We start from the raw sequence: 230686 nt of genomic DNA on the forward strand, positions 1-230686 counted from the left end.
ATGTTCGCGGGCCCCTTCATGAACCTCATCCTCGCGGTGGCGCTCTTCCTCACCGTCCTGATGGGCTTCGGCATCTCGCAGCAGACCAACACGGTCAGCTCGGTCTCCGAGTGCGTCATCGCGCAGAGCCAGAACCGCGACACCTGCAAGTCGAGCGACCCCGCCTCCCCGGCCGCCGCAGCGGGCCTCAAGGCCGGGGACAAGATCGTCAGCTTCAACGGCGTGAAGACGACGGACTGGAACAAGCTCTCCGACCTGATCCGCGCCACCCCCGGCAAGACGGTCCCGATCGTCGTGGAGCGCAAGGGCCAGCCCCTCACCCTCCACGCGAAGATCGCGTCGAACCAGGTCGCCAAGAAGGACTCCAGCGGCCAGATCGTCCAGGGCCAGTACGTCACCGCCGGCTTCCTCGGCTTCAGCGCGGCCACCGGCATCGTCCGCCAGGACTTCGGCGACTCGGTCACCTGGATGGGAGACCGCATGGGCGAGGCCGTCGACTCCATCGCGGCCCTCCCCGGCAAGATCCCGGCCCTGTGGAACGCGGCCTTCGACGGCGCCCCCCGCCAGGCCGACTCCCCGATGGGCGTGGTCGGCGCGGCCCGCGTGGGCGGCGAGATCTTCACGCTCGACATCCCGCCCACCCAGCAGTTGGCCATGGCCCTGATGCTGGTGGCCGGCTTCAACCTCTCCCTGTTCCTCTTCAACATGCTCCCGCTGCTCCCGCTCGACGGCGGGCATGTCGCGGGCGCGCTGTGGGAGGCGCTGCGGCGGAACCTGGCGAAGGTGCTCAAGCGCCCGGACCCGGGCCCGTTCGACGTGGCGAAGCTGATGCCGGTCGCGTATGTGGTGGCGGGGATCTTCGTCTGCTTCACGTTGCTGGTTCTGGTGGCGGACGTGGTTAACCCAGTCAAAATCTCCTAGCCATTCGTAGTTTGTGGCGGCCCGGCATCTCTTGTGCCGGGCCGCTCTCCATTGAGTGGGTTTACGGCCGGGATGTGCTCGGGCCCGCACGGTTGACGTAATCTCGAAGCCTGGAGCCCGCTGTTCCGGGACCGGGGCCTTGATCCACGACTTGGGGTTGCACAGCAGATGACTGCGATTTCTCTCGGCATTCCGTCCGTACCGACCCGGCTCGCCGAGCGCCGCAAGAGCCGGCAGATCCAGGTCGGCACCGTGGCGGTCGGCGGCGACGCGCCGGTGTCGGTGCAGTCCATGACGACGACCCGTACGTCGGACATCGGCGCCACGCTCCAGCAGATCGCCGAGCTGACCGCGTCCGGCTGTCAGATCGTCCGCGTCGCCTGCCCCACGCAGGACGACGCCGACGCCCTCGCGACGATCGCCCGCAAGTCGCAGATCCCGGTGATCGCGGACATCCACTTCCAGCCGAAGTACGTCTTCGCGGCGATCGAGGCCGGTTGCGCGGCGGTCCGTGTGAACCCCGGCAACATCAAGCAGTTCGACGACAAGGTCAAGGAGATCGCGCGGGCCGCGAAGGACCACGGCACGCCGATCCGCATCGGCGTGAACGCGGGCTCGCTGGACGCTCGATTGCTGAAGAAGTACGGCAAGGCCACCCCGGAGGCGTTGGCCGAGTCGGCCCTCTGGGAGGCGTCCCTCTTCGAGGAGCACGGCTTCCAGGACATCAAGATCTCGGTCAAGCACAACGACCCGGTCGTGATGGTCGAGGCGTACCGCCAGCTCGCGGCCCAGTGCGACTACCCGCTCCACCTCGGCGTCACCGAGGCGGGCCCGGCCTTCCAGGGCACGATCAAGTCGGCGGTGGCTTTCGGCGCGCTGCTCTCGCAGGGCATCGGCGACACCATCCGCGTCTCGCTCTCCGCCCCGCCGGTGGAGGAGGTCAAGGTCGGCAACCAGATCCTGGAGTCCCTGAACCTCAAGCCCCGCCGCCTGGAGATCGTCTCCTGCCCGTCCTGCGGTCGCGCGCAGGTCGACGTGTACAAGCTGGCCGAGGAGGTCACGGCGGGCCTTGAGGGCATGGAGGTCCCGCTGCGGGTCGCGGTCATGGGCTGTGTCGTCAACGGTCCCGGCGAGGCCCGCGAGGCCGACCTCGGCGTCGCCTCCGGCAACGGCAAGGGGCAGATCTTCGTCAAGGGCGAGGTCATCAAGACGGTGCCCGAGTCGAAGATCGTGGAGACGCTGATCGAGGAGGCGATGAAGATCGCCGAGCAGATGGAGGCGGATGGTGTCGCCTCCGGCGAACCCACGGTGGCCGTCGCCGGCTGAGGGACGAGGGTAGTTGGGAAAGTGTGACACTTTCGGTGAAAGTGTCACACTTTTTTATGTGGCTACGTCGGCCCAGACGGATTTGCCGGGAGCGCGCGCCACGACACCCCAGCGGGACGAGAGCGCCTCGACCAGCAGCAGCCCCCGCCCGGACTCACAGTCCCCCTCGCCCTGCCCCATCGGCTCGGGCAGCCGCTCCCCTCGCGTGTCACTGACCAACAGACGCAGGGTGTACACGTTCCGGGCGCCCCCGCCTCGACAAGACTCAGGTGAAATTCCCGCCCAGGCACATGCCCGTGCCGCACGGCGTTGGCGACCAACTCGGCCGCGATCAGCGTGACCGTCTCGTTGACGGCGTCGCCGTACGGGTAACCCCAGTCGTGCAACCGATGCGAGACCAGCCGTCTGGCCAGCCGCGCCCCGCGTGGGGTGGACGTGAACCGCATGGTGAACTCGTGCAGGGGAACCGGGAGTTGTGGCATATGCCGGTCCAGGGGAGTCGGTGACTTCATGCCACCACGGTCCCGTGGCGTGCGTAGCGTTGAACAGCGGCGACGCGGTGACCGTCACGCGCTGTACGCGTACGGCAGCCAGTTGTACGCGTTTGCGCCGTGACCGGTGGTGGGTCGAGGGCAATGAGGTGTGCATGAGCGAAGAAGCAGCGGAAGCTGAAGCGGATGTGCCGGAGGCGGGGTCGGGGGTACTGCACGTCTTCGGGCGGCAGTTGAAGCGGTTCCGGGTACGGGCGGGGATGGAGCGGGCGCAACTCGGGGCGCGCACCGGGTATTCGGCGTCGACCATCGCTTCGTACGAGCAGGGGAGGCGGATTCCGTCCGGGAGGTTCATCGCGAAGGCTGATGAAGTGCTGGGTGCGGAGGGGGTGTTGGCCGAGTTCATCGAGGAGATGGAGAGGGCTCAGTATCCGGCGTTCTTCCAGGACGCGGCGGCGCTGGAGAAGAAGGCGGTCGCTTTGCACGTGTTCGCCACGAAGGCAATCCCGGGCCTCCTTCAGACAGAGGACTACGCACTCGCGGTGCTCAGGATGTGGCGTCCCCTCCTGGACGACGACACTGTTCAGAAGCGTGTCGCGGGCCGTCTGGCCCGGCAGGACGTATTTGCCAAGCGCGTGTTCCCGACCATCAGTTTCGTGATCGAGGAGCACCTTCTGCACCGCCCACTGGGCGGACAGGCAGTTATGCGTGGTCAGTTGGAGCAGATCCTGCTGCACGGGCAACGCCGTAACGTCGAGATCCAGGTGATGCCGACGGCTCGCGAGGCGCACGCTGGACTTGAAAGCCCGTTCACCTTGATCGAAACGAACGAAGGGCGCAGGATCGCCTATGTCGAGGCATACAAGAGCAGCCGCCTCTACACGGACCGTCAGACGGTCAGGGAGTTGGAGGAGCAGTACAGCATCCTGCGCGCCCAAGCCCTGACACCGAGCGAATCACTGGCCCTCGTAGAGAACTTGCTGGGAGAGACATGAACGTCGAAGAGTCGTCCGAGCTGACGTGGTTCAAGAGCAGCTACAGCACAGGCTCCGGCGGCGAATGCGTGGAGGTCGCTCTCGCCTGGCACAAGTCCAGCTACAGCCAGGGCGATGGCGGGCAGTGCGTAGAGATCGCCGCCTGCCCCACCACGATCCACGTACGGGATTCCAAGCACCTTCCCGAGCACGGCGGAGCCACCCTCACCCTGGCCCCCGCCAGCTGGGATGCCTTCCTCGGGTTCGCCGCCCGGGGGTGACGCGAGTCGTTGGCCCTCGTAGAGAAACTGCTGGGAGAGACATGAACGTCGATGTAGCGTCTGAGCTGGTGTGGTTCAAGAGCACCTACAGCGACGGCGAGGGCGGCCAGTGCCTCGAAGTCGCCCTCACCTGGCACAAGTCCAGCTACAGCCAGGGCGATGGCGGGCAGCGCGTAGAGATCGCCACCTGCCCCACCACCATCCACGTACGGGATTCCAAGCACCTCCCCGAGCACGGCGGAGCCACCCTCACCCTGGCCCCCGCCAGCTGGGACGCGTTCGTCGGGTTCGCTGCCCGGGGGTGACGCGGGGGCGCTGCCTGCCTCTGCCGGGTAAGGTGCAGAGATCCGCAGAACCCAGGGTGAGGCTCCTGACCGTGTTGACGCAGACCACCTCTCGGGTGCTCGAACCGAGCGACCTGGACGCCGCGCTCGCCGTGCTCGACCGCGAGCCGGTCACGAACGCCTTCGTGACCTCGCGGGTGCAGGTCGCGGGCCTCGACCCCTGGCGGCTCGGCGGCGAGATGTGGGGCTGGTACGAGGACGGCATGCTGACGTCCCTCTGCTACGCGGGCGCCAACCTCGTCCCGATCTGCGCCACCCCGAGAGCCGTCCGCGCCTTCGCCGACCGCGCCCGCAGGGCCGGCCGCCGCTGCTCCTCGATCGTCGGCCCGGCCGAGGCGACGGCCCAGCTCTGGCGCCTCCTCGAACCGAGCTGGGGCCCGGCCCGCGACGTCCGCGCCCGCCAGCCCCTCATGGTCGCCGACCGCATGCCCACCGACATCGCCCCCGACCCGTACGTCCGCCGTATCCGCAAGGACGAGATCGACACGATCATGCCGGCGTGCGTGGCGATGTTCACCGAGGAGGTCGGGGTCTCCCCGCTGGCCGGCGACGGCGGCCTCCTCTACCAGGCCCGAGTCGCCGAACTCGTAGGCGCAGGGCGCTCGTTCGCCCGCCTCGACGAGTACGGCAAGGTCGTCTTCAAGGCGGAGATCGGCGCCGCGACACCCAAGGCCTGCCAGATCCAGGGCGTGTGGGTGGCCCCCGAGTACCGGGGGAGGGGCGTGGCGGCCCCCGCGATGGCATCGGTACTGCGCTACGCGCTCGCGGACGTCTCCCCGATGGTCAGCCTCTACGTGAACGACTTCAACACCCCGGCGCGACGGGCGTACCTGAGGGTCGGCTTCCAAGAGGTCGGCGCCTTCATGAGCATCCTGTTCTGAAACGCGCCAAGGGCGAACCCCCAAGGGGCCCGGGCTGTGACATGTGCGGCTCCGCCGCGTGGGCGCGCTCAGCCACATACAACCCGCACTCGAACGACAACCGTCACCCCCCTGTACTCTCCCCACATGCGATTTCCCGGTCACGGTCACCGCCACCCCGAAGACGTCGTGATCGGCCCCCTGGACCTCTCGGCCCACGTTGACGAAGCCCTCGCCGTACAGGCCCTCGCATTCGGCCTGGGCCAGGACGAGGTAGCGGTACGACGCCAGATCGTCCTGCGTCACATGACCTACCCCGGCGCCCGCGCCCTCGGCGCCACCACCGAGGGCCGACTGGTCGGTTTCGTCTACGGCATGCCCAACAACCGCACCCACTGGTGGTCCACAGTCGTGGAGCCGTACCTCCGAGCCCAGGACCACGACGACTGGCTCGACCACTCCTTCGTGATCACCGAGCTGCACGTCCACCCGCACTACCAGAACCGAGGCGCCGGCCGTTCCCTGATCACCACCATCACGGACGCCGCCACCGAACCCCGCTCGATCCTCTCCGCGATCGACACCGACAGCCCGGCCCGCGGCCTGTACCGCTCCCTCGGCTACGAGGACCTCGCCCGCCAGGTCCTGTTCCCGAGTGCCCCCAAGCCGTACGCGGTCATGGGCGCCCCCTTGCCACTCCGCCGCCGCTAACCGATTTCCACCGGCACAGCACGCACGGCTAACCTCCTAGCCATCACCCTTTCCCGGCAGGAGTACAGGAACCATGGCGAACGCACCGGTCCAGCGCATGTCCCAGTTGATGGCGAAGACGCTGCGCGACGACCCGGCGGACGCCGAGGTCCTCAGTCACAAGCTGCTCGTGCGGGCCGGCTACGTCCGCCGTACCGCGGCCGGCATCTGGTCCTGGCTGCCCCTCGGCAAGAAGGTCCTCTCCAACGTCGAGCGGATCGTGCGTGAGGAGATGGACGCGATCGGCGCCCAGGAGGTGCTGCTCCCCGCGATCCTGCCCCGCGAGCCGTACGAGGCGACCGGCCGCTGGGACGAGTACGGCCCCGAGCTGTTCCGCCTCAAGGACCGCAAGGGCGGCGACTACCTCCTCGGCCCCACCCACGAGGAGATCTTCACGCTGATCGTGAAGGACCAGGCGTCCTCCTACAAGGACCTGCCGGTCATCCTCTACCAGATCCAGAACAAGTACCGCGACGAGGCCCGCCCGCGGGCCGGCGTGCTCCGCGGCCGTGAGTTCCTGATGAAGGACTCGTACTCCTTCGACACCGAGGACGAGGGTCTCGCCCACTCCTACGCCCTGCACCGCGAGGCCTACCAGAAGGTGTTCGCGCGCCTGGGCCTCGACTACCGCATCTGCGCCGCGACCGCGGGCGCGATGGGCGGCTCCAAGTCGGAGGAGTTCCTCGCCCCGGCCGAGGCCGGCGAGGACACCTTCGCGGACTGCCCGAACTGCGACTTCGCCGCCAACACCGAAGCGATCACCTACGAGTTGAAGCCCGTGGACGCCACCGGCGTACCCGCGCTCGAAGAGATCCCGACCCCCGACACCCCGACCATCGAGACCCTCGCCGCCCACCTCGGCGTAGAGGCCTCCGCCACGCTGAAGAACCTCCTCGTGAAGGTCGACGGCGAGATCGTGGCCGTAGGAGTCCCCGGCGACCGCGAGGTCGACCTCGGCAAGGTCGAGGCCCATTTCGCCCCCGCGGCGGTCGAGTTGGTGACGGCGGAGGACTTCACCGGCCGTCCCGACCTGGTGCGTGGCTACGTCGGTCCGCAGGGCCTCGGCGAGAAGGTCACGTACATCGCCGACCCGCGCGTGGCCCCCGGCACTTCGTGGATCACGGGCGCCAACAAGGCGGGCACGCACGCCAAGAACGTCGTCGCGGGCCGTGACTTCGAGGTCGGCGAGTACGTCGACGTCGTGGTCGTGCAGGAGGGCGACCCCTGCCCCAAGTGCGGCACCGGCCTCAAGCTGGACCGCGCGATCGAGATCGGCCACATCTTCCAGCTCGGCCGCAAGTACGCCGACGCGCTCAAGCTCGACGTCCTCGGCCAGCACGGCAAGCCCGTCCGCGTGACCATGGGCTCCTACGGCATCGGCGTCTCCCGCGCCGTCGCCGCCCTCGCCGAGCAGACCGCCGACGACAAGGGCCTGTGCTGGCCCGCCGAGGTCGCCCCGGCCGACGTGCACGTCGTAGCCGCGGGCAAGGCCCTCCAGATCGAACTCGCCCTGGACGTTTCGGAGAAGCTGCGCGCGGCCGGTCTGCGCGTCCTGGTCGACGACCGCGCCGGGGTCTCCCCGGGCGTGAAGTTCACCGACTCGGAGCTGATCGGCGTACCGAAGATCCTGGTCGCGGGCCGCCGCTCCGCCGAGGGTGTCCTGGAACTGAAGGACCGCAGGACCGGCGAGCGCGAGGAACTGACGGTCGACGAGGCGATCGCCCGCCTCACCGCGTAAGCGGCGATCAACAAAGAAGGGGCTTGTTGAAGCCTCAAGCAATTTAAGACTCCTCTCAGGGAGTTCTGGTGAGGCGTATGGGCGCCTCACAGATTTCTCTCAGGCTGGTCCCCGACCGTAGGACGTGACAGAGCGTCACTGCGGAGGGGAACGGTCATGACAGTCAAGGAGCGTGGGGCCGCTACGGCGGTCCGCAGAGGAAAGCGGCGCATCGCGGCCGCCACGGCGGCGATCACGCTGGCCGCGGCGGCCGGGGTGTTCGCCCTGGTCGGCACGATGCAGTCGGACGCGGAGGCGGACACGGCGGCGGGCAGTACCGGCACGAACAGTTCGTCGTCGTCCTCGACACCTTCGCCGTCCGCCTCCTCCAACACCTCGTCCACATCGGACAGTTCGACCTCGTCGTCGTCTTCATCCTCCTCATCTTCATCCTCCTCACCTTCGTCTTCGTCTTCGTCGTCGGACCTCCAGTCGTCCTCGTCCGGCGTGACGTCGTCCTCCGGCAGCTCCACCGACTCCACGTCGGGAGCGTCGTGATGAGCACACGTACGAGTGCCGCGCCTCTGCGCACGACCGCCGCCGCCGACTGGCGTGCCCTCGGGACCGGCGTCCGGCTGGTCGTCACCGACCCGGCCCTGCTGGACTCCTGCAACCTGCTCCTCGCCCGGTACCTCGCCGAGGTCGACGCGGCCTGCAGCAGGTTCCGTACCGACTCCGAACTGGCCGCGCTGGACGCCGCGTCGGGCCGCCCGGTCACCGTCAGCCCGCTGCTCGCGGAGGCGTTGGCGGTCGCGCTGCGCGCCGCCGAGGCGACGGACGGCGCGGTCGACCCGACGGTCGGCTCGGCCATGAACGCCATCGGCTACGACCGCGACTTCACCCTCGTCCAGGAGGACGACCGCCCGATCCGGCTCACCGTGAAGCGCGCCCCCGGCTGGCGCACGATCGGCCTGGACCGTACGACGGGCACGGTCACCGTCCCGGCCGGCGTCCGCCTGGACCTCGGCGCCACGGCGAAGGCCTGGGCCGCCGACAAGGCCGCCGCGATGCTCGCCCAAGTGGCGGGCTGCGGAGTCCTGGTGAGCCTCGGCGGCGACACGGCCGTGGCGGGGGAGCCCCCGGCCGGCGGCTGGAACATCCGCGTCCAGGACGTCACCGGTTCCGTCGACGAGACGCCCGCGCACGGTACGTACGCCACGATCGGCCTGCGCTCCGGCGGCCTCGCCACCTCGGGCACGGCGGCCCGCCGCTGGCGCCGGGGCGGCTACGAGCTGCACCACATCGTCGACCCGCGCACCGGCCTCCCGGTCCGCAGCCCCTGGCGCACGGTCTCGGTCGCCGCCGCGACGAGCGCCGACGCCAACGCGGCGAGCACGGCGTGCCTGGTCAAGGGGGCAGGCGCGGAACGCTGGTTGACGCGCCTGGGCCTCCCCGCACGCCTGGTGGCACAGGACGGCACGGTCGTCACGACCCCGGGCTGGCCCACTTCTCCGGCGGTCGCCGCATGAGCTCCGAGATCCTCTGGTACGCCAACCGTGCCACCGGCGCCGTCTGCCTGGTCCTGTTCACCGTGGTCGTCCTGCTCGGCATCGCGGTCCGCCTGCGCACCCGGCTCCCCGGCCTGCCCCGCTTCGGCACGGTGAACCTGCACCGCACCCTCTCCCTCTCCGCGACCGCCTTCCTGGCCCTGCACATAGCGATGGCGGTGATCGACGGATACGTGAACATCACCGTCGTGGACGCGGTCGTCCCTTTCGTCTCCGCCTACGAACCCTTCTGGCTCGGCCTCGGCACGGTCGCCTTCGACCTGATGCTCGCGGTCCTGGTCACCAGCCTCCTCAGGGAACGCATCGGCCACCGCACCTGGCGGGCGCTCCACTGGCTCGCGTACGCCTCCTGGCCGGTCGCCCTGATCCACGGCATCGGCATCGGCACGGACACCGGTACCGACTGGATGACCTGGCTGACCGTGTCCTGCGTGGCCGTCGTGGTAGCCGCCTTCGGCATCCGCCTGGCCCACTCCGCCCGCGAGTCCCGCCGCACCCCCGCAGCCCTGCTCCGCACAACCGAAGGAGCCCGCTCATGACCACCACGACGTTCACCGACATCTACATGTCCCCCCGCCTCCTCGCCCCCGGCGGCACCGCGGCCGACCTCTCCACCCACGAACTCCGCTACGGCCCGCTGGCGTACGGAGATCCCGACACCCTCCTGAGAACGGTCGCCGAATCCGGCCTCACCGGCCGCGGAGGCGCCGCGTTCCCGACGTACCGCAAACTCGTCGCGGTGGCCGACGCGGGCCGCCGCACGGGCCGGGCCCCCGTGGTCGTGGCGAACGGCGCGGAGGGCGAACCGGCCAGCCGAAAAGACAAGACGCTCCTGCGCCTCTCTCCCCATCTGGTCCTGGACGGGCTGCAGTTGGCGGCGCGGGCGGTGGGCGCGGGGGAGGTCCACCTGGCGGTGGAGGACGGCGCGTCGTACCTGGAATCGGCCCTGGCCCAACGCAAGGACCCGCTCCCCGTACAGGTCGTCCGCCTGCCCAAACGCTTCCTGTCCGGCCAGGCGTCGGCGCTGGCGCAATACGTCTCCGGCAATGCCCCGTTGCCCCGCCACCAACGCCCCCCGGTCCGCGAACGAGGGGTGCGCAAGGCCCCCACCCTCATCCAGAACGTGGAAACCCTGGCCCACCTGGCCCTGGTCGCCCGCTACGGCGCCGACTGGTTCCGCAGCGCCGGGACGCCCGCCCAGCCGGGCAGCACCCTGTGCACCCTGCACGTGCCGGGCCGCGAAGTCCGGGTGGTGGAAGCCCCGTTCGGCCTCCCCCTGAACCGACTCCTGCCCCTGGGCGGAATGTCCGCGGTACTGGTGGGCGGCTACCACGGCACCTGGATCCGGGCGACCGAAGCAGCCCAACGCACCCTGCACGCAGGCGACTTGGGAGCCGGCGTCCTAGCCGCACTCCCCGCGGACCGCTGCGGCGTAACCGAAACCGCCCGTGTTCTCCGCTACTTGGCCCTGCAGTCGGCCGGCCAGTGCGGCCCCTGCCTCAACGGCCTCCCACGCATCGCCTCCGCCTTCCAGACCCTGGCCACCCCCGGCCCCCAGGCCAACACCCGCCAGGACGTGTCCCGTTGGTCCGGCCTGGTAGAGGGGCGGGGTGCCTGCCACCACCCCGACGGCACGGTCCGCCTGGTCCGCAGCGCGCTGACGACATTCGCCCCTGAACTGGACGCCCACGCAAGGGGTTTGTGCACGGCAACCGACCCCACCCCCTTGCTCCCGATCCCGAACGAGGCCCACTGACCATGGACCAGAAGACGCACCAGAAGATCGACATCGACTGGACGGCGTGCCAGGGACATGGCCTGTGCGCGGAACTCCTCCCGGACCACATCACCCTGGACGAGTGGGGCTACCCCTTGGTGGATGGAGCCCCAATCCCGCCCCGCGCGACAAAGAGGGCTCGCCGAGCGGCCTCCGACTGCCCCGTCCTGGCGCTGAAACTCACGACCAGGGCAACTCCTTGAGGGGCGCGGGGCTGTATCGATTTGCGGCTCCGCCGCGTGGGCGCGCCCAGCCCCCACGCACCCGCAGAGAACACACGACCTATAGCCACCCAGCAAATTCCAGCAACAACTCAGCATCCCGGGGCCGCCCCACCCGAAGCGCCCGCACTCCAGACTCAACCGCCCGAAACAACGTCCACCCCCGCAACCGCTCCTGATCCACATCCAACGACTCGGCAAGTCGCTTAATCCGCCGCCGAGTTGTGGACGCCCCCGAGGGCGTGGCGATCAGATCCTCCACCCGATCGCGAACCAACCGAGCCAGATCGAACGCACACTCACCCACGACCGGATCCGGCCCCACGGCAAGCCACGGCACCCGCTCAGCCGCAAGCACCTTGCTCTGCCGAAACGTCCCGTGCAGCAACCGAACCTCAGGCGGCGCAGCCAACAAGGCCTCCCGGGCCTCCAACGCCGCCGAGACCAACGAGGCAACCTCCGCCCCACCGCTGCTGCCGCCGCCGCTGTCCCGCATGACCCGAGCCTGCCGCCCCGTCCGCTCGGCCACCGTCTCAAACGCATGATCACCGGGCGGCTCCACCCACAACCGCCGCAACGTCCCCGCCGCTTCCAGCAGGGCCTTCGCCTCCGGCAACGACCGCACCGACACATCAGGATGCAACCGCTCCAGCACCAGCACACCCTCGGCGGCGAACGGCTCGACCAGCTGCACGGCACCCAGTCCGCCCCACCTGGCAAGCGCGGCCCGCTCGCTCTCCGGGCGGGCCCGACGCGGGGCCAGCTTCAGCACGGCCGGGGTCCCGTCAGCCCGCCGTACCAGCACAACCAGACTGCTGCGCCCGCCGGGAACCTGCACCCGCTCCACAGTCAACTCGCGTAGATCAACGGCCTGTTGAGCCACCTCGGGCAGCTTCTCCAACCAGTCGTCACCGCTCGGTGCCGTCTCCCCGAGCGCCCTCACCAGACGCCGCGGCGGTTCGAAAGCCATGCGCGAGTTGTTCCCTTCCTACGGTCCTGCGGTCTTGCGTCCCGGTGCGGATCACGCCGTGGGTGTCGCCGAGGCCGTAGGGGTCGCGGCCCGCTCGGCGAGACCAGGGAAGGGTACGCTCCCGCCGCGCCAGCGCACCGCGCGGACCGCCGCTTCCCGCAGCGCCTCCGTGGCCGTACCGCGTACCCCGTCCGTCGAGGCCCGCACGAGGTCGGAGTAGACCCCGGCCACGCGGTCCTCCAGCTCCGCGGCGAGCTGGACGGCCGCCGCCGAGTCCGGTACCGGGAACGGCAGCGCGTACGCGGCGGACGCGGCCACGGGCTTGCCGCCCAGGTCCCGCACCTCGCGCACCAGCGCGTCACGCCGGGCGCGGTGCGCGTCGTAGGCCGTCTTGGCCTCCTGGCGCCGGCCCTCGCGGATACGGCCGCCGACGACGCCGTAGCCGTACACCGCAGCGTGCTCGGCGGCCAACGCGGCCTGCAGCGCGGTCAGTTCCGCGGCCTTCTCCTCGCTGTTCACTTGGCACCCTCCGTCAGCAGATACGCGTGCGCGGCCCCCGCGGCGGCCACCGAGGCCAGCAGCCGGGCCAGTTCGCCGGGAAGATCGAGCAGCGCCCTGGCCCGCCGGTCGGCGAGGGCCCGCTCGGCGGTGGCCAGATCGGCCAGGGCGTCGCCAGGGGTCGCCGCGACGGGGGCGGACGACGCGGACGCCGATGCCGACGGCGACGGCGAGGAAGAGGCCGTAGAGCCACCGCGGCTGCTTCCGGCTCCGAAGGCCGCCGCGTGGCGTACGACCTCCGCGCGCAGCGGGTCCAGGCGGTCCGCCAGCGTCGGGTGCGCGGCGAGTACCGCGTCGTAGCGCTGGAGGAGGGTCTCGCTGTCGGTGGCCGCACGCGCGCGTGCGTGTTCGGCGGCGGACTCGCTGCCGCCCGTGGTCCCGGAGCCGTCCCCGTCGGTGGAGCAGCCCACCAGGAGGGCGGCTCCGGCGGCCGAGGCGAGCAGGCTCCTTCTACGCGGTCCCGGAAGGGTGCGCGGAGGTGGGGGGAACGGCACGGCAGATCGTCCTCGGGGGCTCGTACGAACGAAAAGGCGGGCGAAAAGACGGGAAGGGCGGCACGCCCGTGATCACGGTACCCGCGCGTATGCCTGACGGCAGTCACCGGCACCGGTCCATCCGCAGGTGGACGGCAACACACCCTGGGACCGGATACCCTTTGACCAGACACGCGCCCTACCCACAACAGCACACGCGGCCGAGGAGTCACCCGGATGAGCACGACCCAGAGCGAGAGGCTGCGAGAACTGCTGGAACCGCTCGTCGGCTCCCAGGGACTCGATCTCGAAGAGGTCGCGGTGGACTCAGTGGGCCGCAAGCGGGTGCTGCGCGTGGTCGTCGATTCGGACACCGGTGCCGATCTGGACCAGATCGCCGATGTGAGCCGCGCGCTCTCGGCGAAGCTCGACGAGACCGACGCGATGGGCGCGGGCGAGTACACCCTGGAAGTCGGGACGCCCGGTGCCGAGCGCGAACTCACCGAACACCGTCACTACGTACGCGCCACCGACCGGCTGGTGAAGTTCCAGCTGGCCGAGAGCGGTGAGCTGGTCGCCCGGATCATCACCGTGGACGACGACGGCATCGACGTGGAAGTGCCCGGTGTGAAGGGGCGCAAGCCCACCGCCAGGCGGCTCGCCTTCGCGGACGTCGTCAAGGCCCGCGTCCAGGTCGAGTTCAACCGCAAGAGCAAGAACGACGACGTCGAAGACGTCACGGACACCACAGACAACGAAGAGAACGCAGAGGAGGCGTAGCCGTGGACATCGACATGAGTGCCCTGCGGGGCTTGGTGCGGGAGAAGGAGATCTCCTTCGACCTGCTGGTCGAGGCGATCGAGTCGGCGCTCCTCATCGCCTACCACCGCACCGAGGGAAGCCGCCGCCACGCGCGCGTGAAGCTCGACCGGGAGACCGGTCATGTGACCGTGTGGGCGAAGGAGGACCCCGAGGACCTGGAGGAGGGGCAGGAGGCGCGCGAGTTCGACGACACCCCGTCCGACTTCGGCCGGATCGCCGCCACCACCGCCAAGCAGGTCATCCTGCAGCGCCTGCGGGACGCGCAGGACGACGCGACGCTCGGCGAGTACGCGGGCCGCGAGGGCGACATCGTCACCGGAGTCGTCCAGCAGGGCCGCGACCCGAAGAACGTGCTCGTCGACATCGGCAAGCTGGAGGCCATCCTGCCGGTGCAGGAGCAGGTCCCCGGCGAGACGTACCCGCACGGCATGCGCCTTCGGTCGTACGTCGTCCGGGTGGCGAAGGGCGTGCGCGGTCCGTCCGTGACGCTGTCCCGCACGCATCCCAATCTGGTGAAGAAACTGTTCGCCATGGAGGTGCCGGAGATCGCCGACGGGTCGGTGGAGATCGCCGCCATCGCGCGCGAGGCCGGCCACCGTACGAAGATCGCCGTCCGCTCCACCCGCAGCGGCCTGAACGCCAAGGGCGCCTGCATCGGCCCCATGGGCGGCCGGGTGCGCGCGGTGATGGGCGAGCTGAGCGGCGAGAAGATCGACATCGTCGACTGGTCGGACGACCCGGCCGAGATGGTCGCCAACGCGCTCTCCCCGGCGCGGGTCTCCAAGGTCGAGGTGGTGGACCTCGCGGCCCGCTCCGCGCGCGTGACGGTGCCGGACTACCAGCTGTCCCTGGCGATCGGCAAGGAAGGGCAGAATGCCCGGCTCGCGGCCCGGCTGACCGGGTGGCGCATCGACATCCGTCCGGACACCGAACAGCCGTCCGACCAGGCAGGGGAATAGATCTCGGCCGCGAGTGGCTTAGATCACGACAACAACCGTTCGATTCTTCCCCCGAAGGGGTGAGGTCGGTGCGGGGAGGTAGACTTAGCGGTGTCTGGCCGGACGCGAGCCCGCGCATGCCCTGAACGCACCTGTGTGGGGTGCCGGGAGCGAGCGGCCAAGAAGGAACTGCTGCGCATCGTGGCGGTCGAGGGCGAATGCGCTCCCGATCATCGCGGTACGCTGCCCGGCCGGGGCGCGTATCTGCACCCCGCCCTGGTCTGTCTCGACCTGGCGGTACGCCGCCGGGCGTTCCCACGGGCGCTGCGTGCCCAGGGAACGCTCGACACAAAGGCGTTGCGTCTCTACGTCGAGCAGGCGACACAGTAAGAGCGAGTCGTACGGAACCTCCGTGCGGCCCGGTATTCCGCGAGTTGGAAGTAGGTCGAGATTGCGATGAGCACTCGATGAGCACGCGATGAGTACGCCCATGAAGTAGCGACGGTCCGGACGCACCCGGACCTAAAAGGAGCGAAGTGGCTAAGGTCCGGGTATACGAACTCGCCAAGGAGTTCGGGGTGGAGAGCAAGGTCGTCATGGCCAAGCTCCAAGAACTCGGTGAATTCGTCCGTTCGGCGTCCTCGACGATCGAGGCGCCCGTTGTACGCAAGCTGACAGACGCCCTTCAGCAGGGCAGCGGAGGCGGCAAGCCCGCCCCCGCACGTAATGCTGCCCCGGCTCGTCCGGGTGCCCCCTCTCCGGCGCAGGGTGCCCGTCCGGGTCCTGCCGCCCCGCGTCCGCCGGCCCCGAAGCCGGCCGTCGCCGAGAGCGCCCCCGCGGCTCCCGCAGCCCCGGCCGCGCCCGCCACACCGGTCTCCGCCGGTGGTCCCCGTCCGGGTCCGCGGCCCGCGCCGCGTCCGGCTCCGGCCTCGCCGGCGCCGACCACGCCCGAGTTCACCGCCCCTCCGGCGGCTCCGGCGGCACCCGCCGCCCCTGCCTCCAACGGCGGTTCCAGTTCTGCCCCGCGTCCGGGCGCCCCGCGTCCGGCCAGCCAGGCTCCCCGTCCGGGCGGTGCCCGTCCGGCCGGTCCCGGCCAGGGTGGTCAGGGTCGTGGCGACCGTCCCGAGCGCAGTGACCGTGGCGACCGTCCCGGCGCACCGCGTCCGGCCGGTCAGGGCGCGCGTCCCGGTGCTCGTCCGGCCGGTCCCCGTCCGGGCAACAACCCGTTCACCTCCGGTGGTTCCACCGGCATGGCGCGTCCCGGGGCCCCTCGTCCCGGCGGTGCTCCGCGTCCCGGCGGTTCGGACCGTCCCGGTGCTCCCGGTGGCGCTCCGCGTCCGCAGGGTGCCGGTCAGGGCGGTCCCCGTCCCCAGGGCGCTTCGGGCGGTGCCCGTCCGGGTGCTCCCGGCGGCGCTCGTCCGAGCCCGGGCGGCATGCCCCGCCCGCAGGGCGGCGCTCCGCGTCCCGGCGGTGGCCCCGGTGGCAACCGTCCGAACCCCGGCATGATGCCGCAGCGTCCCGCTGCGGGTAGCCCCCGTCCCGGTGGCGGCCCCGGTGGCCGTGGTCCCGGTGCCGGTGGCGGTCGTCCCGGTGGTCCCGGTGGCGGTGGCGGCGGTCGTCCCGGTGGCGGCGGCGGCTTCGCCGGTCGTCCGGGTGGCGGCGGTGGCGGTTTCGCCGGTCGTCCCGCGGGTCCCGGTGGCGGTGGCGGCGGTTTCGCCGGCCGTCCGGGTGCTCCCGCCGGTGGCGGCGGTGGCCGTCCCGGCTTCGGTGGCCGTCCCGGTGGTCCGGGTGGCCGCGGTGGCACACAGGGTGCCTTCGGTCGTCCCGGTGGTCCCGCGCGTCGCGGTCGCAAGTCGAAGCGGCAGAGGCGCCAGGAGTACGAGGCCATGCAGGCCCCGTCGGTCGGCGGTGTGATGCTGCCTCGTGGCAACGGACAGTCCGTCCGTCTGTCGCGCGGTGCGTCCCTCACCGACTTCGCCGAGAAGATCAACGCCAACCCGGCGTCGCTCGTCGGCGTGATGATGAACCTCGGCGAGATGGTCACTGCCACGCAGTCCGTCTCCGACGAGACGCTGAAGCTCCTCGCGGACGAGATGAACTTCGTCCTGGAGATCGTCAGCCCGGAGGAGGAGGACCGCGAGCTCCTGGAGTCCTTCGACATCGAGTTCGGCGAGGACGAGGGCGACGAGGAGGACCTGGTGGTCCGCCCGCCGGTCGTGACCGTCATGGGTCACGTCGACCACGGTAAGACCCGCCTCCTCGACACCATCCGCAAGACGAACGTCGTCGCGGGCGAGGCCGGTGGCATCACCCAGCACATCGGTGCCTACCAGGTCGCGACCGTCGTCAACGAAGAAGAGCGTCGCATCACCTTCATCGACACCCCGGGCCACGAGGCGTTCACCGCCATGCGTGCCCGTGGTGCCAAGTCGACCGACATCGCGATCCTCGTGGTGGCGGCCAACGACGGTGTGATGCCCCAGACGATCGAGGCGTTGAACCACGCCAAGGCGGCCGGTGTGCCGATCGTGGTCGCGGTCAACAAGATCGACGTCGAGGGCGCCGACCCGACCAAGGTGCGCGGTCAGCTCACCGAGTTCGGTCTGGTGGCCGAGGAGTACGGCGGCGACACGATGTTCGTCGACATCTCCGCCAAGCAGGGCCTCAACATCGAGAGCCTGCTGGAGGCCGTGATCCTGACCGCGGACGCCTCGCTCGACCTGCGGGCCAACCCGGAGCAGGACGCGCAGGGCATCGCGATCGAGTCCCACCTGGACAAGGGCCGCGGCGCCGTCGCGACCGTCCTGGTCCAGCGCGGCACCCTGCGGGTCGGCGACACCATGGTGGTCGGCGACGCGTACGGCCGTGTCCGCGCGATGCTCGACGACAAGGGCGACAACGTGGAAGAGGCGGGTCCCTCGACCCCGGTCCTCGTCCTCGGACTCACCAACGTCCCGGGCGCCGGCGACAACTTCCTCGTCGTCGACGAGGACCGCACGGCACGTCAGATCGCCGAGAAGCGGGCGGCGCGCGAGCGCAACGCCAACTTCGCCCGGCGTGGTGTCCGGTTCTCCCTGGAGAACCTGGACGAGGCCCTCAAGGCCGGTCTGGTGCAGGAACTCAACCTCATCATCAAGGGCGACGCGTCCGGTTCGGTGGAGGCTCTCGAGTCCTCGCTGCTCCAGCTCGACGTCGGCGAAGAGGTCGACATCCGCGTCCTGCACCGCGGCGTGGGTGCGGTCACCGAGTCGGACATCGACCTGGCGACCGGCTCCGACGCGATCGTCATCGGCTTCAACGTCCGCGCTGCGGGCCGCGCGGCGCAGATGGCGGAGCGCGAGGGCGTCGACGTCCGGTACTACTCGGTGATCTACCAGGCCATCGAGGAGATCGAGGCGGCCCTGAAGGGCATGCTCAAGCCGGAGTACGAGGAGGTCGAGCTCGGCACGGCGGAGATCCGCGAGGTCTTCAAGTCGTCCAAGCTGGGCAACATCGCCGGTGTCCTGGTCCGCTCCGGAGAGGTCAAGCGCAACACCAAGGCGCGCCTCGTCCGCGACGGCAAGGTCATCGCGGAGAGCCTCAACATCTCCGGTCTGCGTCGCTTCAAGGACGACGTCACCGAGATCCGCGAAGGGTTCGAGGGCGGTATCAACCTCGGCAACTTCAACGACATCAAGGTCGACGACGTCATCGCGACGTACGAGATGCGCGAGAAGCCTCGCGGCTGATCGACACAGCACGCGATCGGGGCCGGTCGGCGGAGAGAATTTCCGTCGATCGGCCCCGGCCGTTGCGTGTACGGTTCCTGTATCGGCGTCCGAGACCGGCGCCCATACCCCGAACCGGCGGGACATCCGGACACACATGTATGTGGGGACTCTGTCCTTCGACCTGCTCCTCGGCGACGTCCACTCGCTGAAGGAGAAACGCTCTCTCGTCCGTCCGATCGTGGCCGAACTCCAGCGCAAGTACGCGGTGAGTGCGGCCGAGACGGGCAGTCAGGACCTCCATCGCAGGGCCGAGATCGGGCTCGCGGTGGTCTCCGGGGACACGGGACACCTCACCGACGTACTGGACCGCTGCGAGCGACTCGTCGCCGCGCGGCCCGAGGTGGAACTGCTCTCCGTTCGACGCAGACTCCACAGCGACGAAGACTGAAGCCGGACGAAGACCGAAGCCGGACGAAGACCGAAGCAAGCGGCAAGACGTAGTTGCAGCAAGACGTAGTTACTAAGGAGACGGACCAGTGGCCGACAACGCGCGTGCCAAGAGGCTGGCGGACCTCATCCGAGAGGTGGTGGCCAAGAAGCTGCAGCGCGGGATCAAGGATCCGCGGCTCGGCACGCACGTCACCATCACGGACACCCGGGTGACGGGTGACCTGCGGGAGGCGACCGTCTTCTACACGGTGTACGGGGACGACGAGGCGCGGGCCGAGGCGGCTGCCGGACTGGAGAGCGCCAAGGGCGTGCTCCGTTCCGCGGTGGGCGCCGCGGCGGGCGTGAAGTTCACGCCGACCCTCACCTTCGTCGCGGACGCCCTCCCGGACACCGCCAAGACCATCGAGGACCTCCTCGACAAGGCACGGCAGTCCGACGAGAAGGTACGCGAGGTCTCGGCGGGCGCCGCGTACGCCGGTGACGCGGACCCGTACAAGAAGCCGGACGACGAGGACGACGACGAGGACGACACCGCCGAATGACCGAGAAAACCCCGACGCCCGACGGCCTTGTCATCGTGGACAAGCCGTCGGGCTTCACCTCGCACGACGTGGTCGCCAAGATGCGCGGCATCGCCCGCACCCGCCGCGTCGGGCACGCAGGCACCCTCGACCCCATGGCAACGGGCGTACTCGTCCTGGGAGTCGAGAAGGCGACCAAGCTCCTGGGACATCTCGCCCTCACGGAGAAGGAGTACCTGGGCACGATCCGCCTGGGCCAGAGCACCCTGACCGACGACGCGGAGGGCGAGATCACGGGGTCGACAGACGCCTCGAAGGTCACCCGGGACGCCGTCGACGCCGGGATCGCCAAGCTCAGCGGCCAGATCATGCAGGTCCCGTCCAAGGTCAGCGCCATCAAGATCAAGGGCGTCCGCTCGTACAAACGGGCCCGCGACGGCGAGGACTTCGAGATCCCCGCCCGCCCCGTCACCATCTCCTCCTTCGCGGTCTACGACGTCCGGGACGCCGTCGCCGAGGACGGCACCCCCGTCCTGGACCTGGTGGTCTCGGTGGTCTGCTCGTCCGGCACGTACATCAGGGCCCTGGCCCGCGACCTGGGCGAGGACCTCGGCGTGGGCGGTCACCTGACCGCTCTCCGCCGCACCCGCGTCGGCCCGTACAAGCTGGACACGGCGAGGACCCTGGACCAGCTCCAGGAGGAGCTGACCGTGATGCCGATCGCCGAGGCGGCCGAGGCCGCGTTCCCGCGCTGGTCCGTGGACAGCAGGCGGGCGAAGCTGCTGCTCAACGGCGTCCGCCTGGACATCCCCGAGGAGTACACGGGCGTCGGCGCGGTCGGTGTCTTCGACCCCGAGGGCCGTTTCCTGGCGCTGGTGGAAGAACAGAAGGGCAAGGCGAAGAGCCTCGCGGTCTTCGCCTGAGAGTCCCTCCGGGGGTAGGGCCCAAGACAAGAGCAGGGCGGGGGCGGGGTCTCAAGTCCCGCCCGTGGAGCGGCGGTCACGGGGTCCACGTTCCCGCCGCTCCACGGTCCCCCCTCGGTTCCCCCACCCCTAGGGTGTATCCAACCCTCCGCTTCTATTCACCCGTCCGGGCAGGCGCTCGGAGTGAACCGAGGGAGCGGAAGGGGGCGCGTTCACCACGCGATCTGTCCCGCTGATCACGCCACGCCTACCGTCGAACACAGGGCATGGGTACGGCGGGGAGGTTCGACCATGGCGGGACGTGGCCCGCGGACGGGCGGCGGCCGTCGGACGCGGGGAGACGCACGGGCGGAGCGGTCAACGCGGGGCGCCGCGTCCGCTGTTGGCGATGTGATCGATGCGGCGCCCCCTGCTGCTGACGGGGCCGGTGCCGCCTTCGCTGTCGGTGACGAGTCCTTGGTGCGCATCCGTGACCTCGCCGGGCGCCCGCGCGGCACCGGCTTCGTCGCCGACCACCACGGCACGGTGATCACCAGCCACGAAGCGGTCGACGGACTGCCCCGCCTCGTCCTGCACGCCGCCGGCGACCGCACCTGCCTCGTGACCGCCGACGCGGTGACCCCCCTGCCCGCCCTTGACCTCGCCCTCGTCCGCACCGAGGGCCTCGGCGTCGACCCGCTCCCCGTCACGGTCCGGGACCGCGTCGAGACCGGCACCTACGTCCGCGTGGCCGCCGACCGCTGGCGCGAGGCCCGCCTCCTGGGCGCGACCTCCGTGACGTATACGGCCACCGACCGCTTCCATCTCCTCGACGACGCCCTGGAGTTGGCGATCGGCACGGCGGGGCGGGACGCGCTGCGGCTGGGCGGGGGAGCGGCCGGGGGCCCGGTCCTCGACGCGGTGACCGGCGCGGTGATCGGTGTCCTCGGCACCGCGTTGCAGTCCGGCCAACGGGACACGGGGTTCGCGGTGCCACTACGCCAAGTAGGCGGTACGGAGGGCCCGTTGGGCGACCTCCTCGCACGGAATTCGGCGACGGTGCCCGCGTACGGCGCCGACCTCAATCTGGCGGGAGTCCTGGAACTCACGGCCACGTCGGTGGGCTCGGACGGGCCACCGGGGGCGCTCGCGGGGTTCGTCGGTCCCGGCCGTGACGGCGACGGTTCGTGTGTGGTGGAGCCCGTTGAACGCCCGTCGCTGGTACGGGAGTTCACCGCGTTCGTCGAGAGTCCGGCCGCCGTGCTGGGCCTCGTCGGAGCGCCGGGCAGCGGCCGTACGACGGAACTCGCGGCGCTCGCCGCGCGGCGCAACGGGGGTGCGGAACCGGCTCCCACGCTGTGGCTGCGCGGCGCCGATCTGCGGGACGGGGATGCGTCGGTGGCGGATGCGGTACGTAGGACGGTGGAGCGGGCGGCACGGATCGTCGCCGCGTCGGTCGCCCTGTCCGGGAACTCCGGTGACCTCGACAACCTCGGCGATGTCGGCCCCGAGCGGCTGGCACGGGTTGCCCGTGACGCCGGGCGGCCCTTGCTGCTGCTGCTCGACGGGCCTGAGGAGATGCCGCCTGTGCTCGCGCATCGGCTGGGCGGGTGGACCCGGGGGACGGGGGAGTGGTTGCGGGAGAGCGGGGCGCGGTTGGTGGTGGGGTGTCGGGCGGAGTACTGGGAAGGGGCGGGGTTTTCGGGGGAGTTGCTGTACGGGGGGTTTGATTCCGGAGCACCCGAGCCCATGGACGCGGGCCCGCACAACTCAGCCCGTCCGGCGTTTGAGGACGAGGCCGTTCAGGCCGATGGGGGGTCTGGGGGCGCAGCCCCCAGGGGCGTTCCGCCGGCGTGCGTTCACCTTGGAGACCTCGGCCCGCACGAAGCCCGCCGAGCCCGCGCGGCGTACGGCGTTCCGGAAGGTGTCCTCGCCGAAGCCGATGCCCGGCATCCCCTCGCCCTGCGGCTCCTCTCCGAGGTGCTTGCCGCGCTGCCCGCCGCACCCGGCGCCCCGCTCGACCGGGACGACGTGTTCGCCGCCTACCTCGACCTCATGTGCCTGCGGATCGCGGTCCGGCTCGCCGCCGAGAACGGGCTGCGCGGCACCGCCGTACGACGGCTCGCCGCCAAGGTGTCCGGGCAGGTGCACGAGGCGGCGCGGCGGAGTCTCGGCCCGGGGCAGGGGGAGTTGGACCGGGAGTCGTTCGAGGCGGTGTTCCCGTGGGGTCCCGCACCGGCGCGGCTCGGCGGTGGCAGCGGGTGGGCGTCCGCCGTCCTCACCGAGGGGCTGCTCGTGCCGGCCGGGACCGGATACCGGTTCGCCCACGAGGAGTTGGCCGACTGGATCCAGGGCACGCACCTCGACCTCGACGAGGCCCTGCGGGCGCTGGTCCACCGGTCCAGGACCCCGCAAACCGGGCATCCACTCCCCGTACCGCACCACCGCATCGGCCCCGTCGTACAGGCCCTGCTGCTCCTCGCCCGGCAACACGGCACCCACCAACTGGCCCCGCGGCTGGAGGAGTTGGCGGATGCCCTGAACGCCGACCCGGACTCCTGGTGGGCCGCACACCTGCTCGCCGAGGTGCTGCGAAGGGTGCCCGATGCCACGCCGTACGGCAACGCATTGCGGCTGCTGGCCGACCAGTTGGTGGCGCGGAGGCAGCAACAGGCGGCCCTACCAAAGGAGTTCGCGCCGGAGTTCTGGACCGCGCTGCGCCTGCCGCAAGCCGAACGGTTCGAGTTGCTGCGGAGGCTCGTGCTTACCGACGGACCCCCGCAGGGCGCCGCTCCGCCCCGATTCCTGGACACCGCCGCCGAGTTGCTCGCCGCCGACCCCGCCGTCGTACAGCCGCTGCTGGCCCGGTGGTTCGACGACGAGCGGTCGTTGCCCGCGACGCCGGAGGCGACCGTGGCGACGGCCGCGCAGGCTCTGCTGCACACGCATCGGCGGCGGGCGCTGGACGATCTGACGGAGGTGCTCGTCGGCTGTGCGCACGGGCGGGCCGACGAACTCCTCGCCGTACTGGCCGAGGAGGAGCCGTCGGCCGTGTGCCGGGCGGTGGACCGGTGGGCGCACGACGAGCGGCCGGCGCGCAGGGTGGCGGCGGTGGCGTACGGACTGCGGGCGGCTCCGCACGTACGGACCGAGGCGGACCGTGAACTCCTGCGCTACGCGGCCGAGTTCCTCCTGGCCCGCCCCGCCGACTCCACCCTGCACGGCGGCGCGCTCGCCCTCCTCGTCCGCGATCCGCGCACCCGCACCCGCCATCTCCCGCAGGCGCTACGGCACTTCGCGTCCGGCGACCCCCAATTCCCGCCGAGCGCCCTGGCCGCCGCCCTGACCACGCACCCCGAACCAGTCCTCGAAGCCTTCCGCGCCCGCCTGCACGGACCGCACGCGACCGAGGCCGTCCGTACGCTCGCCGACGTCACGACCCCGGCCCTCGCCCGCCGGGCCGCCGCCCTGGTGCGCGAGACCGCCGTACGGTGGCCGGAGACGGCCGCGTACCTCGGCGTCTACGTCGACCGCTGCCTCGACCACGGCCCCACCGCCGGCGTCCTCCTGTTCCCCCTGGTCACCGGCCTCCTGAGCGGTGGCCCGGCGTCGGTGCGGATCGCCCTCGCGCCCGTGCTCGCCGCCCCCGGCACCCCGATCTCCCGCCCCCTGCGCCGCGAGCTCCTGGAGTTCCTGCTCACGCACGAGCACGACCCCGCCGTGCTGGACGCACTCCTGCACACGGCAGGCCGCCGTGACGACGACGAGATCCGCGACCTCGTCCACCGCACCGGCCGGCTGCTCGTCCGGACCCCCGCGGGCGCGACCCGTTTCGACCGCGGACTCGTCGACCTGGGCCGCCACGTGCCCGGCTTCGCCGCCCTGATGGCCCGCTGGCTGGCCGACACCCCGGAGGACTGGGCGGCGGTGGTCGGACCCGGCACGCGGCGCATGATCGAGAACCTGGCCGGAGTGGGGGTTCCCGCATAGCGGCCTCGGCACGTGCGCCCGGTCACAGCCTCCAGGCCGATGCCGGACGGAGGTGCCTGGCATGGCACCCTTAGACCTGCGCATGAGGTCTTTGACTTTCTCGGACTTTCTTCGACTGTCAAAGACAATCAGGTCTACATACGGACACGGGTTCGATGAGGAGCGGTCACAGTGCAGCGCTGGCGTGGCTTGGAGGACATCCCTGAGGACTGGGGGCGCAGTGTCGTCACCATCGGTTCTTATGACGGGGTCCACCGCGGGCACCAGCTGATCATCCGGCATGCCGTGGAGCACGCCCGTGAGCTGGGCGTTCCCTCGGTCGTCGTCACCTTCGACCCGCACCCCAGCGAGGTCGTGCGCCCCGGCAGCCACCCCCCGCTGCTCGCCCCGCACCACCGCCGGGCCGAACTGATGGCCGAGCTGGGGGTGGACGCGGTGCTGATCCTGCCGTTCACCAAAGAGTTCTCGAAACTGTCCCCGGCCGACTTCGTGGTCAAGGTCCTGGTGGACAAACTGCATGCGAAGGCGGTCGTCGAGGGTCCCAACTTCCGCTTCGGCCACAAGGCCGCGGGCAATGTGGCCTTCCTGATCGAGCAGGGCAAGACATACGACTTCGAGGTAGAGGTGGTGGATCTTTACGTGAGCGGTGCGGCGGGCGGTGGTGAGCCCTTCTCCTCCACACTGACCAGGCGGCTGGTCGCCGAGGGCGACGTCGAGGGCGCCCGCGAGATTCTCGGCCGCCCGCACCGGGTGGAGGGCGTCGTCGTGCGCGGCGCCCAGCGCGGTCGCGAGATGGGCTTCCCGACGGCCAACGTCGAGACCCTGCCCCATACGGCGATCCCGGCGGACGGCGTCTACGCCGGTTACCTCCACGTCCAGGGCGAGGCCATGCCGGCCGCGATCTCGGTCGGCACGAACCCGCAGTTCGACGGCACCGAGCGCACGGTGGAGGCGTACGCGATCGACCGCGTCGGCCTCGACCTGTACGGCCTGCATGTCGCCGTCGACTTCCTCGCCTTCGTGCGCGGCCAGGCGAAGTTCGACTCGCTGGAGGGCCTGCTGGAGCAGATCGCGCAGGACGTGAAGCGATGCCGGGAGCTGATCTCGGCGGACACGGCGGACGCCGGGTAGCTGTTCTCGTCTCTACGACGCCGAAGGGCGGCCGGTACCCCCACGGGTACCGGCCGCCCTTCGTGTGCGCCTACTGCTGCGGGGGTGCGGGCGGAGGCGGCGGGGGCGGAGTCCGGTCGCCGTCCTGCTGAGGAGCCTGCGGGGGTTGGCCGTAGCCCGGGTGCTGCGGGTACGGCGGCGGGGGCTGCTGACCCGGGTGCTGGGGATACGGCGGGGCCGGCTGCTGCGCCGGGGGCTGACCCTGCTGGGGGTAGGGCTGCTGGCCGTACAACTGCTGGCCGGGGTGCGGCGGTTGGGGCTGCGGTTGGTGCTGTTGCTGTTGTTGCTGCTGGGGGTAGGGACCGGGCTGGCCGGGAGCGTGCTGGCCCGGGTACGGCTGCTGGCCCGGATAACCCGGTTGTCCCTGCTGCCCTTGCTGTCCGGGCTGTCCCTGCGGTCCCGGGTAGCCCGGGTATCCCTGCTGGCCCGGCATCGGCGGGGCCAGTACGGGCGGGGGATTGCCGTCGTTCGTCCACAGGCCGTGCATCTGCTGGTGGCGGACGAAGTCCTCGGCGACCAGGGCAGCGAGGTTGAAGTACGACTCCCGGACCTTCGGCCGCATCATGTCGAGGTCGACCTCCGCACCGGCGGCGAGATGCTCGTCGAACGGCACGACCACGACACCCCGGCAGCGCGTCTCGAAGTGGCTGACGATGTCCTCCACCTTGATCGTCTTGCCGGTCTCGCGGACACCGGAGATGACGGTGAGCGAGCGTGAGACGAGGTCGGCGTACCCGTGCGCCGACAGCCAGTCCAGCGTCGTACTCGCACTGCTCGCACCGTCCACGGACGGCGTCGAGATGATGATGAGCTGGTCGGCGAGGTCCAGCACACCGCGCATCGCGCTGTAGAGCAGACCGGTACCGGAGTCGGTGAGGATGATCGGGTACTGCTTGCCCAGGACGTCGAGCGCGCGCCGGTAGTCCTCGTCGTTGAAGGTGGTGGAGACGGCCGGGTCGACGTCGTTGGCGATGATCTCCAGACCGGAGGCCGCCTGGGAGGTGAACCGGCGGATGTCCATGTACGAGTTGAGGTACGGGATCGCCTGGACCAGGTCGCGGATGGTCGCGCCGGTCTCGCGGCGCACGCGGCGGCCGAGGGTGCCGGCGTCCGGGTTGGCGTCGATCGCGAGGATCTTGTCCTGGCGCTCGGTGGCGAGCGTGGAGCCGAGCGCGGTGGTCGTCGTGGTCTTGCCGACACCGCCCTTGAGGCTGATCACCGCGATCCGGTAGCACGACAGCACCGGCGTACGGATCAGCTCCAACTTCCGCTGCCGCTCGGCCTCTTCCTTCTTCCCGCCGAGCTTGAACCGCGAGGGCGCGGCACCGGGCCGACCACTCTTCGCCTTCTGCTTCTTGTTGCTGAGCAGCCGGTCCGACGACAACTCCACGGCAGCGGTGTAACCGAGCGGCGCGGCACCGGGGTTGGTCGGCTGCCGCTGGTCGTGCTGGATGGGCTGCGGCCAGGCGGTGCCGGTGCGGGGGTCCACCGGGGGTTGAGCCTGGGGGTGGGGCTGCGCCTGGAGGTGGGGCTGCGGCTGGGGTGTGTGCGGGGGTTGCGGTCCGTCGGGCTGGGCCTGCTGCTGCGCGGGAGCCGGGGGCGCAGGGGGGAAGCCGTAGCCGCTCTGGGGGTTGGGCGGGGCCTGCTGGGCGGGTGCCGGGGGGAAGCCGTAACTGGCTTGCTGGTCTGGGGTGTTGGGGTTGGGCGGGCCCGGTTGCGCGGGTACCGGGGGGAAGCCGTAACTGCCCTGCTGGTCCGGCGCGTTGGGGGTGGGCGGGGCCTGCTGTGCCGGTCCCTGTGGGAAGCCGTAGCTGCCCTGTTGGTTCGGGGGTGCCGGGGTAGCCGGGGTCTGCTGCGCGGGCGGGAGCGGGAAGCCGTAGCCGCCGTTTTGGTGGTTCGGTACGGCGGGGTTGGGCGGGCTCTGCTGGGCGGGTGCAGGGGGGAAGCCGTAACTGCCTTGCTGGTCCGGGGTGTTGGGGGTGGGCTGAGTCGGCGGTGCCGGTGGGGGCGGGAAGCCGTAGCCGCTTTGCTGGTTCGGCGCCGGGGCCGGGGGTGTGGTGGGCGGGAAGCCGTAACCGGTGGGGCCGACCACGGGCGTGGGTGCCGGGCCCTGCGGGGTCGGTGCCGGCGGTGCGTCCCAGGCCGCCGGTGCCGGTTGCGGTGGGTGCGGCTGGAACGGGGGCTGCTGCTGAGGCGGCAACGGCGGCTGGGCCGGGGCGGCGACGGGCTGCTGCGGCACGGGCGGTTGGGGCGCGGCGGGGTCCACCGGCGGCTGCTGAGCCTGGGGGTGCGGCTGCGCGGGCCACTGGTCGGCCGGGGCCGGGGCGGCGGGCTGGTAGGACGGCGGCAGCGGCGGGATTCCGCTCTGCGGGGCCGGCGGGGGAGCCCAGGCGGGAGGGGCTTCCTGTACGTCGGCCTGTACGTCACCGGTGGCACCCGTTGCACCCGTTGCACCCGTGGCCGGGTCGGTGGGCTGGGGGGAGTCGGCCTCGGGTGTGGGCGTGGATGGCGTTGCCGGTGTGGCGTCGGTGTTGCTCGGCTCGTGCTCCGGGGCGTCGGCCACGTCGCCGGTCGCGTCATCCGCCGGGGCGTCGGCCGGGTCGATGGCGGGGGCCGTGTCGGGGGCTGCCGTGGGCGCGGAGGTGTCTTCGGTGCGCTGGCCTTCGGCGGAGTTCGCGGATTCCGTGGAGTCCCCGGCATCCGTCTCGGCGACCGTGCCGTCCTCGTCCTGCGTGCTCAACTCGGCGGCGTCGGTGCCCTCGGCGTCACCGTTCTCCGGGACCTCGCCTTCGAACTCCGGCTCCCCGAAGCCCGATTCGGAGTCACCGGCACCGGTACCCGAACCTTCGGCACCTTCCGTACCTTCGACGGAACCCTCGGCCGGATCCGGAGCCACCGGGGTCTCCGCGTCGGCCTGCTCAGGGGCTGCCTGCGCCGGAGCGGCATCCGCCTCCGCACCACCCCGCTCCACGACCTCCCGCTTCAACGCGGCGGACGAGATCCGCATCGTCGCCCCGCTCGCGATGTCGCCGCTCTCGGGGTCCTCCTCGGCGGGGACCGCAGGCGGCTGCGGCGCAGCCGGTTGAACCGCAGCCGGCTGACCCACGGGCGGCGGGACCGCGGCCGCGGGCGCCCACCCGGACTGGAAGCCGGAGTTGTCCGGTGGCACGGGCACCGGGAACGTGGGGCCGACCGGAGGCGCCGGAGGCGGGGGCGGCATCGCCATACCGCTCGCCGGGGTCGGCGGCGGTGAGGCCTGCGCGGACGCGCCCGACGCGCCGGACGAGTTCTGCGTGTACCAGGCCGGCGGCGCGTAGTCGATCGTGAACTCGCCCGTCATCTCGATGGCGGACTCGTCGTCGGGCTGGTCATCGCCGGGCGTGGCCCAGCCCCCGCGGATCCCGTCCCGATCGCTGCTCACAATTCCTCCTGGTGTGGTCGAGCACCCTCGTGTCGTGCCGGGGCGACGGTTCGCACCGTCCGATGCGCCGGGTTGTCCCCCTGGGGCCCCTGGGCCACGCACCACCCGCTCGCGGATACTCGTGACGTGCCCCGTCCCAGCCTAATCACCAAAGCCGTGGACTCGGCAGGCCCGCCCACCCCTTCGTGAATGCCCGCACGACCGAGACCGGCGATAGCGGATCAAATCACCCTGGAAATCGACCAAATGGGACAGGTGGGGTATGTCATTCTGCGCGGTCGGTCCTCCGGTCGGTCCTCCGGTCGGTGCTCCGGTCGGTCCGTCCGTCAGTCCATACGGCGGGCCACGCCCAGCAGGCCGACCTCCGCGTCCGTCGGCTGGGTCATCACGTACTGCCGATCCCGCTCCGTGCACCACAGCGTGACGCCGTCGGGCAGCGTGGGCAGTGCGTCGAGGTCGAGCCGCGGCAGGCCGATCACGCGCCCGATCTCCGCCGCCTCGTCCGGCGACACCCGCTGCACACCCACCAGGCGTGCCTGCCGCATCAACCGCGGTGCGACCGGGCTGAGATACGGCAGCAGCGTGAGCACGGACTGCCAGGGCGCCGATGTCACCCGCCCGCGCGGCGGCCGCATCCCGCAGTCCCGCACCACCAGCACGGGCGTACCGGCGGAGGCGCCCTGCGGGGGGACCCGGCCGACGTCGTACACCGCGAGGCCGTTCTGGCCGCCGCCCATCGCGTGCACCATCTGCATCCAGGCCTGCGGCCGGCCCGTCTCCACGGCGACGCGCGCACCCGTGGCCGCCGCGCGCAGCGCCAGTACCTGGGCCGTCCAGAGGCCGCTGATGAGCAGGATGTCGTACGGCGTGGGGCGGTTGACCCCGAGCACGGCCGGCCGGCCCTCGGGGTCCATGCCGACCACGACGCCGTCGTCCCCGATGGGCAGCGACAGCGCCTCCACCTGGTCGACGGGCAGTGTGTGGCGCGGATGGCGGGGGCCGAGCAGGCCGAAACCGGCGCGCAGCCGGGAGGCGAGGCCGGTGGCCCGGGGCTCGGTGGGTGTCATGGTCATCAGCGGGCACCTCCGAGGGGCAACGTGGCGAGAACACCGGGGAGTTGTTCACGGTCCAGGCGGGCGATTCCGGTACGTGCCTGACGGGCGGCCTGCTCCAACTCGCGCCGTGCGTCGGTCAGTTCCTGGTTGCTGCGGCCGGTGATCCGCAGGTGCCCGGTGAGTGCCACGTCCTGCTGCTCGCCCCGGGCCAGCGTCAGGCTGAACGTCGTCGCCAGCGCGGGGACCGCGGTCAGTTGGGCCACCAGCTGTGCCAACGAGGTGCCGGAATCGCCCAGTTGGGGCCAGCGGCGCACCCAGTAGGTGGTGTGCCGGCGGTTGTCGCAGCGCCAACTGCGGCTGGACTCCTCGGTCCGCCGCTGCGGCGCCTCGCTCCGCCCGGCCTGCGCGGTCACCATCGGGTTGGCGCACGCGGAGGTGGCGATCGCGGCCGTCAGCTCCTCCTCCGAGAGCACGGTGGCCCGCAGCCCGGCACCGGACAGCCGGCTCGACAGATGCTCCGCCGACCGCGCCAGACACTTCTGCGCGCCGACCAGCCCGCCGCCGCGCGCGGCCACGGCCTCGGGGCACAGTTCGGGGTCGAGCTTCAGCGCGATCCAGGTGATGCGGACCGCCGGGGAGCCCGTCTGGGCCTGCAGTGGCGCGTAGTTGCTCACCACGACCGACTGCTGGGGCAGATGCAGCGCGGGCGCGGGCTGCGTGTGCACCACGATCTGCGCCGATTCGAGGCGGATGCCGTCGACTTCGAGGGTGTCCCGGACGAGACCCACGGGCAGCGGTCTGCGCCCGCGCTCGGCCCGCAGCGCGCCCGCGTCCGACTCCACCTGGAGGACCGCGGTGAGGAAGTCGCCGTCGCCGATCATCCCGACCGGCCGCCGGTCGCGGTCGTCACCGCGGTGGTAGCTGTACGTGCGCAGGTTCGGGTCGCACTCCACGGCGGGCGCGAGACCGGCGTCGATCCCCGGCGGCACCGGCGTGCCCGCGGCCCGCCGGGTCCGGGCGCGCAGCGCGAGCAGCGTGCCGAGCCACTCCGGCAGGGAGCGCCCCCGGCGTCGTACGACAGCGAGGACCACGAGAAGAACGGCGAGCGCGATCGCCGGCACGAGCGCCATCGGGCCGACGAGCCAGCCGGACACCACGAGCGCGGCGGCGATCTCCAGCAGCACCAGCCGCTGGGTCGTGAACGAACCTCCGCGCCCCGAGCGGGACTTCAGACGCGGCGTGAAGGAACCGTGGAAGGAACCGCGGTGCGCACCCGTGCCGCTCACGTGATCCGACCCGGACTCGGACCCGGCTCCGGATCCTGATTGCGATCGCGACCGGTTCCGCGTTGCGGAAGCCATCACTCCAAACCCCCCGAACTATCCCGAAATTCCCTGCGCCGTTCTCCGCGCCCGGGTCCCCTCAAGGCCCGAGCACCCTACCCGTGACGCAAGCACACCCACGCAACAGGCATAGTAGGGGGCGGGTCTGACACCAGAGGTATCAGAGGCAATCGGGGGCAGGGGACGTATCTCCACAGGTCCTCCACGGCTCCGCACGGGGAGAGAGCGGACACAGATGGCATCACGGCGTGACGAACTCAACGCCTACACCTTCGCGAAGCGCCGTACGCTCGCGTCCTTCCTGCAGCCGTCGCCGTCGGGCTCGGACGAAGGTGCCCCGAAACCGCTGAGCGCGGTGGTGCCCGGCCTCGTCATCGGCGTGGTGATCCTCGCGGTGTTCGGCGGTATCGGCATGTTCAAGCCGACGGCCCCGCCGGGCTGGTCCAAGCCCAACGAGCACGTCATCGTGGCGAGCAAGTCGACGACGCGGTATGTGGTGTTGAAGACGGGCAAGCAGGCCCAGCTCCACCCGGTCCTCAACATGGCCTCCGCCAAACTCCTCCTGGACCCGAGCAACGACTCCGTCATCACGGTCGACGAGAAGGTCCTCGACAGCGGCAAGCCCCCGCACGGCGCGACCATCGGCATCCCGTACGCCCCCGACCGCCTGCCCTCCTCCGGCGAGGCCGAGGCGGCGAAACGCTGGGCGGTCTGCGAGAGCCCCTCCGCCGGTGGCCGGTCCATCCAGAAGGCGGCGTTCGTCCTCGCCGAGAAGGACTGGTCCACGACCGAGGGAAGCGACAAGCTCGGCGGCGGCGACCTCATGTACGTCGTCGGCCCGGACGGCAAGAAGCAGTACGTCGTCGACGCCAAGGGCACCGCCTACCCGCTCGCCAACCCCTCCGACAAGGAACTCCTGAAGGCCCTCGACACCCAGCGCCGAGCCCCGCAACGCGTCTCCCAGGAGTGGCTCGACACCCTCCACAAGGGCGACCCGATCGAGATCCCGAAGATCACCGACGGCACCCCGGGCACGAAGGCGAACGCGCTCACCGGTCCGGCGGTGCGGGAGTACGACAAGGTCGGCGAGGTCCTCAAGGCCAACGAGGGCCAGTCACTGACCTACTACGTGGTGCTGCCCGGCAAGGTCGCCCGCATCACGGAGTTCGTCGCCACGCTGCTGCTCAACAGCAGTGCCCTTCTCCCGACCGAGCAGACGGGCGAGGCACAGCCGGTCAGCCCGGGCGCGATCACCGACAGCACGACCTTCGAGGCCGACAAGACCTGGCCGACGTACATGCCGAAGACGGTCAACGACGGCACCAGCGCCACCAGCGGCCGCAACACGGTCTGCAATGTGCTGCGTTCGGTCGGCAGCGGCAACAGGACGACACTCTCCACCTGGGTGGGCACCGACTTCCCGGCGGCCCTCCCCACCGGCTCCTCCAGCGCGTACGTCACCGCCGGCTCGGGCCAGCTCTACCGCCAGGTCATGGGCACCGAGGCCGACGCGGGCCCGGTCTTCCTGGTCACCGACACGGGCCTGCGCTACGCCCTGCAGTCCAACAGCGACAGCGCCACCGACGACAGCGGCATCGGTACGACGGCCAAGCAGCGCAAGGACGAACTCAGCGAGGCCAAGATCGCCCAGACCCGCCTCGGCTACGAGAAGGTCACCCCGGCACCCGTCCCCGCGGAGTGGTCGACGTTCCTGCCGACGGGCCCGCGCCTGTCGGAGGCGGCGGCCCGTCAGCCGCAGGGTTCGTAGGCGCGACGGGGGCATGAACTCATGCTGATTTCAGGGATGTCGAGGACGCGCGGGCTGGTCCGTACGGCGGCGGGGTCGGCGGCGGTCGCGCTCACGGTGACGACGTCGATGCTGGCCGTACCCCTGTCGCTGGCGACCGCCGCCCACGCGGACGACGGCCAGTGCACGTTCCCGTCGAAGCCGTACGCGGGCCGCCCCTGGGCGCTGCAACGCGTCAACCTGGACGAGCTGTGGGCCCAGTCCACCGGCAAGCACGTCAAGGTGGCCGTCATCGACACCGGAGTCGACGTCAAGAACCCGCAGTTGAAGAAGGCGGTCGACGCGTCGGCGGGGGAGAACCTCCTGCCCACCAAGAACACCAAGGGCGAGAAGATCGACCGCGGCAACAACCAGGGCACCACCGACACGGTCGGCCACGGCACGCGCGTGGCGGGCATCATCGCGGCCCGCCCCGCCAAGGGCACGGGTTTCGTGGGCCTGGCCCCCGACGCGACGATCATCCCGATCAAGCAGAACGACGCGGAGGGCGACGGCACGGCAGCGACCCTGACGACGGCGATCGACGACGCCGTCAGGAAGGGCGCCGGCGTCATCAACATCTCCCAGGACACGGCGAACGCCGTAGCCCCCGACGACAAGCTCGAAGCGGCCGTGGACCGCGCTCTGGAACGCGGTGTCGTGGTCGTCGCCTCGGCCGGCAACGACGGCCTCGGCGGCAACGTCCAGATCACCTACCCGGCGTCGTACAAGGGCGTCCTCGCCGTAGCGGCCTCCGACCGCAACAACGAACGCGCCTCCTTCTCCCAGTCCGGCGAGTTCGTCGGCGTGGCCGCCCCCGGCGTCGACATGATCTCCACGGTCCCGGGCAACGGCCACTGCTCCGACAACGGTACGAGCTTCTCGGCGCCCTATGTCGCGGGCGTGGCGGCCCTGTTGAAGTCCAAGTACCCCGACTGGACGGCCCAGCAGATCATCGCCCAGATCGAACAGACCGCGGAGCGCTCCATCTCCGGCCACGACCGCCTGGTCGGCTGGGGCGTCGTGGACCCGGTCAAGGCCCTCACGGACGTGGACCCCGAACACCCCGTCGAGACCCCCGAGCCCGAGGGCGGCGTGGCGAAGGGCGAGGCACCGTCGGTCACTCCCGTCCACTTCGGCGAAACGGCGGACGAGCGGAACACACGGCTGGGCACGTACGTGGTCGTCGGCGGACTGGTCGCGGTGGCGGGGCTGGGCGGCACGGCAGTGGCGATACGGGATGCCCGGCGGCGGCGTCGGGTTGGGGGTGGGGCGGGTGGGTGACGGGGGTGAACGCCAACCTCAACGACCTTTTGGTGGGCGGCAGTTGGACGCGCTGACCGAGCTGAACATCATCGGCGTCGCCGACGACATGGAGTGGAGCGACGGGAGCTGACGAGCGCGGTGCGGGGAGCCACGGACGACCTGGACGGCTGCACGTACCAGACCGATCAGTCCGGCAACCCTCTTCACTTCGACGACTACGAGACCCTGATCAAGGACAAGGTGACCGGGAACGGCGCCGGCGACGCCCCGGGAACGGGCGCGAACAAGCGCGACTACACACCGCCCGGCATCACCGGCGGGCAAGGGACGTTGACGTTTCCGGGGTATCGGCTGTGGTGAGCGTCGAGACCCCGGTCAGGAGTTCTGCTTGCAGGGTTCCTGTTTCTTGATCGCTGCCGTGTAGCCGGAGATCAGGCTCTTCATGGCCGACTCGTCCGGGCGTGCCGGCTTCAAGACGCTGACGAGGGTGCTGATGTCTTCCTCCACCACGCCGGTACCACGGCACTTGAGCAGTGACACGGCAGCCTTGTCGGCGTACGCGATGGTGTCGCCCTCCGCGAGTTTCGGCCGTGCGATGGAGAGTTGGGTGAACAAGATGTGCCGAGCCGAGTCGCCGGTGTCGATTCGCTCCCGGCTCAACGTCAACACCCTGACATCGTCGGCGCTGACCGTGCACAGAAGCACGTCGTCGGTCGAACCCTTCGCCACAGTGGTGAGGTGCTTGCCGGAGGCGGGCAGGAGCTGAGAGAGCGCGTCGGTCGGAACGCTCACCCCGCACAGGGACTTGGGAACCGTGAACTCCCGACCCGGCTTCTCCGCCGAACAGCCGACCGCGGCGGTGGCGGTGGCGGCGACGAGGACGGAGACACCGCGCAGGATGTAGGGCTTGTGCCTCACTTCGCGTCACTCTCCGAGTTCCACTGGGCGCCGGCTGAGTGGCTGACACCCGCGGCCGTGCGAGCGGCGCGCCGCAGATCGTCGGCGGTGTCGTAGTTGATGTCCTGATTGTTCACCAGCGCGTGATTGACCGCGGCCTGGGCCGAGTCGATGGCTGCGTCGCGACCGAGAGCGTATTGGTTACCGGCTTCTTGTTCCGCTTCGGTCGTCGTGTCTTGCTCGATGCTCTTCATGATGGATTCCTGGATGTCCTCGGAGGCCCATGCGAGAGGAGCGCCGGCAATGGGAACGCGTTCGCCGACCTTTTCGAGGCCCATCCCCAGGATGCGATCCACCCATTTCTGTTTGTCGGCTGCCGCATCGTTGAATTCCGTGTCCGATGCCGCGTGATACTCGTAGATCGCGTTGGCTCTGGCGTCGCTCATGATGCCGGCGATCGTCGCACCCGGCGCGACGACGTCACCCACACGTCCGTCCAGCGAGGCCGTCGATTCACTGCCACCGTTGATGACGTGGTCCACGACCTCGGTGGTGTAGGTCTGCTGCGCACTCGTGATCGCCGAATAGGCATCGGGATCCTGTCCCACCGCGCCCAGGAATCGAGCGGCGTGACCGGAGTCCAGGCCGGCTGCCGTACCGAACGTCGGGAACAGATCGCTGTTCGGGTCTTCCTTGTACATGGCCCGCTGGAAATCGCCCATGTACTCGGCGGTGATGTCTCCGAGGCTGCCGCGCAATCCGTACAGAGGCCCCGACTCCTCGTCTTCCAGATCACCGTTCTCGTTGTGTCGAATGAGTTCCGGATTCTGACCGAACTTGTTGACGATGTCATTGACCAACTGTGCTTGAGGACCGGAGTGCTTGATGGCGTCACCGGTGTCGTCGTCGTAGGATCGCCCGGTCGTCGCCGACTCCAGCGCGTGCCCGAGTGCTTCGGGGCCGAAGTTGAGTGCGTTCTTCGTTTTGTCCTCGTCGGCGAGGATATTCGCGTCGTTGGTGTCGACCGTCCAGGTGAAGTCTTTGTCCGTGAACAGATCGAGATACGAGTTGAACCCTGGGCTGCCGCCGACCTTCTCCGTGCCGTCCTCGTTGTACACGGTCGGTGGCTGCGTGAAGAACTTCTCCGAGGCCTCCGGGCTGTGACCGAGTGCCTCCAGCACGCTGTTGAGCGGGTCGTTGCCGGAGCCCAGTTGGCCCGACGGATTGAAGCCGTAGGCATCCTCTTGGCCCGTGGGCTTGTTGTTGAGGAAGAAGTACGGGTCCTTCTTGTGCAGTTGGGTGACGTGTTCGGCGATCGGATCGAGGAACCGGGGGTCGTAGTTGCCGTAGCGCAGTAGTCCGCCGAGGATCTGGTAGCCGTACGGTTTGTTCCACTGTCCCTGCTCCCAGCCGATCTGCTGGGTGCCCAGGCGACGAAAATCGGATCCCCAAGTCGCGGGCAGATGATGCTTCGTGTCCGGGTCCGTGGCGTTGGCCAGCGCGAACCCCATGTTCTGCTGAAGGTCCTTCATGGCGTTCAGCCGGACCTTGCTCGCGTCGGGGTCCGTCCCGTCGATCGACATCGCGGCATAGAACTCAAGCGTCTTCTCCGGCCCGCCGAGCCCTTGGTAGAACTCGGTCGCGAACTCGCCGTCCTTCTCCCGGCCGTTGAAGCGCATCAGCCGGTTGAACTCCTGCAGTTCCGCGTCGCTCATCTTGTCGCCCTTGCGGGCGAGTTCCAGCGCGCGTTCGGCCTGGGCGTCGTTCAAGGACTCGTATGTGCTGTGGCCGGCGTTGTGGGCATCGTCGCCGTGGGTCTTGCGAAGCGCGCGGGCGACCGAGGCGTCGACCTCCGCGGCATGGGCGAGGATCCCGTTGATCCGGTTCTCCAACTCCCGCTTGGCGTCGAGCTGTTCCTGTGTGCGCTCGTCGGTATCGCCACGGACGTGGGGGAAGATGCAGACGACCTTTCCGTCCCCGATGTCGTTCACGCGTACGCCAAGAGCGCTCGCGTCCTTCCCCGCGGCGTCCTTGACCTGCTTCTGGAGCGCGACGAGCTCCGGATGCCCGTCGGCGAGCACCTGATAGATGCTGTTGGCCTCGGCGTGAAGGTCCGAGACCTCCTTCGCGGTCTTCGCGATGAAACCGCGGGTCACCGTCGCGTTGACGCCGGCCCACTGTGCGGAGTCCGACTTCGCCTGCATTCCGCTGCGAGCGTTCTCCGCCGCTGTCTTGAGGCTGTCGACGGTCTTCTTCCAGTCCGATACGGCGGTACCGAGCTTGTCGAGATCGACCTCGACGAGGTCCGTGAAGGTGAGAGCCACAGCCGGTTCCCCTACTTGAAGTACTCGTTGAGTTTCGACACCGATACGGCCGAGCCGTCACTGGCGCGAAGGACTGTCCCGATCTCCGCGTCGTCCTCGGAGTGACGCTTCTCGCTGTAATCCAGGTGGTCGGAGATGTGTGCACAGGCCTGCAGCACGGACTTGACCTGGGACGTCCACACCTCGACGGTCTTCTCCAGGGCGCCGCCCGTCTCGAAGCCATGCGACTTCAGCGCGCCGGCGGCCTGGGTGGTCGAGCCTGCGCCGTCCTTGCCGGCCCCTGCGGCGGCGATGTCCGCCCCGGCGTGGATGTCGTCGTAAAGGACGCGTGCCTCGTGCCCTACGGCACCGAGGTCGTCCTGGTGCACGACGAGGTCCCCGGAGCCCCCGCCTCCGCCGTCCGGTGCCAACTGATTGAGACGCATGTGGGTCGGCTGTCGCTCAGCCGCCTGGGACTTGAGCTGCTCCCACTCCTCCCACGCCATGCGTGGACCCCTTCCCCGTGTGCTCTACCGCAGGTGCTTCCGCTCGGCGAACGCGGCCGCCTCTGTCCTGTCGCGCGGTCAAGTTAGCAACCCGACCCGGGCAAAGTCCGGGTCATGTCTGCATTGTCCTGATTGTTCTCGCGTGAAGCTTCGGAGGAGATGGCCAGGTCGGCCCCGGCCGGATCTGGCGTCAAGCGGGCGACCGGCGTTGCTCCTGTCGCGTGTTGATCGCGTGTGGAAATTTAATGAAGGTCGCGAGGAGTGACACTTTCGCGGCGGTCTACCGCGGTCACGATTGACTGACCGGCGGCTTGGGTAACGGATCTGCGGCCATGCAGTCGACGGGCGCAAACCGGCAAACCGGGCAAAGTGTGGCGCCCGCGCAAGTGTCGTAACTGAGTTAACACACAGGCTGGTTGGCCCCGATGTGCAGGTTGACTACAGTGGTAAAGGCGTTGTCAGACGCGGCTCACTTTGCGATCGTACGGTGAGCGATTGATCGTCCCCGGTCGGGCCGCGGCCGGTGGACGTACGGGGAAACGGGGAGGGGCGTCGTGCTTCCGGCGGACATGGTGGGGGGCGTGTCGGCTACCAGGGCGGCGAACCTGGAGGCCAGCGGGGAGGCTCTGGGTCTCTTCGTGAAGCGGGTCGATGCGGTTCTCCGTGATCTTGAGGGGTCTGCGGGCAACCCGACACGGGTGGGCGCCCAGACGATCAGCCGGGGTTCGCTCCACAGCGGGGGACATGGCGATTTCTCCGAGGCGGATGACCTTTATCGCCAGTACAACACCGTCCACGAGAAGCTGACGTCTCTCTCGAAGATCTTGCATCTGCAGATCGAGGCGATCGGTATCGCGGTGCAGGGTGCGGCTCACGGCTTCGACAACCTCGAAGAGGAACAGCGGCAGCGGTTCTGGGAGATCCAGTCGGAGATCAAGAGCGGCCAGCATTCCGCAGGTGTCAAGCGCGGCAGTGATGGCAACTCCGGCATGGGCGGGTGACGATGACTGACAAGCAGCACAAGGCGGACCTGGACCGGGTCTCCGACCAGAACAACTTCACGGACTTCGCTCGGAGGGTGGAGGAGAGGCCGCGAGGAGGCGGGCTCCTCGAAAATCTTGTGTTCGACCCTCTGCGCTCGGTGGTGGACAGCACCACCTATGGGCAGGCCATGCATGGTCGTACGAGCTTCGAGCACTACAACCTCAACCGGATGGTCGACCTGGTCGAGCAGACGAACCCGGAGGATCTGGAATCGTCCGGCAAGGCTCTATGGGACGCGCGTGACGCCATCAAGGCGGCAGCCGAGGAGCTCGGCGGTCACATCGACACCGTCCACTGGGTCGGGGACTCGGGCGATGCCTTCCGCAAATGGGGCAGTGAACTCGTCACCAAAACACACCTGTTGAGTGATTTCGCCGGCGGCGCGGGCGATCAGATCACCGCCGCTGCTGTTGGCCTCGCCTCCGTACGCAGCGCTATGCCGGCTCGTGATACACAAACTGCCCGGAAGCGGCCCGAGAAATTCACGGATGCCGAGAAGACCGCAGACAAACATGCGTACACGACTGCCGTACGTGTGGAGAAGGATCGCCAGGAGGCGATCAACCAGATGAACCGGCTGTCGTCGTACTACTCGGTGTCCAAGGATGAGCTGGTGGCCTTGAACGAAAAGGCTCCCGAGTTCAAGACCATGCCTAGCGTGGGGGTACCACGGCCCAAACGCTCAGTGGTATCCAACCCTGAACGCACTGCCTCAAGTGGTAGTGAGAAGCCGACTGTCGTGGACCACCACAGCACGGTCAAGCCGGCGACCGACATTCGCGTGCACGACACAAACGATGTGCCTACGCCTCCGAAGCACATCGCCGAGCACGTCACTCGTCCCGACACTCCTGTTGGTACGAACATCGACAGCGTCAGCACGCTGCCGCCATCCACGACTGTGCCTACGACAAACCACACCCAGCCGGTCATGGGGACTCCAGGGACTGGTGGCCCGACCGGGACGTTCGAGAGTGGCTACGGGCTGCCAGCTCCCAGCAGCTTCTCGGGCAGAGGCTCGGGCGGATCAGGTGGCTATCGAAGCCCCGCATCAGGACAGGGCAATTCGAGCACTGGTCGGTCCTCCGGCCGCGGGCCCATGAGCCAGATGGGCCGCAGCACGGAGACCGGTCGGTCGCTTGCCAAGGGCGGCCCGACCCCCGGAGCGAAGCCGTCCCCAGTGGGTCGCGGTGTCACCGGTGGTACTCCGCGGACGGGCGGCACTTCGACACCACGAGCCAATGGTGGGCCGAGTACGGGTGCAGGCCGTACGAATGGTGTGGTGGGCGGACGGCCGACGGCGGCTGGCGGGAATCCGACGAAGGGCGGATCGCGAATTCCCCGCGGCACAGTCATCGGGGCTGAAGAGACCGCCAACAATGGGCCTGCGGCAGGTCGGCCAGGGCAACGTGGCGTCTTCGGAGCTCCTGATGCCGAGCCACGGGCCGGTTCGAACAAGCCGACTTCCTCGCGTGGAGGCACCGGAACGTCCGAGGCTGTCACGGGCAGGCCGGCCGAACGTAACTCCGTCACCCGCGCAGAGCGCAACGGCATGACGCGCGGAGGTGCCGGCCTTGTACGCGGGCCTGGCAATCAAGGCAAGCCCGGCGGCGAACGCAAGTCTCGGGAAGCGTCGTGCCACGACCACTTGGCCGAAGACGAAGAGATGGATCCGCACACCAAGCCGCGGCGCGACGTGCCGCCGGCTGCCAACTGAGCGCGAGCGAGGACAGACAACGCCATGAAGTCAGGGTCCAGCCGACGAGCCGAGCGGGCTGCGCTCCTCAGGACACGCTGTGGAAGACGACTGCGTGCCGTGGGGGCAGTTGTCGGCGTCCTGGCCGTTGTGAGTATCGGGTTCGCCCCGGGCGCCACAGCGTACGACGCTCAGTCGAAGCAGTGGTACTTGAAGCCGATGCAGGCCGAGCAGATGTGGAAGATCAGTACGGGTAAGGGCGTCAAGGTCGCTGTCATCGATACCGGGGTGAACGCGAACACACCCTCCTTGAAGGGCCAAGTCCTGGCCGATGACGTTCCTAAGACGGTTGCCTACCACGCGACCGACGACTACGACGGCCACGGAACGTCCATGGCGGAGTTGATCGCGGGTACGGGATCGGGCGGTGGCCTGAAGGGATTGGCGCCGGGAGCGAAGATTGTTCCTTATCGCGTACAGCTGGAGGGCCTCAAGAGCGGGGCAGAGAAGGACAAGACGCCCCAGCCTGCGGAAGCACTCAGGGCGGCTGCCGACACCGACGCGAAGATCATCAGCATGTCGTTCGGTGGAATGACCACCGAGGAGGACGAGGCGGCAGTCAACTACGCCGCTTCCAAGGGTAAGTTGCTGATCGCCGCTGTCGGCAACAACGCTGGTGCCGGGAAGAGCGGGTTCATCGACTACCCGGCCGGCTATCCCTACGTGCTTGGCATTGCGGCGGTCGATTCGTCGTTCACAGTGTCGAAGATTTCCTCGTATGGAGACTATGTCGACCTCGCGGGGCCGGGTGAAGCGATCCCGGGCTGGTGCGATGCCACCTTCCGCTCGTACTGCGACACCGAGGGGACGAGCCCGGCAACAGCACTTGTTTCAGCGGCCGCCGCCCTGATCTGGTCCGCTCACCCCGACTGGACGGTGAACCAAGTCACCCGTTCCCTGATCGACACGGCCAGTCGCTCCTGGGCGAAGAACAACCCGAGCAAGTACGCCGGTTACGGGTTCATTCGGCCACGCATGGTCCTTAAAGACCCCAACTACAACGCCGGACCCGCACACGTCGACCCACTGGCGAAGGACAACGGCGGGGACTTGTTGGCGAAGTCCTCATCTTCGTCCGTCACCTCGTCTTCCCCGTCCGCGTCAGCCTCATCCCAAGCCCAGGGGAAGGGCTCAACCGGCGGCACCTCAGCAGCAGGATCAAGCGCGGCCGAGTCGTCCGACAACAGCAACACACTCTGGATCACCATCGGCGCCGCAGCCGCACTGATCCTCATCGCCGGCGCAGGCGTAGCCGTGATGCGCGCGCGACGGGCCGGATAGCCGGGATTTCCGGCCAGACCACGAATCAGTCAACACCGCGAATCCGTCAATACGGGGCAGTCAACAGAAGAAGGGTGAGCTGACCATGTCCAACAAGCAGAAGCTCGAAGATGCCGCAGTAGTCGATATTCAGAAGCAGATGCTCGACAAGTACGACGGCATCGCCAAGCGCGTGCACGGGCTTCAGGGTGTGATCGACGGGCTTGAGGGCCAGTGGCACGGGATCGGTCGTGCCGCGTTCGACAAGAAGCAGTACGAGATCAACGAGTCGCTGCGGAAGATCGGCACGATTCTCGGTGACGTCATCGAGGCGATGACCGCGACGCGCAACATCAAGGACAGCAAGGAAGACGAGGTCCGTGCGGCGGTCAACAAGATCGACCTCCAGGACGGCGCGCCGACCGTGCAACCGTCCTCGCTGAACTCCTACTGAGCCACACGTCATCACGTACGACCACGCCCACCAGCCCCATACGAACGAGACGAGGTAAACACGCATGAGCCGTAACTCCGACGGCCTTTCCGTCACTTATGACGGGCTGGACTTCGCGGCCACCAAGATCGGCAACGAGGCGAAGCAGCTGGAGCAGGACCTCCAGGAGCTCCGCGCGCTGGTCGTGAAGAGCCAGCAGTACTGGGAGGGTGACGCGCAGGGCACCTTCAACGAGAAGCTGCACAAGTGGGACAAGGAAGCCAACGACATCCACACGGCGCTGACCGGCATCGGCCACGTCGTGCACACGTCGGGCGGTACCTACATGGAAGGCGACAAGAAGGCCGCCAGCTACTTCCAGTAGGACCGAGGACCGCTGCGGAAACCATCGCCGCAGAAACCGGGGTGGGCGCGCGCGGGAGGCGCCCACCCCGTCGGCGTATCAAGCTCCGCCGCACCGAGCGATGGACGAGACGGTGAGCGCGTGACCGGTCACCCGACTCTCCACCGCGAGTGCGGTGGTCGCCGCCGGGGGCTAGCACCACGGCCTGATCGCTCGGCTCGGACGACGACGTGACCGGCCGCCTGACGAGCAGTCCCTTCGCCGTCCCACGGCGGCAGTGCGCATCCCCACGCAGAACCTGGTGAGCGCCACCGGCACCGGCCGGCCGCCCACCCTCTGCGAAGTGGAGAACGTGGCCGACGTCTACTCGCCGCTCGCCGCGCCTCCCGCCGGTGCGCGACGTCCTCGTGTCAGGCACCGCGAGTGGTGGCCTACGGCGTGAAGGACTGCTGTCTGTCGCTCTCGGACCCGCTGATCGACAGTGGCACCGCAGACACCACCTCGATGAACTCGACGCCCCGCAGGCGCCCGACGGGAGCCGGACATGGCGGTACGCATTCCCCGCCACCGAATCCCGCCTGCCGACCACCAACGGAAACCGCATCTTCCTGCTGCACGACAGCAAGGCCATCGCCTTCAACGCGTTCTGAACTCGCCTGTCCGGGCTCGGCAGTTGCAGGCCCGCGCACCCCCATGTCCGTCTCGCGCCGCCGCCGACCGTTCGGCGAACGTGGAGTACGGCGGCGAGAACGCGTACGGGGCGAGGACGTGTACGGCGGCGGCACAGGAAGCCCCGTCTCCGCACCGCCCCCGTCCTCACTCCACCGTGTCCGGGACCTGCCCGATCTGGACCAGCGGCTTGCCGCGCTTTCGGGAGACGAACACGCCCCGACCGGCAGGCATCGGGCGTGGCCGTACGCCGCCCAGGAGGTCGCCCTCGGCCGGGTCGCCCGCCAACACCACGCCCTGGGCGCCGAGTTCCTTCATGCGCTGCATGAACGACTCGTAACCGGCGCGCCCCGCACCCGCGGTGGAGCGGGCGATGACGAAGCGCACGCCCACGTCCCGGGCGAACGGCAGGAGTTCGGTCAGGCCCGCCAGCGGGTTGCCGCTCGACGTGGACACCAGGTCGTAGTCGTCGATGATCACGAACACCTGCGGGCCCCGCCACCAACTCCGGTCACGGAGCTGCTGCGGCGTGACGTCCGACGTCGGTGTCCGGCGCTGCATCAGGTCGACCAGCGCGTCCATGTGGTGCTGCATCTGGTTCGACATGGGGATGTACTCGGCCAGGTGCGAGGTCGGGGTCACGCCCAGCAGGGAACGCCGGTTGTCGACCACGAAGAGCTTGCACGCGCTGCCGTCGTAGCGCTCGGTGAGGCGCTTGATGATGAGCTTCAGCAGGTTCGACTTGCCGGACTCGCTCTCGCCGAAGACGAGGAAGAACGGGTCCTGGTCGAAGTCGACGAACACCGGTTCCAGGTTGTCCTCGTCGAGCGCGAAGGAGACGCCCCGGTTGGGGAAGCGGTCGCCCGACGGAAGCTGGGCGGCGGCGAACTCCCGGGGGAGCAGGCGGACTTCGGGGGCTCCCGGCTCCTGCCAGTGGCGGGCGACCTCCGCCGCGAGCGCCGTCGTAGCCTCCGCGAGGTCCGTGTCCGAGGACAGGCCGTCGATGCGTGGGACCGCCGCCATGAAGTGCTGCTTCTGCGGGGTCTGGCCCCGACCGGGCACGCCCGTGGGCACGTTGGCGGCGACCTTGCGGTCGAACTCCGAGTCCATCGGGTCACCGAGCCGCAGCTCCAGGCGGTTCATCAGGTGGTCCTTCATGTTCGCGCGGACCTCCATGGAGCGCGACGCCGTGAGGATCACATGGATGCCGTAACCGAGGCCGCGTGCCGCGATGTCCAGCACCAGCGGCTCCAACGCCTCATAGTCCGTACGGAAGTTGCCCCAGCCGTCGATGACGAGGAAGACGTCGCCCCAGGGCTGGTCCGTGACGGAGATGTCGCCCCGCGCGCGGCGGGTGCGGAACTCCGCGATCGAGGAGATGCCCGCCGTACGGAAGTACTCCTCGCGACGGGTCATCACGCCGTAGACCTCGGCCGCCGTACGCCGGACCTTCTCCGGGTCGAGGCGGGAGGCGACCCCGCCCACGTGCGGCAGGGCGGCCACGGCGGACAGGCCGCCACCGCCGAAGTCCAGCGCGTAGAACTGCACTTCGTGCGGGGTGTGGGTGAGCGCGAACGACGCGATGAGGGAGCGCAGAAGCGTCGACTTGCCGGACTGCGGGCCGCCGAGGATCTGCATATGGCCGGCCGCGCCACCGAAGTCGGTCCACAGCGGATCGCGCCGCTGCTCGTACGGCTTGTCGACCAGGCCGACCGGGACGACGAGCCGGCCCGCGCCCTCGTACCCCGGCTGCGTCATGCCACGCCCCGGTACCGCGGCGAGGCCGGGCAGCAGGGAGTCGAGCGACGGCGGGCTGTCCAGCGGGGGCAGCCACACCTGGTGGGCGGCCGGACCCTGTGCCTCAAGCCGGCGCACGATCACGTCGAGCACGGTGTCGGCGAGCGCGTCGTCCTTCTCCTCGGCCGCCTCCTCCTCGCGCTGACGCGGCACAGGCGGCGCGTACTGCACCGGTACCTGCGCCGCCGTGAACAGCACGGGCCTGCGGTCGACCGGGAGCGGCCCGCCGAGCGCGGCGGACTGCTGCGAACTCGTGCGGTACACCCCGGAGACGTACGCCGCCTTGAAGCGCACCATCTCGTCGGTGCCGTACTTCAGGAAGCCGGAACCCGGCACGTTCGGCAGCTCGTACGCGTCCGGCACCCCGAGCGCGGCCCGCGACTCGGCCGCCGAGAACGTGCGCAGGCCGATCCGGTACGACAGGTAGGTCTCCAGGCCGCGCAGCCGGCCCTCCTCCAGGCGCTGCGAGGCCAGCAGCAGATGCACGCCCAGGGACCGGCCGATGCGGCCGATCTGCACGAACATCTCGATGAAGTCCGGCTTGGCGGTGAGGAGTTCGCTGAACTCGTCGATCACCAGGACGAGGGACGGGACGGGCTGCAAGGGGGCACCCGCCGCGCGCGCCTTCTCGTAGTCGTGGATGTTCGCGTAGTTGCCCGCGTCGCGGAGCATCTCCTGGCGGCGGTTCAACTCGCCGCGGATCGAGTCACCCATACGGTCGACGAGGGTCAGGTCGTCGGCCAGGTTGGTGATCACGGCCGCCACGTGCGGCATCTGCGCCATACCGGCGAAGGTCGCACCGCCCTTGAAGTCCGCGAGGACGAAGTTCAGCGTCTCCGAGGAGTGCGTCACGGCGAGGCCGAGGACCAGCGTGCGCAGCAGCTCCGACTTGCCGGAACCGGTCGCGCCCACGCACAGGCCGTGCGGGCCCATGCCCTCCTGGGCCGCCTCCTTGAGGTCGAGCATCACGGGCCGGCCGTCCTCGCCGAGTCCGATCGGCACCCGCAGCCGCTCGGCCGTCGAGCGCGGCCGCCAGGTCCGCTTCGGGTCGACGGAGGCCGCGTCGCCCAGGTTCAGCAGATCGGTGAACTCCAGGTTGGCGAGCAGCGGTTCGTCGTCGTCCCCGCCCGACACCATGCGCAGCGGCGCCAGTTGGCGGGCGAGCGCCTCGGCGGCCTCGTACGACAGCACGTCGGGCGTGCCTTCGTAGACCATGCCGTGGCCCGACTCCAGGCGGAGTTCCTTCGGGTGGACGACGATCGAGAGGTCGCCGCGGCCGCTGCTGAGGTCGCCGGGTACGACCTCGACGATCGTCACACCCTGGAGGCCCTCGGGGCTGGCCAGGAAGGACGTGGGCGGCAGGGAGACGCCGTCCAACACGACCACCAGGTGCGGCTGTTCGGGCACCGGCGCTCCGGCGGGGTGGAAACGCGGGCGGCCCTGGAGGCGGTCGGCCAGCATCTCCTCCAGCTCCATCGGGTCGGTCGTGATCAGCCGCATGCTGCCCGCGCCGTCCGCGAGGCCCTGCGCCTGTGCGTGCGGCAGCCACTTGGCCCACTCCCACTCGGGCACCGACTGGCGCCCGGTGGCGACGGCGATGACCAGGTCCTCGGGGGAGTGCAGCGAGGCGAGGGAGGCGGCGACCGCGCGGGCGGTGCCGCGCACGGTGACCGGCTCGCCGCTGATCGTCACGTGGTAGAAGGCGCGCAGCGAGACCGCCATCGGCAGGTCGTCCAGGGTGCCGTGCGTGGCCAGGAAGCGCTGCATGGCGCCCGCGGTCAGCGGCTCCAACTGGTCGACCGGCGCGGTCTCCGGCGGGATCAGGGGAGTGGCGAGCCCCTGCGTGCCCAGACCGACCCGCACCTGTCCGAAGTCCTCGTCATTGGTGCGGCGTTCCCACACCCGGCTGCCCTCGGCGACCAACGCCCACAGTTGCTCCGGCGAAGGGTGCAGGTAGTACTGGGCGTCGCGCTGGGAGCGCGCGGTATCCAGAGCCGTACGCCGGGTCTGCGACAGATAGCGCAGATAGTCGCGGCGCATGTCGGCCATCTGCCCCTGGTTGCCCCGGCGGTAGCGCACCAGCATCGAGACGCCCATCGCGACCGTCGACGCGATCATCACCATGCCCATGATCTTCATGAAGGGCTGGGCGCTGGGGTTGAAGAAGAACACCACCGATCCGCCCATGCCGAGCATGGGCAGGAGCTGCATCATGGCGCCCTCCTGCTGGCCGCGCGGAAGCTCCGGCGGGGCCTGCAGCATCACCTCGTCCGTGGGCACTTCCTTCGGCAGCGACCTCGGCGGGCGCTTGACGACGATCTGGCTCACTACGCACCAATTCCCTTGCCGGACCCAGTTGTTTCGTCCGCCGCCCCGTGTCGGGCGGACGCCGATCCGCACTGCGCGATCCTACTGACAACCACTGACAACGGTGGGCGGTAGGGTTCCCGTGAGACGTGTGAGCAGTTGCGAATCGTTCCGGGAAAACCGGGCAAAACCGCAGCGTTCGAAGCAGGCGAATCCCGTTGAGTCCCGGGCGCGACGGCGCCCCCGGCCGGTGTGACGGGTGGCACGGCACGACCTACACAGGATCTTTACGGCGGATGCGCGCGGCAGCTTCGCGAACCGTCCGTCACTGACGAGGGGGAACAGCAGGTGAGCATCACGGCCTCCGCGCCGGCCGGCGCGACCGGCGGAACGGGCACCGGAGCCCCTTCCGCAGCGGGCATGGGGTTCGGCTTCTGCCGCGTCACCATCGTGGCGCCCGACAGCCGGATCGACGTGGCCCTGCCCGACGACGTACCGGTCGCCGACCTGTACCCCGAGATCCTGCGGCTCTCTCAGCAGAGCCTCGCCGAGGGCGCCCCGGTCGGCTACCACCTCGTCCGCCGCGACGGCACCGTCCTCGACGGCGCCCGCTCCTTCGCCGCGCAGCGCATCCTCGACGGCGAACTGCTCACCCTGCGCCCCTTCGCCGACTCCCTGCCGCCGGCCGTCTACGACGACGTCTCCGAGGCGGTCGCCTCCGCCGTCACCCGTGACCGTGCCCTGTGGAACGGCGAGTTGACGCGCGCCGCCGGTCTCGTCGCGGGCGGCATCCTGCCCACGCTGCTCGCCTTCGTGGCCTGGAGCTCCGAGATCCACCACGACATGAACAGCCTCCAGGGCATCGTCGCGGCCCTCGCCGGCACCCTCCTCGTCACGATCGCCTGCGTACGCGCGCGCGTGTACGACGACCGGGGCTCGGCGGTCGCCCTGGGCCTGGGCGCGCTCCCGAACATCGCCGTGGCCGGCTCCGGACTCCTCCCCTTCTCCGAAGGAGAAGGCATTGGACGGCTCCAGTTCCTGCTCGCCTGCGCCGCCGTCCTCGTCGCCACCGTGATCCTCACCCTGGTCTCGCCCGGCGGCGACGGCCCCTTCGTGGCCTTCGTCTTCGCCTCCGCCATCGGCCTGTTGACGACGTTCGTCGCGATGCTCGCCCACCTGAAGCCCACCGAGACGGCCGCGATCTGCGCCCCGCTCTCCGTGTGCGCGCTCGCCTTCCTGCCGGGCCTGTCCATGCGCTTCGCCCGCCTCCCCATCGGCTTCGAACCGCCCAGCCCCAACCGCGGCGGCTACGGCGACGGCGAACCCGTGGCCCAGGAGCCCGTCGACGCCGAGCGCATCGCGGCCCGCGCCCGGCGCGGCCATGAACTCCTCGTCGGTCTGGTCGGCGGCTGCGCCCTCGTCTCCGTCGGCGCCTCGATCGTTCTCGGTTTCTCCAGCGACATCTGGGCCCAGCTCCTCGCCCTCGCCACCGGCGTCGCGATGCTGATGCGCGCCCACCTGTTCCGCTACACCGCCCAGGTCGGCGCCACCCTCGCCGCGGGCCTGGCCGCCCTCGTGTTCCTGGGCCTCGGCCTCGCCCTGAACCCGCCGCACGCGTACATGCAGGACGCGGGCATGGGCGACCCGAACTCCCTCGACATCCGCAGCGTCTGGCTCGCGGCGGCGGTCGCCGCCGCCACCGCCCTGGTCACGGCGATCGGACTCATCACCCCGCGTCGCGGAATCACCCCCTTCTGGGGCCGCTTCCTGGAGATCGCCGAGAGCTTCGTCCTGCTCACCCTGATCCCGCTGTCCCTGGCCGTCTTCGACGTGTACGCGCAGGCACGGGCCATGACCAGCAAATAAGGAGTCGTACGCGTGCGGTCGTACGCATGAAGGAGGGGCGGCACACACGCGTGCCGCCCCTCCTTCATGCGTACGAGAACTACTACTACTGCTGCTCCTCCGGAGCCGGCTCCAGATCGAACTCCCCGTCCCGCGCCCCCAGCACAAAGGCCGTCCACTCCGCCTCCGTGTACCGCAGCACGGTGTCCGGGTCGAGCGACGAGCGCATGGCCACCGCGCCGTCGGGCAGGTCGGCGATCTCGACGCGCTCCTCGTGGTCCTCCGTGCCCGGCGCGCTGCGCCACTCGACACCCGAGATGTCGAGGGCGTACAGCTCGTCCCGCTCCCGCTCCTTGCGTGCCTTGATCTCCTGCTCCGTCTCCGCCATGGCGAAGCGACCCCTTCCCGACGAACCGACGTGTTCCACGCTTCCATCCACGGAAGGTTCGTTCCATCCATGGACGGAGATCACCCTAGTGGCCGTATCCGCCCCGGTCAGGGCCCTTCACAGAGCTGGACCGAGGTGTCCCCCCAGGCTGGTACGCTGTGTAGCGGCCGTTTGTGTACGCACCCCCGGAGCTCACCGCTCAGGAGGCAGCGCCCAGCGGATACCCGCCTCCCGAGTTATGGAAGCTCCCCTGAGAAGTGGACCAGGGGCACTCGGTGGCACATCTCAGACTACGAGGAGTACGCGTGTCGCTCGACGCCGCTACGAAGAAGCAGCTCATCAGTGAGTTCGGTCAGAAGGAGGGCGACACCGGCTCCCCCGAGGTCCAGGTCGCCATGCTCTCGCGCCGTATCTCGGACCTGACCGAGCACCTCAAGACCCACAAGCACGACCACCACTCCCGTCGTGGTCTGCTGATCCTGGTCGGTCAGCGCCGCCGGCTGCTCCAGTACCTGGCCAAGAAGGACATCCAGCGCTTCCGTGCGCTGGTGGACCGCCTGGGCATCCGCCGCGGTGCGGCGGGCGCCAAGTAAGACGCCGTGAAGGGAGCGGTTCCCGAAACGATCGGGAGCCGCTCCCTTTGCCGTATGTGCGGATTGCCCGTACGTGCGGAAACGTGCGGAGTGTCACTGACGCTTTGTAGTGTGGTAGCACAACGCACGATGTGAGACGCACGATGTGAGACGCAGGACGTACGACCCAGCACGACCACGTGCGACAGAGCACGACCACGAAGAGGAGAAGCGCGCCTCGCAGCCGCCGGTCCTCGGTAGTGGCCCCCGGGCAGGAAACCCCGGGTGCTTCGATCGAAGACCGGCCCGCACCAGACAGCGCTTCTCCGCCACCGTCCCCCCGCCACACGGGCGGGGAGGGACGAAAGACGACAAGTAACGGAGAAAACGCTAGTGGAGAACGAGACCCACTACGCCGAGGCCGTCATTGACAACGGTACTTTCGGCACCCGCACCATCCGCTTCGAGACGGGCAGGCTGGCCAGGCAGGCCGCCGGTTCCGCCGTGGCGTACCTGGACGACGACACCATGGTGCTGTCGGCCACCACCGCCTCCAAGAAGCCCAAGGAAAATCTCGACTTCTTCCCCCTCACGGTGGACGTCGAGGAGCGGATGTACGCCGCCGGCAAGATCCCCGGCAGCTTCTTCCGCCGTGAGGGCCGTCCCTCCGAGGACGCGATCCTCACCTGCCGGCTGATCGACCGCCCGCTGCGCCCGTCCTTCAAGAAGGGCCTGCGCAACGAGATCCAGGTCGTCGCCACGATCATGGCCCTCAACCCCGACCACCTGTACGACGTCGTGGCGATCAACGCCGCCTCCGCGTCCACGCAGCTGGCCGGTCTGCCCTTCTCCGGCCCGATCGGCGGCGTCCGCGTCGCGCTGATCAACGGCCAGTGGGTCGCGTTCCCGACGCACACCGAGCTTGAGGACGCCGTCTTCGACATGGTCGTCGCCGGTCGTGTCCTGGAGGACGGTGACGTCGCGATCATGATGGTCGAGGCCGAGGCCACCGAGAAGACCATCCAGCTGGTCGCGGGCGGCGCCGAGGCGCCCACCGAGGAGGTCGTCGCCTCCGGTCTGGACGCCGCGAAGCCCTTCATCAAGGTGCTCTGCAAGGCCCAGGCCGACCTCGCCGCGAAGGCCGCCAAGCCGACCGGCGAGTTCCCGGTCTTCCTCGACTACCAGGACGATGTCCTGGAGGCCCTGACCGCCGCGGTCAAGAGCGAGCTCTCCCAGGCGCTCACCATCGCCGGCAAGCAGGAGCGCGAGGCCGAGCTGGACCGCATCAAGGAGATCGCCGCCGAGAAGCTGCTCCCGCAGTTCGAGGGCCGCGAGAAGGAGATCTCCGCCGCGTACCGCTCGCTGACCAAGTCCCTGGTGCGCGAGCGTGTCATCAAGGACAAGATCCGCATCGACGGCCGTGGCGTGACGGACATCCGTACGCTCGCCGCCGAGGTCGAGGCCATCCCGCGTGTGCACGGTTCCGCGCTGTTCGAGCGTGGCGAGACCCAGATCCTGGGCGTCACCACCCTCAACATGCTCCGCATGGAGCAGCAGCTGGACACCCTCTCCCCGGTGACCCGCAAGCGCTACATGCACAACTACAACTTCCCGCCGTACTCGGTGGGCGAGACCGGCCGCGTCGGCTCCCCGAAGCGCCGCGAGATCGGCCACGGAGCGCTCGCCGAGCGCGCCCTGGTGCCGGTACTCCCGACGCGCGAGGAGTTCCCCTACGCGATCCGTCAGGTGTCCGAGGCCCTCGGCTCGAACGGCTCGACGTCCATGGGCTCGGTCTGCGCCTCCACCATGTCGCTGCTGAACGCCGGTGTGCCGCTGAAGGCCCCCGTCGCCGGTATCGCCATGGGCCTGATCTCCCAGGAGATCAACGGCGAGACGCACTACGTCGCCCTCACCGACATCCTCGGTGCGGAGGACGCCTTCGGCGACATGGACTTCAAGGTCGCCGGCACCAAGGAGTTCGTCACCGCCCTCCAGCTCGACACCAAGCTGGACGGCATCCCCGCCTCCGTCCTGGCCGCCGCTCTCAAGCAGGCCCGTGACGCCCGCCTCCACATCCTCGACGTGATGATGGAAGCGATCGACACGCCGGACGAGATGTCCCCGAACGCCCCGCGGATCATCACCGTCAAGATCCCCGTGGACAAGATCGGCGAGGTCATCGGCCCGAAGGGCAAGATGATCAACCAGATCCAGGAGGACACCGGCGCCGACATCACGATCGAGGACGACGGCACCATCTACATCGGTGCCGCGCAGGGCTCGCAGGCCGAGGCCGCTCGCGCAGTGATCAACGGCATCGCCAACCCGACCATGCCGGAGGTCGGCGAGCGCTACCTGGGTACGGTCGTCAAGACCACCACCTTCGGCGCGTTCGTGTCGCTGCTCCCGGGCAAGGACGGTCTGCTGCACATCTCGCAGATCCGTAAGCTCGCCGGCGGCAAGCGCGTGGAGAACGTCGAGGACGTCGTCGGCGTGGGCCAGAAGGTCCAGGTCGAGATCGCCGAGATCGACTCCCGCGGCAAGCTCTCCCTCATCCCCGTCATCGAGGGTGAAGAGAACGCCGAGGACGACAAGAAGGACGACGACGACAAGTGACGTCGACCAGCACCACGACGACGGCCCGCACCTCTTCGGAGGCGCGGGCCGTCGCCCGTACCCAAACCCTCATCCAGGGCACCAACGGCATCGGCACGGTCCGCAAGACCACCCTCCCGGGCGGCCTGCGCATCGTCACCGAGACGCTGCCCTCGGTCCGCTCCGCGACCTTCGGCATCTGGGCACACGTGGGCTCCCGCGATGAGACACCGTCCCTGAACGGCGCCACGCACTACTTGGAGCACCTCCTCTTCAAGGGCACGCACAAGCGCAGCGCGCTGGACATCTCCTCCGCGATCGACGCGGTCGGCGGCGAGATGAACGCGTTCACGGCGAAGGAGTACACGTGCTACTACGCGCGCGTGCTCGACACCGACCTGCCGCTCGCGATCGACGTGGTCTGCGACATGCTGACCGGCTCCCTCATCCGTGAGGACGACGTCAACGTCGAACGGGGCGCCATCCTCGAAGAGATCGCCATGACGGAGGACGACCCGGGCGACTGCGTGCACGACCTGTTCGCGCGCACGATGTTCGGCGACAATCCCCTCGGCCGCCCCGTCCTCGGCACGGTCGACACCGTCAACGCCCTCACCGCGGACCGCATCCGCCGCTTCTACAAGAAGCACTACGACCCGACCCACCTCGTGGTCGCGGCGGCCGGCAACGTCGACCACGACAAGGTCGTACGACAGGTCCGCGCGGCCTTCGACAAGGCGGGCGCCTTCCGCACCCCAGAGGCCGCGCCCATCGCCCCGCGCGAGGGCCGCCGTGTCCTGCGCTCCACCGGCAAGGTCGAGCTGATCGGCCGCAAGACCGAGCAGGCGCACGTCGTCCTCGGCATGCCGGGCCTGGCCCGCACCGACGAGCGCCGCTGGGCGCTGGGTGTCCTCAACACGGCCCTCGGCGGCGGCATGTCCTCCCGCCTCTTCCAGGAGGTCCGGGAGAAGCGCGGCCTGGCCTACAGCGTGTACTCGTACACGTCCGGCTTCGCCGACTGCGGACTCTTCGGCGTCTACGCCGGCTGCCGGCCCTCGCAGGTCCACGACGTGCTGAAGATCTGCCGCGACGAACTCGACCAGGTCGCCGAACACGGCCTGTCCGACGACGAGATCGGCCGCGCCGTCGGCCAGCTCCAGGGCTCCACCGTCCTGGGCCTCGAAGACACGGGCGCGCTGATGAACCGCATCGGCAAGAGCGAGCTGTGCTGGGGCGAGCAGATGTCCGTCGACGACCTGCTGGCCCGGATCGCGTCGGTCACCCCGGACGAGGTCCGCGAGGTCGCCCGCGAGATCCTGGGACAGCGGCCCTCGCTGTCGGTCATCGGCCCGCTCAAGGACAAGCAGGCGGCCCGACTGCACGACGCCGTCGCCTGACACCCGCCTTCGGAACCCGTATCCGGTAAGGAAGCAAGAACGATGAGCAAGCTGCGCGTGGCGGTCCTCGGTGCCAAGGGCCGGATCGGCGCCGAGGCGGTACGAGCCGTCGAGGCCGCCGAGGACATGGAACTGGTGGCCGCCCTGGGCCGCGGCGACACCCTGGAGGCGCTCACGGCTTCGGGCGCCCAGGTCGCGGTCGAACTGACCACGCCCGCCTCGGTGATGGACAACCTCGACTTCTGCGTACGGCACGGCATCCACGCCGTCGTCGGTACGACGGGCTGGACCGACGAGCGCCTCGCGCAGCTGAACGGCTGGCTGGCCGAGTCGCCGGAGACGGGCGTCCTCATCGCGCCCAACTTCTCCATCGGCGCCGTACTCACCATGAAGTTCGCGCAGATCGCCGCGCCCTACTTCGAGTCGGTCGAGGTCATCGAACTGCACCACCCGAACAAGGTGGACGCCCCCAGCGGCACCGCCACCCGCACCGCCCAGCTCATCGCGGAGGCCCGGGCCAAGGCGGGCTCGGCCCCCGCGCCGGACGCCACGACCACGGCCCTGGACGGCGCGCGCGGCGCGAACGTCGACGGCATCCCGGTGCACGCCGTCAGGCTGCGCGGCCTGCTGGCCCACCAGGAGGTCCTGCTGGGCGGCGAGGGCGAGACGCTGACCGTCCGCCACGATTCGCTCCACCACAGCAGCTTCATGCCGGGCATCCTGCTCGGCGCCCGCCGCGTGGTGACGACCCCGGGCCTCACCTTCGGCCTGGAACACTTCCTGGACCTGGGCTGAGGCTCACGACATGCGCGCCAAAATCACCTACGCCGTCACGGCCGCCGTCCTGGTCTTCTACTTCGTCCTGGTCGGCAGCCGCGGCGTCATGCTCATACAGTCCGGCACGCTCATCACGGTCACCTTCGGGATCGCGGTCCTGATCCTGCCGGTGATCGGCATCTGGTTCCTCTGGAAGAACACCCAGTTCGTCCGCAACGCCAACAAGCTCGCCGCCGAACTCGACGCCGAAGGCGGCCTGCCCGTCGACGAGTTGAGGCGCACCGCGGGCGGTCGCATCGACCGCGACTCCGCCGACGAGGTCTTCGCCAAGCGCAAGGCCGAGACGGAGGACGCCCCCGACGACTGGCGCAGCTGGTTCCGCCTCGCGGTCGCCTACCACGACGCCCGCGACACCCCGCGCGCCCGCAAGGCGATGCAACGCGCGATCGCCCTGCACGACGGCCGCCCCGTCGAGGCATGAGCGGCTGAAACGCCCGTACGCCGAAGGGGCCGCCCCGCACTCACTGCGGACCGGCCCCTTCGGCATACGACTGCTCGACTTACGGCCGCTGTCGGGCGGTCAGCTCCGCCGGTACTCGTCGGACCACACCTCGACCGAGTCCGCGGCCCGGTCGAAGGAGGAGGCACGTGCCACGAAGTCGATGTCGTGCGTGGTCAGCAGCGCGGTCACGTCCTCCGGAGCACGGTCCTTGCGTACGAGGAGCAGCGCCTGCCCCTGCACCGTGCGCGGCAGTCCTAGCCAGCGCACCGGCTGCTGCACCGTGCGCACGGCGACGACCCGGTCCCACCGCACCGTCAGGGTGAAGAGGAACCGCACCCGGCGCAGCCCGCGCGCGCTCACCCACACGCCCATGCGCAGCAGCCGCAGGGCGCAGAGGATGACGGCCACCGCGATACCGAGGATCAGTGCGGCCTCGGACCGCGAGCCGGTCAACGCGATGATGACCGCGGCGAACAGCACGTACGACGCGAGCAGCAGCACGAGCGCCGCTGCCGCCACCCGCCACGGGCCGGGCCGGTAGGGGCGCCGCCAGCGGTCGCGGTCGTCGAACGGCAGCGCGAGCTCGTCCGCGGCCTCGAATGCGCGGTCGGCCGTAAGGAAGGGCAGGGGCACGGCTGGTGTCCTCACTGAATCCATGCGTGGGCTGTGCCCGGTGAGGCTATCCGGCCGTGTTCCCACTCACCACCGTTGGGGGCCCGGATGAGTCATGGTCAGCTGTACGGCCGCGTGCCGGGTCAGCGATTGTCGGCGGCCTGGGACTGCTGGTCCTGGGTCGAGAGGTTGTTCTGGGACAGCGCCGGCATCCCGAGGACCAGGGAGCCCACGATTCCGGCGACGATGGTGAGGCCCAGGAGCCAACGCCCGGCTATCTGACCGGCGGACGCACGCTCACGCGGCGGCGGTGCGACATTGCTGCGGAAGCGGTCGGTCTCGGCGATGAAGGCGAACGGAACGGGTTCGCGCCGACGGAACATCGGTGGTGCTTCTCCCCTCTGGGGTCGAATCGGGATCGAACGGGTGGCTCTCACCAAGACAGACGAGCGAACGCCCCAATTGGTGCCCTGTTTCACCGAATTCGCAGAAGTTCGCCAATGAATGTCGTGGCCCGGTACCGAACGCCCCGATGTCAGTGCCGGGCCGTAGAGTGGGCGCCGCCCGAGAGACGTGATGGAAGGACCCTCCGAGCCGTGACCGACACTCCCGCCGACGACCTCAAGCCCAGCTTCCGCAGTGACGTGACCGTCGAGCTGGTCAAGCACACCGCGTCCGACGCGGACGTGCTCTTCGCCGCCCGCGTCTCGACGATCGGCGAGCAGTCCCTGGACGAGATGGGCAAGGACCCCGAGCGCTCCAAGGGTCTGATCAACTACCTGATGCGGGACCGGCACGGCAGCCCCTTCGAGCACAACTCGATGACGTTCTTCATCAGCGCCCCGATCTTCGTCTTCCGCGAGTTCATGCGGCATCGGGTGGGCTGGTGCGTCTCCGGTGACACCGAGATCACGCTCGAAAGCGAGGCGGGGAACCTCAGGCGCCGCTCGATCGAGGACCTGTACAAGCTGTGGCACCTGGGCGCGGAGGACCGTCTGCCGCATTCGGCGGGCGGTGTGACCTGGCACGCCCGTGCACAGAAGTGGATGGCGCAGGTCCGGCGCGGGGAGACCGACCATTACCTGGGGCTCTACGACAACCGCGAGGCGGCCGACTCGGCCGTCGCGGAATTCCGGGAGCAGCACCCGTCCACCCGACTGCGCAAACTCGAATCGGTCCGGCGCAACCACGTCCGTTGCTACGACGAGGAGACCCTGACGGCCCAGCGGGCCCAGATCCTCGACGTCATCCAGTCGGGCGTCAAGCCGCTGATCAAGATCACCACAGCGGGTGGCAGGGTTCTGCGCTCCACAGTCGATCATGCGGTGCTCACCCCGGACGGCTGGCGGAAGGCCGGTGAACTCGCGGTGGGAGATGCCGTGATGACCGCCGGGACGGAACCGCGCCCCTCGGAGAGGCTGGTTCCGCCGAGCCTCGGGCGTGGTGTGGGTGTCTGGACGTCGATGCAGCGCGACCGCCTCATCGGTGAGACCGACACCTGCTATGTCTGCGGCGAGGTCTTCGCGCGCGAAGACCTCGCGCTCGCTCACGTCGTTCCCGTGGCCGAGGACCTGACCCGAGCACTCGACGAGCGGAACCTGGCGCCTGCCTGTGAGCCCTGCCACGCGGCCAAGAGTGCGGAGGAACAGAAGCTCGCAGGTCGCGGCGGGGAGATCGCGGTAGCCGTGCCTGATCCGGTGATCTCCATCGAGGACGACGGCGAGGAGATGACGTACGACCTGTCGGTGGAAGGTCCCTGGCACAACTTCCTGGCCAACGGTGTCGTCGTACACAATTCGTACAACGAGGAATCCGGCCGCTACAGGGAACTTCAGCCGGTCTTCTACGTCCCCGGAGAGGACCGCAAGCTGGTCCAGCAGGGACGCCCGGGCAAGTACGTGTTCGTATCGGGTACCGAGGCGCAGCAGGCTGTCGTCGAACGCTCGATGCAGGAGTCCTACGTCCAGGCGTACGAGCGCTACCAGGAGATGCTCGCCGCCGGCGTCGCCCGCGAGGTCGCCCGCGCGGTGCTCCCCGTAGGCCTCTTCTCCTCGATGTACGCCACGTGCAACGCGCGCTCGCTGATGCACTTCCTCGGACTGCGCACACAGCACGAGTTGGCGAAGGTCCCGTCCTTCCCGCAGCGGGAGATCGAGATGGTCGGCGAGAAGATGGAGGAGCAGTGGGCCAAGCTCATGCCGCTCACCTACGCCGCCTTCAATGCCAACGGCCGTGTCGCCCCGTAGCGCACCTCTGTTTGCCGGTCGGGCACACATGTACGGATGGGCCGCGCGAAGTGTCCGTATTGCGGCATTTAGAGAAGTTCATCTAGCCTGATCAAACGGACCCGGCACTGCTTGAACCCCCGAGCAGGCAGTGCCGGGCTCCACATTTGTCACGACTTGTCGCCTGCCCCTAAGGCAGACCCCGCATTGAGCAGCGAGTAGCGTGTTACCCATGGCTCCGACCTCCACTCCGCAGACCCCCTTCGGGCGGGTCCTCACCGCCATGGTCACGCCCTTCACGGCGGACGGCGCACTCGACCTCGACGGCGCTCAGCGGCTCGCGACCCACCTGGTGGACGCAGGCAACGACGGCCTGATCATCAACGGCACCACCGGTGAGTCCCCGACCACCAGCGACGCGGAGAAAGCGGATCTCGTACGAGCCGTACTGGAAGCGGTCGGAGACCGCGCCCACGTCATCGCCGGCGTCGGCACCAATGACACCCACCACAGCGTCGAACTCGCCCGCACGGCCGAACACACCGGCGCGCACGGCCTGCTCGTCGTCACGCCGTACTACAACAAGCCCCCGCAGGAGGGCCTCTACCGGCACTTCACGGCCGTCGCCGACGCCGCCGAACTACCGGTCATGCTCTACGACATCCCCGGCCGCAGCGGCGTCCCGATCGGCACCGAGACACTGGTCCGACTCGCCGAGCACCCGCGGATCGTCGCGAACAAGGACGCCAAGGGCGACCTGGGCCGCGCCAGCTGGGCCATCGCCCGGACCGGCCTGGCCTGGTACTCCGGCGACGACATGCTGAACCTGCCGCTGCTCTCCGTGGGCGCGGTCGGTTTCGTCTCGGTCGTCGGCCATGTGGTCACACCCGAGCTGCGCACACTGGTGGAGGCGTACGTCTCCGGTGACGTCCAGAAGGCCACCGAGATCCACCAGAAACTGCTCCCCGTCTACACCGGCATGTTCCGCACCCAGGGCGTCATGACCACCAAGGCCGCGCTCACCCTCCAGGGACTGCCCGCCGGACCGCTGCGCTCACCGATGGTCGAGTGCTCGCCCGAGGAGATCGCCCAGCTCAAGATCGATCTTGCCGCCGGCGGGGTACAGCTCTGACAACGGACTTCACAACTGAATACGCGGGGCCTCGGCGCCCGCACCCCACATCCGATAACTGCATTTGCACGAACGTCATGCGCGCCACGTGCCCACAGGTACGTGGCGCGCATGGGTAGGAGAGTCTTTTGAGTCATCCGCATCCTGAACTCGCCCCGCCGCCCAAGCTCCCCGAAGGCGGCCTGAGGGTCACCCCGCTCGGTGGCCTCGGGGAAATCGGCCGAAACATGACGGTCTTCGAATACGGCGGCCGTCTGCTCATCGTCGACTGCGGCGTGCTCTTCCCCGAGGAGGAGCAGCCCGGAATCGACCTGATCCTGCCGGACTTCACGTCCATCAGGGACCGTCTCGACGACATCGACGGCATCGTCCTCACACATGGCCACGAGGACCACATCGGCGCGGTCCCGTACCTCCTTCGTGAGAAGGCGGACATTCCGCTGATCGGCTCCAAGCTGACCCTCGCCCTCATCGAGGCGAAGCTCCAGGAGCACCGCATCCGGCCGTACACGCTGGAGGTCGCCGAGGGGCACCGCGAGCGCATCGGCCCCTTCGACTGCGAGTTCGTCGCGGTCAACCACTCGATCCCGGACGCGCTCGCGGTCGCCATCCGCACGCCCGCGGGCATGGTCGTCCACACCGGCGACTTCAAGATGGACCAGCTCCCGCTGGACGGCCGTCTCACGGATCTACACGCGTTCGCCCGGCTCAGCGAGGAGGGCATCGACCTGCTCCTCGCCGACTCGACGAACGCCGAGGTCCCGGGCTTCGTCCCGCCCGAGCGCGACATCTCGAACGTCCTGCGACAGGTCTTCGGCAACGCCCGCAAGCGGATCATCGTGGCGAGCTTCGCCAGCCACGTCCACCGCATCCAGCAGGTCTTGGACACGGCACACGAGCACGGCCGCAGGGTCGCCTTCGTTGGCCGCTCGATGGTCCGGAACATGGGCATCGCCCGTGACCTCGGCTATCTCAAGGTCCCGCCGGGCCTGGTGGTGGACGTCAAGACGCTCGACGACCTCCCGGACAGCCAGGTCGTCCTGGTCTGCACGGGCTCGCAGGGCGAACCGATGGCCGCCCTGTCCCGCATGGCCAACCGCGACCACCAGATCCGCATCGTCGCGGGCGACACGGTGATCCTGGCCTCGTCGCTCATCCCGGGCAACGAGAACGCGGTCTACCGCGTCATCAACGGCCTCACCCGCTGGGGCGCCAACGTTGTCCACAAGGGCAACGCCAAGGTCCACGTCTCCGGACACGCCTCGGCCGGCGAGCTGCTGTACTTCTACAACATCTGCCGGCCGAAGAACCTGATGCCGGTCCACGGCGAATGGCGCCACCTACGGGCCAACGCCGAGCTGGGCGCCATGACCGGCGTCCCGCACGACCGCATCGTCATCGCCGAGGACGGCGTGGTCGTCGACCTCATCGAGGGCAAGGCCAAGATCTCGGGCAAGGTCCAGGCGGGTTATGTCTACGTCGACGGCCTCTCGGTCGGCGATGTCGGCGAGCCGGCGCTGAAGGACCGCAGGATCCTGGGCGACGAGGGCATCATCTCGGTCTTCCTCGTCGTGGATTCGTCCACCGGCAAGATCACAGGCGGCCCGCACATCCAGGCCCGCGGCTCAGGCATCGAGGACTCCGCCTTCGTGGACGTGGTCCCGAGGATCACTGAGGTCCTGGAGCGCTCTGCCCAGGACGGCGTCGTGGAACCCCACCAGCTGCAGCAACTGATCCGCCGCACGCTGGGCAAGTGGGTCTCCGACAACTATCGGCGCAGGCCGATGATCCTCCCGGTCGTCGTGGAGGTCTGACCGTCGTACGACCCCCTCGTACGCGTGAACCTGGAGCGGGCCGCCTCGATTTGCATCGAGGCGGCCCGCTCCAGTACATTTACGGCTCCGCCTGAGGGGGAACCCGGACACTTCGCGTGTACGGGAGCCACTCCCGAAGGGCCGGAAAATCCGACTCAGAACTTCTGATAAAGTCGGAACCGCCGGAAAGGGAAACGCGGAAGCGGAAACCTGGAAAGCACCGAGGAAATCGGAACTGGAAACGGTCTGATAGAGTCGGAAACGCAAGACCGAAGGGAAAAGCCCGGAGGAAAGCCCGAGAGGGTGAGTACAAAGGAAGCGTCCGTTCCTTGAGAACTCAACAGCGTGCCAAAAATCAACGCCAGATATGTTGATACCCCGTCTCCAGTCATCATCTGATGTCTGGGGCGAGGTTCCTTTGAAGAAAACATACAGCGAGGACGCTGTGAACGGTCGGGCTTATTCCGCCTGACTGTTCCGCTCTCGTGTATGCGATCCCGATTACGGGAAAACATTCACGGAGAGTTTGATCCTGGCTCAGGACGAACGCTGGCGGCGTGCTTAACACATGCAAGTCGAACGATGAACCACTTCGGTGGGGATTAGTGGCGAACGGGTGAGTAACACGTGGGCAATCTGCCCTGCACTCTGGGACAAGCCCTGGAAACGGGGTCTAATACCGGATAATACTCCCGCACTCATGTGTGGGGGTTAAAAGCTCCGGCGGTGCAGGATGAGCCCGCGGCCTATCAGCTTGTTGGTGAGGTAATGGCTCACCAAGGCGACGACGGGTAGCCGGCCTGAGAGGGCGACCGGCCACACTGGGACTGAGACACGGCCCAGACTCCTACGGGAGGCAGCAGTGGGGAATATTGCACAATGGGCGAAAGCCTGATGCAGCGACGCCGCGTGAGGGATGACGGCCTTCGGGTTGTAAACCTCTTTCAGCAGGGAAGAAGCGAAAGTGACGGTACCTGCAGAAGAAGCGCCGGCTAACTACGTGCCAGCAGCCGCGGTAATACGTAGGGCGCAAGCGTTGTCCGGAATTATTGGGCGTAAAGAGCTCGTAGGCGGCTTGTCACGTCGGGTGTGAAAGCCCGGGGCTTAACCCCGGGTCTGCATTCGATACGGGCTAGCTAGAGTGTGGTAGGGGAGATCGGAATTCCTGGTGTAGCGGTGAAATGCGCAGATATCAGGAGGAACACCGGTGGCGAAGGCGGATCTCTGGGCCATTACTGACGCTGAGGAGCGAAAGCGTGGGGAGCGAACAGGATTAGATACCCTGGTAGTCCACGCCGTAAACGGTGGGAACTAGGTGTTGGCGACATTCCACGTCGTCGGTGCCGCAGCTAACGCATTAAGTTCCCCGCCTGGGGAGTACGGCCGCAAGGCTAAAACTCAAAGGAATTGACGGGGGCCCGCACAAGCAGCGGAGCATGTGGCTTAATTCGACGCAACGCGAAGAACCTTACCAAGGCTTGACATACACCGGAAAGCATTAGAGATAGTGCCCCCCTTGTGGTCGGTGTACAGGTGGTGCATGGCTGTCGTCAGCTCGTGTCGTGAGATGTTGGGTTAAGTCCCGCAACGAGCGCAACCCTTGTCCTGTGTTGCCAGCGTGCCCTTCGGGGTGACGGGGACTCACAGGAGACCGCCGGGGTCAACTCGGAGGAAGGTGGGGACGACGTCAAGTCATCATGCCCCTTATGTCTTGGGCTGCACACGTGCTACAATGGCCGGTACAATGAGCTGCGATACCGTGAGGTGGAGCGAATCTCAAAAAGCCGGTCTCAGTTCGGATTGGGGTCTGCAACTCGACCCCATGAAGTCGGAGTTGCTAGTAATCGCAGATCAGCATTGCTGCGGTGAATACGTTCCCGGGCCTTGTACACACCGCCCGTCACGTCACGAAAGTCGGTAACACCCGAAGCCGGTGGCCCAACCCCCTTGTGGGGAGGGAGCTGTCGAAGGTGGGACTGGCGATTGGGACGAAGTCGTAACAAGGTAGCCGTACCGGAAGGTGCGGCTGGATCACCTCCTTTCTAAGGAGCATCTAGGCCGCCAAGCTTGCTTGGTGGTCCAGGGCCATTACGTCGGCACACGTTCGACGGTGGTTGCTCAAGGGTGGAACGTTGATTATTCGGCACTGTCGGTCATCTCATGGCTGCGAGTACTGCTCTTCGGGGCGTGGAAAGCTGATCATGGGTGGCGACAGGGCCGGGCACGCTGTTGGGTGTCTGAGGGCACGGCTGTAACAAGCTGCCTTCAGTGCCGACCCCAGTGAACTTGCCGTAAGAGGCAGGGTGATGGGTGGTTGGTCGTTGTTTGAGAACTGCACAGTGGACGCGAGCATCTGTGGCCAAGTTTTTAAGGGCGCACGGTGGATGCCTTGGCACCAGGAACCGATGAAGGACGTGGGAGGCCACGATAGTCCCCGGGGAGTCGTCAACCAGGCTTTGATCCGGGGGTTTCCGAATGGGGAAACCCGGCAGTCGTCATGGGCTGTCACCCTTGCCTGAACACATAGGGCAAGTGGAGGGAACGCGGGGAAGTGAAACATCTCAGTACCCGCAGGAAGAGAAAACAACCGTGATTCCGGGAGTAGTGGCGAGCGAAACCGGATGAGGCCAAACCGTATACGTGTGAGACCCGGCAGGGGTTGCGTATGCGGGGTTGTGGGATCTCTCTTTCACAGTCTGCCGGCTGTGAGGCGAGTCAGAAACCGTTGATGTAGGCGAAGGACATGCGAAAGGTCCGGCGTAGAGGGTAAGACCCCCGTAGTCGAAACATCAACGGCTCGTTTGAGAGACACCCAAGTAGCACGGGGCCCGAGAAATCCCGTGTGAATCTGGCGGGACCACCCGCTAAGCCTAAATATTCCCTGGTGACCGATAGCGGATAGTACCGTGAGGGAATGGTGAAAAGTACCGCGGGAGCGGAGTGAAATAGTACCTGAAACCGTGTGCCTACAAGCCGTGGGAGCGTCGGAGTGCATGCTCGCATGCACTCTCGTGACTGCGTGCCTTTTGAAGAATGAGCCTGCGAGTTTGCGGTGTGTTGCGAGGTTAACCCGTGTGGGGAAGCCGTAGCGAAAGCGAGTCCGAATAGGGCGATTTAGTAGCGCGCTCAAGACCCGAAGCGGAGTGATCTAGCCATGGGCAGGTTGAAGCGGAGGTAAGACTTCGTGGAGGACCGAACCCACCAGGGTTGAAAACCTGGGGGATGACCTGTGGTTAGGGGTGAAAGGCCAATCAAACTCCGTGATAGCTGGTTCTCCCCGAAATGCATTTAGGTGCAGCGTCGTGTGTTTCTTGCCGGAGGTAGAGCACTGGATAGGCGATGGGCCCTACCGGGTTACTGACCTTAGCCAAACTCCGAATGCCGGTAAGTGAGAGCACGGCAGTGAGACTGTGGGGGATAAGCTCCATGGTCGAGAGGGAAACAGCCCAGAGCATCGACTAAGGCCCCTAAGCGTACGCTAAGTGGGAAAGGATGTGGAGTCGCAGAGACAACCAGGAGGTTGGCTTAGAAGCAGCCACCCTTGAAAGAGTGCGTAATAGCTCACTGGTCTAGTGATTCCGCGCCGACAATGTAGCGGGGCTCAAGCGTACCGCCGAAGTCGTGTCATTCATACAATAGGGCCAACGCCTGTATGGATGGGTAGGGGAGCGTCGTGTGCCGGGTGAAGCCGCAGCGGAAGCTAGTGGTGGACGGTTCACGAGTGAGAATGCAGGCATGAGTAGCGATACACACGTGAGAAACGTGTGCGCCGATTGACTAAGGGTTCCTGGGTCAAGCTGATCTGCCCAGGGTAAGTCGGGACCTAAGGCGAGGCCGACAGGCGTAGTCGATGGATAACCGGTTGATATTCCGGTACCCGCTGTGAAGCGTCAAACATCGAGCCCATTAATGCTAAGGCCGTGAAGCCGTTCCGGACCCTTCGGGGAATGGAAAGTGGTGGAGCCGCCGGCCCAAGATGGTAGTAGGTGAGTGATGGGGTGACGCAGGAAGGTAGTCCATCCCGGGCGGTGGTTGTCCCGGGGTAAGGGTGTAGCCCGTCATCTAGGCAAATCCGGATGACACAAGGGTGAGACCTGATGCCGAGCCGATTGTGGTGAAGTGGATGATCCTATGCTGTCGAGAAAAGCCTCTAGCGAGTTTCATGGCGGCCCGTACCCTAAACCGACTCAGGTGGTCAGGTAGAGAATACCGAGGCGTTCGGGTGAACTATGGTTAAGGAACTCGGCAAAATGCCCCCGTAACTTCGGGAGAAGGGGGCCATCACCGGTGAAAGGATTTACTCCTTGAGCTGGGGGTGGCCGCAGAGACCAGCGAGAAGCGACTGTTTACTAAAAACACAGGTCCGTGCGAAGCCGTAAGGCGATGTATACGGACTGACGCCTGCCCGGTGCTGGAACGTTAAGGGGACCGGTTAGTCACTCTTCGGGGTGGCGAAGCTGAGAACTTAAGCGCCAGTAAACGGCGGTGGTAACTATAACCATCCTAAGGTAGCGAAATTCCTTGTCGGGTAAGTTCCGACCTGCACGAATGGCGTAACGACTTCTCGACTGTCTCAACCATAGGCCCGGTGAAATTGCACTACGAGTAAAGATGCTCGTTTCGCGCAGCAGGACGGAAAGACCCCGGGACCTTTACTACAGTTTGATATTGGTGTTCGGTTCGGCTTGTGTAGGATAGCTGGGAGACTGTGAACTCTGGACGCCAGTTCAGGGGGAGTCGTCGTTGAAATACCAGTCTGGTCGTGCTGGATGTCTAACCTGGGTCCGTGATCCGGATCAGGGACAGTGTCTGATGGGTAGTTTAACTGGGGCGGTTGCCTCCTAAAGAGTAACGGAGGCGCCCAAAGGTTCCCTCAGCCTGGTTGGCAATCAGGTGTTGAGTGTAAGTGCACAAGGGAGCTTGACTGTGAGACCGACGGGTCGAGCAGGGACGAAAGTCGGGACTAGTGATCCGGCGGTGGCTTGTGGAAGCGCCGTCGCTCAACGGATAAAAGGTACCCCGGGGATAACAGGCTGATCTTCCCCAAGAGTCCATATCGACGGGATGGTTTGGCACCTCGATGTCGGCTCGTCGCATCCTGGGGCTGGAGTCGGTCCCAAGGGTTGGGCTGTTCGCCCATTAAAGCGGTACGCGAGCTGGGTTTAGAACGTCGTGAGACAGTTCGGTCCCTATCCGCTGCGCGCGCAGGAACATTGAGAAGGGCTGTCCCTAGTACGAGAGGACCGGGACGGACGAACCTCTGGTGTGCCAGTTGTTCTGCCAAGGGCATGGCTGGTTGGCTACGTTCGGGAGGGATAACCGCTGAAAGCATCTAAGCGGGAAGCCTGCTTCGAGATGAGTGTTCCCACCCCCTTGAGGGGTTAAGGCTCCCAGTAGACGACTGGGTTGATAGGCCGGATCTGGAAGCCCAGTAATGGGTGGAGGTGACCGGTACTAATAGGCCGAGGGCTTGTCCTCAGTTGCTCGCGTCCACTGTGTTGGTTCTGAAACCACGAACAACCCCATGCCCGGGGCCACTGGGTGTGGTGCGGTTGTCTGTTTCATAGTGTTTCGGTGGTCATAGCGTGAGGGAAACGCCCGGTTACATTCCGAACCCGGAAGCTAAGCCTCACAGCGCCGATGGTACTGCAGGGGGGACCCTGTGGGAGAGTAGGACGCCGCCGAACAAATATTGAAAGGGTTGGATCCTGAACTTCGGTTCGGGGTCCAACCCTTTTTTGTTTGCCGTCACTTGAAGTTCACGTTGCGCAATCACCATCCGAGCATGGGTACTGCTGCAATGCTCAGGGCCGCAGGCGTCGGACTCGGTGACGAGGTCGTCGTGCCGGCGTTCGGGAACGTGGAAGTCGCCGAGGCCGTCACCCTCGCGGGTGGTCTGCCGGTGTTCGCCGACATAGATCCGGTGACCTACTGCCTGGACGCGTCCGCTGTCGAAGCGGCCGTAACTCCGCGTACGGCGGCGATAGTTGTCGTACATCGATTCGGTCGGTCCGCTGATGTCGGGCGGTTGCTTGGCGTCGGGCAGCGGCATGGGCTGCTGGTGTTGCAGCAGGGGGAGTCCGAGGCGCCGTACGACGAAGTCGCTCAGCGGCGGGAGCGGGCTGCCTATCTTGACGCGAAGTTGCGTGGGGTGCGGACGCCCGATGGTGGGGACGGGCACACCTACCAGCAGTACGTCGTGCGGGTGCCGGGGAACGGGCGGCCGGATCGTGATGCCTTCGCTCGGGCCGTGCGTGGCAGGGGAGTTGAGTGCCGGGTGCCGGTGAAGACTCCTGTGCATCGGCTGCCGGAGTTCCGGCGGTGTGTGGCTCTGCCGGAGACCGAGCGCGCCGCCGACGAGACGCTCGCGCTGCCGGTGGACGCCTCGTTGACCAAGCGGGAGATGCAGCGGATCGTTTCTGCGTGCAACGCGCTCGGGGGGCTGTTGCAGCCCGCTTTCTGATCGAGTCGGGGTCGGGCAGCGGTGGTTGGGCGCACGGGCCTGTTCGGGGTATGATTCTTTTCGTTGCCCCGAGGGAAACCTCGGGAAAGCGACAGGCCCTCTTAGCTCAGTCGGTAGAGCGTCTCCATGGTAAGGAGAAGGTCAACGGTTCGATTCCGTTAGAGGGCTCCAGACATCAGAAGGCCCCGCCCAATTGGGCGGGGCCTTCTGCGCGTTCGGGGTCGGTCAGTCCTTCTGGAGGCCCGGGACGCGCATCGCCAGGATGGCCATGTCGTCGGACGGGGCGTCCGACGCGAAGCGTTCGACCGCACGCATCACGCGGGCCGCTACGGCTCCCGCTGTGAGGCCCGTGCAGGTCGTGAGGACGTCGGTGAGGCCGTCGTCGCCGAGCATGCGGGTGCCCTCGCGGCGCTCCGTGACGCCGTCCGTGACGCACAGGAGGACATCGCCGGGGTCGAGGGTGACCGTCTGCTCGTAGAGCTCCAGGTCGTCCATGACGCCGAGGAGGGGCTGCGGTTCGGCGGCCGGTTCGACCGTGCCGTCCTGGCGGAGACGGAGCGGGAGCGGGTGGCCGGCGCAGACCACCTTCAGTTCGGCGCTGCCGTCCTCCTGGGGCCACAACTCGCCGTAGAGGAGCGTCAGGAAGCGGCTGCGGGCTCCCTCGTCGAGGATCGCGGAGTTGAGGCGCTCCAGGACCGCCGGGCCGCCGAAGCCCTCTCTGGCGAGCAGGCGGAGGGCGTGGCGGGCCAGGCCGGTGACCGCGGCCGCCTCGGGGCCGGTGCCGCAGACGTCGCCGATGGCGAAGCCGTAGACGCCGTCCCGGATGGGGAAGAGGTCGTAGAAGTCGCCGCCTACTTCGTTGCCCTCGCCGGCCGCGCGGTAGATGACCTCGACCTCGACGCCCTCGATGTGCGGGAGGTCGGGGGGCAGGAGGCTGCGCTGGAGGGACTGGCTGATGGCCGTGCGCTCCGAGTACAGGCGGGCGTTGTCGAGGGCGAGGGCTGCCCGTCGGCTCAAGTCCTCGGCCAGTTCCAGGATTTCCTGGCGGAAGTGTTCGTCGGTGGGCTTGCCGAGGGTCAGCATGCCGATGACGCGGTTGCGGGCGACCAGGGGGAGGACGACCGTCTCGCCGCCGACTGCCGAGGCTGTGGCGAGAGTTGGGCCGATGCCGGAGCTGACGCGGCGGGTGGGCTCGCCGAGGCCGAGGCTGCGCATGGAGGTGCGCAGGGCGGCCTGGTGGGCGGCCTCGGCGGGGGCGGCCCAGACGCGGGCGCCGGGGGTGGGGACCGGGTCCGGAGGGGCGATCTTCGAGAGCAACGACTTGATGCCGTCGATGAGTTCCTCGTCCTCGTGGAGGACGTACGAGAGGTACGGGTCCGAGGACTGGTCGGCGATCGTGTAGACCGCGCACCAGGTGGCGAGGGTCGGGACCGTCATCTGGGCCATCAGGGCGAGGGTCTGATCGCGGTCCAGGGTGCCCGCGAGGAGGTCGGAGGCCTCGACCAGGAAGCTGAGCGAGCCGCGGCGCAGGCGTTCCAGTTCGCCCAGGCGGGCCGATTCCACCGCCAACGCGATGCGGTCGGCCGCGAATTGGAGCCGTAGCGCTTCTTCGTTCGAGTACTTGTTGGGGCCTTCGGCGGCCACTCCTAGAGAGCCGGTGAGGCGGCCCTCCACCTTCAGGGGGACCGTGACGACCGAGCGCATTCCGGTGCCGCTCAGGAGCGGTACGGCGCCGGGGACGGCCTGGAGGTCCTCGTGGACGGCCGGCATGCGGGCGGAGCCGTAGCGGCCGGGGCCCGCCTCGACGGGCACGCGCGCGAAGCGCTGGCGGGCGGAGGGCAGGCCGGTGGAGGCGCGGACCTCCAACTCCGTTTCGTCGTCGGTCGCGAGGAGGAGGAAGGCGGAGTCTCCGTCGAGCATGTCGCGGGCGCGCTCGACCGTGCGCTGGAGGAGGCCGTCGAGGTCGTCCGGCGCGGGGGAGCCGATGAACACCTCGAAGGGATCGGTGTTCTGGCCGTCCGGGGTGGACGCCGCGTCGGGGGCGGGGCCGCGCAACGGGGTCTGCAGAACCGCGCGTTCGTGGTCCCTCACCAGGAGGCACACGGTTGACGGCTCGCCGTCCGTGTCGCGGACGCGGAGGTGGGAGGCGTAGACCGGGGTCACCCGGCCGTCGGCGCCGCGGATGCCGTAGGTGCCCTCCCAGCGGGAGAGGCGGAGGGCCTCGGCGATGCCGGTGCTGGTGCCCGGGGTGTGCGGCCAGGCGGCGAGGTCGGTGAGGGGCTTGCCGGTGACCTGCTCGGCGGCGTAGCCGAAGAGTTCCTCGGCGTCCTCGTTCCAGGACGCGATGGAGCCCGTACGGTCGATCTGGACGACCGCGACGCGGACCCTGCCGTCGGCGAGCGGGAGCAGGGCGGCCGGGAGGGACGGGCCGGCCGCGCGGGTGCCCACCGGGCGGGCGGGGAGGTCGAGTTGGAACCAGACCAGCTTCTTCGTAGGGGTGTAGTCGACGCCCCAGCGGCTGGCCAGGGCCGCGCACAGCTGGAGGCCGCGGCCGCCCTCGCGGTCGGGGCTGCTCATGGTGATCGCGGCCCCCTGGAGGGGGATCTCGCGCTCCGGGTAGTGGTCGGCGACCTCGATCCTCGCGCCGTCGTCACTCCGTAGGCACAGGACATCCGCGGCCGTGCCCGCGTGGACGACGGCGTTGGTCACCAGCTCGCTGGTGAGGACCACGGCGTCGTCGATGATGTCGGCGAAGCCCCAGCCCTGCAGGGTGTCGCGGACGAAGGACCGCGCGGTGGCGACCGATCGTCCGACGGGCTCGAAGCTGGCGGCCGCGCGCGCGGTGATCACAGAACTCCTCGGCCTGTTGTCGGCGGGCAGGTCACCATGGCCGATCGGCGCCTGCCGGGGCACCGGCTGGTTTCCGGTCGGCGGGGGATCCTGGGGCGTTCCCCCAGGATGCAGTCCGGTGGTCATGGTGCGGTGCCCCTCCGATGCCTGCCCGCTCGTGCTCGTGCCACCGTCCAGGCCGGACGGAACCGGCGCGGCTGGACAGCCGCATGCAAGGTTACTTACCTTCACCGTCCATGCGGATGCCGGTCCGCAGTGTTTCCGTCCCCAGGGTGTGCGGACCGTGTGCGAAGCTGCCGAACTGTTATGGCCTGGTTCAGGCAGGGTGAAACACTGGGCAGGATTCTGGTGAAGGTCCGGGCAGGCCGGGTGTCTTCTGTGGACGGAGGACACCACACCTTGGTGAAGCCCGGTAAACCGGGCAGAGATACGCGGCGGAACCTGATACGCCGAGCAGTTGCACACCGGCACAGCGGTAACGGTCGACCCCTGCGGGAGGGACACAGTGGAGTCTGGCGCAGCGACGCGGGGCACTAAGACGCGCGCGAAAGGCGGACAGTCCCTGAAGGACCAGCGCAAACCACGCAATGGGACCACGGAGGTGGACGCGGCCTCCTTGGACCGGCTGCTGACGGCTCTGGTCTCCATGCGGGACGGGAACTTCCGCAAGCGGCTCACGGTGTCCGGCGACGGCGTGATGTCGGAGATCGCCGCCGTGTTCAACGAGGTGGCCGACCGCAACCTGCATCTCACGGGTGAGCTGTCCCGGGTGCGGCGCATGGTGGGCCGTGAGGGAAAACTCACGGAACGGCTGGAGACGGGCGCCTGCGAGGGTTCCTGGGCCTCGGCCATCGATGCCTCCAACGCGCTCGTGGACGACCTCGTACGGCCCGTCTCCGAGGTCGGACGGGTGCTGTCCGCGGTGGCCGAGGGTGATCTGTCGCCGCGGATGGAGCTGCGGACGCAGGCGCCGGACGGGACCGGGCATCCGTTGCGCGGGGAGTTCCTGAAGGTCGGGCGGACCGTCAACAACCTGGTCGACCAGCTGTCGACGTTCACCGACGAGGTCACGCGTGTGGCCAGTGAGGTGGGCACCGAGGGCAAGCTGGGCGGGCAGGCACGCGTGCGTGGCATGTCCGGCTCGTGGAAGGACCTCACGGAGTCGGTCAACACGATGGCGTACCGGCTGACGGCCCAGGTGCGGGACATCGCGCTGGTGACCACGGCGGTCGCCAAGGGTGACCTGTCGCGCAAGGTCACGGTCCATGTCGCCGGCGAGATGCTGGAGCTCAAGAACACCGTCAACACGATGGTGGACCAGCTGTCGTCGTTCTCCTCCGAGGTGACGCGGGTCGCCCGCGAGGTGGGCACCGAGGGCGAGCTGGGCGGCCAGGCGCAGGTGCCGGGTGTGGCCGGGGTGTGGAAAGACCTCACCGACTCGGTGAACATCATGGCCGGCAACCTGACGGCGCAGGTGCGCGGGATCGCGCAGGTGACGACGGCTGTGGCCAACGGTGACCTGTCGCAGAAGGTGACCGTGTCGGCGCGGGGCGAGGTCGCCCAGCTCGCCGAGACGATCAACCAGATGACCGAGACGCTGCGTACGTTCGCGGACGAGGTCACGCGCGTGGCCAACGAGGTCGGTGCCGAGGGGCAGCTCGGCGGGCAGGCGAACGTGCCGGGTGCGGCGGGGACGTGGAAGGACCTCACCGACTCGGTGAACACGGTCTTCCGGAACCTGACGATCCAGGTGCGGGACATCGCCGCCGTGACGACCGCCGTGGCGAGCGGTGACCTGTCCCAGAAGGTCACCGTGAACGTGGCCGGCGAGATGCTGGAACTGAAGAACACCGTCAACGGGATGGTCGACCAGCTGTCCTCGTTCGGTGCCGAGGTCACGCGCGTGGCGCGCGAGATCGGTGTCGAGGGTGAACTGGGCGGCCAGGCACAGGTTCCGGGCGCGGCCGGGACCTGGAAGGACCTGACGGACTCCGTCAACACGGCGTTCCGCAACCTCACCGGACAGGTGAGGAACATCGCGCAGGTGACGACAGCCGTGGCCAACGGTGATCTGTCGCAGAAGGTCACCGTCGACGTGTCCGGCGAGATGCTTCAGTTGAAGAACACCGTCAACACGATGGTGGACCAGCTGTCGTCGTTCGCCGACCAGGTGACCCGGATGGCCCGTGACGTGGGCACCGAGGGCCGGCTCGGCGGCCAGGCGCGCGTGGACGGCGTCTCGGGCACCTGGAAGGAACTCACCGACTCCGTCAACTCGATGGCCGGGAACCTGACTTCCCAGGTGCGCAACATCGCCCAGGTGACGACGGCGGTGGCCCAGGGCGACCTGTCCCAGAAGATCGACGTGGACGCGCGCGGGGAGATCCTGGAGCTGAAGAACACCATCAACACGATGGTCGACCAGCTCTCGGCCTTCGCCGACCAGGTGACCCGGGTCGCCCGCGAGGTGGGTACGGAGGGCCGCCTGGGCGGGCAGGCGCAGGTGCCCGGCGTCGCCGGTGTGTGGCGTGACCTGACCGACTCGGTGAACGGCATGGCCGGCAACCTCACCGCCCAGGTGCGCAACATCGCGCAGGTCGCGACGGCGGTGGCCCGGGGTGACCTGTCCCAGAAGATCACCGTGGACGCGCGCGGGGAGATCCTGGAGCTGAAGAACACCCTGAACACGATGGTCGATCAGCTGTCGTCGTTCGCCGAGGAGGTCACCCGGGTGGCCCGCGAGGTGGGCACCGAGGGGCAGTTGGGCGGTCAGGCCGAGGTGCAGGGTGTCTCCGGCACCTGGAAGGACCTCACGCAGTCGGTGAACTTCATGGCGAACAACCTGACCATCCAGGTGCGCCAGATCGCCGAGGTCACGACCGCCGTCGCCAAGGGCGACCTCTCCAAGAAGATCACCGTCGACGCCAAGGGCGAGATCCTCGAACTCGTCACGACCGTCAACACGATGGTCGATCAGCTGTCGTCGTTCGCCGAGCAGGTGACCCGGGTGGCCCGCGAGGTGGGCACCGAGGGCATCCTGGGCGGCCAGGCGCACGTGCCGGGTGTCACGGGCATCTGGAAGGACCTCAGCGGCAACGTCAACCTGATGGCCAACAACCTGACCATGCAGGTGCGGAACATCTCCCAGGTCGCGGCGGCCGTCGCCAACGGCGACCTGACGCGGACGGTGACGATCGAGGCGCGCGGTGAGGTCGCGCAGCTCGCCGACACCTTCAACACCATGGTGAAGACGCTGAGTTCGTTCGCCGACCAGGTCACCAAGGTGGCCCGCGAGGTGGGCACGGACGGCATCCTGGGCGGTCAGGCGCGCGTGCCCGGTGTGGCCGGCACGTGGAAGGACCTCACGGAGTCCGTGAACGGGATGGCGTCCAACCTGACCGGTCAGGTGCGCAACATCGCGATGGTCACGACGGCCATCGCCAAGGGCGACCTGACCAAGAAGATCGACATCGATGCCCGCGGTGAGATCCTCGAACTCAAGACGACGATCAACACGATGGTCGATCAGCTGTCCTCGTTCGCCGAGGAGGTCACCCGGGTCGCCCGCGAGGTGGGCACCGAGGGCCAACTGGGCGGTCAGGCACGCGTGCGTGACGTCGACGGCACCTGGCGCGACCTCACCGAGTCGGTGAACGAGATGGCCGGGAACCTGACCCGGCAGGTGCGTGCCATCGCGCGCGTGGCGACCGCGGTGACGCGCGGCGACCTGAACCTGAAGATCGACGTCGACGCGGCGGGCGAGATCCAGGAGCTGCAGGACTACATCAACAAGATGATCGCCAACCTGCGTGACACCACGATCGCCAACAAGGAGCAGGACTGGCTCAAGGGCAACCTCGCCCGCATCTCAGCGCTGATGCAGGGCCGCCGCGACCTGGACGACGTCGCCTCGCTGATCATGAGCGAGCTGACGCCGGTGGTCTCCGCCCAGCACGGCGCGTTCTTCCTCGCGCTGCCCCTGGCGGACGTCGAGGGCGAGGAGGCGTACGAACTGCGCATGCTGGGGTCGTACGGCTACTCCATGGGGTCCATGCCGACCTCGTTCAGGCCCGGTGAGGCGCTGATCGGGACGGCCGCCCAGGAGCGGCGCACGATCCTCGTGGAGAACGCGCCCAGCGGCTATCTGAAGATCTCCTCGGGGCTCGGGGAGGCGCCGCCCGCGCAGGTGATCGTGCTTCCGGTGCTGTTCGAGGGGAAGGTGCTCGGCATCATCGAGCTGGCCTCCTTCACGCCGTTCACGCACATCCAGAAGGACTTCCTCAACCAGATCGCCGAGATGATCGCGACCAGCGTCAACACCATCTCCGTCAACACCAAGACGGAGGTGCTGCTGAAGCAGTCGCAGGAGCTGACCGAGCAACTCCGGGAGCGGTCGGCCGAGTTGGAGAACCGGCAGAAGGCACTCCAGTCGTCCAACGCCGAACTGGAGGAGAAGGCCGAGCTGCTGGCCCAGCAGAACCGCGACATCGAGGTCAAGAACACCGAGATCGAGGAGGCGCGGCAGGTCCTGGAGGAGCGCGCCGAGCAGCTCGCGGTGTCGATGCGCTACAAGAGCGAGTTCCTCGCCAACATGTCGCACGAGCTGCGCACACCGCTCAACTCGCTGCTGATCCTGGCCAAGCTGCTCGCCGACAACGCGGAGGGGAACCTCTCCCCGAAGCAGGTCGAGTTCGCCGAGACCATTCACGGCGCGGGGTCCGACCTGCTCCAGCTGATCAACGACATCCTGGACCTGTCGAAGGTCGAGGCGGGCAAGATGGACGTCTCCCCGACGCGCATCGCGCTCGTCCAACTCGTCGACTACGTAGAGGCCACTTTCCGCCCGCTGACCGCGGAGAAGGGGCTCGATCTCTCCGTCCGGGTGTCGCCGGAACTGCCCGCCACGCTGCACACCGACGAGCAGCGCCTCCTCCAGGTGCTGCGCAACCTGCTGTCCAACGCGGTGAAGTTCACCGACTCCGGGGCGGTCGAGCTGGTCATCCGGCCGGCCGGCGCGGATGTTCCGGTGGCGATCCGGGAGCAGCTCCTGGAGGCCGGTTCGCTGCGGGACGCGGACGCGGGTCTGATCGCGTTCTCGGTGACCGACACCGGGATCGGGATCGCGGGCAGCAAGATGCGGGTCATCTTCGAGGCGTTCAAGCAGGCGGACGGTACGACCAGCCGCAAGTACGGCGGTACGGGCCTCGGGTTGTCGATCTCCCGGGAGATCGCGCAGTTGCTCGGCGGTGAGATCCACGCGCAGAGCGAACCGGGGCGCGGTTCGACGTTCACGCTGTATTTGCCGCTGCACCCCAGCGAACTGCCCCCGCAGGGCTACCAGCAGCTGCCGGCGCTGGAGGCGGGCGACCTGGTGGCGTCGTCCGCGGCGGAACTCGCCGAGCTGTCGGAGCGGAGCGAGGTGGACTTCGAGACGCCGGCCGAGGTGAAGTCGTACCACGAGACGCAGAACGGTGCCGCCGCGCTCTTCAGGCGCCGTCGCAGGGCCATCGAGCAGTCCACCCAACTGGGGCAGACCGTACGGGACCACTGGGCGGCACCGGAGTCGCCGCCGTCCCGCCAGGGCATCAGGTTCGGCGGGGAGAAGGTGCTGATCGTCGACGACGACATCCGCAACGTCTTCGCGCTGACCAGTGTCCTGGAGCAGCACGGCTTGTCTGTGCTGTACGCGGAGAACGGCCGTGAGGGCATCGAGGTCCTGGAGCAGCACGACGATGTGACGGTCGTTCTGATGGACATCATGATGCCCGAGATGGACGGATACGCGACGACGACGGCGATCCGCAGGATGCCCCAGTTCGCCGGGCTGCCGATCATCGCGCTGACCGCGAAGGCGATGAAGGGCGACCGGGAGAAGGCGATCGAGTCCGGTGCCTCGGACTACGTCACCAAGCCGGTCGATCCCGATCATCTGCTGGCGGTGATGGAGCAGTGGATGCGCCCGGAGTGAAGGAAACGACCGGACTTGACGGGAAAGCAGCGGGAACGGTGCGGGGAACGTTCGGTGGCCACGCGGAGTTGCTGACTCAGTGTGGCCGGAGCCGTGTAGAAGCACGGGATTCGGGGAACCTTCTGGTCTCCCGCTACGTTTCTGCTACGTGCACAGTGACATCACGGTGACAGGGTGTGGCGACGGGCGGGGTGCGGCTACCATGACCGGCACAAGGACGGACGGCGCAAGAGAGTCGTCCCCTGGGGCGGCGCCCGGTGCACATCCGGGGCGAGGAGGGCGGGCCATGGTGCAGAAGGCCAAGATCCTTCTGGTCGATGACCGGCCGGAGAATCTGCTGGCGCTGGAGGCCATCCTCTCTGCGCTCGATCAGACACTGGTTCGGGCATCGTCCGGAGAGGAAGCGCTCAAGGCGCTGCTGACGGACGACTTCGCGGTCATTCTGCTGGACGTCCAGATGCCGGGCATGGACGGTTTCGAGACCGCCGCGCACATCAAGCGGCGGGAGCGGACCCGGGACATCCCGATCATCTTCCTCACCGCGATCAACCACGGCCCGCACCACACCTTCCGGGGGTACGCGGCGGGCGCGGTCGACTACATCTCCAAGCCGTTCGACCCGTGGGTGCTGCGCGCGAAGGTCTCGGTCTTCGTCGAGCTCTACATGAAGAACTGCCAGCTGCGGGAGCAGGCGGCGCTGCTGCGGCTCCAGTTGGAGGGCGGCGGCAAGCCCGCGGCCGGTGCGGTCAAGGAGCCGGCCGGACTGCTCGCCGAGCTGTCGGCGCGGCTCGCGGCCGTCGAGGAACAGGCCGAGGCGCTGTCCAAGCAGCTCGACGACGAGTCGGCGGACGCGGCGGCCGTAGCGACCGCGGCTCATCTCGAACGCAAACTCACCGGGCTGCGCAGGGCACTCGACGCCCTGGAGCCGGGCACGGGCAGCGGAGCGAATTCGTTCCCGTCGCAGAACTGACGTCCGCCGCGGGCGCAGTTGTGCGTGAACGGCCGTCAGTTCCCGGTCCGGTACGGGCGACACGAACGGGTGAAGCAGTGGACGCACGTGTCCCCTGCCGCCTCCACAGGTAACCTCACACCTATGGCCTCACGTCCCTCCGCAGCCAAGAAGCAGCCCGCCAAGAGGGCTGCTCCGGCGAAGGCTCCGGCGAAGAAGGCCGCTGCGAAAAGGGCCCCGGCGAAGAAGGCGGTCGCCAAGAGGACCGCCCGCCCGGCGCCCAAGCCGGCTCCCAGCCCCACCGGGGGCATCGTCAAGCTCGTGCGCGCCGTCTGGCTCGGCACCGCGCACGCCGTCGGCGCGGTGTTCCGCGGCATAGGGCAGGGCGCGAAGAACTTGGATCCGGCCCACCGCAAGGACGGCGTAGCGCTGCTCCTGTTCGGCCTCGCGCTGATCGTCGCCGCCGGTACCTGGGCGGATCTGCGCGGCCCGGTCGGCGACCTCGTCGAGATCCTGGTGACCGGCGCCTTCGGCCGTCTCGACCTGCTCGTGCCGATACTGCTCGCGGTGATCGCGGTGCGTTTCATCCGGCACCCGGAGAAGCCCGAGGCCAACGGCCGCATCGTGATCGGCCTGTCCGCGCTCGTCATCGGCGTGCTCGGCCAGGTCCACATCGCCTGCGGCGCGCCCGCGCGCAGCGACGGCATGCAGGCCATAAGGGACGCCGGCGGCCTCATCGGCTGGGGCGTGGCGACCCCGCTGACCTACACGATGGGCGAGGTCCTCGCCGTACCCCTGCTCGTGCTGCTCACGGTCTTCGGGCTGCTGGTCGTCACGGCCACGCCCGTCAACGCGATCCCGCAGCGGCTGCGGCTGCTCGGCGTGAAGCTGGGCATCGTCCACGACTTCGACGACGAGGACGAGTTCGGCGAGGACGACGAGCGCTACGACGAGCAGTGGCGCGAGGCGCTGCCCGCGCGCCCCCGCAAGCGCGGGAGCGCCCCCGAGGCCTACGACCCCGAGAGCGCCGAGCAGGACGCCCTCTCCAGGCGCCGGAGCCGCCCCCGGCGCTCCGCCGTGCCCCAGCCCGACATGAACCGCCCCATGGACGCCGTGGACGTCGCCGCGGCCGCCGCAGCCGCGCTCGACGGGGCCGTCCTGCACGGCATGCCGCCTTCGCCGATCGTCGCCGACCTCACCCAGGGCGTGCGGGTCGGGGGAGACCGCGAGGACACCACCCCGACGCCCGTCCCGGCCCCCGCCGCGCGCCCCAAGCAGGAGAAGCTCAGGGCCGAGCCGGTCGGGCGCGTCGTGGCGGACCTGACCAAGGCGCCCCCGGAGGAGATGCGCGACCTGCCGCCGCGGGCCGAGCAGCTCCAGCTGTCCGGCGACATCACGTACTCGCTGCCGTCGCTCGACCTCCTGGAGCGCGGCGGCCCCGGCAAGACGCGCAGCGCCGCCAACGACATCGTCGTCGCCTCCCTCCAGAACGTCTTCATGGAGTTCAAGGTCGACGCCTCGGTCACCGGCTTCACGCGCGGGCCGACGGTCACGCGCTACGAGGTCGAGCTGGGCCCCGCCGTCAAGGTCGAGCGGATCACCGCGCTCACCAAGAACATCGCCTACGCCGTCGCCAGCCCCGATGTGCGGATCATCAGCCCGATCCCCGGCAAGTCCGCGGTCGGCATCGAGATCCCGAACACCGACCGCGAGATGGTCAACCTGGGCGACGTCCTGCGCCTCGCGGACGCGGCCGAGGACGACCACCCGATGCTGGTGGCGCTCGGCAAGGACGTCGAGGGCGGCTATGTCATGGCCAACCTGGCGAAGATGCCGCACGTCCTGGTCGCCGGAGCCACCGGTTCCGGTAAGTCGTCCTGCATCAACTGCCTGATCACGTCCGTCATGGTGCGCGCGACCCCCGAGGACGTGCGCATGGTCCTCGTCGACCCCAAGCGCGTCGAACTGACCGCCTACGAAGGCATCCCGCACCTGATCACGCCCATCATCACCAACCCGAAGAGGGCCGCCGAGGCCCTCCAGTGGGTCGTACGCGAGATGGACCTCAGGTATGACGACCTCGCGGCCTTCGGGTACCGGCACATCGACGACTTCAACCAGGCCATCCGCGACGGCAAGCTGAAGACTCCGGAGGGCAGCGAGCGGGAGCTCAAGACCTATCCGTATCTCCTGGTGATCGTCGACGAGCTGGCCGACCTGATGATGGTCGCGCCCCGGGACGTCGAGGACTCCATCGTGCGCATCACGCAGCTCGCGCGCGCGGCCGGCATCCACCTGGTGCTCGCGACGCAGCGGCCGTCCGTGGACGTCGTCACCGGTCTCATCAAGGCGAACGTGCCCTCCAGGCTCGCGTTCGCCACCTCCTCGCTCGCCGACTCCCGGGTCATCCTCGACCAGCCCGGCGCCGAGAAGCTGATCGGCAAGGGCGACGGGCTGTTCCTGCCCATGGGGGCGAACAAGCCGACCCGTATGCAGGGCGCCTTCGTCACCGAGGGCGAGGTCGCGGCGATCGTCCAGCACTGCAAGGACCAGATGGCGCCGATCTTCCGGGACGACGTCACCGTGGGCAGCAAGCAGAAGAAGGAGATCGACGAGGAGATCGGCGACGACCTCGACCTGCTCTGCCAGGCGGTCGAGCTGGTCGTGTCCACGCAGTTCGGGTCCACCTCGATGCTCCAGCGCAAACTGCGCGTCGGCTTCGCCAAGGCCGGGCGGCTCATGGACCTCATGGAGTCCCGGGGCATCGTCGGACCCAGCGAGGGATCCAAGGCGCGTGACGTTCTTGTGAAGGCCGACGAGGTGGATGGCGTGCTCGCGGTGATCCGCGGGGAGTCTGAAGGGTAGGCGTCCGCCGAAAGGATGCGACCGTGATCCACCCGTTAGAGATCGTCGCGCAACCGTTTCCCTTTGCCGTACGTCAAGTTGAGCGAGAAGACAGATGGGGCTCCCACCATGGGGTCCGTGTCTGGCTCGCCATCGGGCGCTCCGGCCATACCGATGGCGTACAAAGTCCCACCGCCCGGTTGCCCCACCCTTCGGTACCCCCCCTAGACTGAATTTCCAGCACAGGCGGCTACACGCTCGAAAGGCGCCCCCGTGTCCATCGGCAACTCCCCTGAAGACGAGCGTCCGTTCGAAGACGGTCGTTCCTCAGACGGTCATGAGGAAGAAGCCCGCCCTTCCGTCGGCCGAGCCCTGCAGCAGGCACGTATCGCCGCCGGGCTGACCGTCGACGACGTCAGCAGTGCCACCCGGGTCCGCATCGCCATCGTGCACGCCATCGAGGCCGACGACTTCACGCCCTGCGGCGGTGACGTCTACGCCCGCGGGCACATCAGGACCCTCGCCAAGGCCGTCCACACCGATCCCGCCCCCCTCCTCGCGCGCTACGACGACGACCACGGCGGACGCCCGGCCCCGACGCCGGCGGCGCCCCTCTTCGAGGCGGAACGTATCCGCCCCGAGCGACGGGGCCCCAACTGGACCGCGGCCATGGTCGCCGCGATCGTCGCCGTGGTCGGCTTCGTCGGGTTCACGGCGTTCAAGGGCGGCGACAGCGACAATGACGCCGCGTCACAGGTCACCCAGGGGGCCACGCCCAGCGCCGGCAAGCCCGCCGCGCCCAAGCCCTCGAACACCACCGCCACGCCCAAGTCCGACCCCTCCGACAGCGCCATCGCCGCCGCGCCGCAGGACAAGGTGACGGTCCAGGTGAGCGCGGTCGACGGCCGCAGCTGGATCTCCGCCAAGGACCACAACGGCCGGATGCTCTTCGACGGACTTCTTAAGAAGGGCGAGTCCAAGACCTTCCAGGACAGCTCGAAGGTCAACCTGATCCTCGGCGACGCCGGTGTGATCCAGCTCTACGTCAACGGCAAGAAGATCGAGGACGACTTCCAGCCCGGAGCGGTCGAGCGCCTCACGTACACGAAGGGCGACCCCGAGGTCGGTTGAGACCTTGAGGGCGGTCAAGCGTCCGGTGGAGTGGTTGTTTCAAGGGGTTGGCCAAGATCGGCCAACCCCTTCGACGTGGGGTGTCAGTGGGACGAAGTAGTCTTGAGCCCATGCCTGAACGCCGTACCGTCGCACTCGTCACTCTTGGCTGCGCCCGTAACGAGGTGGACTCGGAGGAGCTCGCAGGCCGCTTGGAGGCGGACGGCTGGCAACTCGTGGAGGACGCCGAGGACGCGGACGTCGCCGTCGTCAACACCTGTGGCTTCGTCGAGGCCGCCAAGAAGGACTCCGTCGACGCCCTCCTGGAAGCCAATGACCTGAAGGGTCACGGCAGAACGCAGGCCGTCGTCGCGGTCGGCTGCATGGCCGAGCGGTACGGCAAGGAGCTCGCCGAGGCGCTGCCCGAGGCGGACGGAGTGCTCGGCTTCGACGACTACTCCGACATCTCCGACCGCCTGCAGACCATCCTCAACGGCGGCATCCACGCCTCGCACACCCCGCGCGATCGCCGCAAGCTGCTGCCGATCAGCCCCGCCGAGCGGCAGGAGTCCGCCGCCGACGTCGCACTGCCCGGCCACGGCCCGGTCGACCTCCCGGACGGCCTCGCGCCCGCCTCGGGCCCCCGCGCGCCCCTGCGCCGCCGCCTGGACGGCTCCCCGGTCGCCTCGGTGAAGCTCGCCTCCGGCTGCGACCGCCGCTGCACCTTCTGCGCCATCCCGTCCTTCCGCGGCTCCTTCATCTCCCGCCGCCCGAGCGACGTCCTGAACGAGACGCGCTGGCTGGCCGAGCAGGGCGTCAAGGAGATCATGCTGGTCTCCGAGAACAACACGTCCTACGGCAAGGACCTGGGCGACATCCGCCTCCTGGAGACGCTGCTGCCCGAGCTGGCGGACATCGACGGCCTGGAGCGGGTGCGGGTCAGCTACCTCCAGCCCGCCGAGATGCGCCCCGGGCTCATCGACGTGCTCACCTCGACACCGAAGGTCGCGCCCTACTTCGACCTGTCCTTCCAGCACTCCGCCCCCGACGTGCTGCGCTCCATGCGCCGCTTCGGGGACACCGACCGCTTCCTCGAACTGCTCGACACCATCCGCTCCAAGGCCCCGCAGGCGGGCGTGCGCTCGAACTTCATCGTCGGCTTCCCCGGCGAGACCGAGGCCGACCTGGCCGAGCTGGAGCGCTTCCTGAACGGCGCCCGCCTGGACGCCATCGGTGTCTTCGGCTACTCCGACGAGGAGGGCACGGAGGCGGCGACGTACGACAAGAAGCTCGACCAGGACGTCGTCGACAAGCGGCTCGCGCACATCTCCCGACTCGCCGAGGAACTCGTCTCGCAGCGCGCCGAGGAGCGCGTCGGCGAGACCGTGCAGGTACTGGTCGAGTCGGTGGAATCCGAGGACGGCGCCTACGGCCGCGGCGAGCACCAGGCGCCGGAGACGGACGGCCAGGTGCTCCTCACGAGCGGCGGGGGCCTGAGCGTCGGCCGTATGGTCGAGGCGAAGGTGGTCGGTACGGAAGGTGTCGACCTGGTGGCCGAGCCGCTCCTGGGCTCGCTCGCGTGTAGTGAGGAGGCGGGCAGATGACCGGAGTCCCGGCATCGGCGGCGGGCGGCACCTCCAGCGCGAACGGTGCTCCCGCGAGCGCGGGTTCCGGTGCGGCTTCCGGTGGCGCCTCTTCCGGCGCGATGTCGGGCAGCGTCTCCGGCGGTGTCCCCTCCGGGGGAGTCTCGGCCAGTGGTGCCTCTTCCGGCGGTGCTTCGGCTGGTGGCGGCTCGGTCGGCAGTGCTTCGCTTGACAGCGCTTCGGTCGGTAGTGCCTCGTCCGGTGTCGTCGAGTCCGGTCTGCCCGGTGGTCCGCGGCCGGCGCGCGGCGCGAAGGTCGTCGCCGCGGCCGTCAACCAGGCGAGTGTCTGGAACATCGCCAACTTCCTGACCATGCTCCGGCTGCTGCTCGTCCCCGGCTTCGTCGCCCTGATGCTGGCCGACGGCGGGTACGACCCGGCGATGCGCTCGTTCGCCTGGGCGGCGTTCGCCATCGCCATGATCACCGACCTGTTCGACGGCCATCTGGCGCGGACCTACGACCTCGTCACCGACTTCGGGAAGATCGCCGACCCCATCGCCGACAAGGCGATCATGGGCGCGGCGCTGATCTGCCTGTCCTCGCTCGGCGATCTGCCGTGGTGGGTGACCGTCGTCATCCTCGGCCGGGAACTCGGGATCACGCTGCTGCGTTTTCTTGTCATCCGGTACGGCGTCATTCCCGCCTCGCGCGGCGGGAAGCTGAAGACGCTCACCCAGGGCGTGGCCGTAGGCATGTATGTGCTGGCGCTGACGGGCTGGCTGGCCACTCTGCGGTTCTGGGTGATGGCTGCGGCGGTCGTTCTGACCGTGCTGACCGGGCTCGACTATGTGAGACAGGCCATTGTGCTGCGCAGGCAGGGAATCGCCGAGCGCATGGCGGCGTCGGAGGAGACGGAAGCGTGAGTTCCACGGCCACTGAAGTGGTGCGACTACTGACGGTGAGCGGTACGACGCTCGCTGTCGCCGAGTCGCTCACCGGTGGTCTGGTTGCGGCGGAGATCACATCGGTGCCCGGAGCCTCCAAGGCCTTCCGCGGTTCGGTCACCGCCTACGCCACCGAGCTGAAGCATCAGCTGCTCGGTGTCGACGCGACCCTGCTGGCCGAGCGGGGAGCCGTAGACGCGCAGGTAGCGGCCCAGATGGCGGCCGGTGTGCGGAAGGCGCTGGGCGCCGACTGGGGCATCGCGACCACCGGCGTGGCGGGCCCGGAGCCGCAGGACGGACAGCCCGTGGGCACCGTTTTCGTGGCCGTGGACGGGCCCTTCGGACCGGATCCGGATGCCGCCGGTGGCGGGAAAGTAGCCGCGCTGCGGTTGAACGGCGGCCGGGCGGAAATTCGTAAGGAGAGTGTACGGAGCGTACTCGCGCTGCTTCTGGAGCGGCTCGTGAGCGAACAGACCGGGAATGAGCGGACACAGGATACGGAACAGAACGGGGGGTTTTGATGTTTGCAGCCCTGAGTGAACACGACATCGCTCCCCGCACGGCCGCGGCGCAAGGCGGTACGGTGGGGCGAGAAGGATGCGGCTACGCGGTCCGAGGAGGGAGCCACCGATGATTCTGCTCCGTCGCCTGTTGGGCGATGTGCTGCGTCGGCAGCGCCAGCGCCAGGGCCGTACTCTGCGCGAAGTCTCCTCGTCCGCCCGAGTCTCACTCGGCTATCTCTCCGAGGTGGAGCGGGGGCAGAAAGAGGCTTCCTCTGAACTGCTGTCCGCCATCTGCGACGCGTTGGACGTACGGATGTCCGAACTCATGCGGGAAGTGAGCGACGAGCTCGCTCTCGCCGAGCTGGCCCAGTCTGCTGCGGCCACCGGTTCTGTGCCCACGTCGGTACGTCCGATGCTGGGTTCTGTGTCGGTGACCGGTGTGCCACCGGAACGGGTGACCATCAAGGCCCCCGTCGAGGCGGTGGACGTGGTCGCCGCGTGACGCTCACGCTGACGTGACGCTGTGACTTGACCGATGAGGCGCTGACCGGCCTCAACGATGTGTGTGAGCCCCGGCCGGGGCTTCTCCAGGGAGATCTGGAGGGGTGCGGTCGGGGTTTTCGCGTTCTCGGTGGTCGCGTTTCGCGTGGGGACGGCGGTGGTGGGTGGAGGGCCTGGCGGGCCGGGCGTCGGTCGCTGTGGTCTGGGGCCCTGTGCGGCTGGGACGGTCTGGCGGCCTGGGCCGGAGCGGTCCGTTTGCCGGTGTGGCTCGGGGCGGTCATGGTTGAGGCGAGTGGTGCGTCCGTGTGCCGTTGATGCGCCCTTCTTGCGGGTGACCGTGACGTTCTAGCGTCGGGCTGGAGGTGGGGCCATGGCGGGGCGAATAGCTCGCTGGGGGCTCGCGCTCGGGCTCTGCGCCGTGTGGTGGTGGGCCGTGCTGCGGCTCGCGCTGACGCCGCACGCGGGGGCGCTGGAGGGGGCCGTAGCGGCTGGGGGGTGGGGGTTGAGTCTGCTTCCGGTGCACTGCATGCCGAAGGCGCGCGCGGCGGGGGCTGTGGCTGCGGGGCGGTGGAGGGCGGCTTGGCGGGTGTCGGGCGCTCCGCGGGTCTCGGGGGCTTCGGTCGCCGGGATGTCGCCGGTCGCTGGGGTGTCGCCGGACCTCGGGGTGATGGACGCTGGGGTGCCGGCTGAACCTGGCGCGACGGTAGCTGGGGTGCCGGCTGAACCCGGTGCGGCGGTAGTTGAGGTGCCGGCTGAACCCGGTGCGAGGGCCGCTGGGGTGTCGACTGACCTCGGCGTGATGGACGCTGGGGGGTGGCCGGCGGGTGGACCATTGCCGGATGCCGGACTGTCGTCGGGTACCGGATCGGCGCGGGATGCCTGGCAGCCGTCTGGCACCGGATCGGCGCCGGATGCCTGGCAGTCGTCGGACACCGGAGCGGCGTCGGGCGTCGAGTCGGGGCCGGTTACCAAGGCATCGCCACGCCGCCGTTCGGGCGGAGGATCTGACCCGTCGTGAACGACGACGCGTCCGACGCCAGGTGCAGCACGGCGTGGGCTATGTCCTCCGGCTCACCTACCCGGCCCAGCGGTGACAGGCGGACCATCATCGCCTCGGTACGGGCCTGTTTCTCGACCTCGTGGTGATCGGTCATGGGCGTGCGGATCCAGCCGGGCGCGACCGCGTTGACGCGGATGCCGTGCGGGCCCAGTTCTGTCGCCAGCGTCTTCGTCAGCTGGACGACGGCCGCCTTGGTCACGCTGTAGCAGAGGAGTCCGGCTCCTCCGGTGTCGATCGCGCCCGACGCCATGGTGACGATGCTGCCCCTGGTGCCGCGGTCGAGCATCCGTCGGGCCGCCTCCTGGCAGGCGTACAGGACGCCCTTGAAGTTGACGCTCAGCACCCGGTCGAGATCCTCGTCCCGGGTCTCCAGCACAGTGCTGTTGTGCATGATCCCGGCGACCGCGGCCATCACGTGCAGGTCATCGCAGGAGTCCACGGCCTGCTTCAGCTGGGCGCGGTCGGTGACGTCGAGGTGGTGGGTGCGGGCGGTGCCGCCCTTGTCCTTGATCAGGGTCGCCGTGTCGTGCAGGCCCTGTGCGTCGCGATCGGCGCAGTGCACGGTGGCGCCCGCCTCGGCCAGCAGTACGGCGGATGCGCGGCCGATACCGCTGGCGGCGCCGGTGACGAAAGCGGTGCGTCCGGTGAGGTCGTACGCCTTGACGGGCATGAACCGACCGTACGAGGGTTTCTGACGGGTCGTCAATTAGTCGTACGGTGCTGAGTTCTGTGGGGTGGGGTGCTGCCCGGCGCGGGGCCTATCTGGCCGGTGCCGGTCCTATTTGGCAGGTGGGGCACCAGTAGGTGGGGCGGTCGCGGGAGCCGTCGCCCTGGTTGGCGCTGCGGATGGGGGTGTTGCAGCGGAGGCAGGGGCGGGGGGCTCGGCCGTAGACGAAGAGGTCTGGGATGTGGGGGTGTGCGGCGGGGCGGAGGGGGGTGGTGCCGCGGGCTGTGGTTGGGGTGCGTGGGGCGGGGTGGGCTGGGGTGCCGGGGGTTGAGGTGCGGGCCTCAGGAGCGGGGTGGGCTGGGGTGCCGGGGGCTGTAGCGCGGGTGCCTGGAGTGGGGTGGGCCGGGGTGCTCGGGCCTGCGGTGCGGTTTGGGGTTGGGGAGTTGTTCGTGAGGGTGTTTGTGGTGTTGCGGATGGGGCGGTCGCGGTTGGCTTCCAGGAGGTGCTTGGCGATGGCGGGCAGCTTCGCGGCGCGGTCGGCGGGGAGTGCGCCGATGGGGAGCCAGGGGGTGGCGCCGAGGAGGAAGCAGAGTTCGCTTTTGTAGATGTTGCCGATGCCGGCCAGGGTGCGCTGGTCGAGCAGGGCCTCGCCGAGGGGGCGGGCGGGGTCCGCGAGGAGGTTGGCGAGGGCCAGTTCCGGGTTCCAGTCGGGGCCCAGGAGGTCGGGGCCGAGGTGGCCTACGGCGCGGTGTTCTTCGGTTGTGCGGATGAGTTCGAGGACGGGGAGGCGGTAGCCGACGGCCGTGCGGTCGGCGGTGCCGAGGATCACGCGGATCTGGTGGGCCGGGCCGCCGCCGCTCCAGCGTTGGCTGTTGGCGTAGACCCTCCAGGTGCCGTCCATCCGCAGGTGCGAGTGGAGGGTGAGGCCGCCCTCGATACGGGTCAGCAGGTGTTTGCCCCGGGGCGTGACGTCCAGGACGGCGCGGCCGGTGAGGTCTGCCGTGGCGTACTTGGGCACGCGGAGGTCGCTACGGGTCAGCACCTTACTCGCGAGGGCCGCGTGGAGGCGCTTCGCGGTCTGCCAGACGGTGTCGCCTTCAGGCATGGGTCAAGGGTGGCATGGGGTGGGGGGTGACGTGGGGTGCGGGGTGACGTGGGGGTTGGGTGTGTGGAACGGGTTGGGGTGAGGGACCGCGTGGGATGGGAAAGGGCGCGGGGTGTAAGGCGGCGCGGAATGAGATGGGGCACGGGGTGAGGGGAGCCCGGAGTGAGGGACGGCGCGGGGGAGAGGGGCGCGGAGTACGGGGCGGCGTGAGGGCGTGCGAGGTGAGGGCAGGCTTGGGGTGGGAGTGGCATGGGGTGAGGGGTGGTGCGGGTCAGGGGCGGCTCGGGTTGAGAGGTCGCTCGCGTGAGGGGCGGATTGGGTGAGCGGTGGCCGACCCCCGGAAGGGTGTTGATCCGGTTCATGCGCGGAGGCGCAGGCCGCGCGGTGTCGCGATGAAACCTGCTCCTTCCAGGAGGGTGCCGATGGAGGAGGTCAGGGCCGAGGCGCCGTTGACGCGCTCCACCGTGACCGTGCCGAGGGAACCGGCTCGGGCCGCCGCCGCGAGGGCCTCGGCCGCCGCCTGGAGGCGTGGATCCTCGGTGGCCGTGGTGTCCGGTGCGGAGGGCCAGGCGAGCAAGGTCTTGCCGCCGCGCTCCATGTAGAGGGTCAGCTCACCCTCGACCAGCACTACGAGAGAGCCCGCTTTACGCCCCGGCTTGTGCCCGGCACCGGTCGGCGGCTCGGGCCAGGGGAGGGCGGCGCCGTACGCGTTCGCGGGGTCGGCGGCGGCCAGGACCACGGCCCGGGTGGCGAGGGAAGGGCGATGGGGGTGGTGGTTGGCGTAGGGGGAGCTGGTGTTGGCCTGGGGTGGTGGGGCGGGGAAATCGCGGGGGGAGATGTAGTCGTCGGGGGATGGGGGGTGGGAGGCGGGGGTGCGGTGGTGTCGGGAGGTGGGGGCGGCCGGGGGCGGGAGGCGGTCGTCCGGTGTGCCCAGGCTGTCGAGGTCGTCGAAGTCGGTGAACGGGCCGAAGGCGTCGGCGAAGTCGTGGACTCCGGGGGTGTCGTTTGCGCCCGGGGTGCCGGATGTTCCGGGGGAGTGGGATGTGTCGTGTCGGCCGTGGTCGGCGGGGGAGGCGTACGGGGCCTGCCGGTTGTCGGGGTCCGGCGAGGCGTAGGGATCCTGTTGGCCTCCGTTGCCAGGCGAGTTGTAGGCGGCGCTCGGGGTTCCGAACGGGTCGGTGGAACCGTTGCCGGGGGCGGGTGTTGGTGAGGTGGAGCCGGTGAGGGCGCCGAAGCCGTAGGGATCGTTGTCCGTGGAGGCCGGAGTGGGCAGGTCGTCGCCCCGGTCGCGGGCGTTGGCCACCGCGCGGAGGCGGTCCACCGCGCCGTCCATCGCGAACTGGGCCGCGCCGAGGCCCTCCACGACGTAGCCGCGCCGTGCCTGACCGTTGTCCTCGAAGGCGGACAGGACGCGGTACGTCGCCGAGAAGCCGCCCTCGACGCCCTCCGCGGCGACCGCTCCCCGGGTCACCACGCCGTGCCGGTCGAGCAGGGTGCGGGCCAGGGCGTGGGCGCGCACGGTGGGGTCCGGTTCGTGGGCGGGGAGCAGGGACCAGCGGCCCGCGACGGTCGGCGGACCGGTGCGGGAGGCGGGGCGCGCGGCGGCGGTGAGGGAGCCGTAACGCCCGCGCGGGACCGTGCGCTTGGCGCGGTGGGCCGTGGAACCTGCAGTACGGCCGGAGCCCAGCAGGGAGCGCATCGGGGCGAGTGTGTCGTTCGTGAGTCGGCCGGACCAGGCCAAGTCCCATACGGCATCGGCCAGTTGAGGGTCGGTGACGTCGGGGTGGGTGGTCGCGCGGATCTGGTCGGTGATCTGGCGGAAGAAGAGGCCGTAGCCGCCGGAGAGGGTGTCCAGGACCGACTGGTGCAGTGCCGTGAGTTCGAGGGGGTGCGGTGGCGGGAGGAGCAGGGGGGCCGCGTCCGCCAGGTACAGGGAGACCCAGCCGTCCTTGCCGGGGAGGGAGCCCGCACCGGCCCACACCAGCTCGCCGGCCGAGGTGAGTTCGTCGAGCATCGCGGGTGCGTAGTTCGCCACGCGGGACGGCAGGACGAGCTTCTCCAGGGCGGACGCGGGCACGGAGGCACCCTGCAACTGCTCGACGGCGCGCACCAGTCCGTCGATGCCGCGCAGCCCGTGGCCCTTGCCGATGTGCTGCCACTGAGGGAGGAACTGCGCGAGCGCGGCCGGTGGCACCGGCTCCAACTCGTGCCGCAGCGCGGCCAGGGAACGGCGGCGCAGGCGACGCAGCACCGTCGCGTCGCACCACTCCTGACCGATCCCGGCGGGGTGGAACTCCCCCTGTACGACACGGCCGTTCGCTGCGAGCCGCTGCAACGCGCCGTCGGTGACCGCCACGCCGAGGCCGAAGCGGGCCGCCGCCGTGGCCGACGTGAACGGGCCGTGGGTGCGGGCGTGGCGCGCGAGGAGGTCGCCGAGCGGGTCCTTGACCGGTTCGGTGAACGCCTCCGGGACACCGACCGGCAACGCCGTGCCGAGCGCGTCGCGCAGGCGGCCCGCGTCCTCGATCGCCGCCCAGTGGTCGGCACCGGCGATACGGACCCGGATCGCGCGGCGGGCCGAGGCCAGCTCCTGGGCCCACTGCGGCGCGGCGCCCCGCTCGGCCAACTCGGCGTCGGAGAGCGGGCCGAGCATCCGCAGCAGGTCGGCGACGCCCTCGATGTCCTTGATGCGGCGGTCCTCGGTGAGCCACTGGAGTTCGCGCTCCAGCTCGGTCAGTACCTCGGCGTCGAGGAGTTCGCGCAGCTCCGCCTGGCCGAGCAGCTCGGCCAGCAGATGGGAGTCCAGGGAGAGCGCGGCGGCGCGGCGCTCGGCGAGCGGTGAGTCTCCCTCGTAGAGGAACTGGGCGACGTACCCGAAGAGGAGGGAGCGGGCGAAGGGGGACGGCTCGGGAGTGGTGACCTCGACGAGGCGCACCTTGCGGGACTCCAGGTCGCCCATCAGCTCGGTGAGGCCGGGGACGTCGAAGACGTCCTGGAGGCATTCGCGGACCGCCTCCAGGACGATCGGGAACGAGCCGAACTCGCTGGCCACCTGGAGCAGTTGGGCGGCGCGCTGGCGCTGCTGCCACAGCGGGGTGCGCTTGCCGGGGTTGCGGCGCGGCAGCAGCAGCGCGCGGGCGGCGCACTCGCGGAAGCGGGCCGCGAACAGGGCCGAGCCGCCGACCTGGTCGGTGACGAGCTGATTGACCTCGCCCTTGTCGAAGGCGACGTCCGCCGCGCCTACGGGGGCCTGGTCGGCGTCGTACTCCGTGCCGGCCTTCATGGGCTCCTGGTCGAGCAGGTCCAGGCCCATCAGGTCGGCGTCGGGCAGCCGCAGGACGATGCCGTCGTCGGCGTGCATCACCTGGGCGTCCATGCCGTAGCGCTCGGAGAGGCGGGCGCCCAGGGCGAGGGCCCAGGGGGCGTGGACCTGGGCGCCGAAGGGGGAGTGGATGACCACGCGCCAGTCGCCGAGTTCGTCCCGGAAGCGCTCCACGACGATCGTGCGGTCGTCCGGGATGTGGCCGCAGGCCTCGCGCTGCTCGGCCAGGTACGACAGGACGTTCTCCGCGGCCCAGGCGTCGAGGCCCGCGGAGAGGAGGCGCAGGCGGGCGTCCTCCTTGGGCTGTGAGCCGACCTCGCGCAGGAACGCGCCCACCGCGCGGCCCAGTTCGAGCGGGCGGCCCAACTGGTCGCCCTTCCAGAAGGGGAGGCGGCCCGGCACGCCCGGCGCGGGGGAGACCAGGACGCGGTCGCGGGTGATGTCCTCGATCCGCCAGGAGGAGGTGCCGAGCGTGAAGACGTCGCCCACCCGGGACTCGTAGACCATCTCCTCGTCCAGCTCGCCGACCCGGCCGCCGCCCTTCTTGGGGTCGGCGCCGGCCAGGAAGACCCCGAAGAGACCGCGGTCGGGGATCGTGCCCCCGGAGGTGACGGCGAGGCGCTGCGCGCCCGGGCGGCCGGTGACCGTGCCGGCGATGCGGTCCCACACCACGCGCGGGCGCAGCTCCGCGAACGCGTCGGACGGATAGCGGCCCGCGAGCATGTCGAGCACGGCCGTGAACGCCGACTCCGGGAGCGAGGCGAAGGGCGCGGCACGGCGGACCGTGGCGAGCAGGTCGTCGACCTGCCAGGTGTCCAGCGCCGTCATCGCGACGAGCTGCTGGGCAAGGACGTCCAGGGGGTTGGCGGGGACCTTCAGGGACTCGATGGAGCCGGTGCGCATCCGCTCGATGACCACGGCGGCCTGGACGAGGTCGCCCCGGTACTTCGGGAAGACCACGCCCGTGGAGACCGCGCCGACCTGATGCCCCGCGCGGCCCACGCGCTGGAGGCCGGAGGCCACGGAGGGCGGCGACTCCACCTGGATGACGAGATCGACGGCGCCCATGTCGATGCCCAGCTCCAGACTGGACGTGGCCACCACGGCAGGCAGCCGGCCCGCCTTGAGGTCCTCCTCGACCTGGGCGCGCTGCTCCTTGGAGACCGAGCCGTGGTGGGCGCGGGCGATGACCGGGGGTGCGCCCTGGGCGGCGCCGGAGCCGCCCATCAGCTCGGCCGGTGCGTGGTGTTCGTCCAGGGGCTCGCCGGTCGCGCGCTCGTAGGCGATCTCGTTGAGCCGGTTGCACAGCCGCTCGGCGAGACGGCGGGAGTTGGCGAACACGATCGTTGAACGATGCGACTGGACGAGGTCGGTGATGCGCTCCTCGACGTGCGGCCAGATCGAGGGCTTCTCCGCGCCCTCCTTGCCGTCGGCCACTGGGGAGCCGCCCAACTCGCCCAGGTCCTCGACCGGGACGACCACGGAGAGGTCGAACTCCTTTCCGGACTTCGGCTGGACGATCTCCACCTTGCGGTGCGGGGAGAGATAGCGGGCGACCTCGTCGACCGGGCGGACGGTCGCCGAGAGGCCGATACGGCGGGCCGGCCTCGGCAGCAGCTCGTCCAGCCGCTCCAGGGACAGCGCGAGATGAGCGCCCCGCTTGGTGCCGGCGACCGCGTGCACCTCGTCCAGGATCACCGTCTCGATGCCCGTCAGCGCGTCGCGCGTGGCCGACGTCAGCATCAGGAACAGGGACTCCGGGGTGGTGATCAGGATGTCCGGCGGCCGTGTGGACAGCGCTCGGCGCTCGGCGGGCGGGGTGTCGCCGGAGCGGATGCCGACCTTGACCTCGGGCTCGGGCAGGCCCAGGCGGACGGACTCCTGGCGGATGCCGGTGAGCGGGGAGCGGAGGTTGCGCTCCACGTCGACCGCGAGGGCCTTGAGCGGAGACACGTACAGGACGCGGCAGCGCTTCTTCGGGTCGGCGGGCGGGGGTGTCGCGGCGAGCTGGTCCAGGGCGGCGAGGAAGGCGGCCAGGGTCTTGCCGGAGCCGGTCGGGGCGACCACCAGCACGTCCGAGCCCTCGCCGATGGCCTGCCACGCGCCCGCCTGGGCCGCGGTGGGCGCGGAGAAGGCCCCCGTGAACCAGCCGCGGGTCGCGGGGGAGAAGCCGTCGAGGGCTCGATGTGCGGAGCTGACCATGCGTCCATCCTGCACCCGACCACTGACAATGCGTCTGACCTGCGGGGATTCCGCGACGGCCGCTCGCGGAATCGTTTCGGTCCTCGTCGGCCGCCGTGGCCAGGAATCGTTTCGGCGGCTTCCGGTCGCCGTGGGCGGGACCGCGTCGTTCCGCCGCCGTGGCGGAGAATGGCCGTATGGCAGGTTCGGGCGAGCTGGCGCGGCATTGGCAGTACACGGAGCTGCCCGGCGTCGACCTGCTGCGGGCCCGGTACATCCGCAAGACGTTCGTGCGGCACACGCACGAGAACTTCGTCATCGCCGCCATCGCGGACGGCGTCGAGGTGTTCCACCACGGTGGGGGCGATGTGTCCGCCGGGGCGGGAGCGCTCGCGCTGGTCAATCCGGACACCCCGCACACCGGCCGGGCGGGCGTGCCCGAGGGCTGGCGGTACGGGGCGGTCTACCCGTCGCCCGAGGTGGTGGCCGCGATAGCCGCCGAGACCACCTCGATCCGCGGCACTCCCGGTTTCGTCAGGCCCGTGCTCGACGACCCCTACACCGCCGGGCTCGTCCACCAGATCCTGCGCGCGGCCGACGAGGGCAACGCGCTCGCCGCCGACACCCTGCTGCGGGTCGCCGTCACCAGACTGCTCCGGCTGAACGGCGGACCCCTGCCGCAGCGCACCGTGCCCACGGCCGGCGGCCGGGTCGCCGCACGCGCGCGTGCCGTGCTGGAGGAGCGGATGGCGGAACCGCCCACCCTGGAGCGGCTCGCCGGGGATCTGGGGACCAGTCCCTTCGCGTTGCTGCGCGCGTTCCGGGGTGCCTACGGGATGCCGCCCCACGCTTGGCTGACCGACGCCCGGGTGCGGGAGGCACGCCGCCTCCTGGACGCGGGTACGGCACCGGCGGAGGCCGCCGTCGCCGTCGGGTTCACGGACCAGCCGCACCTCAACCGGCACTTCGCCCGGATCGTGGGCGTGCCCCCGGGCGCGTACCAGCGGGAGCGCAAGAACGTACAAGACGCGGGGCACCGGCTGCTCGTACCGTCCGACACGTGGCAGAACAGATCGCTTCAGAAGACATACGCGCCGGAGCGGGAGGAGAACTGGAGTCCACCGCAGGGGAAAAGCCGGACTCCGCCGTCGTCCGGGACGCCCTCGGAGTCGGGGTCGCCGTAGGGCTGTCCGGGTTCGCCTTCGGGGTGACCTCGGCCGGTGGCGGGCTCACCCTGCTGCAGACCTGCGCCCTCAGCCTCCTGGTGTTCACCGGCGCCTCCCAGTTCGCGCTCGTGGGAGCGCTCGCGGCCGGCGGCAATCCGCTCACCGCGGCGGCGGGAGCCTTCTTCCTGGGCGTGCGCAACACCTTCTACGGGCTGCGGCTTTCGCAGTTGCTGGCCCTCCCGCGCGCGGTACGGCCGTTCGCCGCCCAGTGGATCATCGACGAGACGACGGCCGTCACCCTCGCGCAGCCCACGAGGCGTGCCGCGCGGATCGGCTTCACCGTCACCGGGCTCACCCTGTACCTGCTGTGGAACCTCACCACGCTGCTCGGTGCCCTGGGCGCCAAGGCCATCGGGGACACGGACGCCTGGGGTCTCGACGCGGCCGGGCCCGCCGTCTTCCTGGCGCTGCTCGCGCCCATGCTCACGACCACCACCGAGCGGGCCGTCGCCGCACTCGCGGTCCTCCTGGGACTGGGACTGCTACCCGTGCTGCCGGCCGGTGTGCCGGTCCTGGCGGCGGCTCTCGCGGCGCCGATCGCCCTCCACGTAGAGGGCCGTCGACAGGGTGGGGCGCGTAACGACCCACCAGAAGAGGGCAGTTACGACACGCAGGACGCAGAGGAGGAAGACCGTTGACCGTCTGGATCGCGATCGCGGCGACCGCCTTCGGCTGCTACGTCGTCAAGCTCGCCGGACTGCTGGTGCCCGCGGGCGCCCTTGAACGGCCGCTGGTGCGGCGGCTCGCCGCTCTGCTGCCGGTCGCCCTGCTCGCCGCGCTCACGGCCCAGCAGACCTTCGCCGACGGGCACACGCTCGTGCTCGACGCCCGGGCCGCTGGGCTCGCGGCGGCCGCCGTGGCGCTGGTGCTGCGGGCACCGTTCCTGCTCGTCGTCGCGGCGGCCGTGCTGGTGACGGCGGGCGTGCGGGCCATCGGCGGCTGAGGCGACCCGGTGTCAGCCCACGGAGCGGCCGTACGCCTTCAGGGTGCGTAGTGCCTGGATCGTCACCATGGGGCGTGCCTCCAGGGAGATGCCCGGCGCCCACTGGCGCCAGCGGATCGGCCAGCCGCCGTCCTCCCGCTGATCGCCTGCCAGGTGGTCCAGGGAGCGGGCCATCTCGTCGTCCGTGAACCACGCGCGCGCGAGGGAGCTCGGCGTCTTCGCGTAGTCGTACGGGAAATGGTGCTCGCCCGGCGCGTACCCGGGGGCGACCGGGTAGGCCTCCAGGTGCTCCGGGTCCAGGGCGGCGAGCCGGTGCTCGCGCACCAGGCGGCCGAGGCGGTCGGCCGCGGCCTCCGCGCGCGGGCGGTCGGGTGCCGAGTCCAGGAAGGCCACGGCGGCCTCGATCTCGTAGGGGTGCGACTTCTCCAGGGAGTCGACGGCCTGCCAGCAGAAGTCGGTGGCCCGGAACAGCCAGGCGTGCCACACCTCGTTGCGGTGCAGCAGACCCACCACCGGCCCAGTGGCGAGGAGTTCGCTGGGCGGGTCGTCCACGATCGGCACGAAGGGTGCCGTCGGATAGCCGCGCTGGCCGGGAAGGATCGCCGGCAGGGCGCCGTCGGCCGTGGAGACCGAGGTCAGATAGCGGCACACGCGTTCCACCCGCTGCCCGCCGCAGCGCCCGACGGCGTCCAGGACGCGCAGCGCGTGACCGGTGTGCAGCGGCTGGCTGACCGGGCCGCGCAGATCGGGTTCCAGCGCGTGCCCGTAGCCGCCGTCCTCGTTGCGGTAGGCGTCCAGCGCGGTCTCCACCGGATCGGGTTCGCCGTTGAGGAAGTGGTACGCGAAGAGGCGCTGCTCCAGCACGCGCGCGGTGAGCCAGACGAAGTGCTCGGCGCGGAAGAGCGGGGAGTGCGCCGGGGGCGTCGGGGGGAGTGGGGAAGCTCCTGTTTCGGCCATGCGTCAGACCGTAGGACGGAAAGCGGTCTCCGCAAGGGGTCCCGACCTGGTCCCACTCTCAGGGGCGGGATACTGGTGTCATGCGGTTGACGGTCTTCTGGCAGCGGATGACGGAGCACTTCGGCGCGGGATACGCCGAGAGCTTCGCGCGCGATCACGTGATGACGGAACTCGGCGGGCGGACGGTGGACGAGGCGCTGGACGCGGGCTGGGAGGCCAAGGACGTATGGCGCGTGGTCTGCGACGTCATGAACGTTCCGAGCCAAAGCCGCTGATCTTCCGCGGGAAAGTCGCTGATCGGTCACGAAGATCGACGGCGGTGACCGGTTGTCAGTGGCGTAGGCGAGACTTGCACCGTGGCAGTCACTGACGAGACCGGGCACGACGCCCAGCAGGCATCCCCGACCGGTGCGACGCCGCCGACCCGGCCCCCGGCCGACGGCGCCGCACCGGGCCCGGGCATGCCGCGCTGGCTGCCCCGCGCCATGGTGCTGGCGCTCGCCCTCGTCGCCGTGTTCCAGCTGGGCAGTTGGGCCTTCCACCAGCTCATCGGGCTGCTGATCAACATCCTCATCGCGTTCTTCCTGGCCCTCGCCATCGAACCCGCGGTGAGCCGGCTGGCCGCCTACGGCATGCGCCGGGGGCTGGCCACCTTCCTGGTCTTCCTCGGCCTGCTGATCGTGAGCGCCGGGTTCATCACCCTCCTCGGGTCGATGCTCGCCGGCCAGATCATCAAGATGATCGAGGACTTCCCGGACTACCTCGACTCCGTTATCAACTGGGTCAACACGCACTTCCACACCGACCTCAGACGGGTCGACATCCAGGAGGGGCTGCTCCACTCCGACTGGCTGCGCAAGTACGTGCAGAACAGCGCGACCGGCGTGCTGGACGTGTCCACCCAGGTGCTCGGGGGCCTCTTCCAACTGCTGACGATCGGTCTGTTCTCGTTCTACTTCGCCGCCGACGGGCCGCGGCTGCGGCGCGCACTGTGCTCCGTCCTGCCGCCCGCCCGGCAGGCCGAGGTGCTGCGCGCGTGGGAGATCGCCGTCGACAAGACGGGCGGCTACATATACTCCCGCGGTCTGATGGCGCTGGTCTCCGGAGTGGCGCACTACATCCTGCTGCAGGCGCTGGGCATCCCGTACGCGCCCGTGCTCGCCGTCTGGGTCGGTCTGGTCTCCCAGTTCATCCCGACCATCGGCACGTATCTGGCGGGCGCCCTGCCCATGCTGATCGCCTTCACCGTGGACCCCTGGTACGCGCTGTGGGTGCTGATCTTCGTCGTGGTCTACCAGCAGTTCGAGAACTACATGCTCCAGCCCAAGCTGACCGCGAAGACCGTCGACATCCACCCCGCCGTCGCCTTCGGCTCGGTCATCGCGGGCACCGCGCTCCTGGGTGCCGTGGGCGCGCTGATCTCCATCCCGGCCGTCGCCACGCTCCAGGCGTTCCTCGGGGCGTATGTGAAGCGGTACGCCGTCACGGACGATCCCCGGGTCCACGGACACCGGACCGCCCGAGAATCCGGCGGGCCCGGCCTGGTGAGGCGCGTGCGAGGGCTGTGGGAGGGGCGGACGGGGGTGGAGGAGTCCCCAGTGGCCGACTCCGCTGGTACCAGCGATTCCGCCGGTACCGGTGATTCCGCCGCTACGACCTCCGCCACTACGACCGACTCCGGGACAGCCGACTCCCGGCCGACCGATCCGGAGCCGACCGACTCCGACCCGCAGGACTCCGGAGAGGGCCCCTCCGGCTCCTCCTGAGGGATGATCCGGCGAGAACACCGGGGCATCGCGGTCAGTACGTGAGCACCGCCCACACCCCGGCCCCGGCCACGGCGACCACGTAGCACCCGACCGCGACGGTCACGGTCCGCCGCCGTACCGCCTCGCTCCAGGACGTGCGGGACAGCAGCCAGGCCAGGGCCGGCAGCACCAGGACGGCGTGCAGGCTCACCCCGTGCAGCGGCTTGAGCGGGGCCGTCGAGTGGTACGCCGCCTCCTGGTGACCGGTCCGGGCGAGGACCACCCCGCGCGCGATCATCGCGGCGCCCGAGGCCAGCGCCACGAGCAGGATCGCGAACCCGGAACGCACCGCGAGCGCCATCCCCGTGGGCCCCGTCGGCCGGTGCCGGAAGGACGCCACCGCGAACACGGTGAGCAGCACCACGAGGACACCGCCGCCCACCGCGAGCGTCATGGACACCGCCGTGTCGAAGGGGGTCTCCATGTCGAGGTGCGACGGCACCCGGCGCCACGCCTGGAGAGTGATGCCGCCGACCTCCACGACACAGTCGGCGGCGAACACGACGAGCAGCACGGTGCGCAGCCGGGCCCCGACACGCAGATACGACGTGACCCAGGTGACCGCGATCAGCGTTGCCCCGAAGGAGAGCCCGAACGTGACGGGCTTGCGCCAGGAGACGGGCCCGTACCAGGGGCCGCCGTCGACCGCGAACACCCCCAGGTGCACCAGCCCGGAGAGGATCAACAGGGCACCGGTCACCTGGCAGAACCGCTCGGCGGGGCGTACGTCGGTCTTCAGGGTCCGAGTCATGGCCCGAGCCTCGCGGGAACCCGCCGCGCAGTCGTCGTACGCCCGAAGACACCCGCCGTACGACGGAGGAAGTAGTGCTCCTGGAGGTGCGGCGATGAGTTTCGGGGGCGCGCCGGGTCCATGGAGGTGAGAGCCGCCCGGAACCCGCGGAACGATGACCCCTGAAGCGAGGATCGATCATGTCCACCGCAAAGGCCCCGCAGAGCGTCGAGACCACGCCCGCCCAGCAGTTGGCGGACACCGAACCGCAGACCGCCGCGGGCAAGGTGCTGTGGCACTTCACGATGTCGTTGGACGGGTTCGTGGCCGGGCCGGACCATGCGATGGACTGGATGACGGGGTTCTCGTTCCGGGCTGGCCTCGTCGAGGAGTACGCGGCTACGACCGGTGCCGTACTGGGCGGCCGGGACGGCTTCGACGCCTTCCCCGATGCCGGCGGCGTCTACGGCGGCGCGTGGCAGGGGCCGGTGTTCGTCCTCACGCACCACCCCGACGACGTGCCGCCCGCCTCAGGGGTGACCTTCTTGAACTGCGATGTGGCCGAGGCCGCCCGGATCGGGCTGGCGGCCGCCGACGGCAAGAACCTCGAAGTGCCCTCGCCCACGATCGGCCGACAACTCCTGGAGCGCGGACTGATCGACGAGATCGACCTGCACATCGTGCCGGTGCTGCTCGGCGACGGCATCCGGCTCTACGACAACCCAGGCGGCGTCCCGGTCCGGCTCGGGCTCGGGCTCGGGCTCCTGAACGGTGATGACCATGCGGCCGCGGTGAACGTGCGCTGTCGGCCGGTCGGGACGTGATCGTCCGTGGCATCGGGGTTCGTGGGCGCGCCGGGAAGCCCGACGGTTCGACGGCCCGCGCGACACTCGTGGACGTTCCTACTGGTAGCAGCCACCGCTGCACAGGATGGTGACGGTGCCCGTCTCGCCGGCCGAAGCGATCGCCGTGCCCTGCGCCGGTGCGGGGTGGTGCACACGGCTGGTCTCCCACGGCATGGGAGCGGCCGACGCCGCCGGACTCATGATGCCGACGGTCGCCGTGACCAGCACGGCCGCGATCCCCGCGCGCTTCCACATCTTCATCGAGTTCTCCCGTCCTCGGTTGCCGTTGGCTGCCGCCAGTCAACGGGTCCGACCCCCGGCACGGGAAGGATTTCCATGTCATTCGAAGCGTCGCCACGGTGTGCGGCGTCACTGGACATCGATGACACGAGTGCCGCGTGGTGCGCTTGACACAAAAATCGAACATCCATTCTCATGGAAGCTCCGGCGAGGCCATGACGGGCATTTCGGCAGGCTTTTGATGGTGAAGTGTCCGAGTTATCCACAGGCTGGGCGGGCGTCGGGACGCATTGTCAGTGGCAGGCGTTAGCGTCTTTGACGTGAAGCGATCGACTCAAGCAAACCGGGTGGAACCCATGGCAGGAACCGACCGCGAGAAGGCGTTGGACGCCGCACTCGCACAGATTGAACGGCAATTCGGCAAGGGCGCGGTGATGCGCCTCGGCGAGCGGCCGAACGAGCCCATCGAGGTCATCCCAACCGGGTCGACCGCACTGGACGTCGCCCTCGGCGTCGGCGGCCTGCCGCGCGGCCGAGTGGTGGAGGTCTACGGCCCGGAGTCCTCCGGCAAGACGACCCTGACCCTGCACGCGGTGGCGAACGCCCAGCGGGCCGGCGGCCAGGTCGCGTTCGTGGACGCGGAGCACGCCCTCGACCCCGAGTACGCGAAGAAGCTCGGCGTCGACATCGACAACCTGATCCTGTCCCAGCCGGACAACGGCGAGCAGGCCCTGGAGATCGTGGACATGCTGGTCCGCTCCGGCGCCCTCGACCTCATCGTCATCGACTCCGTCGCGGCACTCGTCCCGCGCGCGGAGATCGAGGGCGAGATGGGCGACAGCCACGTCGGTCTGCAGGCGCGCCTGATGAGCCAGGCGCTCCGCAAGATCACAGGCGCGCTCCACCAGTCCGGGACCACCGCGATCTTCATCAACCAGCTCCGCGAGAAGATCGGCGTGATGTTCGGCTCCCCGGAGACCACGACCGGTGGCCGCGCGCTGAAGTTCTACGCCTCGGTGCGACTCGACATCCGTCGTATCGAGACCCTCAAGGACGGCACCGACGCGGTCGGCAACCGCACCCGCGTCAAGGTCGTCAAGAACAAGGTCGCGCCGCCCTTCAAGCAGGCCGAGTTCGACATCCTCTACGGCCACGGCATCAGCCGCGAGGGCGGCCTGATCGACATGGGCGTGGAGAACGGCTTCGTCCGTAAGGCCGGCGCCTGGTACACGTACGAGGGCGACCAACTCGGCCAGGGCAAGGAGAACGCGCGCAACTTCCTCAAGGACAACCCCGACCTGGCCAACGAGATCGAGAAGAAGATCCTGGAGAAGCTGGGCGTGGGCGTCCGTCCGGAGAAGGACAAGCCCGCCGTCGAGCCGGTCACGGACGGGGCGGTCCCCACCGCCACGGACGACGCCGCCAAGGCGGTGCCCGCTCCGGCCGCGGCCAAGACCACCAAGGCCAAGGCCACGGCAGCCAAGAGCTGACCCGTGACACGACGAACGGACTGGGCCGAGTACGCGTATCCCGACGCCCCGCAGGGGCGCGGGAGAGGCGGCGACGGCTTGGCCTACGGTGCGGACAGCACGCCAGAGGAGCCGTACGGCATTGACGGGCCGTACGGCGATGAGCCGGGCGGCGGTTTCGCGGGGGAAGCCGGTCCGCCTTTCGGCGGCCCGGAGCCCGGCGATGGTCCGGCGGGCACCGGTCGGCTTTTCAGGAGCTCGGCGCCCGGCGGAGGTTCGCCCGGCGACGGGTCCGCCGATGACGACGCACCCGGCAGCGGCTCGCGCCGCGGTCGCGGAGCGCGGGGCGTGGGCGGCTCGCGAGGGTCTACGGCGCGCGGTGACGGCGCACGCGGTAGACGCGGGCGCCGTGGCAGCGGCCGCGGCTTCGGCGAGTCGTCCGGAGGGGACCGAGGCGACTTCTCCTCGTCGAGGGCAGAGAAGAAGGAGGAGCCGCCGGCGGACCCGGCCGAGCGGGCGCGGGGCATCTGCCTGCGCCTGCTCACCGGGAACCCGCGCACCCGCAAGCAACTCGCGGACGCCCTGCGCAAGCGGGAGATCCCGGACGAGGTGGCGGACGAGGTGCTGTCGCGGTTCGAGGAGGTCGGGCTGATCAACGACGGTGCGTTCGCGGACGCCTGGGTGGAATCTCGGCACCACGGCCGGGGCCTGGCCCGGCGCGCGCTCGTCCAGGAGCTGCGCACCAAGGGCGTCGACTCGACGCTGATCGACGAGGCCGTCTCCCAGCTCGACTCCGAGCAGGAGGAGGCGACGGCCCGCGACCTGGTGGACCGCAAACTGCGGTCCACCCGGGGCCTCGACCGCGACAAGAGGCTGCGCCGCCTCGCGGGCATGCTGGCCCGCAAGGGCTACTCCCAGGGCATGGCCCTCAGAGTGGTCCGGCAGGCACTGGAGGAAGAGGGCGAGGACACGGAGTTCCTCGGGGACGAGGGGTACTGATCCGGGATCGATCCGGTTCTGATCGATCCCGGGTTCCGATCCCTCGGTGGTGCGAACGTCCTGAACACGGTGGACGCGCGGGGGCGCCGACCGCGTTCAGGCAAGCACCGGGCCCGTGCCGGAGTTAGGGCCAACTCCCGGTTGTAGAAGCCGGATTGACCCAGTGCGCAGACACCTGTGCACAAACAACTGTGTACGCATGGCACACGCCCACAGGCGCGGCAGCAACAGGCGAACGCCGAAGTCAACTACCTGGCCATGGGGCTAGTTCTGGCGTTCACGGCCATCGCCGTGGTCAACACGCTCGCCATGTCGGTCGCGGAGCGTGCCCGGGAGTTCGTGCTGCTGCGCACCGAGACGCTGTCGGTGTTGCTGCTGGCACGGCGCCCGGCAGCGGTACCGCCTTCGCTGTGCTGGCCGGTCGGGCGCCACCGTCGATCACGCCCCTCGTGGACCTCACGGTGGTCGGGGCGGCCGAGACGCGTGGCCCTCCGGGTCCGGGCAGCCACGGTGGCGACCGCCCGGGAGTGAACGGGGAACCCCCGGTCGTCCGTCCCGAAAGCGAGCGACGGCAACCGTCAGCCATCACTCCCAGCCGCTACGCGGCAACGTGCCACGCGGCCACCCGCCTCACCGAACGGCACGCGTTCCGCAGACTTAGCATGCGTGACGCAAAGGGTGCGCATGTTTGCCGCGGGAGTAGCTTCTGCTGCCGAACCTCGGCCCTCCACGCTTGCCGAACCCCGGCCATCCCGCCCGCTGAGCCGCAGCCAGGACTGCCCGAGTGCCTCCGGTCGTTTACCCGACCAGTCCTCGTACGCCCTGAAAGGCGGGCCCCCTTGTCCTCGCCCCTGCCCGCTCACCACCGAGGAATCCTGGTGGTCCTCCTGGTCAGTACAGGTCTCTTACTGAGTGGCTGTGGGCTGGAGTCCAGTGCCACGCCCGCCGACGACGGGCTCACCACCCTCGGGTTCGTCAACGGCGGGAGTGCCGAGTTCCACACCTGTCTGCAGGAGTCGATCGAGAACACGGCCAAGAGCAACTTCGCGAAGCTCGTCACCGTCAACTCGCATCAGGACGCCGCGCGGGAACTGGCCAACATCCAGGACATGATCGGGCGCCATGTCGACGCGATCATCCTGCAGACGGTCAACACCACCGCCCTCAAGAGCGACATCGCCAAGGCCAAGAGCGCGCACATCCCGATCTTCCTGACTCGGTCAGCGCCGATCCGTCCGACATCCTCAGCGCCGTCGTCGTCGACCTGAAGGCGCTGGGCAAGCTGGACGCCGGCTGGATCGAGGACGACGCCGCGGGGCGCCAAGTGCAGGTGGGTGTCATCGCGGGCGCGCCCGGCGCCGCCTCCGACCTGCTCGTCGGCGGTTTCACCAAGGGGTTGCCGGCGAACGTGAAGGTGGTCGCCAACCAGCCCGCCGTGTTCGTCGCCGCCAAAGCGAAGATCGTCGCCGAGGGCATGATCAAAACGCATCCCGATCTGGACTACACCTTCGTCGCCAACGAGGAGAGGGAGTTCGCCGCCCGCAAGGCCTTCGACGCGGCCGGCGGCAAGGAGGTCAAGATCGTGACGGTCAACGGCACCGACGGGACACTCGCCGCCCTCAAGGACGGCCGTTTCGCCGCCACCGTATCCAACTCGGCCAAGGACACCGGCGAACTGGCCGTCACCAACACCATCAGCCTTCTCCGTAAGGAGAAGGTGGAGAAGATCGCCACCACACCGGCCCGCCTGATCACCAGGACCAACGCGGACACCGACCCGCTCTACTGCCCCTCCGACGGGTCGTGAGCGGGTCGGTGCGTCACGTCGTAGATCAGGTCTGTCACGTCGTGGACAGAGTGTCTACGACGTGACAGGCAGTCCCGCAGCCTTCCAGGACTGGAAGCCGCCGACGAGGTCCGTCGCGCGGTGCAGGCCCAGTTGGTGCAGGGACGCGGCGGCCAGGGTGGACGCGTAGCCCTCGTTGCAGATCACCACGACGCGCAGGTCGTGGTCGGTGGCTTCGGGGGCGCGGTGGTTGCCCCGGGGGTCGAGGCGCCACTCCAGTTCGTTGCGCTCGATGACCAGGGCGCCGGGGATGAGGCCGTCGCGGTCGCGCAGGGCCGCGTAGCGGATGTCGACCAGGAGGGCCCTGTCGTCGCGGGCCGCTTCGTACGCGGCCCGCGCCTCGATCCGCTCGTAGGTCTCGCGCGTCCGCTCCAGCAACTCGTCTATGCCGAGCGGCTGTTCGTGCGCGGTACTCACTGCCAGTCCTCCGGGCGCTCCACCTGCTCCAGGCGCAGCACCGGGCCCGTACGGCTGTAGCGGCGGATCTGCGGCAGCGGCGGGTAGTAGGCGTGGACGGAGATCGCGTGCTCTTCGGAGGACTCGTTGAGCACCTCGTGGACGTGGTGCTGACCGAAGGCGCGGCCCTTGCCGGTCGGCAGCCGCCGTTCGCGGTCCACGCCCTCCTCCAGTTCGAGGGTCTTCCAGCCGTTGCTCGGGAGCCGCGCGGCGAGCGAGTTCTCCTTGAGTTCGCCGGCGGCGGTGAGGAAGGCGCCGACCGACTCGGCGTGGTCGTGCCAGCCCGTGCCGCTGCCGGGCGGCCAGCCGATCAGCCAGGCCTCGCTGCCGCCGGGACCGTCGAGCCGCACCCAGGTGCGGCCCTCGGGGTCGAGGGGGAGCGAGGCGATCAGCTCGGTGTCGGCGGCCGTACGCCGGACGAAGTCGAGCAGGTCCGCCTGCGTCGGGGCCGGGGAGGGCGCGGCGGGGGACACGGAGGCAGAAGGGGAGACAGACACGTGCACCGTCCTGATGAGTGTTCGCGAAGGTGCGCGCAGGCATCACAACAGTGGCGCGCGCGGGTGAGAGATGCGAATTCAGCAGGCGACGTGACACACACAGCCCACGTAGCGGACGAGGTCCAGATGGACCTTCCGCCAGAGGTGGACAGAGGTGTCGGTCATGGTCCGGAGTACAGCACGGCGGTACGGGCCGGTCAACTCAGCGTCACTATGTGGACAGTTCGGGTACGGCGGCCTCAGCGCGAGCCGGCCGTGGCCTCCGTCCTCGTCGGGCCGCCCAGGGTCGCCTCGGCCGCCGCGTACAGGTCGGCCGGACGCACCCCGCTCAGCGCCGTGACCAGGTGCCCGTCGGGCCGTACGAGCAGGACGGTGTGGGCCGCGGCGCCCGGGTAGCTCTCGGCGACCAGCAACTCGGCCGGGTGCGGCAGCGCCGTCACCGCGGCGGCCAGGCGGGGCATGATTCCGGCCGTCACCCAGTGCTTGCGCTCCCACACGCCCGTGCCCGGCGCGACCAGGACGACCAGCAGGGAGCCGCGCCCGAGGCGGTCCCGCAGCCGTACGAAGGCGCCGTCCTCGGCGGTGACCAGGACGTCGGTGACCGGGGCGCCGGGCGGGGTGTCGACGGGGACCTCGGCCTCGATGTGCCGGGGCGCGAGCGGTGAGTCGGCGTACGCCCCCGGCGCACCGAGCGCGCCGTGTCCCAGGTGACCGTCCGTGAGCAGCACGTCGTGGCCGCGGGCCGAGCCGGGCACGACCGCGCGCAGTCCGGCGCCGCCGCGCACCAGCGGCAGTGCCTGGTCGGCGGCGCGCAGCCGGGCCGCCACGACCGCCCGCCGCTCCGCCTGATAACTGTCGAGCAGCGGCTCGTGCGGCCCGTGGTGCCAGGCCAGGGCCAGCTTCCAGGCGAGGTTGTCGGCGTCCCGCAGCCCCTCGTCCAGCCCCTGCGTCCCGAGCGCCCCCAGCAGATGCGCGGCGTCCCCGGCGAGGAACACCCGCCCCGCCCGCCACCGCCGCGCGAGCCGGTGGTGCACGGTGTGCACGCCGGTGTCGAGCAGTTCGTACGGCGGTGTCGGGCCCTCGGTCCAGCCCGCGAGCGTTTCCCGGATGCGGCCCAGCAGCAGCTCGGGGGTGACCAGGTCCTTGCCCGGTGGCAGCAGCCAGTCCAGGCGCCACACGCCGTCCGGGAGGGGGCGTCCGGTGACCTCCCCCGCCGAGGGTCCGGACGTCCGCCACGGCGGCACCCGATGCAACAACGCATGATCGGGCCACGGAAGTTCCGTGCGCAGCGCGGCCACGGCGTGTCGCTCCACCGCCGTACGGCCGGGGAAGCGGATGTCCAGGAGTTTGCGCACGGTCGAGCGCGGGCCGTCGCAGCCGACCAGGTAACTCCCGCGCCACCACGTGCCCTTGGGGCCGCGGGTGTGGGCGGTGACGCCCGAGGGCTCCTGTTCGAGGGAGTCGAGGCGGTTGTCCGGGGCGATCTTCACGAGCCGCTCGCCCGCGAGCGCCTGCCGGAGGGCGCCGGTGAGGACGTGCTGGGCGATGTGCAGGGGGGCGGGTTCGGTCTCGTCGAACGTGATCTCGCGCATCACCTGCTTGCGCCGCATCGACCGCCATCCGGCCCAGCGCGAGCCGAGCTCGGCGAGGGGCATGCCGGTCAGCCGCTCCAGGAGTGCCGCGGTGTCCTCCCTCAGGACGACGGTGCGCGCGGGACGCGGCTCGTCCTTGCCCGGACCCTCGTCGAGGACGACGGAGGGCACCTCCTGACGCGCCAGTGCCAGGGCGAGCGTGAGCCCCACGGGCCCCGCCCCGACGATGATCACCGGGTCCACGGTGCGGCGCCCCCTGCCCGTGACGGTGTCCTCAGGGACGCATGTGAACAGGAAGTTGGAGCAGGGTGCACGATCACAGAACGTATGCAACCTATTGCCGGTGCTTGCGTCAAGTGACGGAGGCAGTGGCGATCATGCCACTGCCTCCGCGTCGTTCATGCCACTTGACCGATCATCAGATCGTGCCGCCGGCGCCGGTTCCGAAGCCGCCACCCACCTGCGCGGGGTTGAGCCCCGTGGCGTCTTCGAGGGCGACGGTCGCACCCGTGCTCTTCTTGCTGCGCCGCAGCCTGCGCTCCAGCCAGCTCGCGAAGGTGGTGAGGGCGAGGTTCAGCAGGATGTAGATGATCCCCACGACGATGAAACTCGCCACCACATTGGCGTAGTTGGCCGCCAGGGTGCTGCGCGCGTTGAGCAGCTCGGTGAAGCCCAGCATCACGCCGCCCAGCGCGGTGTCCTTCACGATGACCACGAGCTGGCTGACGATGGCCGGCAGCATGACGGTGACGGACTGCGGGAGCAGGATGGTCGTCATCGTCTGGCCCTTGCGCAGACCGATGGCGTGCGCGGCCTCCGTCTGCCCCTTGGGGAGGGACAGAATGCCCGCCCTGACGATCTCGGCGAGCACCGAGGCGTTGTAGAGCACCAGGCCGGTGACGACGGCGTACAGGGGCCGTTCCTCGCTGCCGATGTTCGTGGAGCGGACGTAGAACTCGTTCGCGAACAGCATCAGCAGCAGGACCGGGATCGACCGGAAGAACTCGACCACCACGCCGGCCGGGACACGCACCCACCTGTGGTCGGACATCCGGGCGATACCGAAGAACGCGCCCAGGGGGAGGGCGATCACCATGGCGAGGCCGGCGGCCTTCAGGGTGTCGCCGAGGCCCGGCAGCAGATACGTCGTCCAGGCGTCCGACGTGGTGAACGGCTGCCACAGGGCCCACTTCAGCTGGCCCTTGTCGTCCATCGTCTGCCAGACCCACCACAAGAAGAGGGCCAGCAGGACGACGAACGCGACAGAGAGGAGCACGTTGCGCCGCTTGGCACGGGGGCCGGGCGCGTCGTAGAGGACGGAGGTCATCGCTTCACCGCCAGTCGCTTGCCCAGCCAGCCGAGGAGGAGGCCGGTGGGCAGGGTCAGTACCACGAAACCGAACGCGAAGACCGCGCCGATGGCGACCGTCTGGGCCTCGTTCTCGATCATCGTCTTCATCAGGGCGGCCGCCTCGGCGACCCCGATCGCGGCCGCCACGGTGGTGTTCTTGGTCAGCGCGATCAGCACGTTGGCCAGCGGTGTGATGACCGCGCGGAACGCCTGCGGAAGGATGATGATCCGCAGCACCTGACTGAAGCTCAGCCCGATGGCACGGGCCGCTTCCGCCTGTCCGACGGGCACGGTGTTGATGCCGGAGCGCACCGCCTCGCAGACGAAGGCCGCGTGGTAAGCCACGAGACCCAGCAGCGCCAGCCGGAAACCCTGCACCTTGAAGTCGTCGGACGCGCCCATGGTCACGCCGAAGATGTCGGCGAGGCCGAGCGAGGTGAAGACGATGATGACCGTCAGAGGGATGTTCCGGACGGTGTTGACGTAGAAGGTGGCGAAACCACGCATCAGGGGGACCGGGCTGACCCGCATGCCGGCCAGCAGTGTGCCCCAGACCAGGGAGCCGAGGGCGGAGAGGACGGTGAGTTTCACCGTCATCCAGAACGCCCCGAGGACGTCATAACCTTGAAGAAAGTCGAACACGATCTCCCGCGCTTCCGGGTATGGGGCCTGCCTTACCGGGGTTTTCTCGCGCTTACTTGACGATGTTGCCGATCTTCGGGGCGGGCTCGTTCTTGTAGTCGGCCGGGCCGAAGTTCTTGGTGACCGCGGTCTGCCAGGCGCCGCTGCTGACCATCTTCTCCAGCGCGGTGTTGATCTTGGTGACGGTCGCGGAGTCGCCCTTCTTGACGCCGATGCCGTAGTTCTCGTTGCTGAGCTTCAGGCCGGCGAGCTTGAACTGGCCCTTGTACTGGCTCTGTGCGGCGAAGCCCGCGAGGATCGAGTCGTCGGTGGTCAGCGCGTCCACCGCACCGCTCTGCAGGCCGGCGATGCACTCCGAGTAGCCGCTGTACTCACGGAGGTTGGCCTTCGGGGCGATCGTCTTCTGGACGTTCTGAGCCGAGGTGGAGCCGGTCACGGAACAGAGCTTCTTGCCGTTGAGGTCCGTGCCCTTCGCGATCGTCGAGTCCTTCTTGACGAGCAGGTCCTGGTGGGCCAGCAGGTAGGGGCCGGCGAAGTCGACCTTCTTCTTGCGTTCGTCGTTGATCGAGTACGTGGCCGCGATGAACTTGACGTCGCCGCGGGCCAGCGCGTTCTCGCGGTCGGCGCTCTTGGTCTCGACCCACTCGATCTGGGCGGGCTTGTAGCCGAGCTGGCCTGCCACATAGGTCGCCACGTCCACGTCGAAGCCGGCGTAGGTCCCGTCCGGCTGCTTCAGGCCGAGGCCGGGCTGGTCGAATTTGATGCCGATCTTGATCTTGCTGCCGCCGCCGGAGCCCGAACCGGAGTCGTCCTTGTCGCTGCTCCCGCACGCCGTCGCGGCGAGCGAGAGGACGAGAGCGGTGGTCGCGAACACGGTGACCTTGCGGAGCTTCATGGTGAACATCCTTTGGCTGGAGAGGAGATGAGGGACCGTCAGGGCGCGTGACGGTGGCCCTGAGGGCGTGCGGGACCCTCAGCGGCAGTCGGCGGCCGCCCGTCGTCGGCGGGCCGCCAGTGGCTGGCTGTAGCGGTTCGTCAGCGGTCGTGGCTGATCGTCAGTGGTCGTCGGCGATGGTCAGCGGGTCGTCAGTGGTGAAGGATCTTCGACAGGAAGTCCTTGGCCCGGTCGCTGCGCGGGTTGCTGAAGAACTGGTCCGGCACGGCCTCTTCGACGATGCGGCCGTCCGCCATGAACACCACTCGGTTGGCGGCCGAGCGGGCGAAGCCCATCTCATGGGTGACGACGATCATCGTCATCCCGTCCCGGGCGAGCTGCTGCATGACCTCCAGCACCTCGTTGATCATCTCCGGGTCGAGGGCCGAGGTCGGCTCGTCGAAGAGCATCACCTTGGGGTCCATGGCCAGCGCCCGCGCGATGGCGACGCGCTGCTGCTGACCGCCGGACAGCTGGGCCGGGTACTTGTCCGCCTGCGTGGCCACGCCGACCCGGTCGAGCAACGCCCGGGCCTTCTCCTCGGCCTGCTTGCGGTCGGCCTTGCGGACCTTGATCTGACCCAGCATCACGTTTTCGAGCACGGTCTTGTGCGCGAAGAGGTTGAAGGACTGGAAGACCATCCCGACATCGGCACGCAGTCGGGCCAGCTCCCTGCCCTCCTGGGGCAGCGGCTTGCCGTCGATCGTGATCGAACCCGAATCGGTCGTCTCCAGGCGGTTGATGGTGCGGCACAGAGTGGACTTCCCGGACCCGGAGGGCCCGATCACCACGACGACTTCGCCGCGGGCGATCGTCAGATCGATGTCCTGGAGTACGTGCAACGCGCCGAAGTGCTTGTTGACGCTCTTCAGGACGACGAGTTCGCCGGTCGCGGCCACATCTTCCTTGGCCACCGATACTTCGGTCATCGCTTGCTGGCTCCGTCCTCGTCGGTTGCGGAGGACAGTAGTGAGGCCTTACGACCAGCGTCATCACATCTGAGCGAGATCTGAGCATCACGATCGGATAGCAATAGGACACGTGTCGTAGCAGTTTGTCGCCGGGATCCGTACCGGCTGGACAACGGAAGACCGCACGCAACCGGAACCCACTTGACGGCGTCTTCGTCCATCAGCGTGACTGCCTGGGTGCACGCGCGCGTGAGACGTGCTTTTGTACAGGCCGACACCATACGAACGATGAACCGGAGGGGGCCGGGATGAGACTGCTCCTCGTCGAGGACGACAACCATGTCGCCGCCGCTCTGTCCGCGGTCCTGGCGCGGCACGGATTCGACGTCACGCACGCCCGCAGCGGCGAGGAGGCCCTCCAGGCACTCGTCCCCGAGAGCGACGGCTTCGGTGTCGTCCTCCTCGACCTCGGCCTGCCCGACCAGGACGGCTACGAGGTCTGCGGCAAGATCCGCAAGCGCACCAGCACCCCGGTGATCATGGTCACCGCCCGCTCCGACGTACGCTCCCGCATCCACGGCCTCAACCTCGGAGCCGACGACTACGTAGTGAAGCCGTACGACACCGGGGAACTGCTCGCCCGCATCCACGCCGTCAGCCGGCGCAGCGTCCACGAGGACGCCGGCGGGGGCGGCGACACCGCGCTGCGGCTCGGCCCGGTGCGCATCGAACTGCCCACCCGTCAGGTCACCGTGGACGGTTCGGTCGTCCAGCTGACCCGCAAGGAGTTCGATCTGCTGGCGCTGCTGGCACAACGCCCTGGCGTGGTGTTCCGGCGCGAGCAGATCATCAGCGAGGTGTGGCGCACCAGTTGGGAGGGCACGGGACGCACCCTGGAGGTGCATGTCGCGTCCCTGCGCGCCAAGCTGCGGATGCCCGCGCTGATCGAGACCGTACGAGGCGTCGGCTACCGGCTCGTCGCCCCGGCCGCGTAGCGGGCCCGGGTGCGCACACGCCTCCTCCCGCTGCTCATCGTCCTGATGGCGGCCGTACTGCTGGCGCTCGGCGTCCCGCTCGCCATCAGCACGGCCGCGGCCCAGCAGCAGAAGGTGATCGTCGACCGTATCGACGACACCGCGCGGTTCGCGGCCCTCGCCCAGTTCGTCACCGACGCGCCCACGGGGTCACGCCCCGCCAACACGGTTCCGGACGAGCGCCAGGAGACCCTGGACCGCGAACTGGCCAGCTACTACGAGGTCTACGGCATCCGCGCGGGCGTCTTCTACCGCACCGACATCTCCATGGCGAACGCGCCGGACGACTTCCTGCTGCCCAAGACGGGCGAGGTGCGCGACGCGTTCGCCGAGGCACTCCTCAGCCGCCGCAGCCACGACCCGGAGCAGGTCTGGCCCTGGCAGCGCAACCGCCTGGTCGTCGCCTCGCCGGTCATCCGGGACGGCGACGTGATCGCCGTAGTGGTCACCGACTCGCCCACCGGGCCGATGCGTTCACGGACCCTGCGCGGCTGGCTGACGATCGGCGCCGGCGAGATCGCCGCGATGCTGCTCGCCGTAGGCGCGGCCCTACGGCTGACCGGCTGGGTCCTGCGACCGGTACGGGTCCTCGACGCCACCACCCACGACATCGCCACCGGACGTCTCAAGTCCCGGGTCGCGGCCGCCGGCGGGCCGCCGGAACTTCAGCGCCTGGCCCGGTCGTTCAACGAGATGGCGGACAACGTCGAGGACGTGCTGGAGCAGCAGCGCGCCTTCGTCGCCGACGCCTCGCACCAGTTGCGCAACCCGCTCTCGGCGCTGCTGCTGCGCATCGAACTGCTCGCACTCGAACTGCCGGAGGACAACGACGAGATCGCCTCGGTCCGCACCGAGGGCAAGCGCCTGACCCAGGTCCTGGACGACCTGCTCGACCTGGCCCTGGCCGAGCACGCGGACGCCGACCTCAGGATCACCGACATCGGCGCGCTGACCGCCGAGCGCGTCGCGGCCTGGGCACCGACCGCCGAGGCCAAGGGCGTGCGCCTAGTGGGCAGTTGCCCGCCCACCACGGCCTGGGCCGACCCGATCACGCTGTCCAGCGCCCTGGACGCGGTGATCGACAACGCGGTGAAGTTCACGCCCGAGGACGAGTCCGTCGAGGTGACGGTCGCGTCGAACGGAGAGACCTCGACCGTCGTCGTCACGGACCACGGCCCGGGCCTCACCGAGGACGAACTCGCCCGCGTCGGCGACCGCTTCTGGCGCAGCGGCCGCCACCAGAACATCAAGGGCTCCGGCCTCGGCCTGTCCATCTCCCACGTCCTGCTGGCCGCGGGCGGCGGCTCCCTCACGTACGACCACCACGAGCCGCACGGCCTCAAGGTGACCGTGTCGGTGCCCAGAAGCGGCCCCACGGCCTGAACGGGCGCCTCAGGGGCCGGAGTTGAGGTCCCCGAGGCCCCCGGGTCCGAGCGGGCGGTCCAGGGCCCGCGGTGGGCCCTGAGGCCCTGAGGCTCGGTTCTACGGCTCTACGGCTTGACGGAGCGGTAGTAGCGCCGGGCGCCCTCGTGCAGGGCCAGGGGGTCGGTGTAGATCGCCGTGCGCAGGTCCACCAGCTGTGCGGAGTGGACCTGCTTGCCGATGCCGTCGCGGCTCTTGATCACGGTCTTGGTGATCCACTCGGTGAGCCTCGCGTTCACGTCCTTGCGGGTCATCAGCAGGTTGGACACCGCGATGGTCGGGACGGTGGACCCGCGCTGGATGGTGGGATAGGCCGACTCCGGCATGTTGGTGGCGCGGTAGTAGCGGGTTGCGTCGCCCTGCTCGTGCATCTTGGCCACGAGGGTCGCCTCGATCGGCACGAACCGGAACGCGTAGTTCTTGGCGAGGTCCTTCAGGCCGTCCGTCGGCAGCCCGCCCGACCAGAAGAACGCGTCGATCTTGCCCCGTCTGAGCAGATCCGGTCCGGTGTCGATACCGGCCGCCACCGGCTCGACGCCCTTCTTCGGGTCGATGCCGGCCGCCGTGAGCACCCGGTCGGCGATCAGCCGCACACCCGAGCGGTCCGGCCCTATGGCCACGCGCTTGCCCCGCAGATCGTTGACCGAGTCGATGTCCGAGTCACGCGGCACGATGAGCTGGACGTAGTCGTCGTAGAGTCGCGCGACCCCGCGCAGCCCGGCCGCACCGGGCTTGCCCTCCACCTCGTACGTTCCCACCGCGTCGGCCGCGGCGATGGTGAAGTCGGCGTGGCCGGTCGCCACGCGCGCGACGTTCTCCTGCGACCCGTCGCTGTTCACCAGCTTCACCGTGAGGCCCGGCATGTCCCTGTCCAATTCGGTGCGCAGGAGCTTGCCGTACTCCTGGTAGACCCCCAGCCGGGTCCCGGTGCTGAAGGTGATCGTCCCGGTCGGCGGCTCGTCGCCCAGGGGCAGCAGCCACCACAGCAACAGCCCGAACGCGACGAAGCCGGCGGCCGCGCCCTGGAGGGCCCGGCGCCTGCCGATACGGGAGAACAGCTTGAGCATGCGCGCGATCCTGCCAGTCCGCGCGCGGTGCTGACCAGGGCAGGGCAGGGCAGGGCCCGGGACTGTGCGGTGGATCGGAGCGGAGGATGATCGGCGCGGGTGACAGGGGGCTGGTGCGTGCGGCCGGAGTGCGTGCGCCCCGGGTCCGCGAGCAGATCCGCCCGACAGACCCTGGCGGTCCGGGGGTGTCAGTGGCGGCCGTTAGGGTCGTCGCATGAGTTCTTCGCCCGCCGACCTGGTCCGCGAATTCCACCTGGCCTTCGGGCTCGACGCCCGCACCACACCCACCGAGGTCGCCCCCGCCCTCGCCGCCCACCGGGGCGAACTGCTCGCCGAAGAGGCCGCGGAGGTCTCCGAGGTCTCCGTGAGCGGCCCCCTGGACCGGCTGGCGCACGAGTTGGCCGACGTCGTCTACGTCGCGTACGGCACGGCCCTCGTCCACGGCGTCGACCTGGACATGGTGATCTCCGAGATCCACCGCGCCAACATGACCAAGATCGGCCCGGACGGCGAGATCGCCCGCCGGGCGGACGGCAAGGTGCTCAAGGGGGAGTACTACGAGGCGCCGGACGTCTCCGGGGTGCTGCGCAAGCAGGGGTGGAGCGCGGGCGACGAGTGACGTGAGGCACGGCGGTTCTCGGCCGCCGGATGAGTCGCTCCCGGCACCGCCTACCCTTGTCACATGAGCAGCGGTGACCGGAGCGGGGCAGTGGACGTCAAGACGTACGAAGTGCGCACCTATGGGTGCCAGATGAACGTTCACGATTCCGAGCGGCTCTCCGGTCTCCTGGAGGGTGCCGGTTATGTGCGTGCGCCCGAGGGTTCGGACGGGGACGCGGACGTCGTCGTCTTCAACACCTGCGCCGTGCGCGAGAACGCCGACAACAGGCTCTACGGCAACCTCGGCCGGCTCGCCCCGATGAAGACGAAGCGCCCCGGGATGCAGATCGCCGTCGGCGGCTGCCTCGCCCAGAAGGACCGCGACACCATCGTGAAGAAGGCGCCCTGGGTGGACGTCGTCTTCGGGACGCACAACATCGGCAAGCTGCCGGTCCTGCTGGAACGCGCGCGAGTGCAGGAAGAGGCGCAGGTCGAGATCGCGGAGTCCCTGGAGGCCTTCCCTTCGACGCTGCCGACCCGGCGCGAGAGCGCCTACGCGGCCTGGGTGTCGATCTCCGTCGGCTGCAACAACACGTGCACCTTCTGCATCGTCCCGGCGCTGCGCGGCAAGGAGAAGGACCGCCGCACGGGCGACATCCTCGCCGAGATCGAGGCCCTGGTCGGCGAGGGCGTCTCCGAGATCACGCTGCTCGGCCAGAACGTCAACGCGTACGGCTCCGACATCGGCGACCGCGAGGCCTTCAGCAAGCTGCTCCGCGCGTGCGGCGCGATCGAGGGCCTGGAGCGCGTCCGCTTCACCTCACCGCACCCGCGCGACTTCACCGACGACGTCATCGCCGCGATGGCCGAGACGCCGAACGTGATGCCGCAGCTGCACATGCCCATGCAGTCCGGCTCCGACCCGATCCTCAAGGCCATGCGCCGGTCCTACCGCCAGGAGCGCTACCTGGGGATCATCGAGAAGGTCCGCGCCTCCATCCCGCATGCCGCGATCACCACCGACATCATCGTGGGCTTCCCGGGGGAGACCGAGGAGGACTTCGAGCAGACGATGCACGCGGTCCGCGAGGCGCGCTTCGCGCAAGCGTTTACGTTCCAGTACTCCAAGCGGCCCGGCACCCCGGCCGCGACCATGGAGAACCAGATCCCCAAGGAGGTCGTCCAGGAGCGCTACATGCGTCTCGTCGCCCTCCAGGAGCAGATCTCCTGGGACGAGAACAAGAAGCAGGTCGGCCGCACCCTGGAACTGATGGTCGCCGAGGGCGAGGGCCGCAAGGACGGCGCCACCCACCGCCTCTCCGGGCGCGCGCCCGACAACCGCCTCGTCCACTTCACCAAGCCGGACCAGGACGTTCGCCCCGGTGACGTGGTGACGGTCGAGATCACGTACGCCGCCCCGCACCACCTCCTCGCCGAGGGCCCCACCCTGGACGTGCGTCCCACGCGCGCGGGCGACGCCTGGGAGAAGCGCAACGCGGCCGAGGCCGCCAAACCGGCCGGCGTGATGCTGGGCCTGCCGAAGATCGGCGCACCCGCGCCGTTGCCGGTCGCCACGGGGAGCGGTTGCGGCTGCGACTGAGGCCGTCGTGCACCGCTGGGCGTGACACCGGGCCGATACCGGATCGACGTCGAGTCGGCGGCGCGGTCATGTCGACTGTCCGCGTGACTTGTTGGGCGCCTTGTTAGTGTTCCGGCCATGCTCGTAGCTGCCGCCGTGTGCCCCTGCCCGCCGCTCCTCGTCCCCGATGTCGCCGCAGGTGCCGCGCCCGAACTGGCCGCCGCGCGGGCCGCGTGCACCGACGCGCTGGGCGTGCTCGCCGCCGCCCGGCCCGACCGCCTGGTGGTCGTCGGGCCCGCCGAGCAGAGCGGGCGCGGGCCGCATCCTGAGGGCACCCGGGGTTCGTTCCGCGGCTTCGGTGTGGATCTCGCCGTACGGCTGGGCGGGAACGGGAACGGGGATGGGCGCGGGGACAGTGGCGCGGCGTCGGAGCGTGAGCTTCCGCCCTCGCTAGCCGTCGCCGCCTGGCTGCTGGAGCGGACCGGGTGGTCCGACGCCCCGATCGAGGGACTCGGCGTGGGGGAACCTCTTGAGGCCGAGCGGTGTATCCAAACCGGGAGGGACATCGTCGCGCAGGCCGACCGGGTCGCGCTGCTGGTGATGGGCGACGCCAGCGCGTGCCGGACGCTGAAGGCACCGGGCTATCTCGACGAGCGGGCGGCACCCTTCGACGCGGAGGTCGCCCGTGCGCTGGGGGCGGCGGACGTGGCGGCCGTCAAGGCGCTGGATGCCGAGCTGGCGTACGAACTGAAGGCGTCGGGCCGTGGGCCCTGGCAGGTGCTCGCGGGCGCGGCGGAGGGTGCGGGCCTCGGCGGGGCGTTGTTGTACGAGGACGCGCCGTATGGGGTCGGGTACGTGGTTGCTACCTGGTCGTAGGGGCGGGTGCGGGGGCGGGCTCGTGGGGCGGCGGGGGCGGGGTACTTGGTGCACTGAGGCTGTAGGCGGGGGTGACGTGGTCTGGGCCGCCGTCGTCAGCGGGGGTGTGGCGTGATCTAGGCGTTGCGCGTGCGGGGTGGGGTTGCGCCGGGCCGAGGGGCTGCGCCGCGTGGCATGCGTTGCACCCCGGGTGGGGTGGCGACGGCGAGCTACGTGGTGGTGGGAGGGCGCAGCGGAGGCGGTCCTCTGCGAGCGCCCTGGGGTGACCCATGCCTGCGCCCGGAGCGCGTCACACGCACCCGCCTGCCACAGTCGTCGCGCAGACGGCAGACGGCAGACGGCAGACGGCAGCGCGGCAGGCAGGCAACGCGGTCGGCAGGCGGCGAGCCCGAGGCGGCCGTAACGCCCACGCACCGCGCATCGCCGTCACCGCCACTCACCCCGCTCCGAAGCGACCCCCAGCTCCCGCAGCGTCCGAACCGCTCCCGTCCCCGGCTCACGAAACGGCGGACGGCCGAGGAGCCAAACGCCCCGCGGCCGTCCGCCGATCGATGTGCAGGTGCCGTTCAGGAAGCCGGCGGGGTCGGGTCCGGCGGCGTGGTCGTGCCGCTGCCCTCCGCCCCCGTGCTCCCGGTGCTTCCCGTGTCGCCCTGGTGCGCGAGTCGGTCCATGGCGTCCTTGGCCTTGCCCGTGCCGGTCTGGATCTTGTCGCTGTACTTGCCCTTGGTCTTCTCGTCGACCATTTTCGCGGCTTTGTCCAGGCCGTTCTCGATCTTGCCTCCGTGCTGCTGCGCGAGGCCCGAGACCTTGTCCTTCGCCGGGGCGAGTTTGGCCTTCCAACTGTCCATCAGACCCATGGTTCACCTTTCCACGCGGGGCAGTTACGTTCGGGCGCCTTCACCGGCCTCGTTGTCTGCGGCCACTTCGGCGGACTGCTGCTTCGGAATCTCGACGCTGTCGACGGCGTCTACGGACTCGCCGGTCGCGACGGCCTCCGTCGCCGTCGTCTCCGCCACTTCCTCGACCCCTGCCCCCGCCTCGGTCTCCGACACCTCGTCCGCCTCTGCGGCCGTCAGTGCCTCGACCGTCTCCGTGTCGGCCACCGCTTCGGCGGTTGACGCCTCCTCCGTAGCCTTCGACCTCCGAAGAATCCGGTCAAAAACGCCCATATCAACTCCATACGTTACTCGTGCGGGCGAAATCCCGCGTAGCCCGGTGCGTCCGTTCGCGTCGCCCGGGTCACCGCCTCCAGAAACCGGCGGCGGGATACCTCGCAACGGGCAACGACCCCGCGCGCGTGCTGTCACGTAACTCGTTCGAGGGCAGGGTCCGACGTTTGCGAGACTGGGAACGTGAGCAGCGCACCCCCCGCCCCCCGAGTCATCGCCGTCGTCGGACCGACCGCGGCCGGAAAGTCCGATCTGGGCGTCTTCCTGGCCCAGCGCCTAGGCGGCGAGGTCGTCAACGCCGACTCCATGCAGCTCTACCGAGGGATGGACATCGGCACCGCCAAGCTGACGCCCGAGGAACGCGACGGCGTCCCGCACCACCTCCTGGACATCTGGGACGTCACGGTCACGGCGTCCGTCGCCGAGTACCAGCGGCTCGCCCGTGAGCGCATCGACGCCCTGCTCGCCGAGGGACGCTGGCCGATCCTGGTCGGCGGCTCCGGGCTGTACGTGCGCGCAGCCGTCGACAACCTGGAGTTCCCCGGCACCGACCCCGAGGTCCGCGCCCGCCTGGAGGAGGAACTCGCCCTGCGCGGCTCCGGCGCCCTGCACGCCCGCCTGGCCGCCGCCGACCCCGAGGCCGCACACGCGATCCTGCCCAGCAACGGCCGCCGTATCGTCCGCGCCCTGGAGGTCATCGAGATCACCGGCAAGCCCTTCACCGCCAACCTCCCCGGGCACGACTCGGTCTACGACACCGTCCAGATCGGCGTCGACGTGGCGCGCCCCGAACTCGACGAGCGCATCGCGCGCCGGGTCGACCGGATGTGGAGCGCGGGGCTGGTGGACGAGGTCCGCGCCCTGGAGGCGCGCGGTCTGCGCGAAGGGGTCACTGCGTCCCGCGCGCTCGGCTATCAGCAGGTGCTCGCGGCGCTCGCGGGGGAGTGCACGGAACAGGAGGCGCGCACGGAGACCGTGCGTGCCACCAAGCGCTTCGCGCGCCGTCAGGATTCGTGGTTCAGGCGCGATCCCCGGGTGCACTGGTTGAGTGGGGCTGCGGCGGATCTCACAGAACTGCCGCACCTGGCACTGGCGTTGGTCGAACGACCGGTCACAGCCTGATCACGTCATGGCATCGGGACGCTCAGGCCGCGGTTCCGGCCTCCGGGGGCGTGCCATCATCGAGCTTCGATCGACCAAGTGGAGTCCGAGTTGGGAGGGCGCGTGGCGATGGAGGCCGGCCCTCGCGACACCGCAGAAGGCATCGAGCAGATCACCGCTGACCGTGGTGAACCGGAAGAGGCCGACGGCCGACTGAGCCCTGACGGCCCGGACGAGATCCTGGGCGGCGTGACCGCCGACGGTCCCGGGCCCGACGAGATGTTCGCCGGTCCCGAGGTCGAGGTCGAGCTCCGCCCGCAGCGCCGTCTGCGGATCTGGCAGCTCGCCCCCATCGTGGCCCTGGCCGCGGTCGGCTCCCTGATGTTCGCCTTCCCGCTCGCCTTCGACTTCGGCGACAGCGGGGCCGTGGTCGCCATGCTCGGCCTGCTCATCTGCTCCTGCGCGGCCGGCTGGGGCACGACGGCCGCCCGCCGCGTCGGTTACACCTGGCCCGGCTTCCCGCAGCGCGGCTCCGGGCGCCGCCCGGACTGGCGGGTCGTCATCGCGTACGCCCTGGTGGTGGCCGTAGTGGTCGTCCTGGCCGTGTGGCGCGTGGCCCGGCTGCGCTAGCCGCGGACGTCCGTCACCGTGATCGTCGGGTTGTCGTAGGCACCCCGTACGATCGAGGAATGAGCACGCGGATCGCCTTCCTCAAGGGGCACGGCACCGAGAACGACTTCGTGATCGTCCCGGACCCCGACAACGCCATCGACCTGTCCCCGGCCGCCGTGGCCGTCCTGTGCGACCGCCGCGCGGGCATCGGCGGTGACGGACTGCTGCACGTCGTGCGGTCCGCCGCGCACCCCGAGGCGCGGGACATGGCGGCCGAGGCGGAGTGGTTCATGGACTACCGCAACGGCGACGGCTCGATCGCGGAGATGTGCGGGAACGGCACCCGTGTGTTCGCCCGCTATCTCCAGCGAGCCGGATATGTGGCCGAAGGTGACTTCGCGATCGCCACGCGCGCGGGTGTGAAGTCCATGCACATCGCCAAGGACGGTGACGTCACCACCGGCATGGGCAAGGCCCGCCTCCCCGAAGGGGACGTCAACGTGACTGTCGGCGAGCGCAGTTGGCCCGCGCGGAACGTGAACATGGGCAATCCGCACGCGGTCGCCTTCGTCGACGACCTCGCGCAGGCCGGCGACCTGTTGTCCCCGCCGCCCTTCAGCCCGGCCGCCGCCTACCCGGACGGCGTGAACGTGGAGTTCGTGGTCGACCGCGGCCCCGGACACGTCGCCATGCGCGTGCACGAGCGCGGCGCCGGCGAGACCCGCTCGTGCGGCACGGGCGCGTGCGCGGTCGCCGTGGCCGCCGCCCGCAGGGACGGCGCCGACCCGGCCGTCACCGGGACGCACGCGACGTACACCGTCGATGTGCCCGGCGGAACGCTGGTGATCACCGAGCGGCCCGACGGCCAGATCGAGATGACCGGTCCCGCGGTGATCGTCGCCGAGGGCGAGATCGATGCCGAGTGGCTGGAAAACGTCATCCGCTGAACGGGTGAATCGCAGTCCTGGCCGCTCCGGGTGCCCTGATCCGAAGTCTCCGGCGTTCGGAGCGGCTCGAAACCACGGCTGACCTGATATGGCGTGGCGCAAAACCGTAAACCCGCCGACCTTCGCTCGAATGGGTGATCCGTTTCACGCTCGGCGAGAGGCGGTCAGTCGCACGTGGTGGGCTCGGTAGCATCAAGCACCGGCCCGGACGGGGGATCGAAGATCCCCTGAGCCGAGTACGCCATGGGGCACCCGTCCGCCGGTCAAGCAGCCGGAGGTGCCCATGAGTGCGGAGGCCACGAACCCTGCGACCCCAGGCCCTGTGACCAACACAGTGCCCCGCAGGAAGGCCCGCCCCCGGATCGACCTGCGCCGGCTCGGCCGGGCCGCCCTGCTCGGTCCCACCGCGCGCGACCGGCTGCCGGACGCCATCGGCCATGTCGCCGAGGCGCATCGCGCCCACTATCCCGACGCCGACCTCGAACCGCTGCGCCGCGCCTGGGTCCTGGCCGAGTCCTCGCACCGCGGCCAGATGCGCAAGAGCGGCGAGCCGTACATCACGCACCCCCTCGCGGTGACGCTGATCCTCGCCGAACTCGGCGCCGAGACAACGACGTTGACGGCCTCCCTGCTCCACGACACCGTCGAGGACACGGAAGTGACCCTCGATCAGGTCGGCGAGGAGTTCGGCGCCGAGGTGCGCTATCTCGTCGACGGTGTCACGAAGTTGGAGAAGGTCGACTACGGCGCCGCGGCCGAGCCGGAGACCTTCCGCAAGATGCTCGTCGCCACCGGCAGCGACGTCCGCGTGATGTCGATCAAACTCGCCGACCGCCTGCACAACATGCGCACCCTGGGCGTGATGCGCCCCGAGAAGCAGGCCCGCATCGCCAAGGTCACCCGGGACGTCCTCATCCCGCTCGCCGAACGGCTCGGCGTCCAGGCGCTCAAGACCGAACTGGAAGACCTGGTCTTCGCGATCCTCCACCCCGAGGAGTACGACCACACACGCGAGTTGATCGTCGACAACGCCTCCCGCACGGACGACCCGCTCGCCGAGGTCACCGACGAGGTGCGCACCGTCCTGCGCGACGCCGGCATCCAGGCCGAAGTCCTCATCCGGCCACGGCACTTCGTCTCCGTGCACCGCGTCGCCCGCAAGCGCGGCCGACTGCGCGGCGCCGACTTCGGCCGCCTCCTGGTGCTCGTGAACGAGGACGCGGACTGTTACGGCGTCCTCGGCGAACTGCACACCTGCCTGAAGCCCGTCGTCTCGGAGTTCAAGGACTTCATCGCCGTCCCCAAGTTCAACCTCTACCAGTCGCTGCACACCGGCGTCGCCCACACGGACGGCCAGGTCGTCGAAGTCCTCATCCGCACCCACCAGATGCACAAGGTCGCCGAGGCCGGCGTCATCGCGCTCGGCAATCCCTACGCTCCTCCTTCGGAGGAGCAACAGGCCGCGAACGACGGTGAGCGCGCCGACCCCACCCGGCCCGGCTGGCTCTCCCGCCTCCTCGACTGGCAGGAGGGCGCGCCCGACCCCGACACCTTCTGGTCGACGCTCCGCGAGGACCTCGCCCAGGACCGCGAGATCACCGTGTACCGGCCCGACGGCGGCACGTTGGGCCTGCCCGACGGCGCGACCTGTGTGGACGCCGCGTACGCGCAGTACGGCGAGGACGCCCACGCCTGCATCGGCGCCCGCGTCAACGGCCGTCTGGCGACCCTCAGCACGGCCCTGAAGGACGGCGACACCGTCCAGCTCCTCATGGGTCAGGACCCGGCCTCCGAGCCCTCCAGGGAGTGGCTGGAGCACGCGCACACGCCCGCCGCCCGGATCGCCATCCAGCGGTGGATCACCGCGCATCCGGGAGGCGATGACGGAGCGGCCGCGGCGGCGAACGAGGGGGCGCAGAGCGTCCGTTCGGCGCCCCCCGCCTCCGAAGACACCCTGGGCACCCCGAACACCGGGGACGCCCCCGCCACCCCGGTTGTCGACCAGCCCGGCGCGACCGTACGGCTCGCGGGCTGCTGTACGCCCGTACCGCCTGATGAGGTCACCGGATTCTCGGTACGCGGCGGCGTCGTGACCGTCCACCGCGTGGAGTGCAGCGCGGTGGCGCACATGAAGAGCGTGGGGCGCGCGGAAGTCGGAGTGCGCTGGGGCGACACCACCGAGTGCCGCGTCACGCTGGTAGCCGAATCGTTCGGCCGCCCGCATCTCCTCGCCGACCTTACCGAAGCGATCGCCCTGGAGGGCGCGGAAATCGTCTCGGCAACCGTCGAACCCCCGACCCAGCAACGCGTCCGCCACACCTACACACTCCAACTCCCGGACGCGGCCCACCTCCTGACGCTCATGAGGGCGATGCGCAACGTACCGGGCGTCTACGACGTGAGCCGCGCGCAGCATCACAACACGACGGCCTTCTGAGCGGGGCGCGGGCTTTGCCGCCGGCCCGTTGAGATACGCGTCCGTCATGAGCCCCCTGGAGGGGGTTTGCGACACTCGTCCGGCGTGAGGCCCTCCGGAGCACAGATCCCGGAGGCACGCGCCGACGCTGAGCGGCCGGTCCTCAGAGACGTGCGTCGACGTGTAGCAGCCCGCCCCGTTGAGGCGCGCCTGATTCGAGAGTCCGCCCGGCAACCCCGAAAGGTCGCGCCGACCCTGAGCCGTCGGTCCCCCGAGGTGTGCGCCGGCGTGAAACGGTCGGGCCGCTGAGACGCGCTGACTTGAGTCCCCCGGCGCCTTGAAACCACGAGTGGGCCCCCGGCGCTCTGAAGAGACACACGCGGGATGCGCACCCGCGGCACCCGGAAAGCCCGCGCCCGCCCGCACGCCCCGGTGTGTTCAGCATCCTGTAAGCCCCCGGGAGGACCCCGTTCGAGTGGGCCGGGCGCGAGTCGGCGCCGTGGGGCACGCGCGCGCTGGTAGCGGTGGTGCATGCTGCTCACCCCTCGCACCGGCACGACCGGCATCGGCATCCCCCGCACCGGCTCCGGTGATCCGGCTCCCCGGTCGCGCACCAGGAACTCCCGACGGCTGAAGGCGGCGCTGCTCGCCTCCGCCGTGTCCGTCTGCCTCGTCGCCGCGAGCGCCCCGCCCACGCCCCTGGGCGTCGGTGACCGCCTCTTCCCGACGCTGGGCAACCCGGGCTACGACGTGGCGTCGTACGACCTCTCGTTCACGTATCCCGGCAGCAACAGCAAGCCGCTCCAGGCCGTCACCACCATCGACGCGTGGACGACCGAGAGGCTGGACCGGATCAACCTCGACTTCGCGCACGGGACCGTCGACTCGGTCGAGGTCGACGGGCGGCCCGCGACCTTCGCCAGTGCAGGTGAGGATCTGGTCGTCACTCCGGAGAGGCCGATTTCCGAGGGGAGTTGGACCCGGATCACCGTGCGGCACACCAGCGACCCCGTGTCCGCCAAGGGTCAGGACGGCGGCTGGGTGCGCACCAAGGACGGGCTCGCCATGGCCAACCAGGCCGACGCCGCGCACCTGGTGTTCCCGTGCAACGACCATCCCTCCGACAAGGCGATGTTCACCATCAGGGTCACCGCCCCCAACGCCTACACGGCCGTCGCCAACGGACTGCCGGCCGGCGTCGACAAGGTCGGCGGGAACACCACCTGGACGTACCGCACCCAGCACCCCATGGCCACCGAACTCGCCCAGGTGTCCATCGGCCGCTCCGCCGTGCTGCACCGCACCGGACCGCACGACCTGCCGATGCGCGACGTCGTCCCCGCCAAGGACGCCAAGCAGCTCGAACCGTGGCTCAAGAAGACCCCCGACCAGATCGCCTGGATGGAGAGCAAGGTCGGCCGGTACCCCTTCGAGACGTATGGGCTGCTCATGGCCGACGCGTCCACCGGCTTCGAACTGGAGACGCAGACGATCTCTCTCTTCGAGAGAGATCTCTTCACCGAGCCCGCCTACCCCAAGTGGTACGTCGAGTCGATCATGGTCCACGAACTGTCCCACCAGTGGTTCGGCGACAGCGTCAGCCCCCGCACCTGGTCCGACCTGTGGCTCAACGAAGGACACGCCACCTGGTACGAGGAGCTGTACGCCCAGGAGAAGGCGCACAGGCCGATGGAGACACGTATGAAGGCTGCCTACGAGGCCTCCGACCGCTGGCGCGCCGCAGGCGGACCGCCCGCACTCCCCAAGGCGCCCGCGCCCGGCCAGAAGATCGGCATCTTCCGCCCCAACGTCTACGACGGCGCCGCCCTGGCCCTCTACGCCCTGCGCCAGGAGATCGGCAGCCCGGCCTTCGAACGCCTGGAGCGCAGCTGGGTGAGCATCCACCGGGACGGCACGGCCACCACCGCCGACTTCGAGGAACTCGCCTCCGCGATCTCCGGCCGCGACCTGAGCGACTTCTTCCAGGGCTGGCTCTACGGCGAGAAGACCCCGCCGATGCCGGGTCACCCGGACTGGAAGTCGCAGGCACCGGTGAAATGAGGCGGTGACGGGCAATAAATAAGGCAGTGACGTGGCGATCCGCGCCGTGCGACCATCGTCGGGTCGGCGGCGCGGGTCACCGGGGACACACCCGGCAGCCACCGGGAATCTCCGGAGGCGCTCGCACGTTATGACCTTTGCAGGACTCCCATCGACGTAAGGACCCAATGACCTCCTCTTCTTCCCCTTCCCAGGACACTGAGCGCCTCGCGCACGCCTACCCCGAAGGTCTTCGGGCCGATGCCCTGATGGAAGAGGACGTCGCCTGGAGCCACAAGATCGACGGAGAGCGGGACGGCGACCAGTTCGACCGCTCCGAGCGGGCGGCCCTGCGCCGCGTCGCCGGCCTCTCCACCGAGCTTGAGGACGTCACCGAGGTCGAGTACCGACAGCTCCGCCTGGAGCGCGTCGTACTCGTCGGCGTCTGGACCACGGGCACGGTCCAGGACGCGGACAACTCGCTCGCCGAGCTGGCCGCCCTCGCGGAGACCGCGGGCGCGCTCGTCCTCGACGGTGTCGTCCAGCGCCGCGACAAGCCGGACGCGGCCACCTACATCGGTTCGGGCAAGGCCAACGAACTGCGGGACATCGTCCTGGAGACCGGCGCCGACACCGTCATCTGCGACGGTGAGCTCAGCCCGGGCCAGCTGATCCACCTCGAAGACGTCGTCAAGGTCAAGGTCATCGACCGTACGGCCCTGATCCTCGACATCTTCGCCCAGCACGCCAAGTCCCGGGAGGGCAAGGCGCAGGTCGCGCTCGCGCAGATGCAGTACATGCTGCCGAGGCTCCGCGGCTGGGGTCAGTCGCTGTCCCGTCAGATGGGCGGCGGCTCGGGCGGCGGCCTCGCCACCCGTGGTCCCGGTGAGACCAAGATCGAGACGGACCGGCGTCGTATCCGCGAGAAGATGGCGAAGATGCGCCGGGAGATCGCGGACATGAAGACGGGCCGCGACATCAAGCGCCAGGAGCGCCGCCGCCACAAGGTGCCCTCGGTCGCGATCGCCGGTTACACCAACGCCGGAAAGTCGTCCCTGCTCAACCGCCTCACGGGCGCGGGCGTGCTGGTCGAGAACTCGCTGTTCGCGACCCTCGACCCGACCGTGCGCCGGGCCGAGACCCCGGGCGGACGGCTGTACACGCTGGTCGACACCGTCGGATTCGTCCGGCACCTGCCGCACCACCTGGTCGAGGCCTTCCGCTCCACGATGGAGGAGGTCGGCGACGCCGACCTGATCCTGCACGTGGTGGACGGTTCGCACCCGGTCCCGGAGGAGCAGCTGGCCGCTGTACGCGAGGTGATCCGGGATGTCGGCGCCACGAAGGTGCCCGAGATCGTCATCATCAACAAGGCGGACGCGGCCGACCCGCTGACGCTCCAGCGGCTGATGCGGAACGAGAAGCGCTCCATCGCGGTCTCGGCCCGCACCGGCCAGGGCATCGCCGAGCTGCTCGCGCTCATCGACAGCGAACTGCCGCGCCCCTCGGTCGAGATCGAGGCGCTCGTGCCGTACACCCACGGCAAGCTGGTCGCCCGCGCCCACTCCGAGGGTGAGGTCATCTCCGAGGAGCACACGCCGGAGGGCACCCAGCTCAAGGCCCGGGTGCACGAGGAACTGGCGGCGGAACTCGCGCCGTACGTCCCGGCACCGCTGGCCTGACGGGTCGTAGCACTGCAAGTCCGAAGGCCCGCCCCCAACTCTCTTCCCGGGGGCGGGCCTTCGGCGTGCACGCGTGCGTGCGGGTCAGCGGCCGCCGTACGTCCTGCTCATGTTCTGGTAGAGCGACTCGGCGGTGGCGCCGAGTTGGGGGCCCGCGAGCCAGGTGTTGTCGGACGGGCCGATCGAGGTGTTGGAGACCAGCTCCGTCTTGCCGTTCACCACGCGGAACCAGCCGCCGCCGGACGAACCGCCGGTCATGGTGCAGCCGATGCGGTACATCGTCGGCAGGGCCGTGCTGAGCGACAACCGGCCGGGCCGGTCGAGGCACTTGAACATCTTCAGACCGCTGTACGGCGGCGCGGCCGGGTAGCCCCAGGCGCCCATCGAGCCGACCTCGGTCGCGGAGGGCGCCGAGAAGTCGACGTCGAGCGCGGCGCCGACCGTCTCCTCAAGGGACTTGGAACCGGACTGTGGCTTCACATGGAGGATGGCGTAGTCGTACGCGGCACCCGCGCCGCCCGTCTCCGAGCCGCCCTGGATCCACTGGTTCGAGGTCGAGGCCCAGTCTGCCCACCACTGGCCGTAGGGAGCGATCTCGGACGTCGAGGCGTTGCTCAACTGGGAGGCGGACTCGCCGAGGTCGTTGTACGAGGGCACGAACTCGATGTTGCGGTACCAGCCGCCGTCCTTGCCCGCGTGGACGCAATGGCCCGCCGTCCACACGAGGTTGGACTTGCCGGGGTGGTTGACGTCCTTGACGACCGTGCCGGAGCAGACCATCGAGCCCTCGGGGGAGTCGAAGAAGACCTTCCCGACCGGGGCCGCGTTCTGGTGATACGGCGTCTTCTCGGCCGCGGCCTCGACGGGCGCCGGATCCGGGTCGCTGACGCCCTGGTCGGCGGCGGCGTCCTTCGTGGAGACCGACTTGTTGGCCTCCTCGGCGGACTGCATCCGCTCGGGCTTCCACAGCCCCTTGATCACCGGGTTGACGAAGTCCTTGGCCTCACTGAGCCACTTGTCCTTGTCCCAGTTCTTCCAGCCGCCGTCCGCCCACTTGTCGACATCGACGCCGTGCGCCTTGAGCTTGTCGGCGACGGACGCCGGAATCCGGACCTTGTCCTGGCCGGAGGCCTGAGTAGCGGTGGCGGCGGGCTTGTCGTTCGCCGAGTCGTCGCCGTCGCAGGCGGTCGCGGTGAGCGACAGCGCCGCGACGAGACCGACGGCAGCCAAGCCGGTGTGCCGCCCGCGCCGGGACGACGCGGGCGTACGTGTGGAACGCATGGTGCTATAACCCCCGTGAAAACTGCTGACCTTACTACTGCCGATTACTACTGATCGCGCATAACTGACCGTGTACTGCTGGTCGTTCTGCGACACCCCACTATGCCGGGGGAGTTGGGGACGAACGCCGGTGAGGTGGTGAGGTTCCTGTGAGACACCCCGCCGAAGTCTGTCCTTCGACTGTGCCTGCTGCCGCGCCTACTGGCTGGCGAACTTCTTGCTGACCGAGTCGTACACACCCTTGGCCACATCACCCAGCCGCGGACCCGCCAGCCAGCCCGAAGTCACCGGCCCGATCGAGGTGTTGGACACCAGCGACGGCTTGCCGTCGGAGCCCGTCTCGACCCAGCCGCCACCGGACGAACCGCCGGTCATGCTGCATCCGATGCGGTACATCGTCGGGTCCGAGGCGTTGATCGACAGCCGCCCCGGCTTGTCCGTGCACTGGTACAGCGTCGAACCGTCGTACGGCTTCGCCTCGGGGTAGCCGGTCGCCGTGATGCTGGACACCTTCGGCACGGCCGGCGCGCCGAAGTTCACCGGCAGCGCCGAACCGACCGTCTCCTCAAGGGACTTGCCCCCATTGCCCTTCTCGGGCGTCACATGGATCACGGCGTAGTCGTACGACGAACCCTGCCCGCCCGTCTCGCCGCCCTGGTCGATCCACTGCTGAGAGGTCTGCGCCCAGTCGCCCCACCAGACACCGTACGGAGCGACCTGGTCCCGACTCGCGGTCGCCAACTGAGCTGTTTTCATACCCGCGTTGTTGTACGACGGCACGAACGCGATGTTGCGGTACCAACCGCCCTTTTTGCCGGCGTGCACGCAATGGCCCGCCGTCCACACCAGGTTGGACTTGCCCGGGTGCGCCGGGTCCTCCACGACCGTCGCCGAGCAGACCATCGTGCCCTCGGGGGAGTCGAAGAACACCTTGCCCGCCGTAGCCGCGTTGGCGTGGTAGGTCGGCGTCACGGCCTTCGCGTTCACCACCGCGGGCGTCGGGTCGGTCACGCCCTGGTCACCGGAGATGTCGCTGGTGTCGACTCCCGTGTCCGGGTCGTTGGCGTCCCGCATCCGGCCGGAACTCCACAGCCCCTTGATGATCGGGTTGATGTAGTCGTCGGCCTCGCGCAGCCAGTCGTCCGTGTTCCAGTTCTTCCAGGCGCCGTTCTTCCACTTGTCGATGTCGATCCCGTGCTCTTTGAGCTTGTCCCTGATGTCGTCCGGGATCTTGATCTTGCCGTCACCGGTGTCACTGCTGGTGGCTGACGCGGTGGACTTGCCATCGGCCTTCGTGTCACTGGAATCGCATGCGGTCGCGGTGAGTGCGAGCGCCGAGGCGAGGGCAACTGCGGCCAGTACGGGGGAGGTTCCGCGACGCGCGCCCCTCCCACGACGGGCGGTGAAGGACGGCCGTATCGATCGCATGGTCTTGACTCCCCCTGGGTGAACGGATGTTGCGCTTCCGGCGGTGATCTCAGCGAACCCGCAGCCTTCGGAACGGCATCACACACTATGCGCTCGCTGTGGGGGACTTCCCACGGGACGGCAACGGTTCCGTCACGGCAAGGATCTTGGGACAACCCGTAACCCCGTGGGCGGTGCGGGGTTGGTAGCGAGGGGGCCTGCTGTCGATGCGCGGTCCCGTGCGCTTGTGTGGGCGGGCTTGGCGGTGTGTCTGCGGTGGGGCGGGAGGGCGGCCTTGGGGCGTCGGTCGGTGGGCGGGCAGTACGAGGGGCCCCTGGGGCGTGAGTTGGGGTGCGGGCGGTACGAGAGCGCCCTGCGGAAGTGCATCGGTACGTCGGCTGGCCTGTACCGGTACGCCGACCGGTCGCCGCCGGCATGCCGAGGTGACTGCTCCGGAAGGTGGAGCGCCACCGGACGTCAACTCGGCTGATCGGCAGCACCAGTTGCAGAACCACCAAGCTCAACACTAGCCAGAACAACGGGACTTGACCCCACACGTTTCCCACTCCGCAACACCTCCCGAGGAACAGTCTTGAATCCCACGCCCACCTCTGACGGCCGCTCCCACGAGGCGAGCCCTCGACACACGCAGACCCTGGCGTCGGCGTCCGCGTCGGCGTCCGCGTCGGCCGAGTCCGTGCCTCGGCAGCAGCCCCGGAGCCCAGAAGTAGGTGAGCCGCGCGGTGCAACAATCACCGACCTCCTGGAACACCCCGACCCCCACACCGCCGCCCAGGCCGCAGCCGTTGAGAACCTCCTGCGCTGCTGGGTACGCGAAACGAACCTCCCCGCCCCCACCAACGGCACCCTCCACATCCCCCTCCCCGCCAGCGGCACGGCCCTGCTCGCCCAGGTCCACTACTGGTCCCCGACCGGCTGGCACCGCTTCGGCCTCCCGTACCTGTCCGACGTTCCCTACGGCGCACCACCGGTCGACGCGGTGACGGTCGCGGCGTTGCTCGCCAGGGAGGCGGGGTGGGCCGGCCGTGCTGCCGGGGTTGCTGACGTATCGGCAGTTCCCGGCGTCCCGTTAGTCGTTGACGAGCAGGTGGCAGAGGCACCGGCACCGGCACCAGAATCCGCAACGGCAGCCGAAACCGTGACGGACCTGGTGGCCCGCGTAGCCGACTCCGTCCGCCGTACCGTCACCTTCATCACCGACCGCCGGGCACACCCGGCCGACGGCCCCGACCTCTTCCTCTCCGCCGAACAGGCACTCCTGCTCGGCCACCCGTTGCACCCGACCCCGAAGAGCCGCGAGGGCCTCTCCGAGACCGAAGCCCGTCTGTACTCACCGGAGTTGCGCGGCTCCTTCCCGTTGCACTGGCTGGCTGTCGCCCCTTCCGTGCTCGCGACCGACTCGGCCTGGACCGAACGCGGCCGGCCTGTCCCCGCCGCTCACCTCACAGCCCGACTCGCCGGCCCCGAAGTGCCGTTGCCCGAGGGCCATGCCGCTCTTCCCCTCCACCCGTGGCAGTGGCGGGAGATCCAACACCGAGCCGATATCGCGGCCTTGCTCGACGCCGGCCTGATCCAGGACCTCGGCACCCATGGCGCCCCGTGGCACCCCACCTCCTCCGTACGAACCGTCCACCAATCCGGCGCCCCCGCCATGCTCAAGCTGTCCCTGGGCCTCCGCATCACCAACTCCCGCCGAGAGAACCTCCGCAAGGAGCTCCACCGAGGCGTCGAGGTACACCGCCTGCTGCGCACCGGCTTGTCTCAGCAGTGGCATGCCACCCACCCGGGCTTCGACATCGTTCGCGATCCAGCTTGGCTGGCCGTCGACGCGTTGGACGAGTGCGGCGCCGACCGTGCCAGCGGTGGGGAGCGTGATGCCCGGGTGCCCTTGGCCGGAATCGACGTGGTGATCCGCCACAACCCGTTCAGCGCGTCCGACGATGTGTCCTGCATCGCCGGGCTCGTCTCACTCCGGCCGTACGCGGGGTGGAGCGCCAGTGTTGGCGGACCGGCGGCAACCTCGTACACGAGCCACTTCAGCCACACCAATCTCTCCGCGTCCGGCGCACCGCTGTTGCGGTCCCGCCTGGCCGAGATCGTCACGGGCCTCGCCGTGCGAACCGGCCGGTCGCGAGGAGCAGCTGCCGCCGAGTGGTTCCTGCGCTACCTGGAGCAGGTCGTCCGTCCCGTGCTGTGGCTGGACAGCGAGGCGGGGATCGCCCTGGAGGCGCACCAGCAGAACACCCTGCTTCTGCTGGACGGTGAAGGTTGGCCCGTGGGCGGGCGTTACCGCGACAATCAGGGCTACTACTTCCGCGCATCCCGGCGCGCGGAACTCGACGCCCGGCTGCCCGGCATCGGCGAACACAGCGACACGTTCGTCTCCGACGAGGTCACCGACGAACGCTTCGCGTACTACCTCGCGATCAACAACGTGCTCGGTCTCATCGGAGCGTTCGGCTCGCAACGCCTCGCCGACGAGCGGCTGTTGCTCTCCGCCTTCCGCCGCTTTCTCGGCGACGTGGCCTCCGGTCCCGCCCGACTGCGCACCTCCCTGCCGGCCCGCCTCCTCGACTCACCCGTCCTGCGCTGCAAGGCCAACCTGCTGACCCGGCTGCACGGCCTCGACGAACTCATCGGCCCGGTCGACACCCAGTCCGTCTACGTCACCATCGCGAACCCCCTTCGTTTCTGATCGTCACCGTCACCACCGCCGGGTTCGAATGCCACCAGCTTCTTCCGACTTCGACCGCCGCCGACCCCCTTCAACCCCGACCACCACCAATCAGCCCCCGACTACCGCCAACTCCCTTCGCCCCTGAGGAACATGACCCACCCCATCTCCTGAGAGGAGTGCCACCGTGCCTCCCACTGACGCGAGCACCGACACCGCGACTGCCACCCGCTCAGACCTAGGCACCAGCGCGAGTGCGGGCCAGAGCCCAGGTACGGACGGCGAGGACACCCTCGACCTCCGCCTGCCCGAAGAGTTCATCGCGCTCTGTGCCGCGGCGGACGCAGCCGACGCGGTAGACCATGGCGCTGTAGCTCACCGTGCGGCGTCCCACGACGAGGTAGACCACCACGCATCGGTTCCCCGTGCTGCTGGTCCCGACGAGGCCGACACCATCGGGCTACGGAACCCGCCGGAGGGCACGGCGGCCACGGCCCAGCCCAACTCCGCCGTCCAGCCCAACGCTGTCGTCCCGCCCGACGTAGACGCCCCACCTACCTCCGACTTCTCGCCCAACTCCCACATCCCGCCCGGCGACAACCTCCTTGACCGCGTAGCCGACTGGGGCCCGACCAACACCCCCGCAGGCACCTTCCACCTCCTCCCCGTTCACATCGAACGCGACCTTCCGCTGATCAACCGCTGGATGAACGACCCCGCTGTCGCAGAATTCTGGGAACTGGCCGGCCCTCAGACGTTGACCGAGGACCACCTGCGCGCCCAACTCACCGGTGACGGACACAGCGTTCCCTGCCTCGGCGTGCTGGACGGCACCCCGATGAGCTACTGGGAGATCTACCGCGCGGACCTAGACGCACTGGCCCGCCACTACCCCGCCCGGCCGCACGACACCGGCATCCACCTCCTCATCGGTAACCTCGCCGACCGAGGACGAGGACTGGGCGTCACCCTCCTCCGGGCCGTCGCCGATCTCGTACTCGACAAGCGGTCCGCCTGCGCTCGCATCGTCGCGGAACCCGACATTCGCAACACCCCTTCCGTAGCCGCTTTTCTGGGCGCCGGTTTCCGGTTCTCCGCCGAGGTCGACCTGCCCGCCAAGCGGGCCGCCCTCATGGTCCGAGACCGTTCCTTGCGCGATCTGCTGTAGCGCCATGTGGCAGCGCCATCACTTTTGGTACACCGCTCGGGCCGGTCGGGTTCCCACTCCCTCGCATCGGATTCCGACATCCGCGCCTCGGCCGCCCGACTCCGCCGCCCAAACTCACCGCCCAAGCCCACCCCGAGCCGACCGGATCCTCGAAACAATCCGAACCGACGCTGCCGAACCACTCCACCAATCCCAGCCCCCGAACCAATCCGACCCCACCCGCAACAACCCGAGTCCGCCTCGAACAACCCGAGCCCGCCTCGAACCAAACCAGCCCCAACCAGCACCCCGTCCGCGCCCAAAACCAACCCGATTCCCACCCGATTTCCACCCGAACAAAACCGACCCCCACCCAAAAGCCCCCGGTCGAGATCCGCCCCCTCCCCTCGCCTTGATCGCCCGGCTGTCAGTCCCGCCCCGTAGGCTGGTCGCGCTATGACGAAGCCCTCACTCCCCGAACTCCTGCATGCTGCCGTCACTGCCGTCGGCGGTTCGGAGCGCCCCGGCCAGGTGACCATGGCCGAAGCCGTCGCGGAGGCGATCGACGACGGCTCCCATCTGCTGGTTCAGGCCGGCACCGGCACCGGAAAGTCGCTCGGCTACCTCGTGCCCGCGCTCGCGCACGGGGAGCGTGTGGTCGTGGCGACCGCCACCCTCGCGCTCCAGCGTCAGCTCGTGGAGCGCGACCTGCCGCGCACGGTCGACGCACTGCATCCGCTGCTGCGCCGCCGCCCCCAGTACGCCATGCTCAAGGGCAGGTCGAACTACCTGTGCCTGCACCGGCTCCACGAGGGCATGCCGCAGGACGAGGAGGAGGGCCTCTTCGACCAGTTCGAGGCGGCCGCCCCCACCAGCAAGCTGGGCCAGGACCTGCTGCGGCTGCGCGACTGGACGGACGAGACCGAGACCGGCGATCGTGACGACCTCACTCCCGGAGTCTCCGACCGCGCGTGGGCGCAGATCTCGGTGTCCTCCCGCGAGTGCCTGGGCGCCCAGAAGTGCGCTTACGGGGCGGAGTGTTTCGCGGAGGCGGCCCGCGAGCGCGCCAAGCTCGCCGACGTCGTCGTCACGAACCACGCACTGCTCGCGATCGACGCCATCGAAGGCGCCCCCGTCCTCCCGCAGCACGAGGTGCTGATCGTCGACGAGGCCCATGAACTGGTCTCCCGGGTCACCGGAGTTGCCACCGGTGAGCTCACCCCGGGACAGGTCAACCGCGCGGTGCGCCGCGCCGCGAAGCTGGTCAACGAGAAGGCCGCCGACCAGCTCCAGACCGCCGCTGAGGGCTTCGAGCGGCTGATGGAGCTTGCCCTGCCGGGTCGCCTGGAGGAGATCCCGGAGGACCTCGGTTACGCCCTCATGGCGCTGCGCGACGCCTGCCGCACGGTGATCTCCGGGATCGGCGCCACCCGCGACAAGTCCGTGCAGGACGAGGACGCGGTCCGCAAGCAGGCGCTGGCCTCCGTAGAGGCCGTACACGACGTGTCGGAGCGCATCACCAACGGCTCCGAATGGGACGTCGTCTGGTACGAACGCCACGACCGCTTCGGCGCCTCCCTGCGCGTCGCCCCCATGTCCGTGTCGGGCCTGCTCAGGGAGAAGCTCTTCACGGACCGCTCGGTGACCCTGACCTCCGCGACACTGAAGCTCGGCGGCGACTTCAACGGCGTAGGTGCCTCCCTGGGCCTCGCCCCCGAAGGCACCGCCGGCGACGACCTGCCGCAGTGGAAGGGTGTCGACGTGGGCTCGCCCTTCGACTACCCGAAGCAGGGCATCCTGTACGTCGCCAAGCACCTCGCGCGCCCCGCGCGGGACGGCGATCGTGCCGACATGCTGGACGAGTTGACAGAGTTGATCCAGGCGGCCGGCGGTCGCACCCTCGGCCTCTTCTCTTCGATGCGGGGCGCCCAGCTCGCCGCAGAGGAACTGCGCTCCCGCATCCCCGAGTACCCGATCCTGCTCCAGGGCGAGGAGACGCTCGGCGAGCTGATCAAGAACTTCGCGGCCGACCCGAAGACCTGTCTCTTCGGCACGCTGTCGCTCTGGCAGGGCGTCGACGTGCCCGGAGCCAGTTGCCAGCTCGTCGTCATGGACAAGATCCCGTTCCCGCGCCCGGACGACCCGCTGATGAGCGCCCGCCAGAAAGCGGTCGAGGACGCCGGGGGCAACGGCTTCATGGCGGTGGCCGCCACACACGCGGCGCTCCTCATGGCCCAGGGAGCCGGCCGCCTCGTCCGCGCGTCAGGGGACCGAGGCGTGGTCGCCATCCTCGACCAGCGGCTCGCGACCGCCCGCTACGGCAGCTATCTCAAGGCGTCACTGCCCGACTTCTGGTACACCACCGACCGCAACCAGGCCCGGAGGTCGCTGGCCGCGATCGACGCGAAGGCGAAGCAGGAGGAAGCCGAAGCGGAGTGATCCGGGGCGGTGTTGGCCCGGTACGCCGGGTCAACACAGTTTGACGACCGGCATCGGATCGACGACCGGCCGCCACCGGGGCCCGGACAGCACAGGACCCCGGAACCGGCGCAGGGGTCCCGGGGTCCGGTCAGGGGGCCGGGCCGATGAGGCCCGCCCACCGCGGCCGTCACACGCGCCGCAGTACTGCCACCACCTTGCCGAGGATCGTCGCGTCGTCGCCCGGGATCGGCTCGTAGGCCGAGTTGTGCGGGAGGAGCCAGACGTGGCCGTCCTCGCGCTTGAAGCGCTTGACGGTCGCCTCGCCCTCCAGCATGGCGGCCACGATGTCACCGTTCTCGGCGACCGGCTGGCGGCGCACGGTGACCCAGTCGCCGTCGCAGATCGCGGCCTCGATCATCGAGTCACCGACGACCTTGAGGACGAACAGCTCACCGTCACCGACCAGTTGGCGGGGGAGGGGGAAGACGTCCTCGACCGACTCCTCGGCGAGGATCGGGCCACCGGCGGCGATCCGGCCCACCAGCGGTACGTACGACGCGGCGGGCTTGCCCGCGGTGTCCGTGGGCTGCACCGACGAGGACTGGTCGCTGCCGCGAACCTCGTACGCGCGCGGGCGGTGCGGGTCGCGGCGCAGGAAGCCCTTGCGCTCCAGTGCCATCAGCTGGTGTGCGACCGAGGATGTGCTGGACAGGCCCACGGCCTGGCCGATCTCGCGCATCGACGGCGGGTAGCCCCGTCGCTGCACCGAGTCCCTGATGACCTCGATCACCCGGCGCTGCCGGTCCGTGAGCCCCGAGCTGTCCGCCCGGATACCGGGAGGTCGGCCCGGCAGGGAGCGCTTTTGTCCCTCGGGATTCGCGGCTTCGTTCATTGCATGCACCGGCTCGAGTCGGCCCTGGGAGCGATCCTGGGCAGTGATGGTGGCACTGTCTGCGGTGGTGGTCACGTCGGCCCCTCTCGATGGTCTCCCTGCTGGACAACGGTAGTTGCTTTCGAAAGGTTGCGCCAAACACACGTTCGAGTGAAAAAGTACAGATAGCCTGTTGCGATCACGCGTCTGGGTGTATGGCCAACGCGGCACCTGGCGGACAAGAGAGCCCATTGTTGTACTTTTCGCCGCCGTGGTGGTGGCCTCGCGGGTTGTCGCCTCAGTCTGCCACCCGGTGTCCCGGCAGTCGGGGGCCGGTCCCGTTCTGTGCGGGAGCCCCACGTCTCCTCCGTGCCGCGCTCACGGTATCTCCGTAAGTGGCCTGGCGGTACGGCTGTGTGCCCGCGTGTTCCGGGTGACGGGATGGTCGTATGGCACATGCCGATACGGTGCGACACGCGCGTACGGCGTGTTTGTGTGAGCCAATCACCACATCTAGTGGTTGGATTGCGGCAGCAGCCCAGAAGTTGTGGTCCCCCGGGTCTCCAGAGCCTCGGTCATCGCCTATGCTTGGGGCTGCTTCGAGAGGCCCAAGGGGTCTCACGAGGCTATTGAGTCTGCTGCGAGGGAGGGTTGGAGACCATGCACTGCCCCTTCTGCAGGCACCCCGACAGCCGTGTCGTCGACAGCCGTACGACCGACGACGGCACGTCGATCCGCCGGCGCCGCCAGTGCCCTGACTGCTCCCGTCGTTTCACGACCGTGGAGACGTGCTCGCTCATGGTGGTCAAGCGGTCCGGAGTCACCGAGCCGTTCAGCCGTACCAAGGTCATCAACGGTGTGCGCAAGGCATGCCAGGGACGGCCTGTCACCGAGGACGCACTCGCCCAGCTCGGCCAGCGGGTCGAAGAAGCGGTGCGGGCCACCGGAAGCGCCGAACTGACCACCCATGACGTCGGGCTGGCCATACTCGGCCCGTTGCAGGAACTCGACCTCGTCGCCTATCTGCGATTCGCCTCCGTCTACAGGGCGTTCAACTCCCTTGAGGACTTCGAGGCCGCGATCGTGGAGCTGCGCGAAGTGACCCCAGGCCCCGCCGCGGACGACGAAGACGCGGTATCGGGGAGCCAGGAAGACGACGGCGGGACCGGAGGGACTGTTCAGGTCCCCGTGCCCGCCCACTCCGCCGACTGACCGACGGGCCGGAACCGGGCGGAGACCCCGGGTCCGGCCGGGCGGCGGCGAACCAGGACTTGTTGCGGGGCCATGAGCTGTGGGCGCCCGCGGCATCAGACAAACACTCTGCCACGGGAACATCGTGGCATTTTCAGGCGTTTTCGCCTGTAGAGGGAGGCGGCATGACAGAGACGGCGAGCGGTCCGGCACGAGGTTCCCGCGCGAAGGGCACCAAGACCACCAAGGGACTGCGCATCGAGCGTATTCACACCACCCCCGGCGTGCATCCGTACGACGAGGTGGAGTGGGAGCGTCGTGACGTCGTCATGACCAACTGGCGCGACGGCTCGGTCAATTTCGAGCAGCGTGGCGTCGAGTTCCCCGCCGAGTGGGCGGTGAACGCGGTCAACATCGTCACCAGCAAGTACTTCCGCGGTGCCGTGGGCACCCCGCAGCGCGAGGTGAGCCTCAAGCAGCTCATCGACCGCATCGTGAAGACGTATCGGAAGGCCGGCGAGGACCACAAGTACTTCGCCTCGCCCGCCGACGCCGAGATCTTCGAGCACGAGCTGGCGTACGCCCTCCTGCACCAGGTCTTCAGCTTCAACAGCCCCGTCTGGTTCAACGTCGGGACCCCGCAGCCCCAGCAGGTCTCGGCCTGCTTCATCCTGGCCGTCGACGACTCCATGGAGTCGATCCTCGACTGGTACAAGGAAGAGGGCATGATCTTCAAGGGCGGTTCCGGCGCCGGCCTGAACCTGTCCCGCATCCGCTCCTCCAAGGAACTGCTCTCCTCCGGGGGCAACGCCTCGGGTCCGGTCTCCTTCATGCGCGGCGCCGACGCCTCCGCGGGAACCATCAAGTCCGGTGGCGCCACCCGCCGCGCGGCCAAGATGGTCATCCTGGACGTCGACCACCCCGACATCGAGGACTTCATCCAGACCAAGGTCAAGGAAGAAGAGAAGATCCGCGCGCTGCGTGACGCGGGCTTCGACATGGACCTGGGCGGCGACGACATCACGTCGGTCCAGTACCAGAACGCCAACAACTCGGTCCGCGTGAACAACACGTTCATGCAGGCCGTCGAGAACGGCGACAAGTTCGGCCTGACGTCCCGCATGACCGGCGAGGTCATCGAGGAGGTCGACGCCAAGCAGCTCTTCCGCAAGATGGCAGAGGCCGCCTGGGCCTGCGCCGACCCGGGCATCCAGTACGACGACACCATCAACCAGTGGCACACCTGCCCGGAGTCCGGCCGTATCAACGGCTCGAACCCGTGCAGCGAGTACATGCACCTGGACAACACGTCCTGCAACCTCGCCTCGCTGAACCTGATGAAGTTCCTGAAGGACGACGGCAAGGGCCTCCAGTCCTTCGAGGTCGAGCGCTTCGCCAAGGTCGTCGAGCTGGTCATCACCGCGATGGACATCTCCATCTGCTTCGCGGACTTCCCGACGCAGAAGATCGGCGAGAACACGCGCGCGTTCCGCCAGCTCGGCATCGGCTACGCCAACCTCGGCGCCCTGCTGATGGCGACCGGCCACGCGTACGACTCCGACGGCGGCCGTGCCCTCGCCGGTGCCATCACCTCCCTGATGACCGGCACGTCGTACAAGCGCTCCGCCGAACTCGCCGCGGTCGTCGGCCCGTACGACGGCTACGCCCGCAACGAGCAGCCGCACCTGCGCGTCATGAAGCAGCACGCCGACGCCAACGCCGTGGCCCCGCGCGCGGACGACCTGGACACGCCCATCTGGGCCGCGGCCACGGAGTCCTGGCAGGACGTGCTGCACCTCGGTGAGAAGAACGGTTTCCGTAACTCGCAGGCGTCCGTCATCGCCCCGACCGGCACCATCGGTCTCGCGATGTCCTGCGACACCACGGGACTTGAGCCCGACCTCGCCCTGGTCAAGTTCAAGAAGCTGGTCGGCGGCGGCTCGATGCAGATCGTCAACGGCACGGTCCCGCAGGCCCTGCGCCGCCTGGGCTACCAGGAGGAGCAGATCGAGGCGGTCGTCGCCCACATCGCCGAGAACGGCAATGTGATCGACGCCCCGGGCCTCAAGACCGAGCACTACTCGGTGTTCGACTGCGCCATGGGCGAGCGTTCCATCTCCGCGATGGGCCACGTCCGCATGATGGCCGCCATCCAGCCCTGGATCTCCGGAGCGCTCTCCAAGACGGTCAACCTGCCGGAGACGGCGACCGTCGAGGACGTCGAAGAGGTCTACTTCGAGGCGTGGAAGATGGGCGTCAAGGCGCTCGCGATCTACCGCGACAACTGCAAGGTCGGCCAGCCCCTCTCCGCCAAGACCAAGGAGAAGGAGAAGGTCGAGGTCACCGCCAAGGCCGAGGAGACCATCCGTACCGCGGTCGAGAAGGTCGTCGAGTACCGCCCCGTCCGCAAGCGTCTCCCCAAGGGCCGCCCGGGCATCACGACCTCCTTCACGGTCGGCGGCGCCGAGGGCTACATGACCGCCAACTCCTACCCGGACGACGGTCTCGGCGAGGTCTTCCTGAAGATGTCGAAGCAGGGCTCGACCCTCGCGGGCATGATGGACGCCTTCTCGATCGCCGTCTCCGTAGGCCTGCAGTACGGCGTGCCCCTGGAGACGTACGTCTCCAAGTTCACGAACATGCGCTTCGAGCCGGCCGGCATGACGGACGACCCGGACGTGCGGATGGCGCAGTCGATCGTCGACTACATCTTCCGTCGCCTGGCGCTCGACTTCCTGCCCTTCGAGACGCGCTCCGCGCTCGGCATCCACTCCGCCGAGGAGCGCCAGCGCCACCTGGACACCGGTTCGTACGAGCCGACCGAGGACGAGGTCGACGTAGAAGGTCTGGCTCAGTCGGCGCCGCGCGCCCAGGAGTTGAAGGCAGTGGCCGCTCCGAAGGCCGTGGTCGAGGCGGCCAAGCCCGCCCCGCAGCAGGCGCACACCAGCGCCGAGCTGGTGGAGATGCAGCTGGGCATCCAGGCCGACGCCCCGCTCTGCTTCTCCTGCGGTACGAAGATGCAGCGGGCCGGTTCCTGCTACATCTGCGAGGGGTGCGGCTCGACCAGCGGCTGCAGTTGATCAACCGCACCTGCTTGAAGTGAACTAGCTGTTCAGGGCGGTGAAGCCGGTATCCGGGCTTCACCGCCCTCAGCGTGTCCGGGCCCGGGGCGAATCCGGTTTCCCAGCGGAACGATCAGCGGTTAATCTCCCTCGACGTGCATGACGCGCATAGCGTGCGCACAGGGGAGGGTGGGGGCATGGTCGACAATTCCGTCGAGCCCGAAAAAGGTATGAGGGCGGGGGCCCAGGCAGTCGCGGCGGTGGTGGTGGTCGGGGGTGTCGTAGGCGGCATGTGGGGACTCGGGGGAGTCCTGCCGAAGACGTCGCAGCAGGACAGTAAACCGGCGACCTGTACGGCGAGCGCGGACAAGTCCCTGCCGGCGAAGTACGTCTCGCCGGCGCAGCTCTGCACGGCTCTGAACCGCGCGGACCTTCCGGTGCTCCTGGGGACCCCGGACGAGCACGCGGAGACCGCCGGGGGCAGCGCGGGCTGGATGACGCTCGCCGGTGGCACCAAGATCGCCAGCCCCGAGGCCGACGTGGACCTGACGACCTATTCCGTACGGCTGTCGGCGTCCTACGACGACGTTCCCGTCGCCGAGGCGGCCCGCTACGTGGACTCGACCTCAGAGGTGAAGATGGTCCTGGGGCACCCGGCCGTCCTCTACTCGGACCGGACCATCGCCATCAGCTTCAACCTCGGCGGAGGGAAGGCCAGTACGGGCCCCGGGGGCATCGCCCGCAGCCTGCTGGTGTCCACGAGCGCGAAGGACGGCGGCGACTCCTTCGAGATATCCATCTGGCGTCAGGACGACGTGCCGCCGGACGACGAGGCGCTGTTCCGCATCGCCGAGGAGGTGCTGCCGACGGTCCCGGGCTGGACCGCCGGCTGACGGCGCCGTCCGCGACGGGCTCAGGGCTGCTGCGCCCTGCCCATCGTCCTGGTGAAGGTCGCGGGGTCGTCCTCGAAGCCCCGGATGCCGGGATGGAAGTCCCAGCTTCCGGACTCGTCCCGGACGAACTCCCCGACCGTCGCCGCCGTAGCACCGAGGACGTCACCGAAGTCGTCCTCGGTGAGGACGGTGTACCCCTCGCGGATGCGCAGCTTCGGGTTGAGGACGTTGACGAACGTGCGGTGGGCGACCCGCTGTTGGATGACGACACCGACCACCACGCGCGCGTACCGCTCGGAGAGCCGGTCGAGCTCCAGGGTCATGACCTCGTCCCAGCCGAAGCCCTTGCCGTCCTTGCTGTCCCGGTTGAGATAGATGGTGCCGTCGGGCGAGCGGCTGTCGAAGTGCACCGCGTACGCGGGAGCGCCGTACAGGTCGCCCGCCACATACGTGGTGGCGACGATGTCCAGATCGACGGGCGGCTGCCCGGTGGGACTCGGATCCCACTGGAGCCCGACTTCGGCCTTGCGGATCCCCTTGTTGAGGCCGTTCACCACAGTTCCCCTTCCCCGTTCGCCTCGATCGCGCGCCCCAACTACTGGGCGATCAGCCTTCGTTGTCCATCGTGCCACGTGCGCGGGGGCGCATGCGCCGACGATCTCAGCCGGAGCGTGACCGGCGCCACGCTCCAGGGCCTTACGATGGCGCGGTGCTGGTCAAGTGGATTCGCTGCACCGTGGTGGACCGCCGCGGCTTCGAGCGCGGGCAGCGAAAGTGGGCGGGGCTTCTGGGGGAGCCGGGATTTCGGGGACAGGGGGGAGGCTGGAGCAGAGCGCGGCCAGGGGTGGCACACATTTTCGCGTTCTGGGAAAGCCGTGCCTTCTACGACTCCTTCATGGCCCGATCCCACGACCGGCTGGCGTCGGCCCAGGTGGGCACCTTCAAGGACGCGCAGGTCAAGCTGTTCGACCACCGCTTCGACGTGAAGACCGGCTTCGAACCGCGCTTCACCGACGCGGACCTGGTGCGGGTGGCCCTGTGCCGCGTCCACGAGGAGCGCGCCGAGCACTTCACGCTGATGCAGGAGAAGGTCTGGAACCCGGCGATGGCCGGTTCCCCCGGCATGCTCCGCGGGTTGTTCGGCGAGGCCCCGGGACACGAGTTCATGGTGCTGTCGATGTGGCACTCGGCCGCCGAGCACGGCAAGTACCGCACCGAGCGGATTGAGCGGCTCGCCCTGCGGGCCCAGATCGAGGCCGACATCGACTCCCTCACGGGAGACATCGTCCAACTGGAACCGTCCTGGACGGTTTGAAATCCGAACTGACCTCACCGGCGTCTCGATGTGTGAATCGCGCGCCCCTATGTGGCCGATCGGGCACAATTCGTGTGACCTACGCCGTATGGAGCCCGTACGAGTGCTCGATATGCCGTCTCTCGATCTAGGGTTTTGGCATGGCACGACCACGGCGCATCGTCCTTGTCCGGCACGGCGAGTCAACGGGCAATGTTGATGACACCGTCTACGAGCGTGAACCCGACCATTCCCTGGCGCTGACCGACCAGGGTTGGCGACAGGCTGAGGAGACCGGAAAGCGGTTGCGGGAGGTGTTCGGCCGCGAGCGCCTCAGCGTGTACGTGTCCCCGTACCGCCGTACGCACGAGACCTTCCGCGCCTTCCACCTGGACCCCGACCTCGTCCGCGTACGCGAGGAACCCCGGCTGCGCGAACAGGACTGGGGGAACTGGCAGGACCGCGACGACGTACGCCTCCAGAAGGCTTACCGGGACGCGTACGGGCACTTCTTCTACCGCTTCGCCCAGGGCGAGTCCGGCGCCGACGTCTACGACCGGGTGGGCGGCTTCCTGGAGAGCCTGTACCGCAGTTTCGAGGCCCCCGACCACCCGCCGAACGTGCTCCTCGTGACCCACGGCCTGGCGATGCGGCTCTTCTGTATGCGCTGGTTCCACTGGACGGTCGCGGAGTTCGAGTCGCTGTCGAATCCGGGGAACGCCGAGATGCGGATGCTCGTTCTGGGAGACGACGGCCGGTACGCGCTCGACCGGCCGTTCGACAGCTGGCGAGACCCGGAGCCCTACGGGATCACCGGATAGGGTGGCCGACCGATGATCGCTGACTCCTCTTCCGGCACTCCCGGCCCTTCTGTTTCTCCTGCCTCTCCCGACTCGCCCGACGCGCGCCTGGACCGCGCCCTGGCCAGCCTGCGTGGACTCGCCGTGGGCGACGCGCTGGGCTCGCAGTTCTTCGTCCCCGCCAACCACCCGCTGCTCAAACGCCGCGAACTGCCCCCGACTCCCTGGCAGTGGACGGACGACACGGAGATGGCGTGCTCCGTGGTCGCCGTCCTGGCCACTAACCGCCGCATCGACCAGGACGCCCTGGCGCACTCCTTCGCCGAACGCCACGACTTCGACCGCGGCTACGGCCCCGCGGTCAACCGGCTGCTGCGCCTCGTCCGTGAAGGCGGCGACTGGCGCGAACTGTCCGCCGCGCTCTTCAACGGACAGGGGTCGTGGGGCAACGGGGCAGCGATGCGGATCGCACCCCTGGGCGCCTGGTACGCGGACGACCCCGAGCAGGCCACCCACCAGGCGGAGATCTCCGCCTACCCCACGCACCAGCACCGTGAGGCCGTGGTGGGTGCCATGGCCGTCGCCGCGGCCGCCGCGCTGGCCGCGGCCCCCGGCGGCCCGCCCAGTGCCGAGGCACTCCTCGACGGCGTCATCGCACTCGTACCGAAGAGCGCCGTCGGCGCGGGCCTGCGGCGCGCCCGGGACATGCTCGACTACGCCGATCCCGGCACCGTCGCGGCCGTACTGGGCTGTGGGCGCCGTACGTCCGCCCACGACACGGTCCCCTTCGCGCTCTGGTCGGCCGCGCGCGGTCTCGGCGACTACGAGGCGGCGTTCTGGGCCACCTCTCAGGTCGGCGGGGACGTGGACACCACCTGCGCCATCGTGGGCGGTGTGATCGCCGGAGGGAAGGCGGGGGCGCCGCCCGCCGAGTGGTTGGAGCGGACGGAGACGCTGCCGGGCTGGGTTCCGAAGTCCGTCTGACGTCCACACCTCGCCACCCGGGCAGCGCTGCCCCCAACCGATCCAAACTCTCCGTGCCTGTTGGGAACTCTCCGTGACCGCCCGTCCGTTGTCGTGGCAGTCACTGTGCGACACATGAGTTCGCACAGGCAGGACACGACAGCCGGGGGGTGTGGTCATGAGGTTCTCACTGGTACCCGTGGGCCGGGCCCTGACCTGGCCCGGCCGGCGGTCACGCGACTCCCGCACCCGCCGTGCCCGCGAGGGCGTCGAGGTCGCTCTTGCGGACCCGGATCACCAACCAGGCGGTGACCAGGGCGAGTACGGCCATCGCGGCGGCAGGGATGAAGGCCGTCGCGATGCCGTGCGCGAGCACCTCGTGTCCCCAAGGCGCGGGCAGTTGGTGCGACTTGGAGAACGCCGCCTTCTGTCCCGCCGATCCGTCGGCCAGGAACTTCGGCAGCTGCTTCTTCGCCTCGTCCTTGCTGGCCGAGCCGAACACCGTGGTCAGGATGGACAGACCGAGCGAACCGCCCACCTGCTGCATGGCGTTGAGCAGCGCGGAGGCCGCGCCCGCCTCGTGCTGGGCGACACCGGAGACGGCGGTCACCGTCAGCGTCACGAAGTTCAGGCCCATCCCGAAGCCGAACACGAGCATCGGACCGAGCACTCCGCCGACGTACGAACTGTCCGAGCTGATGAGGGTCTGCCAGGCCAGCCCGATCACCGCGAGCGCGGAGCCCATGAGCATGAAGGGCCGTGGCCCGAGCACCGGCAGGAACCGCTGGGACAGCCCCGCGCCGGTCGCGATCACGACCGTCACCGGCAGGAAGGCGAGACCCGCCTGGATCGGGGTGTACCCCAGCACGTTCTGCACGAAGAGCACGATGTAGAAGAACATGCCGAACATCGCGGCGGCCAGGCTCAGCATGATCACGTAGGTGCCCGAGCGATTGCGGTCGGCGAACATCCTGAGCGGGGTGATCGGCTCCTTGGCCCGGGACTCCGTGATCACGAAGGCCAGCAGCAGGACGATCGCCGCGGCGAAGGAGCCGATGGTCAGGCCGTCACGCCACCCCTTGTCCGCCGCGCGGATGAAGCCGTAGACGAGGGACGCCATGCCCGCCGTCGAGGTCAGTGCGCCCGCGATGTCGAAGCGGCCGGTGTGCCGTTCGGACTCGTTGATGTACAGCGGTGTGAGGACGGCGATCAGTACGCCGATCGGCAGGTTGACGAAGAACACCCAGCGCCAGTCGAGCCACTCGGTGAGCATGCCGCCCGCGAGCAGACCGATCGCGCCGCCGCCCGCCGAGACCGCGGCGAAGACTCCGAACGCCCTGTTCCGCTCCGGCCCTTCGGGGAACGTGGTGGTGATGAGCGCCAGCGAGGTGGGCGACGCGATCGCGCCACCCATGCCCTGCAGGACGCGCGCGGCCAGCAACTGCCAGGGTTCCTGGGCGAGTCCGCCGAGCAGCGAGGCGAAGGTGAAGAGCAGGATGCCGGTGGTGAACACCCGACGCCGGCCGAGGATGTCGCCGGCCCGACCGCCGAGAAGCAGCAGGCCGCCGAAGGTGAGCGTGTAGGCGCTGACGACCCAGGTGAGGTCGGTGGTGCTGAAACTGAGTGCGGCTTGAATGTGCGGGAGGGCGATGTTCACAATCGTCGCGTCGAGTACCACCATGAGTTGGCAGGCCGCGATGACCGCGAGCGCGATGCCGGGATGCCCCTCCCGGCGGGCCGCTCCTGGCTTGGGGTGCTGAATCAACTGAGAGGTTGTCACTATGGGTCCCCCACAAGTGTGTTAGTGAACGCTCGCGTTCACTGTCGCGTCAACGGTAGTGAGTCCGCAACAGAGAACGCAAGCGTTCACTTAACTCGCCTTCGTGCGGCATCTCCCCGTCGCTGCCGCGTGACGCATCCCCGATCCCCATCCCCGATCCCCGGAATTCCCCATTCCACTGCTCGCTGGAGACACTCAGATGGTTACTTCGGGCTGGACGGCCGCCCCCGCTCGGACGGCCTCCCTCCGACGTCGCGGCGCCGTGCTCGAACGCGCGATCCTGGACGCCGCGTTGGAGCAACTCGGCACGGTCGGATGGAACGCCCTCACGATGGAAGGCGTCGCCGCCGGCGCCCAGACCGGCAAGGCCGCGGTCTACCGGCGCTGGTCCTCCAAAGAGGACCTCGTCGCGGACGCTCTGCAGGCAGGGCTGCCGCGCCTGAACGAGGCGCCCGACCTCGGGAACGTGCGGGAGGACCTGCTGGCGTTGTGCGTGCAGGCGCGCGACGCGATGTATTCGCGCCCCGGATACGCCCTGCGCTCGGTCATTCACGAATGCGACACCGCCCAGGCGGAGCGCTTCCATGGCGTGATCTTCGAAGGGGTCGTGGAACCGGCGATCCGACTGCTCGGAGAGGTGATCAACCGCGGAATAGAGCGTGGCGAGGTCCGCTCCGACGCCTCCAACGGCTATGTCCTGGATGCCGTCCCGGCGATGATGATGTACCGCTCGAAGATGTGCGGCAGTGAATGGGTCGACCGCGATATCGAGGAAATGATCGACCAGTTGATGCTTCCGCTGCTCCGGCCCGGTGGTTCGTGAAGCCGAAGCGGGGCGGTCTTCAGGAGGCTTGGGGAAACCCGGGTGTCGCGGAGGGGTTCCGGGCGGCGTACCCTGAGCACGCCATGCCGTACGAACCACCCACTCACACCGTCGAGCGCTCACTGCGCGCCACGACCGGGGCCAAGGTCATTGCCGGCGTCGACGAGGTGGGGCGCGGTGCGTGGGCCGGCCCCGTCACCGTCTGCGCGGCGGTCACCGGACTGCGCCGACCCCCCGAAGGCCTCACCGACTCCAAGCTCATCGCGGTCAGACGACGCACCCAACTCGCCGAGGAACTCCGCAACTGGGTCTCGGCGTACGCCCTGGGGCATGCCTCCCATGAAGAGATCGACGACCTGGGGATGACGGCCGCGCTGCGGCTCGCCGCGGTGCGTGCTCTGGAGGCCTTGCCCGTTCGCCCCGACGCGGTCATCCTCGACGGGAAGCACGATTACCTCGGGGACCCCTGGCGGGTCCGTACGGTGATCAAGGGCGACCAGTCGTGTGTGGCGGTCGCGGCCGCTTCGGTGATCGCCAAGGTTCAGCGCGACAAAATGATGGCCGAACTGGGCATCGACCATGCAGACTTCGCTTTCGCGGCCAACGCCGGGTATCCCTCACCCGTGCACAAGGCCGCACTGGAGGAGCGGGGCCCCACCCCGTACCACCGGTTGTCGTGGGCGTATCTTGATGCGCTGCCCCAGTGGCGGCACCTCAAGAAGGCCCGCAGTTGGGCGGAGGGAAACGTTCCGAAGATCGAGGGCCAGCTCGGTTTCGACTTCTGACCGTTCCATTCGCACTCATGTGCCACCCGCTGCCGCAAGCCGCACCAGTGTTTGATAAAAATCAGCTCATGCCTCTCATTCCCGAGGAGCCTCAGATTCACGAGAGTGCCCAGGGTCCCAGCGTCACTCCGGCCAGTGGCCGCGTCGCGCCGACCCCCCGCCCTGTACCCGGCCCCCGCCCCGCGGCTCCGTCGCGTCCCGGTCGCCCCGGCCCCCTGCGGCCCACGGCGCCGGCGCAACGTACGCCGCGCGACGTGGCCGTGGCCAAGCCCGGACTCTCGGGTCCGGCTGTTCCCGCCTCCTCCGACACCGCTGTGGCGACCCCGCAGATCCAGCTGATCCCGGCCTCGGCCGAGGGTGCGCTGGACGCCGCCGAGGAAGCCGTGGACCTGCTTCTGGAGGCGGGCCGTGCCCCCGGTGACGTGCTGGTGATCACCACCGGCGAACCGCACCCGTGGGCCGCCCACGAACTGTCCTTCGGTGAAGCCTCCTACTGGGCGCAGCACGACGCGCGCGACGACGTCTTCTACGCGGACGCCGCCGTCGCGGGCCGGGCGGCGTCGCGTCCCGTGGTCGTGGTCGCCGTCAACGGAGGCGCGGCCGACGTTGCCACCACCGTCCTGCCCCTGGCCCTCGGCCGGGCCGGCGCCCTGCTGATCGTCTGCGGCGACCCGCAGCAGATCAACTCGGTGATGGGCGCGGGCGTCTGAGCCCTCCGGGAACTCCCGGAAGGCTCTCGGAGGGCGACGGCGGCCAGGTGAACGCCGTCGCGACGGTCTGTGCACGGAGACGCGTTCGACGTGCGCGGATTTCTGGCGCGGTCGGTGAAGTGCGCCTACTGGGGCTGTACTTCTGTTCCGTGCGCCTTGACCGGAGTGCGGGTGACTCGGCGTCGTACGGACTCCGCAGCGATGGGGCCGTGCGGTCCGGGCGTGGAGCCCGGACCGGGTTTCAGCGGGCCGCGGCGCGGCGCAGGACCTCCGAGGCGGCGCCGCCGGTGCGGGGCAGCAGAGGCGGTACCTCGGACATGGCGAAAGGTTCCGGCGCGGAGTCCGCGCTGGGCCTACGGCCGCCGCGTCCCTCGCCGAGCACCTGCCAGCCGTCACGCGTCAGCGTGATGTAGGCCCCGCAGCGCAGCCCATGCAGGGTGCAGGCGTCACGCAGCCCCCACATCCACGCACCGTCCTCCTCCGTCCAACGCGCGTCGCCCTCACGGCAGTAGAGCAGCACGGCCGTACGCACCGGAGTGCGGCGGCGCAGGTCGTGCGGGATGACGCGGCGCAGCTGCGCGAGCAGCGCGTTGCGGAACATCCAGCCGTCGGCCGGGGCGGACCGCCGGACGAACGAGGCGCTCGCGAGCAGCCGCTCGTCCGGATCGAGGACGGCCACGATCGCCGTCGCAGGTCTCGGACGATGCCGGGAGTGCAGCCCGCTGACGACCTCGCGTGGATTGCGCAGCAACGGGATTCCGGCGGCTGCCCATTCGGAGGGTTCGAGCAGACGGGCGAGGGGGTTGGCGGAAGCGGCGGACAGGTCGGCAGACGTCGACGTGGATGCCGCGGAGGACGGAGCGAATCCGAAGGTCACGGTCCTCCCTTCGGCTACGCGCCCACACGTACGGGCGGGGTCGGATTCGGGGGAGCGCACACCGCAGCAGAGCCCTACCGGATCACGGACGAGCCGCGCGGGGAGCGGACTCCAATTCTTCCTGCCGAACTGGGATGCGGCAACGAGCAAATGGGGCCACCGACCCTTATCTGACGGACTGTGGCTTATATCCCTACCCAACGCGTCACCTGGCGACGCCTGGGACATTCGGGCACGACACTTTCGTACGCCATTGAGGTGCGGGAGGTCCAGAGGGAGCCGGTCGGCCCGGGTGCGGGGCAGGGGTCCGCGCGCTTCGCCGCGGCGGGGGATTGGGCCGTTGTCAGTGGCGTGCGGTTGCATGGGGGCATGAGCAACCAGGAGCTGCGTGCAGAAGCCGACGCCATCCTCGCCGAGCTGGTCGGTGATCAGAGCGGTACGGCGCGGCTGCGCGAGGACCAGTGGCAGGCGGTGGCTGCCCTGGTGGAGGAGCGCCGGCGCGCGCTGGTGGTGCAGCGCACCGGCTGGGGCAAGTCGGCGGTGTACTTCGTCGCCACGGCCTTGCTGCGCCGACGCGGCGCCGGTCCTACGGTGATCATCTCGCCGCTGCTCGCGTTGATGCGCAACCAGGTCGAGTCGGCGGCGCGGGCCGGAATCCGGGCGCACACCATCAACTCGGCCAACCCCGAGGAGTGGGACGACATCTACGGAGAGGTCGAACGGGGCGAGACCGACGTTCTCCTGGTCAGTCCCGAACGGCTGAATTCCGTGGACTTCCGCGACCAGGTGCTGCCCAAGCTCGCCGCTACGACCGGCCTCCTGGTGGTCGACGAAGCGCACTGCATCTCCGACTGGGGACACGACTTCCGCCCCGACTACCGCAGGCTGCGGGCGATGCTCACCGAACTGCCCGCCGGTGTACCGGTGCTGGCCACCACCGCGACCGCCAACGCGCGCGTGACCGCCGATGTGGCCGAGCAGTTGGGCACGGGCGCCGGCGAGGCCTTGGTGCTACGCGGTCCACTGGACCGGGAGAGCCTGCGGCTCGGAGTGGTCCAACTGCCCGACGCCGCGCACCGCTTGGCGTGGCTCGCCGAGCACCTGGACGAGCTGACCGGCTCCGGGATCATCTACACGCTCACCGTGGCCGCCGCCGAGGAAGCCACCGCCTTCCTGCGCCAACGCGGCTTCAAGGTGGCCTCGTACACCGGCAAGACGGAGAACGCCGACCGCCTCCAGGCCGAGATCGACCTCCAGGAGAACCGGGTCAAGGCCCTGGTCGCCACCTCGGCGCTCGGCATGGGCTACGACAAGCCGGACCTGGGCTTCGTGGTCCACCTCGGCTCACCCTCCTCGCCGATCGCCTACTACCAGCAGGTGGGCCGAGCGGGGCGCGGTGTGGCCCACGCCGATGTACTGCTCCTCCCGGGCCGCGAGGACGAGGCCATCTGGCGCTACTTCGCCGATACGGCCTTCCCGCCCGAGACACAGGTCCGGCAGACCCTCTCGGCCCTCGCCGACGCCGGACGGCCACTGTCCGTGCCCGCTCTGGAAACGGCGGTCGACCTACGACGTGGCCGCCTGGAGACGATGTTGAAGGTCCTGGACGTCGACGGCGCGGTCAAGCGAGTGAAGGGCGGCTGGGCGGCCACGGGCGCGGAGTGGGTGTACGACGCCGAGCGGTACACCTGGGTGGCCAAGCAGCGGGCGGCCGAGCAACAGGCGATGCGCGACTACGTGAGTACGGTCCAGTGCCGGATGGAGTTCCTGCGCCTGCAGTTGGATGACGAAGGCGCGGTGCCGTGCGGCCGCTGCGACAACTGCGCGGGCGCCTGGATCGATTCCTCGGTCTCAGCGGAGACGTTGACCGGGGCGACGAAGGAACTGGACCGCCCAGGCGTGGAGGTCGAACCGCGCCGCATGTGGCCGACCGGGATGGCCGCGCTGGGCGTCGACCTCAAGGGCCGTATCCCGGCGAAGGACCAGTGCTCCACGGGGCGTGCCCTGGGACGGCTCTCGGACATCGGCTGGGGCAACCGGCTGCGCCCGCTGCTGGCCGAGAACGCGCCCGACGGCTCGATCCCCGACGACGTCCTGAAGGCCGCGGTGGCGGTCATCGCCGACTGGGCGCGTTCTCCGGGCGGTTGGGCACCGAACGTCACGGACGCCTCCGCCCGGCCCGTGGGCGTGGTGGCTGTGCCGTCCCTGGGCCGCCCGCAACTGGTCGGCTCCCTCGCCCAGGGCATCGCCACCATCGGCCGCCTCCCCCTCCTCGGCACCCTGACGTACACCGGACCGGACGGCACACACGCGGCACGCCGCAGCAACTCCGCCCAACGTCTCAGGGCCCTGTCCGACGCCTTCGCCGTCTCGGGGGAACTGGCCGACGCATTGGCCGCTTCTCCGGGCCCTGTCCTGCTTGTGGACGACTACACCGACTCGGGCTGGACGCTCGCGGTCGCTGCCCGACTGCTCCGCAGGGCAGGTAGCGAGCAGGTGCTTCCGCTGGTTCTCGCGGCGGCGGGCTGAGGTTTCGTTTTCGGGACCTGGTCGTGGGTGACCTGTGGTCGGGGTGATGGCGGCGTGCGGGTGCGGTGATTCGCGCCGGGCCGGGGCGGGCTTCGGCGGCGCGGAATTGCCTTGATCGGGACGAGCTTTGGCTGCGGCGCCTGAATCGCCGCGGTCGCCCCCTCCCTGCGGGGCGACCGCACGATCGCCGAGGACGGTCCGGATTTCCCGGCCAGGTGGGCCGACTTGGCCTTGCCGAACCCCATGTGGCGTGTCCCTGACCGGACTTATCCACAGGCTCAAGCGGAACTTCGCAATCCGCGAGATCGTCGACGCATGACGAACCACAGCGAAACGACCGGATCCTCCGAAAACGGCGACATCGACCCCACCGCGTACGACCGACACGGCAACCCCGAGCACCAGCTCACCTTGCGCACTCCTGCCGAACTCGCCGACGCCCTGCCCTATCTGCTCGGGTACCGCCCCGAGGACAGCATCGTCCTCGTCGCCCTGCACGATCGGGACGGCCGGGGCAGGTTCGGCGGCAGGGCCCGGCTCGGCATTCCCGCCGGCGCGGACGACTGGGCTTCCGTGGCACGGCAGTTGGCCCACGGCCTGGTGACCGGCAGCGAGCGCAGGGGAACCCGTCCCGAGCAGATGATCGCCTACGTCTGTCAGGAACCGGCGCCGGGAGAGTCGGGGCGCCAGGTCATGGAGCGCCTGCGCCCGCTCGTGCAGAAGCTGCGCACCGAGTGCGGTCGGCTGGACGTGACGGTGATCGAGGCGCTCTGCATCTCGGACGGCCGCTTCTGGTCGTACTGCTGCGCGGGCAAGGGATGTTGCCCGGTCGACGGGTCTCCGATGGGCCTCCCCGGCACCTCCGTGCTGGCCGCTGCGGCGACCTACGCGGGACTGCAAGTGCGCGGCACGCTACGGGAGTTGCGGGCCAGGCTGCAGCCCTGGGAAACGGCTGTCGCGCTTCAGCAGGAAGTCGCGTTGGACGCCGCCGGTATGACCCTGGTTCCCAGGATCCTCGACGACGCCAGCCGAACGGACGTGGCGCAGGAGACCTTGGATCTGGCCCAGCGGATCATGCGGCGATTCGCCGCGGCACCGCACGTTTCCGGTGCCCTCCACTCGGACTTCCGCGACGACGCACTGCTCGCCCACGACGAAGCCGCCACGCTGATCCTCGGCCTCCAGGACCGCACGACCCGAGACCGCGCCGCCGAGTGGATGGAGGACGACGACGCGCTACCGGCCCTGCGCCTCTGGCGCGCGTTGGCCCGCCGCTGTGTCGGACCGTACGGCGAACACGCTGCGGCTCCGCTCACCCTCACCGGCTGGGTCGCCTGGTCGACCGGCGACGACCTGGAGGCCAGGGAGGCGCTGGCCATGGCCCTGGGCGCGGACCCCGACTACCTGTTCGCACGCCTCTTGCACCAGGCCTGCAACGAGGGCCTGGACCCGGAGTCGATTCGGCGGTGCTTGCGCGCGGAGCGGGTGGGGCGGGCGGGGGCTGCGGAAGGTGGAGAGGGGACGGGTGCGGGGAGGGGCGCGGGAGTTGGAAAGGTGGTGGGGGCCGGAGGAGTAAAGGGAGTTGGAAGGACGACGGAAGTTGGAGGAGCGGCGGGCATCGGAGGGAAGGCCGGCGCTGGAGGGGCGGCGGGCGCTGAAGAGGTGACGGGAGTTGGAAGGGCGGCGGGAGCCGGACGAGTGACGGTAGTTGGAGAAGCGGCAGGCATCGGAGAGATGGCGGGAGTTGGAGGGGCAGTGGGCGTCGGAGAGGTGACAGGAGCTGGAAAGACGGCGGGAGCCGGAGGGGCAACGGGAGTTGGAGAAGCGGCAGGCGTCGGAGAGATGGCCGGCGTTGGAAGGGCGGCGGGCGCTGGCGAGGTGACGGGAGTTGCAGGCGCGGCGGGAGCTGGAGCGATGACGGGCACGGGAGGCGCGGTCAGCGGTGCGGCGACCGCCGACAGTTCCGCACAACCGGGCGCGAGCGGTCCCGGCGACGGCCCGGCACCGGAGGCGGCCTCGCCCACAGCCTCCCGTCGTCGGCGACGCACACGTACGGCTGACGGAGCCGAGGGCCGTCCCCATCCCTCGGGTGGAAACGGCCGCCGATCCGCGACCGACGGATCCCGGCCGCGCACACCGGCGCAGGGCACCACGCGCTCCGGCAGCACACGTCCGCGCACCTCGAAGAAGGCCGATTCGCGGCGCTACGACACCTGCTCGGAGGCGCCGCAGCAGAGGAGCAACGGCATTGAGGGGGACGGGTGATCAAGGGTTGGGGGAGTGGATGGCAGCCTCGCCGGTCCAGCGGTCGGCAGGGTGCGTTCGGAGCTTGGTTCCATGCTCGGCTCCACCGGGGCGTCCAAGTGGCCGTGCTGACTCCACACGCGGTCAATGTCCCCAGCGCGCGGGCTGACGCCGGACTCGCTGAGGGGCACGCGGCGCGGGAAACGGGCGCGTGCGGCCGACCGACCGTGCGCCGGTTCGGCGGTCACCGGGACCGGGAGACCAGCGCCAGCTGTCCGCCTCCTCCGACCTCTCCGCCGCGCCGCCATTCGGTCGGCTTCCCAGGCCGCAGGCGTGACCACGAGGAGCCCGGCTCCGTTCACCTGAGTGGCGGAACGCCTGAACGGGTCGTGTCGCCGGACAGCCCTTGTCCTCCCGGAACCCTCCATCCGGCGCCGAACACGTCTGAGGCGCACAGAGCGCAGAAGAAGCCGCCCATGCACCAGCCGACTCCGCCCTCCGCCGCTGACGACCACGCCGACTCCGGTGTCCCCGAGCCGCGCCCGAGCCGGGGCACCAACCCATCGCCGACGTACCAGGGCACCAACTCCCCGCCGCCGCACACGGACATGGGCACGTCCGATACGGGCACCGTCGATCCCGAGCACCCGCCGCAACCCTCCCATCCGCCGGCAGAAGGCTGGCCGCCCGGCCAGATCCGTCGCCCATCCCCGCCCCCGCCCACATCCCTACGCCAGCCGTCTCCCCTCTCCTCACGCCTGCCGTCTCCCCTCTCCCCACGCCAGTCCTCAGCCATCTCCCCGCCGCAAAGTCCACCGCCACCCCAACCACCCCCGTCCCGCCCGACGCCCCGCCGCTCCCTCGAACTACCGCCCACCCACACCACCCTGATCTGCGTAGCCCTACCGGGCCTCGCCGTCTCCACCGAGCAAGGACAGCTGAACGGCCGGGGGTTGGAGGGGTTCTACCGCGCGGGTCGGCGCGTGCTCTCCCGCTGTCAGCTGCGGGTGTCCGGACGGGAACCACTAGCGGTGCAGGCCAGGATGACGGCCGCCGACCGCGCCCGTTTCGTGGGGACCATGAGGGTGTCCCCGGACTGCGGACCGGACCCGGACCTCGTCGTCGAGCGGACCCGGCACGCAGACGGCACCGAGCGCATCACGCTGCGCAGCGTCTCCTGGCGCCCGCTGCGCCTGCCGGTCGAGGTCGCGCTCGGCACCGACATGGCCGACCTGGGCGCGATCGCCGCAGGCAGCGCAGGACCCGAATTGCCCGCCAGCGTCCACGACTCGGGCCTGCGCTGGTCCGGCCCCACAGGGAATTCGGCGGTCACGGCCGACCCGCCGCCCGCCGACGCGCTGGCTTCCGCAGGGCTCCTGCGCTGGGAGTTCGAACTGCCACCGGGCGGCACGGTGAGCGTGGAACTCCGGGTACGGCCGGACGGCGCGGGGCCGATCCGGGCAGTGGGCCACAGCGCGACGAGTCCCCTGGCCTCCGCACGGGCGACCGGCGACGACCCCCGAGTCCCAGTGCTCCTGCGGACCAGCATCGAGGACCTCCAGGCACTGCTGCTGCGCGACCCCGCGCACCCCTCCGGCACACACCTCGCGGCCGGGGCACCCTGGCGCTGCGGTCTGGCACCGGCGGAGTCGCTCACGGCGGCGCGGATGACGCTGCCTCTCGGTACGCGGCTCGCCGCAGGCACACTACGGATCCTCGCCCGCACCCAACTCCAGCGCGCAGGAGCGCAGTTGGGCATGATTCCCGGACCGCGGCGTGACGCCGGCGCCCATCTGCCGCCGAGTTGCACGGGGACCGAGGCGACCCTGCTCTTCCCGGTGCTGCTCGCGGAGGCCCGCCGCTGGGGACTCCCGGAGCAGGAGACACGGGAGTTACTCCCCGCCGCCGAGCGTTGCCTGACCTGGCTGCGGATCGCTGTGGGCGACGGCACGTATCTGCGCGACCCGAACCCGGGTGGCCCTGTCCGCTGCGAGACGCAGGCCCACGCCCACCGGGCAGCGCTGCTCGGTGCCGATCTGCTCGATGCGTTCGGCAGACCCGGCGGTGCGGAACTGCGGCAGTGGGCCCAGGAGTTACGCACTGCCTTCCGCGCGGACTTCTGGATCGGGGACCTCGGCGGCGGGCGCCCGGCAGCAGCTCGGTTTCCGGACGGACGCCTCGTACCGCACCTCGGCGCGACCGCGGCCCACCTCCTCGACACCGGCCTCCTGGGCGGCGGCGAGTACGCGCCCGGCCTCCTGGACAAGGTGCGGGCCGAACAACTCGCCCGGCTGCTCGGCGCCCCGGCCATGGACTCGGGCTGGGGACTGCGCGGCCTGGGCGTGAAGGAGCCGGGGTACAGCCCGTTCAGTCACCGGGGCGGAGCCGTGCGGGCGGCGGAGACGGCGATCGCCGTCGCGGGTCTGGCCGCCGCCGCGTACGAGAAGGAGGCGACCTCCCTGCTGCGGGGCGTCCTCGCCGCGGCCGAGGCGTTCGGACACCGGCTCCCCGAGATGTACGCGGGGGAGCAGCGCACGGACGGGAGCGCTCCCCTTCCGCACCCTGCGGCCTGCCGCCCGGCGGCCACGGCGGCGGCCGCCGGAGTGCTGCTGCTGACCACCCTCGCGGGCATCCGCCCCGACGCCCCCGCCCGCACGGTCACCCTCCGCCCGATGCGCAGCGCGCCCCTGGGCGAGATCGGCCTCACCGGGCTGCGGATCGCGGGCGCCCCCTTCTCCGTACGGGTCGGCCGGCTCGGTGTCGCCATGGTCGAAGAGGCGGCAGACGGCCTGCAATTGGGAGTGTGACCTCGCAGGAAGCCGTATCGGAAGACGGCCGGAAACGGTGGGCGAGCCGCTCATCGCACCGAAGTGGATCAGTCATGGCGGTACCGGCGAAGGGAGTGTTTATCGTCAGGCAGACGACTATGATCGCCGCATGTCCTACGACCCGTCAGCGTATCCGCCCTTCGCCGTCACCGTGGACCTGGTCGTGCTGACCGTGCGCCGCCATGCTCTGTGCGGGCTGGCGGTACGCAGGGGCGAGCCGCCGTTCCAGGGGCGCTGGGCGCTGCCCGGCGGCTTCGTGCGGGCCGACGAAGACCTGTCGCAGGCCGCCGCACGCGAACTGGCCGAGGAGACGGGACTGCGCGCCCACGACCCGGGCGTCCCCGCCCAGGACAACGGAGCACATCTGGAGCAGCTCGCTACGTACGGCGACCCCAAGCGCGACCCGCGGATGAGGGTCGTCAGCGTCGCCCACCTCGCGCTCGCTCCCGACCTGCCCGCACCCCGCGCCGGTGGCGACGCCAGCAACGCGCGCTGGGCGCCCGTCGAAGAGCTGCTGAAGCAGGGCGGGTTCGGTCGCGACGGCGATCCGGTGGCGCCGCTCGCCTTCGACCACACGCAGATCCTGTCCGACGGGGTGGAGCGCGCCCGTTCGAAGATCGAGTACTCGTCCCTGGCCACGGCGTTCTGCCCCACCGAGTTCACCGTCGGCGAGCTGCGCCGCGTCTACGAGGCGGTGTGGGGCGTGGCGCTCGACCCGCGCAACTTCCACCGCAAGGTGACCGGCACGCCCGGGTTCCTCGTCCCGACGGGCGGTACGACGACCCGTCAGGGCGGCCGCCCCGCGCAGTTGTTCCGGGCCGGCGGGGCCACGCTGCTCAACCCGCCGATGCTGCGCCCCGAGGTGTGAGGTCGTAGCATCGCGTCGAAGTGACCGACCGAGGCGATCAACCGTTGCGGAGCGAGCCGTTCGGTGCCCGGAAAAACGGACATAGCGCGCTATCTTGCTGTGGGTGATCCAGGCCTTCGGACTGACCAGCAACGCCCGCAAGGAGCATCCGCCCGCCGTCGACGACGTCTCCTTCGAGGCACGTGCGGGCCGTGTCACCGCACTCCTCGGAGCACCGGGCGCGGGCAAGACGGCCGCGCTCGGGCTCATGCTCGAACTCCAGCAGGGACGTGGAATCACCTACTTCAGGGGCCGCCCCCTGCACCGCATCGCCCACCCGTCGCGCGAGGTCGGCGTGCTCCTGGGCGATGTGCCGGGACATCCGGCCCGATCGGTCCGCGGCCACCTCCGGATGCTGTGTGCCGCGGCGGGCGTTCCGGCCCGGCGCGCCGACGAAGTCCTCGAAGTGGTCGGCATCGTCAGCCTGCGCGACGAGCGCCTCGGCAGCCTCGCCCGCGGCATGGACCGCCGCCTCGGCCTCGCCTGCGCCCTGCTGTCCGACCCGCACACACTCGTGCTGGACGAACCCGCCGACGCGCTCTCCGCCCGCGAAAGCCGTTGGCTGTACGGCATGCTGCGCGCGCACGCGGCCCAGGGCGGCACGGTCCTGTTCACCACTGCCGACCCCAAGGAGGCCGCCCGCAGCGCCGACCGGGTCGTCACCCTGGAGCAGGGCAGACTCGTCGCCGACCAGGAGGCCGGAGACTTCGCCCGCACCCGGCTGCGCCCCCGCGTCGCCGTCCGCAGCCCACACGTCAACCGCCTCGCCGCCCTCCTCACCAAGGAGGCCCGCACCGCACACCGCTCCGTCGAAGTCGTACGTGAGGACGGCAACCGCCTTTCCGTGTACGGCAGTACATGCGCCGACGTCGGCGAGACGGCGTTCCGGCACGACATCCTCGTCCACCAACTCGCGGACGAGATCGGGGACATGGGACCGGGCGCCGGAACGACCCTCCGAGGTGAGGCGGATTCCGTCGACGATCCGCGAGTGCCGGAGGCATCATCGGCAGCCGAGATGCCATCGGCCCGCGCTGACATGCCACTTGCCGAGCCGCCGACGCGACTCACAGTTGCGTCGCCCACCGAGACGCCGACGCCATCCACCGACACGCGGCCCACCGTCGAGCCGCCCGTCGCCGAAGAACCGGACCCCGCCGCCGAACCCCAACCGCCGTACGAGGCTCACGGGGCCGCTGCAAGCGCCCCTACCACAAACTCCCGCATGGTCCCCCTCATCGACCCCGAGGAGTCGGCCGGCCCCCGCCCGCGCGCGCGTGCCCCCCGCCCCTCCCAAGTCCTCACCCCCGACACCCTGTCCCCGCTCCCGCCCCCCATCTCCGTCCGCTCCGCCCCCAGCCCGCTGCGCCCGCTCCGCTACGAGCTGCGTCGGGCCGCCGGTATCGGTACCGGGTTTCTGACCGGGGCCGCCGTACTGCTCGTGTCCGCCCTCACCGCGCTGCTGTTGGCCCGCATCGGGCACACCCCGCAGTCGCGTCTGCTGGCCGCGTGGCCGCGGGAGTTGCCCCTGCCGCCCGCGGCGCTCGGTGCGGGACTGCTCGGGGCGTTCGCGTTCGGCGACGAATTCCGCCACCCCGCCCTGGCGGCGGACCGCGGCACCGTGCCCCGACGGATGGGGCTGCTCGTCGCCAAGCTCCTCGTCTCCGCGGCCACCGCGCTGCTGCTGGCCTTCCTCACGGTGGGCTGCGACGCCGAAGTGCTCTATCTCGTCTACGGACGGGAGCTCGCGCAAGTTCCCGCGGACTGGCTTTCGATGGGCGCGAGTTGGATCGGCCTGGTCGTCGGCTGTGCCTGGGCCGGCGTTCTGGCGGCCGGCATTTTCCGGTCCACCACGGCAGGGCTCGCCGCCGTGGTCGCCGTACCGATTCTCGTCGTACCCCTCGTGCACAAGGCGTTGGAGGGGCCCGCCGTGCGGACCGCGGAAGGCCTCCCGATGCGGATGCACAAGGTGTTGCTGCTGCAGTGGCCCTTCGGAGGAGAGCGTTACCTGTCCGCGGCGGCGCGGATGATCGCCCAACCCGTGGGCGGGGCACTGGCGTTGTCGCTGACCGCTCTGCTCTGCGCGTATCTGCTCACGACCCTGCGTAGCAGGGTCCGATGACGACCGTCCGCACCCTTCGGGGTGCCGCTCTGCACACAACTCCCCGCAGAAAGCCCATTTCTTTCCGATAAGGCGTCAATTGCGACGGGGTGAGCGATCACCCTTTCGTGTGCTTTTCACCAAAGACCTCAAGGGAGTTGGGGACAGCGCCGACAAATGATCCGTGAGTACCCTTGCGCACACCATGATGACCGCCGCCCGCTCCGCAGACTCCGGTCTCGCCGGCCCGGGCGGACTCGACCGCTACCCCTATGCCGAGGCGCCCGTCACCGAGCGCCTCGGAGCCCCTTCCTGGGACGGTTCCGACCCCGAGCTGGGCCGCGTGGGCCGGCGATCCGCGGGCAACCGCGGACGCGGGCTGCACGGCCAACTCGTCCAGCAGCTGGGTCAGATGATCGTCTCCGGGGACCTGGGTGCCGACCGCCCGCTGGTGCCCGAGGAGATCGGCCAGCGTTTCGAGGTCTCCCGCACCGTCGTTCGTGAGTCGCTCCGCGTCCTGGAGGCCAAGGGCCTGGTCAGCGCCCGCCCGAACGTCGGCACGCGCGTGCGTCCCGTCAGCGACTGGAACCTCCTCGACCCGGACATCATCGAATGGCGCGCCTTCGGCCCGCAGCGCGACAATCAGCGCCGCGAGCTGAGCGAGCTGCGCTGGACGATCGAGCCGCTCGCCGCGCGCCTCGCCGCCGGCCACGGGCGCGAGGATGTCCAGCAGCGCCTCTCCGACATGGTCGAGATCATGAGCCACGCCATGGGGCAGGGTGACGCGCTGACCTTCTCCCGCGCGGACGCCGAGTTCCACTCGCTGCTCATCCAGGTCGCGGGCAACCGGATGCTGGAGCACCTTTCCGGGATCGTCTCCTCGGCCCTCCAGGTCTCCGGCGGACCGGTCACCGGCTGTGACCGCCCGACCGACGCCTCCCTGGGGCACCACGCCCGGATCGTCGACGCCCTCGCCGCCGGCGACGGTGCGGCGGCCGAGGCGGCCATGCGGCAGCTGCTCATCGTGCACCCCGAGGTGGAGCGCGTGGTGCCCGCCCCGCGCGAGCACTGACGCGCACGGGATGATCCGTGCGGTCGAGGTTTGCCGCGTTCTCGTGGCGGCGCCCGGCCGGGGCGCCCGTCTTCCGCCGGACCCCGCAGGATCCTCCAGGGAATCCGGCGGGGTCCGGCGGTGCGACGGGGCGTGGGATCTCCCTGAGGAGCGCCCGTCAAAGCCGTGGGTGACCTCCTCTGCCCGTGTCTGACCGTTTTTGAATGCTTACGGGGTGTGACTCGGGCCACGCAGATTGGGCGTAACGCTCGCGGGCACTGCGCGATGACCTAAGAGGTGACAGCCGCGGAAGGGAATACGGACGCCGTTCAAGGCGCTGTGTTTCTTCCCGGCCCCAGCCCGCGCCGTCGGCCCATCCCCAAGTCGGCGGTCGTCGGCTCCTGTCCGTACCGGACGGGGCCGGAAGCCGTTTTCCATCGTTCCGAGAGGTTGTTCGTGTCGGCCAGCACATCCCGTACGCTCCCGCCGGAGATCGCCGAGTCCGTCTCTGTCATGGCGCTCATCGAGCGGGGAAAGGCTGAGGGGCAGATCGCCGGCGATGACGTGCGTCGGGCCTTCGAAGCTGACCAGATTCCGGCCACTCAGTGGAAGAACGTACTGCGCAGCCTCAACCAGATCCTCGAGGAAGAGGGTGTGACGCTGATGGTCAGTGCCGCGGAGCCCAAGCGCACCCGAAAGAGCGTCGCAGCGAAGAGTCCGGCCAAGCGCACCGCCACCAAGACGGTCGCCGCGAAGACGGTGACCGCCAAGAAGGCCACCGCCACCGCCACGCCGGCGGCCTCCGTCGCCGACGCTCCCGTCGAGGACGACGCCGCGCAGAAGGTCGCTGCCAAGAAGACCGCGCCCGCCAAGAAGGCGGTCGCCAAGAAGGTCGCCGCCAAGAAGACGACGGCGGCGGCCAAGAAGACCAGCGCCAAGAAGGACGACGCCGAGCTCGTCGACGAAGAGGCGACCGAGGAGACCCCCGGCAAGACCGGGGACGAGCCCGAGGGTGCCGAGAGCGCCGGGTTCGTGCTCTCCGACGAGGACGAGGACGACGCGCCCGCGCAGCAGGTCGCCGCCGCCGGTGCCACCGCCGACCCCGTCAAGGACTACCTCAAGCAGATCGGCAAGGTCCCCCTCCTCAACGCCGAGCAGGAGGTCGAGCTCGCCAAGCGCATCGAGGCCGGTCTGTTCGCCGAGGACAAGCTGGCCAACGCCGACAAGCTCGCCCCCAAGCTCAAGCGCGAGCTGGAGATCATCGCCGAGGACGGCCGCCGCGCCAAGAACCACCTCCTGGAGGCCAACCTCCGTCTGGTGGTCTCCCTGGCCAAGCGCTACACCGGTCGCGGCATGCTCTTCCTGGACCTCATCCAGGAGGGCAACCTCGGTCTGATCCGCGCGGTCGAGAAGTTCGACTACACCAAGGGCTACAAGTTCTCCACGTACGCCACCTGGTGGATCCGTCAGGCGATCACCCGCGCGATGGCCGACCAGGCCCGCACCATCCGTATCCCGGTGCACATGGTCGAGGTCATCAACAAGCTCGCGCGCGTGCAGCGCCAGATGCTCCAGGACCTGGGCCGCGAGCCCACCCCGGAGGAGCTGGCCAAGGAACTCGACATGACCCCGGAGAAGGTCATCGAGGTCCAGAAGTACGGCCGCGAGCCCATCTCCCTGCACACCCCCCTGGGTGAGGACGGCGACAGCGAGTTCGGTGACCTCATCGAGGACTCCGAAGCCGTCGTCCCGGCCGACGCGGTCAGCTTCACCCTCCTCCAGGAGCAGCTGCACTCCGTCCTGGACACCCTGTCCGAGCGCGAGGCCGGCGTGGTCTCGATGCGCTTCGGTCTCACCGACGGTCAGCCGAAGACCCTCGACGAGATCGGCAAGGTCTACGGGGTCACCCGTGAGCGCATCCGCCAGATCGAGTCCAAGACCATGTCGAAGCTGCGCCACCCGTCGCGTTCGCAGGTGCTGCGCGACTACCTCGACTAGGTCGTAGTCGTACGACACGGAAGGCCCGGTTTCCCCTCGGGGAGCCGGGCCTTCGTGCTGGCCGCGGGTGCGCCGCGCGGCGTGCTGGATCACTCTGGGTCTCCCATGACCATCCCAGAGTGAGGAACGTGCATGCGTCGTCCCCTTGCCCGGGCGCTGACCCGGCCGTTGGTCCTGGCGGCTGCCGCGTCCGCCATACCGCTGGTCTCCGCGTCCCCCGTGGCCGCCGACAGCATCGTCGTCGGCGGGTTCCCGGTCGATGTCTCCGTGAGCCCCTGGACGGTGGCACTGTCCAGCCGTGACCGGTTCGGGGGTACCCGGGCGGGGCAGTTCTGCGGCGGCGTGGCCGTGGACCGGAGCACCGTGCTGACCGCGGCCCACTGCATGGGCGACGAGGTCCTGGGGGCGCCGCCGCGCCGGGCGACCGACCTCAAGGCCATCGCGGGCCGTACGGACCTGCTGTCGGACCGGGGCCAGGAGATCGCCGTACGCGATGTGTGGGTCAATCCGGACTACGACCCCGCCAGCAACGCCGGCGACTTCGCCGTGCTCACCCTCGCCGATCCGCTGCCCCAGAGCTCGGTCGTCAAGATGGCGGCCGCGGGCGACACGGCCTACCGGGCGGGCACGGCGGCCACGGTCTACGGCTGGGGCGATCTCACCGGCGGCGGCGACTACGCGGGCAGCCTGCACGCGGCGCGCCTGCACGTGCTGTCCGACGCGCAATGCGAGGAGGCCTATCCGGCAGGTGCCGACGGCACCTTCCTCTCCGGGTCCATGCTCTGCGCCGGAGAGGCTCAGGGAGGCCGTGACGCCTGCCAGGGGGACAGCGGGGGGCCGCTGGTCGCCCAGGGGCGGCTGATCGGGCTCGTGTCGTGGGGCAGCGGGTGCGGGCGGGCCGGGAGCCCTGGCGTCTACACCAGGGTGTCGGACGTCCTGCGGACACTGGGCCGCCACCGCGGCTCGCCAGGGCCGCACAAGGGCGCCTGACGGCGTCTGAGAGGCATCTGCGGGTACGAAGACGGGCGGCCCCGCTCCTGTGGTTCAGGAGCGGGGCCGCCCGTCGCCGGCCTGGGCCGGTGCTGGCTCGTCGTGGACGCGATGTGTCAGCGGTCTTCTTCAGGAGCGCTTGCTGCTGGAGCGGAGGTCAGCCGCTCCGACTCGTCCTGTATCTCAGCGGCGATCTTCTTGAGTTCCGGCTCGAACTTGCGGCCGTGGTGGGCGCAGAAGAGCAGTTCTCCGCCGCTCAGCAGGACGACGCGCAGGTATGCCTGGGCGCCGCAGCGGTCGCAGCGATCGGCGGCCGTCAGTGGGCTCGCGGGGGTCAGAACAGTAGTCACGTCGCCTCTTCTCTAGCTCGACGAGCTGTCGTACCAGGGTCAACATCCAACCAGGCCGAAAACGTTCCCGCTCGTGGCCTTTTCTCGAAAAATTCTTCCGGGGCGGCTGTCTGCTGCCGGTTGGCGGCGAATGTGCCGTATTGCGTGTCTATGTGTCTGTACGGGTTCGCGCTGTGGGGTCAGGGTCGGGTCCACCCGGCTGGATTGCCGGTTGTTCATGAGGACGTGCCCGGAGCCTAAATGGTTCATGCCCCGAAGGGAACGTGATATGTACTTCACTCCATCGAGGGATCGAACAGGTATACGACCCTGGACTAGTGTGAGGAGGAGACGAGGGTGGCGTTACAACGGCTCTACCAGGCCTCGGTACCCTCTGAGCGGCAACCGAAGCCGGGCCCTTACCCAAAAGGGCCTCATCTGAAATTCAGCGAGGAGCGAACCGCGTGACCGCCGAAACGTCCGTGCCGTCGACAGCGCTGCTGGCAGGAGCAGACCGGGACGGTTCCAACTACACCGCGCGGCACCTGCTCGTCCTTGAGGGGCTAGAGGCCGTACGCAAGCGCCCGGGCATGTACATCGGGTCGACCGACAGTCGTGGCCTGATGCACTGTCTGTGGGAGATCATCGACAACTCCGTGGACGAGGCCCTCGGGGGCTACTGCGACCACATCGAGGTGATCCTGCACGACGACGCCTCGGTGGAGGTCCGGGACAACGGCCGGGGCATCCCGGTCGACGTCGAGCCCAAGACCGGCCTCTCCGGTGTCGAGGTCGTCATGACCAAGCTGCACGCCGGCGGCAAGTTCGGCGGCGGCTCGTACGCCGCCTCCGGCGGTCTGCACGGCGTGGGCGCCTCCGTGGTGAACGCCCTGTCCGCGCGGCTGGACGTCGAGGTGGACCGCAGCGGCAACACCCATGCCATCAGCTTCCGGCGCGGTGTGCCGGGCTCCTTCGCGAACGCCGGTCCGGACGCCACGTTCGAGCCCGGCGGCCTGCGCAAGACCAAGCGGATTCCCAAGACCCGCACCGGCACGCGCGTGCGCTACTGGGCCGACCGCCAGATCTTCCTCAAGGACGCCAAGCTCTCCCTGGAGGGCCTGCACCAGCGGGCCCGGCAGACCGCGTTCCTGGTGCCCGGGCTGACCATCGTCGTCCGCGACGAGTACGGCCTCGGCGAGGGCGGCAGCAAGGGGGAGGAGTCCTTCCGCTTCGACGGCGGCATCAGCGAGTTCTGCGAGTACCTGGCGAGCGACAAGCCGGTCTGCGACGTACTGCGCCTGTCGGGCCAGGGCAGCTTCAAGGAGACGGTGCCCGTCCTGGACGACCACGGCCAGATGACGCCCACCGAGGTCACCCGGGAACTCGGCGTCGACATCGCGATGCGCTGGGGGACCGGTTACGACACGACGTTCAGGTCGTACGTGAACATCATCGCCACCCCCAAGGGCGGTACCCACGTCGCCGGCTTCGAGCAGGCCGTCGTCAAGACGATGAACGAGGTGGCGCGCGCCAAGAAGCTGCTGCGCGTCGCCGAGGACGACGTCGTCAAGGACGACGCCCTGGAGGGCCTCACCGCGGTCGTCACCGTCCGGCTCGCCGAACCGCAGTTCGAGGGCCAGACCAAGGAGGTGCTCGGTACGTCGGCGGCCCGCCGGATCGTCGCCAACGTGGTCGCCAAGGAGCTCAAGGACTTCCTGACCTCGACGAAGCGTGACGCGGCAGCCCAGGCCCGCGTGGTCATGGAGAAGGCCGTCGCCGCCGCGCGCACGCGTATCGCGGCCCGGCAGCACAAGGACGCGCAGCGCCGCAAGACGGCCCTGGAGTCCTCCTCGCTGCCCGCCAAGCTCGCCGACTGCCGCAGCGACGACGTCGAGCGCAGCGAGTTGTTCATCGTCGAGGGAGACTCCGCGCTCGGTACGGCCAAGCTCGCCCGGAACTCCGAGTTCCAGGCGCTGCTGCCGATCCGCGGCAAGATCCTCAACGTCCAGAAGTCGTCCGTCACCGACATGCTGAAGAACGTCGAGTGCGGGGCGATCATCCAGGTCATAGGAGCGGGGTCGGGCCGTACCTTCGACATCGACGCGGCCCGCTACGGCAAGATCATCATGATGACCGACGCCGATGTGGACGGTTCCCACATCCGGTGTCTGCTCCTGACCCTGTTCCAGCGCTACATGCGGCCCATGGTCGAGGCCGGCCGGGTGTTCGCCGCGGTGCCGCCGCTGCACCGCATCGAACTCGTCCAGCCCAAGAAGGGCCAGGACAAGTACGTCTACACGTACTCGGACCGTGAGCTGCGCGAGAAGATGCTGGAGTTCCAGAGCAAGGGCGTCCGGTACAAGGACTCCATCCAGCGCTACAAGGGCCTCGGCGAGATGGACGCCGACCAGTTGGCCGAGACGACGATGGACCCCCGCCACCGCACCCTGCGCCGGATCAACCTCTCCGACCTGGACGCGGCCGAGCAGGTCTTCGATCTGCTCATGGGCAACGATGTGGCCCCGCGCAAGGAGTTCATCTCCAGCTCGGCCGCGACGCTGGACCGGTCGCGGATCGACGCCTGACCGTCGCGCCGGGTTCGGGCTTGGGCTCGGGTCTGGGTCCGGGTCTGGGTCTGGGTCCGATCTGGACCCGGACCCGGGCTCCGGTTAGAGCCTGGGCTCGGAGGCTTGGCCCTGGCCCGACGCGCTCACTTCGTCTCCAACACCGCCCCGATGCGATCGTTCGGTTCCTCGCGGCGACCTGTGGCGCGATCGACCCGTTCCTGACACCTGCCCCGGCGCGGTCGCACCGTCGCCGCGACGAACTCGGCGCCGTCGCTCTGTTCCCGATCACAGACCCGGCGCCGCCGACCGGCTCCACCCGTGGGTGGAGGTCCGGGCGGTCAAGGGATCCACCCACGATCCACCCTGGCGCCGATCTGCCGACCAGCGAATTTCCGTAGCGTCGAAGGCGTCGGCAGCGCTCGCCGCCGGCATCCTCTTCCGCTCACGGAGGCTCTGATGTCCGGGCTGGTCAACGCGTTGGTGATCGTGGCCGTCGTCGCGGTGGTGATCGTGCGGCAGTTCCGCGCCCGTCGGATCGACACCGACCGGCGCTGGTGGCTCCTCCCCGCGATCCTCGCCGTCGTGGCGCTGCGCGACCCCGGTATACTCGACGCCCACCACCACACCGGGTCGGCCCTCCTGCTCGCCGTCGAGCTGGTCGTCGGGCTGGCCACCGGAGCCGGCTGGGCCTGGACCACGCGGCTGTGGATCGAGACGGACGGTTCCACTTGGAGCAAGAGCACCAAGGCGAGCGGGGGCGTCTGGGTCGTCGGCATAGCCCTGCGCCTCGGCCTCATGGCCCTGGGCGCGGTCGTGGGCGTGCACCAGAACAGCTCGGCCCTGATGCTCGGACTCGCGGCGACGCTGCTGGTCCGCTCCGGGGTCCTGGCCTGGCGGGCCCAGTCCTTCACCGGGTCGGCCGGGTCGGCCTCGGCGTACGGTTTCGGCATGGCGAGGCCCGCCCGGAAGGAGCGCGTGTGACGGAGAACGCCTGGACGCGCTGGCCCTCGCGGGAGGCGCTGGGCCGAGAGGGGGTCTCACGGCCCCGGCGGCTGCTCGCCTGGGCCGTCCGGCTGCTGGTGATCGGGGTGCTCCTAGGGGGCGCGGTCACCGGCAGTCACGTCCACGGCTGGGCCCTGGCCGGAGGTGCGGCCGGGATCCTGCTGGCAGCGGTCGTCGGCTGGGCGTTCTGGCGCACGACTCTCGCCCACAGGCTCTGGCCGTCGGTGGGACTCATCGCCGTGCTCCTCGGGATCGCGATCGGGGGACAGGCCGTCGGGTTCACGGTCCCGGCCCTCGTCATCTGGTGTGGTTGTGCGGTCAGTTCGCTGGAGCGGCTGCCCATCGCGGTCGCCGTACCGGTGACCTCGGTGTCCCTCGCGGTCTTCGCCGCGGTCAACAACGACGTATGGCTGACCACCGCGGTCACGACGGCCGGGCTGGCCCTCGCCGGATACACGCTCCGCCTCGACGCCGAGGCCCGGGGCAACGCCCAGCGGCTGCTCACCCAGGAACGCATGGCACGTACTGCCGAGGCGGAGTCCGCCGCGCTGGCGGAACGGGCCCGTATCGCCCGGGAGATCCACGACGTGCTGGCCCACAGCCTCTCGGCCCAGCTCGTGCACCTGGAGGCGGCCAGGCTGCTGATCGAGCGGGGCGCCGACCGCGAGACGATCCTGGAACGGGTCGTGGCGGCCCGGGGGATGGCCCGCGACGGCCTGGTGGAGACCCGGCAGGCCCTGTCCGCGCTGCGGGGCGAGATGAGCCCGCTGGAGGACTTCCTGACCGAGATCGTCGGTACGACGGGCCGTGCCCAGGTCACCGTTACGGGTGACCGGAGACAGCTGCCCGCCGAGGCCTCGCAGGCCGTGCGCCGGGTCGCCCAGGAGGCCCTGACGAACGTCCGCAAGCACGCCCCGGGCGCCAAGGTGCTGCTCACCCTGGACTACGGCGAGCACGAAGTGACCCTGGACGTACGGGACTCGGGCGGCTCGCCGGGCGAACTCACCGCGGCGGGAGGTGGATACGGTCTGCTGGGCATGCGGGAACGCGCCGAGCTGCTGGGCGGTTCGCTGCGGGCCGGGCCGGACGAGGAGGGATTCGTGGTGACGCTGAAGGTGCCTGCATGACGGATGAGGCTGTGAGGAAGCCCGCGAGGGTCGTGGTCGCGGACGACCAGACCGTCGTACGGGAAGGCATCGTGATGCTGCTGGGGCTGCTGCCCGGGATCGAGGTCGTCGGCGCCGCGGTCGACGGGGACGAGGCGGTACGGCTCGTCGCCGAACTCGCCCCGGACGTCGTCCTGATGGACCTGCGCATGCCGCGCTGCGACGGTGTCGAGGCGACCCGGCGGATCCGTGCGGAGCATCCCGGGACGCAGGTCGTGGTGCTCACGACGTTCGCGGACGACGCGTCGCTGTTCCCGGCACTGCGCGCGGGGGCACGTGGCTACCTCACCAAGGACGCGGGCGGCGACGAGATCGTACGGGCCGTCGAGAGCGTGCTGTCGGGGGACGCGGGGCTGTCGCCGAGCATCCAACGGCGGTTGCTGGAGCGCCTGTCGGAGCCCGAGCCGCAGGAGCCGTCGGAGCCCGCCGAGCCGCCGGACGGGCTCACCGCGCGGGAGACCGAGGTGCTGCTGCTGATCGCCGAGGGCCTGACCAATCAGGAGATCGCCCGCACGCTGCATGTCTCCACGGCGACCGTGAAGACCCACATCAACAACCTGTTCGCCAAGACGGGGCTCAAGGACCGTGCGCAGGCGGTGCGTTACGCCTACGGCAAGGGGCTGGTGCGGCCACCAGCGGGTTGAGTCACCTGATGGGGTGAAGACAACGGAGAAGAAGAGTCGGGGATCTTCCCGTTCTGTCCATCCTTGGGCATGCAGTCAAGCAACGGTCGTTCCCGCGGTGGCGGGAGTGGTCACGAGAGTCCGGCCGAGAACCACGAAGGTCATGACCTGACCCCCGCCGAGGCAACCGGAAAGGTGAGGTACCACGACCCTTGGTACGACGCGCTCGCGTCCGGCTGGGGCGAGACGGACGGCACGGGCGGGCCCGCGCCCGAAGTGCCCGCCGCGCGCCGGGAGGACGCGGACCACGCCGTCCGCGCGGGCGATGTGTATCGGGAGGTGCAGCGCAGCGCCGCCTTCCAGGAGGTGCGCGGCCGGTATCTGCGGTTCGTGGTGCCCGCCACCGTCGTCTTCTTCACCTGGTACGTGGCCTATGTGGTGACGGCGACGACGGCGCCCGGATTCATGGCCCGGCCGGTGGCCGGCGCGGTGAACGTGGGGATGGTCGCGGGACTGGGGCAGTTCCTCACCACCTTCCTGCTCACCTGGGCCTACGCCCGGCACGCGCGGCTGCGCAGGGACCGGGCCGCGCTCGAACTGCGCTGGGACACACAGGAACTGACACGAGGCATTCGAGGCGGTACGTCGTGACCGGGAACCATCAGACGCTGGCGCTGCTGCTGTTCAGCGCGTTCATCGCGGTCACCCTCGGGATCACCACCTGGGTGAGCCGCAACCGGCATGGTTCGGAGGAGGAGTTCTACGCGGGCGGGCGGCTCTTCTCCCCGATGGAGAATGGTTTTGCCATCTCGGGTGATTATCTGTCCGCGGCCTCGTTCCTCGGGGTCACCGGGCTCATCGCGCTGTTCGGCTACGACGGCCTGCTGTACGTGGTGGGCTTCTTCGTCGCCTGGCTCATGGTGCTGTTCCTGGTCGCCGAACTGGTGCGCAACTGCGGGCGGTTCACGCTCGCCGACGTGGTCGCCGCGCGGATGAGCGAGCGACCGGTACGGATCGCGGCGGGAACTTCCTCGGTCACCGTGTCCGTTCTCTATCTGGTGGCGCAGATGGTGGGTGCGGGCAGCCTGGTCTCGCTGCTGCTGGGCGGGACGAGTGCGGCCGCGCGGGCCTGGACCGTCATCGGCGTCGGGGCGCTCATGGTGATCTATGTGTCGATGGGAGGGATGCGGGCCACCACCTGGATCCAGATCGTCAAGGCGGTCCTGATGATGAGCGGCACCATCGCGCTGACGGTGCTGACCCTGGTGCGCTTCCACGGGAACCTGAACCACCTGCTGCTCACGGCCGCCGCGCGCAGCGGTCACGGTGCCGCCTTCCTGGCGCCGGGGCTCAAGTACGGCGGGGACTGGACCGCGCGGTTCGACTTCATCAGCCTGGGCCTCGCGCTGGTGCTGGGCACGGCCGGGCTGCCGCACATCCTGTCCCGCTTCTACACCGTGCCGACCGCACGGGCCGCGCGCCGTTCGGTGGTGTGGTCGATCGGGCTCATCGGCGCGTTCTACCTGATGACGATCGTCCTCGGCTTCGCCGCCGCGGCGGTCGTGGGACCGGACACCCTTCGGAAGTCGAACGAGGCCGGGAACACGGCGGTCCCGCTGCTCGCCCTCGACCTCGGCGGAGGAGCCGATTCCACCGGAGGCACCGTCCTGTTCGCGATCGTCGCGGCCGTGGCCTTCGCCACCATCCTCGCGGTGGTGGCCGGGATCACCCTGGCTTCCTCGGCATCCGTGGCGCACGACCTGTACGCGTCACTGCGGCGCCCGAACGCCAAGCCGCGCAGCGAGGTGGCCGTGGCGCGGGTCGCCGCGGTCGGCATCGGGGTCGCGGCGATCGGGCTCGGCCTCATCGCCAGGAACCTCAACGTCGCCTTCCTGGTGGGCCTCGCCTTCGCCGTCGCCGCCTCCGCGAACCTCCCGGTGCTGCTCTACTCGCTGTTCTGGCGCGGCTTCACGACCCGCGGCGCCGTGTGGGCCGTATACGGCGGGCTGATCCCCGCACTGGTGCTCGTGCTGCTGTCGCCGGTCGTGTCGGGCAGCCCCGAATCGCTGTTCCCGGGCGTCGACTTCCAGTTCTTCCCGCTGCAGAACCCCGGCCTCGTCTCGATCCCGCTCGGCTTCCTGGCCGGCTGGCTCGGCACGGTCACCTCGACGGAGGTCCCGGACGAGGCCAAGCACGCGGAGACCGAGGTACGGGCGCTGACGGGGGCGGGAGCCGTGTAGCGGGGCCCGTGTGCCGTAGCCACGCGCGGCTGTGCGGCTGTCGCGTGGCTACGGCGCCACCCAGGCGTAGCGGTGTTCCGGGCGGCCCGTGTCGCCGTACTTGAGGGAGAGGCGGAGGCGGCCTACCTGTTCCAGGTGGCGTAGGTAGCGCTGGGCGGTCGAGCGGCTCAGGCCGGTCTCGGCGGCGACCTCGTGGGCCGAGAGCGGGTGGCCGGCGCTGTGCAGGACGGCGCAGATCAGGTCGGTGGTCGGTTCCGAGTGGCCGCTGGGCAGGCCGGGGGAGGCCGGTACGGTCGTCGTGCGCAGGGCGCCGAAGATGCGGTCGACCTGTTCCTGGCCGGCGATGCCGCGGCCGCCGACGCGGTCGACGGTGCGGCGCAGGGCGGCGTACGAGTCGAGGCGCGTGCGCAGCGCGGCGAAGGTGAACGGTTTGACCAGGTAGTGCAGGGCGCCCAGGCGCATCGCCCGCTGCACGGTCGTCACATCACTGGCCGCCGTGATCATGATGACGTCGGTCGTGTGGCCCTGTTGCCGCATGCGATGGACGAGTTCGAGACCCGTCTGGTCGGGCAGATAGTGGTCGAGCAGCACCAGGTCGATGGTCCCGCGTTCCACGGTGGCCAGCGCCTGGGCGGCGCTGTGCGCGCGGGCGGCGACCCGGAAACCGGGAACCTTCCCCACGTACTTGGCGTTGATCTCGGCGACGCGGAAGTCGTCGTCCACGACCATGACGTCAATCATTGGGCCTCTTTCCTCAAGGCCAGGCGAGCGTTAAGCCCGTGTTTCGGCTCCGCAGTTGTAGCGCGAGCAAAACGAGCACAACAGGCTCTTGCGAGCAAAAGAACGGCTTGCGCCCAGAAGACTGCTGCTGTGGTCCGCGCCACATCTACGGTCCCGGCCATGAGCGCAGACACCAGCCCCGCCATCGAGCTGCGGGGCGCGAGCAAGACCTTCAGGACCCCGTCGGGGGGTCTGCACACGGCCGTACAGGGGCTTGATCTCACCGTCGGACGTGGCGAGTTCGTGGCGGTCGTCGGCCCCACGGGCTGCGGCAAGTCGACCACGCTGACCCTCGTCAGCGGGCTGGAAGAGCCCTCCGAGGGCGATGTGCTGGTGGCCGGGGAGCCCGTCTCCGGCGTCGGCGACAAGGTCGGCTTCGTCTTCCAGCAGGACGCCACCTTCCCCTGGCGCACGGTCCTGTCCAACGTCATGGCGGGCCCGCGCTTCCGCGGCGTACCGAAGGCGGAGGCCAGGGCGAAGGCGCGTGAGTGGCTGGCCCGGGTCGGGCTCTCCGCCTTCGAGGACCGCTATCCGCACCAGCTCTCCGGCGGTATGCGCAAGCGAGTCGCGCTCGCCGCGACCTTCGTCAACGACCCCGAGATCCTGCTGATGGACGAGCCGTTCTCGGCGCTCGACGTACAGACCAGGGCCCTGATGTCGGACGAACTCCTGGAGCTGTGGGAGGGCACCGGTACCTCGGTCGTCTTCGTCACCCACGACCTGGAGGAGTCCATCGCGCTGGCCGACAGGGTCGTCGTGATGACCGCCGGGCCCGCCACCGTGAAGCAGGTCTTCGACATCGACCTGCCGCGGCCCCGCAAGGTCGAATCCGTGCGCCTGGAGCCGCGGTTCATCGAGATCTACCGCGAGATCTGGGAGTCGCTCGGCGAAGAGGTCCGCATCACGCGCGAGAGGGGTGCGGCCAATGTCGCCTGACGTCATGCCCGAGGACAAGGTCGTACGGTCCATGTCCGAGCCCGGCGCCAAGACCGACCGCGCCCATTCACGCGCGCGTGCCGCACGTAAACGCAGAGTCGGCGTCGGCGCGGCCCGTGTGCTGCTCCTGGTCGCCTTTCTCGGCCTGTGGGAATGGCTCTCCCGGGCCAAGGTCATCGATCCGTTCAACTTCTCGATGCCCTCGAAGATCTGGGACCAGATCTACACCTGGGTGATGCACGGGACCGCGCTCGGCTCCCTGGGGGAGCAGATCTGGGCCACGCTCCAGGAGGCGTTGATCGGCTGGGTCATCGGTGTGATCGCCGGTGTCGTGTTCGGTATTGCGCTGGGCCGGATCACCTTGATGGCCGACATACTTGGTCCATACATCAAGGTGCTCAACTCCATACCGAGGATCGTCCTCGCCCCGATCTTCGTGATCTGGTTCGGACTCGGACCGGCCTCCAAGGTCGCGTCGGCCGTGGTGCTCGTCTTCTTCCCGGTGTTCTTCAACGCCTTCCAGGGCGCTCGCGAGGTCGACCGCAACCTCGTCGCCAACGCCCGCATCCTCGGCGCCAGCGACCGCAGGGTGACCCTCCAGGTAGTCATCCCGTCCGCCACCTCCTGGATCTTCACCAGCCTCCATGTCAGCTTCGGCTTCGCCCTCATCGGCGCGATCGTCGGCGAGTACATCGGTGCCACCAAGGGCATCGGCCTGCTCGTCGCGCAGTCCCAGGGCACCTTCAACGCGGCCGGTGTGTACGCCGCGATGGTGATCCTCGCGGTCGTCGCCCTGGTCGCCGAAGGGCTGCTCACCTTCGCCGAGAACCGCATCTTCCGCTGGAAGCCGTCGGGCTCCGACAGCTGAACGGCCCCTCGCCGCAGCCCCGTTGAAGACGCACCCCTTCCTCCCCGCACCGCACCCTCACAAGGACGTGAACCGTCATGCGCAAGACCGCCAGATATGCCGCCCTGGCCGCCTCGGGCCTGCTCGCCCTCTCCTCGCTCACCGCCTGCGCCAACGACGCGGCCAGCACCGCCTCCACCGGCTCCGGCGGCAAGGGCGACGGCAAGGGCGTGAAGGTCAAGATCATGGTCGGTGGCCTGGACAAGGTCATCTACCTGCCCGCGATGCTCACCCAGCGGCTCGGTTACTTCGACGCCGAGGGCCTCGACGTCGAGCTGCTGAGCGAACCGGCCGGCGTCCAGGTCGAGACCGCCCTCGTCTCCGGGCAGGTCCAGGGAGCCGTCGGCTTCTACGACCACACGCTGGACCTGCAGGTCAAGGGCAAGTTGGTCGAGTCCGTGGTGCAGTTCTCGCAGGCGCCCGGCGAGGTCGAGGTCGTCTCCACCAAGGCGGCGGGGAAGGTCAAGTCGGCCAAGGACTTCAAGGGCAAGAAGCTCGGCGTGACCGGCCTCGGCTCCTCCACCGACTTCCTCACCAAGTACCTCGCCGTCAAGAACGGCGTCAACGTCAGCGAGTTCACCCCGGTCGCCGTGGGCGCGGGGCCGACCTTCGTCGCGGCGCTCCAACAGGGCTCCATAGACGCCGGGATGACGACCGACCCGACCGTCGCCACGATCCTCGACAAGAAGGCCGGCAAGATCCTCGTCGACATGCGGACGCCCGAGGGCTCGCAGGCGGCGCTCGGTGGGCCGTACCCCTCGTCAAGTCTGTACATGCAGACGGACTGGGTGAACAGCCACAAGTCCACTGTGCAGAAGATGGTCAATGCATTCGTCAAGACGCTCAAGTGGATGTCCACCCACAGCGCGACCGAGATCGCCGACAAGATGCCCGCTGACTACTCCCAGGGCAACAAGTTCCTCTACTCCACCGCGATCAAGAGCACGCTGCCGATGTTCACCAAGGATGGCGTGATGCCGGCGAACGGCCCGGAGACCGTCGAGAAGGTGCTCAAGGCGTTCAACCCCACCATCAAGAACGCCAAGGTGGACCTCGACAAGACGTACACGACCGAGTTCGTGAAGAACGCCACAGGCTGACGGCCGCGCGGTCGGCATCCGTAAAGAAGGGAGGGGCACGGCCCCTTCCCCCGCCCCCACAGGCCGTGCCCTCAGGCGCGGGTCGCCCACACGTAACGGTGTTCCGGGCGGCCCGCGTCGCCGTATTTGAGCGTCAGCCTGGCCCGTCCGGTGCGCTCCAGGAGCTTCAGATAGCGCTGGGCGGTCTGCCGGCTCACCCCGGTGCGGTCGGCGATCTCCTGGGCGGACAGGGGGCCTTGGGCGTTCATCAGGGACCGGCGGACGAGTTCCGCCGTGGTGGGGGAGTGCCCTTTGGGCAGCCCGGGCTCCGAGGGCGCCGACAGGGCACCGAAGATGCGGTCCACCTCGGCCTGTTCGGCCTCGCCGCCGCCGTCGAGCGTGCGGCGTAGTTCCGCGTACGCCTCCAACTTGGCGCGCAGGCCAGCGAAGGCGAACGGCTTGACCAGGTACTGCAGCGCGCCCTGCCGCATCGCCGCCTGGACGGTCGTCACGTCCCGGGCCGCCGTCACCATGATCACGTCCGTCTGGTGGCCGCGTCGGCGCATCTCCTGGACGACCGCCAGACCCGTCTCGTCGGGCAGGTAGTGGTCCAGGAGGACCAGGTCGAGGCGGGGCAGCGTCTCCAACTGGCGCAGCGCCTCAGCCGCGTTGTGAGCCTCGCCGGCCACGTGGAAGCCCGGCACCTTCTCCACGTAGGCCGCGTTGACCTGTGCGACCCGGGTGTCGTCGTCCACGACCAGGACCTCGATCATCGCGACTCCTCCTCGACGGTCTCCCCGGGGGCGGTGAGAGCGGGTTCCAGCCCCGGCTCGGTCAGCGCCTCGGTCAGTGCCTCCGGCAGGACGACCACGAACTCCGCACCCCCGCCGAACGCCTCCGTCACCACCGCGCTGCCGCCCTGCCGTTCGGCGAGCCGACGCACCAGGGAGAGGCCGATCCCGCGCTTGCCGTGCGCCGGGGGCTTCTTCGTGGACCAGCCCTCGGTGAAGACCAACTCCCGTTGTTCCTCCGGGATTCCGGGGCCCGTGTCACGCACCCGGAGCACGGCCGTACGTCCCTCCGTCCGCAACTCGACCTCCACGCGTGCGTGCGGTGTGCCCGCGACGGCGTCGAGCGCGTTGTCCACCAGGTTGCCGACGACCGTGACCAGCCCGCGCGGGTCGATCAACCGGTCGGGCAGCCAGGTCCGGTCGGAGATCCACAGGGCGACGGCCCGCTCGGCCGCGACGGTCGCCTTGCCCACCAACAGGGCGGCGATCAGCGGGTCCTGGATCTTCTCGGTGACCTGCTCGGCCGTGGCCCTGTGATCGCCGACCACCTCGCCGACGAATTCGACGGCATCGTCGTACATCTCCAGTTCGAGCAGCCCCAGGAGCGTGTGCATGCGGTTGGCGTGCTCGTGGTCCTGGGCGCGCAGGGCGTCGATCAGACCGTGCGTCGAGTCCAACTCCCGGCCCAGCTGCTCCAGTTCGGTGCGGTCGCGCAAGGTGGCCACGGCGCCGCCGTCGTCGGTGGGCATCCGGTTGGTGACCAGAACCCGCTGACCGCGGACGGCGAGCAGATCGGTGCCGGTCACCCGGCCGGCCAGGACATCGGTCGTACGGCCCTCACCGAGCGCCTCGTCCAGGGAGCGGCCCACCGCCTCGTCGCCGATGCCCAAGAGGCGTCGTGCCTCGTCGTTCAGGAGTCTTATGCGGCCGGTGCGGTCCAGGGCGACGACGCCCTCCCTGATGCCGTGCAGCATCGCCTCGCGCTCCGAGAGCAGCGCCGAGATGTCCGAGAAGGCCAGGTCCCGGGTCTGCCGCTGGACCCGCCGGGAGATCAGCCAGGCCGCCAGCGCACCGACGGCGAGGGCACCCCCGGCGTACGCCAGCAGCCCCGGGATCGCGCTGATCAGCTGCGCACGGACGCCGTCGTACTTGATGCCCACCGAGACGGCCCCGACGACCGTGCCGTCGGCGTCCCGCAGGGGTACCTTGCCGCGGGCCGAGCGGCCCAGGGTGCCCTTGTCGATCTCCTTGACCTCCTGACCGGCCAGGGGCTGGTCGGGAGAGGTCGAGACGAAGCGGCCGATCTCGCTGGGAGTCGTGTGCGACCACCGCATGCCCCGCCAGTCCATCACCACCACGTACTCGGCCTTGGTGGCCTTGCGGATCCGCTCCGCCTCCCTCTGCACGGGTCCGTCCACGGTCGGCGGGGTGTCCTGGACGTCCTTGATGATCTGCGGCTGCTGCGCGGTGGTCTGGGCGATGGCCAGGGCGCGGTTCATCGCCTCCTGGTCGAGCTGTTTGCTCAGCGGCGCGAGGAACAGCCCGGTCGCCAGGACCGCGACTCCCGCGGCGATCGCCAGCTGCATCAGCAGCACCTGGGAGAACACCCGCCGCGGCAGCCCGAGGCGACGGCGGCGTGCGGGGGGTGTGGGGCTCATACCCCTGACGGTACGTGCCGGGGCGGGGGCTGCCCCAGGGGTGTGGCGTGGATCTCTTGACCAGTTCTTGGGGAAACCGGCCTCCAGTAGAGGGCGTTTTCCGGCGGAAACCGGTACGGCGGGCGGGTCAGCCGGCCAGCGCCGTCGTCAGCTCGCGCACCGCCACCACGTCCATCCGCGCCGGTGCGCCGAGGACCGACGCCCCGCAGCTCTCCGGGCGGGGCGGAAGCGAGGCCCCCTGGGCGACGATCACGCGCCAGTGGCGTCCGTCGGCGTGCGCGACGGTCACCTCCCAGCGCGGTGCGCCGCCGTCCGTCCGTACGACGCTCAGGGCGTCCACCGCGTACTCGCCCGCCGCCGTCCGCACGGCCAGCTCCGCCGCCTGTCCGGGCCGTTCCCAGGCCGAGCCGCCCCGGCAGCCCTCGACGACCACACGGCCCTCCTGGACGCCCTGGAGGATCTCCTTGATGCCGTGGGCCTGGACCCGCCCGTACGCGTAGCCGTACGGCAGGACGAGCACCGTCGGCGAGAAGCGGTGACCGCCCAGATGGGTGACCTCCCAGGCGCCCTCGACCCCGGAGGCGGCCAGTTCGGCGGCGAGAGGACGGCCGAGGAGCGCGCAGCAGCGGTCGCGCTTGCCGTTGGTGCAGACGAGCGCGAGCGGGTCACCGGTGTGGGCTTGTCCGCCGAGCGCCGAGCCGAACGAGCGCGGGTCGCCCGCGCCGAGGGCGGCGAAGTCGAGGGCGAGCAGCTGCCCCGGGTCCTCGGTCGTGGCGCTGTGCAGCCATACGTTCCCGGGAACGGTGTGGGCCGCGTACACATGGCGCACCGGCGACGCCGCTGGGTCGGCGTGCCGCCCGGGGCGCCGGATGAGCGCGATCCGTACGCCCGTGTTCGCGGCGGCGGCTTCCAGGGCACGCCCCAGCGCGGGGTCCAGGTGGCTCGAAGTGAGCGCTTTGGCACCCCAAGGGCCGGGCTGTTCCAGCAGCAGCCACGTCGTCGCCGTGGCCGCGGTTCCGGAAATGGGCTCGTCGAGGTCCCGAGAGACGGTCGCGCACGTACTCACAGAGGTGAGCCTAACCTGACTTGGCCCAGGGCGACTTCCGGCCGCGCTCGCGTCCTACTCCGGTAGTGGTTGAGGCGGCCTGGGGCCTACGTAGTGACCGCTCGGCCGCATGCGCAGCGGGCGCTCCCCGTACTCCTCCAGGGCGTGCGCGATCCACCCCGCCGTACGGGCGACGGCGAAGATCGTCTCACCCGCCGTGGAGGGCATCCCGGAGGAGACGGTGAGCACGGCGAGCGCCAGGTCGACGTTGGCGTGCAGCGGGGTGTGGCGGGCGGTGGTGGCGACGATGTCGCGGGCCGCGGCGAGAGCGGGTGCGGCGCCCGGGATCTCCTTCAGGAGGGCGAACAGGGCACGCGCGCGTGGGTCTTCGCCCGGGTAGAGCCGGTGGCCGAGTCCGGGAATACGGCGGCCGGCGCGGAGTTCGTCCGCGACCACCGGGGCGGCGGTGCCCTGGTCGAGCACGTCGAGCAGCAGTCGGTGCGCCAGGCCGCTGGCGGCGCCGTGCAGGGGGCCTTCGAGGACTCCCAGGCCGGAGGAGACGGCCGCGTACGGGTGTGCGCGGGCCGAGGCGGCGACGCGCACCGCGAGCGTCGAGGCGGCCAGGTCGTGGTCCACGAGCAGCCCAAGTGCCGTGTCCAGGACGTGCAGTGACGCCTCGTCAGCAGGCCGACCGCTCAGCCGTGCCCACAGGCGGTGGGCCAGCGGACCCGCGTCGCGATGGGCACGCCGTACCGGTGGCAGGGCCGCTACGAGGGTGGGGATGAGGATGCGCGCGGTGCCGAGCACGGCGTCCTCGGACAGGTCGAAGCGCAGCGGGTCCGCGGTCGCCGCCGCGATGGCCGCGACCCGCAACCGGTCGGTGGGGCCCGTGTGTTCCGGCAGCGCGTCGACGGCGCGACGGGCGACGGCGACGGCTTCCTTGGGCGCGGTGAACGTGATCCCGGGGCGCAACTCCCCGGTCCACAGCCACTCGGCGATCTCCTCGTAGGAGTGGCGCGCGGCCAGCTCGGTCGCGTCGACGCCCCGGAAGTAGTACCGGTCCTTCTCGATGAGCGTGATCCGGGTCCGCACGGACAGCTCGCCCCCGGACCCCGAACTCCCGCTGCTCTCCCGCCTGTTGCGCCGCGCAAGCCCCTCCACCTCCTTGGCGTCGAAGGTGCTGCCCCGCCCTCCGGGCTCGCGCCTGCTGCTCAGCTGCCCGCGACTCACGTAGGCGTACACGGTGTCCGGCTTCACGCCGAGCAGTTCGGCGGTCTCCTTGGTGCTCAGCCGTCGCTCGGGGTGACCAGGAGCGGTTTCTTGATCGCGCATGGAGGCCACGGTATCCACCCCTTGCATACATTGATTCAATCAATATTGACAGAGATTGAGTCAACCATGGACATTTGAATCAAGTCCAGGGAGGAAACATGTCCATCAACAGGGCCGCAGCCACGCGTATCGAGGTTCCGCGGGGACTCGCGGGCGTCGTCGTCACCGACACCCGAATCGGTGACGTCCGGGGGATCGAGGGCTTCTACCACTACCGCCACTACTCCGCCGTCGAACTCGCGCAGACCCGCGGCTTCGAGGACGTCTGGCATCTCCTCGCCTACGGCGAACTGCCGGACGCGGAGCAGAGCGCGGCCTTCGCTGCCGAGACCGCGGCGCTGCGCCCGTTGCCGGACGAGGTGCGGGCCGCGCTGCCCGCGGTGGCGGCGGCGAGCGGGACGTCCGGGTCCCTGTCGGGGCCGTTGTCCGGGATGCGTACGGCGCTGTCGCTGCTCGGTGCCGCGAAGGGCTTCCGGCCGGTGTACGACATCGACGCGGACGCGCGCCGTAGGGACACCCTCGTGGCGTCCGCGGCCGTACCGACACTGCTGACCGCGCTGTACCGGCTGGGTCGGGGACTCGACCCCGTGGAGCCGCGCGACGACCTCTCCTACGCGGCCAACTACCTCTACATGCTGACCGGTTCGGAACCGGACAAGCAGCAGGCCAGGGCGATCGAGCAATACTTGATCTCAACCATTGACCACGGATTCAATGCGTCAACCTTCACCGCGCGGGTCATCGCGTCGACGGGGGCGGATGTGGCGGCCTGTCTGGTCGGGGCCGTGGGGGCGCTCTCGGGTCCGCTGCACGGGGGTGCGCCCAGCCGTGCCCTGGACACCCTGGACGCGATCGGAACCCCGGACCGTATCGACCCCTGGATCCGCGAACGCGTCCTCGCCGGGGACCGCATCATGGGCTTCGGCCACGCGATCTACCGCACGGAGGACCCCCGTTCGAGGATGCTGCGCGAGGTCGCCCAGCAGTTCGGCGGACCCCGGGTCGAGTTCGCCGTCGAGGTCGAGCGCCAGGTGGAGGCCATCCTCGCGGAACTCAAGCCGGGCCGTGAGCTGCACACCAACGTCGAGTTCTACGCGGGGCTGGTCATGGAACTGTGCGGGCTGCCGCGGGAGATGTTCACTCCCACGTTCGCGGCTGCGCGGGTGGTGGGGTGGAGCGCGAACATGGTGGAGCAGGCGGAGGACTCGAAGATCATCCGGCCGGTCGCGCGGTACGTGGGGACCGAGGCACCGGTGGCGGTGCCGCTCATGAGTTGACTTCGTGAAACGGCCAGGAGTGAGGCCCGGCACCGCGGGGTGCCGGGTTCTCTGTGTGTGCGGTTTCTCTGTGTGACCAGAGGGAGAGACGTGCCTTGGTGGTCGGAGGCGTCAGGCGCTGGGGATATCCCGTTTTGCCCGTACGAGGGTCTCGCGACTGATCACGACGATGCGCTCGTAATCGGCACGTGCGGCGTCAGGAGGGAGCTCGGAGTCGAGTTCCGCAGTCGCTTCGCGCCCAATGACGGCGAAGTCGCCGTTGCTGAGCTCGAAGATGTCGGGGCAAGTCTGGCCCGTGGCGCTGCCTCGCTCGCGAGGCGAGGCCCCGACACGTCGCACGATTCTCACTGAGAGTTACCACCCTTACTCGGAGTGAACGAAAATTCTCCGAGTGTGGCTCCTTGTGGCTCGGAGGGAGGGAAAGCCTCCGAGCGTGGCGGCGCCCAGGCAGGTGTGGCGCCGGAGCATGTACGTCTCCGAGCGTGAAGGGTGTTCGTCGGAGTGCCCGGAGAGGGCCAGGTGACAAGATAGCGACAGTGGGGGTGGTGGTGGGTCACTTGGGGGCAAGCAATGAGGTGAAACCTGTCGCCTTCTCTTGACGGATCGGTTTCCGGGGCGCCGGTGTCCTGCCCTGGGCCAGGGTGAACCGGTTGGTGTCAGGGCGAATCGCCTGGTGTCTCTCCGACGACCCACCACTCGTCGGTGTCCGAGTCGTCGAGTTCCTGGATCAGGTCGTCCATGATGCGGCCGAGCCCGGCCTCCTCCGATGAGTCGGGCAGGCTCTTCCTGTGGTGCTTCGTCGCTGCCCAGTACTCGCGGAAGACCTGGTTCTGGCACATGACCCGGAGATGGCCGTGAAGTTCAGGCAGGGTCAGGGCGCCGATGCGGTGGTAGTAGAGGGCGTTCGCGTAAAGGGCGTTCGCGAAGAGGTACTGACGCTGCTTCTCGGGCGGCACCTCGGTCTCGTACGTATTGAGGACGCCTGCCAGGGCGGGGTCGTCCATGGCTTTGCACAGGAGGGCGAAGTGGAGCCGATGCTGTTCGGCGAGAGCTGCTTCGCGCCGATGGCGCGAGGTCGGCCCGGCAAGGGACGCGATCATGCCGGCGATCCTCGCTTTGACGGCTGAACTGAGCCCCTGTATCCCCACGTTCTGTGTGGCCATGTCAACAACCCCCGAATCAGGCGGCCGTCCGCCGGTCGTCGGGGTGCGGGTCGACTGATGGGGACCGGCGAGCGATGGGCGGCGCTTGCCGTCTCCCAGAGTGCCGAGCGGCTCTGATCGGCAGGGAGGCGGAGAGGAGGCGCACGGAGGGAAGCGAGGGTCGCACGAACCGGCGCCTTCCCCAACGTCTGCCCCGCAAGCGCTGCTAACAATCGTTCACTTCGCGGCGATTCTTCCGGCTCGTATCCTGGGGCGGCATTCAACCTCCGTACGTGTGCCGGACCGCGAGCCGGTGCACGCGTCGGCGTGAAAGAGGTCGCACGTTGAGCCAGCAGAGCCCGAGCGCAAGCCCGAGCCAGAGCACCGAACCGGCGTCGGTCCCGAGTACGGATCCGAGCCTGCCCGCAACCTCGGTTCCGAGCGCGGCCACGACTCCGGTACCGAGCCGGAATTCGACTGTGGTTCCCGCCTCGGACTCGACCTCGGACCCCACCTCGGACCCGACCTCGGCTCCTGTCCCGGACCTGACCCTGACCTCGACCCCGACCCCGATCCCGACCTCGACCCCGACCCCGATCCCGACCTCGGCCCCGGCCCCGGACCCGACCTTGGCCTCGACCTCGGTCCCGTCCCCGATCCAGACCCCGGCCTCGGTCCCGTCCCCGATCCAGACCCCGGCCTCGATCCCGACCCCGATCCGGGTCCCGGCCTCGGTCCCGGCCTCGACCTCGGTCCCGGTCCCGGCCCCGGATCCGGCCTCGATCCTGGCCCCGATCCCGATCCCGACCCGGACCCCGACCCCGGCCGCGCCCCCCGCCCCGACCCCTTCCCCGGATCCAACCCCACCCCCGAACCCCCACCAGATCCCCGTCCTCGTCCTCGCCGGCTTCCTCGGCTCCGGCAAGACCACGCTCCTCAATCACCTCCTCCACCGCAGCGGAGGCAGCCGTATCGGAGCGATCGTCAACGACTTCGGGGCGATCGAGATCGACGCGCTGGCCGTGGCCGGGGCGCTCGGGGACTCGACCGTGTCGCTCGGGAACGGGTGCCTGTGCTGTGCCGTGGACGCCAGTGAACTCGACGTCTATCTGGAGCGGCTCGCCCGGCCCTCCGCCGGTATCGACGTCATCGTCATCGAGGCCAGCGGGCTCGCCGAACCGGAGGAGCTGGTGCGGATGCTGCTCGCCAGCGAGCACCCGGGGATCGTCTACGGCGGGCTCGTCGAGGTCGTCGACGCCGCCGAGTTCGACGACACGCGCGCGAAGCACCCCGAGATCGACCGGCATCTCTCCCTCGCCGACCTCGTCGTCGTCAACAAGCTGGACCGGGCGGTCGACGCCCCGCGCGTCCTCGGACTGGTCCGCTCGCTCACCGACCGTGCCGCCGTCGTGCCCGCCACCTACGGCCGTATCGACCCGGAGTTCCTCTTCGACTGCCGGCCGAACGAGGAGCGCGTCGGGCAGCTGACCTTCGACGACCTGCACGACCCCGCCGGTGCGGAGCAGGACGAACACGACGCGCACGCCGACCACTTGCACACCGCCTACGACAGCCTCTCCTTCGCCTCCGACGACATGCCCATGGACCCGCGACGGCTGATGGCGTTCCTGGACAGCAGGCCCGAGGGGCTCTACCGCATCAAGGGGTACGTCGACTTCGGCGCCCACGATCTGCGCAACCGGTACGCCGTGCACGCCGTAGGACGCTTCTTGAGGTTCTATCCGGAGCCCTGGGCGAGCGGCGACACCCGGCTGACCCAGCTCGTGCTCATCGGCACCGGCCTCGACATGCCCGCCCTCGGCAAGGAGTTGGAGGCGTGCAAGCAGGACGCCCCACACGCCGACGAACACGGCATGTGGGGCGTCCTGCGCTACGTACAAGAACCGGACCAGGAGCCGGAGTCCGACGAGGAGCCGGGACCGGAGGCCTGAGGGGCCGGGGTTACACCGGCCCCGCCACCACCGACACCGTCTTCGCGAGCGACACGCCCGAGCCGTCGCGGCGCGGGTCCATCTCCGGGAGTTCCGCCGGTGTGCCGTCCCGTTGTGCTGCCTTGGCCGGTACGGCGCCCGTCCAGGCCAGGGACAGGCAGTCCTCGCCCTTCAGGAAGCGCTGGCAGCGGACGCCGCCGGTGGCTCGGCCCTTGCGGGGGTACTGGTCGAACGGGGTCAGCTTGGCCGTCGTCTGGACGGAGTCGTCGAGCGTGCCGCGCGAGCCCGCGACCGTGAAGACGACCGCGTCCACGGCGGGGTCGACGGCCGTGAAGGAGATGACCTTCGCGCCCTCGGTGAGTTTGATGCCCGCCATGCCGCCGGCCGCGCGGCCCTGGGGGCGCACCTGGGCGGCCTGGTAGCGCAGCAGTTGGGCGTCGTCCGCGATGAAGACCAGGTCCTCGTCGCCGGTGCGCAACTCGACGGCGCCGACGATCCGGTCGCCGTCCTTGAGCGTGATGACCTCCAACTCCTCCTTGTTCGTGGGGTAGTCGGGGACCACGCGCTTGACGACGCCCTGCTCCGTGCCGATGGCCAGGCCGGGGGAGGACTCGTCGAGGGTCGTCAGGCAGATGACCGTCTCGCCCTCGTCCAGGGAGACGAACTCCGAGATCGGGGCGCCGCCGGAGAGGTTCGGCGCGGCGGCCGTCTCCGGGAGCTGGGGGAGGTCTACGACGTTGATCCGCAGGAGGCGGCCGGCCGAGGTGACCGCGCCCAGCTCGCCGCGGGCCGTCGCCGGGACCGCCGAGACGATCACGTCGTGCTTGGTGCGCCGGGCCTCGGAGTCCTCCGGGAAGGGCTCGCCGTTCGCCGTGCGGGCCAGCAGCCCCGTCGAGGAGAGCAGTACCCGGCACGGGTCGTCGGCCACCTGGAGCGGCACGGTGGCGGCGGGGGCGCCCGCCGACTCCAGCAGGACCGTACGCCGGTCGGTGCCGAACTTCTTTGCCACCGCGGCCAGTTCGGTCGAGACCAGCTTGCGCAGCTCGGTGTCCGACTCCAGGATGACGGTCAACTCCGCGATCTCCGCGGTGAGTCGCTCCATCTCCGACTCCAGCTCGATCCGGTCGAACCGGGTGAGGCGGCGCAGCGGGGTGTCCAGGATGTACTGCGTCTGGATGTCCGACAGGGAGAAGCGCTCCATCAGGCTCTGCTTCGCCTGCGCCGAGTTGTCGCTGGAGCGGATGAGCCGGATGACCTCATCGATGTCGATGAGCGCGGTGAGCAGACCCTCCACCAGGTGGAGGCGGTCGCGCCGCTTGGTGCGGCGGAACTCGCTGCGGCGCCGTACGACGTCGAAGCGGTGGTCGAGATAGACCTCCAGGAGTTCCTTGAGGCCCAGGGTGAGGGGCTGGCCGTCCACCAGGGCAACGTTGTTGATGCCGAAGGACTCCTCCATCGGCGTCAGCTTGTAGAGCTGCTCCAGGACCGCTTCCGGCACGAAGCCGTTCTTGACCTCGATGACCAGGCGCAGGCCGTGTGCACGGTCGGTGAGGTCCTTGACGTCGGCGATGCCCTGCAGCTTCTTCGCGCCGACCAGGTCCTTGATCTTGGCGATCACCTTCTCGGGGCCTACGGAGAAGGGCAGTTCGGTGACGATGATGCCCTTGCGGCGCGCCGTCACGTTGTCCACGGCGACCGTGGCGCGGATCTTGAAGGTGCCGCGGCCCGTCTCGTACGCGTCCCGGATGCCGGTGAGGCCGACGATCCGGCCGCCCGTCGGCAGGTCGGGGCCCGGGACGTGCCGCATCAGGGTGTCCAGGTCCGCGTTCGGATAGCGGATCAAGTGCCGGGCGGCCGCGATGACTTCGCCCAGGTTGTGCGGCGGCATGTTGGTGGCCATGCCGACCGCGATGCCCGACGAGCCGTTCACCAGGAGGTTCGGGAAGGCGGCGGGCAGGGCCACCGGCTCCCGCTCCTGGCCGTCGTAGTTCGGGGTGAAGTCGACCGTGTCCTCGTCGATCGACTCGGTCATCAGGTTGGCCGCTTCGGACGGCCGGCACTCCGTGTACCGCATGGCGGCCGGCGGGTCGTCGTTGCCCAGCGAGCCGAAGTTGCCGTGGCCGTCGGCCAGCGGCACGCGCATGGAGAAGGGCTGGGCCATGCGCACCAGGGCGTCGTAGATCGACGCGTCCCCGTGCGGGTGCAGCTTGCCCATCACCTCACCGACGACACGAGCACACTTGACGTATCCCCGGTCGGGGCGCAGGCCCATCTCGTCCATCTGGTAGACGATTCGTCGGTGGACCGGCTTCAGGCCGTCCCGGGCGTCCGGCAGGGCTCGGGAGTAGATGACCGAGTACGCGTACTCAAGGTAGGAGCCCTGCATCTCGTCGACGACGTCGATGTCGAGGATCCGCTCCTCGAACGAGTCGTCGGGCGGCGGGGTCTTCGTGCTGCGGCGGGCCATCGCTGCCGGCTCCTCTTTTCTGGTCGCTCGCCTGGGGGTCGCTCCCCTTCGGCTCACTCTTGCTGAAGCGTGAACGGGGTCTTGACGTGAACCATTGTGGACCGCGGCACTGACAACGCGGACCAGGACCCGGCGTTGCCCGCTCGGGTCCGTCGCCGGCGGCTGCCGCGTGAGTCCACGTGTGCGACTGCCCGCAGGCTACGCGATCTCGCTCTCGGCGTACGTCCGCCGGGAACTTCGCCGACGGTCCGCACGCTTGCATACAGTGGCGGGACGAGCAGGATTTCTGCGGTTCCAGCCAGAGAATCCGCGATCGAAGGGACGTACATGCCCATGGGTCACACGGCCACCGCCGAGGCAGGGTCCGGCGGTCTGACAGCGACCGAACACCGCTTGGCCAACGGTCTGCGCGTGGTCCTCTCCGAGGACCACCTGACCCCGGTCGCGGCGGTGTGCCTCTGGTACGACGTCGGTTCCCGCCACGAGGTCAAGGGGCGTACCGGCCTGGCTCACCTCTTCGAGCACCTGATGTTCCAGGGCTCCGGACAGGTGAAGGGCAACGGTCACTTCGAGCTGGTGCAGGGCGCGGGCGGTTCGCTCAACGGCACCACCAGCTTCGAGCGCACGAACTACTTCGAGACCATGCCCACCCACCAGTTGGAGCTCGCGCTCTGGCTGGAGGCCGACCGCATGGGCTCCCTGCTGGCCGCCCTGGACGAGGAGTCCATGGAGAACCAGCGGGACGTCGTCAAGAACGAGCGCCGCCAGCGCTACGACAACGTGCCCTACGGGACAGCGTTCGAGAAGCTGACCGCCCTCGCCTACCCGGAGGGCCACCCCTACCACCACACGCCCATCGGCTCGATGGCGGACCTGGACGCGGCCACCCTGGAGGACGCGCGCGCGTTCTTCCGCACCTACTACGCGCCCAACAACGCGGTCCTGTCCGTGGTCGGCGACATCGACCCCGAGCAGACGCTCGCCTGGATCGAGAAGTACTTCGGGTCCATCGCGTCGCACGACGGCAAGCCCGAGCCCCGCGACGGCACGCTGCCCGAGGTGATCGGCGGTCAACTGCGCGAGGTCGTCGAGGAGGAGGTCCCGGCCCGCGCCCTGATGTGCGCCTACCGCCTGCCGAACGACGGCACGCGCGCGTCCGACGCGGCCGACCTCGCCCTCACCATCCTCGGCGGCGGCGAGTCCTCGCTCCTCTACAACCGCCTTGTACGACGCGACCGTACGGCTGTTGCCGCCGGCTTCGGTCTGCTGCGGCTGGCCGGGGCCCCCTCCTTGGGGTGGCTGGACGTCAAGACGTCCGGGGACGTCGAGGTGCCGGTCATCGAGGCCGCCATCGACGAGGAGCTCGCCCGGTTCGCCGAGGAGGGCCCCACCGCCGAGGAAATGGAGCGCGCCCAGGCCCAGTTGGAGCGCGAGTGGCTGGACCGGCTCGGCACGGTCGCGGGCCGCGCCGACGAACTGTGCCGGTACGCCGTCCTGTTCGGTGACCCGCAGCTCGCCCTGACCGCCGTACAGCGCGTCCTCGACGTGACGGCGGAGGAGGTGCAGGAGGTCGCCAAGGCCCGTCTGCGCCCCGACAACCGCGCGGTGCTCGTCTACGAGCCGCTCGCGGACGAGGATGACGAAGCAGAGGCCGGCGACGAGAACGAGGAGGCGGCCAAGTGACCGAGCTCGCCACGATGGAATTCCACCCGCAGCCCCAGGCCGGCGAGGCCCGGCCGTGGGCCTTCCCGGCCCCGGAGCGCGGGACGCTCGGCAACGGCCTGACCGTGCTGCGCTGCCACCGCCCCGGCCAGCAGGTCGTCGCCGTCGAGGTGCTCCTTGACGCACCCCTGGAGGCCGAACCGGCCGGCCTGGACGGTGTCGCCACGATCACCGCGCGGGCCTTCTCCGAGGGCACCGACAAGCACTCCGCCGAGGAGTTCGCCGCCGAGCTGGAGCGCTCCGGCGCCACCCTCGACGCGCACGCCGACCACCCCGGGCTGCGCCTGAGCCTGGAGGTCCCGGCCTCGCGCCTGGCCAAGGGCCTCGGTCTGCTGTCCGACGCGCTCAGGGCGCCCGCCTTCGCGGACAGCGAGGTCGAGCGGCTGGTCCGCAACCGCCTCGACGAGATCCCGCACGAGACGGCCAACCCGTCCCGCCGCGCGGCCAAGGAGCTCTCCAAGGAGCTGTTCCCGGCGACCTCGCGCATGTCGCGTCCGCGCCAGGGCACCGAGGAGACCGTCCAGAAGATCGACTCCGGGGCCGTACGCGCCTTCTACGACCGGCACGTCCGGCCCGCGACGGCCACCGCCGTGGTCGTCGGCGACCTCACCGGCATCGACCTGGACGCGCTCCTGGCCGACACTCTGGGCTCGTGGACGGGTTCCGCCGCGCAGCCGCGTCCCGTGCCGCCGGTGACCGCCGACGACACCGGGCGCGTCGTGATCGTGCACCGTCCCGGCGCCGTCCAGACCCAGTTGCTCATCGGCCGCGTCGGCGCCGACCGGCACGACCGCGTGTGGCCCGCGCAGGTGCTCGGCACGTACTGCCTCGGCGGTACCCTCACCTCCCGCCTGGACCGCGTCCTGCGTGAGGAGAAGGGCTACACCTACGGTGTGCGCGCGTTCGGCCAGGTGCTGCGTTCGGCACCCGACGGCACGGGCGCCTCGATGCTCGCCATCAGCGGCTCCGTGGACACCCCGAACACGGGTCCCGCGCTGGACGACCTGTGGACGGTGCTCCGCAAGCTCGCCGAGGGCGGACTCACCGACGCCGAGCGGGACATCGCCGTACAGAACCTCGTCGGAGTGGCGCCGCTCAAGTACGAGACCGCCGCGGCCGTCGCGAGCACGCTGGCCGACCAGGTCGAGCAGCACCTGCCCGACGACTACCAGGCGACGCTGTACCAGCAGCTCGCCGCGACCGGCACCGTGGAGGCCACGGCGGCGGTCGTGAACGCCTTCCCGGTGGACCGTCTGGTGACGATCCTGGTCGGCGACGCGGAGCAGATCAAGGAGCCCGTGGAGGCTCTCGGCATCGGCGAAGTGACCGTCGTCCCGGCCGAGTAGACGACCCGTAGCGAGCCGAACAGCGGCACGCGCGCGTGGGGGCCCTGGTGACTGAAGAGTCACCAGGGCCCCCTATTGTCCGAATTGGGGGAGAGGTTGCCTGTCTGCCCTGTGGCATGTGCAACAAAAACCGTGATCCGTTTGGGGATTGAAAGTGGCCCCCCTTAGCGTCGGTCCGGCTGTCCGTCAGGCACCGCGCCGCACTCGCGGCACCGGACAGTCATCGCCGAGTCCCCGTACGGCGCGAGCCAGGGGAGCCGGGGACCCATGTCCCTGGGGTGAATCGGACGCCCGCGCGCGGAGCGAGGGGGTCCGTAGGAGACCTTCCTGCTCCGAACCCGTCAGCTAACCCGGTAGGCGAGAAGGAAGGAAAGGACCACCCACTTCATGGCGTTCACCCGCGCCACCGGGAAGCACCGTCGCCCGAGCCGGACCCACCGCACCACCGTTCGCGTCGCGAGTGTCGCGGCCCTCACCACCACCGGCGTCGTCGGCACCCTCGCGAGCGCCCCCGCGTTCGCCGCGGAACCCGCCGTGGAACAGACCGGCCTCACCCCCGTCATCGCCATGGGCGACGCCGTCGCCGAGAAGATCGACGCCCAGGCCGCCGCCCAGCAGCAGGCCGCGGCCGAGCAGGCCGCCAAGGAAGAGGCCCGCGCCCAGGCCGCCGCACTGGCCAAGGCGGAGCGCGCGGCCGAGGTACGCGCTGCCCGCGCCGCCGAGCGCAAGAAGCTCAACACCTTCGTCGCACCGGTCACCGGCTCGTACGTCTCCACCGGCTACAAGACCGGCGGTTCCCTCTGGTCCTCCGGTGCCCACACCGGCATCGACTTCCACGCCTCGACCGGCACCTCCGTGCACGCGGTCGGCTCCGGCACCGTCGTCGACGCGGGCTGGGGCGGCTCGTACGGCAATCAAGTAGTGATCAAGATGGCCGACGGCATGTACACCATGTACGGCCACCTGTCGTCCATCGGTGTCTCCGTCGGCCAGACGGTCACTCCGGGCGAGCAGATCGGCCTCTCCGGGGCGACCGGCAACGTCACCGGACCGCACCTCCACTTCGAGGCCCGCACGACCGCCGAGTACGGCTCCGACGTCGACCCCGTCGCCTACCTCCGCAAGCACGGTGTGAACGTCTGACGACGCACCGCCGCACTTCCCGAAGCCCTGGCCCGCCCGGCCGGGGCTTTCGGCGTTTCCGGAGCCCTCCTGTCCAAAAAATATCCATGGATTCCGGCCCGCCATCGGAAATTCCCGCTCATTGCAATAGAGTCACGGAACACACGTCAATCGTCGACGTTTCACGGGGATTAAGGCGGAGGTCGGACATGCGTATTCCGGCGCACTCGGTATGCACGGCGATCCGGGACGACATCGTCGCCGGTGTCTACGAGCGCGGCAGCCGGCTCACGGAGGAACTCCTCGCGCGCCGGTACGGGGTCTCGCGCGTCCCCGTCCGGGAGGCCCTGCGCACGCTGGAGGCCGAGGGGTTCGTCGTGACCCGGCGGCACGCGGGCGCGTGCGTCGCGGAACCGACCGAGCAGGAGGCCGCCGACCTGCTGGAGATGCGGATGCTGCTGGAGCCGCTCGGCGCCTCGCGGGCCGCCCAGCGGCGCACCGAGGCCCACCTCAAGGTGCTGCGCGGCCTCGTCAGGCTGGGCCAGGAGCGCGCCAGGCGAGGCAACAGCGAGGATCTGCGCTCCCTGGGCAGCTGGTTCCACGAGACGCTGGCACAGGCCTCCGGGAGCCCTGCGCTGACCTCGATGCTGACCCAGCTGCGGCACAAGATCGCCTGGATGTACGCGGTGGACGCCCCGGCCAACCCCGTCGAGTCCTGGGCCGAGCACGGGGCCATCGTGGACGCCGTGGCCCGCGGCGACGGCGAGCGCGCCCGGGCGATCACCGCCCTGCACACCGAGCGCGCGGGCACCGCGCACCGGCTGCGCTTTCCCGGCGGGGCGAACGGCGCGAACGGAACGGATCGTGTGAGGACTTCGCAACCTCCCGTAAACATGTCGGGTCTGCGGCATTAACACGGGCGCCGTATACAAAGAGAGACTAATTCGCGGGGGATTATTTATGCTGCCCGCAAGTGGAATTGCGAAGGGCTCGCCCGGTAATTCGGACGAGCCCTTCGAGGTTGCGTACAGCGTTTTGCGGCGAAAAGCACCGCAACCATCAATTGAGGAATCCCCGCGGCGCGCAACCACCTCCGCGAGAGCGGCGCCGGTTCAGGCGCAGAGGGAGGCGTGCCTCAGACGGTCTCGGGGAGTTCTTCGAGACCCTCCGCGACCAGCTTCGCCAGTCGGTCGAGGGCCGCGTCCGCGCCCTCGGCGTCGGACGCGAGGACGATCTCCTCGCCGCCCTGGGCGCCCAGGCCCAGAACCGCGAGCATGGAGGCCGCGTTGACGGGGTTGCCGTCGGCCTTGGCGATCGTCACGGGGATACCCGAGGCCGTGGTGGCCCGGACGAAGATGGAGGCGGGGCGGGCGTGAAGGCCCTCCGCCCAGCCGACGTTGACGCGGCGCTCAGCCATGTGATGCTGCCCTTCAGAGTCTCAGGGTTGTCTAGACCAGTTTCCCACACGTGAAGCGAGCCCGGACCGGTCCCGTGGACCGTCCGGAGCGAGTCGTCGGACCGCGGCCTCGGCCCGACTTCCCGTGCTCTGTTGTTCCCCACAGACTGCCTCGCGCCGTTGTCAGACGCGAGCCGTACGCTGGGCCCCATGCAGACCTCGTCGGACCGGCACGAGTACCCCGCCCACTGGGAAGCCGACGTGGTGCTGCGCGACGGGGGTACCGCGCGCGTCAGGCCCATCACCGTCGACGACGCCGATCGCCTGGTCAGCTTCTACGAGCAGGTCTCCGACGAGTCGAAGTACTACCGCTTCTTCGCGCCGTATCCGCGCCTGTCCGCCAAGGATGTCCACCGCTTCACGCACCACGACTTTGTGGACCGGGTGGGACTCGCGGCCACCGTCGGCGGCGAGTTCATCGCCACCGTACGCTATGACCGCATTAGTGCCGACGGGCGTGCCGCCACCGCCCCGGCCGACGAGGCCGAGGTCGCCTTCCTGGTGCAGGACGCGCACCAGGGGAGGGGCGTCGCCTCCGCCCTCCTGGAGCACATCGCGGCCGTCGCCCGCGAGCGCGGCATCCGCCGCTTCGCCGCCGAGGTGCTGCCCGCCAACAACAAGATGATCAAGGTGTTCACGGACGCCGGCTACACCCAGAAGCGCAGCTTCGAGGACGGCGTCGTACGTCTGGAGTTTGACCTCGAACCCACCGACAGGTCCCTCGCCGTGCAGCGCGCGCGGGAGCAGCGCGCCGAAGCGCGGTCCGTACGGCGGCTGTTGGTGCCCGGCTCGGTCGCCGTCGTCGGTGTCGGTCGTTCCCCCGGAGGGGTGGGCCGCAGCGTTCTCGACAACATCAGGGACGCCGGGTTCACCGGCGGCCTGTACGCCGTGAACAAGGCGTTCCCCGAGGAGCGGAAGGACCTCGACGGGGTGCCGGCGTACCGCTCGGTGCGCGACATCGAGGGCCCCGTGGACCTCGCCGTCGTCGCCGTCCCGGTCGAGCACGTCCCCGAAGTCGTCACCGAGTGCGGCGAACACGGGGTGCAGGGGCTCGTCGTGGTCACCGCCGGGTACGCCGAGAGCGGCCCCGAGGGACGCGAGCGTCAGCGCGAACTCGTGCGCCACGCGCGCACGTACGGCATGCGCATCATCGGGCCGAACGCCTTCGGGGTCATCAACACCGCAGCCGACGTACGGCTGAACGCGTCCCTCGCCCCCGAGATGCCGCGCCCCGGACGCATAGGGCTCTTCGCCCAGTCCGGCGCCATCGGCATCGCCCTGCTGTCCCGCCTGCACCGGCGCGGCGGCGGGGTCACCGGAGTCACCGGCGTCTCCACCTTCGTGTCGTCCGGCAACCGCGCGGACGTGTCCGGCAACGACGTCCTTCAGTACTGGTACGACGACCCCGACACCGACGTCGCCCTCATGTACCTGGAGTCCATCGGCAACCCCCGCAAGTTCACCCGCCTCGCCCGGCGCACCGCTGCGGCCAAACCGCTGGTCGTCGTCCAGGGCGCGGGATCCGCTCCCCAGGGACACGCGGTCCGGGCGACGCGACTGCCCCACGCGACGGTGTCCGCGCTGCTGCGCCAGGCCGGGGTGATCCGCGTCGAGACGATCACCGAACTGGTCGACACGGGGCTGCTCCTGGCGCGCCAGCCACTGCCCGGCGGGCCCCGGGTGGCGATCGTCGGGAACTCCGAGTCGCTCGGACTGCTGACCTACGACGCCTGCCTCTCCGAGGGGTTGCGGCCGTCGCCGCCGGTGGACCTGACGACCGCGGCGACGGCGGCGGACTTCCACCGGGCCCTGTCGGGCGCGCTCGCCGACGACTCGTGCGACGCGGTGGTCGTGACCGCGATCCCCGCGGTGGGGGAGGGGCCGGCGGAGGACGCGGCGCTGGCGGAGGCGCTGCGCTCCGCCGCGGCGGCGGTTCCCGGGAAGCCGGTGCTGGTGGTGCACGTGGAGCTCGGCGGGCTGGCCGAAGCGCTGTCCGCCGCGATGAGCACGGCACCACAGGTCGCTGCCAAGGCGCCCGATGCCGAGGGGGGCGCCGACCGGTCCCGCCCCGCGCAAGGACCACCCCGACGGAGCGCCGTAGAACCGGAGCGGTCCGTCACCGCGATGCCCGCCCCCGAAGGCGGTGGCCTGATCCCCGCCTTCCCCGCCGCCGAGCGCGCCGTCCGGGCCCTCGCCGAAGCCGTGAAGTACGCGCAGTGGCGGCGCGAGGCCACCGACCCGGGCCGGGTGCCCGAGTTCGAGGACATCGACGAGAAGGGCTCAGCCGGACTGATCGGCGGCCTCCTCGCGCGCGGGCAGGGCCTCACGCTCGGCGTCGACGAGACGTGCGAACTGCTCGGGAAGTACGGCGTCGACGTCCACCGCGCGCTGCCCGCGCCCACCCCGGACGCCGCCGCCGAGGCCGCCCGCACCCTCGGCTACCCGGTCGCCCTCAAGGCCACCGCCCCGCACCTGCGACACCGGGCCGACCTGGGCGGCGTACGACTGGATCTCGCGGACGAGGACCAACTGCGGCGGGCGTACGCAGAGTTGGGCGAGTTGTTCGGGAAGCCCGAGGAACTGCGGCCGGTCGTGCAGCGGATGGCGCCGCGCGGGGTCGACACCGTCGTACGGGCCGTCATCGATCCGGCGGCCGGGGCCGTGCTGTCGTTCGGGCTCGCCGGAGCCGCCTCGCAGTTGCTCGGGGACACCGCGCACCGGCTGATTCCGGTCACGGACCGGGAGGCCGGGTCGTTGATCCGGTCGATCCGGACGGCGCCGCTCCTGTTCGGCTGGCGCGGCTCCACGCCGGTCGACACGCCTGCCCTGGAGGAGCTGATGCTGAGGGTGTCGCGGCTGGTCGACGACCATCCCGAGGTCGTCGCCGTGACCCTGGAGCCGGTCGTCGTGGCCGCGCACGGACTCAGCGTGCTCGGCGCCTCCGTCCGCCTGTCCCCGCCGCCCGCCCGCGACGACCTCGGCCCGAGGACGCTTCCCGTGTACTGACAGATGTGCTGACGGATGCGCCGGCGGAAGCTTCCCGCGCACCGGTCCCGTGTACTGAGACAGCTGTGACGAGACCGTGCTCGGCGGTGCCTCGCAGTCAGTGCGCCACCGTAGGATGGACGTCATGGCCAAGACCAGTACGACGACCCAGGGGCTGCGTGCGGCGATCGAGCGCAGCGGCTACTACCCGGCCCTCGTGGCCGAGGCGGTGGAGGCCGCCGTCGGCGGCGAGCCGATCCGGTCGTTCCTGGTCCACCAGGAGACCACGTTCGACCAGAACGAGGTGCGCCGGCATGTGACCGTGCTCGTCCTCACCGGCAACCGCTTCATCGTCAGCCACACCGACGAGCAGGCCGCCGACAGCACCTCCCCGACGCCGTACGCGACGACGTCCACGGAGTCCGTGAAGCTCGGCCGGATCTCGTCCGTGGTGCTCAGCCGCGTGGTCGCCAACCCGGAGTCGTACACGCCGGGCACGCTGCCGCGCGAGGTCGTGCTGACCATCGGCTGGGGTGCCGTCGCCCGGATCGACCTGGAGCCGGCCGCCTGCGGCGACCCCAACTGCGAGGCGGACCACGGCTACACGGGCAACTCGACGGCGGACGACCTGAGCCTGCGCGTCAGCGAGGCCGGCGACGGCCCGGAGACGGTCCAGCAGACCCTCGCCTTCGCGCAGTCGCTCTCCGAGGCGACCGCGGACGTTCCCCGCTGATGTCCCACCCGTCTCCCCCCGCCGCCCATGATCGAGGGCGCTCCGCGCCCACCCCTCCTGATTCCGCCACCTGGGACCACCCCGAGCCCCTCGCCGTCGAGTCCGCGCCCGTCCCCGAGTACGGCTCCGGCTCCCTCGCCGACCTGCTGCCCACGCTGGCCGCGGGCATGGGCGTACCCGGTACGACCGCGGCGATCCCGGAGCTGACCCCGGCCGACCGCAACTGCGTCTTTCTGATCGACGGCCTCGGCTGGGAGCAGATCAAGGACCACGCCGACGAGGCGCCGTACCTGCACGCACTCCTCGGCAGCTCGCGCGGCGGCACCGGACGCCCGCTCACCGCCGGCTACCCGGCGACCACCGCGACCTCCCTCGCCTCCGTCGGCACCGGCCTGCCGCCCGGCGCCCACGGTCTGCCCGGCTACACCGTGCGCAACCCGGACACCGGCGTGCTGATGAACCAGCTGCGCTGGCAGCCGTGGACCAAGCCGGGGGTCTGGCAGCCGTACCCCACGATCTTCCAGCTGGCCCAGGACGCGGGCGTGCACGCCGCGCAGGTCTCCTCGCCCACCTTCCAGAACACCCCGCTGACCAAGGTCGCGCTCAGTGGCGGCACGTTCCACGGGCGGCTGACCGGCGAGGAGCGCATGGACCTCGCGGCCGAGCAACTGGCCGCAGGGGACCGCTCCTTGGTGTACACGTACTACGCCGAACTCGACGGCGCCGGCCACCGCCACGGCGTCGCCTCCGACACCTGGCGCGGCCAACTCATGTACGTCGACCGGCTCGTCCAGCGCCTCGCCGGGCAACTGCCGCCGCGCAGCGCGCTGTACGTCACCGCCGACCACGGCATGATCGACGTGCCCTTCGACGAGGAGCACCGCATCGACTTCGACGCGGACTGGGAGCTGCGCGCCGGCGTCGCCCTCCTCGGCGGCGAGGGCCGCGCCCGCCACGTGTACGCGGTGCGCGGCGCCGAGAGCGACGTACTGACCTGCTGGCGCGAGGTCCTCGGCGAGCAGTTCTGGGTGGCCTCGCGGGACGAGGCGATCGCGGCGGGCTGGTTCGGCCCGCACATCGACGAGCGCGTCTACGACCGCCTCGGCGACGTGATTGCGGCGGCCCGGGACGACGTCCTGATCATCGCGTCCGAGCGCGAGCCGAAGGAGTCGGCGATGGTCGGCAACCACGGTTCGATGACCCCTGCCGAGCAGCTGGTCCCCCTGCTCGAAGTACGCTCCTGAGGTCCCTCCGTCCCCCGCACCCTCCTGCTGCTGCCCCTCTCCGCCGAAAGGTGCTCAACTCCCCATGCCCGAGCTGGTGTTCTTCTCCGGAACGATGGACTGCGGGAAGTCGACCCTGGCGCTCCAGATCGAGCACAACCGCTCGGCACGCGGCCTGGCGGGGATGATCTTCACCCGGGACGACCGCGCGGGCGAGGGAAAGCTTTCTTCCCGCCTCGGCCTCGTCACCGACGCGGTGGAGGTCGAGGACGAGCAGGACCTCTACGCGTACGTCGTCGACCACCTCTCCCAGGGCGGCCGCGCGGACTACGTCATCGCCGACGAGGCACAGTTCCTGGCACCGGTACAGATCGACCAACTCGCGCGCGTGGTCGACGACCTGAGCCTCGACGTCTACGCCTTCGGCATCACGACCGACTTCCGCTCCAAGCTCTTCCCCGGCTCCCAGCGCCTGGTCGAACTCGCCGACCGCGTCGAGGTCCTCCAGGTCGAGGCCCTCTGCTGGTGCGGCGCCCGCGCCACCCACAACGCCCGCACGATAGGCGGCGAAATGGTCGTCGAGGGCGCCCAGGTCGTCGTGGGCGACGTCAACCAGGCGGAGGCGGTCGGCTACGAGGTCCTGTGCCGCCGCCATCACCGGCGGCGCATGACGGCGGCTACGGCGCGGGCGGCGGTGCTGTCACCGGATGTGCTGCCGATGACGTCGGCGTAGGGCTCGGGGCACCTGCTGCTCGCCGACGCCGTCCGGCTGCACTGTCGAACTGCCCGCACCGCACCCGAAGCGACCCGTAGGGCTACCGCGGCCCCTCGATCACCGAGAACATCGCGCCCTCGGGGTCCGCGACCGTCGCCACACGGCCGTGGGGGCTGTCGTGGGGTGGTTCGAGGGTGTGGCCGCCGAGGTCCGTGACGCGGCGCAGGGCCTCGTCCGTGTCCGCGACTTCGAAGTACGTCATCCAGTGCGGGCCCCGGTCGCGGGGCAGGGCCGTGCCGACGCCGTGGATGCCGGCGACCGGGAGGCCGTCCAGGTACAGGGTGACGTAGTCGAGGTCGGCGGAGGCCACCGGTACCTCCTCGTAGCCGAACACCGCCTCGTAGAACTTGGCGACGCTCGCGGTCTCGGAGGTCAGCAGTTCGTTCCAGGCGGGTGTGCCGGGGACGCCGGTGAGGATCGTGCCGAGGTGGTCGGAGGCCTGCCAGATGCCGAAGACCGCCCCCGACGGATCGGAGCCGATCGCCAGCCGGCCTGCCTCGGCCGCGTCCAGGGGGCCCACCCCGACCGTGCCGCCGCACATCCGTACCGTCTCGGCCGTCTGGTCGACGTCGTCCGAGGCGAGATACGGCGTCCACGCGATGGGCAGATGCCGGTCCGGCGGCAGTTGCCCGATGCCGGCCACCTCCTGCCCGTCCAGCAGGGCCCGCGCGTAGGGGCCGAGCTGCTGGGGACCGGGTTGGAATTCCCAACCGAACAGCTCTCCGTAGAACTCCTGAGTCGTGGCCATCCCGTGCACCATCAGACTCACCCAGCAGGGCGCGCCCTGCGTACGCCGAGTGTGCGTGTCGCCGTTCAGGCCGGCCGACCCCCGTGCCTCGGTCATCGTCACCTTCTCCTAGGCCCCTCGCGGAGGCCGTATCGCTTCCGCAGTGCGGATCCGCGTGCCGCAGCCGCGTGCACGCCCCGTGCCGATGCTCGCACCCCCCGTGACGCACCGCGCCCCGGCCGCGCCGTCGACGGGCGGCTCACGTGGAGAGGATGACCGATCTGCGGCCACTCGCCCGTTTCCGGATGATTGCCGAGGGGCGTCCATCAGCTGTACAGCATGTGCTCGTTCCCGTACGCCTCGTGATCGAGGCTGTCCGGCCGAGCACAGTAGTCGGACCTGGACGCGACGGCCACCCCTTGCGCGAGGATGGTGACCATGAACGCCATCATCTCCGCATCCGAACTGGCGAGCGATATGGCCGGGACGAACCCGCCGGTCCTGCTCGACGTCCGCTGGCAGCTCAGCGTCGCGAAGGCCGCAGGTGAGCCGCCCTTCGACGGCCGCGCCGAGTACGCGGCCGGGCACATCCCAAGTGCCGTCTACGTAGACCTCGATCAGGAACTCGCCTCGGCCCCCAGTGCCCGCGGCCGCCACCCCCTGCCGGACACCGCGCGCTTCGGCGCCGCGATGCGCCACGCGGGCGTGTCGGACGGCCGCCCGGTCGTCGTGTACGACGGCGGCCAGGGCTGGGCGGCGGCACGCGCGTGGTGGCTGCTGCGCTGGACGGGTCACCCGGACGTGCGGGTCCTCGACGGCGGGCTTCCCTCCTGGGAGGGGTCTCTGGAGACGACCGCACCGACACCGGCCGAGGGCGACTTCACTCCGGAACCGGGCGCCGTGGAGCTCCTGGACGCCGACGGAGCCGCCGCCCTCGCCCGCACCGGCGTCCTGTTCGACGCCCGCGCGGGGGAGCGTTACCGGGGCGAGGTGGAGCCCATCGACCGCGTCGGCGGCCACATCCCGGGCGCCCTGTCCGCACCGACCAACGAGAACGTGGGCCCGGACGGCCGCTTCCTCCTGCCGGAGCGCCTGGCCGCCCGCTTCAAGTCCCTTGGCGCTACGGAGGGTTCGGGCGTCGGCGTGTACTGCGGCTCCGGCGTCTCGGGCGCCCACGAGGTACTGGCCCTGGCGGTCGCCGGGATTCCGGCCGCGCTCTACGTAGGCTCCTGGTCGGAGTGGTCCTCGGACCCGGAGCGGCCGGTGGCGGTGGGCCCGGACCCCCAGTAGTACCCGTACACCCGTAGTAGCCGTATTCCGTACGACGACGGGGGCCCGCAACCGAATCGGCTGCGGGCCCCCGCGTACGAGCAACTGTCCTGCTACTCCTGCTTCTTCCTGCGCGTCCCGAAGACGATCTCGTCCCAGCTCGGAACGGCCGCTCTACGGCCCGGACGGACGCCGTCCGCCTCGGCCTGGCGGTCGGTGGAGCCGATGAGACGGTCGCGATGGGCCCCTACGGAGCGGGGCATCAGGACGTCCGCGTACGCCGAACCGGCCGAGGCCGCGGGAGCCGGGGGCTCCTCCTCTTCCGGTTCTACGGCGGGCTCCTCCGGGGGCTCCGAGGGGCGCTCGGGGACCACCATGTCGCCGCGGAAGCTCGGTACCGCCTCCAGGAGGCTGGTCAGCGAGTCGCGCTCGCTCTCCTCGACCGGCTCGGGCGACGGCAGCGCGGGACGCTCCGGGCGCTCCAGGGCACGGTCCAGCGGGCGGTCGCGGGGCAGCCGGGCGATCCGCGGCACGAACGGGAAGCTGGGTTCAGGTGTCACGGAGAGGTCGTCGGACTCGCCGATCAGCGAGCGCGCCTCGTCGTCGACGGCCTGGACGAGCCGCCGGGGCGGGTCGTACGTCCAGCTCGCCGAGTGCGGTTCGCCCGCGACGACGTAGACGAGCAGGACTTCCCAGGTGCCGTCGTCGCGGCGCCAGGAGTCCCATTGGACGGTCTCCTTGGCGGCGCCGCGCAGCGTCAGTCGCTCCTGGACGGCCTCGCCGAGCTGGGGTCCCGCGTTCTCGCCGGGGCGGCGGACCGGGGTCTTCCGGGCCCGCTCGGCCATGAAGGCGCGCTCCGCGAGGACGGGGCCCTCGAAGCGCCGTACTCGGTCGACGGGGATACCGGCTAGTTGGGCGACTTCCTCCGCGGAGGCGCCGGCACGTATACGTGCCTGAATGTCTCGGGGGCGGAGATGGCTCTCCACCTCGATCTCGATCTGGCCGAGGCGGGGACGGTCGCCGCGTACCGCGGCGCGCAGACGCTCGTCAATCGGAAGCGTGTACTCCGTGCTGTCCGCAGCCTTCAGCACCAGCCGTGTGCCGTCGTTAGAGACGGCCACGACACGCAGTTCGGGCATGGGGACCTCCCGGGTGGTGCCTGCCGACGTCACGTGCGTCGCTGCTTCCGCTAGTCGAGTGTGGCCTGCCCGGGTGCAGCCTGCCACAACCTTGCCGAGTTGCCCGGCGTGTCGGGTACGGGTCCTGACTCGCCGTTATGGCACGGTTACCTATTCGCAACGCTAAGTGACCAACTACGTCACCCTGTGCAACTGGCCCCCTCTGGGCGGTCCATTGAGGCCGCGGACGCCCTGGCAGGAGACCGCACCCAGGGCTCGCAACAGTACTCCATTTGGACCACGTGCGTGGATTGGCACGCCGCCCAACTTCTTGTGGGGGGCGGGACTTGGCGGCCCGGAGCGGGGTTCGGGCGATCTTGAAAGTGGCGTACTTCACGCAATAGCCGGAAACGGAACTATTGGTTTCGGCCGTACGTCCCTTTGTCGTACGGATAGTTGATCAGGTACGAGAAAATGCGAGAAAGCGAGGCTAGGTCCCGGAATGCGCGCAAGGCCCGATGTCAGCAAGAAGCGGATCGATCTGAGCGTCCCTCAAGTCGCCGGCAGTGCGGTGGCGGCGGTGGTGGCCGCCAAACTCGCCTCCTACTTCGGGGTCTACGGCACGATCCTCGGCGCCGGCGTCGTGAGCGCGATAGCCACCTCCGGAGGCACCGTCTTCCAGCACTTCTTCAGCCGCACCGGAGCACAGCTCCGGGAGGCGACCGTCACCTCCAAGGAGGCGGAACGGACTCCCGCTCGCCCAGGGGAGTTCACGGAGGGCACGGTCTACCGCGCGCGGGTGGGCAGTTGGCGGCGCCCGCTGCTCGCCGCGGCCCTCGTCTTCGGGGTCACCATGACCGGCATCACCGTCTACGAGCTGGTGTCCGGCGACAGTTTCAGCGGCGGCAAGGGGACCACGGTCAGCGCCGCCGTCACCGGCCACGACACGTCCTCGTCCCCGAAGTCCGGTGACGACGGGCCGAGTCCGGCCGATTCCCCGTCCGGCTCCACGAACGACCCGTCGGCCGACCCGGAGACGTCATCCGGCTCGACCGACGGCGGTACACCGTCCAACGGCGGTGGTACGACGTCGAGTCCGACGCCGACGCCCAGCGCTTCGGACGGCGGCGGTACGCCGACCCCCGCGCCGAGCACGTCGGCTACTGACCCAGCACCCTCCGCAAGTAGTCGTTCTGGAACCGGCGGTCAGGATCCAGCCGATCCCGCAACGCCGTGAACTCGCCGAAGCGCGGATAGACCCCGGCGAAGTACTCCGCGTCCCGGGTGTGCACCTTGCCCCAGTGCGGCCGGCCCTCGTGCGCGGTGAGGATGCGCTCGGCGGCGGTGAAGTAAGCCTGGTAGGGCGTGCCCTTGAACATGTGCACGGCGATGTAGGCGCTGTCCCGGCCGGAGGCGGTGGACAGGGCGATGTCGTCCGCCGGGGCGGTGCGGACCTCCACCGGGTAGCTGATCCTGAAGTCCGAACGGTCGACCATCGCCTTGAGTTCGCGCAGCGTGTCCACCAGGGCCGCGCGCGGGACGGCGTACTCCATCTCCACGAACCGCACCCGGCGGGGCGATGTGTAGACCTTGTAGGGGATGTCCGTGTACGTCCGCGTGGACCAGGCCCGGGTGGAGATCTGGGCGATGGTCGGGATGGTCGCGGGTGCCGCGCGGCCGACCATGTTGGCCACCTGCCAGAGGCCGTTGGAGACGAACTCGTCCTCGAACCAGCCGGCCACCTTGCCCACCGGCTGCTCCGGGCCCGCGCTGCGGTTGTTGCGCTTGGTGTTGGTGCTCGCGGTGTGCGGGAACCAGTAGAACTCGAAGTGCTCGTTCTCGGCCCAGAGTTCGTCGAAGCGTCCGGTGACCTCGTCGAAGGTCATCGGCTCCTCGCGGGCCGTGAGCAGGAAGACGGGCTCCACGGCGAAGGTGATCGCGGTGACGATGCCCAGGGCGCCGAGGCCTATGCGGGCGGCCGCGAAGACCTCAGGGTTCTCCTTCGCGGAGCAGGTGAGCACCGAGCCGTCCGCCGTGACCAGCTCAAGTCCCTTGATCTGGGCGGCTATCGAGGCCGACTCGCGGCCGGTGCCGTGCGTGCCGGTGCTGGTCGCGCCCGAGACCGTCTGCTCCATGATGTCGCCCATGTTCGTGAGCGACAGACCCTCGCGCGCGAGAGCCGTGTTGAGTCTCTTGAGCGGGGTGCCCGCCTCGACCGTGACCGTCAAGGCATCACGATCAATGTTGCGGATCCCGGTCAACAGTTGAGGGCGGATCAACACGCCGTCCGTGGCGGCGATCGACGTGAAGGAGTGCCCGCTGCCGACGGCCTTCACGGTCAGACCGTCCTCGCCGGCCCTCCGTACGGCCGCGGCCAGTTCCTCCACGGAGGCGGGCGTGACCTCCCGCGCGGGCCGCGACGCGACCGTACCGCCCCAGTTACGCCACGTGCCGTTCTTCGCGCTCGCTGTGGTGCTCAACGGTGCCTCCCCGACCCGGTGCCGGTCTGCTGAGCCGGCGGTACCCGAGGAAACCCACCACGACCGCGACGGCACCGGCGACGACCGGAACCCCGTACCCCGCACGCGCGCCGGCTGCGTCGATCACCCAGCCGGCGACGGAGGAGCCGAGCGCGACCCCGACCGCCAGGCCGGTGCTCACCCAGGTCATGCCCTCGGTGAGCTTCGCGCGAGGTACGTGCTCTTCTATGAGGGACATCGTCGTGATCATCGTGGGTGCGATGGACAGGCCCGCAAGGAACAGCGCCACGGCCAGAAGCGGCAAGTTTCCGACCAGTAGGAGGGGGATCATACTCACGGCCATCGCGCATATGCCCAGCAGCCACCGACGTTCGGGGGCTCCCCGGAAGCGCATCAGCCCGAACACGACTCCCGCCGCGCAGGAGCCCGCCGCGTACAGCGCGAGGACCACACTGGCGCCGCCCTTGTGACCCCGCTCGTCGGCGAACGCCACGGTGACCACGTCGACCGCCCCGAAGATCGCCCCGGTCGCCACGAAGGTGGCCACCAGCACCTGGAGACCGGCGGTCCGCAGCGCCGAACCACCGCCCTTCTCGCCACGCGCGCGTGGATGCGGCGCGGGCTCGGTGGCGCGCTGGGCGGTCAGCCAGAAGACACCGACCGCCAGGAAGCAGGCGGCGAGCAGGGGACCGGCCTCCGGGAACCACGCCGTGGACAGCCCGATGGAGATGATCGGCCCGAAGATGAAGCACACCTCGTCCACCACGGACTCCAGGGAGTACGCGGTGTGCAGTTGCGGGGTGCCCCGGTACACGGCCGCCCAGCGCGCGCGGACCATCGCCCCCAGGCTCGGCACCGATCCGATCCCGGCGGCGCACACGAACAGCACCCAGTCCGGCCACTCGAAGCGGGCGGCCAGCAGCAGCCCGGCCGCCGCGGTCAGCGCGACGAGCGTCGCCGGACGCAGCACCCGCCGCTGCCCGTACTGGTCGACCCAGCGCGAGATCCGCGGCCCGATCGCGGCGGCGGCCAGCGCGATGGTCGCCGACAGGGCGCCCGCGAGCCCGTAGCGCCCGTTGATCTGGGAGATCATCGTGACCACGCCGATGCCCATCATCGACAGGGGCATACGGCCGAGGAACCCCGCGGCGGAGAAGCCCTTGGAGCCGGGTGCGGCGAACAGGGCGCGATAGGGGCTGGGCACGGGGGTCTCCGGTCGGGAAGGAGCGGGGGCGGCTCGGGGGGAGCCGTCACGGCTCGGTGAGGGGCAGCGACGGCTCGGTAAGGTGCGAATGCGGCTGATACAGCTTACGAGCAGGTCGGGCCGGATGCACCCGCCCGTGAGGCGCCTGGATCTCCGCCCCGATCCCCCAGCGGATCTCCGTCCCGACCCCCGTCCGGCACCCCGCCGTTTCCCGGCTGTCAGTGGCGGGTGGCAGGATCGGAGGCATGCCAGACGTGCTCGATGCCACCCCCTACGACGCCCTCCTCCTGCTCTCGTTCGGCGGCCCCGAAGGCCCGGACGACGTGGTTCCGTTCCTGGAGAACGTGACGCGTGGGCGCGGCATCCCCAAGGAACGCCTCAAGGAAGTGGGGCAGCACTACTTCCTGTTCGGCGGGGTCAGCCCGATCAACGACCAGAACCGCGCCCTCCTGGACGCCCTCCGCAAGGACTTCGCGGACCACGGCCTGGACCTGCCGGTCTACTGGGGCAACCGCAACTGGGCCCCGTACCTCACGGACACCCTGCGCGAGATGGTCACCGACGGCCGCCGCCGCATCCTGGTCCTCACCACCAGCGCCTACGCCTCGTACTCGGGCTGCCGCCAGTACCGGGAGAACCTCGCGGACTCCCTGGCCGCCCTTGAGGCCGAGGGTCTCGACCTCCCGAAGGTCGACAAGCTGCGTCACTACTTCAACCACCCCGGCTTCCTGGAGCCGATGATCGACGGGGTGATCGAGTCCCTCGCCGACCTCCCCGAGGACGTCCGGGACGGCGCGCACCTCGCCTTCTCGACCCACTCCATCCCGACCGCCGCGGCCGACGGCTCCGGCCCGGTCGAGGACCACGGGGACGGCGGGGCGTACGTCGAGGAGCACCTGGACGTGGCCCGGCTGGTCGCCGACGCCGTCCGCGAGCGCACCGGCGTCGACCACCCCTGGCAGCTCGTCTACCAGTCCCGCTCCGGCGCCCCGCAGATCCCGTGGCTGGAGCCCGACATCTGCGACCACCTGGAGGAACGTCACGCCTCCGGTGCCCCGGCGATCGTCATGGCACCGATCGGTTTCGTCTCCGACCACATGGAGGTCCTCTACGACCTCGACACGGAGGCCACGGCCAAGGCCGCCGAACTGGGCCTGCCCGTACGCCGGTCGGCCACCGTGGGCGCCGACCCGCGCTTCGCCGCCGCGATCCGCGAGCTGGTCCTGGAGCGCGCCGCCGTAGAGAGCGGGCACCAGGTCACGCCCTGCGCCCTGGGCGCGCTCGGCGCCGGCCGCAACCTCTGCCCGGTGGGCTGCTGCCCGGCCCGCGCCCCCCGCCCCGCCGCCGCGGGCGCCGACAGCCCCTACGCCTGAGGAGCGCCGTGACCGACCCCCTGCACCAGGAACTGCTCGCACTCGCCCAGGAGGCCGCTTTCAAGGCGGGCGCCCTGCTCCGGGACGGACGCCCGGCCGACCTCGCGGTCGCCGCCACGAAGTCCAGCCCGATCGACGTCGTCACCGAGATGGACATCGCGGCCGAGAAGCTGATCACCGACCTGATCTCCGAACAGCGCCCCGACGACGGCTTCCTGGGCGAGGAGGGCGCCTCCGTCACGGGCACCAGCGGCGTCCGCTGGGTCATCGACCCGCTCGACGGCACGGTCAACTACCTGTACGGACTGCCCACTTGGTCGGTCTCCATCGCGGCCGAGCTGGACGGCGAGACCGTCGCCGGGGTCGTCGCGGTCCCGATGCGCGGCGAGACGTTCCACGCGGTGCTCGGCGGCGGGGCGTGGGCCACGGGCGCGTGGGAGGGCGAACGCCGTCTCGCCTGCCGCCCCGCGGCACCCCTGGAGCAGGCGTTGGTCTCGACCGGCTTCAACTACGTCACCGAGGTCCGCGCCCACCAGGCCGACGTGGCCCAGAAGTTGATCCCGTTGCTGCGTGACATCCGGCGGGGCGGTTCGGCGGCGGTCGACCTGTGCGACGTGGCCGCGGGGCGCCTGGACGGTTACTACGAGCGGGGGTTGAACCCGTGGGACCTCGCGGCCGGGGACCTGATCGCCCGTGAGGCGGGCGCCCTGACCGGTGGACGCCCCGGAGAACGCCCCGCACGCGATCTGGCGATCGCGGGCACCCCGGGCGTCTTCGAGCCCCTCCAGCGGCTGTTGGAGGACTTCGGGGCGTGGCACGACTGACGCTCACGGAACCACACAGCTGACGCTCAGGAAAACGAACGGCGAAGCGGAGTCCGACGGTGCGGGCCCACCAAGTCCCACTTTCCCCACGTGGACGGCCGAGAGGGAGCCGTAGGGGCGCGCCGGTGTCGAGAGCCCCAGCGCGCGGAGGCGCGCAGCGCCGAGCACGGTGGGGCTCTCGACACCGGCTTCCAGCGCCCCGAAGGCGACCTAGCAAAGGGAGGTGCGCGAAAAGCGGCAGGCCCCCGGCGCTGGATTCGCCAGGGGCCTGCTTTTCTGCTGTTCGCACTGATCAGACGCTCGTCGCGCCGACCTCCACACCGTGGTCGGCGGCGAGGCGGCGCAGGTCGTCGAGCTCGGCCTGTTCCACCTCGACGAGGAAGTCGTCGCCCTCGTCACGAGCCCGCGTCAGGTCGGTCTCGGTCGCCCTTATGCGCTGCAGAAGTCCTGCGGTGAATGCGTCCATGCTGCGCCCCCTCGTCCTGGGTCGTGGGTCGTTTGGCACGGGGGTGTGCCGTCCGGAAGGGGCGATCACGTCTGCGGTATGGGGTGCCCAGCGCTGCCCTGGCTGGGCGGCGACGGTGCCGGACACCCACGCCCGCTCTGCGGAAGCGGTTGGACGTACCACAAGGTGGCTTGCCACGTGCAGAGCGTGATCGCGGGGTGTAAAGCCGTCCTCCCCCCGCTCCCTTCCGTGGAAACCTCAACCCACCGAGAAAATCCCGCATTCCCGGGCCTCACACCCGACCTTCATCTCGCGCCCGGCCGCCTTACAGCCGACTTATGGCCGAAAAGGGCAGGATGGAGGTCACACAGCCACGAAGACCCTGCCCGCGTGCGCCGAGGCGCGCTACGCGGGTGGACAGAGGAAGGACAAGCGACGTGCGCGTACTCGTCGTCGAGGACGAGCAGCTGCTCGCCGATGCGGTGGCCACCGGACTGCGCCGGGAGGCCATGGCCGTCGACGTCGTGTACGACGGTGCGGCCGCCCTGGAGCGCATCGGCGTCAACGACTACGACGTGGTCGTCCTCGACCGGGACCTCCCGCTCGTGCACGGCGACGATGTCTGCCGCAAGATCGTCGAGCTCGGCATGGCCACCCGCGTGCTGATGCTCACGGCGTCCGGCGACGTCAGCGACCGTGTCGAGGGCCTGGAGATCGGCGCCGACGACTATCTGCCCAAGCCCTTCGCGTTCAGCGAGCTGACGGCACGCGTGCGTGCCCTCGGACGCCGTACGAGCGTGCCGCTGCCGCCCGTCCTGGAGCGCGCCGGCATCAAGCTCGACCCGAACCGCCGAGAGGTGTTCCGCGACGGCAAGGAAGTCCAGCTCGCGCCCAAGGAGTTCGCCGTCCTGGAGGTGCTGCTGCGCAGCGAGGGTGCCGTCGTCTCCGCGGAACAGCTCCTGGAGAAGGCGTGGGACGAGAACACGGACCCGTTCACCAACGTCGTGCGCGTCACCGTGATGACCCTGCGCCGCAAGCTCGGTGAGCCCCCGGTCATCGTCACCGTCCCCGGCTCCGGTTACCGGATCTGATCCACCGTGGCGACGACTCCCGCGCCTCCCCAGGCGCCCCCGAAGCCCACGTGGGACCCCAGAAGGCCCGAACCGCCGTTCCCCTGGCTGCGACCCACCATCCGCATAAGGCTCACGCTGCTGTACGGCGGCATGTTCCTGATCGCCGGCATCCTGCTGCTGTCGATCATCTACCTGCTCGCCGCCCAGGCGCTGAACGTCGGCAGCGACCTGCCCTTCAAGATCACCGAGGGCAAGGTCACCAGCACGATCTGCGACCTGCCCGGGAGCGCCTCGCCCGACGTGTTCAACAGCGCGATGAGCAACTGCGTCAATGAGCAGCGGCAGCACGCCCTGGACAACTTGCTCAGCCGCTCGCTCCTCACCCTGCTCGGCCTCGCGATCATCGCGTTCGCCTTCGGCTACGCGATGGCCGGCCGGGTGCTCTCGCCGCTCGGCCGCATCACCCGCACCGCCCGCGCGGTGGCCGGCTCGGACCTGTCCCGGCGGATCGAACTGGACGGCCCGGACGACGAGTTGAAGGAGCTCGCGGACACCTTCGACGAGATGCTGGAGCGGCTGCAGCGGGCCTTCACCGCACAGCAGCGCTTCGTGGGGAACGCGTCGCACGAGCTGCGCACCCCCTTGGCGATCAACCGCACGCTCCTGGAAGTGCATCTGTCCGATCCAGGCGCCCCCATGGAGCTGCAACAGCTCGGCAAGACACTGCTCGCCACCAACGAGCGCAGCGAGCAGCTCGTCGAGGGTCTGCTGCTGCTCGCCCGCAGCGACAACCAGATCGTGGAGCGCAAGCCCGTGGACCTCGCCGAGGTCGCCGAGCAGGCCGTCGACCAGGTGCACGCCGAGGCGGCCGCCAAGGGCGTGGTGATCCGCGGCGAGCAGAAACCCGCGGTCGTCCAGGGCAACGGCGTCCTGCTGGAGCGGATCGCCCTGAACCTGGTGCAGAACGCGGTGCGGTACAACGTGCCGGAGGACGGCTGGGTCGAGGTCACCACCGAGGTCCAGCACGGCCAGGCGGTGCTCATAGTCTCGAACACGGGTCCGGTGGTCCCGGCGTACGAGGTCGACAACCTCTTCGAGCCCTTCAGGCGGCTGCGTACGGAGCGGACCGGCAGCGACAAGGGTGTGGGCCTGGGGCTGTCGATCGCGCGGTCCGTGGCGCGGGCGCACGGCGGCCATATCTCGGCCCAGCCGCGTGAGGGGGGTGGACTCGTGATGCGAGTCACCCTGCCCATCTGAGATCATGTCGCCGACACACGACGATGTTCGCTTTGCGCGGAATTTTCTGGCCGCTTCTTCGGCAACCCCGTGTGTGATCGATCACAAGCGCGATTTTCAGGCCATCTACTCTCCGTGATCATGCACCCTGTCGGAAAGCCGGGAAAATCCGGGTTTTCGGGGGTCTTGATCACGGGAAGTACACGATGAGGTGCCTTTGAAGAGCGGCACAAGGACCGTGTACGGTCCCCTTCGCCATCCAAGCCGATCACTCTTGAGGGGTCCGGTTGGGTGTCGATTGAGTAACAGACCTTGATGTGAGGCAAAATCTCCGCCTCAGGTCGGGCACAAGTCCGGCCTCTCACGCGTTACGTGCGCTGGAGACACCGCAGACACCCAGAGGGGGAGAGCGCGACATGGCAACGGATTACGACACCCCACGCAAGACCGACGACGACGTCGACTCGGACAGCCTTGAAGAACTCAAGGCGCGTAGGAACGACAAGTCGACTTCCGCAGTGGACGTCGACGAATTCGAGGCCGCCGAGGGCCTTGAGCTGCCCGGAGCGGACCTCTCGAACGAAGAGCTGGCCGTCCGGGTGCTGCCCAAGCAGCAGGACGAGTTCACTTGCATGAGCTGCTTCCTGGTGCACCACCGCAGCCAGCTGGCCCGCGAGAAGAACGGCCAGCCGATCTGCCGCGACTGCGACTGAGGAGGGGTCGGCCGTGACTGGCTCGACCCCACCCTGGAAGCGCCGCTCCCGCAGGCCGGGAGCGGACGAAGGGCCGACAGACGGTCCTCATGGCGCGCGTGACGACGAGCGGGGCTCATCCGAACCTGGATCAGCCTCGCTCGAACCGGCGGGCGACCGGGCTGACCTCCCGGTGCCGACGGACGTTCCCGCAGCCGCCCCCGTTGCCAAGCGACGGGTGGCGGTGATCCGGGACAAGGTCAGGGAAGGCGTCCGTAAGGGCGGCAGCCGGGCCAGGGCCGGTTTGGCGTACCTCGCCGACCGGATCATCGACATAGCCCCGCGGATCCCCGTACGGGACCTTCAGGCGCTTCGGCGGCAGTTCCCGGGGCTCGGCCCCGAACAGCTCGCCGACAAACTGGTGGCGGGCGCCGCCAACGCGACCTCGACGGTCGGCGCGGGCATCGGTGCCGCGGCGATGCTGCCGGTGCCGCCCGCGATGCCCACCGAACTGGCCGCCGAGATCACCGGCGTCGCCGCGATCGAACTGAAGCTGATCGCCGAGCTCTACGAGGTCTACGGCGCCCGTCCGCCCGGCGACCTCCGGCAGCGCAGCACCACGTATCTGAACTCCTGGTCCGGGGAGCGCGGTATCGACGTGACCAAACCGTCGACCATGAGCGCCGCGCTGAACGGTCACATGAAGCGCGAGCTGCGCCAGCAGATCATGAAACGCATGGTTCGCGACCTGCCGAACCTGATGCCCTTCATGGTCGGCGCCGCCGTCGGAGCGGTCATGAACCGCCGGGACACCAGGAAACTCGCCGAGCGCATCCGCAAGGACCTGCGCAAGGCCCAGGTCCCGTGGGACGCGCTGCCCGAACTGCCGCCCCTGGAGACCCCGCCGGACCCGCTCCGGATGGGTGAGATCCCGAAGGAACTCGGTCGCTGAGAAGGTCCTAGACGGCTGCCGCGCGGGCCGTCTTCAGGGCCTCCGCCAGCCGCTCCGGCTCGCGGGTCGACAGATACAGGTACGGCGTCGGGTCGTCCGGGTCGGTGACCTCGACGCGCAGTGCCCTCGGAATGTACGAGCGCAGCAGCAGGAAGGCGCGGGTGTCGGCCTTGTAGGTGCGCCAGGCGCGGGCCTCCTCCGGGTCCAGGATCTCCGCCTCGCCCAGGGCCGTCACCGGGATCTTCGCCTCGCCGGCGATCAGCTGGTCGCCCACGATCCGGATGCGGAGCGAGCCGTAGGAACTGGCCATCACGGACGCGACCGCGGTGCCGCCGACCAGGCCGCCGAGCAGCGGCAGGGTGCCGAAGGGCAGCAGGATCAGGGCGAAGGAGACGCCGACCAGGAACGAGATGAACCACCACGAACGGGGGGCGGTGAGGCGCTCGTCGTAGGGGGAGGCGGAAAGCTGCATGGAGCCAAGCTTGGCACGGTGTCCGGAACCTGCCGACGCGCGGGTAAGGTCTGCGGCTGTGAGTGGTACTTCTCCAGCTCTTAAGCCTCCGTCCGACGCCGTGAAACCGGTGCGGCACCCGGACGCGCCCGCGCCGGGCGAACTGCTCGGTGCGCACTACGAACAGTGTTTCGGATGTGGCGGCGACCAGCCGCACGGGCTGCACCTGGAGGCGCGGGCCGGTGAGGGCGTCACCATCACCGCCGAGTTCACCGTGCGGGCCGCCCACCAGGGCGCCCCGGGCCTCGCGCACGGCGGAGTGCTCGCCAGCGCGCTGGACGAGACCCTCGGCTCGCTGAACTGGCTGCTGCGGACGATCGCGGTGACCGGCCGCCTGGAGACCGACTTCGTCCGGCCGGTGCCCGTGGACACCGTGCTGTACCTGGAGGCCGAGGTGACGGCCGTGGCCGGCCGGAAGATCTACTCGACCGCCACCGGACGCATCGGCGGCCCGGACGGGCCCGTCGCGGTGCGCGCCGACGCCCTCTTCGTCGAGGTGAAGGTCGACCACTTCATCGACAACGGCCGCCCGCAGGAGATCCGGGCCGCCATGGACGACCCGGACCAGGTCCGGCGTACCCGTGCCTTCGAGGTGAACCCGTGAGCCGTGACCCGCTGGACGTGTCGATCCGCCGCGTCGACCCGGACGTACCGCTTCCGTCGTACGAGCATCCCGGTGACGCGGGAGCCGATCTGCGGACCACCGAGAGCCGGGAACTGAAGCCGGGTGAACGGGCCGTACTGCCCACGGGGGTGTCTATCGCTCTCCCGGAGGGGTACGCGGCCTTCGTACACCCTCGTTCGGGGCTCGCCGCCCGCTGCGGTGTTGCCCTGGTGAATGCCCCGGGGACGGTTGATGCCGGGTACCGTGGGGAGATCAAGGTGATCGTGGTGAATCTCGACCCGTACGAGTCGGTTCGGTTCGAGCGCTTCGACCGGATCGCCCAGCTTGTCGTCCAGCAGGTCGAGAGGGTCCGCTTCCAGGAGGTCGCGGAGCTTCCCGAATCGGCGCGGGCCGAGGGGGGCTTCGGGTCCACCGGCGGTCACGCCGCCGTGGGCGGCACCACGGGTGGGAATCGATACGCTTCGGTCGTATCCGACCGGGAAGGACAGTGACGTGTTCGGACGTCGCAAGAAGGGCACTGCCGCCGAGGACGCGGCGAGCGAGGCCGAGCAGGTCGTCGACGACGTCGACACTGAGGCGGACGGATCGGTCGAGCGCGTGAAGCTCGAACCGGAGCCCCGCCCCGACGGACCCTGGGACGACTCGGAGATCGGCGACCCCGCCGAGGGCCGGGTGGACCTGGGCGGTCTGTTCGTGCCGGGAGTCGACGGCATGGAGCTGCGGGTCGAGGTCGCGGGCGACGCGATCGTCGCCGCCACCGTGGTCCTCAAGGACAGTGCCATCCAGTTGCAGGCCTTCGCCGCCCCCAAGCGCGAGGGCATCTGGGGTGAGGTCCGCGAGGAGATCGCCAGCGGCATCACCCAGCAGGGCGGCATCGTCGACGAGGTCGAGGGGCCGCTGGGCTGGGAGCTGCGCGCGCAGGTTCCGGTGCAGCTGCCGGACGGCACGGGCGGTTTCCAGGTGGTGCGGTTCGTCGGTGTGGACGGTTCACGCTGGTTCCTGCGCGGGGTGATCTCCGGGCAGGGCGCGGTGCAGCCGCAGGCCGCCGGGCTGCTCGAACAGATCTTCCGGGACACGGTCGTCGTGCGCGGCGAGGGCCCGATGGCGCCCCGCGACCCGATCGTCCTGAAGCTGCCGAACGACGCCCAGATGGTTCCCGAGGGTGTCCAGCAGGAGGAGGCGGGTTCCCGCTTCTCCGGCGGCATGGGGCAGCTGCAGCGCGGACCGGAGATCACCGAGGTCCGCTAGCCGGAACAGACAGACACGAAAGGGCCGTACCCCTCCTCGGGGTACGGCCCTTCGTCGTGCGCGCACTCTTGACGGCTCATTGGTCCGTACCTATGGTCTCGGCTCAACGCCCAAGTTCATGAGGGTGCTCTGTGTTCACATACGAGAACGGAGTCACCGTGCGCCGCGCTGCCCTGCTCTCCGTCGTCACCGCCCTGGTCCTGGGCTTCTTCGCCCAGCCCGGCACCGCCGCCCAGGCGGCCCCCGCCACCTTCGTCCACCCCGGAGTCGACGTCTCCAGGAGTCAGCTGGACTTCGCCCGCACCGAGGTCCTCGCCGGCGCCCAGCCCTGGAAGGGCGCCTACGACCAGATGATGGCCAGCTCCTACGCCAGCCTGAGTCGCACCGCGAAGCCCAGAGCCGTCGTCGAGTGCGGCTCGTACTCCAACCCCAACTACGGCTGCACCGACGAGCGCGAGGACGCGATCGCGGCCTACACCGACGCGCTCGCCTGGTACATCACCAAGGACGCGCGCTACGCCCAGAAGGCCATCGAGATCATGGACGCCTGGTCGGCCACGATCACCAGCCACACCAACAGCAACGCGCCCCTGCAGACCGGCTGGGCCGGCTCCTCCTGGCCCAAGGCCGCCGAGATCATCAAGTACACGTACACCGGGACGTGGACCAACTCGGCCCGCTTCGCGACCATGTTGCGCAACGTGTACCTGCCCGAGATCATCAACGGCTCCAATTCCAATGGGAACTGGGAGCTGACGATGATGGACGCCGCCGTCGGCATCTCCGTCTTCCTGGAGGACAAGACGTCGTACGACAAGGCCATGGCGATCTTCCGGACGCGCACGGCCGCGTACATCTACCTCGCCTCGGACGGTTCCGTACCGAAGACCGTGCCGAGCCAGAACCTCAACACCACGGCGAAGATCGTCAGTTACTGGCAGGGCCAGTCGACCTTCGTCACCGGGCTCACCCAGGAGACGTGCCGCGACTTCACGCACACCGGGTACGGCCTCTCGTCGATCTCGCACGTCGCCGAGACCAGCCGGATCCAGGGCACCGACCTCTACGGCACCGACGTGGGGGAGCGGCTGCGGCAGGCGCTCGGGTTCCAGGCCAAGTACCAGCTGGGTACGGCCGTGCCGAGCTGGCTCTGCGGCGGGTCGCTGACCCTCGGGCTCGGGCCGGTCACCGAGGTCGGCTACAACGCCCTGCACAACCGCCTGGGCATCGCGATGACCAACACCCAGACGCTCACCCTGAACAACCGCCCGGCCGGCAGCAACAACCTCTTCGTGGCCTGGGAGACCCTGACCCACGGCGACAACCCCAACTGAACATCCTGAACATCGCCGGACCCTGATGCCCGTACGGCACCGTACGGGCATCAGGGATGTGTCAAAGAGGTCCCTGACCGCACTCCCCACCCCATTTGTCGGACTTATTGGCCGTAAAGTCGACGCTGCGTACAGAGCTGTGACGGGAAGACAATGGGGCCATGGGACGCGGCAAGCTTCGGATCTACCTCGGTGCGGCACCGGGCGTCGGCAAGACGTACGCCATGCTGTCCGAGGCCCACCGCAGGGTGGAGCGGGGCACGGACTGCGTGGTCGCCTTCGTGGAGCACCACGGGAGGGCCCGCACCGAGGTGATGCTGCACGGCCTGGAGCAGGTCCCGCGCGTGGAGCTGGCCTACCGGGGGACCGTCTTCACCGAGATGGACGTCGACGCGGTGCTGCGCCGGGCCCCCGCCGTCGCCCTGGTGGACGAACTCGCCCACACCAACATCCCGGGCTCCCGCAACACCAAGCGCTGGCAGGACATCGAGGAGCTGCTCGCGGCCGGTATCGACGTCGTGTCGACCGTCAACATCCAGCACCTGGAGTCCCTCGGCGATGTCGTCGAGTCGATCACCGGGGTCCGGCAGCAGGAGACCGTGCCGGACGAGGTCGTCCGCCGGGCCGACCAGATCGAACTCGTCGACATGTCGCCCCAGGCGCTCCGCCGCCGGATGGCGCACGGCAACATCTACAAGCCCGACAAGGTCGACGCGGCCCTCTCGAACTACTTCCGGCCCGGAAACCTCACCGCCCTGCGGGAGTTGGCGCTGCTGTGGGTGGCCGACTGGGTCGACGAGTACCTCCAGGAGTACCGCAGCGAGCACCAGGTCTCGGCGATCTGGGGTTCCCGCGAGCGGATCGTCGTAGGACTGACCGGCGGCCCCGAGGGGCGGACGCTGATACGGCGGGCCGCGCGGCTCGCCGAGAAGGGGGCCGGCGGTGAGGTGCTGGCCGTCTACATCTCCCGCAGCGACGGGCTGACCTCGGCCTCCCCGAAGGAACTCGCCCTCCAGCGCACGCTCGCCGAGGACCTCGGCGGCACCTTCCACCACGTCGTCGGCGACGACATCCCGGCCGCGCTGCTCGACTTCGCGCGCGGGGTGAACGCCACGCAGATCGTCCTCGGCTCCTCGCGCCGCAAGACCTGGCAGTACGTCTTCGGGCCGGGGGTGGGCGCCACGGTAGCCCGCGAGTCGGGGCCCGACCTGGACGTCCACATCGTCACGCACGAGGAGGTCGCCAAGGGGCGCGGGCTGCCCGTGTCCCGGGGCGCGCGGCTCGGGCGGGCCCGGATCGTTTCCGGGTGGCTGGTCGGGGTGGTGGGCCCGGTGGGGCTCGCCTTCCTGCTCAACGCCGTCCACCTCGGGCTCGCCAACGACATGCTGCTGTTCCTGTCGCTGACGGTGGCGGCGGCGTTGCTCGGCGGGCTGGCGCCGGCGCTGGTCTCGGCGGCCGTCGGATCGTTCCTGCTGAACTACTACTACACGCCCCCGCTGCACCGGATGACGATCGCCGACCCCAAGAACATCGTCGCCATCGCGATCTTCGTCGGCGTCGCCGTGTCCGTGGCCTCCGTGGTGGACCTCGCCGCGCGACGCACCCAGCAGGCCGCCAGACTGCGCGCCGAGTCGGAGATCCTGTCCTTCCTCGCGGGCAGCGTGCTGCGCGGCGAGACCAGCCTCGAAGCGCTTCTGGAACGGGTCCGGGAGACCTTCGGCATGGAGTCCGTCGCCCTGCTGGAGCGCAAGAGCGATGTGGACCCCTGGACCTGCGCCGGACGCGTGGGCGTGGGCGCGCCGCTGGAGCGGCCCGAGGACGGCGACGTGGACATGCCGGTCGGCGATCACATGGCCCTCGCGCTGACCGGCCGCGTGCTGCCCGCCTCCGACCGCCGGGTCCTCGCCGCCTTCGCCGCGCAGGCCGCCGTCGTCCTGGACCGCAGGCGCCTGCGCGAGGAGGCCGACCAGGCCCGTGCGCTCGCCGAGGGCAATCGCATCCGTACGGCCCTCCTGGCGGCCGTGAGCCACGATCTGCGGACGCCCCTCGCCGGCATCAAGGCGGCCGTCTCCTCCCTGCGCTCCGACGACGTGGCGTGGTCCGAGGAGGACCAGGCCGAACTGCTGGAGGGCATCGAGGACGGCGCCGACCGACTCGACCACCTCGTGGGCAACCTGCTCGACATGTCCCGCCTCCAGACCGGCACGGTCACGCCGATCATCCGCGAGATAGACCTCGACGAGGTGGTGCCGATGGCGCTCGGCGGGGTCCCCGAGGGCAGCGCCGAACTCGACATCCCGGAGACGCTGCCCATGGTGGCCGTCGACCCCGGGCTCCTGGAGCGGGCGGTGGCCAACCTGGTCGAGAACGCGGTCAAGTACAGCCCGCCCGGCGAAACCGTCCTGGTGTCCGCCAGCGCCATCGCCGACCGCGTGGAGGTACGAGTGGTCGACCGGGGCCCCGGAGTCCCGGACGAGGCCAAGGACCGCATTTTCGAGCCCTTCCAGCGCTACGGTGACGCCCCGCGCGGCGCCGGAGTGGGACTCGGGCTCGCCGTGGCGCGTGGCTTCACCGAGGCCATGAACGGCACCCTGAACGCCGAGGACACCCCCGGCGGCGGCCTCACCATGGTGCTCACGCTCCGCGCGGCGGACGGCGTCGTAGAAGACGCGCATGACGTGAGTGACGTGCGTGACGTGAAAGACGTACAACCGGAAAGGCAGGCCTCATGACCAGGGTCCTCGTGGTCGAGGATGAGCCGCAGATCGTGCGGGCCCTCGTGATCAACCTCAAGGCGCGGAAGTACGAGGTCGACGCGGCCGCCGACGGCAAGACCGCCCTCGATCTCGCCGCCTCCCGGCACCCGGACGTGGTCGTCCTCGACCTGGGGCTGCCCGACATGGACGGCGTCGAGGTGATCCGGGGGCTGCGCGGGTGGACCCGGGTGCCGATCCTGGTGCTGTCCGCGCGGCACTCCTCCGACGAGAAGGTCGAGGCGCTGGACGCGGGCGCCGACGACTACGTCACCAAGCCCTTCGGCATGGACGAGCTGCTGGCCCGGCTGCGGGCCGCCGTGCGCCGGGCCGAGCCCACCGGGGGCGGCGAGGACGACGTCCTGGTCGAGACCGAGGAGTTCACCGTCGACCTGGCCGCCAAGAAGGTCCACCGGGACGGGCGGGACGTACGGCTCACCCCCACGGAGTGGCATCTGCTGGAGGTGCTCGTGCGCAACACCGGGCGGCTGGTCAGCCAGAAGCAGCTGCTCCAGGAGGTGTGGGGGCCGTCGTACGGGACCGAGACCAACTACCTCCGCGTGTACATGGCGCAGCTGCGGCGGAAGCTGGAGACGGACCCCGCGCACCCCAAGCACTTCATCACGGAGCCCGGCATGGGCTACCGGTTCGAGCGCTGAGGCCGTGGGTACGTTGCTGTCAGTGGACCCCGGTACGCTTGAGATATGAGCGCTGTCCCTCGTTCCGAAAAGCCGGCCGGACGGTTCCGGCGCATGCTCGACCGGCTCTCCACCTCGCAGGAGGACCTGGAGTCGGAGGAGCTGCGTGAGGACGCCGAGACAGAGGGCTGTGTCCGGATCGGCGACTGCCACGACCGACAGATCGTGACGGTTACTGGTACCTTGCGCACGGTCACGCTGCGCCCCCGGGCGGGAGTTCCGGCCCTGGAGGCCGAGCTGTTCGACGGTTCGGCCGCCCTGGACGTGGTGTGGCTCGGCAGGCGCTCCATCGTGGGGATAGAACCGGGGCGCAAGCTGATCGCGTCCGGCCGGATCTCGATGAGCAGAGGCCGCCGGGTGCTCTTCAACCCGAAATACGAACTGAGACCCCTCGGACGGGAGTAGCCGGTGACGTCGCTCGACAAGCCGACCGCGGACACCGTGGACGCCGACGACAGCGAGCAGGATGTCCGGGCGGTGACCGAGGCGGCCCTCTTCGAGGCGTTCGGCGGTCTGCGCGGCATGATCGAAACGGTCCTGCCCGGCCTGCTCTTCGTCAGCATCTTCACCGTCAACAAGAACCTGCACTGGTCGGCGATCGCCGCGCTGGCCGTGTCGCTCGTTCTCGTCGTGATCCGACTGGTGACGCGCGACACCGTCAAGCACGCCTTCAGCGGTGTCTTCGGCGTCGCCTTCGGTGTCGTCTTCGCGATGATGACGGGCAACGCCAAGAACTTCTATCTCCCCGGCATGCTCTACACGCTGGGGCTCGCGCTCGCGTACATCATCACGACCCTCGCCGGCGTCCCGCTGATCGGCCTGATCCTGGGCCCGGTCTTCAAGGAGAACCTCTCCTGGCGGACCCGCAACCCCGGCCGCAAGAAGGCGTACGCGAAGGCCAGTTGGGCCTGGGGCCTGATCCTGCTCGCCAAGTGCGCGATCCTCTTCCCGCTCTACTGGTGGGCCAACACCGCCCAACTCGGCTGGGTCCTGGTCGCGTTGAAGATCCCGCCGTTCCTGCTCGCCGTCTGGCTCACCTGGGTCTTCCTCGCGAAGGCGCCCGCGCCGATCGACGTGTTCGCGGAGATGGAGGCGGAGGAGCAGGCCGAGAAGGACCGCAAGGCCGCCGCCGAGTCCGAGTCCGCGGGCGAGGCACAGGACGCCACGTCGGGACGGCACCGTCGCGACGCATAGCATCCGTCGCTTTCGCCACTTCCGCTACGACGAGGAGGGGCGCCCTGAGATCTCAGGGCGCCCCTCCTCGTCGTAGACCCAAGAGGGATCAGCTCGCCGCGTCCTCCCGGCGTACCGACAACAGGTCCTCCAGCTGCTCCTCGCGCGCCTGAGCCGCCACGAACAGGAGTTCGTCGCCCGCCTCCAGAGAGTCCTCGCGGGACGGGGTCAGGACGCGGGTGCCGCGGATGATCGTGACCAGGGACGTGTCCTCGGGCCACTCCACGTCGCCGACCTGGGTGCCCGCGAGGGCGGACTCCTCGGGGAGGGTCAGCTCGACGAGGTTGGCGTCGCCGTGGCTGAAGCGGAGGAGGCGGACGAGGTCGCCGACCGACACCGCCTCCTCGACCAGGGCCGACATCAGACGCGGGGTGGAGACGGCCACGTCGACGCCCCAGGACTCGTTGAAGAGCCATTCGTTCTTGGGGTTGTTGACGCGGGCGACGACGCGCGGGACGCCGTACTCCGTCTTCGCGAGGAGGGAGACGACGAGGTTGACCTTGTCGTCGCCGGTCGCGGCGATCACGACGTTGCAGCGCTGCAGCGCCGCCTCGTCCAGGGACGTGATCTCGCAGGCGTCGGCCAGCAGCCACTCCGCCTGGGGGACCCGCTCGACCGAGATCGCGGTCGGGGCCTTGTCGATGAGAAGGATCTCGTGACCGTTCTCCAGGAGCTCTCCGGCGATCGAACGACCGACCGCGCCGGCTCCGGCAATGGCGACCCTCATCAGTGACCGCCCTCCTCTTCGGGACCCTTGGCGAACGCCGCCTCGACCTTGTCGATCTCGTCCGTACGCATCATCACGTGCACGAGGTCGCCCTCCTGCAACACGGTCTGCGAAGAGGGCAGCATCGCCTCGCCGAGACGGGTGAGGAACGCCACGCGGACGCCCGTCTCCTCCTGCAGCTTGCTGATCCGCTGGCCGACCCAGGCGGCCGAGGCGTGCACCTCGGCGAGCTGGACCCCGCCGGTGGGGTCCCGCCACAGCGGCTCCGCGCCCGAGGGCAGCAGCCGGCGCAGCATCTGGTCGGCGGTCCAGCGGACCGTGGCCACGGTGGGGATGCCCAGGCGCTGGTAGACCTCGGCGCGGCGGGGGTCGTAGATACGGGCCGCGACGTTCTCCACGCCGAACATCTCGCGGGCCACGCGCGCCGAGATGATGTTCGAGTTGTCACCGCTGGAGACGGCCGCGAACGCGCCCGCCTCCTCGATGCCGGCCTCGCGCAGGGTGTCCTGGTCGAAGCCGACCCCGGTGACCCGGCGGCCGCCGAATCCGGGGCCCAGCCGACGGAAGGCGGTGGGGTCCTGGTCGATCACGGCGACCGTGTGCCCCTGTTGCTCCAGGGTCTGGGCGAGAGCGGAACCCACTCTGCCGCAGCCCATGATGACGATGTGCACGACCGTCCTTCCGGTGTCCTGAAATCAATGCTCAGCCCCATCAGGGTCTCAGACCGAGGCCAAAGTACACACGTCCGGTCCTTTGGGGGCACCCCTGTGCGTCAGCGGCGCCCGATGCTGCGCACGCTGGCCAGGGTGAGGATTCCGAGGCCGACGAGGGCGGCCAGGGCGCCGATCAGCTCTGCGGTCGCGGGCATGGAACCTCCAGGAGGCAGTGGGGAGCGGGGTTTTGTCATATAGACACGGAGTCGGCGATCTTGACGGAATCCGCGACTCCACTCGCCCCTCGTTTCACTCGTGAGGCAGATGACAGGGGTCAAGACGAGGTCAAGCCGGTGGCGAGTAGAGGATCGCCTGTTCGAAGGCCTACGATCCTCTGTTGTGTCCAAACTGACCGACGTGCCCAAGCGCATCCTCATCGGGCGCGCACTGCGCAGCGACCGGTTGGGCGAAACGCTCCTGCCGAAGCGCATCGCACTCCCCGTCTTCGCTTCCGACCCGCTGTCCTCCGTGGCGTACGCGCCCGGCGAGGTGCTGCTGGTCCTCTCCATCGCGGGCGTGTCGGCGTACCACTTCAGCCCCTGGATCGCGCTCGCGGTCGTGGTGCTGATGTTCACCGTGGTCGCCTCCTACCGGCAGAACGTGCACGCCTACCCCAGCGGCGGCGGCGACTACGAGGTGGCCACCACCAACCTCGGCCCCAAGGCCGGCCTCACCGTCGCCAGCGCGCTGCTCGTCGACTACGTCCTCACCGTGGCCGTCTCGATCGCCTCCGGCATCGAGAACCTCGGTTCCGCGATCCCGTTCGTGATCGAGCACAAGGTGATCTGCGCGGTCGGCGTCGTGGTGCTGCTCACGTTGATGAACCTGCGCGGGGTGAAGGAGTCCGGCTCGCTGTTCGCGATCCCGACGTACGTCTTCGTCGCGGGCGTCTTCGTCATGATCGCGTGGGGCGCCTTCCGCGGCCTGGTCCTCGGCGACACCATGCGCGCGCCGACCGCCGCCTACCACATCAGGGCCGAACACCAGGGCCTGGCGGGCTTCGCCCTGGTCTTCCTGCTCCTGCGCGCCTTCTCCTCCGGCTGCGCCGCGCTCACCGGTGTCGAGGCCATCTCCAACGGCGTCCCGGCCTTCCGCAAGCCCAAGTCGAAGAACGCGGCGAGCACCCTCGCGGCGATGGGCATCCTGGCCGTCACGATGTTCTGCGGGATCATCGCGCTGGCCATGACGACCAAGGTCCGCATGGCCGAGAACCCGGGCACCGACCTGCTGCACAACGGCGTCGCGATCGGCTCCGGCTATGTCCAGAACCCGGTGATCTCGCAGGTCGCCGAGGCCGTGTTCGGCAAGGGCAGCTTCCTGTTCATCGTGTTGGCCGCGGCCACCGCGCTGGTCCTGTTCCTGGCCGCCAACACGGCGTACAACGGCTTCCCGCTGCTCGGCTCGATCCTCGCCCAGGACCGCTACCTGCCGCGCCAGCTGCACACCCGCGGCGACCGCCTGGCCTTCTCCAACGGCATCGTGCTGCTCGCCGGCACGGCCGCACTGCTGCTGGCGATCTACGGCGCCGACTCGACCCGGCTGATCCAGCTGTACATCGTCGGCGTCTTCGTCTCCTTCACCCTCAGCCAGACCGGCATGGTCCGGCACTGGAACCGTCACCTGGCCACCGAGAAGGACCAGGCCAAGCGCCGCCACATGGTCCGCTCCCGGGCCATCAACACGTTCGGCGCGTTCTTCACCGGCCTGGTGCTGGTCGTCGTCCTGGTCACGAAGTTCACCCACGGCGCCTGGGTGGCGCTGCTCGGCATGTGCATCTTCTACGCCACGATGACCGCGATCCGTAAGCACTACGACCGGGTCGCCGAGGAGATCGCGGCCCCCGAGGGCCCGAGCGACGACAGCCTCCGCCCGTCCCGCGTCCACTCGGTCGTCCTGATCTCCAAGATCCACCGCCCGGCTCTACGGGCCCTCGCCTACGCCAAGTTGATGCGCTCGGACACCCTGGAGGCGCTCAGCGTCAACGTCGACCCGGCGGAGACCAAGGCGCTGCGCGAGGAGTGGGAGCGGCGCGGGATCGACGTACCGCTGAAGGTGCTGGACTCGCCGTACCGGGAGATCACGCGGCCGATCATCGAGTACGTGAAGGGGCTGCGGAAGGAATCGCCGCGCGACGCGGTGTCCGTGATCATCCCCGAGTACGTCGTCGGCCACTGGTACGAACACCTCCTCCACAACCAGAGCGCCCTGCGCCTCAAGGGCCGGCTGCTGTTCACGCCGGGCGTGATGGTGACATCGGTGCCGTACCAGCTGGAGTCCTCCGAGGCGGCGAAGAACCGGGCGCGGAAACGGCAGGAGTGGAGTGCGCCGGGGGCGGTGCGGCGCGGTCCTGCGGAGGAGCGGCACACCGAGTCTCCGAAGTCCAAGCTCTAGGCGGGCTCCGGCCTGGCTCTGGCCGGGTTCTGGCCGGGACGGCTTTGTGGTGAGCGGTCGGGCGGGGTCCACGTAGACTGGTGGGCTGTTGTCCGGCCGTTCCCCTGTGTACGTCCTTTCGCTCGCCCCCTTTCGCATTTGGAGTCACCCCGCCATGCAGGCAGAACCGAAGAAATCGCTGGTGGGGGAGGAGTACGAGGTCGAGGTGGGCCCCGTCGCCCATGGCGGGCACTGCATCGCCCGTACGTCCGAGGGGCAGGTGCTGTTCGTCCGGCACGCGCTGCCCGGTGAGCGCGTGGTCGCGCGGGTCACCGACGGCGAGGAGGGTGCGCGGTTCCTGCGTGCCGACGCGGTGACGATCCTGGACGAGTCCAAGGACCGGGTCGAGGCGCCCTGCCCGTACGCCGGCCCCGGGCGCTGCGGTGGCTGCGACTGGCAGCACGCCAAGCCCGGCGCCCAGCGTCGCCTCAAGGGCGAGGTCATCACCGAGCAGTTGCAGCGGCTCGCGGGGCTCACGCCCGAGGAGGCCGGCTGGGACGGCACGGTGATGCCGGCCGAGGGCGACAAGCTGCCCGCGGGCCAGGTGCCGCGGTGGCGGACGCGCGTGCAGTACGCGGTGGACGTCGACGGCAACGCCGGTCTGCGCAAGCACCGTTCGCACGAGGTCGAGCCGGTCGAGCACTGCATGATCGCGGCGCTGGGCGTCAGCGAGCTGGGCATCGAGGAGCGCGACTGGTCCGGCATGGCCTCGGTCGAGGCGATCGCGGCGACGGGTTCCCAGGACCGCATGGTCATCCTGGAGCCCCGCCCCGGCGCGCGGCTTCCCCTGGTCGAGCTCGAACGCCCCGTCTCCGTCATGCGCGTCGAGGAGCACGACGGCGGCATCCACCGCGTGCACGGCCGCGCGTTCGTCCGCGAGCGGGCCGACGGCCGTACGTACCGCGTCGGCAGCGGCGGCTTCTGGCAGGTCCACCCGATGGCCGCGGACACCCTCGTCAAGGCGGTCATGCAGGGCCTGCTGCCGCGCAAGGGCGACATGGCCCTCGACCTGTACTGCGGCGTCGGCCTCTTCGCCGGCGCGCTGGCCGACCGCCTCGGCGACAAGGGCGCGGTGCTCGGCATCGAGTCCGGCAAGCGCGCGGTCGAGGACGCGCGGCACAATCTCGCCGGGTTCGAACGGGTGCGGATCGAGCAGGGCAAGGTCGAGAGCGTGCTTCCGCGGACCGGGATCAGCGAGGTCGACCTGATCGTGCTGGATCCGCCGCGGGCGGGGGCCGGGAAGAAGACGGTGGAGCATCTGGCGTCTCTTGGGGCGCGGAAGATCGCGTACGTGGCGTGCGATCCGGCTGCGTTGGCTCGGGACTTGGCGTATTTCCGGGATGGGGGGTACAAGGTGCGGACGTTGCGGGCGTTCGATCTGTTCCCGATGACTCATCACGTGGAGTGCGTGGCGATTCTGGAGCCGGTGGCGAAGCTGTCCTGACCTGCGGTTTTGCGTGTGCGCAGTATGTGCGGTGTGGGTGTTACGGGCTATCTCTTGACGCTGGAATGACGCTCGTTCCGATGGAGTGTCAGGCGCGCTGTGTCGCAGGTCGGTCGGTTGTGTGGTCAGTGATGCGGTTCCGCTGATCGCATGACTCGGCTGTTCTGGGTGAATTACGCTGCGTAGTCCGGTCGTTACGAGGATGCGGCCGGAGGTGGTTCCACGTGTTCCACATCGCTCACGCGCATGTCCCGGAGGGAGTGGTATGCCGCAACGGCGCGTCATCACCGACCGCAGTCAGGAACCCCGCCGGCGGTTCGCCGAGGAGTTGCGGAGGCTGCGCGAAGCGAGCGGGCTGAGCCTGCGGGCGCTCGGTGAACGGCTCGGCTGGGACTGGTCGTTGTTCGGCAAGATGGAGAACGGCGAGACGCTCGGCAGCCCCGAGGTCGTCCAGGCGTTGGACACGCACTACGGGACGCCGGGGCTGTTGCTGGCGCTGTGGGAGTTGGCCGCCGGGGACCATACGCAGTTCCGCGAGCGGTACCGGCGGTACATGGCGCTGGAAGCGGAGGCGGTGAGCTTGTGGCACTTCGCGGTGAGCGTGCTGCCGGGGTTGTTGCAGACGCCGGGGTATGCACGGGAGATGCTGGCGGCGGGCGGGCTTGAGGGTAAGGAACTTGAGCAGCAGGTCGATGCCCGGATGGGGCGGCGGGAGTTGTTGGAGGGGGAGGGTGCGCCCCGGTTCCGGACCATTCTTTCTGAGGCGGTCCTGCGCACGGCGTTGCTGAACTCCCTTGAGTGGCGGGGGCAGTTGGAGCACCTGACTGAGATGGCGGAACGCCCGAACGTTGCCGTTCATGTGCTGCCGTTCAGCGCCGGCCCTTACGGGCTGGACAGCACTGACGTGTGGTTCCTGCGTCTGCCGCAGGGACGTACGGTGGCATACACGGAGAACGCGCACCGCGGCGACCTGATCGAAGACGGTGCGGCGGTCGAGAAGCTTCAAGGTGCTTACGATGCAGTTCGTGACCTGGCGCTGTCCCCGGCCGAGTCGCGGAAGTTCGTCCTGCGCATGTTGGAGGAAGTGCCGTGCGATCCATCGACCTGAGCGTCATAAACTGGCGCAAGAGCTCATACAGCAACTCGGACGGTGGCGCTTGCGTCGAGGTCTCTGACGACTTCGCCGCTGTCGTCCCGGTACGGGACAGCAAGGTTTCCCATGGGCCGGTGCTTGTGTTCCCTGCCAACGGGTGGAACTCCTTCGTTTCGGCAATCGGGAACGGGCAGTTGAGCGACTGATCAGGCAAGGCGACGGCCCCACGATCTGTTCCGATCGTGGGGCCATTGCCTTGCCCTGCTCCGTCTGCTGCGGTCTCTCCTCCTCGCCAAGACGGGCGAAAATCAGACATCGCACGTGGTGAGCGGTGCCCGTCGGGGAGGATGGACCGACGATGACTGCCCAGACTCCCGGCCCGGACCCCGTCGACTACGCCCCCTTCGCCCACCTGACCGTCCCCAACTCCCCCCTCTACCGCCAGGTGATGCGCGCCTTCCTCGCCGCCAAGGAGCGGTTCGCGGTGCATCTGCGGCCGGAGGACGTGTATGCCGCGCTGGACGCGGGGAGCCGGCCGGCCGATGTCGAGGCGGTGGTGAAGGCGCTGGACAGTCTGGTCACGTGGGGAAATCTGCGGGCCGATCCGGACACCGCGCGGGTGACCGCGGTCGAGGACTTCTACCGTAAGCGGTTCATCTACCAGCTCACGCGGGCCGGTGAGGCGGCCGAGGCGGCGCTGGGGACGTACGACGAGGTGTTGGGGCGGCGTGGCGAGCTCCAGGCGGTCGCCCTGCACGACATCGTCACGCAGTTGCGGGCGCTGCTCGTGATCGCTTCGGAGGACGAGCCGGACCCGGCCAAGGCGTACCTCGCCCTGGCCGTCCTGACCGCACGTTTCACCGACCTCGCCGACAACGCCCGTGCCTTCATGGGGTCGCTCCAGCGCACCATCGACCTGCACGACATCGAGGTGGAGGCGTTCCTCGCGTACAAGGACCGGCTGATCCAGTACCTGGAGCGGTTCATCCAGGACCTGATCACGCTCGGCGGCCGGATCGCCCTGCTGATCGGGGAGTTGGAGGAACAGGGCCGGGCCGGACCGATGCTGCGACTTGCCGCCGCCCGCGAGGCGGCCGACGCCGCGCCCGAGGACGCCGAGCACGCGGAGACCGTGGCGTACGAGAGGTGGGCCGCCCGGTGGTCCGGGCTCGCCCAGTGGTTCGTGTCGGCGGAGGGGCGTGAGTCGCAGGCCAGGTTGCTGCGGGGGCGGGCGCTCGGGTCCATTCCTCAACTGCTCGCTGTCGTCCGGCAGTTGAACGAGCGGCGGGCCGGGCGTTCCGATCGCTCGGCCGACTTCCGGGTGCTGGCGCGCTGGTTCGCCCAGGCGCCGGACGACGAGACGCGGCACCGGCTGTGGCGGGTGGCGTTCGGGCTGTACTCCTCCCGGCACCTCACCGTCGACGCCGACACCCTCGCCGAACGGGCGGCCCGGCCGGAGCCGGCCGCGACCCCGTGGGGTGAGGCGCGACCGCTGCGGATCAGTCCTCAGCTGCGCCGTACCGGCAGTTACGAACGGCGCGGCAAGCCGCGCAGGGTGGCGGACCGGGGCGAGGCGAAGCGCAGGCTCGCCGAGATCGCCGCCCGGCAGGCGGGGGAGGCCAGAGAGGCGCGGGACCGTCTTGCGACAGGCGGGCCGGTGCGGCTCTCCCGCCTGAGGGAACTCGACCCGCTCGCCTTCCAGTTGTTCCTGCGCCTGCTCGGTGACGCCCTCGCAGGCTGGCGGCCGGGCATGACGACCACCACGGCCACCAGCGGGGACGGCTCGATGGAGATCCGGCTGACCGCGCTCGGCGACGGCTCGACGGCCGAAGTGCGCACGCCCGACGGGGTGTTCATGGGACCCGACCACGTGATCGACATCGTCGACCTCACGGCGGGAGAGGGCGGCGAGGCCGACGCGCCCGCCGGACCGTTGTCCCACGTACCGGCCGAGTCGGCCACACGGAACGGGACCGGGTCCGTCCCCCGGCAGGGCGCCGCCTTCCAACCGTCCCCAGTCCCCCGACAGTTGACGGAGGACAGATGACCGGCCCGCTGGCCGAGGTGCTGGACGGCCAGCGTGGGGCCGACCTCCAACGGGCCGCGCGTGCCCTGCTGAAGGAGCCGCTGCTCACCGCTGACGGGCCGTACGCCGACGAGTTCCGGCTGGTGCGCCGGCACACCGCCGAACTGCGGGAGTGGTTCGAGCGCAACGTCGGCTGGACCCTGCGCACGGACTCCGACGCGGCACGGCTGCGCAAGACGCCCGGCACCCTCACCGACGCCACGCACCCGGCCCGTGAGGCCGCCCGTACCGCGCTGCCCTTCACGCGCCGCCGCT

183 protein-coding genes, 1 tRNA gene, 3 rRNA genes, 6 pseudogenes and 1 riboswitch (2 of these 194 running past the window's edge) are annotated in these 230686 nt (G+C 69.7%); of the genes and pseudogenes, 137 read left to right on the plus strand and 56 right to left on the minus strand.

The genetic code is table 11. The features are described 5' to 3' along the window. On the plus strand, positions 1-921 hold the 3' portion of the coding sequence (locus OG407_RS36455) for a M50 family metallopeptidase (protein ID WP_405868811.1). It extends 372 nt beyond the left edge of the window; the window shows 921 of its 1293 coding nt (coding positions 373-1293); its start codon lies beyond the left edge, outside the window; it ends in the stop codon at positions 919-921. A 168-nt stretch (positions 922-1089) separates the two neighbouring features. Beyond that, positions 1090-2247 (plus strand): flavodoxin-dependent (E)-4-hydroxy-3-methylbut-2-enyl-diphosphate synthase, encoded by a 1158-nt coding sequence (gene ispG, locus OG407_RS36460; RefSeq protein WP_033284935.1) that lies wholly within the window; start codon positions 1090-1092, stop codon positions 2245-2247. Between the two features lie 54 nt (positions 2248-2301). Here the strand turns inward: ispG and OG407_RS36465 are convergent, their stop codons facing one another. Continuing rightward, a complete protein-coding gene (locus OG407_RS36465; protein WP_405863832.1) occupies positions 2302-2466 on the minus strand; it encodes an ATP-binding protein in 165 nt (54 codons plus the stop codon). A 427-nt stretch (positions 2467-2893) separates the two neighbouring features. Here OG407_RS36465 and OG407_RS36470 point away from each other — a divergent pair, with 427 nt between their 5' ends. The 6 genes from OG407_RS36470 to OG407_RS36495 all read left to right on the plus strand — a co-directional run bounded on the left by OG407_RS36470 (position 2894) and on the right by OG407_RS36495 (position 7685). Continuing rightward, positions 2894-3733 carry a helix-turn-helix domain-containing protein gene (locus OG407_RS36470; protein WP_405863834.1) on the plus strand — a complete coding sequence of 280 codons (840 nt, stop codon included), beginning with the start codon at positions 2894-2896 and terminating at the stop codon, positions 3731-3733. Then, a complete protein-coding gene (locus tag OG407_RS36475; RefSeq protein ID WP_405863836.1) occupies positions 3730-3993 on the plus strand; it encodes a DUF397 domain-containing protein in 264 nt (87 codons plus the stop codon). Before OG407_RS36470 ends, OG407_RS36475 begins: the two co-directional genes overlap by 4 nt. 41 nt (positions 3994-4034) lie before the next feature. Beyond that, positions 4035-4298 carry a DUF397 domain-containing protein gene (locus OG407_RS36480; RefSeq protein WP_405863838.1) on the plus strand — a complete coding sequence of 88 codons (264 nt, stop codon included), beginning with the start codon at positions 4035-4037 and terminating at the stop codon, positions 4296-4298. Positions 4299-4369: 71 nt separating this feature from the next. Further along, positions 4370-5218 carry a GNAT family N-acetyltransferase gene (locus OG407_RS36485; protein WP_405863840.1) on the plus strand — a complete coding sequence of 283 codons (849 nt, stop codon included), beginning with the start codon at positions 4370-4372 and terminating at the stop codon, positions 5216-5218. Positions 5219-5344: 126 nt separating this feature from the next. After that, positions 5345-5908 carry a GNAT family N-acetyltransferase gene (locus OG407_RS36490; RefSeq protein WP_403587660.1) on the plus strand — a complete coding sequence of 188 codons (564 nt, stop codon included), beginning with the start codon at positions 5345-5347 and terminating at the stop codon, positions 5906-5908. Positions 5909-5981: 73 nt separating this feature from the next. Continuing rightward, a complete protein-coding gene (locus tag OG407_RS36495; protein WP_405863842.1) occupies positions 5982-7685 on the plus strand; it encodes a proline--tRNA ligase in 1704 nt (567 codons plus the stop codon). 86 nt (positions 7686-7771) lie between these two features. On the opposite strand, the gene OG407_RS36500 is transcribed toward OG407_RS36495, so the two are convergent. Further along, positions 7772-8197, minus strand: coding sequence for a hypothetical protein (locus OG407_RS36500; RefSeq protein WP_405863844.1), 426 nt, complete (start codon positions 8195-8197; stop codon positions 7772-7774). 24 nt (positions 8198-8221) lie between these two features. Here OG407_RS36500 and OG407_RS36505 point away from each other — a divergent pair, with 24 nt between their 5' ends. From OG407_RS36505 to OG407_RS36520, 4 genes are read left to right on the plus strand one after another with little or no spacing between them, the layout of a single operon-like run. Then, positions 8222-9193: an FAD:protein FMN transferase gene (locus OG407_RS36505; protein WP_405863846.1), complete on the plus strand. Its 972-nt coding sequence runs from the start codon at positions 8222-8224 to the stop codon at positions 9191-9193. Continuing rightward, positions 9190-9771 (plus strand): ferric reductase-like transmembrane domain-containing protein, encoded by a 582-nt coding sequence (locus OG407_RS36510; RefSeq protein WP_405863848.1) that lies wholly within the window; start codon positions 9190-9192, stop codon positions 9769-9771. The genes OG407_RS36505 and OG407_RS36510 overlap by 4 nt, the downstream gene beginning before the upstream one ends. Beyond that, a complete protein-coding gene (locus OG407_RS36515) occupies positions 9768-10988 on the plus strand; it encodes an NADH-ubiquinone oxidoreductase-F iron-sulfur binding region domain-containing protein (protein WP_405863850.1) in 1221 nt (406 codons plus the stop codon). The genes OG407_RS36510 and OG407_RS36515 overlap by 4 nt, the downstream gene beginning before the upstream one ends. Before the next feature lie 2 nt (positions 10989-10990). Beyond that, positions 10991-11212 (plus strand): ferredoxin, encoded by a 222-nt coding sequence (locus tag OG407_RS36520; protein ID WP_405863852.1) that lies wholly within the window; start codon positions 10991-10993, stop codon positions 11210-11212. A gap of 79 nt (positions 11213-11291) precedes the next feature. Here OG407_RS36520 and OG407_RS36525 read toward each other — a convergent pair whose 3' ends face one another. The 3 genes from OG407_RS36525 to OG407_RS36535 are packed head-to-tail and all read right to left on the minus strand — an operon-like array spanning position 11292 to position 13252. After that, positions 11292-12200, minus strand: coding sequence for an aminoglycoside phosphotransferase family protein (locus OG407_RS36525; RefSeq protein WP_405863854.1), 909 nt, complete (start codon positions 12198-12200; stop codon positions 11292-11294). Positions 12201-12251: 51 nt separating this feature from the next. Continuing rightward, positions 12252-12719: a ferritin-like domain-containing protein gene (locus OG407_RS36530; RefSeq protein WP_405863856.1), complete on the minus strand. Its 468-nt coding sequence runs from the start codon at positions 12717-12719 to the stop codon at positions 12252-12254. Continuing rightward, entirely contained in the window at positions 12716-13252 is a 537-nt protein-coding gene (locus tag OG407_RS36535) for a hypothetical protein (RefSeq protein ID WP_405863858.1), read from the minus strand. The genes OG407_RS36530 and OG407_RS36535 overlap by 4 nt, the downstream gene beginning before the upstream one ends. Positions 13253-13468: 216 nt before the next feature. Between OG407_RS36535 and rimP the strand changes: the two genes are divergently transcribed. The 9 genes from rimP (at position 13469) to OG407_RS36580 (ending at position 25695) form a co-directional block, all read left to right on the plus strand. Then, positions 13469-14011 carry a ribosome maturation factor RimP gene (gene rimP, locus OG407_RS36540; RefSeq protein ID WP_405863860.1) on the plus strand — a complete coding sequence of 181 codons (543 nt, stop codon included), beginning with the start codon at positions 13469-13471 and terminating at the stop codon, positions 14009-14011. A gap of 2 nt (positions 14012-14013) precedes the next feature. Next, entirely contained in the window at positions 14014-15012 is a 999-nt protein-coding gene (gene nusA / locus OG407_RS36545) for a transcription termination factor NusA (RefSeq protein WP_033284955.1), read from the plus strand. 90 nt (positions 15013-15102) lie between these two features. Beyond that, positions 15103-15381, plus strand: a complete 279-nt coding sequence (locus tag OG407_RS36550; RefSeq protein WP_328678218.1) for a YlxR family protein — start codon at positions 15103-15105, stop codon at positions 15379-15381. Positions 15382-15527: 146 nt separating this feature from the next. Next, a complete protein-coding gene (gene infB / locus OG407_RS36555) occupies positions 15528-18719 on the plus strand; it encodes a translation initiation factor IF-2 (protein ID WP_405863862.1) in 3192 nt (1063 codons plus the stop codon). Positions 18720-18855: 136 nt separating this feature from the next. After that, positions 18856-19149 (plus strand): DUF503 domain-containing protein, encoded by a 294-nt coding sequence (locus OG407_RS36560; protein ID WP_019064765.1) that lies wholly within the window; start codon positions 18856-18858, stop codon positions 19147-19149. 88 nt (positions 19150-19237) lie between these two features. Then, on the plus strand, positions 19238-19693 hold the full coding sequence (gene rbfA, locus OG407_RS36565) for a 30S ribosome-binding factor RbfA (RefSeq protein ID WP_019064766.1): 456 nt from the start codon (positions 19238-19240) through the stop codon (positions 19691-19693). Continuing rightward, a complete protein-coding gene (truB, locus tag OG407_RS36570) occupies positions 19690-20595 on the plus strand; it encodes a tRNA pseudouridine(55) synthase TruB (protein ID WP_405863865.1) in 906 nt (301 codons plus the stop codon). The genes rbfA and truB overlap by 4 nt, the downstream gene beginning before the upstream one ends. Positions 20596-20886: 291 nt before the next feature. Beyond that, positions 20887-24564, plus strand: a complete 3678-nt coding sequence (locus OG407_RS36575; protein WP_405863867.1) for a trypsin-like peptidase domain-containing protein — start codon at positions 20887-20889, stop codon at positions 24562-24564. Positions 24565-24735: 171 nt separating this feature from the next. Next, positions 24736-25695 carry a bifunctional riboflavin kinase/FAD synthetase gene (locus OG407_RS36580; RefSeq protein ID WP_405863869.1) on the plus strand — a complete coding sequence of 320 codons (960 nt, stop codon included), beginning with the start codon at positions 24736-24738 and terminating at the stop codon, positions 25693-25695. A 70-nt stretch (positions 25696-25765) separates the two neighbouring features. Here OG407_RS36580 and OG407_RS36585 read toward each other — a convergent pair whose 3' ends face one another. From OG407_RS36585 to eccE, 3 genes are all read right to left on the minus strand, one after another. Beyond that, positions 25766-29155 carry an SCO5717 family growth-regulating ATPase gene (locus tag OG407_RS36585; protein WP_405863871.1) on the minus strand — a complete coding sequence of 1130 codons (3390 nt, stop codon included), beginning with the start codon at positions 29153-29155 and terminating at the stop codon, positions 25766-25768. Between the two features lie 326 nt (positions 29156-29481). After that, positions 29482-30228: a hypothetical protein gene (locus tag OG407_RS36590; RefSeq protein WP_405863873.1), complete on the minus strand. Its 747-nt coding sequence runs from the start codon at positions 30226-30228 to the stop codon at positions 29482-29484. After that, the gene (gene eccE, locus OG407_RS36595; protein ID WP_405863875.1) at positions 30228-31571 is read right to left on the minus strand and encodes a type VII secretion protein EccE; all 1344 of its coding nucleotides are present in this window, start codon (positions 31569-31571) and stop codon (positions 30228-30230) included. Before eccE ends, OG407_RS36590 begins: the two co-directional genes overlap by 1 nt. A 217-nt stretch (positions 31572-31788) precedes the next feature. Between eccE and eccB the strand changes: the two genes are divergently transcribed. From eccB to OG407_RS36610, 3 genes are all read left to right on the plus strand, one after another. Then, a complete protein-coding gene (gene eccB, locus OG407_RS36600; RefSeq protein ID WP_405863877.1) occupies positions 31789-33321 on the plus strand; it encodes a type VII secretion protein EccB in 1533 nt (510 codons plus the stop codon). A 36-nt stretch (positions 33322-33357) separates the two neighbouring features. Continuing rightward, a complete protein-coding gene (gene mycP, locus OG407_RS36605; RefSeq protein WP_405863879.1) occupies positions 33358-34623 on the plus strand; it encodes a type VII secretion-associated serine protease mycosin in 1266 nt (421 codons plus the stop codon). Between the two features lie 93 nt (positions 34624-34716). Further along, positions 34717-34965: a hypothetical protein gene (locus OG407_RS36610; RefSeq protein ID WP_405863881.1), complete on the plus strand. Its 249-nt coding sequence runs from the start codon at positions 34717-34719 to the stop codon at positions 34963-34965. Positions 34966-34980: 15 nt separating this feature from the next. Here the strand turns inward: OG407_RS36610 and OG407_RS36615 are convergent, their stop codons facing one another. Genes OG407_RS36615 through OG407_RS36625 form a run of 3 tightly spaced genes read right to left on the minus strand, consistent with a single transcriptional unit; the run spans position 34981 to position 38311 of the window. Next, positions 34981-35523, minus strand: a complete 543-nt coding sequence (locus OG407_RS36615) for a hypothetical protein (protein WP_405863883.1) — start codon at positions 35521-35523, stop codon at positions 34981-34983. Then, positions 35520-37826, minus strand: a complete 2307-nt coding sequence (locus OG407_RS36620) for a hypothetical protein (RefSeq protein ID WP_405863885.1) — start codon at positions 37824-37826, stop codon at positions 35520-35522. Before OG407_RS36620 ends, OG407_RS36615 begins: the two co-directional genes overlap by 4 nt. Positions 37827-37837: 11 nt before the next feature. Beyond that, on the minus strand, positions 37838-38311 hold the full coding sequence (locus OG407_RS36625) for a hypothetical protein (protein WP_405863887.1): 474 nt from the start codon (positions 38309-38311) through the stop codon (positions 37838-37840). Positions 38312-38865: 554 nt separating this feature from the next. On the opposite strand from OG407_RS36625, the gene OG407_RS36630 reads away from it, so the two are divergent. The 6 genes from OG407_RS36630 (at position 38866) to OG407_RS36655 (ending at position 43818) form a co-directional block, all read left to right on the plus strand. Further along, a complete protein-coding gene (locus tag OG407_RS36630; protein ID WP_405863889.1) occupies positions 38866-39312 on the plus strand; it encodes a DUF2563 family protein in 447 nt (148 codons plus the stop codon). Between the two features lie 2 nt (positions 39313-39314). Beyond that, positions 39315-41072, plus strand: a complete 1758-nt coding sequence (locus OG407_RS36635) for a hypothetical protein (RefSeq protein ID WP_405863891.1) — start codon at positions 39315-39317, stop codon at positions 41070-41072. Between the two features lie 90 nt (positions 41073-41162). Next, positions 41163-42392, plus strand: a complete 1230-nt coding sequence (locus OG407_RS36640) for a S8 family serine peptidase (protein ID WP_405868813.1) — start codon at positions 41163-41165, stop codon at positions 42390-42392. An 85-nt stretch (positions 42393-42477) separates the two neighbouring features. Continuing rightward, on the plus strand, positions 42478-42825 hold the full coding sequence (locus tag OG407_RS36645) for a WXG100 family type VII secretion target (protein WP_365310070.1): 348 nt from the start codon (positions 42478-42480) through the stop codon (positions 42823-42825). A 64-nt stretch (positions 42826-42889) separates the two neighbouring features. Beyond that, positions 42890-43189 (plus strand): WXG100 family type VII secretion target, encoded by a 300-nt coding sequence (locus OG407_RS36650; protein WP_329552636.1) that lies wholly within the window; start codon positions 42890-42892, stop codon positions 43187-43189. Between the two features lie 371 nt (positions 43190-43560). After that, positions 43561-43818, plus strand: coding sequence for a hypothetical protein (locus OG407_RS36655; RefSeq protein WP_405863894.1), 258 nt, complete (start codon positions 43561-43563; stop codon positions 43816-43818). A gap of 166 nt (positions 43819-43984) precedes the next feature. On the opposite strand, the gene eccCa is transcribed toward OG407_RS36655, so the two are convergent. Then, positions 43985-47962, minus strand: a complete 3978-nt coding sequence (gene eccCa / locus OG407_RS36660; protein WP_405863896.1) for a type VII secretion protein EccCa — start codon at positions 47960-47962, stop codon at positions 43985-43987. A gap of 333 nt (positions 47963-48295) precedes the next feature. Between eccCa and eccD the strand changes: the two genes are divergently transcribed. Beyond that, the gene (eccD, locus tag OG407_RS36665) at positions 48296-49807 is read left to right on the plus strand and encodes a type VII secretion integral membrane protein EccD (RefSeq protein ID WP_405868815.1); all 1512 of its coding nucleotides are present in this window, start codon (positions 48296-48298) and stop codon (positions 49805-49807) included. Between the two features lie 85 nt (positions 49808-49892). Here the strand turns inward: eccD and OG407_RS36670 are convergent, their stop codons facing one another. Continuing rightward, the gene (locus OG407_RS36670; RefSeq protein WP_328678178.1) at positions 49893-50174 is read right to left on the minus strand and encodes a DUF397 domain-containing protein; all 282 of its coding nucleotides are present in this window, start codon (positions 50172-50174) and stop codon (positions 49893-49895) included. Positions 50175-50479: 305 nt separating this feature from the next. On the opposite strand from OG407_RS36670, the gene rpsO reads away from it, so the two are divergent. The 5 genes from rpsO (at position 50480) to OG407_RS36695 (ending at position 55996) form a co-directional block, all read left to right on the plus strand. After that, entirely contained in the window at positions 50480-50767 is a 288-nt protein-coding gene (gene rpsO, locus OG407_RS36675) for a 30S ribosomal protein S15 (protein WP_019064787.1), read from the plus strand. A gap of 372 nt (positions 50768-51139) precedes the next feature. Continuing rightward, a complete protein-coding gene (locus tag OG407_RS36680) occupies positions 51140-53362 on the plus strand; it encodes a polyribonucleotide nucleotidyltransferase (RefSeq protein ID WP_405863898.1) in 2223 nt (740 codons plus the stop codon). Further along, positions 53359-54738: a M16 family metallopeptidase gene (locus OG407_RS36685; protein WP_405863900.1), complete on the plus strand. Its 1380-nt coding sequence runs from the start codon at positions 53359-53361 to the stop codon at positions 54736-54738. The genes OG407_RS36680 and OG407_RS36685 overlap by 4 nt, the downstream gene beginning before the upstream one ends. Before the next feature lie 42 nt (positions 54739-54780). Then, positions 54781-55533 (plus strand): 4-hydroxy-tetrahydrodipicolinate reductase, encoded by a 753-nt coding sequence (dapB, locus tag OG407_RS36690; protein WP_365310855.1) that lies wholly within the window; start codon positions 54781-54783, stop codon positions 55531-55533. A gap of 10 nt (positions 55534-55543) precedes the next feature. Then, positions 55544-55996, plus strand: coding sequence for a hypothetical protein (locus OG407_RS36695; RefSeq protein ID WP_403587765.1), 453 nt, complete (start codon positions 55544-55546; stop codon positions 55994-55996). 99 nt (positions 55997-56095) lie between these two features. Here the strand turns inward: OG407_RS36695 and OG407_RS36700 are convergent, their stop codons facing one another. Both OG407_RS36700 and OG407_RS36705 read right to left on the minus strand, forming a co-directional pair. Continuing rightward, entirely contained in the window at positions 56096-56650 is a 555-nt protein-coding gene (locus OG407_RS36700) for a hypothetical protein (protein WP_405863903.1), read from the minus strand. A gap of 122 nt (positions 56651-56772) precedes the next feature. After that, the gene (locus OG407_RS36705; protein WP_405863905.1) at positions 56773-57012 is read right to left on the minus strand and encodes a hypothetical protein; all 240 of its coding nucleotides are present in this window, start codon (positions 57010-57012) and stop codon (positions 56773-56775) included. A 213-nt stretch (positions 57013-57225) separates the two neighbouring features. On the opposite strand from OG407_RS36705, the pseudogene OG407_RS36710 reads away from it, so the two are divergent. The 10 genes and pseudogenes from OG407_RS36710 to OG407_RS36755 all read left to right on the plus strand — a co-directional run. After that, a pseudogene (locus OG407_RS36710) lies at positions 57226-57516 on the plus strand (FAD-dependent thymidylate synthase); the annotation flags it as partial. Between the two features lie 159 nt (positions 57517-57675). Further along, positions 57676-58422: pseudogene (locus tag OG407_RS36715) on the plus strand (HNH endonuclease); the annotation flags it as partial. 3 nt (positions 58423-58425) lie between these two features. Beyond that, positions 58426-58875 (plus strand): annotated as a pseudogene (gene thyX / locus OG407_RS36720) (FAD-dependent thymidylate synthase); the annotation flags it as partial. A gap of 211 nt (positions 58876-59086) precedes the next feature. Next, on the plus strand, positions 59087-59986 hold the full coding sequence (gene dapA / locus OG407_RS36725) for a 4-hydroxy-tetrahydrodipicolinate synthase (RefSeq protein ID WP_405863907.1): 900 nt from the start codon (positions 59087-59089) through the stop codon (positions 59984-59986). A gap of 128 nt (positions 59987-60114) precedes the next feature. Further along, the gene (locus tag OG407_RS36730; protein WP_365310849.1) at positions 60115-61800 is read left to right on the plus strand and encodes a ribonuclease J; all 1686 of its coding nucleotides are present in this window, start codon (positions 60115-60117) and stop codon (positions 61798-61800) included. Between the two features lie 514 nt (positions 61801-62314). Then, a 16S ribosomal RNA gene (locus OG407_RS36735) occupies positions 62315-63842 on the plus strand. A gap of 315 nt (positions 63843-64157) precedes the next feature. Beyond that, positions 64158-67278: ribosomal RNA gene (locus OG407_RS36740) — 23S ribosomal RNA — on the plus strand. 92 nt (positions 67279-67370) lie between these two features. Next, a 5S ribosomal RNA gene (gene rrf / locus OG407_RS36745) occupies positions 67371-67487 on the plus strand. The 16S, 23S and 5S rRNA genes sit together here, the layout of an rRNA operon. Before the next feature lie 113 nt (positions 67488-67600). After that, positions 67601-68263 (plus strand): DegT/DnrJ/EryC1/StrS family aminotransferase, encoded by a 663-nt coding sequence (locus OG407_RS36750; protein ID WP_366493447.1) that lies wholly within the window; start codon positions 67601-67603, stop codon positions 68261-68263. Between the two features lie 95 nt (positions 68264-68358). After that, positions 68359-68434, plus strand: a tRNA-Thr gene (locus OG407_RS36755). 54 nt (positions 68435-68488) lie between these two features. Here the strand turns inward: OG407_RS36755 and OG407_RS36760 are convergent. Further along, positions 68489-71239, minus strand: a complete 2751-nt coding sequence (locus OG407_RS36760; protein ID WP_390160246.1) for a SpoIIE family protein phosphatase — start codon at positions 71237-71239, stop codon at positions 68489-68491. 379 nt (positions 71240-71618) lie between these two features. On the opposite strand from OG407_RS36760, the gene OG407_RS36765 reads away from it, so the two are divergent. The 9 genes and pseudogenes from OG407_RS36765 to OG407_RS36805 form a co-directional block, all read left to right on the plus strand. Then, positions 71619-77081, plus strand: coding sequence for a HAMP domain-containing protein (locus OG407_RS36765; protein ID WP_405863909.1), 5463 nt, complete (start codon positions 71619-71621; stop codon positions 77079-77081). A 286-nt stretch (positions 77082-77367) separates the two neighbouring features. Further along, positions 77368-78051, plus strand: coding sequence for a two-component system response regulator (locus OG407_RS36770; RefSeq protein WP_405863911.1), 684 nt, complete (start codon positions 77368-77370; stop codon positions 78049-78051). A 123-nt stretch (positions 78052-78174) separates the two neighbouring features. Beyond that, on the plus strand, positions 78175-80895 hold the full coding sequence (locus tag OG407_RS36775; RefSeq protein WP_405863913.1) for a DNA translocase FtsK: 2721 nt from the start codon (positions 78175-78177) through the stop codon (positions 80893-80895). Positions 80896-81147: 252 nt separating this feature from the next. Continuing rightward, on the plus strand, positions 81148-82005 hold the full coding sequence (locus tag OG407_RS36780; RefSeq protein WP_405863915.1) for a helix-turn-helix domain-containing protein: 858 nt from the start codon (positions 81148-81150) through the stop codon (positions 82003-82005). A 110-nt stretch (positions 82006-82115) separates the two neighbouring features. Beyond that, positions 82116-83588, plus strand: coding sequence for a 30S ribosomal protein S12 methylthiotransferase RimO (gene rimO, locus OG407_RS36785; protein WP_405863917.1), 1473 nt, complete (start codon positions 82116-82118; stop codon positions 83586-83588). Beyond that, positions 83585-84490 carry a CDP-diacylglycerol--glycerol-3-phosphate 3-phosphatidyltransferase gene (gene pgsA, locus OG407_RS36790; RefSeq protein ID WP_405863919.1) on the plus strand — a complete coding sequence of 302 codons (906 nt, stop codon included), beginning with the start codon at positions 83585-83587 and terminating at the stop codon, positions 84488-84490. Before rimO ends, pgsA begins: the two co-directional genes overlap by 4 nt. Further along, entirely contained in the window at positions 84487-85032 is a 546-nt protein-coding gene (locus OG407_RS36795) for a CinA family protein (RefSeq protein ID WP_405863921.1), read from the plus strand. The genes pgsA and OG407_RS36795 overlap by 4 nt, the downstream gene beginning before the upstream one ends. Positions 85033-85141: 109 nt before the next feature. After that, positions 85142-85516, plus strand: coding sequence for a helix-turn-helix domain-containing protein (locus OG407_RS36800; protein ID WP_405863923.1), 375 nt, complete (start codon positions 85142-85144; stop codon positions 85514-85516). Between the two features lie 369 nt (positions 85517-85885). Then, a pseudogene (locus OG407_RS36805) lies at positions 85886-86107 on the plus strand (hypothetical protein); the annotation flags it as partial. 373 nt (positions 86108-86480) lie between these two features. On the opposite strand, the gene OG407_RS36810 reads toward OG407_RS36805, so the two are convergent. The 3 genes from OG407_RS36810 to OG407_RS36820 all read right to left on the minus strand — a co-directional run bounded on the left by OG407_RS36810 (position 86481) and on the right by OG407_RS36820 (position 93871). Continuing rightward, positions 86481-87245: an SDR family NAD(P)-dependent oxidoreductase gene (locus OG407_RS36810; protein WP_405863925.1), complete on the minus strand. Its 765-nt coding sequence runs from the start codon at positions 87243-87245 to the stop codon at positions 86481-86483. An 88-nt stretch (positions 87246-87333) separates the two neighbouring features. Then, positions 87334-88347: a DNA-formamidopyrimidine glycosylase family protein gene (locus OG407_RS36815; protein WP_405863927.1), complete on the minus strand. Its 1014-nt coding sequence runs from the start codon at positions 88345-88347 to the stop codon at positions 87334-87336. 358 nt (positions 88348-88705) lie between these two features. Then, complete coding sequence (locus OG407_RS36820; protein ID WP_405863929.1) at positions 88706-93871, minus strand: ATP-dependent helicase; 5166 nt, start codon at positions 93869-93871, stop codon at positions 88706-88708. 176 nt (positions 93872-94047) lie between these two features. Between OG407_RS36820 and OG407_RS36825 the strand changes: the two genes are divergently transcribed. From OG407_RS36825 to OG407_RS36835, 3 genes are read left to right on the plus strand one after another with little or no spacing between them, the layout of a single operon-like run. Next, positions 94048-95034 carry an AraC family transcriptional regulator gene (locus OG407_RS36825; RefSeq protein WP_405863931.1) on the plus strand — a complete coding sequence of 329 codons (987 nt, stop codon included), beginning with the start codon at positions 94048-94050 and terminating at the stop codon, positions 95032-95034. Next, complete coding sequence (locus OG407_RS36830; RefSeq protein ID WP_405868818.1) at positions 94938-95714, plus strand: AzlC family ABC transporter permease; 777 nt, start codon at positions 94938-94940, stop codon at positions 95712-95714. Before OG407_RS36825 ends, OG407_RS36830 begins: the two co-directional genes overlap by 97 nt. Continuing rightward, on the plus strand, positions 95711-96019 hold the full coding sequence (locus OG407_RS36835; protein WP_405863933.1) for an AzlD domain-containing protein: 309 nt from the start codon (positions 95711-95713) through the stop codon (positions 96017-96019). The genes OG407_RS36830 and OG407_RS36835 overlap by 4 nt, the downstream gene beginning before the upstream one ends. 12 nt (positions 96020-96031) lie before the next feature. Here the strand turns inward: OG407_RS36835 and OG407_RS36840 are convergent, their stop codons facing one another. Further along, positions 96032-96976, minus strand: coding sequence for a hypothetical protein (locus OG407_RS36840; RefSeq protein WP_405863935.1), 945 nt, complete (start codon positions 96974-96976; stop codon positions 96032-96034). 80 nt (positions 96977-97056) lie between these two features. Between OG407_RS36840 and OG407_RS36845 the strand changes: the two genes are divergently transcribed. Next, entirely contained in the window at positions 97057-97251 is a 195-nt protein-coding gene (locus OG407_RS36845) for a DUF3046 domain-containing protein (protein WP_327400872.1), read from the plus strand. 81 nt (positions 97252-97332) lie between these two features. Next, a complete protein-coding gene (locus tag OG407_RS36850) occupies positions 97333-98742 on the plus strand; it encodes an AI-2E family transporter (protein WP_405863937.1) in 1410 nt (469 codons plus the stop codon). Positions 98743-98776: 34 nt separating this feature from the next. Here the strand turns inward: OG407_RS36850 and OG407_RS36855 are convergent, their stop codons facing one another. After that, positions 98777-99535 carry a hypothetical protein gene (locus tag OG407_RS36855; RefSeq protein ID WP_405863939.1) on the minus strand — a complete coding sequence of 253 codons (759 nt, stop codon included), beginning with the start codon at positions 99533-99535 and terminating at the stop codon, positions 98777-98779. A gap of 179 nt (positions 99536-99714) precedes the next feature. Between OG407_RS36855 and OG407_RS36860 the strand changes: the two genes are divergently transcribed. Next, positions 99715-100338, plus strand: coding sequence for a dihydrofolate reductase family protein (locus OG407_RS36860; protein WP_405863941.1), 624 nt, complete (start codon positions 99715-99717; stop codon positions 100336-100338). A gap of 78 nt (positions 100339-100416) precedes the next feature. On the opposite strand, the gene OG407_RS36865 is transcribed toward OG407_RS36860, so the two are convergent. Beyond that, positions 100417-100620 (minus strand): hypothetical protein, encoded by a 204-nt coding sequence (locus tag OG407_RS36865; protein WP_405863943.1) that lies wholly within the window; start codon positions 100618-100620, stop codon positions 100417-100419. 335 nt (positions 100621-100955) lie between these two features. Between OG407_RS36865 and recA the strand changes: the two genes are divergently transcribed. From recA to OG407_RS36885, 4 genes and pseudogenes are all read left to right on the plus strand, one after another. Continuing rightward, complete coding sequence (gene recA / locus OG407_RS36870) at positions 100956-102089, plus strand: recombinase RecA (protein WP_405863945.1); 1134 nt, start codon at positions 100956-100958, stop codon at positions 102087-102089. Positions 102090-102092: 3 nt separating this feature from the next. Then, positions 102093-103067: a recombination regulator RecX gene (recX, locus tag OG407_RS36875; protein ID WP_405863947.1), complete on the plus strand. Its 975-nt coding sequence runs from the start codon at positions 102093-102095 to the stop codon at positions 103065-103067. A 213-nt stretch (positions 103068-103280) separates the two neighbouring features. After that, positions 103281-103598 (plus strand): annotated as a pseudogene (locus tag OG407_RS36880) (ABC transporter permease); the annotation flags it as partial. A gap of 131 nt (positions 103599-103729) precedes the next feature. Then, positions 103730-104874, plus strand: a pseudogene (locus OG407_RS36885) (sugar ABC transporter substrate-binding protein). A 54-nt stretch (positions 104875-104928) separates the two neighbouring features. Here OG407_RS36885 and OG407_RS36890 read toward each other — a convergent pair. From OG407_RS36890 to OG407_RS36920, 7 genes are all read right to left on the minus strand, one after another. Further along, positions 104929-105330, minus strand: coding sequence for a rhodanese-like domain-containing protein (locus tag OG407_RS36890; RefSeq protein ID WP_405863949.1), 402 nt, complete (start codon positions 105328-105330; stop codon positions 104929-104931). Next, positions 105327-105866 carry a cysteine dioxygenase gene (locus OG407_RS36895; RefSeq protein WP_405863951.1) on the minus strand — a complete coding sequence of 180 codons (540 nt, stop codon included), beginning with the start codon at positions 105864-105866 and terminating at the stop codon, positions 105327-105329. The genes OG407_RS36890 and OG407_RS36895 overlap by 4 nt, the downstream gene beginning before the upstream one ends. A gap of 239 nt (positions 105867-106105) precedes the next feature. Continuing rightward, positions 106106-107701, minus strand: a complete 1596-nt coding sequence (locus OG407_RS36900) for an FAD-dependent monooxygenase (protein WP_405863953.1) — start codon at positions 107699-107701, stop codon at positions 106106-106108. Between the two features lie 175 nt (positions 107702-107876). After that, positions 107877-108785 carry an amino acid ABC transporter permease gene (locus tag OG407_RS36905; protein ID WP_405863955.1) on the minus strand — a complete coding sequence of 303 codons (909 nt, stop codon included), beginning with the start codon at positions 108783-108785 and terminating at the stop codon, positions 107877-107879. After that, entirely contained in the window at positions 108782-109450 is a 669-nt protein-coding gene (locus OG407_RS36910; RefSeq protein WP_328678125.1) for an amino acid ABC transporter permease, read from the minus strand. The genes OG407_RS36905 and OG407_RS36910 overlap by 4 nt, the downstream gene beginning before the upstream one ends. Before the next feature lie 52 nt (positions 109451-109502). Beyond that, entirely contained in the window at positions 109503-110345 is an 843-nt protein-coding gene (locus OG407_RS36915) for a glutamate ABC transporter substrate-binding protein (RefSeq protein ID WP_405863957.1), read from the minus strand. Between the two features lie 191 nt (positions 110346-110536). Further along, positions 110537-111313 carry an amino acid ABC transporter ATP-binding protein gene (locus OG407_RS36920; protein WP_019060965.1) on the minus strand — a complete coding sequence of 259 codons (777 nt, stop codon included), beginning with the start codon at positions 111311-111313 and terminating at the stop codon, positions 110537-110539. Between the two features lie 290 nt (positions 111314-111603). On the opposite strand from OG407_RS36920, the gene OG407_RS36925 reads away from it, so the two are divergent. Together OG407_RS36925 and OG407_RS36930 are read left to right on the plus strand one after the other, a co-directional pair. After that, the gene (locus tag OG407_RS36925) at positions 111604-112290 is read left to right on the plus strand and encodes a response regulator transcription factor (protein WP_405863960.1); all 687 of its coding nucleotides are present in this window, start codon (positions 111604-111606) and stop codon (positions 112288-112290) included. A 9-nt stretch (positions 112291-112299) separates the two neighbouring features. After that, a complete protein-coding gene (locus tag OG407_RS36930) occupies positions 112300-113712 on the plus strand; it encodes an ATP-binding protein (RefSeq protein WP_405863962.1) in 1413 nt (470 codons plus the stop codon). Positions 113713-113819: 107 nt separating this feature from the next. Here OG407_RS36930 and OG407_RS36935 read toward each other — a convergent pair whose 3' ends face one another. Continuing rightward, on the minus strand, positions 113820-114818 hold the full coding sequence (locus OG407_RS36935; RefSeq protein WP_405863964.1) for a TAXI family TRAP transporter solute-binding subunit: 999 nt from the start codon (positions 114816-114818) through the stop codon (positions 113820-113822). Positions 114819-115032: 214 nt separating this feature from the next. On the opposite strand from OG407_RS36935, the gene OG407_RS36940 reads away from it, so the two are divergent. The 3 genes from OG407_RS36940 (at position 115033) to OG407_RS36950 (ending at position 117873) form a co-directional block, all read left to right on the plus strand. Beyond that, positions 115033-115437, plus strand: coding sequence for a hypothetical protein (locus OG407_RS36940; protein WP_405863966.1), 405 nt, complete (start codon positions 115033-115035; stop codon positions 115435-115437). A gap of 63 nt (positions 115438-115500) precedes the next feature. Beyond that, positions 115501-117018 (plus strand): tRNA (N6-isopentenyl adenosine(37)-C2)-methylthiotransferase MiaB, encoded by a 1518-nt coding sequence (gene miaB / locus OG407_RS36945; RefSeq protein WP_405863968.1) that lies wholly within the window; start codon positions 115501-115503, stop codon positions 117016-117018. A gap of 117 nt (positions 117019-117135) precedes the next feature. Then, entirely contained in the window at positions 117136-117873 is a 738-nt protein-coding gene (locus tag OG407_RS36950; RefSeq protein WP_405863970.1) for a class III extradiol dioxygenase subunit B-like domain-containing protein, read from the plus strand. 566 nt (positions 117874-118439) lie between these two features. On the opposite strand, the gene OG407_RS36955 is transcribed toward OG407_RS36950, so the two are convergent. Then, positions 118440-118730, minus strand: coding sequence for an antitoxin (locus OG407_RS36955; protein WP_405863972.1), 291 nt, complete (start codon positions 118728-118730; stop codon positions 118440-118442). A 24-nt stretch (positions 118731-118754) separates the two neighbouring features. Beyond that, positions 118755-118976 (minus strand): hypothetical protein, encoded by a 222-nt coding sequence (locus OG407_RS36960; RefSeq protein WP_405863974.1) that lies wholly within the window; start codon positions 118974-118976, stop codon positions 118755-118757. A gap of 249 nt (positions 118977-119225) precedes the next feature. Between OG407_RS36960 and miaA the strand changes: the two genes are divergently transcribed. The 6 genes from miaA (at position 119226) to hflX (ending at position 127840) form a co-directional block, all read left to right on the plus strand. Next, on the plus strand, positions 119226-120164 hold the full coding sequence (miaA, locus tag OG407_RS36965) for a tRNA (adenosine(37)-N6)-dimethylallyltransferase MiaA (protein ID WP_403603848.1): 939 nt from the start codon (positions 119226-119228) through the stop codon (positions 120162-120164). 108 nt (positions 120165-120272) lie between these two features. Continuing rightward, complete coding sequence (locus tag OG407_RS36970; RefSeq protein ID WP_403603937.1) at positions 120273-120773, plus strand: hypothetical protein; 501 nt, start codon at positions 120273-120275, stop codon at positions 120771-120773. A 59-nt stretch (positions 120774-120832) separates the two neighbouring features. Beyond that, positions 120833-121702: a diaminopimelate epimerase gene (gene dapF, locus OG407_RS36975; RefSeq protein WP_405863976.1), complete on the plus strand. Its 870-nt coding sequence runs from the start codon at positions 120833-120835 to the stop codon at positions 121700-121702. Positions 121703-121985: 283 nt separating this feature from the next. Further along, a complete protein-coding gene (locus OG407_RS36980; RefSeq protein WP_405863978.1) occupies positions 121986-124139 on the plus strand; it encodes a RelA/SpoT family protein in 2154 nt (717 codons plus the stop codon). A gap of 510 nt (positions 124140-124649) precedes the next feature. Beyond that, the gene (locus OG407_RS36985; RefSeq protein WP_405863980.1) at positions 124650-126179 is read left to right on the plus strand and encodes a M1 family metallopeptidase; all 1530 of its coding nucleotides are present in this window, start codon (positions 124650-124652) and stop codon (positions 126177-126179) included. Positions 126180-126346: 167 nt separating this feature from the next. Beyond that, on the plus strand, positions 126347-127840 hold the full coding sequence (gene hflX, locus OG407_RS36990; RefSeq protein ID WP_403603840.1) for a GTPase HflX: 1494 nt from the start codon (positions 126347-126349) through the stop codon (positions 127838-127840). A gap of 84 nt (positions 127841-127924) precedes the next feature. On the opposite strand, the gene OG407_RS36995 is transcribed toward hflX, so the two are convergent. Continuing rightward, positions 127925-129121 (minus strand): trypsin-like serine peptidase, encoded by a 1197-nt coding sequence (locus OG407_RS36995; protein WP_405863982.1) that lies wholly within the window; start codon positions 129119-129121, stop codon positions 127925-127927. 198 nt (positions 129122-129319) lie between these two features. Continuing rightward, a complete protein-coding gene (locus OG407_RS37000; protein WP_405863984.1) occupies positions 129320-130549 on the minus strand; it encodes a trypsin-like serine peptidase in 1230 nt (409 codons plus the stop codon). 571 nt (positions 130550-131120) lie between these two features. Here OG407_RS37000 and OG407_RS37005 point away from each other — a divergent pair. From OG407_RS37005 to OG407_RS37015, 3 genes are all read left to right on the plus strand, one after another. Then, a complete protein-coding gene (locus tag OG407_RS37005; RefSeq protein WP_405863986.1) occupies positions 131121-133244 on the plus strand; it encodes an IucA/IucC family protein in 2124 nt (707 codons plus the stop codon). A 166-nt stretch (positions 133245-133410) separates the two neighbouring features. Next, positions 133411-134391 carry a GNAT family N-acetyltransferase gene (locus OG407_RS37010; protein ID WP_405863988.1) on the plus strand — a complete coding sequence of 327 codons (981 nt, stop codon included), beginning with the start codon at positions 133411-133413 and terminating at the stop codon, positions 134389-134391. Positions 134392-134826: 435 nt separating this feature from the next. Further along, positions 134827-136809, plus strand: coding sequence for an ATP-dependent DNA helicase (locus tag OG407_RS37015; protein ID WP_405863990.1), 1983 nt, complete (start codon positions 134827-134829; stop codon positions 136807-136809). Between the two features lie 169 nt (positions 136810-136978). On the opposite strand, the gene lexA is transcribed toward OG407_RS37015, so the two are convergent. Further along, entirely contained in the window at positions 136979-137758 is a 780-nt protein-coding gene (lexA, locus tag OG407_RS37020) for a transcriptional repressor LexA (protein ID WP_366493388.1), read from the minus strand. 564 nt (positions 137759-138322) lie between these two features. On the opposite strand from lexA, the gene nrdR reads away from it, so the two are divergent. From nrdR to OG407_RS37035, 3 genes are all read left to right on the plus strand, one after another. After that, entirely contained in the window at positions 138323-138874 is a 552-nt protein-coding gene (nrdR, locus tag OG407_RS37025) for a transcriptional regulator NrdR (protein ID WP_399396853.1), read from the plus strand. Between the two features lie 164 nt (positions 138875-139038). Continuing rightward, positions 139039-141933 (plus strand): vitamin B12-dependent ribonucleotide reductase, encoded by a 2895-nt coding sequence (locus tag OG407_RS37030; protein WP_405863993.1) that lies wholly within the window; start codon positions 139039-139041, stop codon positions 141931-141933. 179 nt (positions 141934-142112) lie between these two features. Then, positions 142113-142808: a DUF6215 domain-containing protein gene (locus tag OG407_RS37035; protein WP_403584161.1), complete on the plus strand. Its 696-nt coding sequence runs from the start codon at positions 142113-142115 to the stop codon at positions 142806-142808. A 20-nt stretch (positions 142809-142828) separates the two neighbouring features. On the opposite strand, the gene OG407_RS37040 is transcribed toward OG407_RS37035, so the two are convergent. After that, entirely contained in the window at positions 142829-143362 is a 534-nt protein-coding gene (locus tag OG407_RS37040; protein WP_329349205.1) for a TerD family protein, read from the minus strand. A 155-nt stretch (positions 143363-143517) separates the two neighbouring features. On the opposite strand from OG407_RS37040, the gene OG407_RS37045 reads away from it, so the two are divergent. The 3 genes from OG407_RS37045 (at position 143518) to OG407_RS37055 (ending at position 145886) form a co-directional block, all read left to right on the plus strand. Next, positions 143518-144123: a YdbC family protein gene (locus OG407_RS37045; RefSeq protein WP_328678075.1), complete on the plus strand. Its 606-nt coding sequence runs from the start codon at positions 143518-143520 to the stop codon at positions 144121-144123. Positions 144124-144263: 140 nt separating this feature from the next. After that, complete coding sequence (locus OG407_RS37050; RefSeq protein WP_266862851.1) at positions 144264-144923, plus strand: histidine phosphatase family protein; 660 nt, start codon at positions 144264-144266, stop codon at positions 144921-144923. Between the two features lie 12 nt (positions 144924-144935). After that, complete coding sequence (locus OG407_RS37055; RefSeq protein WP_405863996.1) at positions 144936-145886, plus strand: ADP-ribosylglycohydrolase family protein; 951 nt, start codon at positions 144936-144938, stop codon at positions 145884-145886. A 211-nt stretch (positions 145887-146097) separates the two neighbouring features. Here OG407_RS37055 and OG407_RS37060 read toward each other — a convergent pair whose 3' ends face one another. Further along, positions 146098-147645: an MFS transporter gene (locus OG407_RS37060; protein WP_405863998.1), complete on the minus strand. Its 1548-nt coding sequence runs from the start codon at positions 147643-147645 to the stop codon at positions 146098-146100. A 199-nt stretch (positions 147646-147844) separates the two neighbouring features. Between OG407_RS37060 and OG407_RS37065 the strand changes: the two genes are divergently transcribed. The 3 genes from OG407_RS37065 (at position 147845) to OG407_RS37075 (ending at position 149963) form a co-directional block, all read left to right on the plus strand. Continuing rightward, the gene (locus OG407_RS37065) at positions 147845-148468 is read left to right on the plus strand and encodes a TetR/AcrR family transcriptional regulator (protein WP_405864000.1); all 624 of its coding nucleotides are present in this window, start codon (positions 147845-147847) and stop codon (positions 148466-148468) included. 83 nt (positions 148469-148551) lie between these two features. Then, positions 148552-149253, plus strand: a complete 702-nt coding sequence (locus OG407_RS37070; protein ID WP_405864002.1) for a ribonuclease HII — start codon at positions 148552-148554, stop codon at positions 149251-149253. A 68-nt stretch (positions 149254-149321) separates the two neighbouring features. After that, positions 149322-149963, plus strand: coding sequence for a hypothetical protein (locus tag OG407_RS37075; RefSeq protein ID WP_405864004.1), 642 nt, complete (start codon positions 149322-149324; stop codon positions 149961-149963). 241 nt (positions 149964-150204) lie between these two features. On the opposite strand, the gene OG407_RS37080 is transcribed toward OG407_RS37075, so the two are convergent. After that, a complete protein-coding gene (locus OG407_RS37080) occupies positions 150205-150840 on the minus strand; it encodes a hypothetical protein (protein ID WP_329349201.1) in 636 nt (211 codons plus the stop codon). A 369-nt stretch (positions 150841-151209) separates the two neighbouring features. On the opposite strand from OG407_RS37080, the gene OG407_RS37085 reads away from it, so the two are divergent. From OG407_RS37085 to OG407_RS37120, 8 genes are all read left to right on the plus strand, one after another. Beyond that, positions 151210-153369 (plus strand): RecQ family ATP-dependent DNA helicase, encoded by a 2160-nt coding sequence (locus OG407_RS37085; protein WP_405864006.1) that lies wholly within the window; start codon positions 151210-151212, stop codon positions 153367-153369. A 315-nt stretch (positions 153370-153684) separates the two neighbouring features. After that, entirely contained in the window at positions 153685-155634 is a 1950-nt protein-coding gene (locus OG407_RS37090; RefSeq protein WP_405864008.1) for a DUF4192 domain-containing protein, read from the plus strand. Positions 155635-156089: 455 nt separating this feature from the next. Beyond that, the gene (locus OG407_RS37095) at positions 156090-158420 is read left to right on the plus strand and encodes a glycogen debranching N-terminal domain-containing protein (protein ID WP_405864011.1); all 2331 of its coding nucleotides are present in this window, start codon (positions 156090-156092) and stop codon (positions 158418-158420) included. A gap of 130 nt (positions 158421-158550) precedes the next feature. Next, positions 158551-159309, plus strand: coding sequence for an NUDIX hydrolase (locus OG407_RS37100; RefSeq protein WP_328678059.1), 759 nt, complete (start codon positions 158551-158553; stop codon positions 159307-159309). A 103-nt stretch (positions 159310-159412) separates the two neighbouring features. Beyond that, on the plus strand, positions 159413-161470 hold the full coding sequence (locus tag OG407_RS37105) for an ATP-binding cassette domain-containing protein (protein ID WP_405864013.1): 2058 nt from the start codon (positions 159413-159415) through the stop codon (positions 161468-161470). A gap of 163 nt (positions 161471-161633) precedes the next feature. Continuing rightward, positions 161634-162521 carry a FadR/GntR family transcriptional regulator gene (locus OG407_RS37110; RefSeq protein ID WP_405864015.1) on the plus strand — a complete coding sequence of 296 codons (888 nt, stop codon included), beginning with the start codon at positions 161634-161636 and terminating at the stop codon, positions 162519-162521. 435 nt (positions 162522-162956) lie between these two features. Beyond that, positions 162957-164498: an RNA polymerase sigma factor gene (locus OG407_RS37115; protein ID WP_405864017.1), complete on the plus strand. Its 1542-nt coding sequence runs from the start codon at positions 162957-162959 to the stop codon at positions 164496-164498. Between the two features lie 132 nt (positions 164499-164630). Then, positions 164631-165488, plus strand: a complete 858-nt coding sequence (locus OG407_RS37120; RefSeq protein WP_405864019.1) for a S1 family peptidase — start codon at positions 164631-164633, stop codon at positions 165486-165488. A gap of 116 nt (positions 165489-165604) precedes the next feature. Here OG407_RS37120 and OG407_RS37125 read toward each other — a convergent pair whose 3' ends face one another. Beyond that, complete coding sequence (locus tag OG407_RS37125) at positions 165605-165838, minus strand: hypothetical protein (protein ID WP_033283991.1); 234 nt, start codon at positions 165836-165838, stop codon at positions 165605-165607. Between the two features lie 443 nt (positions 165839-166281). Between OG407_RS37125 and OG407_RS37130 the strand changes: the two genes are divergently transcribed. From OG407_RS37130 to OG407_RS37155, 6 genes are all read left to right on the plus strand, one after another. Then, positions 166282-168402 (plus strand): type IIA DNA topoisomerase subunit B, encoded by a 2121-nt coding sequence (locus OG407_RS37130; RefSeq protein ID WP_403584194.1) that lies wholly within the window; start codon positions 166282-166284, stop codon positions 168400-168402. Between the two features lie 438 nt (positions 168403-168840). Next, on the plus strand, positions 168841-169365 hold the full coding sequence (locus OG407_RS37135; RefSeq protein ID WP_405864022.1) for a DUF1453 domain-containing protein: 525 nt from the start codon (positions 168841-168843) through the stop codon (positions 169363-169365). Continuing rightward, positions 169362-170513 (plus strand): sensor histidine kinase, encoded by a 1152-nt coding sequence (locus OG407_RS37140; protein ID WP_405864024.1) that lies wholly within the window; start codon positions 169362-169364, stop codon positions 170511-170513. The genes OG407_RS37135 and OG407_RS37140 overlap by 4 nt, the downstream gene beginning before the upstream one ends. After that, complete coding sequence (locus OG407_RS37145) at positions 170510-171196, plus strand: response regulator (RefSeq protein ID WP_405864026.1); 687 nt, start codon at positions 170510-170512, stop codon at positions 171194-171196. The genes OG407_RS37140 and OG407_RS37145 overlap by 4 nt, the downstream gene beginning before the upstream one ends. A 69-nt stretch (positions 171197-171265) precedes the next feature. Then, a complete protein-coding gene (locus OG407_RS37150; RefSeq protein ID WP_328678038.1) occupies positions 171266-171826 on the plus strand; it encodes a DUF485 domain-containing protein in 561 nt (186 codons plus the stop codon). Continuing rightward, entirely contained in the window at positions 171823-173415 is a 1593-nt protein-coding gene (locus tag OG407_RS37155) for a cation acetate symporter (protein WP_329349195.1), read from the plus strand. Before OG407_RS37150 ends, OG407_RS37155 begins: the two co-directional genes overlap by 4 nt. Before the next feature lie 48 nt (positions 173416-173463). Here OG407_RS37155 and OG407_RS37160 read toward each other — a convergent pair whose 3' ends face one another. Further along, the gene (locus OG407_RS37160; protein WP_403584209.1) at positions 173464-174156 is read right to left on the minus strand and encodes a response regulator; all 693 of its coding nucleotides are present in this window, start codon (positions 174154-174156) and stop codon (positions 173464-173466) included. A 159-nt stretch (positions 174157-174315) separates the two neighbouring features. Between OG407_RS37160 and OG407_RS37165 the strand changes: the two genes are divergently transcribed. The 3 genes from OG407_RS37165 to OG407_RS37175 all read left to right on the plus strand — a co-directional run bounded on the left by OG407_RS37165 (position 174316) and on the right by OG407_RS37175 (position 177138). After that, entirely contained in the window at positions 174316-175131 is an 816-nt protein-coding gene (locus OG407_RS37165) for an ABC transporter ATP-binding protein (RefSeq protein WP_033283983.1), read from the plus strand. Then, positions 175121-175999 (plus strand): ABC transporter permease, encoded by an 879-nt coding sequence (locus tag OG407_RS37170; protein WP_405864029.1) that lies wholly within the window; start codon positions 175121-175123, stop codon positions 175997-175999. Before OG407_RS37165 ends, OG407_RS37170 begins: the two co-directional genes overlap by 11 nt. 77 nt (positions 176000-176076) lie before the next feature. After that, on the plus strand, positions 176077-177138 hold the full coding sequence (locus OG407_RS37175; RefSeq protein ID WP_405864031.1) for an ABC transporter substrate-binding protein: 1062 nt from the start codon (positions 176077-176079) through the stop codon (positions 177136-177138). Positions 177139-177209: 71 nt separating this feature from the next. On the opposite strand, the gene OG407_RS37180 is transcribed toward OG407_RS37175, so the two are convergent. From OG407_RS37180 to OG407_RS37195, 4 genes are all read right to left on the minus strand, one after another. Next, positions 177210-177890, minus strand: a complete 681-nt coding sequence (locus OG407_RS37180; protein ID WP_393753292.1) for a response regulator — start codon at positions 177888-177890, stop codon at positions 177210-177212. Beyond that, a complete protein-coding gene (locus OG407_RS37185; protein WP_405864033.1) occupies positions 177887-179566 on the minus strand; it encodes an ATP-binding protein in 1680 nt (559 codons plus the stop codon). Before OG407_RS37185 ends, OG407_RS37180 begins: the two co-directional genes overlap by 4 nt. 127 nt (positions 179567-179693) lie before the next feature. Beyond that, positions 179694-180632 (minus strand): sucrase ferredoxin, encoded by a 939-nt coding sequence (locus OG407_RS37190; protein ID WP_405864035.1) that lies wholly within the window; start codon positions 180630-180632, stop codon positions 179694-179696. A 54-nt stretch (positions 180633-180686) separates the two neighbouring features. Further along, on the minus strand, positions 180687-181943 hold the full coding sequence (locus OG407_RS37195; RefSeq protein ID WP_405864037.1) for a citrate/2-methylcitrate synthase: 1257 nt from the start codon (positions 181941-181943) through the stop codon (positions 180687-180689). A gap of 98 nt (positions 181944-182041) precedes the next feature. On the opposite strand from OG407_RS37195, the gene OG407_RS37200 reads away from it, so the two are divergent. Further along, positions 182042-183220 carry a citrate synthase/methylcitrate synthase gene (locus OG407_RS37200; RefSeq protein WP_405864039.1) on the plus strand — a complete coding sequence of 393 codons (1179 nt, stop codon included), beginning with the start codon at positions 182042-182044 and terminating at the stop codon, positions 183218-183220. Positions 183221-183331: 111 nt separating this feature from the next. On the opposite strand, the gene OG407_RS37205 is transcribed toward OG407_RS37200, so the two are convergent. Together OG407_RS37205 and OG407_RS37210 are read right to left on the minus strand one after the other, a co-directional pair. Next, the gene (locus tag OG407_RS37205; protein ID WP_403584229.1) at positions 183332-183568 is read right to left on the minus strand and encodes a hypothetical protein; all 237 of its coding nucleotides are present in this window, start codon (positions 183566-183568) and stop codon (positions 183332-183334) included. A gap of 308 nt (positions 183569-183876) precedes the next feature. Continuing rightward, positions 183877-184383, minus strand: a complete 507-nt coding sequence (locus tag OG407_RS37210) for a DUF6082 family protein (RefSeq protein ID WP_405864041.1) — start codon at positions 184381-184383, stop codon at positions 183877-183879. An 863-nt stretch (positions 184384-185246) separates the two neighbouring features. Here OG407_RS37210 and OG407_RS37215 point away from each other — a divergent pair. Next, positions 185247-186314 (plus strand): CobW family GTP-binding protein, encoded by a 1068-nt coding sequence (locus OG407_RS37215; protein WP_405868820.1) that lies wholly within the window; start codon positions 185247-185249, stop codon positions 186312-186314. 10 nt (positions 186315-186324) lie between these two features. Here OG407_RS37215 and OG407_RS37220 read toward each other — a convergent pair whose 3' ends face one another. Next, positions 186325-188781 carry a DNA topoisomerase (ATP-hydrolyzing) subunit A gene (locus OG407_RS37220; protein ID WP_405864043.1) on the minus strand — a complete coding sequence of 819 codons (2457 nt, stop codon included), beginning with the start codon at positions 188779-188781 and terminating at the stop codon, positions 186325-186327. A gap of 327 nt (positions 188782-189108) precedes the next feature. Between OG407_RS37220 and OG407_RS37225 the strand changes: the two genes are divergently transcribed. The 4 genes from OG407_RS37225 to OG407_RS37240 all read left to right on the plus strand — a co-directional run bounded on the left by OG407_RS37225 (position 189109) and on the right by OG407_RS37240 (position 193885). Next, complete coding sequence (locus tag OG407_RS37225) at positions 189109-190464, plus strand: M16 family metallopeptidase (protein ID WP_405864045.1); 1356 nt, start codon at positions 189109-189111, stop codon at positions 190462-190464. Next, positions 190461-191849 (plus strand): M16 family metallopeptidase, encoded by a 1389-nt coding sequence (locus tag OG407_RS37230; RefSeq protein WP_405864047.1) that lies wholly within the window; start codon positions 190461-190463, stop codon positions 191847-191849. Before OG407_RS37225 ends, OG407_RS37230 begins: the two co-directional genes overlap by 4 nt. Before the next feature lie 214 nt (positions 191850-192063). Continuing rightward, positions 192064-192223: riboswitch (cyclic di-AMP (ydaO/yuaA leader) on the plus strand. A gap of 13 nt (positions 192224-192236) precedes the next feature. Further along, on the plus strand, positions 192237-192992 hold the full coding sequence (locus OG407_RS37235; RefSeq protein WP_405864049.1) for a M23 family metallopeptidase: 756 nt from the start codon (positions 192237-192239) through the stop codon (positions 192990-192992). A gap of 188 nt (positions 192993-193180) precedes the next feature. After that, positions 193181-193885: a GntR family transcriptional regulator gene (locus tag OG407_RS37240; RefSeq protein WP_405864051.1), complete on the plus strand. Its 705-nt coding sequence runs from the start codon at positions 193181-193183 to the stop codon at positions 193883-193885. A 221-nt stretch (positions 193886-194106) separates the two neighbouring features. On the opposite strand, the gene OG407_RS37245 is transcribed toward OG407_RS37240, so the two are convergent. Next, positions 194107-194388, minus strand: coding sequence for an HPr family phosphocarrier protein (locus OG407_RS37245; protein ID WP_013000229.1), 282 nt, complete (start codon positions 194386-194388; stop codon positions 194107-194109). A 189-nt stretch (positions 194389-194577) separates the two neighbouring features. On the opposite strand from OG407_RS37245, the gene OG407_RS37250 reads away from it, so the two are divergent. The 4 genes from OG407_RS37250 to OG407_RS37265 all read left to right on the plus strand — a co-directional run bounded on the left by OG407_RS37250 (position 194578) and on the right by OG407_RS37265 (position 200101). Next, positions 194578-197433 (plus strand): GNAT family N-acetyltransferase, encoded by a 2856-nt coding sequence (locus OG407_RS37250; RefSeq protein WP_405864053.1) that lies wholly within the window; start codon positions 194578-194580, stop codon positions 197431-197433. Positions 197434-197548: 115 nt separating this feature from the next. Then, complete coding sequence (locus OG407_RS37255) at positions 197549-198145, plus strand: DUF5998 family protein (RefSeq protein WP_078652624.1); 597 nt, start codon at positions 197549-197551, stop codon at positions 198143-198145. Continuing rightward, entirely contained in the window at positions 198145-199389 is a 1245-nt protein-coding gene (locus OG407_RS37260) for an alkaline phosphatase family protein (protein ID WP_405864055.1), read from the plus strand. Before OG407_RS37255 ends, OG407_RS37260 begins: the two co-directional genes overlap by 1 nt. Before the next feature lie 64 nt (positions 199390-199453). Beyond that, the gene (locus tag OG407_RS37265) at positions 199454-200101 is read left to right on the plus strand and encodes a thymidine kinase (protein WP_403584251.1); all 648 of its coding nucleotides are present in this window, start codon (positions 199454-199456) and stop codon (positions 200099-200101) included. An 82-nt stretch (positions 200102-200183) separates the two neighbouring features. Here OG407_RS37265 and OG407_RS37270 read toward each other — a convergent pair whose 3' ends face one another. Then, complete coding sequence (locus tag OG407_RS37270; protein ID WP_405864057.1) at positions 200184-200987, minus strand: VOC family protein; 804 nt, start codon at positions 200985-200987, stop codon at positions 200184-200186. A gap of 321 nt (positions 200988-201308) precedes the next feature. Between OG407_RS37270 and OG407_RS37275 the strand changes: the two genes are divergently transcribed. After that, positions 201309-202160, plus strand: a complete 852-nt coding sequence (locus OG407_RS37275) for a sulfurtransferase (protein WP_405864059.1) — start codon at positions 201309-201311, stop codon at positions 202158-202160. A 92-nt stretch (positions 202161-202252) separates the two neighbouring features. On the opposite strand, the gene sepH is transcribed toward OG407_RS37275, so the two are convergent. Next, positions 202253-203278: a septation protein SepH gene (gene sepH / locus OG407_RS37280; protein WP_405864061.1), complete on the minus strand. Its 1026-nt coding sequence runs from the start codon at positions 203276-203278 to the stop codon at positions 202253-202255. Between the two features lie 481 nt (positions 203279-203759). Here sepH and OG407_RS37285 point away from each other — a divergent pair, with 481 nt between their 5' ends. Beyond that, a complete protein-coding gene (locus tag OG407_RS37285) occupies positions 203760-204494 on the plus strand; it encodes a hypothetical protein (protein ID WP_405864063.1) in 735 nt (244 codons plus the stop codon). Here OG407_RS37285 and OG407_RS37290 read toward each other — a convergent pair. Beyond that, a complete protein-coding gene (locus tag OG407_RS37290) occupies positions 204418-205737 on the minus strand; it encodes a D-arabinono-1,4-lactone oxidase (protein WP_405864065.1) in 1320 nt (439 codons plus the stop codon). The genes OG407_RS37285 and OG407_RS37290 overlap by 77 nt on opposite strands. Continuing rightward, positions 205697-206941, minus strand: coding sequence for an MFS transporter (locus tag OG407_RS37295; protein WP_405864067.1), 1245 nt, complete (start codon positions 206939-206941; stop codon positions 205697-205699). Before OG407_RS37295 ends, OG407_RS37290 begins: the two co-directional genes overlap by 41 nt. 245 nt (positions 206942-207186) lie before the next feature. On the opposite strand from OG407_RS37295, the gene OG407_RS37300 reads away from it, so the two are divergent. Both OG407_RS37300 and OG407_RS37305 read left to right on the plus strand, forming a co-directional pair. Next, a complete protein-coding gene (locus OG407_RS37300; protein ID WP_405864069.1) occupies positions 207187-208314 on the plus strand; it encodes a ferrochelatase in 1128 nt (375 codons plus the stop codon). An 8-nt stretch (positions 208315-208322) separates the two neighbouring features. Continuing rightward, positions 208323-209138, plus strand: a complete 816-nt coding sequence (locus tag OG407_RS37305) for an inositol monophosphatase family protein (RefSeq protein WP_405864071.1) — start codon at positions 208323-208325, stop codon at positions 209136-209138. A gap of 292 nt (positions 209139-209430) precedes the next feature. On the opposite strand, the gene OG407_RS37310 is transcribed toward OG407_RS37305, so the two are convergent. Then, positions 209431-209604, minus strand: coding sequence for a hypothetical protein (locus OG407_RS37310; RefSeq protein WP_019061061.1), 174 nt, complete (start codon positions 209602-209604; stop codon positions 209431-209433). A gap of 416 nt (positions 209605-210020) precedes the next feature. Here OG407_RS37310 and OG407_RS37315 point away from each other — a divergent pair, with 416 nt between their 5' ends. The 4 genes from OG407_RS37315 to OG407_RS37330 all read left to right on the plus strand — a co-directional run bounded on the left by OG407_RS37315 (position 210021) and on the right by OG407_RS37330 (position 213536). Continuing rightward, the gene (locus tag OG407_RS37315) at positions 210021-210674 is read left to right on the plus strand and encodes a response regulator transcription factor (protein ID WP_019061062.1); all 654 of its coding nucleotides are present in this window, start codon (positions 210021-210023) and stop codon (positions 210672-210674) included. A 6-nt stretch (positions 210675-210680) separates the two neighbouring features. Then, positions 210681-211913 carry a sensor histidine kinase gene (locus tag OG407_RS37320; RefSeq protein ID WP_405864073.1) on the plus strand — a complete coding sequence of 411 codons (1233 nt, stop codon included), beginning with the start codon at positions 210681-210683 and terminating at the stop codon, positions 211911-211913. A 395-nt stretch (positions 211914-212308) separates the two neighbouring features. Next, positions 212309-212605, plus strand: a complete 297-nt coding sequence (locus OG407_RS37325) for a DUF4193 domain-containing protein (RefSeq protein WP_005481602.1) — start codon at positions 212309-212311, stop codon at positions 212603-212605. 13 nt (positions 212606-212618) lie between these two features. After that, positions 212619-213536, plus strand: a complete 918-nt coding sequence (locus OG407_RS37330) for a hypothetical protein (protein ID WP_405864075.1) — start codon at positions 212619-212621, stop codon at positions 213534-213536. Positions 213537-213543: 7 nt separating this feature from the next. On the opposite strand, the gene OG407_RS37335 is transcribed toward OG407_RS37330, so the two are convergent. Continuing rightward, positions 213544-214008, minus strand: coding sequence for a DUF3093 domain-containing protein (locus OG407_RS37335; RefSeq protein ID WP_033283956.1), 465 nt, complete (start codon positions 214006-214008; stop codon positions 213544-213546). Positions 214009-214066: 58 nt separating this feature from the next. Between OG407_RS37335 and OG407_RS37340 the strand changes: the two genes are divergently transcribed. The 8 genes from OG407_RS37340 to OG407_RS37375 all read left to right on the plus strand — a co-directional run bounded on the left by OG407_RS37340 (position 214067) and on the right by OG407_RS37375 (position 221899). Next, positions 214067-214651 (plus strand): PaaI family thioesterase, encoded by a 585-nt coding sequence (locus OG407_RS37340; protein WP_033283955.1) that lies wholly within the window; start codon positions 214067-214069, stop codon positions 214649-214651. Next, the gene (gene dut / locus OG407_RS37345; protein ID WP_327400783.1) at positions 214648-215163 is read left to right on the plus strand and encodes a dUTP diphosphatase; all 516 of its coding nucleotides are present in this window, start codon (positions 214648-214650) and stop codon (positions 215161-215163) included. The genes OG407_RS37340 and dut overlap by 4 nt, the downstream gene beginning before the upstream one ends. Position 215164: 1 nt before the next feature. Beyond that, the gene (locus tag OG407_RS37350; protein ID WP_328677755.1) at positions 215165-215920 is read left to right on the plus strand and encodes a DUF3710 domain-containing protein; all 756 of its coding nucleotides are present in this window, start codon (positions 215165-215167) and stop codon (positions 215918-215920) included. Between the two features lie 158 nt (positions 215921-216078). Then, a complete protein-coding gene (locus OG407_RS37355; protein ID WP_405864078.1) occupies positions 216079-217254 on the plus strand; it encodes an alginate lyase family protein in 1176 nt (391 codons plus the stop codon). Between the two features lie 161 nt (positions 217255-217415). Next, on the plus strand, positions 217416-219986 hold the full coding sequence (locus OG407_RS37360; RefSeq protein ID WP_405864080.1) for an ATP-binding protein: 2571 nt from the start codon (positions 217416-217418) through the stop codon (positions 219984-219986). After that, positions 219983-220666 (plus strand): response regulator, encoded by a 684-nt coding sequence (locus OG407_RS37365; RefSeq protein ID WP_329349180.1) that lies wholly within the window; start codon positions 219983-219985, stop codon positions 220664-220666. The genes OG407_RS37360 and OG407_RS37365 overlap by 4 nt, the downstream gene beginning before the upstream one ends. A 45-nt stretch (positions 220667-220711) precedes the next feature. Next, entirely contained in the window at positions 220712-221110 is a 399-nt protein-coding gene (locus OG407_RS37370; RefSeq protein WP_200678990.1) for an OB-fold nucleic acid binding domain-containing protein, read from the plus strand. Positions 221111-221113: 3 nt separating this feature from the next. Next, the gene (locus OG407_RS37375; RefSeq protein WP_405864083.1) at positions 221114-221899 is read left to right on the plus strand and encodes a DUF3159 domain-containing protein; all 786 of its coding nucleotides are present in this window, start codon (positions 221114-221116) and stop codon (positions 221897-221899) included. 88 nt (positions 221900-221987) lie between these two features. On the opposite strand, the gene OG407_RS37380 is transcribed toward OG407_RS37375, so the two are convergent. Both OG407_RS37380 and OG407_RS37385 read right to left on the minus strand, forming a co-directional pair. Beyond that, complete coding sequence (locus tag OG407_RS37380) at positions 221988-222665, minus strand: TrkA family potassium uptake protein (protein ID WP_019061074.1); 678 nt, start codon at positions 222663-222665, stop codon at positions 221988-221990. Then, positions 222665-223336, minus strand: coding sequence for a TrkA family potassium uptake protein (locus OG407_RS37385; protein ID WP_019061075.1), 672 nt, complete (start codon positions 223334-223336; stop codon positions 222665-222667). Before OG407_RS37385 ends, OG407_RS37380 begins: the two co-directional genes overlap by 1 nt. 381 nt (positions 223337-223717) lie before the next feature. Here OG407_RS37385 and OG407_RS37390 point away from each other — a divergent pair, with 381 nt between their 5' ends. The 6 genes from OG407_RS37390 to OG407_RS37415 all read left to right on the plus strand — a co-directional run. Then, complete coding sequence (locus OG407_RS37390) at positions 223718-225769, plus strand: APC family permease (protein WP_405864085.1); 2052 nt, start codon at positions 223718-223720, stop codon at positions 225767-225769. A 154-nt stretch (positions 225770-225923) separates the two neighbouring features. Continuing rightward, positions 225924-227252: a class I SAM-dependent RNA methyltransferase gene (locus OG407_RS37395; RefSeq protein WP_405864087.1), complete on the plus strand. Its 1329-nt coding sequence runs from the start codon at positions 225924-225926 to the stop codon at positions 227250-227252. A 265-nt stretch (positions 227253-227517) separates the two neighbouring features. Then, a complete protein-coding gene (locus OG407_RS37400; protein WP_405864089.1) occupies positions 227518-228360 on the plus strand; it encodes a helix-turn-helix domain-containing protein in 843 nt (280 codons plus the stop codon). Then, the gene (locus OG407_RS37405; RefSeq protein ID WP_405864091.1) at positions 228342-228551 is read left to right on the plus strand and encodes a DUF397 domain-containing protein; all 210 of its coding nucleotides are present in this window, start codon (positions 228342-228344) and stop codon (positions 228549-228551) included. Before OG407_RS37400 ends, OG407_RS37405 begins: the two co-directional genes overlap by 19 nt. Before the next feature lie 152 nt (positions 228552-228703). Then, complete coding sequence (locus tag OG407_RS37410; RefSeq protein ID WP_405864093.1) at positions 228704-230392, plus strand: TIGR02677 family protein; 1689 nt, start codon at positions 228704-228706, stop codon at positions 230390-230392. After that, positions 230389-230686 carry the start of a TIGR02678 family protein gene (locus OG407_RS37415; RefSeq protein WP_405864095.1) on the plus strand. It continues 938 nt past the right edge of the window, so the window shows 298 of its 1236 coding nt (coding positions 1-298); the start codon lies at positions 230389-230391; its stop codon lies off the right edge, out of view. The genes OG407_RS37410 and OG407_RS37415 overlap by 4 nt, the downstream gene beginning before the upstream one ends.

Source organism: Streptomyces sp. NBC_01515, assembly GCF_045040345.1.
Taxonomy (GTDB): Bacteria; Actinomycetota; Actinomycetes; order Streptomycetales; family Streptomycetaceae; genus Streptomyces.

What these genes read in the sequence shown, in the direction of transcription:
- OG407_RS36985 (WP_405863980.1), top strand. Translation starts at nt 124,650, where the DNA reads ATGCTGCTCACCCCTCGCACCGGCACGACCGGCATCGGCATCCCCCGC.
- OG407_RS36840 (WP_405863935.1), bottom strand. Translation starts at nt 96,976, where the DNA reads ATGGCCGAAACAGGAGCTTCCCCACTCCCCCCGACGCCCCCGGCGCAC.
- OG407_RS36800 (WP_405863923.1), top strand. Translation starts at nt 85,142, where the DNA reads ATGATTCTGCTCCGTCGCCTGTTGGGCGATGTGCTGCGTCGGCAGCGC.
- dapB (WP_365310855.1), top strand. Translation starts at nt 54,781, where the DNA reads ATGAGCAAGCTGCGCGTGGCGGTCCTCGGTGCCAAGGGCCGGATCGGC.
- OG407_RS37245 (WP_013000229.1), bottom strand. Translation starts at nt 194,388, where the DNA reads ATGGCTGAGCGCCGCGTCAACGTCGGCTGGGCGGAGGGCCTTCACGCC.
- eccB (WP_405863877.1), top strand. Translation starts at nt 31,789, where the DNA reads ATGGCATCACGGCGTGACGAACTCAACGCCTACACCTTCGCGAAGCGC.
- dapA (WP_405863907.1), top strand. Translation starts at nt 59,087, where the DNA reads ATGGCTCCGACCTCCACTCCGCAGACCCCCTTCGGGCGGGTCCTCACC.
- OG407_RS36490 (WP_403587660.1), top strand. Translation starts at nt 5,345, where the DNA reads ATGCGATTTCCCGGTCACGGTCACCGCCACCCCGAAGACGTCGTGATC.
- OG407_RS37180 (WP_393753292.1), bottom strand. Translation starts at nt 177,890, where the DNA reads ATGATCGAGGTCCTGGTCGTGGACGACGACACCCGGGTCGCACAGGTC.
- rimO (WP_405863917.1), top strand. Translation starts at nt 82,116, where the DNA reads ATGCCTGAACGCCGTACCGTCGCACTCGTCACTCTTGGCTGCGCCCGT.
- OG407_RS37100 (WP_328678059.1), top strand. Translation starts at nt 158,551, where the DNA reads ATGTCCTACGACCCGTCAGCGTATCCGCCCTTCGCCGTCACCGTGGAC.
- OG407_RS37275 (WP_405864059.1), top strand. Translation starts at nt 201,309, where the DNA reads ATGAACGCCATCATCTCCGCATCCGAACTGGCGAGCGATATGGCCGGG.
- mycP (WP_405863879.1), top strand. Translation starts at nt 33,358, where the DNA reads ATGTCGAGGACGCGCGGGCTGGTCCGTACGGCGGCGGGGTCGGCGGCG.
- OG407_RS36470 (WP_405863834.1), top strand. Translation starts at nt 2,894, where the DNA reads ATGAGCGAAGAAGCAGCGGAAGCTGAAGCGGATGTGCCGGAGGCGGGG.
- OG407_RS37200 (WP_405864039.1), top strand. Translation starts at nt 182,042, where the DNA reads ATGTCCATCAACAGGGCCGCAGCCACGCGTATCGAGGTTCCGCGGGGA.
- OG407_RS36480 (WP_405863838.1), top strand. Translation starts at nt 4,035, where the DNA reads ATGAACGTCGATGTAGCGTCTGAGCTGGTGTGGTTCAAGAGCACCTAC.
- OG407_RS37165 (WP_033283983.1), top strand. Translation starts at nt 174,316, where the DNA reads ATGAGCGCAGACACCAGCCCCGCCATCGAGCTGCGGGGCGCGAGCAAG.
- OG407_RS36920 (WP_019060965.1), bottom strand. Translation starts at nt 111,313, where the DNA reads ATGACCGAAGTATCGGTGGCCAAGGAAGATGTGGCCGCGACCGGCGAA.
- OG407_RS36855 (WP_405863939.1), bottom strand. Translation starts at nt 99,535, where the DNA reads ATGACTCGGACCCTGAAGACCGACGTACGCCCCGCCGAGCGGTTCTGC.
- OG407_RS37095 (WP_405864011.1), top strand. Translation starts at nt 156,090, where the DNA reads ATGCACCAGCCGACTCCGCCCTCCGCCGCTGACGACCACGCCGACTCC.
- OG407_RS37265 (WP_403584251.1), top strand. Translation starts at nt 199,454, where the DNA reads ATGCCCGAGCTGGTGTTCTTCTCCGGAACGATGGACTGCGGGAAGTCG.
- OG407_RS36845 (WP_327400872.1), top strand. Translation starts at nt 97,057, where the DNA reads ATGCGGTTGACGGTCTTCTGGCAGCGGATGACGGAGCACTTCGGCGCG.
- hflX (WP_403603840.1), top strand. Translation starts at nt 126,347, where the DNA reads ATGACCTCCTCTTCTTCCCCTTCCCAGGACACTGAGCGCCTCGCGCAC.
- OG407_RS37185 (WP_405864033.1), bottom strand. Translation starts at nt 179,566, where the DNA reads ATGAGCCCCACACCCCCCGCACGCCGCCGTCGCCTCGGGCTGCCGCGG.
- OG407_RS36925 (WP_405863960.1), top strand. Translation starts at nt 111,604, where the DNA reads ATGAGACTGCTCCTCGTCGAGGACGACAACCATGTCGCCGCCGCTCTG.
- OG407_RS36625 (WP_405863887.1), bottom strand. Translation starts at nt 38,311, where the DNA reads ATGGCGTGGGAGGAGTGGGAGCAGCTCAAGTCCCAGGCGGCTGAGCGA.
- miaB (WP_405863968.1), top strand. Translation starts at nt 115,501, where the DNA reads ATGAGCAGCGGTGACCGGAGCGGGGCAGTGGACGTCAAGACGTACGAA.
- OG407_RS37075 (WP_405864004.1), top strand. Translation starts at nt 149,322, where the DNA reads ATGCCTCTCATTCCCGAGGAGCCTCAGATTCACGAGAGTGCCCAGGGT.
- OG407_RS37030 (WP_405863993.1), top strand. Translation starts at nt 139,039, where the DNA reads ATGACAGAGACGGCGAGCGGTCCGGCACGAGGTTCCCGCGCGAAGGGC.
- OG407_RS36505 (WP_405863846.1), top strand. Translation starts at nt 8,222, where the DNA reads ATGAGCACACGTACGAGTGCCGCGCCTCTGCGCACGACCGCCGCCGCC.
- OG407_RS36915 (WP_405863957.1), bottom strand. Translation starts at nt 110,345, where the DNA reads ATGAAGCTCCGCAAGGTCACCGTGTTCGCGACCACCGCTCTCGTCCTC.
- OG407_RS37160 (WP_403584209.1), bottom strand. Translation starts at nt 174,156, where the DNA reads ATGATTGACGTCATGGTCGTGGACGACGACTTCCGCGTCGCCGAGATC.
- OG407_RS37225 (WP_405864045.1), top strand. Translation starts at nt 189,109, where the DNA reads ATGCCCATGGGTCACACGGCCACCGCCGAGGCAGGGTCCGGCGGTCTG.
- OG407_RS36590 (WP_405863873.1), bottom strand. Translation starts at nt 30,228, where the DNA reads ATGACCATGACACCCACCGAGCCCCGGGCCACCGGCCTCGCCTCCCGG.
- nrdR (WP_399396853.1), top strand. Translation starts at nt 138,323, where the DNA reads ATGCACTGCCCCTTCTGCAGGCACCCCGACAGCCGTGTCGTCGACAGC.
- OG407_RS37255 (WP_078652624.1), top strand. Translation starts at nt 197,549, where the DNA reads ATGGACGTCATGGCCAAGACCAGTACGACGACCCAGGGGCTGCGTGCG.
- dapF (WP_405863976.1), top strand. Translation starts at nt 120,833, where the DNA reads ATGAGCACGCGGATCGCCTTCCTCAAGGGGCACGGCACCGAGAACGAC.
- OG407_RS36475 (WP_405863836.1), top strand. Translation starts at nt 3,730, where the DNA reads ATGAACGTCGAAGAGTCGTCCGAGCTGACGTGGTTCAAGAGCAGCTAC.
- OG407_RS37070 (WP_405864002.1), top strand. Translation starts at nt 148,552, where the DNA reads ATGCCGTACGAACCACCCACTCACACCGTCGAGCGCTCACTGCGCGCC.
- OG407_RS36935 (WP_405863964.1), bottom strand. Translation starts at nt 114,818, where the DNA reads ATGCTCAAGCTGTTCTCCCGTATCGGCAGGCGCCGGGCCCTCCAGGGC.
- OG407_RS36980 (WP_405863978.1), top strand. Translation starts at nt 121,986, where the DNA reads ATGAGTGCGGAGGCCACGAACCCTGCGACCCCAGGCCCTGTGACCAAC.
- OG407_RS36670 (WP_328678178.1), bottom strand. Translation starts at nt 50,174, where the DNA reads ATGGCGGAGACGGAGCAGGAGATCAAGGCACGCAAGGAGCGGGAGCGG.
- OG407_RS36775 (WP_405863913.1), top strand. Translation starts at nt 78,175, where the DNA reads ATGGCCTCACGTCCCTCCGCAGCCAAGAAGCAGCCCGCCAAGAGGGCT.
- recA (WP_405863945.1), top strand. Translation starts at nt 100,956, where the DNA reads ATGGCAGGAACCGACCGCGAGAAGGCGTTGGACGCCGCACTCGCACAG.
- OG407_RS37175 (WP_405864031.1), top strand. Translation starts at nt 176,077, where the DNA reads ATGCGCAAGACCGCCAGATATGCCGCCCTGGCCGCCTCGGGCCTGCTC.
- OG407_RS37400 (WP_405864089.1), top strand. Translation starts at nt 227,518, where the DNA reads ATGCCGCAACGGCGCGTCATCACCGACCGCAGTCAGGAACCCCGCCGG.
- sepH (WP_405864061.1), bottom strand. Translation starts at nt 203,278, where the DNA reads ATGCCCGAACTGCGTGTCGTGGCCGTCTCTAACGACGGCACACGGCTG.
- OG407_RS37335 (WP_033283956.1), bottom strand. Translation starts at nt 214,008, where the DNA reads ATGCAGCTTTCCGCCTCCCCCTACGACGAGCGCCTCACCGCCCCCCGT.
- OG407_RS37090 (WP_405864008.1), top strand. Translation starts at nt 153,685, where the DNA reads ATGACGAACCACAGCGAAACGACCGGATCCTCCGAAAACGGCGACATC.
- OG407_RS37370 (WP_200678990.1), top strand. Translation starts at nt 220,712, where the DNA reads ATGAGCGCTGTCCCTCGTTCCGAAAAGCCGGCCGGACGGTTCCGGCGC.
- OG407_RS37085 (WP_405864006.1), top strand. Translation starts at nt 151,210, where the DNA reads ATGAGCAACCAGGAGCTGCGTGCAGAAGCCGACGCCATCCTCGCCGAG.
- OG407_RS37410 (WP_405864093.1), top strand. Translation starts at nt 228,704, where the DNA reads ATGACTGCCCAGACTCCCGGCCCGGACCCCGTCGACTACGCCCCCTTC.
- OG407_RS36970 (WP_403603937.1), top strand. Translation starts at nt 120,273, where the DNA reads ATGGAGGCCGGCCCTCGCGACACCGCAGAAGGCATCGAGCAGATCACC.
- OG407_RS37055 (WP_405863996.1), top strand. Translation starts at nt 144,936, where the DNA reads ATGATCGCTGACTCCTCTTCCGGCACTCCCGGCCCTTCTGTTTCTCCT.
- OG407_RS36750 (WP_366493447.1), top strand. Translation starts at nt 67,601, where the DNA reads ATGCTCAGGGCCGCAGGCGTCGGACTCGGTGACGAGGTCGTCGTGCCG.
- OG407_RS36495 (WP_405863842.1), top strand. Translation starts at nt 5,982, where the DNA reads ATGGCGAACGCACCGGTCCAGCGCATGTCCCAGTTGATGGCGAAGACG.
- OG407_RS37000 (WP_405863984.1), bottom strand. Translation starts at nt 130,549, where the DNA reads ATGCGATCGATACGGCCGTCCTTCACCGCCCGTCGTGGGAGGGGCGCG.
- OG407_RS36950 (WP_405863970.1), top strand. Translation starts at nt 117,136, where the DNA reads ATGCTCGTAGCTGCCGCCGTGTGCCCCTGCCCGCCGCTCCTCGTCCCC.
- OG407_RS36560 (WP_019064765.1), top strand. Translation starts at nt 18,856, where the DNA reads ATGTATGTGGGGACTCTGTCCTTCGACCTGCTCCTCGGCGACGTCCAC.
- OG407_RS36650 (WP_329552636.1), top strand. Translation starts at nt 42,890, where the DNA reads ATGAGCCGTAACTCCGACGGCCTTTCCGTCACTTATGACGGGCTGGAC.
- OG407_RS37250 (WP_405864053.1), top strand. Translation starts at nt 194,578, where the DNA reads ATGCAGACCTCGTCGGACCGGCACGAGTACCCCGCCCACTGGGAAGCC.
- OG407_RS36520 (WP_405863852.1), top strand. Translation starts at nt 10,991, where the DNA reads ATGGACCAGAAGACGCACCAGAAGATCGACATCGACTGGACGGCGTGC.
- OG407_RS36860 (WP_405863941.1), top strand. Translation starts at nt 99,715, where the DNA reads ATGTCCACCGCAAAGGCCCCGCAGAGCGTCGAGACCACGCCCGCCCAG.
- OG407_RS37015 (WP_405863990.1), top strand. Translation starts at nt 134,827, where the DNA reads ATGACGAAGCCCTCACTCCCCGAACTCCTGCATGCTGCCGTCACTGCC.
- OG407_RS37310 (WP_019061061.1), bottom strand. Translation starts at nt 209,604, where the DNA reads ATGGACGCATTCACCGCAGGACTTCTGCAGCGCATAAGGGCGACCGAG.
- OG407_RS37065 (WP_405864000.1), top strand. Translation starts at nt 147,845, where the DNA reads ATGGTTACTTCGGGCTGGACGGCCGCCCCCGCTCGGACGGCCTCCCTC.
- OG407_RS36525 (WP_405863854.1), bottom strand. Translation starts at nt 12,200, where the DNA reads ATGGCTTTCGAACCGCCGCGGCGTCTGGTGAGGGCGCTCGGGGAGACG.
- OG407_RS36760 (WP_390160246.1), bottom strand. Translation starts at nt 71,239, where the DNA reads ATGACCACCGGACTGCATCCTGGGGGAACGCCCCAGGATCCCCCGCCG.
- eccE (WP_405863875.1), bottom strand. Translation starts at nt 31,571, where the DNA reads ATGGCTTCCGCAACGCGGAACCGGTCGCGATCGCAATCAGGATCCGGA.
- OG407_RS37120 (WP_405864019.1), top strand. Translation starts at nt 164,631, where the DNA reads ATGCGTCGTCCCCTTGCCCGGGCGCTGACCCGGCCGTTGGTCCTGGCG.
- OG407_RS37195 (WP_405864037.1), bottom strand. Translation starts at nt 181,943, where the DNA reads ATGCGCGATCAAGAAACCGCTCCTGGTCACCCCGAGCGACGGCTGAGC.
- OG407_RS37380 (WP_019061074.1), bottom strand. Translation starts at nt 222,665, where the DNA reads ATGAGGGTCGCCATTGCCGGAGCCGGCGCGGTCGGTCGTTCGATCGCC.
- OG407_RS37395 (WP_405864087.1), top strand. Translation starts at nt 225,924, where the DNA reads ATGCAGGCAGAACCGAAGAAATCGCTGGTGGGGGAGGAGTACGAGGTC.
- OG407_RS37285 (WP_405864063.1), top strand. Translation starts at nt 203,760, where the DNA reads ATGCGCGCAAGGCCCGATGTCAGCAAGAAGCGGATCGATCTGAGCGTC.
- OG407_RS36510 (WP_405863848.1), top strand. Translation starts at nt 9,190, where the DNA reads ATGAGCTCCGAGATCCTCTGGTACGCCAACCGTGCCACCGGCGCCGTC.
- OG407_RS36815 (WP_405863927.1), bottom strand. Translation starts at nt 88,347, where the DNA reads ATGCCTGAAGGCGACACCGTCTGGCAGACCGCGAAGCGCCTCCACGCG.
- rimP (WP_405863860.1), top strand. Translation starts at nt 13,469, where the DNA reads ATGAGCACGACCCAGAGCGAGAGGCTGCGAGAACTGCTGGAACCGCTC.
- OG407_RS37325 (WP_005481602.1), top strand. Translation starts at nt 212,309, where the DNA reads ATGGCAACGGATTACGACACCCCACGCAAGACCGACGACGACGTCGAC.
- OG407_RS36995 (WP_405863982.1), bottom strand. Translation starts at nt 129,121, where the DNA reads ATGCGTTCCACACGTACGCCCGCGTCGTCCCGGCGCGGGCGGCACACC.
- OG407_RS37365 (WP_329349180.1), top strand. Translation starts at nt 219,983, where the DNA reads ATGACCAGGGTCCTCGTGGTCGAGGATGAGCCGCAGATCGTGCGGGCC.
- OG407_RS36695 (WP_403587765.1), top strand. Translation starts at nt 55,544, where the DNA reads ATGCGCGCCAAAATCACCTACGCCGTCACGGCCGCCGTCCTGGTCTTC.
- OG407_RS37135 (WP_405864022.1), top strand. Translation starts at nt 168,841, where the DNA reads ATGTCCGGGCTGGTCAACGCGTTGGTGATCGTGGCCGTCGTCGCGGTG.
- pgsA (WP_405863919.1), top strand. Translation starts at nt 83,585, where the DNA reads ATGACCGGAGTCCCGGCATCGGCGGCGGGCGGCACCTCCAGCGCGAAC.
- OG407_RS37170 (WP_405864029.1), top strand. Translation starts at nt 175,121, where the DNA reads ATGTCGCCTGACGTCATGCCCGAGGACAAGGTCGTACGGTCCATGTCC.
- OG407_RS36575 (WP_405863867.1), top strand. Translation starts at nt 20,887, where the DNA reads ATGGCGGGACGTGGCCCGCGGACGGGCGGCGGCCGTCGGACGCGGGGA.
- OG407_RS36825 (WP_405863931.1), top strand. Translation starts at nt 94,048, where the DNA reads ATGGCAGGTTCGGGCGAGCTGGCGCGGCATTGGCAGTACACGGAGCTG.
- OG407_RS37240 (WP_405864051.1), top strand. Translation starts at nt 193,181, where the DNA reads ATGCGTATTCCGGCGCACTCGGTATGCACGGCGATCCGGGACGACATC.
- OG407_RS36635 (WP_405863891.1), top strand. Translation starts at nt 39,315, where the DNA reads ATGACTGACAAGCAGCACAAGGCGGACCTGGACCGGGTCTCCGACCAG.
- OG407_RS36770 (WP_405863911.1), top strand. Translation starts at nt 77,368, where the DNA reads ATGGTGCAGAAGGCCAAGATCCTTCTGGTCGATGACCGGCCGGAGAAT.
- OG407_RS37235 (WP_405864049.1), top strand. Translation starts at nt 192,237, where the DNA reads ATGGCGTTCACCCGCGCCACCGGGAAGCACCGTCGCCCGAGCCGGACC.
- OG407_RS36955 (WP_405863972.1), bottom strand. Translation starts at nt 118,730, where the DNA reads ATGGGTCTGATGGACAGTTGGAAGGCCAAACTCGCCCCGGCGAAGGAC.
- OG407_RS37150 (WP_328678038.1), top strand. Translation starts at nt 171,266, where the DNA reads ATGCAGTCAAGCAACGGTCGTTCCCGCGGTGGCGGGAGTGGTCACGAG.
- OG407_RS37260 (WP_405864055.1), top strand. Translation starts at nt 198,145, where the DNA reads ATGTCCCACCCGTCTCCCCCCGCCGCCCATGATCGAGGGCGCTCCGCG.
- OG407_RS37035 (WP_403584161.1), top strand. Translation starts at nt 142,113, where the DNA reads ATGGTCGACAATTCCGTCGAGCCCGAAAAAGGTATGAGGGCGGGGGCC.
- OG407_RS37360 (WP_405864080.1), top strand. Translation starts at nt 217,416, where the DNA reads ATGGGACGCGGCAAGCTTCGGATCTACCTCGGTGCGGCACCGGGCGTC.
- truB (WP_405863865.1), top strand. Translation starts at nt 19,690, where the DNA reads ATGACCGAGAAAACCCCGACGCCCGACGGCCTTGTCATCGTGGACAAG.
- OG407_RS36940 (WP_405863966.1), top strand. Translation starts at nt 115,033, where the DNA reads ATGAGTTCTTCGCCCGCCGACCTGGTCCGCGAATTCCACCTGGCCTTC.
- OG407_RS36820 (WP_405863929.1), bottom strand. Translation starts at nt 93,871, where the DNA reads ATGGTCAGCTCCGCACATCGAGCCCTCGACGGCTTCTCCCCCGCGACC.
- OG407_RS37300 (WP_405864069.1), top strand. Translation starts at nt 207,187, where the DNA reads ATGCCAGACGTGCTCGATGCCACCCCCTACGACGCCCTCCTCCTGCTC.
- OG407_RS36645 (WP_365310070.1), top strand. Translation starts at nt 42,478, where the DNA reads ATGTCCAACAAGCAGAAGCTCGAAGATGCCGCAGTAGTCGATATTCAG.
- ispG (WP_033284935.1), top strand. Translation starts at nt 1,090, where the DNA reads ATGACTGCGATTTCTCTCGGCATTCCGTCCGTACCGACCCGGCTCGCC.
- OG407_RS36705 (WP_405863905.1), bottom strand. Translation starts at nt 57,012, where the DNA reads ATGTTCCGTCGGCGCGAACCCGTTCCGTTCGCCTTCATCGCCGAGACC.
- OG407_RS37145 (WP_405864026.1), top strand. Translation starts at nt 170,510, where the DNA reads ATGACGGATGAGGCTGTGAGGAAGCCCGCGAGGGTCGTGGTCGCGGAC.
- OG407_RS36810 (WP_405863925.1), bottom strand. Translation starts at nt 87,245, where the DNA reads ATGCCCGTCAAGGCGTACGACCTCACCGGACGCACCGCTTTCGTCACC.
- OG407_RS36905 (WP_405863955.1), bottom strand. Translation starts at nt 108,785, where the DNA reads ATGACCTCCGTCCTCTACGACGCGCCCGGCCCCCGTGCCAAGCGGCGC.
- OG407_RS36865 (WP_405863943.1), bottom strand. Translation starts at nt 100,620, where the DNA reads ATGAAGATGTGGAAGCGCGCGGGGATCGCGGCCGTGCTGGTCACGGCG.
- OG407_RS37270 (WP_405864057.1), bottom strand. Translation starts at nt 200,987, where the DNA reads ATGACCGAGGCACGGGGGTCGGCCGGCCTGAACGGCGACACGCACACT.
- OG407_RS37050 (WP_266862851.1), top strand. Translation starts at nt 144,264, where the DNA reads ATGGCACGACCACGGCGCATCGTCCTTGTCCGGCACGGCGAGTCAACG.
- OG407_RS37210 (WP_405864041.1), bottom strand. Translation starts at nt 184,383, where the DNA reads ATGGCCACACAGAACGTGGGGATACAGGGGCTCAGTTCAGCCGTCAAA.
- OG407_RS36515 (WP_405863850.1), top strand. Translation starts at nt 9,768, where the DNA reads ATGACCACCACGACGTTCACCGACATCTACATGTCCCCCCGCCTCCTC.
- OG407_RS37220 (WP_405864043.1), bottom strand. Translation starts at nt 188,781, where the DNA reads ATGGCCCGCCGCAGCACGAAGACCCCGCCGCCCGACGACTCGTTCGAG.